The 225,757-nt window shown below is 71.5% G+C and carries 205 protein-coding genes, 2 tRNA genes, 2 pseudogenes and 1 riboswitch (1 of these 210 only partly in view); of the genes and pseudogenes, 89 read left to right on the plus strand and 120 right to left on the minus strand.

What is annotated here, in order from left to right:
* Window positions 1-106 precede the first annotated feature (106 nt).
* A complete protein-coding gene (locus tag K377_RS27745) occupies window positions 107-910 on the minus strand; it encodes a nuclease-related domain-containing protein (protein WP_111666289.1) in 804 nt (267 codons plus the stop codon).
* Window positions 911-1,217: 307 nt separating this feature from the next.
* On the opposite strand from K377_RS27745, the gene K377_RS27750 reads away from it, so the two are divergent.
* The 6 genes from K377_RS27750 (at window position 1,218) to K377_RS27775 (ending at window position 7,193) form a co-directional block, all read left to right on the plus strand.
* A complete protein-coding gene (locus K377_RS27750; RefSeq protein ID WP_111666290.1) occupies window positions 1,218-1,991 on the plus strand; it encodes a hypothetical protein in 774 nt (257 codons plus the stop codon).
* The gene (locus tag K377_RS27755) at window positions 1,988-3,295 is read left to right on the plus strand and encodes a HAMP domain-containing sensor histidine kinase (protein ID WP_111666291.1); all 1,308 of its coding nucleotides are present in this window, start codon (window positions 1,988-1,990) and stop codon (window positions 3,293-3,295) included. The genes K377_RS27750 and K377_RS27755 overlap by 4 nt, the downstream gene beginning before the upstream one ends.
* A gap of 132 nt (window positions 3,296-3,427) precedes the next feature.
* Window positions 3,428-3,778, plus strand: a complete 351-nt coding sequence (locus tag K377_RS27760; RefSeq protein WP_111666292.1) for an SH3 domain-containing protein — start codon at window positions 3,428-3,430, stop codon at window positions 3,776-3,778.
* A gap of 40 nt (window positions 3,779-3,818) precedes the next feature.
* The gene (locus tag K377_RS27765; protein ID WP_111666293.1) at window positions 3,819-5,204 is read left to right on the plus strand and encodes an FtsW/RodA/SpoVE family cell cycle protein; all 1,386 of its coding nucleotides are present in this window, start codon (window positions 3,819-3,821) and stop codon (window positions 5,202-5,204) included.
* Window positions 5,201-6,673: a penicillin-binding protein 2 gene (locus K377_RS27770; protein ID WP_111666294.1), complete on the plus strand. Its 1,473-nt coding sequence runs from the start codon at window positions 5,201-5,203 to the stop codon at window positions 6,671-6,673. The genes K377_RS27765 and K377_RS27770 overlap by 4 nt, the downstream gene beginning before the upstream one ends.
* A 67-nt stretch (window positions 6,674-6,740) precedes the next feature.
* Window positions 6,741-7,193 (plus strand): DUF3291 domain-containing protein, encoded by a 453-nt coding sequence (locus K377_RS27775; RefSeq protein ID WP_111666295.1) that lies wholly within the window; start codon window positions 6,741-6,743, stop codon window positions 7,191-7,193.
* Here the strand turns inward: K377_RS27775 and K377_RS27780 are convergent.
* Window positions 7,174-8,010 carry a hypothetical protein gene (locus tag K377_RS27780; protein WP_111666296.1) on the minus strand — a complete coding sequence of 279 codons (837 nt, stop codon included), beginning with the start codon at window positions 8,008-8,010 and terminating at the stop codon, window positions 7,174-7,176. The genes K377_RS27775 and K377_RS27780 overlap by 20 nt on opposite strands.
* A gap of 154 nt (window positions 8,011-8,164) precedes the next feature.
* Window positions 8,165-9,271 (minus strand): ferritin-like domain-containing protein, encoded by a 1,107-nt coding sequence (locus K377_RS27785; RefSeq protein ID WP_111666297.1) that lies wholly within the window; start codon window positions 9,269-9,271, stop codon window positions 8,165-8,167.
* Window positions 9,272-9,412: 141 nt separating this feature from the next.
* Here K377_RS27785 and K377_RS27790 point away from each other — a divergent pair, with 141 nt between their 5' ends.
* From K377_RS27790 to K377_RS27805, 4 genes are all read left to right on the plus strand, one after another.
* Window positions 9,413-10,351: a diiron oxygenase gene (locus K377_RS27790; protein WP_111666298.1), complete on the plus strand. Its 939-nt coding sequence runs from the start codon at window positions 9,413-9,415 to the stop codon at window positions 10,349-10,351.
* A gap of 118 nt (window positions 10,352-10,469) precedes the next feature.
* A complete protein-coding gene (locus tag K377_RS27795) occupies window positions 10,470-11,195 on the plus strand; it encodes a TetR/AcrR family transcriptional regulator (RefSeq protein ID WP_111666299.1) in 726 nt (241 codons plus the stop codon).
* Window positions 11,196-11,223: 28 nt separating this feature from the next.
* Window positions 11,224-11,520: a hypothetical protein gene (locus K377_RS27800; RefSeq protein ID WP_111666300.1), complete on the plus strand. Its 297-nt coding sequence runs from the start codon at window positions 11,224-11,226 to the stop codon at window positions 11,518-11,520.
* 138 nt (window positions 11,521-11,658) lie between these two features.
* Window positions 11,659-12,795: a C40 family peptidase gene (locus K377_RS27805; RefSeq protein WP_161195194.1), complete on the plus strand. Its 1,137-nt coding sequence runs from the start codon at window positions 11,659-11,661 to the stop codon at window positions 12,793-12,795.
* On the opposite strand, the gene K377_RS27810 is transcribed toward K377_RS27805, so the two are convergent.
* Window positions 12,792-17,213 (minus strand): HAD-IC family P-type ATPase, encoded by a 4,422-nt coding sequence (locus K377_RS27810; protein WP_111666301.1) that lies wholly within the window; start codon window positions 17,211-17,213, stop codon window positions 12,792-12,794. The two genes, K377_RS27805 and K377_RS27810, sit on opposite strands and share 4 nt — an antisense overlap.
* A 184-nt stretch (window positions 17,214-17,397) precedes the next feature.
* On the opposite strand from K377_RS27810, the gene K377_RS27815 reads away from it, so the two are divergent.
* On the plus strand, window positions 17,398-17,799 hold the full coding sequence (locus tag K377_RS27815) for a hypothetical protein (protein ID WP_111666302.1): 402 nt from the start codon (window positions 17,398-17,400) through the stop codon (window positions 17,797-17,799).
* Here the strand turns inward: K377_RS27815 and K377_RS42425 are convergent.
* The 6 genes from K377_RS42425 to K377_RS27840 all read right to left on the minus strand — a co-directional run bounded on the left by K377_RS42425 (window position 17,770) and on the right by K377_RS27840 (window position 23,808).
* On the minus strand, window positions 17,770-17,901 hold the full coding sequence (locus K377_RS42425) for a hypothetical protein (protein WP_258395140.1): 132 nt from the start codon (window positions 17,899-17,901) through the stop codon (window positions 17,770-17,772). The genes K377_RS27815 and K377_RS42425 overlap by 30 nt on opposite strands.
* Before the next feature lie 188 nt (window positions 17,902-18,089).
* Entirely contained in the window at window positions 18,090-19,346 is a 1,257-nt protein-coding gene (locus tag K377_RS27820) for a styrene monooxygenase/indole monooxygenase family protein (RefSeq protein WP_111666303.1), read from the minus strand.
* A 41-nt stretch (window positions 19,347-19,387) separates the two neighbouring features.
* Complete coding sequence (locus tag K377_RS27825; protein ID WP_111666304.1) at window positions 19,388-20,005, minus strand: ATP/GTP-binding protein; 618 nt, start codon at window positions 20,003-20,005, stop codon at window positions 19,388-19,390.
* Window positions 19,986-20,402, minus strand: coding sequence for a DUF742 domain-containing protein (locus K377_RS27830; RefSeq protein ID WP_111666305.1), 417 nt, complete (start codon window positions 20,400-20,402; stop codon window positions 19,986-19,988). The genes K377_RS27825 and K377_RS27830 overlap by 20 nt, the downstream gene beginning before the upstream one ends.
* A complete protein-coding gene (locus K377_RS27835; RefSeq protein WP_111666306.1) occupies window positions 20,399-20,890 on the minus strand; it encodes a roadblock/LC7 domain-containing protein in 492 nt (163 codons plus the stop codon). The genes K377_RS27830 and K377_RS27835 overlap by 4 nt, the downstream gene beginning before the upstream one ends.
* Window positions 20,887-23,808 (minus strand): nitrate- and nitrite sensing domain-containing protein, encoded by a 2,922-nt coding sequence (locus tag K377_RS27840; protein WP_375605965.1) that lies wholly within the window; start codon window positions 23,806-23,808, stop codon window positions 20,887-20,889. The genes K377_RS27835 and K377_RS27840 overlap by 4 nt, the downstream gene beginning before the upstream one ends.
* A gap of 358 nt (window positions 23,809-24,166) precedes the next feature.
* Between K377_RS27840 and K377_RS27845 the strand changes: the two genes are divergently transcribed.
* A complete protein-coding gene (locus tag K377_RS27845) occupies window positions 24,167-24,955 on the plus strand; it encodes a protein phosphatase 2C domain-containing protein (RefSeq protein WP_111666307.1) in 789 nt (262 codons plus the stop codon).
* Window positions 24,956-25,188: 233 nt separating this feature from the next.
* Here the strand turns inward: K377_RS27845 and K377_RS27850 are convergent, their stop codons facing one another.
* Window positions 25,189-25,707 (minus strand): MarR family winged helix-turn-helix transcriptional regulator, encoded by a 519-nt coding sequence (locus K377_RS27850; protein ID WP_375605966.1) that lies wholly within the window; start codon window positions 25,705-25,707, stop codon window positions 25,189-25,191.
* A gap of 264 nt (window positions 25,708-25,971) precedes the next feature.
* Here K377_RS27850 and K377_RS27855 point away from each other — a divergent pair, with 264 nt between their 5' ends.
* Window positions 25,972-26,796 carry a lysozyme gene (locus K377_RS27855; RefSeq protein ID WP_111666308.1) on the plus strand — a complete coding sequence of 275 codons (825 nt, stop codon included), beginning with the start codon at window positions 25,972-25,974 and terminating at the stop codon, window positions 26,794-26,796.
* A gap of 77 nt (window positions 26,797-26,873) precedes the next feature.
* Here the strand turns inward: K377_RS27855 and lon are convergent, their stop codons facing one another.
* Complete coding sequence (gene lon, locus K377_RS27860; protein WP_111666309.1) at window positions 26,874-29,276, minus strand: endopeptidase La; 2,403 nt, start codon at window positions 29,274-29,276, stop codon at window positions 26,874-26,876.
* 163 nt (window positions 29,277-29,439) lie between these two features.
* Between lon and K377_RS27865 the strand changes: the two genes are divergently transcribed.
* Window positions 29,440-30,096, plus strand: a complete 657-nt coding sequence (locus K377_RS27865) for a GNAT family N-acetyltransferase (RefSeq protein ID WP_258395142.1) — start codon at window positions 29,440-29,442, stop codon at window positions 30,094-30,096.
* A 52-nt stretch (window positions 30,097-30,148) separates the two neighbouring features.
* Here the strand turns inward: K377_RS27865 and K377_RS27870 are convergent, their stop codons facing one another.
* Window positions 30,149-30,937 (minus strand): rhomboid-like protein, encoded by a 789-nt coding sequence (locus K377_RS27870; protein ID WP_111666311.1) that lies wholly within the window; start codon window positions 30,935-30,937, stop codon window positions 30,149-30,151.
* Between the two features lie 157 nt (window positions 30,938-31,094).
* Here K377_RS27870 and K377_RS27875 point away from each other — a divergent pair, with 157 nt between their 5' ends.
* From K377_RS27875 to K377_RS27890, 4 genes are all read left to right on the plus strand, one after another.
* Window positions 31,095-31,790 carry a spermidine synthase gene (locus K377_RS27875; RefSeq protein ID WP_375605967.1) on the plus strand — a complete coding sequence of 232 codons (696 nt, stop codon included), beginning with the start codon at window positions 31,095-31,097 and terminating at the stop codon, window positions 31,788-31,790.
* Between the two features lie 93 nt (window positions 31,791-31,883).
* A complete protein-coding gene (locus K377_RS27880) occupies window positions 31,884-32,621 on the plus strand; it encodes a response regulator transcription factor (RefSeq protein WP_111666313.1) in 738 nt (245 codons plus the stop codon).
* A complete protein-coding gene (locus K377_RS27885) occupies window positions 32,618-33,766 on the plus strand; it encodes a HAMP domain-containing sensor histidine kinase (RefSeq protein ID WP_237552010.1) in 1,149 nt (382 codons plus the stop codon). Before K377_RS27880 ends, K377_RS27885 begins: the two co-directional genes overlap by 4 nt.
* A 240-nt stretch (window positions 33,767-34,006) precedes the next feature.
* Window positions 34,007-37,798, plus strand: a complete 3,792-nt coding sequence (locus K377_RS27890; protein ID WP_111666314.1) for a multifunctional oxoglutarate decarboxylase/oxoglutarate dehydrogenase thiamine pyrophosphate-binding subunit/dihydrolipoyllysine-residue succinyltransferase subunit — start codon at window positions 34,007-34,009, stop codon at window positions 37,796-37,798.
* Window positions 37,799-37,866: 68 nt separating this feature from the next.
* Here K377_RS27890 and fxsT read toward each other — a convergent pair whose 3' ends face one another.
* From fxsT to K377_RS27930, 8 genes are all read right to left on the minus strand, one after another.
* On the minus strand, window positions 37,867-40,869 hold the full coding sequence (fxsT, locus tag K377_RS27895; protein WP_111666315.1) for an FxSxx-COOH system tetratricopeptide repeat protein: 3,003 nt from the start codon (window positions 40,867-40,869) through the stop codon (window positions 37,867-37,869).
* 107 nt (window positions 40,870-40,976) lie between these two features.
* Complete coding sequence (locus K377_RS27900) at window positions 40,977-42,188, minus strand: HEXXH motif-containing putative peptide modification protein (protein WP_161195189.1); 1,212 nt, start codon at window positions 42,186-42,188, stop codon at window positions 40,977-40,979.
* The gene (locus K377_RS27905) at window positions 42,182-43,441 is read right to left on the minus strand and encodes an FxsB family cyclophane-forming radical SAM/SPASM peptide maturase (protein ID WP_111666317.1); all 1,260 of its coding nucleotides are present in this window, start codon (window positions 43,439-43,441) and stop codon (window positions 42,182-42,184) included. Before K377_RS27905 ends, K377_RS27900 begins: the two co-directional genes overlap by 7 nt.
* Window positions 43,442-43,503: 62 nt before the next feature.
* Entirely contained in the window at window positions 43,504-43,728 is a 225-nt protein-coding gene (locus tag K377_RS27910; RefSeq protein ID WP_111666318.1) for an FXSXX-COOH protein, read from the minus strand.
* A gap of 73 nt (window positions 43,729-43,801) precedes the next feature.
* Window positions 43,802-47,074 carry an SAV_2336 N-terminal domain-related protein gene (locus K377_RS27915; protein WP_111666319.1) on the minus strand — a complete coding sequence of 1,091 codons (3,273 nt, stop codon included), beginning with the start codon at window positions 47,072-47,074 and terminating at the stop codon, window positions 43,802-43,804.
* A 4-nt stretch (window positions 47,075-47,078) separates the two neighbouring features.
* Complete coding sequence (locus K377_RS27920; RefSeq protein ID WP_111666320.1) at window positions 47,079-48,083, minus strand: MoxR family ATPase; 1,005 nt, start codon at window positions 48,081-48,083, stop codon at window positions 47,079-47,081.
* Window positions 48,083-50,077: a trypsin-like peptidase domain-containing protein gene (locus K377_RS27925; protein WP_146614761.1), complete on the minus strand. Its 1,995-nt coding sequence runs from the start codon at window positions 50,075-50,077 to the stop codon at window positions 48,083-48,085. The genes K377_RS27920 and K377_RS27925 overlap by 1 nt, the downstream gene beginning before the upstream one ends.
* Window positions 50,078-50,157: 80 nt before the next feature.
* Window positions 50,158-50,661: a CU044_2847 family protein gene (locus K377_RS27930; RefSeq protein WP_146614762.1), complete on the minus strand. Its 504-nt coding sequence runs from the start codon at window positions 50,659-50,661 to the stop codon at window positions 50,158-50,160.
* Between the two features lie 176 nt (window positions 50,662-50,837).
* Between K377_RS27930 and K377_RS27935 the strand changes: the two genes are divergently transcribed.
* Entirely contained in the window at window positions 50,838-51,020 is a 183-nt protein-coding gene (locus tag K377_RS27935) for a DUF6104 family protein (RefSeq protein ID WP_003961784.1), read from the plus strand.
* Between the two features lie 18 nt (window positions 51,021-51,038).
* Here K377_RS27935 and K377_RS27940 read toward each other — a convergent pair whose 3' ends face one another.
* A complete protein-coding gene (locus K377_RS27940) occupies window positions 51,039-51,854 on the minus strand; it encodes a hypothetical protein (protein ID WP_111666323.1) in 816 nt (271 codons plus the stop codon).
* A 186-nt stretch (window positions 51,855-52,040) separates the two neighbouring features.
* On the opposite strand from K377_RS27940, the gene K377_RS27945 reads away from it, so the two are divergent.
* A complete protein-coding gene (locus K377_RS27945; protein WP_111666483.1) occupies window positions 52,041-52,934 on the plus strand; it encodes a DUF4097 family beta strand repeat-containing protein in 894 nt (297 codons plus the stop codon).
* A 1-nt stretch (window position 52,935) separates the two neighbouring features.
* Window positions 52,936-54,075, plus strand: coding sequence for a helix-turn-helix transcriptional regulator (locus tag K377_RS27950; protein WP_111666324.1), 1,140 nt, complete (start codon window positions 52,936-52,938; stop codon window positions 54,073-54,075).
* 138 nt (window positions 54,076-54,213) lie between these two features.
* On the opposite strand, the gene K377_RS27955 is transcribed toward K377_RS27950, so the two are convergent.
* The 4 genes from K377_RS27955 to K377_RS27970 form a co-directional block, all read right to left on the minus strand.
* The gene (locus tag K377_RS27955; RefSeq protein WP_111666325.1) at window positions 54,214-54,783 is read right to left on the minus strand and encodes a Clp protease N-terminal domain-containing protein; all 570 of its coding nucleotides are present in this window, start codon (window positions 54,781-54,783) and stop codon (window positions 54,214-54,216) included.
* Window positions 54,783-54,992 (minus strand): helix-turn-helix domain-containing protein, encoded by a 210-nt coding sequence (locus K377_RS27960; RefSeq protein ID WP_111666484.1) that lies wholly within the window; start codon window positions 54,990-54,992, stop codon window positions 54,783-54,785. The genes K377_RS27955 and K377_RS27960 overlap by 1 nt, the downstream gene beginning before the upstream one ends.
* A 122-nt stretch (window positions 54,993-55,114) precedes the next feature.
* Complete coding sequence (locus K377_RS27965) at window positions 55,115-56,077, minus strand: zinc-binding dehydrogenase (RefSeq protein ID WP_111666326.1); 963 nt, start codon at window positions 56,075-56,077, stop codon at window positions 55,115-55,117.
* Between the two features lie 134 nt (window positions 56,078-56,211).
* Window positions 56,212-57,426, minus strand: a complete 1,215-nt coding sequence (locus K377_RS27970; protein ID WP_111666327.1) for an NADP-dependent malic enzyme — start codon at window positions 57,424-57,426, stop codon at window positions 56,212-56,214.
* Window positions 57,427-57,992: 566 nt separating this feature from the next.
* Between K377_RS27970 and K377_RS27975 the strand changes: the two genes are divergently transcribed.
* The 3 genes from K377_RS27975 to K377_RS27985 are packed head-to-tail and all read left to right on the plus strand — an operon-like array spanning window position 57,993 to window position 60,721.
* Window positions 57,993-58,961, plus strand: coding sequence for an ABC transporter substrate-binding protein (locus K377_RS27975; protein ID WP_111666328.1), 969 nt, complete (start codon window positions 57,993-57,995; stop codon window positions 58,959-58,961).
* A 42-nt stretch (window positions 58,962-59,003) separates the two neighbouring features.
* Window positions 59,004-59,951: an amino acid ABC transporter permease gene (locus K377_RS27980; protein WP_111666329.1), complete on the plus strand. Its 948-nt coding sequence runs from the start codon at window positions 59,004-59,006 to the stop codon at window positions 59,949-59,951.
* A gap of 17 nt (window positions 59,952-59,968) precedes the next feature.
* A complete protein-coding gene (locus tag K377_RS27985) occupies window positions 59,969-60,721 on the plus strand; it encodes an amino acid ABC transporter ATP-binding protein (protein ID WP_111666485.1) in 753 nt (250 codons plus the stop codon).
* Window positions 60,722-61,127: 406 nt separating this feature from the next.
* Here K377_RS27985 and K377_RS27990 read toward each other — a convergent pair whose 3' ends face one another.
* Window positions 61,128-61,886: a trans-aconitate 2-methyltransferase gene (locus K377_RS27990; protein ID WP_111666330.1), complete on the minus strand. Its 759-nt coding sequence runs from the start codon at window positions 61,884-61,886 to the stop codon at window positions 61,128-61,130.
* A 111-nt stretch (window positions 61,887-61,997) separates the two neighbouring features.
* On the opposite strand from K377_RS27990, the gene K377_RS27995 reads away from it, so the two are divergent.
* Window positions 61,998-62,648, plus strand: a complete 651-nt coding sequence (locus K377_RS27995; RefSeq protein WP_111666331.1) for an ABATE domain-containing protein — start codon at window positions 61,998-62,000, stop codon at window positions 62,646-62,648.
* On the opposite strand, the gene sodX is transcribed toward K377_RS27995, so the two are convergent.
* Window positions 62,531-62,998, minus strand: a complete 468-nt coding sequence (gene sodX, locus K377_RS28000; protein ID WP_146614763.1) for a nickel-type superoxide dismutase maturation protease — start codon at window positions 62,996-62,998, stop codon at window positions 62,531-62,533. The two genes, K377_RS27995 and sodX, sit on opposite strands and share 118 nt — an antisense overlap.
* A gap of 154 nt (window positions 62,999-63,152) precedes the next feature.
* Here sodX and sodN point away from each other — a divergent pair, with 154 nt between their 5' ends.
* Both sodN and K377_RS28010 read left to right on the plus strand, forming a co-directional pair.
* Complete coding sequence (sodN, locus tag K377_RS28005; protein ID WP_111666332.1) at window positions 63,153-63,548, plus strand: superoxide dismutase, Ni; 396 nt, start codon at window positions 63,153-63,155, stop codon at window positions 63,546-63,548.
* A gap of 144 nt (window positions 63,549-63,692) precedes the next feature.
* Window positions 63,693-64,538 carry a hypothetical protein gene (locus K377_RS28010; RefSeq protein ID WP_111666333.1) on the plus strand — a complete coding sequence of 282 codons (846 nt, stop codon included), beginning with the start codon at window positions 63,693-63,695 and terminating at the stop codon, window positions 64,536-64,538.
* On the opposite strand, the gene K377_RS42060 is transcribed toward K377_RS28010, so the two are convergent.
* The 3 genes and pseudogenes from K377_RS42060 to K377_RS28020 all read right to left on the minus strand — a co-directional run bounded on the left by K377_RS42060 (window position 64,535) and on the right by K377_RS28020 (window position 66,045).
* Window positions 64,535-65,077, minus strand: a complete 543-nt coding sequence (locus K377_RS42060) for a sugar O-acetyltransferase (protein ID WP_202456018.1) — start codon at window positions 65,075-65,077, stop codon at window positions 64,535-64,537. The genes K377_RS28010 and K377_RS42060 overlap by 4 nt on opposite strands.
* 33 nt (window positions 65,078-65,110) lie before the next feature.
* Window positions 65,111-65,431 (minus strand): annotated as a pseudogene (locus K377_RS42065) (DUF952 domain-containing protein); the annotation flags it as partial.
* Between the two features lie 26 nt (window positions 65,432-65,457).
* Window positions 65,458-66,045 carry a dihydrofolate reductase family protein gene (locus K377_RS28020; protein ID WP_111666335.1) on the minus strand — a complete coding sequence of 196 codons (588 nt, stop codon included), beginning with the start codon at window positions 66,043-66,045 and terminating at the stop codon, window positions 65,458-65,460.
* A gap of 159 nt (window positions 66,046-66,204) precedes the next feature.
* On the opposite strand from K377_RS28020, the gene K377_RS28025 reads away from it, so the two are divergent.
* The gene (locus K377_RS28025; RefSeq protein ID WP_111666486.1) at window positions 66,205-66,795 is read left to right on the plus strand and encodes a TetR/AcrR family transcriptional regulator; all 591 of its coding nucleotides are present in this window, start codon (window positions 66,205-66,207) and stop codon (window positions 66,793-66,795) included.
* Window positions 66,796-66,799: 4 nt separating this feature from the next.
* On the opposite strand, the gene K377_RS28030 is transcribed toward K377_RS28025, so the two are convergent.
* The 3 genes from K377_RS28030 to K377_RS28040 all read right to left on the minus strand — a co-directional run bounded on the left by K377_RS28030 (window position 66,800) and on the right by K377_RS28040 (window position 70,339).
* Window positions 66,800-67,399, minus strand: a complete 600-nt coding sequence (locus K377_RS28030; protein ID WP_111666487.1) for an N-acetyltransferase — start codon at window positions 67,397-67,399, stop codon at window positions 66,800-66,802.
* Between the two features lie 395 nt (window positions 67,400-67,794).
* Window positions 67,795-68,865, minus strand: a complete 1,071-nt coding sequence (locus K377_RS28035; protein ID WP_258395144.1) for a family 2 encapsulin nanocompartment cargo protein polyprenyl transferase — start codon at window positions 68,863-68,865, stop codon at window positions 67,795-67,797.
* Between the two features lie 61 nt (window positions 68,866-68,926).
* Window positions 68,927-70,339: a family 2B encapsulin nanocompartment shell protein gene (locus K377_RS28040; RefSeq protein WP_111666337.1), complete on the minus strand. Its 1,413-nt coding sequence runs from the start codon at window positions 70,337-70,339 to the stop codon at window positions 68,927-68,929.
* 240 nt (window positions 70,340-70,579) lie between these two features.
* On the opposite strand from K377_RS28040, the gene K377_RS28045 reads away from it, so the two are divergent.
* The 3 genes from K377_RS28045 to K377_RS28055 all read left to right on the plus strand — a co-directional run bounded on the left by K377_RS28045 (window position 70,580) and on the right by K377_RS28055 (window position 72,511).
* Window positions 70,580-70,813 carry a hypothetical protein gene (locus K377_RS28045; protein WP_111666338.1) on the plus strand — a complete coding sequence of 78 codons (234 nt, stop codon included), beginning with the start codon at window positions 70,580-70,582 and terminating at the stop codon, window positions 70,811-70,813.
* A 145-nt stretch (window positions 70,814-70,958) separates the two neighbouring features.
* Window positions 70,959-71,549, plus strand: a complete 591-nt coding sequence (locus K377_RS28050) for an N-acetylmuramoyl-L-alanine amidase (protein WP_111666339.1) — start codon at window positions 70,959-70,961, stop codon at window positions 71,547-71,549.
* 47 nt (window positions 71,550-71,596) lie between these two features.
* Window positions 71,597-72,511, plus strand: a complete 915-nt coding sequence (locus K377_RS28055) for a 1-aminocyclopropane-1-carboxylate deaminase/D-cysteine desulfhydrase (protein ID WP_111666340.1) — start codon at window positions 71,597-71,599, stop codon at window positions 72,509-72,511.
* A gap of 24 nt (window positions 72,512-72,535) precedes the next feature.
* Here the strand turns inward: K377_RS28055 and K377_RS28060 are convergent, their stop codons facing one another.
* Window positions 72,536-74,134, minus strand: a complete 1,599-nt coding sequence (locus K377_RS28060; protein WP_111666341.1) for a Na+/H+ antiporter — start codon at window positions 74,132-74,134, stop codon at window positions 72,536-72,538.
* 51 nt (window positions 74,135-74,185) lie between these two features.
* Between K377_RS28060 and K377_RS28065 the strand changes: the two genes are divergently transcribed.
* From K377_RS28065 to K377_RS28075, 3 genes are all read left to right on the plus strand, one after another.
* Window positions 74,186-74,446, plus strand: coding sequence for a UBP-type zinc finger domain-containing protein (locus K377_RS28065; RefSeq protein WP_111666342.1), 261 nt, complete (start codon window positions 74,186-74,188; stop codon window positions 74,444-74,446).
* 256 nt (window positions 74,447-74,702) lie between these two features.
* Window positions 74,703-75,116, plus strand: a complete 414-nt coding sequence (locus K377_RS28070) for an anti-sigma regulatory factor (protein ID WP_111666343.1) — start codon at window positions 74,703-74,705, stop codon at window positions 75,114-75,116.
* Window positions 75,117-75,133: 17 nt separating this feature from the next.
* A complete protein-coding gene (locus tag K377_RS28075) occupies window positions 75,134-76,144 on the plus strand; it encodes an RNA polymerase sigma factor SigF (protein ID WP_375605968.1) in 1,011 nt (336 codons plus the stop codon).
* A gap of 75 nt (window positions 76,145-76,219) precedes the next feature.
* Here K377_RS28075 and K377_RS28080 read toward each other — a convergent pair whose 3' ends face one another.
* Window positions 76,220-76,672 (minus strand): hypothetical protein, encoded by a 453-nt coding sequence (locus K377_RS28080; RefSeq protein WP_111666345.1) that lies wholly within the window; start codon window positions 76,670-76,672, stop codon window positions 76,220-76,222.
* A 92-nt stretch (window positions 76,673-76,764) separates the two neighbouring features.
* Between K377_RS28080 and K377_RS28085 the strand changes: the two genes are divergently transcribed.
* Both K377_RS28085 and K377_RS28090 read left to right on the plus strand, forming a co-directional pair.
* Window positions 76,765-77,733 (plus strand): diacylglycerol kinase family protein, encoded by a 969-nt coding sequence (locus tag K377_RS28085; RefSeq protein WP_111666346.1) that lies wholly within the window; start codon window positions 76,765-76,767, stop codon window positions 77,731-77,733.
* Between the two features lie 319 nt (window positions 77,734-78,052).
* Window positions 78,053-78,310, plus strand: a complete 258-nt coding sequence (locus K377_RS28090; RefSeq protein ID WP_016639615.1) for a WhiB family transcriptional regulator — start codon at window positions 78,053-78,055, stop codon at window positions 78,308-78,310.
* Between the two features lie 206 nt (window positions 78,311-78,516).
* Here K377_RS28090 and K377_RS28095 read toward each other — a convergent pair whose 3' ends face one another.
* The 3 genes from K377_RS28095 to K377_RS28105 all read right to left on the minus strand — a co-directional run bounded on the left by K377_RS28095 (window position 78,517) and on the right by K377_RS28105 (window position 82,135).
* On the minus strand, window positions 78,517-79,983 hold the full coding sequence (locus K377_RS28095) for a sensor histidine kinase (RefSeq protein ID WP_111666347.1): 1,467 nt from the start codon (window positions 79,981-79,983) through the stop codon (window positions 78,517-78,519).
* Between the two features lie 336 nt (window positions 79,984-80,319).
* On the minus strand, window positions 80,320-80,961 hold the full coding sequence (locus K377_RS28100; protein WP_111666348.1) for a TetR/AcrR family transcriptional regulator: 642 nt from the start codon (window positions 80,959-80,961) through the stop codon (window positions 80,320-80,322).
* A gap of 109 nt (window positions 80,962-81,070) precedes the next feature.
* Entirely contained in the window at window positions 81,071-82,135 is a 1,065-nt protein-coding gene (locus K377_RS28105) for an SIS domain-containing protein (protein ID WP_111666349.1), read from the minus strand.
* A gap of 316 nt (window positions 82,136-82,451) precedes the next feature.
* On the opposite strand from K377_RS28105, the gene nagB reads away from it, so the two are divergent.
* Window positions 82,452-83,237 carry a glucosamine-6-phosphate deaminase gene (gene nagB / locus K377_RS28110; RefSeq protein WP_111666350.1) on the plus strand — a complete coding sequence of 262 codons (786 nt, stop codon included), beginning with the start codon at window positions 82,452-82,454 and terminating at the stop codon, window positions 83,235-83,237.
* 229 nt (window positions 83,238-83,466) lie between these two features.
* On the opposite strand, the gene K377_RS28115 is transcribed toward nagB, so the two are convergent.
* From K377_RS28115 to K377_RS28130, 4 genes are all read right to left on the minus strand, one after another.
* A complete protein-coding gene (locus K377_RS28115) occupies window positions 83,467-84,960 on the minus strand; it encodes a glycoside hydrolase family 3 protein (protein WP_111666351.1) in 1,494 nt (497 codons plus the stop codon).
* A gap of 9 nt (window positions 84,961-84,969) precedes the next feature.
* Entirely contained in the window at window positions 84,970-85,812 is an 843-nt protein-coding gene (locus K377_RS28120; protein ID WP_111666488.1) for a carbohydrate ABC transporter permease, read from the minus strand.
* 68 nt (window positions 85,813-85,880) lie between these two features.
* Window positions 85,881-86,873, minus strand: a complete 993-nt coding sequence (locus K377_RS28125; protein ID WP_111666352.1) for a carbohydrate ABC transporter permease — start codon at window positions 86,871-86,873, stop codon at window positions 85,881-85,883.
* A 150-nt stretch (window positions 86,874-87,023) separates the two neighbouring features.
* Entirely contained in the window at window positions 87,024-88,304 is a 1,281-nt protein-coding gene (locus tag K377_RS28130) for an extracellular solute-binding protein (protein WP_111666353.1), read from the minus strand.
* Window positions 88,305-88,731: 427 nt separating this feature from the next.
* Between K377_RS28130 and K377_RS28135 the strand changes: the two genes are divergently transcribed.
* The 7 genes from K377_RS28135 to K377_RS28165 all read left to right on the plus strand — a co-directional run bounded on the left by K377_RS28135 (window position 88,732) and on the right by K377_RS28165 (window position 95,518).
* Window positions 88,732-89,496 (plus strand): GntR family transcriptional regulator, encoded by a 765-nt coding sequence (locus K377_RS28135; RefSeq protein ID WP_018535186.1) that lies wholly within the window; start codon window positions 88,732-88,734, stop codon window positions 89,494-89,496.
* Between the two features lie 107 nt (window positions 89,497-89,603).
* Window positions 89,604-91,745 carry a carbon starvation CstA family protein gene (locus tag K377_RS28140; RefSeq protein ID WP_111666354.1) on the plus strand — a complete coding sequence of 714 codons (2,142 nt, stop codon included), beginning with the start codon at window positions 89,604-89,606 and terminating at the stop codon, window positions 91,743-91,745.
* Complete coding sequence (locus tag K377_RS28145) at window positions 91,717-91,917, plus strand: YbdD/YjiX family protein (RefSeq protein ID WP_202456023.1); 201 nt, start codon at window positions 91,717-91,719, stop codon at window positions 91,915-91,917. The genes K377_RS28140 and K377_RS28145 overlap by 29 nt, the downstream gene beginning before the upstream one ends.
* A gap of 119 nt (window positions 91,918-92,036) precedes the next feature.
* Complete coding sequence (locus tag K377_RS28150) at window positions 92,037-92,303, plus strand: DUF3311 domain-containing protein (RefSeq protein WP_111666355.1); 267 nt, start codon at window positions 92,037-92,039, stop codon at window positions 92,301-92,303.
* On the plus strand, window positions 92,300-93,919 hold the full coding sequence (gene mctP, locus K377_RS28155) for a monocarboxylate uptake permease MctP (RefSeq protein ID WP_111666356.1): 1,620 nt from the start codon (window positions 92,300-92,302) through the stop codon (window positions 93,917-93,919). The genes K377_RS28150 and mctP overlap by 4 nt, the downstream gene beginning before the upstream one ends.
* A gap of 103 nt (window positions 93,920-94,022) precedes the next feature.
* The gene (locus K377_RS28160; protein WP_111666357.1) at window positions 94,023-95,003 is read left to right on the plus strand and encodes a nucleoside hydrolase; all 981 of its coding nucleotides are present in this window, start codon (window positions 94,023-94,025) and stop codon (window positions 95,001-95,003) included.
* The gene (locus tag K377_RS28165) at window positions 95,000-95,518 is read left to right on the plus strand and encodes a GNAT family N-acetyltransferase (protein WP_111666358.1); all 519 of its coding nucleotides are present in this window, start codon (window positions 95,000-95,002) and stop codon (window positions 95,516-95,518) included. Before K377_RS28160 ends, K377_RS28165 begins: the two co-directional genes overlap by 4 nt.
* Here the strand turns inward: K377_RS28165 and K377_RS28170 are convergent.
* Window positions 95,508-96,323: a hypothetical protein gene (locus K377_RS28170; RefSeq protein ID WP_111666359.1), complete on the minus strand. Its 816-nt coding sequence runs from the start codon at window positions 96,321-96,323 to the stop codon at window positions 95,508-95,510. The genes K377_RS28165 and K377_RS28170 overlap by 11 nt on opposite strands.
* 70 nt (window positions 96,324-96,393) lie before the next feature.
* A riboswitch (cobalamin riboswitch) is annotated at window positions 96,394-96,537 on the plus strand.
* A 124-nt stretch (window positions 96,538-96,661) separates the two neighbouring features.
* Between K377_RS28170 and K377_RS28175 the strand changes: the two genes are divergently transcribed.
* The 3 genes from K377_RS28175 to K377_RS28185 are packed head-to-tail and all read left to right on the plus strand — an operon-like array spanning window position 96,662 to window position 100,931.
* Window positions 96,662-99,019, plus strand: a complete 2,358-nt coding sequence (locus K377_RS28175; protein ID WP_111666360.1) for a ribonucleoside-diphosphate reductase subunit alpha — start codon at window positions 96,662-96,664, stop codon at window positions 99,017-99,019.
* On the plus strand, window positions 99,019-100,035 hold the full coding sequence (locus tag K377_RS28180) for a ribonucleotide-diphosphate reductase subunit beta (RefSeq protein ID WP_111666361.1): 1,017 nt from the start codon (window positions 99,019-99,021) through the stop codon (window positions 100,033-100,035). Before K377_RS28175 ends, K377_RS28180 begins: the two co-directional genes overlap by 1 nt.
* Window positions 100,036-100,094: 59 nt before the next feature.
* Window positions 100,095-100,931 carry a bifunctional 2-polyprenyl-6-hydroxyphenol methylase/3-demethylubiquinol 3-O-methyltransferase UbiG gene (locus tag K377_RS28185; RefSeq protein WP_111666362.1) on the plus strand — a complete coding sequence of 279 codons (837 nt, stop codon included), beginning with the start codon at window positions 100,095-100,097 and terminating at the stop codon, window positions 100,929-100,931.
* Here K377_RS28185 and K377_RS41770 read toward each other — a convergent pair.
* Window positions 100,913-101,071, minus strand: coding sequence for a hypothetical protein (locus K377_RS41770; RefSeq protein ID WP_181512658.1), 159 nt, complete (start codon window positions 101,069-101,071; stop codon window positions 100,913-100,915). The two genes, K377_RS28185 and K377_RS41770, sit on opposite strands and share 19 nt — an antisense overlap.
* A 93-nt stretch (window positions 101,072-101,164) precedes the next feature.
* On the opposite strand from K377_RS41770, the gene K377_RS28190 reads away from it, so the two are divergent.
* On the plus strand, window positions 101,165-102,127 hold the full coding sequence (locus K377_RS28190; protein WP_111666363.1) for a helix-turn-helix domain-containing protein: 963 nt from the start codon (window positions 101,165-101,167) through the stop codon (window positions 102,125-102,127).
* A 6-nt stretch (window positions 102,128-102,133) separates the two neighbouring features.
* On the opposite strand, the gene K377_RS28195 is transcribed toward K377_RS28190, so the two are convergent.
* The 10 genes from K377_RS28195 to K377_RS28240 form a co-directional block, all read right to left on the minus strand.
* The gene (locus K377_RS28195; protein WP_111666364.1) at window positions 102,134-103,519 is read right to left on the minus strand and encodes a cytochrome P450; all 1,386 of its coding nucleotides are present in this window, start codon (window positions 103,517-103,519) and stop codon (window positions 102,134-102,136) included.
* Entirely contained in the window at window positions 103,516-104,454 is a 939-nt protein-coding gene (locus K377_RS28200) for a multidrug MFS transporter (protein WP_237552012.1), read from the minus strand. Before K377_RS28200 ends, K377_RS28195 begins: the two co-directional genes overlap by 4 nt.
* Window positions 104,455-104,884: 430 nt before the next feature.
* Window positions 104,885-105,538, minus strand: a complete 654-nt coding sequence (gene def, locus K377_RS28205) for a peptide deformylase (protein ID WP_111666366.1) — start codon at window positions 105,536-105,538, stop codon at window positions 104,885-104,887.
* Window positions 105,539-105,686: 148 nt separating this feature from the next.
* Window positions 105,687-106,667 (minus strand): hypothetical protein, encoded by a 981-nt coding sequence (locus K377_RS28210; protein ID WP_111666367.1) that lies wholly within the window; start codon window positions 106,665-106,667, stop codon window positions 105,687-105,689.
* Between the two features lie 105 nt (window positions 106,668-106,772).
* The gene (locus K377_RS28215) at window positions 106,773-107,984 is read right to left on the minus strand and encodes an HD-GYP domain-containing protein (RefSeq protein WP_258395151.1); all 1,212 of its coding nucleotides are present in this window, start codon (window positions 107,982-107,984) and stop codon (window positions 106,773-106,775) included.
* A gap of 155 nt (window positions 107,985-108,139) precedes the next feature.
* Window positions 108,140-109,453 carry an HD-GYP domain-containing protein gene (locus K377_RS28220; RefSeq protein WP_111666369.1) on the minus strand — a complete coding sequence of 438 codons (1,314 nt, stop codon included), beginning with the start codon at window positions 109,451-109,453 and terminating at the stop codon, window positions 108,140-108,142.
* A gap of 202 nt (window positions 109,454-109,655) precedes the next feature.
* A complete protein-coding gene (gene rsrA / locus K377_RS28225; protein WP_111666370.1) occupies window positions 109,656-109,946 on the minus strand; it encodes a mycothiol system anti-sigma-R factor in 291 nt (96 codons plus the stop codon).
* Window positions 109,943-110,617, minus strand: coding sequence for an RNA polymerase sigma factor SigR (sigR, locus tag K377_RS28230; RefSeq protein WP_181512660.1), 675 nt, complete (start codon window positions 110,615-110,617; stop codon window positions 109,943-109,945). The genes rsrA and sigR overlap by 4 nt, the downstream gene beginning before the upstream one ends.
* A gap of 255 nt (window positions 110,618-110,872) precedes the next feature.
* Entirely contained in the window at window positions 110,873-111,517 is a 645-nt protein-coding gene (locus tag K377_RS28235; protein ID WP_111666372.1) for an alpha/beta family hydrolase, read from the minus strand.
* A gap of 541 nt (window positions 111,518-112,058) precedes the next feature.
* Complete coding sequence (locus tag K377_RS28240; RefSeq protein WP_111666373.1) at window positions 112,059-112,874, minus strand: SOS response-associated peptidase; 816 nt, start codon at window positions 112,872-112,874, stop codon at window positions 112,059-112,061.
* 54 nt (window positions 112,875-112,928) lie between these two features.
* On the opposite strand from K377_RS28240, the gene K377_RS28245 reads away from it, so the two are divergent.
* From K377_RS28245 to K377_RS28260, 4 genes are all read left to right on the plus strand, one after another.
* Window positions 112,929-113,630: a M50 family metallopeptidase gene (locus K377_RS28245; RefSeq protein WP_111666374.1), complete on the plus strand. Its 702-nt coding sequence runs from the start codon at window positions 112,929-112,931 to the stop codon at window positions 113,628-113,630.
* A gap of 36 nt (window positions 113,631-113,666) precedes the next feature.
* A complete protein-coding gene (aroA, locus tag K377_RS28250; protein WP_111666375.1) occupies window positions 113,667-114,992 on the plus strand; it encodes a 3-phosphoshikimate 1-carboxyvinyltransferase in 1,326 nt (441 codons plus the stop codon).
* Between the two features lie 11 nt (window positions 114,993-115,003).
* Entirely contained in the window at window positions 115,004-116,014 is a 1,011-nt protein-coding gene (gene rsgA, locus K377_RS28255; protein WP_111666376.1) for a ribosome small subunit-dependent GTPase A, read from the plus strand.
* An 88-nt stretch (window positions 116,015-116,102) separates the two neighbouring features.
* On the plus strand, window positions 116,103-116,426 hold the full coding sequence (locus tag K377_RS28260; RefSeq protein WP_111666377.1) for a multidrug efflux SMR transporter: 324 nt from the start codon (window positions 116,103-116,105) through the stop codon (window positions 116,424-116,426).
* Window positions 116,427-116,594: 168 nt separating this feature from the next.
* Here K377_RS28260 and K377_RS28265 read toward each other — a convergent pair whose 3' ends face one another.
* Window positions 116,595-117,185 carry a TetR/AcrR family transcriptional regulator gene (locus K377_RS28265; protein ID WP_111666378.1) on the minus strand — a complete coding sequence of 197 codons (591 nt, stop codon included), beginning with the start codon at window positions 117,183-117,185 and terminating at the stop codon, window positions 116,595-116,597.
* A gap of 155 nt (window positions 117,186-117,340) precedes the next feature.
* On the opposite strand from K377_RS28265, the gene hisN reads away from it, so the two are divergent.
* Both hisN and K377_RS28275 read left to right on the plus strand, forming a co-directional pair.
* Window positions 117,341-118,138, plus strand: a complete 798-nt coding sequence (gene hisN, locus K377_RS28270; protein ID WP_111666379.1) for a histidinol-phosphatase — start codon at window positions 117,341-117,343, stop codon at window positions 118,136-118,138.
* A 182-nt stretch (window positions 118,139-118,320) separates the two neighbouring features.
* A complete protein-coding gene (locus tag K377_RS28275; protein ID WP_111666380.1) occupies window positions 118,321-118,722 on the plus strand; it encodes a cyclic nucleotide-binding/CBS domain-containing protein in 402 nt (133 codons plus the stop codon).
* A 54-nt stretch (window positions 118,723-118,776) separates the two neighbouring features.
* Here K377_RS28275 and katG read toward each other — a convergent pair whose 3' ends face one another.
* A complete protein-coding gene (gene katG, locus K377_RS28280; protein WP_111666381.1) occupies window positions 118,777-120,993 on the minus strand; it encodes a catalase/peroxidase HPI in 2,217 nt (738 codons plus the stop codon).
* 136 nt (window positions 120,994-121,129) lie between these two features.
* Here katG and K377_RS28285 point away from each other — a divergent pair, with 136 nt between their 5' ends.
* The 4 genes from K377_RS28285 to K377_RS28300 all read left to right on the plus strand — a co-directional run bounded on the left by K377_RS28285 (window position 121,130) and on the right by K377_RS28300 (window position 124,484).
* Window positions 121,130-121,546, plus strand: a complete 417-nt coding sequence (locus tag K377_RS28285) for a Fur family transcriptional regulator (protein WP_111666382.1) — start codon at window positions 121,130-121,132, stop codon at window positions 121,544-121,546.
* A gap of 138 nt (window positions 121,547-121,684) precedes the next feature.
* A complete protein-coding gene (locus K377_RS28290; RefSeq protein ID WP_111666383.1) occupies window positions 121,685-122,443 on the plus strand; it encodes an ABC transporter ATP-binding protein in 759 nt (252 codons plus the stop codon).
* Window positions 122,440-123,312, plus strand: a complete 873-nt coding sequence (locus K377_RS28295) for an ABC transporter permease (RefSeq protein WP_111666384.1) — start codon at window positions 122,440-122,442, stop codon at window positions 123,310-123,312. Before K377_RS28290 ends, K377_RS28295 begins: the two co-directional genes overlap by 4 nt.
* A gap of 32 nt (window positions 123,313-123,344) precedes the next feature.
* Window positions 123,345-124,484 (plus strand): ABC transporter substrate-binding protein, encoded by a 1,140-nt coding sequence (locus K377_RS28300; RefSeq protein ID WP_111666385.1) that lies wholly within the window; start codon window positions 123,345-123,347, stop codon window positions 124,482-124,484.
* Window positions 124,485-124,532: 48 nt separating this feature from the next.
* Here K377_RS28300 and K377_RS28305 read toward each other — a convergent pair.
* The 4 genes from K377_RS28305 to K377_RS28320 form a co-directional block, all read right to left on the minus strand.
* A tRNA-Met gene (locus tag K377_RS28305) sits at window positions 124,533-124,606 on the minus strand.
* Window positions 124,607-124,762: 156 nt separating this feature from the next.
* Window positions 124,763-126,568 carry a tetratricopeptide repeat protein gene (locus K377_RS28310; RefSeq protein WP_111666386.1) on the minus strand — a complete coding sequence of 602 codons (1,806 nt, stop codon included), beginning with the start codon at window positions 126,566-126,568 and terminating at the stop codon, window positions 124,763-124,765.
* A 303-nt stretch (window positions 126,569-126,871) separates the two neighbouring features.
* Window positions 126,872-126,945 (minus strand) — tRNA-Met (locus K377_RS28315).
* A gap of 61 nt (window positions 126,946-127,006) precedes the next feature.
* On the minus strand, window positions 127,007-129,910 hold the full coding sequence (locus tag K377_RS28320; RefSeq protein ID WP_111666387.1) for a UPF0182 family protein: 2,904 nt from the start codon (window positions 129,908-129,910) through the stop codon (window positions 127,007-127,009).
* A gap of 140 nt (window positions 129,911-130,050) precedes the next feature.
* Here K377_RS28320 and K377_RS28325 point away from each other — a divergent pair, with 140 nt between their 5' ends.
* Complete coding sequence (locus K377_RS28325) at window positions 130,051-130,593, plus strand: PPA1309 family protein (protein WP_111666388.1); 543 nt, start codon at window positions 130,051-130,053, stop codon at window positions 130,591-130,593.
* 100 nt (window positions 130,594-130,693) lie between these two features.
* Here the strand turns inward: K377_RS28325 and K377_RS28330 are convergent, their stop codons facing one another.
* The 4 genes from K377_RS28330 to K377_RS28340 all read right to left on the minus strand — a co-directional run bounded on the left by K377_RS28330 (window position 130,694) and on the right by K377_RS28340 (window position 133,819).
* On the minus strand, window positions 130,694-131,782 hold the full coding sequence (locus K377_RS28330) for a PDZ domain-containing protein (protein WP_111666389.1): 1,089 nt from the start codon (window positions 131,780-131,782) through the stop codon (window positions 130,694-130,696).
* Between the two features lie 65 nt (window positions 131,783-131,847).
* The gene (locus K377_RS41775; protein ID WP_181512661.1) at window positions 131,848-132,012 is read right to left on the minus strand and encodes a hypothetical protein; all 165 of its coding nucleotides are present in this window, start codon (window positions 132,010-132,012) and stop codon (window positions 131,848-131,850) included.
* Between the two features lie 103 nt (window positions 132,013-132,115).
* Complete coding sequence (locus K377_RS28335; RefSeq protein WP_111666490.1) at window positions 132,116-132,580, minus strand: molybdenum cofactor biosynthesis protein MoaE; 465 nt, start codon at window positions 132,578-132,580, stop codon at window positions 132,116-132,118.
* A gap of 126 nt (window positions 132,581-132,706) precedes the next feature.
* A complete protein-coding gene (locus tag K377_RS28340) occupies window positions 132,707-133,819 on the minus strand; it encodes an SDR family oxidoreductase (protein WP_111666390.1) in 1,113 nt (370 codons plus the stop codon).
* 191 nt (window positions 133,820-134,010) lie between these two features.
* Between K377_RS28340 and K377_RS28345 the strand changes: the two genes are divergently transcribed.
* Window positions 134,011-135,459 carry a zinc-dependent metalloprotease gene (locus K377_RS28345; RefSeq protein ID WP_111666391.1) on the plus strand — a complete coding sequence of 483 codons (1,449 nt, stop codon included), beginning with the start codon at window positions 134,011-134,013 and terminating at the stop codon, window positions 135,457-135,459.
* Window positions 135,456-135,980 carry an NUDIX hydrolase gene (locus K377_RS28350; RefSeq protein ID WP_111666392.1) on the plus strand — a complete coding sequence of 175 codons (525 nt, stop codon included), beginning with the start codon at window positions 135,456-135,458 and terminating at the stop codon, window positions 135,978-135,980. Before K377_RS28345 ends, K377_RS28350 begins: the two co-directional genes overlap by 4 nt.
* A 77-nt stretch (window positions 135,981-136,057) precedes the next feature.
* Here K377_RS28350 and K377_RS28355 read toward each other — a convergent pair whose 3' ends face one another.
* The 4 genes from K377_RS28355 to K377_RS28370 all read right to left on the minus strand — a co-directional run bounded on the left by K377_RS28355 (window position 136,058) and on the right by K377_RS28370 (window position 139,926).
* Window positions 136,058-136,813, minus strand: a complete 756-nt coding sequence (locus K377_RS28355) for an AIM24 family protein (RefSeq protein ID WP_111666393.1) — start codon at window positions 136,811-136,813, stop codon at window positions 136,058-136,060.
* 16 nt (window positions 136,814-136,829) lie between these two features.
* Window positions 136,830-137,510 carry an AIM24 family protein gene (locus K377_RS28360; RefSeq protein ID WP_111666394.1) on the minus strand — a complete coding sequence of 227 codons (681 nt, stop codon included), beginning with the start codon at window positions 137,508-137,510 and terminating at the stop codon, window positions 136,830-136,832.
* Window positions 137,511-137,521: 11 nt separating this feature from the next.
* Window positions 137,522-139,195, minus strand: a complete 1,674-nt coding sequence (locus K377_RS28365; protein ID WP_111666395.1) for a TerD family protein — start codon at window positions 139,193-139,195, stop codon at window positions 137,522-137,524.
* A gap of 134 nt (window positions 139,196-139,329) precedes the next feature.
* Window positions 139,330-139,926, minus strand: a complete 597-nt coding sequence (locus tag K377_RS28370; protein ID WP_111666396.1) for a M48 family metallopeptidase — start codon at window positions 139,924-139,926, stop codon at window positions 139,330-139,332.
* A 220-nt stretch (window positions 139,927-140,146) separates the two neighbouring features.
* On the opposite strand from K377_RS28370, the gene K377_RS28375 reads away from it, so the two are divergent.
* Together K377_RS28375 and K377_RS28380 are read left to right on the plus strand one after the other, a co-directional pair.
* Window positions 140,147-141,310 (plus strand): ThiF family adenylyltransferase, encoded by a 1,164-nt coding sequence (locus tag K377_RS28375; RefSeq protein WP_111666397.1) that lies wholly within the window; start codon window positions 140,147-140,149, stop codon window positions 141,308-141,310.
* A gap of 67 nt (window positions 141,311-141,377) precedes the next feature.
* On the plus strand, window positions 141,378-142,766 hold the full coding sequence (locus K377_RS28380) for an AarF/ABC1/UbiB kinase family protein (RefSeq protein WP_111666398.1): 1,389 nt from the start codon (window positions 141,378-141,380) through the stop codon (window positions 142,764-142,766).
* On the opposite strand, the gene K377_RS41390 is transcribed toward K377_RS28380, so the two are convergent.
* The 5 genes from K377_RS41390 to K377_RS28400 all read right to left on the minus strand — a co-directional run bounded on the left by K377_RS41390 (window position 142,767) and on the right by K377_RS28400 (window position 146,681).
* Window positions 142,767-142,970 carry a hypothetical protein gene (locus tag K377_RS41390; protein ID WP_146614764.1) on the minus strand — a complete coding sequence of 68 codons (204 nt, stop codon included), beginning with the start codon at window positions 142,968-142,970 and terminating at the stop codon, window positions 142,767-142,769.
* Window positions 142,971-143,095: 125 nt separating this feature from the next.
* A complete protein-coding gene (locus K377_RS28385) occupies window positions 143,096-143,419 on the minus strand; it encodes a hypothetical protein (protein WP_111666399.1) in 324 nt (107 codons plus the stop codon).
* Complete coding sequence (locus K377_RS28390) at window positions 143,416-143,784, minus strand: WhiB family transcriptional regulator (protein WP_111666400.1); 369 nt, start codon at window positions 143,782-143,784, stop codon at window positions 143,416-143,418. Before K377_RS28390 ends, K377_RS28385 begins: the two co-directional genes overlap by 4 nt.
* Before the next feature lie 187 nt (window positions 143,785-143,971).
* Window positions 143,972-144,295 carry a hypothetical protein gene (locus K377_RS28395; protein WP_111666401.1) on the minus strand — a complete coding sequence of 108 codons (324 nt, stop codon included), beginning with the start codon at window positions 144,293-144,295 and terminating at the stop codon, window positions 143,972-143,974.
* A 160-nt stretch (window positions 144,296-144,455) separates the two neighbouring features.
* On the minus strand, window positions 144,456-146,681 hold the full coding sequence (locus tag K377_RS28400) for an ATP-dependent DNA helicase UvrD2 (protein ID WP_111666402.1): 2,226 nt from the start codon (window positions 146,679-146,681) through the stop codon (window positions 144,456-144,458).
* Window positions 146,682-146,843: 162 nt separating this feature from the next.
* Here K377_RS28400 and K377_RS28405 point away from each other — a divergent pair, with 162 nt between their 5' ends.
* Complete coding sequence (locus K377_RS28405) at window positions 146,844-147,086, plus strand: mycoredoxin (RefSeq protein ID WP_111666403.1); 243 nt, start codon at window positions 146,844-146,846, stop codon at window positions 147,084-147,086.
* An 18-nt stretch (window positions 147,087-147,104) separates the two neighbouring features.
* Here the strand turns inward: K377_RS28405 and nudC are convergent, their stop codons facing one another.
* The 5 genes from nudC to K377_RS28430 all read right to left on the minus strand — a co-directional run bounded on the left by nudC (window position 147,105) and on the right by K377_RS28430 (window position 157,108).
* Complete coding sequence (nudC, locus tag K377_RS28410) at window positions 147,105-148,052, minus strand: NAD(+) diphosphatase (RefSeq protein ID WP_181512662.1); 948 nt, start codon at window positions 148,050-148,052, stop codon at window positions 147,105-147,107.
* A 77-nt stretch (window positions 148,053-148,129) separates the two neighbouring features.
* Window positions 148,130-149,542, minus strand: a complete 1,413-nt coding sequence (locus tag K377_RS28415) for a dipeptidase (RefSeq protein WP_111666404.1) — start codon at window positions 149,540-149,542, stop codon at window positions 148,130-148,132.
* Between the two features lie 10 nt (window positions 149,543-149,552).
* Window positions 149,553-153,083, minus strand: a complete 3,531-nt coding sequence (locus K377_RS28420; protein ID WP_111666405.1) for an ATP-dependent DNA helicase — start codon at window positions 153,081-153,083, stop codon at window positions 149,553-149,555.
* A gap of 63 nt (window positions 153,084-153,146) precedes the next feature.
* Complete coding sequence (locus tag K377_RS28425) at window positions 153,147-156,464, minus strand: ATP-dependent DNA helicase (protein WP_111666406.1); 3,318 nt, start codon at window positions 156,462-156,464, stop codon at window positions 153,147-153,149.
* Between the two features lie 278 nt (window positions 156,465-156,742).
* On the minus strand, window positions 156,743-157,108 hold the full coding sequence (locus tag K377_RS28430) for an MGMT family protein (protein WP_161195192.1): 366 nt from the start codon (window positions 157,106-157,108) through the stop codon (window positions 156,743-156,745).
* A 200-nt stretch (window positions 157,109-157,308) separates the two neighbouring features.
* Between K377_RS28430 and K377_RS28435 the strand changes: the two genes are divergently transcribed.
* The 3 genes from K377_RS28435 (at window position 157,309) to K377_RS28445 (ending at window position 163,449) form a co-directional block, all read left to right on the plus strand.
* A complete protein-coding gene (locus K377_RS28435) occupies window positions 157,309-160,053 on the plus strand; it encodes a lysylphosphatidylglycerol synthase transmembrane domain-containing protein (RefSeq protein WP_375605969.1) in 2,745 nt (914 codons plus the stop codon).
* 90 nt (window positions 160,054-160,143) lie between these two features.
* Entirely contained in the window at window positions 160,144-161,691 is a 1,548-nt protein-coding gene (locus K377_RS28440; RefSeq protein ID WP_111666409.1) for an alpha/beta hydrolase, read from the plus strand.
* A gap of 120 nt (window positions 161,692-161,811) precedes the next feature.
* The gene (locus tag K377_RS28445) at window positions 161,812-163,449 is read left to right on the plus strand and encodes an alpha/beta hydrolase (RefSeq protein WP_111666410.1); all 1,638 of its coding nucleotides are present in this window, start codon (window positions 161,812-161,814) and stop codon (window positions 163,447-163,449) included.
* A gap of 100 nt (window positions 163,450-163,549) precedes the next feature.
* On the opposite strand, the gene moeZ is transcribed toward K377_RS28445, so the two are convergent.
* The 7 genes from moeZ to K377_RS28480 form a co-directional block, all read right to left on the minus strand.
* A complete protein-coding gene (gene moeZ / locus K377_RS28450) occupies window positions 163,550-164,728 on the minus strand; it encodes an adenylyltransferase/sulfurtransferase MoeZ (protein WP_111666411.1) in 1,179 nt (392 codons plus the stop codon).
* 72 nt (window positions 164,729-164,800) lie between these two features.
* Window positions 164,801-165,550, minus strand: a complete 750-nt coding sequence (locus K377_RS28455; protein WP_111666412.1) for a spherulation-specific family 4 protein — start codon at window positions 165,548-165,550, stop codon at window positions 164,801-164,803.
* A complete protein-coding gene (locus K377_RS28460; RefSeq protein WP_111666413.1) occupies window positions 165,538-166,506 on the minus strand; it encodes an NAD(P)-dependent oxidoreductase in 969 nt (322 codons plus the stop codon). Before K377_RS28460 ends, K377_RS28455 begins: the two co-directional genes overlap by 13 nt.
* A gap of 298 nt (window positions 166,507-166,804) precedes the next feature.
* The gene (locus tag K377_RS28465; RefSeq protein ID WP_111666414.1) at window positions 166,805-168,265 is read right to left on the minus strand and encodes a hypothetical protein; all 1,461 of its coding nucleotides are present in this window, start codon (window positions 168,263-168,265) and stop codon (window positions 166,805-166,807) included.
* Window positions 168,262-170,178 carry a DUF3492 domain-containing protein gene (locus tag K377_RS28470; RefSeq protein WP_111666415.1) on the minus strand — a complete coding sequence of 639 codons (1,917 nt, stop codon included), beginning with the start codon at window positions 170,176-170,178 and terminating at the stop codon, window positions 168,262-168,264. Before K377_RS28470 ends, K377_RS28465 begins: the two co-directional genes overlap by 4 nt.
* A gap of 200 nt (window positions 170,179-170,378) precedes the next feature.
* A complete protein-coding gene (locus K377_RS28475) occupies window positions 170,379-171,740 on the minus strand; it encodes a DUF3152 domain-containing protein (protein ID WP_181512664.1) in 1,362 nt (453 codons plus the stop codon).
* Between the two features lie 8 nt (window positions 171,741-171,748).
* Entirely contained in the window at window positions 171,749-172,825 is a 1,077-nt protein-coding gene (locus K377_RS28480) for an alpha/beta fold hydrolase (protein ID WP_237552013.1), read from the minus strand.
* A 207-nt stretch (window positions 172,826-173,032) separates the two neighbouring features.
* On the opposite strand from K377_RS28480, the gene K377_RS28485 reads away from it, so the two are divergent.
* The 4 genes from K377_RS28485 (at window position 173,033) to K377_RS28505 (ending at window position 174,954) form a co-directional block, all read left to right on the plus strand.
* Window positions 173,033-173,251 (plus strand): hypothetical protein, encoded by a 219-nt coding sequence (locus tag K377_RS28485; RefSeq protein ID WP_111666417.1) that lies wholly within the window; start codon window positions 173,033-173,035, stop codon window positions 173,249-173,251.
* A 225-nt stretch (window positions 173,252-173,476) separates the two neighbouring features.
* A complete protein-coding gene (locus tag K377_RS28495) occupies window positions 173,477-174,118 on the plus strand; it encodes a TetR/AcrR family transcriptional regulator (protein WP_111666419.1) in 642 nt (213 codons plus the stop codon).
* A gap of 155 nt (window positions 174,119-174,273) precedes the next feature.
* Window positions 174,274-174,501, plus strand: coding sequence for a DUF3107 domain-containing protein (locus tag K377_RS28500; protein ID WP_181512665.1), 228 nt, complete (start codon window positions 174,274-174,276; stop codon window positions 174,499-174,501).
* Window positions 174,502-174,681: 180 nt separating this feature from the next.
* Window positions 174,682-174,954, plus strand: a complete 273-nt coding sequence (locus tag K377_RS28505) for a hypothetical protein (protein WP_111666421.1) — start codon at window positions 174,682-174,684, stop codon at window positions 174,952-174,954.
* Window positions 174,955-174,982: 28 nt separating this feature from the next.
* On the opposite strand, the gene K377_RS28510 is transcribed toward K377_RS28505, so the two are convergent.
* Window positions 174,983-175,750: a ferritin-like fold-containing protein gene (locus K377_RS28510; protein ID WP_111666422.1), complete on the minus strand. Its 768-nt coding sequence runs from the start codon at window positions 175,748-175,750 to the stop codon at window positions 174,983-174,985.
* Between the two features lie 181 nt (window positions 175,751-175,931).
* On the opposite strand from K377_RS28510, the pseudogene K377_RS28515 reads away from it, so the two are divergent.
* The 3 genes and pseudogenes from K377_RS28515 to K377_RS41780 all read left to right on the plus strand — a co-directional run bounded on the left by K377_RS28515 (window position 175,932) and on the right by K377_RS41780 (window position 179,947).
* Window positions 175,932-178,593, plus strand: a pseudogene (locus tag K377_RS28515) (DEAD/DEAH box helicase).
* Window positions 178,594-178,687: 94 nt separating this feature from the next.
* Window positions 178,688-179,557, plus strand: coding sequence for an alpha/beta fold hydrolase (locus K377_RS28520; protein WP_111666424.1), 870 nt, complete (start codon window positions 178,688-178,690; stop codon window positions 179,555-179,557).
* Window positions 179,558-179,794: 237 nt separating this feature from the next.
* A complete protein-coding gene (locus K377_RS41780) occupies window positions 179,795-179,947 on the plus strand; it encodes a hypothetical protein (RefSeq protein ID WP_181512666.1) in 153 nt (50 codons plus the stop codon).
* 88 nt (window positions 179,948-180,035) lie between these two features.
* Here the strand turns inward: K377_RS41780 and K377_RS28525 are convergent, their stop codons facing one another.
* The 3 genes from K377_RS28525 to K377_RS28535 form a co-directional block, all read right to left on the minus strand.
* Window positions 180,036-180,641 (minus strand): MarC family protein, encoded by a 606-nt coding sequence (locus K377_RS28525; protein WP_111666425.1) that lies wholly within the window; start codon window positions 180,639-180,641, stop codon window positions 180,036-180,038.
* 51 nt (window positions 180,642-180,692) lie between these two features.
* Complete coding sequence (locus K377_RS28530) at window positions 180,693-181,565, minus strand: PHP domain-containing protein (protein WP_111666426.1); 873 nt, start codon at window positions 181,563-181,565, stop codon at window positions 180,693-180,695.
* A 184-nt stretch (window positions 181,566-181,749) separates the two neighbouring features.
* The gene (locus K377_RS28535) at window positions 181,750-182,388 is read right to left on the minus strand and encodes a DUF6758 family protein (protein ID WP_111666427.1); all 639 of its coding nucleotides are present in this window, start codon (window positions 182,386-182,388) and stop codon (window positions 181,750-181,752) included.
* A gap of 193 nt (window positions 182,389-182,581) precedes the next feature.
* On the opposite strand from K377_RS28535, the gene K377_RS28540 reads away from it, so the two are divergent.
* Window positions 182,582-183,838 (plus strand): MFS transporter, encoded by a 1,257-nt coding sequence (locus K377_RS28540; protein WP_111666428.1) that lies wholly within the window; start codon window positions 182,582-182,584, stop codon window positions 183,836-183,838.
* Between the two features lie 24 nt (window positions 183,839-183,862).
* Here K377_RS28540 and K377_RS28545 read toward each other — a convergent pair whose 3' ends face one another.
* Window positions 183,863-184,453 carry a suppressor of fused domain protein gene (locus tag K377_RS28545; RefSeq protein WP_111666429.1) on the minus strand — a complete coding sequence of 197 codons (591 nt, stop codon included), beginning with the start codon at window positions 184,451-184,453 and terminating at the stop codon, window positions 183,863-183,865.
* A 521-nt stretch (window positions 184,454-184,974) separates the two neighbouring features.
* On the opposite strand from K377_RS28545, the gene K377_RS28550 reads away from it, so the two are divergent.
* Window positions 184,975-186,108, plus strand: a complete 1,134-nt coding sequence (locus tag K377_RS28550; protein WP_111666430.1) for a magnesium and cobalt transport protein CorA — start codon at window positions 184,975-184,977, stop codon at window positions 186,106-186,108.
* 13 nt (window positions 186,109-186,121) lie between these two features.
* Window positions 186,122-186,634 (plus strand): hypothetical protein, encoded by a 513-nt coding sequence (locus tag K377_RS28555; protein ID WP_111666431.1) that lies wholly within the window; start codon window positions 186,122-186,124, stop codon window positions 186,632-186,634.
* A 9-nt stretch (window positions 186,635-186,643) separates the two neighbouring features.
* Here K377_RS28555 and K377_RS28560 read toward each other — a convergent pair whose 3' ends face one another.
* Complete coding sequence (locus K377_RS28560) at window positions 186,644-187,330, minus strand: hypothetical protein (protein WP_111666432.1); 687 nt, start codon at window positions 187,328-187,330, stop codon at window positions 186,644-186,646.
* Between the two features lie 220 nt (window positions 187,331-187,550).
* Here K377_RS28560 and K377_RS28565 point away from each other — a divergent pair, with 220 nt between their 5' ends.
* Genes K377_RS28565 through K377_RS28575 form a run of 3 tightly spaced genes read left to right on the plus strand, consistent with a single transcriptional unit; the run spans window position 187,551 to window position 190,568 of the window.
* Complete coding sequence (locus K377_RS28565) at window positions 187,551-188,825, plus strand: magnesium transporter MgtE N-terminal domain-containing protein (protein WP_111666433.1); 1,275 nt, start codon at window positions 187,551-187,553, stop codon at window positions 188,823-188,825.
* Window positions 188,815-189,390, plus strand: a complete 576-nt coding sequence (locus K377_RS28570; RefSeq protein ID WP_111666434.1) for a DUF1003 domain-containing protein — start codon at window positions 188,815-188,817, stop codon at window positions 189,388-189,390. Before K377_RS28565 ends, K377_RS28570 begins: the two co-directional genes overlap by 11 nt.
* Window positions 189,391-189,434: 44 nt before the next feature.
* Window positions 189,435-190,568 carry an Mrp/NBP35 family ATP-binding protein gene (locus K377_RS28575; RefSeq protein ID WP_111666435.1) on the plus strand — a complete coding sequence of 378 codons (1,134 nt, stop codon included), beginning with the start codon at window positions 189,435-189,437 and terminating at the stop codon, window positions 190,566-190,568.
* Window positions 190,569-190,620: 52 nt separating this feature from the next.
* Here K377_RS28575 and K377_RS28580 read toward each other — a convergent pair whose 3' ends face one another.
* The 5 genes from K377_RS28580 to sigE all read right to left on the minus strand — a co-directional run bounded on the left by K377_RS28580 (window position 190,621) and on the right by sigE (window position 195,610).
* The gene (locus tag K377_RS28580) at window positions 190,621-191,286 is read right to left on the minus strand and encodes a hypothetical protein (RefSeq protein ID WP_111666436.1); all 666 of its coding nucleotides are present in this window, start codon (window positions 191,284-191,286) and stop codon (window positions 190,621-190,623) included.
* A 134-nt stretch (window positions 191,287-191,420) separates the two neighbouring features.
* Window positions 191,421-191,909 carry a sec-independent translocase gene (locus K377_RS28585; protein ID WP_111666437.1) on the minus strand — a complete coding sequence of 163 codons (489 nt, stop codon included), beginning with the start codon at window positions 191,907-191,909 and terminating at the stop codon, window positions 191,421-191,423.
* Between the two features lie 154 nt (window positions 191,910-192,063).
* Window positions 192,064-193,704: a S1C family serine protease gene (locus K377_RS28590; RefSeq protein WP_111666438.1), complete on the minus strand. Its 1,641-nt coding sequence runs from the start codon at window positions 193,702-193,704 to the stop codon at window positions 192,064-192,066.
* Between the two features lie 140 nt (window positions 193,705-193,844).
* Window positions 193,845-194,834, minus strand: coding sequence for an anti-sigma factor (locus K377_RS28595; RefSeq protein WP_111666439.1), 990 nt, complete (start codon window positions 194,832-194,834; stop codon window positions 193,845-193,847).
* Window positions 194,831-195,610: an RNA polymerase sigma factor SigE gene (gene sigE / locus K377_RS28600; RefSeq protein ID WP_111666440.1), complete on the minus strand. Its 780-nt coding sequence runs from the start codon at window positions 195,608-195,610 to the stop codon at window positions 194,831-194,833. Before sigE ends, K377_RS28595 begins: the two co-directional genes overlap by 4 nt.
* A 145-nt stretch (window positions 195,611-195,755) precedes the next feature.
* Here sigE and K377_RS28605 point away from each other — a divergent pair, with 145 nt between their 5' ends.
* Entirely contained in the window at window positions 195,756-196,454 is a 699-nt protein-coding gene (locus tag K377_RS28605) for an O-methyltransferase (protein ID WP_111666441.1), read from the plus strand.
* A 190-nt stretch (window positions 196,455-196,644) separates the two neighbouring features.
* Here K377_RS28605 and K377_RS28610 read toward each other — a convergent pair whose 3' ends face one another.
* A complete protein-coding gene (locus K377_RS28610) occupies window positions 196,645-196,812 on the minus strand; it encodes a DUF3117 domain-containing protein (RefSeq protein WP_003966491.1) in 168 nt (55 codons plus the stop codon).
* A 320-nt stretch (window positions 196,813-197,132) separates the two neighbouring features.
* Between K377_RS28610 and K377_RS28615 the strand changes: the two genes are divergently transcribed.
* Window positions 197,133-197,936 (plus strand): enoyl-CoA hydratase/isomerase family protein, encoded by an 804-nt coding sequence (locus K377_RS28615; protein WP_111666442.1) that lies wholly within the window; start codon window positions 197,133-197,135, stop codon window positions 197,934-197,936.
* 199 nt (window positions 197,937-198,135) lie between these two features.
* Here K377_RS28615 and K377_RS28620 read toward each other — a convergent pair whose 3' ends face one another.
* On the minus strand, window positions 198,136-198,738 hold the full coding sequence (locus tag K377_RS28620; protein WP_111666443.1) for a DNA-3-methyladenine glycosylase I: 603 nt from the start codon (window positions 198,736-198,738) through the stop codon (window positions 198,136-198,138).
* Window positions 198,735-199,130 carry a DivIVA domain-containing protein gene (locus tag K377_RS28625; protein WP_237552014.1) on the minus strand — a complete coding sequence of 132 codons (396 nt, stop codon included), beginning with the start codon at window positions 199,128-199,130 and terminating at the stop codon, window positions 198,735-198,737. Before K377_RS28625 ends, K377_RS28620 begins: the two co-directional genes overlap by 4 nt.
* Before the next feature lie 145 nt (window positions 199,131-199,275).
* Here K377_RS28625 and folP point away from each other — a divergent pair, with 145 nt between their 5' ends.
* The gene (folP, locus tag K377_RS28630; protein WP_111666444.1) at window positions 199,276-200,136 is read left to right on the plus strand and encodes a dihydropteroate synthase; all 861 of its coding nucleotides are present in this window, start codon (window positions 199,276-199,278) and stop codon (window positions 200,134-200,136) included.
* A gap of 17 nt (window positions 200,137-200,153) precedes the next feature.
* On the opposite strand, the gene K377_RS28635 is transcribed toward folP, so the two are convergent.
* Together K377_RS28635 and dapE are read right to left on the minus strand one after the other, a co-directional pair.
* Window positions 200,154-200,903 (minus strand): TIGR00730 family Rossman fold protein, encoded by a 750-nt coding sequence (locus K377_RS28635; RefSeq protein WP_111666445.1) that lies wholly within the window; start codon window positions 200,901-200,903, stop codon window positions 200,154-200,156.
* Window positions 200,904-200,990: 87 nt separating this feature from the next.
* Window positions 200,991-202,073, minus strand: coding sequence for a succinyl-diaminopimelate desuccinylase (gene dapE / locus K377_RS28640; RefSeq protein WP_111666446.1), 1,083 nt, complete (start codon window positions 202,071-202,073; stop codon window positions 200,991-200,993).
* Between the two features lie 483 nt (window positions 202,074-202,556).
* Here dapE and K377_RS28645 point away from each other — a divergent pair, with 483 nt between their 5' ends.
* On the plus strand, window positions 202,557-203,000 hold the full coding sequence (locus K377_RS28645; protein WP_111666447.1) for an ATP-binding protein: 444 nt from the start codon (window positions 202,557-202,559) through the stop codon (window positions 202,998-203,000).
* Window positions 203,001-203,080: 80 nt separating this feature from the next.
* On the opposite strand, the gene K377_RS28650 is transcribed toward K377_RS28645, so the two are convergent.
* Together K377_RS28650 and fdxA are read right to left on the minus strand one after the other, a co-directional pair.
* Window positions 203,081-204,184 carry a bifunctional succinyldiaminopimelate transaminase/glutamate-prephenate aminotransferase gene (locus K377_RS28650; protein WP_111666448.1) on the minus strand — a complete coding sequence of 368 codons (1,104 nt, stop codon included), beginning with the start codon at window positions 204,182-204,184 and terminating at the stop codon, window positions 203,081-203,083.
* Between the two features lie 116 nt (window positions 204,185-204,300).
* On the minus strand, window positions 204,301-204,621 hold the full coding sequence (gene fdxA / locus K377_RS28655) for a ferredoxin (RefSeq protein WP_111666449.1): 321 nt from the start codon (window positions 204,619-204,621) through the stop codon (window positions 204,301-204,303).
* 140 nt (window positions 204,622-204,761) lie between these two features.
* Here fdxA and K377_RS28660 point away from each other — a divergent pair, with 140 nt between their 5' ends.
* Window positions 204,762-205,799 (plus strand): GNAT family N-acetyltransferase, encoded by a 1,038-nt coding sequence (locus tag K377_RS28660; RefSeq protein WP_111666450.1) that lies wholly within the window; start codon window positions 204,762-204,764, stop codon window positions 205,797-205,799.
* Window positions 205,800-205,829: 30 nt separating this feature from the next.
* Window positions 205,830-206,672, plus strand: coding sequence for a transglutaminase-like domain-containing protein (locus K377_RS28665; protein WP_111666451.1), 843 nt, complete (start codon window positions 205,830-205,832; stop codon window positions 206,670-206,672).
* Window positions 206,673-206,678: 6 nt separating this feature from the next.
* Here the strand turns inward: K377_RS28665 and K377_RS28670 are convergent, their stop codons facing one another.
* The 8 genes from K377_RS28670 to K377_RS28705 all read right to left on the minus strand — a co-directional run bounded on the left by K377_RS28670 (window position 206,679) and on the right by K377_RS28705 (window position 213,993).
* Entirely contained in the window at window positions 206,679-207,293 is a 615-nt protein-coding gene (locus K377_RS28670; RefSeq protein WP_111666452.1) for a response regulator transcription factor, read from the minus strand.
* Window positions 207,290-208,465, minus strand: a complete 1,176-nt coding sequence (locus K377_RS28675; protein ID WP_258395149.1) for a sensor histidine kinase — start codon at window positions 208,463-208,465, stop codon at window positions 207,290-207,292. Before K377_RS28675 ends, K377_RS28670 begins: the two co-directional genes overlap by 4 nt.
* Window positions 208,462-209,202 (minus strand): ABC transporter permease, encoded by a 741-nt coding sequence (locus K377_RS28680; protein WP_111666453.1) that lies wholly within the window; start codon window positions 209,200-209,202, stop codon window positions 208,462-208,464. The genes K377_RS28675 and K377_RS28680 overlap by 4 nt, the downstream gene beginning before the upstream one ends.
* Window positions 209,199-210,116 (minus strand): ABC transporter ATP-binding protein, encoded by a 918-nt coding sequence (locus K377_RS28685; RefSeq protein WP_111666454.1) that lies wholly within the window; start codon window positions 210,114-210,116, stop codon window positions 209,199-209,201. Before K377_RS28685 ends, K377_RS28680 begins: the two co-directional genes overlap by 4 nt.
* A 95-nt stretch (window positions 210,117-210,211) precedes the next feature.
* On the minus strand, window positions 210,212-212,275 hold the full coding sequence (locus tag K377_RS28690) for a hypothetical protein (protein ID WP_111666455.1): 2,064 nt from the start codon (window positions 212,273-212,275) through the stop codon (window positions 210,212-210,214).
* 186 nt (window positions 212,276-212,461) lie between these two features.
* The gene (locus K377_RS28695; protein ID WP_111666456.1) at window positions 212,462-212,890 is read right to left on the minus strand and encodes a DUF6113 family protein; all 429 of its coding nucleotides are present in this window, start codon (window positions 212,888-212,890) and stop codon (window positions 212,462-212,464) included.
* Window positions 212,887-213,774 (minus strand): N-acetyl-1-D-myo-inositol-2-amino-2-deoxy-alpha-D-glucopyranoside deacetylase, encoded by an 888-nt coding sequence (gene mshB, locus K377_RS28700; protein ID WP_111666457.1) that lies wholly within the window; start codon window positions 213,772-213,774, stop codon window positions 212,887-212,889. The genes K377_RS28695 and mshB overlap by 4 nt, the downstream gene beginning before the upstream one ends.
* A 24-nt stretch (window positions 213,775-213,798) precedes the next feature.
* On the minus strand, window positions 213,799-213,993 hold the full coding sequence (locus tag K377_RS28705) for a hypothetical protein (RefSeq protein WP_111666458.1): 195 nt from the start codon (window positions 213,991-213,993) through the stop codon (window positions 213,799-213,801).
* A 164-nt stretch (window positions 213,994-214,157) separates the two neighbouring features.
* Between K377_RS28705 and K377_RS28710 the strand changes: the two genes are divergently transcribed.
* A complete protein-coding gene (locus K377_RS28710) occupies window positions 214,158-216,302 on the plus strand; it encodes a prolyl oligopeptidase family serine peptidase (protein WP_111666459.1) in 2,145 nt (714 codons plus the stop codon).
* A 145-nt stretch (window positions 216,303-216,447) separates the two neighbouring features.
* Here K377_RS28710 and K377_RS28715 read toward each other — a convergent pair whose 3' ends face one another.
* From K377_RS28715 to K377_RS28735, 5 genes are all read right to left on the minus strand, one after another.
* Window positions 216,448-217,587 (minus strand): ABC transporter ATP-binding protein, encoded by a 1,140-nt coding sequence (locus K377_RS28715; RefSeq protein ID WP_111666460.1) that lies wholly within the window; start codon window positions 217,585-217,587, stop codon window positions 216,448-216,450.
* Entirely contained in the window at window positions 217,574-218,557 is a 984-nt protein-coding gene (locus K377_RS28720; protein ID WP_111666461.1) for an ABC transporter ATP-binding protein, read from the minus strand. Before K377_RS28720 ends, K377_RS28715 begins: the two co-directional genes overlap by 14 nt.
* A gap of 5 nt (window positions 218,558-218,562) precedes the next feature.
* The gene (locus K377_RS28725; RefSeq protein ID WP_111666462.1) at window positions 218,563-219,555 is read right to left on the minus strand and encodes an ABC transporter permease; all 993 of its coding nucleotides are present in this window, start codon (window positions 219,553-219,555) and stop codon (window positions 218,563-218,565) included.
* On the minus strand, window positions 219,548-220,471 hold the full coding sequence (locus K377_RS28730; RefSeq protein ID WP_111666463.1) for an ABC transporter permease: 924 nt from the start codon (window positions 220,469-220,471) through the stop codon (window positions 219,548-219,550). The genes K377_RS28725 and K377_RS28730 overlap by 8 nt, the downstream gene beginning before the upstream one ends.
* Before the next feature lie 67 nt (window positions 220,472-220,538).
* On the minus strand, window positions 220,539-222,170 hold the full coding sequence (locus K377_RS28735) for an ABC transporter substrate-binding protein (protein ID WP_111666464.1): 1,632 nt from the start codon (window positions 222,168-222,170) through the stop codon (window positions 220,539-220,541).
* A 164-nt stretch (window positions 222,171-222,334) separates the two neighbouring features.
* Here K377_RS28735 and K377_RS28740 point away from each other — a divergent pair, with 164 nt between their 5' ends.
* Window positions 222,335-222,922 carry a Uma2 family endonuclease gene (locus K377_RS28740; RefSeq protein ID WP_111666465.1) on the plus strand — a complete coding sequence of 196 codons (588 nt, stop codon included), beginning with the start codon at window positions 222,335-222,337 and terminating at the stop codon, window positions 222,920-222,922.
* A gap of 18 nt (window positions 222,923-222,940) precedes the next feature.
* Here the strand turns inward: K377_RS28740 and K377_RS28745 are convergent, their stop codons facing one another.
* Window positions 222,941-223,687, minus strand: a complete 747-nt coding sequence (locus K377_RS28745; RefSeq protein WP_111666466.1) for a transporter substrate-binding domain-containing protein — start codon at window positions 223,685-223,687, stop codon at window positions 222,941-222,943.
* A 47-nt stretch (window positions 223,688-223,734) separates the two neighbouring features.
* On the opposite strand from K377_RS28745, the gene K377_RS28750 reads away from it, so the two are divergent.
* Window positions 223,735-224,286: a GrpB family protein gene (locus K377_RS28750; protein ID WP_111666493.1), complete on the plus strand. Its 552-nt coding sequence runs from the start codon at window positions 223,735-223,737 to the stop codon at window positions 224,284-224,286.
* Between the two features lie 62 nt (window positions 224,287-224,348).
* Here the strand turns inward: K377_RS28750 and K377_RS28755 are convergent, their stop codons facing one another.
* Both K377_RS28755 and K377_RS28760 read right to left on the minus strand, forming a co-directional pair.
* The gene (locus K377_RS28755) at window positions 224,349-225,506 is read right to left on the minus strand and encodes an ABC transporter ATP-binding protein (RefSeq protein WP_111666467.1); all 1,158 of its coding nucleotides are present in this window, start codon (window positions 225,504-225,506) and stop codon (window positions 224,349-224,351) included.
* A protein-coding gene (locus K377_RS28760; RefSeq protein WP_111666468.1) for an ABC transporter ATP-binding protein crosses the window boundary here: on the minus strand, window positions 225,499-225,757 show its 3' portion. Its footprint extends 800 nt past the window's final position; only the last 259 of its 1,059 coding nucleotides appear in the window; its start codon lies off the right edge, out of view; the stop codon is at window positions 225,499-225,501. The genes K377_RS28755 and K377_RS28760 overlap by 8 nt, the downstream gene beginning before the upstream one ends.

The raw sequence follows: 225,757 nt of genomic DNA on the forward strand, positions 1-225,757 counted from the left end.
GGAGCGTGCGCTGCGCGCTGCTCATCCCGTCACGTGCACGTTGAGTGTGGTTGCTCGCGCAGTTCCCCGCGCCCCTGGAGCGAGCTTCGCTTGTCCAAGGGGTGGGTCAGACTCGTTGCCAGGTCGTGCGGTCTCGGGCCATGGCGTGGAGGGCCTCCACGTCTGCTGGTTTGAGGAGGCCGCCGGAATGGGTGAGGGTCGGCAGGTCGGGGGCTGTCAGGACGCGTACGTCTCGGGGTGGTGTCTGGATCTCCACCGGTCCCGGGTCCACCAGCACCAGTGCCGCGCGCACCTCGGCCGTCAGGGCGAAGGAGGCCCGGGAGGCGTCCGCGCGGACGCGGCGGAGCAGGGGGTGGGGGGCCGCGCGGCCCGCCGCGATCAGGGGGTCCGTGATGCGGATGCGCTGTTTGCGGGCGGGCAGGACGTGCAGGGCGAACAGGCCGCCGGGGCCGATCAGCAGATGGTGGACGCACGCGCCGCCGGGCAGCGGGACCGAGTGCAGGACGCGCCAGCCGGCCGGTTCGAGGCCGTCGAGCACCTCGCCGACCTGCTGCTGCGCGGCGAGCGCCCTGCGCCGCGGGTCGACGCGCAGCCTGCGCGGGGGTGCGGGGTCCCGGTCGAGGGAGATCAGCAGTGACTCGCCCGGCCGGTTCGGCGCGAGGTCGTCGTCCGGGTGGAGACCGAGCCGGGCCAGCTCCACCGGCGTGGGCACCGGCGGCGGCCCGACCGTGAACTGCCCGGCGATGAACGGGCCGAGCACCGCGAGTACGGCCTCCCTGCTGGACTCGCTGAGCAGGTTCACCCGGGCCGCGTCCCGGTCGTACCAGGCGACGTTCGTGCCGTCCTCGCCGTAGACGTAGAGCCGCTCCTGACCGTGCCGCCAGGTCGGAATGACGCGCAGTCCGCTCATGCCCCATCACCACCCCTCCGACCATGGGAGCAGCAAGAACGGCCGCAGGCAAGAAGCCCGCAGGACGCTCCGGGCGGTGGGGAGGGCCGCCCGTGGCCGGGCGATTCGGCGGCCCCCGATCGGCCCGTTCGCGGGCTTTCGCTGCTCAACGCGTCGGACCGGCACAAGTGCCACCCCACGCCACCCCACCGGGTGCGCGCGGCCCGGCGGGCTAATAAAAAGGACCTCCCGCAGAAAAAGAACTTCCCTGACCATATGGTGTACGCGGCAGAGCGGAAGACGGCGAGCGACAGGAGCGTGGAGGCCGGTGGACATCAGGCGCGCCGGGCGTCGTCCGGCGGTGGCGCTCGCCCTTGCCGTGCCCGCCGCCGCGCTGCTGCTGTCGGGCTGCGGCGACGCGGGCGGCCTGCAGAGCGCCGGCCCCACCCCGACGGCGGTGGGCCCGCGTGAACTGTGGCCTTCCCTGACCCCCGCCTCCGCCGCGGTGGACGACTACGGGGCGGGCGAGACCGATGTGGTCAAGGGGGTCACCGTGCCGGGCGGCGATCTGCGCCGGGTGGACCCGGTCAGCGTGATCCGCGCCCAGCAGGCCGCGGACCCGGACGCGTACAAGGACATCGCGAAAGGTCTCGCCGACTGCGGCGACCCGGGGAAGCGCGGGCCCGACTGTCCCGTCCTGACCGCCTACTTCGCCGATCTGACCGGTGACGGCAAGGACGACATGGTCGTCGGCGTCAAGGCGCCGAAGCAGCAGCTCGTGGTGCGCGTGTTCATGTACCGGGACGGCACGCTGACCCAGATCATGAACGACGAGGACGCCGTGATCAGCGTCGAGCTGGCCGGGGACACCGTGGTCGTGCGGGCCGTCGCGGACCTGTCCGGGTACGAGTACCGGACCTCGTGGCAGTACGACGCCCACCAGAAGGCCATGCTGCCGACGCGGGACGAGATCGTGCGGACCGGGCCGCCGCAGACGCCCTCGGCCGACCCGACCGAGCCGCCCACCGAGGAACCGCGCGAGGAACCGTCCGCGAGCCCGTCGGCCTCCGGCTCGGCCCGCCCCTCCCCCGGCGCGTCATGACGTTCCCGGCGCGCCGGCCGCGGCTGCCCGCGTGGACCGCGTCGCTCACCTGGAAGGCGGCGGCGTTCATCACGGTGATGTGCTGTGCGCTCACCGCGCTGCTCGGGATCCTCGTGCACGTCTCGGTGACCCGGCAGACGGTGGGCGAGACCCGGGACCGGGCGCTGTCGCGGCTCGACGAGGCGGCGAAGGCGCTGGCGAACGGGGACCGGCTCGGGCCCGGCGCCTCGGTCGACCCGACGGACCTGCCCGCGGAGCTGCACGCGCTCGCGGCGCGGGGCCGGCACGGCACGATGCTCGGCCGGTCGGGCGCGCGCCCGGTGATGTGGGCGGCCGGCCCGGCCTCCGCGGCCCGGTCGGGAGAGGCGTCGAGCGTGGGCCGCGCCCTCGCCGTGGAGGTCGACTACGAGCAGAGCGCCCGCACCATCGACGGCCTCGACAACGCCATCCTCGGCTCCTCGGTGCTGGCGATCGGGGCGACGCTGCTCTTCGGGGCGTTCGCGGTGACCCGGGTGACGCGGCGGCTGCACACCACGGCGCGGGTGGCCCGCAAGATCAGCGCGGGCGATCTGGACGCCCGCGTCAACGACCCGCGCACCAAGGACCCGCAGCGCCACCAGGACGAGGTCGCCGCCGTCGCCGGGGCGCTCGACTCGATGGCCTCCTCGCTCCAGGCCCGCATCCTCACGGAGCAGCGCTTCACCGCCGACGTCGCCCATGAGCTGCGTACCCCGCTGACCGGGCTGCACGCGGCGGCCGAGCTGCTGCCGCCGGGCCGCCCCACCGAGCTGGTCCGCGACCGGGTCGCCGCGCTGCGCACGCTCACCGAGGACCTGCTGGAGATCTCCCGGCTGGATGCGCGCAGCGAGCGGGTGGAGCTGGACGCGGCCTGGCTGGGTCCGGTCGCCGAGCGGGTCGTACGGGCGTCGGGTACCGACTCCGGCCGGGCCGAGGTCGTCGTCGTACGGGACGTGTGCGTGGAGACCGACCGGCGGCGCCTGGAGCGGGTGCTCGGCAACCTCGTCGGCAACGCCCACCGGCACGGCGCCCCGCCGGTGGTGCTGACCGTCGACGGGCCGGTGATCACCGTGCGGGACCACGGCGAGGGCTATCCGGACTACCTGGTGGAGCACGGCCCGCAGCGGTTCCGCACCGAGGGCGGGGCGCGCGGGCACGGGCTGGGGCTGACCATCGCGTTCGGCCAGGCCGAGGTGCTCGGCGCGCGGCTGGAGTTCACGAACGCGGCGGACGGCGGAGCGCTGGCCACGCTGACGCTTCCGTACGACGAACCCACGCCCGCCTGAGCCCACCCCCGGCCCCGGCCCCGGGGCCACCCGCCGTGACCTTTTGCGTACGTTACGTGGCGCTTTTACTGTGAAGCACGGCTTCACACCCATTTCCGGGTACCCGCCGCACACCCTCCCCGAGGAGGCTCCATGAGCACACGGACCGCAGCCACCCGTCTCGGCATAGCCGTCGCCGCCGTCGCGACCCTGGCGGCCACCGCAGCCCCGGCGATCGCCGCCGACTCCGGCAGCGGCGGCAGCCACCCCGTCTACAAGGGCCGGGTCACGGCCAAGAGCGGTCTGAACCTGCGCGACGCCCCCACCCGGGGCAGCCGCATCGTGCGCACCGAGCCGTACAACAAGGTCGTCCCGATCTTCTGCAAGACGGGCGGCGACTCCGTCGGCGGCAACAACCTCTGGTACCTGCTGACCGACGGCACCTGGGCCTGGGGTTCGGCGAAGTACATCGCGAACATCGGCGCGGCACCCCGTTGGTGCTGACATATCCAGATATCACCGGTGAACTTGCTAGGTTCCGGTCATGACCGGAACAACGGGTTCATCGGGACCGGTGGCCACCGCGGCCACCTCCGCGGTTCCGGCCGTGCGTGTCCCCCGGCGCCGGGGCACCGAACTCGTCCTGATCGTGCTCGCCGTGCTCCTCAGCGTCTACGGCTACTGCGACGTGGGGCTCGCCAGGAACGGAACCGTTCCGCCCGGCGCCGCCGGTTACGGCGCCGGGCTCGGGGTCCTCGCGCTTCTGGCCCACTGCGCGGTCCGCTTCCGGGCCCCGTACGCCGATCCGCTGCTGCTGCCGATCGCCGTGCTGCTCAACGGCCTCGGGCTCGTCCTGATCTACCGGCTCGACCTGGAGACCCCGTCCTCGGACGCGGCCCCGACCCAGCTGGTCTGGTCGACGCTCGGCATCGGCCTGTTCATCGCGTTCGTGGTCTTCCTGCGCCACCACCGCGTCCTCCAGCGGTACGCGTATCTGTCGGTGGTCGCGGCGCTGATCCTGATGATCCTGCCGATCTTCTTCCCCGCCGTGAACGGCGCCCGCATCTGGATCCAGATCGGCGGCTTCTCCATCCAGCCCGGCGAGTTCGCGAAGATCCTGCTCGCGGTCTTCTTCGCCAGTTATCTCGCGGCCAACCGCAACGCCCTGCGCTACACCGGCAAGAAGGTGTGGCGCTTCCAGTTCCCCACCATGCGGGTGTTCGCCCCGATCCTCGTCATCTGGCTGCTGAGCGTCGGCGTGCTGGTCCTGGAGACCGACCTCGGTACGTCGCTGCTCTTCTTCGGCCTGTTCATCGTGATGCTCTACGTGGCGACGGGCCGCGGGAGCTGGATCGCCATCGGGCTCGTGCTGGCCGCCGCGGGCGCGGTCCTCGTCGGGTCGTTCGAGCCGCATGTGCACAGCCGCGTCCAGGACTGGCTGAACCCTTTCGCCTCCATCGACGCGGGCGAGGGCGCGGGTCAGCTCGCCCAGTCGCTGTTCGCGTTCGCCTGGGGCGGGATGCTCGGCACCGGGCTCGGCATGGGCCACTCCATCCTCATCGGCTTCGCCGCCAAGTCGGACTTCATCCTGGCGACGGCGGGCGAGGAGCTGGGCCTGGCCGGGCTGACCGCGATCTTCCTGCTGTACGCGCTTCTGGTGGAGCGGGGCTACCGGGCCGGGCTGGCGCTGCGCGACCCGTTCGGCCGACTGCTCGCGGTCGGTCTCGCCTCGATCGTCGCGCTCCAGGTGTTCGTCATCGCGGGCGGGGTGATGGGGCTGATCCCGCTGACCGGCATGGCGATGCCGTTCCTCGCGCAGGGCGGCTCGTCCCTCGTCACCAACTGGGTCATCGTCGCGATCCTCGTACGGATCAGTGACTCGGCGCGTGGCGCGATGCTCCCCGAGGGCTCCCAGGAGGCCCGCCCGTGACCAAGTACATCCGCCGCGCGTCGGTCTTCTGCTTCGTCCTGCTGGTCGCGCTGCTCCTGAACGCGGCCCGGGTCCAGGTCTTCGAGGCGCAGTCGCTGGACGACAACTCGGCGAACCGGCGCGAGACCATCCAGCGCTACGACCAGCCGCGCGGGAACATCCTGGTGCAGGGCAAGCCGGTCACCGGCTCGCGGGACACCGGCGGGACGTACAAGTACGAGCGGACCTACCAGCACGGGCCGATGTACGCGCCCGTCACCGGGTACGCCTCGCAGACGTACGGCACGACGTTCGTGGAGAGCGCCGAGGACGACGTGCTGTCCGGCACCGACGCGATGCTGTCGACGGTCCCCTTCTGGAACGAGATCTCGCGGTTCCAGAACCCGGGCGGCGACGTCGAGACGACCATCAACGCGGCCGCGCAGAAGGCGGCCTACGACGGGCTCGGCGGCAAGAAGGGCGCCGTCGCGGCGATCGACCCGGCGACCGGGAAGATCCTCGCGCTGGTCTCCACGCCGTCGTACGACCCCGGGAACATCGCGGGCACCGGGCAGTCCGACGTGGACGCCTGGGAGAGCCTGAACGCGTCGTCGCGGCGGCCGATGCTGAACCGGGCGATCCGGGAGACCTATCCGCCGGGCTCGACGTTCAAGGTGGTCACGGCGGCGGCGGTGCTGGAGAACGGCGTCGTCGACGGGACCGGCACGGCGACCCGCACCCCGTCCCCGTACACCCTGCCGGGCACGACCACCCAGCTGACGAACGAGTCCTCGTCCGACGCCTGCGAGAACGCCACCCTGGAGTACGCGATGGCGGCCTCCTGCAACACCGTGTTCGCCAACCTCGGGGTGAAGGTCGGGCTCTCCGGCATGGTGAAGATGGCGCAGAACTTCGGGTTCAACGACACGAAGATGCGGATCCCGATGACCGCCGCCAAGTCGAACTTCGACACGGACATGGACAAGGCGCAGCTCGCGCTCTCCTCCATCGGCCAGTTCGACACGGCGGCCACTCCGCTCCAGATGGCGATGGTCTCGGCGGCCGTCGCCAACGGCGGAACCCTGATGCAGCCGCACCTGGTGGACAGGACCACGAAGAAGAACGGCACGACGGTGTCGACCACCGACAACAAGAGCTACCAGCAGGTCATGTCGGCCTACACCGCGACGCAGCTCCAGCAGCTGATGGTCGATGTCGTCACCAAGGGCACGGGCACCAACGCGCAGATCCCGGGCGTGACGGTCGGCGGCAAGACCGGCACCGCGCAGAACGGCGTGAACAACGAGGGCGTGCCGTACGCCTGGTTCATCTCCTACGCGCAGGGGCCCGACGCCTCCACCCCGCAGGTGGCGGTCGCCGTGGTGGTCGAGGACGCCTCGGCGAACCGGGCGGACATCAGCGGCGGCGGCAGCGCGGCGCCCATCGCCCGGTCGGTGATGGAGGCCGTGCTCGACACCTCGGGCTCCTGATCGGTCCCCGTAGCGACGGCCGGAATGGCCCTGCACAGACGGGCCGTGGCCGCCTAGGTTCCCGATCATGACGACCTACGAACTCGCGCAGGTGAACATCGGCCGGCTCACGGCGCCGCTCGACGCCCCCGAGATGAAGGACTTCACCAACAACCTGGAGCCGGTGAACGCGGTCGCCGACGCGTCGGACGGCTTCGTGTGGCGTCTCCAGGGCGATGGCGGGGACGCGACCGATCTTCGGATCTACGGGGACGAGTGGCTGCTCGTGAACATGTCGGTGTGGCGGGACGCGGAAGCGCTGAAAGCCTTCATGTACCAGGGTGTGCACCGTGAACTCCTCGCCCGCAGAAGGGAGTTCTTCGAGCGGCTGAGCGAGGCGGTCACCGCTCTGTGGTGGGTGCCGGCCGGGCACCGGCCGACGGTGGAGGAGGCCGAGGACCGGCTCACGCGGCTGCGCGAGCACGGCCCCACGGACTACGCCTTCACCCTGCGGGCGTCGTTCAGCCCACCGGCTGCCTGATCTCCTCGCGGATCTTCGCGGCCGTCTCGGCGGCCGCGTCGAGGTCGACGTCCTGCGGGTTCTTCGTGGCGGTCTCCGCGGTGATCTCACCGATGGAGGCGCCGGTGTTGCCGTCGACCCAGGCGCACATCGGCATGGTGATCTTCGTGACGCCGCTGCTCTGGGTCAGCACCTCGCAGGTGATGGTGACGTCGGTGCCGGACGGGTGGAAGTCCTTCGGGGCGACGGCGACCGAGGCGTTGTCGGACTCGGCGGCGCCCTTCATCATGTTCTTCCGCGCGTCGTCGGTGTTCTTGAACCGGCCGTACATGCCGGAGATGACGAGCACGCCCTTGTTCTGGTCGCCGCCCAGCGCGTACTGGCCGATGGCGGCCTTGGTGTCCCGCGCGTCCCAGGCGCCGTCCGCCTCGTCCTCCAGAGCCTGGCCCTTGGACGCGGACAGGTCCTGCACCAGCTCGTACTTCTCGTCGAGCACCTTCTCGGGCAGCGTCAGCCTGTACTTCGCCTCGGGGAAGCCGGCGTCCGACTTCAGGCCGACGTACGCCAGCGCGCCCAGACCCAGCGCGACCACGACGACGACGCCGACGACGATCCCGATGATCATCCCGACGCGACGCTTCGGCGGGGGCGGGGGTGCGCCCCATTGCGGGGCGCCCTGGTACTGCTGCTGCGGGAAGCCCGGGTAGGCGGGGGGCTGCTGGCCGTACGGGGGCTGCGGCTGGCCGTAGGGGCCGGGCTGCTGGCCGTACGGGTTCGGGTTCGGGTTCGGGTTCGGGTTCGGGTTCGGCTGCTGCGAGGGCGGTGGTGGCGTGGACACGCCCGAACGCTACTCCATCCGGAGGATGCCGGGTTCGTGATATCTCGGAGTTGTCGGGCGCGGGTGGGTTGTCGTCCGTCCGCGGGCCGTGGCCGCTTCTCGCGCAGTTCCCCGCGCCCCTGAGGCGAGCTGCGCTCGCTCAGGGGCGCGGGGCTCAGCCCGCTTCCCCGGAGCGGATGGCGTCCCGCACCTCGGTGACCCGGGCCTGTTCCTCGGCCGCGAAGCGTTCCGCGTCCAGCTTCTCCGCGATCTCCTCGTCCTGGGCCATCAGCAGGTCGAGGTTGGAGTTGCCCATCTCGAAGACGCCCATGTCCACGTACGCCTGCTGGAGCCGTTTGCCCCACAGGCCGATGTCCTTGACGCACGGGACGATCCGGGAGAACAGCAACTGGCGGAACATGGCGAGGAATTCGGACTCCTCGCTGTACTGCTCGGCCTGCGCCTTCGGGATGCCGAAGTTCTCCAGGACCTCGACCCCGCGCAGCCGGTCGCGCATCAGGTAGCAGCCCTCGATCACGAACTCCTCGCGCTCGCGCAGCTCGGCGTCGGTGAGCTGGCTGTAGTAGTCGCGCAGCGCCATGCGCCCGAAGGCGACGTGCCGGGCCTCGTCCTGCATGACGTAGGCGAGGATCTGCTTCGGCAGCGGCTTGTCGGTGGTGTCGCGGATCAGCCCGAACGCGGCGAGGGCGAGCCCCTCGATCAGCACCTGCATGCCCAGGTACGGCATGTCCCAGCGGGAGTCGCGCAGGGTGTCGCCGAGGAGTGCCTGGAGGTTGTCGTTGATGGGGTAGAGCATCCCCATCTTCTCGTGGAGGAAGCGGCCGTAGATCTCGGCGTGCCGCGCCTCGTCCATGGTCTGGGTCGCCGAGTAGAACTTGGCGTCGAGGTCCGGGACCGACTCGACGATGCGGGCCGCGCACACCATCGCGCCCTGCTCGCCGTGCAGGAACTGGCTGAACTGCCAGGACGCGTAGTGCTTGCGCAGTTCCCCCTTGTCCTTGTCGGTCATCTTGGCCCAGTACGGCGTGCCGTACAGGGACATCGACTCGTCCGGGGTACCCAGGGGGTCGTACGGATCGACCTCCAGGTCCCAGTCGATGCGTTTGGCACCGTCCCACTGCTTGTCCTTGCCCTTCTGGTACAGGGCCAGCAGACGGTCGCGTCCGTCGTCGTATTCCCAGCTGAGGCGGGCCGAACTGGCCGATGGAACCTGCCAGTTGGGCTCACCCACGGCTTCGGTGTACAGCTCATGGGTCGACATACCGGCAGGCTCACACGGTGGTAGACGCGCGGTCAACAAGTCGTGCGCAAGGGATTGACGCCCTTACTGACGCGCAGTCTCATAAGAGGGACGGACCGATGTGACTGGCGGTAACTCACGCACAGGGATGGGGAGTCAGCGATGACCACCGTGACTGAAGCCGACGCGCTCGAAGGGCTGCGGGACGCGCTCGGTCTGCTCAAGGACCGGGAGCAGGTGGCCGAGCGGCTGCTCGATTCCTCCGCGAAGCACTCCTTCGACCCGGACAAGGAGCTGGACTGGGACGCGCCGTTCGAGGACGGCAAGTGGTTCTGGCCGCCGGAGCTGGTCTCGCTGTACGACACCCCGCTGTGGAAGCGGATGAGCGAGGAGCAGCGGATCGAGCTGTCGAAGCACGAGGCGGCGGCGCTCGCCTCGCTCGGCATCTGGTTCGAGCTGATCCTGATGCAGTTGCTCGTCCGGCACGTCTACGACAAGGCGGCGACGAGCGCCCACGTCCGGTACGCGCTCACCGAGATCGAGGACGAGTGCCGGCACTCGAAGATGTTCGCGCGGCTGATCACGCGCGGCGGGACCCCGCACTATCCGGTGGCCCGCGTCCACCACAACCTCGGCCGGCTGTTCAAGACGATCTCGACGACGCCGGGGTCGTTCACGGCGACGCTGCTCGGGGAGGAGATCCTCGACTGGATGCAGCGGCTGACGTTCCCGGACGAGCGGGTGCAGACGCTGATCCGGGGCGTGACCCGCATCCATGTCGTCGAGGAGGCGCGGCACGTGCGGTACGCGCGTGAGGAGCTGCGGCGCCAGATGGTGACGGCGCCGAGGTGGTCGCAGGAGTTCACGCGGCTCACCTCGGGCGAGTTCGCGCGGGTCTTCTCGGTGGCCTTCATCAACCCCGAGGTGTACGCGAACGTGGGGCTCGACCAGAAGGAGGCCATGGCCCAGGTCAAGGCGTCGGGGCACCGCCGCGAGATCATGCAGACCGGGGCGAGGCGGCTCACCGACTTCCTGGACGACATCGGCGTCCTGCGCGGCCCCGGCCGCCAGCTGTGGCGCGCCTCCGGGCTGCTGGCCTGAGCCCGGTGAGACGCCGAGTGCGGATCCGGGCGGGGCTGGTCGCGCGGTTCCCCGCGCCCCTGAAACTTGCTCCGCTCGCCCGGGGCGGCCACGCCCCCGCCCCGTTACCCTGCGAAGCATGACCTCGGCAACCGGTACGCCCGCCTACAAACGGCTCAGTGTCGAGGAGCGGCGGGCCCAACTCCTCGAAGCGGCGCTGTCGTTGTTCGCTCACCGGGCGCCGGAGGAGGTCTCCCTCGACGACGTGGCGGAGGCCGCCGGCGTGTCCCGCCCGCTGGTGTACCGCTACTTCCCGGGCGGCAAGCAGCAGCTCTACGAGGCCGCGCTGCGCTCGGCGGCGGACGAGCTGAAGCAGTGCTTCGCGGAGCCCGCCGAGGGCCCTCTGACGACCCGGCTCGCGCGGGCGCTCGACCGCTATCTCGCCTTCGTCGATCTGCACGACACGGGGTTCGCAGCGCTGCTCCAGGGCGGCAGCGTCGTGGAGACCTCGCGGACCACGGCGATCGTCGACGGGGTACGGCGGGCCGCGGCCGAGCACATCCTCAGCCACCTCGCGGCCGAGGTGCCCGGCGCCCGGCTGCGGATGACGGTCCGGATGTGGATCACGGCGGTCGAGGCGGCCTCCCTCATCTGGCTCGACGAGGGCAAGGAGCCGCCGCTGGACGAGCTGCGCGACGGCCTCGTGGACCAGTTCATGGCGGTCCTCGCCGCGACTGCGGGCCGCGACCGGCAGACCGCCGACGTCGTGCGCCACGCGCTCGCCCTGGAGACCCCGGACGGGCCGGTCGGCGAGCTGGCGCGGCGGGTGCTGCACGTGGTGACCGACGCGACCCACCTGCTGTGACCGGGCGGGGCATGCGTTACTGGTAGGCGTGAAGAGCGAAGACATCCCCTTTGCCGGCGGCCCCCTCGACGGCCGCAGCCTGCCGGTCCTCGTCACCGCCACCGGCAATCCGCCCAAGGTGTACCGGGTGCCGGTGCCGGACCCGGACGGCGGGCCCGACACCGTCCTCGTCTATGTGCGCGAGCCCGTGCCCGACGGGCGGGCGGTGCGGCTGGTGCAGAAGTGGCGGTACGCGTTCGCGCCGGACGGGAAGGTGGAGCGCTCGGTGAAGTGGCCCTGGACGAAGAAGCCCCGGCCGGCGCAGGACCCGCAGGACCCCGCGTAAAGGCGGCTCGCCGGGCGCCCCCTCAAGGGGTGGTGTGGTTGGGCCGATCCGCGCAGCCCTCCGGGCGGACGAGGTGGCTGTCTGTTGATGTTCACGGTGCGGGCCGGCACCGGGGCCGCCCGCACCGGAGGTGACATGGTGTCAGGCAGTGTGGTGCGGTGGGTGTGCACGGCGGCCGTGGCGGGGGCGCTGCTGTCCCCCTCCACCGCGGGCGCGGCGCCCGCCCCCGGCGGAGACCGCTCCGTGGCGGACCTCCTGACGGACCTTCAGGGCCTGTACCGGCAGGCCGAGGAGGCCACGGAGACGTACAACGCGACGGCCGAGCAGCTCAAGGAGCGCCGCAAGGCCGCCGACGACCTGTCCGGCAAGCTGGCCGCCGCGCGGGGCGCGCTGTACGACAGCCGGGTGGCGGCGGGGCGACTGGCCCGCCAGCAGTACCAGGGGCGCAGCGAGATCTCTCCGTATGTGCGGCTGCTGCTGGCCCGTGATCCGGAGCACGCCATCGACCAGGGCCATGTGCTGCGACGGGCCGCGCGCGAGCAGGAGGCGACCGTCGACCGGCTCGTGGGCAGCGAGAAGAAGGCCGACGCGGTGGCGACGAGGGCGCGGGCCGCGCTGGACGAGGAGTTGCAGCTCGCAGCCCGGCAGAAGAAGGAACGGGACGCGGTGCAGGCCCGGCTGAAGCAGGTCGAGGAGCTGCTCGCGTCGCTGACGGCCGACCAGCTCAGCGAGATGGCCCGCCTGGAGGACGCCGGGATGGCGGACGCGCAGCGGACGTTCATGGCGTCGGGGGCGCTCAGTTCGGTGGGCCGCTCGCCGTCGAAGGCCGGGGACGCGGCGCTCGCGTACGCCGTGCGGCAGATCGGTAAGCCGTACGTGTGGGGCGCCGAGGGCCCGTCCTCGTACGACTGCTCCGGGCTCACCTCGCAGGCGTGGGCGCACGCGGGGCGGCCGGTCCCCCGCACCTCGCAGGAGCAGTGGGCGACGCTGCCGAAGGTGCCGCTGTCGGAGCTGCGGCCCGGGGACCTGGTCGTGTACTTCCCCAAGGCGACCCACGTGGCGATGTATCTCGGCGACGGCATGGTGGTGCAGGCGCCACGGCCCGGGGCCACGGTGAAGGTCTCCCCCATCGCCGCGAACCCCCTGCTGGGGGCGGTGCGACCGGATCCCGGTGCCGCCGCGATGACCGGGTACCGGGCACCGGAGCTGCCGCCGGACGCGATGACGGGCGGCGACGCCGGGTACGCCGCGGCGGGCGCCCCGGCCTCGGACTAGGGCCTGTCCCGGCTCTCAGTGCCGAGCCCGGGGAACATCCGGGGGATCAGGGCCGCGGCCGCCGTGCCGGAGGCGGCGAAGGACACGGCCGTGGCCCATCCGGCCGGGCCCAGCGGAGTGCAGCCGAAGAACTGGCTGACCCCCGGGGTCTGCACCACGGCGGCCAGCGCGGCGGCCGATCCCAGGCCCGCCGCGAGGACCGTCGGGCTGCGCGGCGCCGTCAGCAGGGTCTGGCCGAGCTGCGCGCCGACCAGGGCGAGCAGGGCGATCGTGCGGGCCCTGGCCGGGCGCCCGGTGCGGCGGGCCAGCAGCCAGGCCGCGAGTGCGGCGAGCGCGGTGGCGCCCGCGCGGACCCCGGTCTCCCGGGCGAGCGCCGCCCCCAGCGAGATCTCCGGGCCTTCTTTGAGGGGCCCTTTGTCCACCGGGCCGCGGGGCGTCCGGGTGGCCACCGCCACCGCGGGGGCCAGGTCGGTGAAGAGGTTGACCAGCAGCAACTGCCGTGCGGTGAGCGGCGACTGGCCGGTGAGCGCGGCCGCGGCCACGGTGAACGCGATCTCCCCGAGGTTCCCGCCCACCAGGATCGCCAGTGCCTGACGCACCGTCACCCACAGGGCGCGGCCCTCGATCAGCGCGACGAGGACGGGTTCGATACGGCCGTTGGTGACCACGAGGTCGGCCGCCGCGCGGGCGGCCGGGGTGCTGCGGCTGCCGAAGGCGATGCCGACGTCGGCCAGCCGGATGGCGGGCGCGTCGTTGGCGCCGTCGCCGGTCATGGCCACGGTCCGCCCCATGCGCTGGAACGCCTGCACGACGCGGACCTTGTGGTGCGGGGTGGCGCGGGCGACCACGCCGACCGCGGGGAGGATCTCGGTGAGCTTGTCGTCGTCGAGGTGGTCGAGTTCGGTGCCGCTGACGACACGGTGGCCGTCGACCACACCGAGCTCCCGGGCGATCGCCTCGGCGGTGTCCGGATGGTCTCCGGTGATCATCACGATGTGCACGCCGGCGTCCACGAGCCGGGCGATCTGGGTGCCCGCTCCCCCGCGCACCTGGTCCACGAGGGCCAGGAAGCCGAGGAACTCCAGGCCGTCGACGTCCTCGTCGGTCAGCTCGGTGTCGTCCGGCGGGTCCGCCCCGGCGGGCCCGCTCCGCTCGGCGACGGCCAGGACGCGGTGTCCGGCCCCGGCGAGCTTCTCCCCCTCGGCCAGCACCTCCTGCCGGCCCGCCCGGTCCAGCGGCCGCCCGTCGCGTGCCGTGCAGCGCTCCACGACCTGCTCCGGCGCCCCCTTCACGGAGAGCAGGACCCGGCCCCGGCTCCGGCCCAGTACGGCGTGGAAGCCGCGGCTCGGCTCGAACGCGAGGGAGACGGTGGGCTTCCACCCGGGCGCCGCGGTGTCCCGGCGCACGCCGTGCGCGCGGAGTGCGGCGGCGACGGCCTGGTCGGTGGCGTGGGCGAGGCGGCGGCTGCCGCGGGCGCGGGGCGTGGCCCGCAGGCCCGCGGCGAGGACCGCGCGGTGGGCCGGTTCGCGGCTGCTCAGCGCCAGGGTGCGGCCCCGGGCGTGGACGGAGACGAGTTCGAGCCGCCCGTGGGTGAGCGTGCCGGTCTTGTCGAAGCACAGCACGTCGGTGCGGCCGGCCGCCTCGATGGTCCGGGCGTCCCGTACGAAGACACCGTGCTCGGCGAGCCTGCGCGCGGCGGCCAGCTGCGCGGCCGTGACCAGGAACGGCAGCCCCTCCGGGACGCTCGCCACGGCGAGCCCGACGGCCGCGCCGATGGTCTCGCGGACCGGACGGCCGCGGACCAGGCCCGCCGCCACCACGGCGCCGGCCGAGGCGAGCGCCGCCGGGAGCGCGGCCCGGGTGATCCGGGCGAGGCGGCGCTCCACCCCGGTCTGCGGGGCGTCGTCGATGTCCTGGGTGGCGCGCCCGGCCTCGGTGGCCTCGCCGGTGGCGACGACGACGGCACGGGCGTGCCCCGCGGCGAGCGTCGTGCCCTCGTGGACCATGGACGTGCGCTCGGCGGGATGCCGGGCGAGCACGGGGGCGGCCGACTTCGCCACGGGGAGGGACTCGCCGGTCAGCGCCGACTCGTCGGCCTCCACCCCGTCGGCCACGAGGAGCCGGCAGTCCGCGGGCACCGCGTCGCCCGCGCGCAGCGTCACGACGTCCCCGACCACCAGCTGTTCGGCGGCGATCTCGGTCTCCGCGCCGTCGCGCACGACCCGGGCCGGGATCACCGCCCGGTGGTACAGGCGGGCCGCCGTCCGGTCGGCCAGATAGCGCTGGACGCCGCCGATCAGGCCGGAGACACCGGTCACGGCCAGGATCATCGAGGCGTCGAGGACGGCGCCCACGGCGGCGGACAGCGCGGCCCCGCCGACGAGGACCGGGGTGAGCGGATTGGCCGTCTCGGTCACGAACGCCCGCCCCAGGGAGGGCCGCGGGGCCGCTCGCTTCGACGGCCTCGCGCGCTCCCGTGCCTGATCGGCCGTCAGCCCCTGTTCCCGGCTGCCGGTCCTGGCCAGCACCGTGGCCGGGTCCATCGCGTGCCACGGGTCGCGCGCCACCGACACCGGGTCCGGGCGGGCCAGCACCCGGGCCGCGGACCACACCCCGGCGGCCATGCCCAGGGCGCCGCTCCCGTTGACCGCCAGCAGGAAGTGCCCGAGCGGCCGGCGGGCGGTCTGCACCGCGGTCATCGCCACGCCGAGCCCGGCCGAGGTCTGGGCGAGCCGCACGCCCCACCCGGAGACGGACCGCGCGGACGCGCACGCCGCCAGCAGCACCGCCGCCCGCCCGGGCTCCGTACCGACGTGGACGGCGGCGCCCCAAGGAGGCGCCCCGGTGTCCGAGGTGAGGCCGACGCCGATGTCGGCGGCCGCCAGGGCCGCCCGCCGCCGGGACACCAACAGGACGCCCGAGCCGTCGCGTTGGGCCGCGCGGACGGAGGCGACGAGCCGCTCGCCGCCCTCGACCGTGCGCTCCCCCGCGGGCGCCCCGGGGGGCTCCGGGTCGGCCCGGGTGATCAGCACCTGGAGTCCGGCCCGGCGCGCCGCGCGGACCAGCCCGCTCGACGCCTCGTCCACCTCGGGCACCACCCCGGCCAGGGCGAGCAGCCGGCCCTCCCGTACGAGGCCGAGTACCCGGCGTGCGCCGCCGCGTTCGAGCCGGGTGCGCGCCTCGGAGTAGGCGGTGTACGACCGCGTACGCGTGGGGTCCGGACGCGGGCAGCGGTCCACCGCGTCGAGCAGCCACGGGCCGTCCTCGTGGCGCTGGTCGAGGCGCCTCGGGTCGAACAGCCGGTGGGCCACGGCGGCCGACTCCGCCGCGCTGTCGCTGTCACCACCGTCGCCGTCGCCTTCGCCGTCGGCTTCGAGGAGAACCAGGTCGGTGAGTTGGTGGCCGCCCGTCATGAGCGCCTCGGTGTCGAGGAGCGCGATGTCGACCCGGTCGAGTCGTCGCAGGGCACCGGCGTCGGTGACGAGCAGCCCGCGCCGGGACAGCCCACGGGCCAGCACGGACGCGAAGGCCTCCCGGGCCAGCCAGGGCGCCTTCGGGATCACCGCCACGGCCGCCCCGACCGCGCGCAGCGGCCGGCCCGTCAGGGCCAGCGACCCGCCGAAAGCGCCGACGGCCACGGCCGTCGCGCGGTCGGCGTACCGCTCGACAGGGCCACGGCGCAGGGGCACCTCGCGCGGTGTCTCCCGCTCGTCCTGAGCGGCGAACCGGTCCGGGGTGCCGGTGAGCCGGGGCTCCGCCGCCCGCCAGGCGGCCCGCTGCGCGAGCAGTTCCAGCAGGCGCAGGGCATGGCGTGCGGCGTCCACGCCGAGGCCGAGGCCGATCTCGGAGCCCGCGTTGGCGGCGGCGCCGAGCAGGGCGCGGGCCGTCTCCGTGTCGTGCAGCCCGAGCGCGCGCTCCGCCGAGCGGCGCAGCCGGGGCTGTGCGTCCAGCGCGCTCAGCACCGAGACCACGACGGTGGGGACCGGGGTGCGGCCGGCCAGCCGGCCCAGGACGGCCACCGGCAGGGCGGCCAGGTGAGCGGCGAGCACCAGCCGGGCGCGCCGGGCCGGCACCGGGGAGAGCGGGTGGCCCGGCAGCGGGCCGTCGGCGGCGTGCTCGCGCTCCACCGCGTCGACGGTGTCGGCCAGCGCGCCGAGCAGCGCGTCGGTGGCGTCCTCGGTGGCGACGACGGCGTGGCCCAGGGTGTGGTTCACCGCCGCCCAGCGCACGCCGGGCACGCCGGAGAGCCGCTGCTCGCAGGCGGCTGCGAGCGGGGCGCCCCGGGGGCCGTCGAGCCCCCGCAGCGCGATGTGCACCCGCTCACCGCGGACCCGGATGCGGGAGTCCGGAGACTCCCGCAGGCCCGAGAGGAGCGAGGTGAACAGCGCGGCCGGCCGGGCGGTTGCGAGATCCCACATCGTGCGGCCCACCTTCCCCCGGCCGCAGGGCCTGGAGGTAGGTATCGTCCCGCACGGCCGCCCCCGGGGCACGGCTTCATTCCGGCCGTCCGGCCCCGAGCGGCCGGGCGAACCGGAATGCGGGTGTGAGCCGGGCGGGCGGGGGTACGCACACCGCTCTCAGGCAACGAGACTTGGAGCTGTCATGCCCACTCAAGCCAAGAGCAAGAAGGAAGCCGTCGAGCCCCGGAAGACCTCCTCGCCCGAGGAGCCGGAGCGGGTCCGGGCCCACGAGAGCGAGCAGCATCTGGTGGTCCACACGCTGAACGCCACCCTGCCCATCCCGTACTTCACCCCGGGTGACCTGGCGAACAACACGCGGACCGTCACCGGCTGGCTGCCCTCGCCGGGGCCGGCGAAGGACCTGGTCTACTACGGCGGCCTGGGCGCCCTCGCGGTGGCCGGCGCCCTGGAGTGGCCGGTGGCGCTGGCCGTCGCCGGGGCCACCTGGGTCATCCGGAGCAGGCAGGAAGGCCGTACCGGGCACCCGGGGGTCGCCCACGAACCGGAAGGTGTGTCAGGCGGTCGCGGTAGCGGCCTGTCGTGAGCGCGCGTACGCCGCGTACAGCTCATGGACGACACGGGCGAAGAACGCCTCGGCCAGCATCATCCCGACCTTCACCAGCACGGCCTGCACAAAACTGCCCATGGGGATCACTCTCCTGTTCACCGGCCCCTGTCCGGTCCTGTCACCGTTGCGTGCGCCTCCTTTGCCCGCTGGACGCGGAGCGCAACCGACGGCGGGACGAACGGGGGACGGCCCCGGGGTGAGGACACGGAGCCGCCCGCGGTCCGTCTCGGAGACGGTCCGCGGGCGGCCGGTGCCGGAGGGCGGGGTCAGGCTCCGCTGACCGACGCCAGGTAGGCGTTCGTCTTCTCGGGCTCGTAGAAGAAGTTCTCGAAGTCCGCCGGGTTGTTGAAGCCGTTCGCGAAGCGGTCGGCGACGGGCTGGAGCTGGCCGGCCGCGCCGATCAGGTTGAGGACGTGCTCCGGCGGGGCCTGGAGCATGGTGTTCGTCCACTTGGTGACGTGCTGGGCGGTGTCCCAGTAGCGGTCGAAGGTGGCCTGCATCCACTCCTCGTCGAACGGCTTGTCGCCATGCTCGACGATGGCGGCGAGGTACGCGGCCGCGCACTTGGACGCCGAGTTGGAGCCCTGGCCGGTGATCGGGTCGTTGGCGACGACCACGTCGGCGACGCCGAGGACCGCGCCGCCGCCGGGCAGCCGCCCGATCGGGTTGCGCACGGTCGGGGCGTAGCGGCCGGCGAGCGTGCCGTTGGCGTCGGTCAGTTCGACCTTGGTGGCGCGCGCGTACTCCCAGGGCGTGAACTTCTCCATCAGCTCCAGGGTGAGCGCCAGGTGCTCGGAGGGGTCCTTGACGCCCTGGAACGCGTCCAGCGGGCCGCCGGGGATGCCCTCCCAGAAGAGGATGTCGGCGCGGCCGGACGTGGTGAGCGTCGGCATGACGAACAGCTCGCCGACGCCGGGGACCAGGTTGCAGCGGACCGCGTCGAAGTCGGGGTGCTCGGGGCGGACACCCATGCCGTGGACGTAGGCGACGGCGAGCGCGCGCTGCGGCTCGGTGTACGGGGAGCGGGACGCGTCCCGGCCGAACATCGAGACCAGTTCGCCCTTGCCTGCCGAGACCAGCACCAGGTCGTAGGTGCGGGAGAAGTAGTCCAGGTCGGAGACGGCCGCGCCGTGGATGACGAGCTGGCCGCCGCGCTGGGCGAAGGTCTCCATCCAGCCGGCCATCTTCACGCGCTGGTCGACCGACTGGGCGTAGCCGTCGAGCGTGCCGACCCAGTCGATGGCGCGCTGGGTGGGGCCCGGGTCGTGCGAGCCGGGGGCGGCGACGGAGACGCCGAGGCCCTCGATCTTCGGGGCCTGCGACTCCCAGAAGTTGAGCTGCAGATCGCGCTCGTGCTGGAGCGCGGTGTGGAACATGCACTGCGTCGACATGACCCGGCCCGAGCGGATCTCGTCGGCGGTGCGGTTGGACATCAGCGTGACCTCGTAGCCCTGGGTCTGGAGACCGAGGGCGAGCTGGAGACCGGACTGGCCGGCTCCGACGACGAGTATCTTCCGTGACATGGAATGCCTCTAACTGGGTTACGGGTATGAGGAGTTGCGCGTTACGCGGGGGTGGCGTCCAGGGCGTGTCCGACCAGGGACAGCAGCGTCTCGATCACCGAGATCCGGCGGCGCGCGTCCATGATCAGGACCGGTACGTGCGGCGGCACGGTCAGCGCCTCGCGGACGTCGGCCTCCTCGAACTCCTCTGATCCTTCGAAGTGGTTGACGGCGACGACGTACGGCAGGCCGCAGCTCTCGAAGTAGTCGAGGGCGGCGAAGCAGTCCGAGAGCCGGCGGGTGTCGGCCAGGACCACGGCGCCTATCGCGCCGCGCACCAGGTCGTCCCACATGAACCAGAACCGCTGCTGGCCCGGGGTGCCGAAGAGGTAGAGCACCAGGTCGTCGTCGAGCGTGATGCGGCCGAAGTCCATGGCGACCGTGGTGGTCGTCTTGTCCGGCGTCGCCGTCAGATCGTCCGTGCCCTCGCTCGCCTGGGTCATCAGCGCCTCCGTCTGGAGGGGCTGGATCTCCGAGACGGCGGTCACCATCGTCGTCTTGCCGACCCCGAAGCCGCCCGCGATCACGATCTTCGTCGCGATCGGGGCCCGCGTTCGGTCCGTCTGCCAAGCCTGCACCTGCTCCTCGTCGTCGAGGAGTTCAGAGACGGCGGAGTCCACTCAGCACCCTTTCGAGCAGCGCGCGGTCCGGCTGGCCCGGGCCGTGACCGGTTCCGTACACACGGATCTTTCCCTGGTCGGCGAGGTCGCTCAGCAGTACGCGGACCACGCCCAGGGGCATCTTGAGAAGCGCGGCGATCTCGGCGACCGTGCGCATGCGGCGGCACAGTTCGACGATGGCGCGCATTTCCGGCATCACTCCCGCGAGCGTGCCCTTGCCCAGTTCGAGCCGCTCGTCGGGGGCCTCCAGCGCGGCCACGAAGGTCTCCACGAGGAGGACGTGGCCGAAGCGGGTGCGGCCGCCGGTGAGCGAGTAGGGCCGGACGCGGGCGGGTCTGCGGTCGCCGCCGCGCTTGGGGAGTTTGTTCGGGGTCGAGCTCGTACTGCCGGGGGTCATCGGGTGCTCTCCATCGACTGGCGCAGCTCGCTGCGGAGTTCGGGCGTCAGGACGTGCCCGGCACGTCCGACGAAGAGCGCCATGTGGTACGCGATGACGCTCATGTCGCAGTCCGGGGTGGCGTGCACGCCCAGCAGCGATCCGTCGCTGATGGACATGACGAAGAGGCTGCCCTCCTCCATCGCGACCATCGTCTGCTTGACGCCTCCGCCGTCCATCAGCTTGGCGGCGCCGATGGTGAGGCTGCCGACGCCGGACACGATGGTGGCCAGGTCGGCGCTGGAGCCCTTGGGGCCGCCGCTGTGGTCGCTGGGAGTCTCGGTGTTCCTTCCCGGGTCGGACGAGAGCAGGAGCAGCCCGTCGGACGAGACGACCGCGACCGAGAGGAGCCCTGGCACCTCCTCGACCAGGTTGGTCAGCAGCCAGTGCAGATTGCGTGCTTCGCTGCTCAGTGCAGAGTTGTTGAGTGCAGGGGTGGGCGCAGTCAACTGCTTGCCTCCTCGGCTGTGTCCCCCTTGGCTTCTCCAATACGTGCTGTGTTCCCGGTATCGGCGGTCTCACCGATCTCGGCCGCCACGTCGCGCCGCCCTTCCTGGGCGCCCCGGTGGAAGCCTCCCAGCCTGCGCCGCAGCGCGTCCGCGTCGACGGAGCCGGTACGCGGCTTCGGAGCGGCGGCGGGAGCGGCGAGCTTCGGGGTGCGCTTGGGCAGGCCCTTGTCCGTGAGGCGCTCACGGCTCTCGGTGCGCTGCGCGGGGACCTCTTCGCTCCGGGCGCTCGCGTCGGGCGTGCGCTCGTGGGCGTCGGGCTCCGGCTCGCGCGCGGGCAGCGTCCGGGGGCGGACGGGCAGGCCGGTGCCCGCGGCGGGCGGTGCGGGGCGCTCGGCCGGCGCCTCGGGCTCGGGCTCCGGCTCCGCCTCTTCGTCGGCCGGCGGGACCGGCGCGATGAGCTCCATCGTGGTCTCGGCGGGGCTCTCGGCCGGGGGCCCGGCGACGGCGTCGTCGGTCTCGGCCTCGGTCTCGGCCACCCGTACCGCCTCTTCGGCGGCCTCGATCAGCGGGTCGGCGCCGGTGTCCGGACCGGACTCGGCGAGCGAACGGCCCGACAGGACATTGGAGTTGGCCTCCGCCTCGGAGCCGGGCAGGTGCACGGCGGGCGCGCCGCCGGGCACCAGGGCGGGCGGCGGGACCGACGCGGTGGGGGCGGCGGCGAGCAGCGCGGTGGGCAGGACGGCGACGGCGGCGATGCCGCCCTGCTTCTGGTCCCGGAGCCGGACCCGGATGCCGTGCCGCGCCGCGAGCCGCGCGACGACGTAGAGGCCGAGCCCGAGACCGTCGGTGTCCTCCGGGTCGTGGCCCTGCTCGGGGGTGAAGGCGGCGAGCCGGGCGTTCAGCTCGCGCATCCGGTCGTCGGCCATGCCGATGCCCTCGTCCTGGACGGAGAGCATCACCTCGCCGTTCTCCAGGAGCCAGCCGGAGATCTCGACGGAGGCGTCCGGCGGCGAGAACGAGGTGGCGTTCTCCAGGAGTTCGGCGACCAGGTGACTGAGGTCGTCGGCGGCGAACCCGGCGATGTGCGCGTGCGGCGGCAGCGCGGCGATGCGCACGCGCTCGTAGCGCTCGATCTCGGAGACGGCGGCGCGGGCGACGTCGACGAGGGGCACGCTGCCCGCGTGGCTCTGGCCGTGATCGGCACCGGCCAGGACCAGCAGGTTCTCGCTGTGGCGGCGCATGACCGTGGCGAAGTGGTCGAGCTTGAAGAGCGTGCCGAGCCGCTCGGGGTCCTGCTCGCGCTCCTCCAGGCCCTCGATGACGCCGAGCTGGCGCTCCACGAGGCCGAGGGTGCGCAGGGCGAGGTTGACGAACGTGCCGTGTATGGCGCCCTTGGCGCGCTCCAGCTGCACGGCCGCGTCGGCGAGCCGGGTGCGCAGCGCGTCCCGGTCGTCGGCCATCCGCTGGCGCTCGCCGATCAGGTGCCTGCGGTCGGACTCCAGGGTGGTGAGCCGCTCGTGGAGGGCGACGGCGTGGGCGTGCAGCGCGTTGACCGAGCGGACGACCTGGGCGAACTCGTCGTTGCGCCCGGTGAACTTCACGGGCTCCTCGGTCGCGGGCGACTCGGCCACCCGGGCGGCGCCGATCCGCAGCGCGGCGAGCGGCCGGGTCAGCGAGCGGGCGGTGCCCATGCCCACGCCGACGGCCGCCAGCAGCAGGACGCCGACGAGCGCTATCCGGATCTCCAGCGCGGTCACGTCGTCGTCGCGGAGCCGCTCCAGGCTCTTGAGCCGCTGGTCGCCGAGGGCCGACTCGGCGCCGCGCATCAGGTCGACGCGGGAGGTCAGGGCCGCGTCGACGCTCTTCTTGCTGTAGCCGAGCTCGGCGTCGGACAGCGTCGGGGCGTCGGTCAGCTGCTCCAGGTACTTCTCGGCGCGGCTCGCGTCGGGGCCGGTGACCGTGGAGTCGTACGCGTCCACGGTGGCGCCCGGCGCGGACGCGCGGAAGGCGTCGAGGGCGGCCTGCTCGGCGACCCGGGCCTGCATCGCGGCGGCGGTGAGGGCGTCGCGCTGCTTGCTGTCGGAGGATGTCCGGCTGGTGACGGTCTTCGGCAGCCCGGTGACGGGGTCGATGACCGTCGTGGTGGTCGAGGTGCCCGGCACGGAGTACGCGGCGAGCAGCAGCCCGCGCGCGGCGGAGGCCTGGTCGACGGCGCGGTCCAGGTCGGCGAGGGCGCGGGCACCGTGCCCTGCCCGCACCGGGATGTTCTCGGCCAGCTCCTCGGCCTGCCGGTGCAGTTCGGAGATGGCGTCGGAGTAGGCGGTGTGCGCCTGGAGCGCGCTGTCCTTGCCGGTGAGGGCGGCGCGGCGGACGGCGGCGACGTCGCCGAGGGCGGCCTTCAGGGAGCCGGGGGCGTCGGCGCGCAGCTCCTCGACCTGGCGGTCGACGCGGGCGCTGCGGCCCTCGCTCAGGCCCTTTCCCTTGGGGCGTCCGGCGGCGATGTAGGCGGTGACCTCGTCGCGCTCGTCGGCCAGCGCGTGCGACAGGGCGAGGGCCTGCTGGGTCCGGGCGGCGTCGTCGACGAGTTCCTGGGTCTGACCGACCTGGGAGGAGGCGGCGAGCACGGCGGGCGCGCCCGCTCCGGCGACGGCCGCGGCGACGACGGCGACCGCGATGATCAGCCGGTTGCGTACGCGCTTGCGCTTGCCCGTGGGGCCCGGAGGGGGCGTGGGAGTCGGGGCGAGCGCCTTGGGCGGGACACCGGGGGTCTCGGAGGCGGCAGGGGCGCCAGGGGTTGCGGAGGCTTCAGGGGACTGCGTTCCGTCGGGCGCCTGGGGCGAGGGGCCGCTTCCGGACACCCCCGCGCCGTCCGGCTGCGCCAGCCCCTGGGACCCGTTACCGCCGGAGGTGTTCCGCACTGATGCTCGCATTCCTGACTCGTCCTACCCGTGGGCCCGGATGACGATTCGTCACCACATGGGCCCTTCTGGCATGGCTCCCGACCATTCCAGCGCCGGTGGGCAGGGGGCGCACATCACCTCGCCCGCCACCCGAAGGAGTGAACCCCGAACGGAAGTTGGCGGGCAAGTTCCCACGGCACAGTCACCACCTTTTCACAGCGCGCCGGTTGGACGTCGTTCACGGGCTTTGGCAAGATGCCCCGCCGGTGATCGCCGGAGTTGATCATTCCTCCCCAAACCCGACGGCTGACCTGCTACGACGGGCCGAGCGGCCGATGTTCACCGCGTCTGTGAAGAGCTCGTGCAGACTGGCCGGATGCGCATCGAACTGACCAGCGAGCCCGGCGACCCCGCCCGTCCGAACGAGGACTACACATCGGTAGCGCTTCCGGCCTCCGGGCAGGGCGGATCCCTCGTCGTCCTGGACGGTGTCACACCCCCGTCCGGCGACGACGGCTGTCTGCATTCCGTCCCGTGGTTCACCGCCCGGCTCGGCGGGGCCCTGCTTGAACTGTCCGGTTCGCGGCGGGATATGACTTTGCGTGACATTCTCGCGGCCGCCGTGGCCAGGACCGCCGACGCGCACCGGGCGACCTGTGACCTTTCTCACCCGCGCACGCCTCAGGCAACCGTCGTACTGGCCCGCTGGGACGCGGAGCGGGTCGAGCATCTGGTGCTGTCGGACTCGGCGTTGCTCGTCGAGGCGCCCACGGGGGCGGTCACGGCGCTGCTCGACGACCGCCTGGACCGGGTGCCGCGCGCCTCCCTGTCCTCGGCCGCGGTGGCCGACGCGACGGTCCGCAACAAGGAGGGCGGCTTCTTCACGGCGGCGGCCGATCCGGCGGTGGCCGCCAAGGCGGTGACCGGCACTCTCGCGCGGGCCGAGGTCAGGGCGCTGGCCGCGATGACCGACGGCGTCACCCGCTGGGTGGAGAAGTTCCGTGAGGGCGACTGGGCCGATCTGTTCACCCTCGTCCGCAAGGAGGGCGCGGAGGCGACCGTGGCGCGGGTCCGGGCCCTGGAGGCCGCGGACGAGGAGACCCGCGCCTTTCTGCGGCGCGGCAAGACCCACGACGACGCGACGGTGACGTACGTGGAGCTGTAGGCGTCCGGGGTTGCTTGGGGCGCGTACTCGTCTGCGGGTGCGCGGTGGCCGGTCGCGCAGTTCCCCGCGCCCCTGAAACGAGCTCCGCTCGTCCAGGGGAAGGCTGCGCGCAGCGCACGCCTTCAGGGGCGCGGGGAACTGCGCGAGAAGCGGCCATCGGCCCGCAGGTAGCAACGAGAACCGCGCGCGGCAGACGCGGATCTTCACGAGCGACCACGACGAGGAGCGCGGCGCTACTCGTGCTCAGCCCCCGCGTTCAACTGGTGGAGCAGCCGAGCCAGTTCGGCGACCTCCAGACGATCCCACCCCGCGAGCTGCCGGACATAACGCGCCCGCCGGGCATCCCGCACCTGCCGGAAATTGGCGCGCCCCAGATCGGTGAGCGAGACGAGCCACGCGCGGCCGTCCGCCGGGTCGGGCTCGCGGGAGACGAAGCCGAGGTCCTCCAGCGCGCGGAGCTGACGGCTCATGGTGGCCTTGCCGACCCCGATGTACCCGGCGAGTTCAGTGGCCCGCTGCGCCCCGGACTCCTCCAGACGCACGAGAAGCCCGTACGCGGCCGGCTCCAGGTCGGGGTGCACCTCGCGGGCCATCTCCCCCGACGAGGCCCGGGCCCGTCGCAGAAAGACGGTCAACTCCCGTTCCAGCGCCAGAAATTCGTGGTCCACACCAGTCGGCGCGATATCGGATTTCGCGGTACGTTCCGCACTCCGTCGCCTGTCGTTTCCGCCTTCGTGCACGTCAGCGCCCATGGCCACAGTTTCCCCGGGTTTCGAGATTCTGAAAGTTTTCGCCAACCGCCGCCATTGCCGCAGCTCCGCCAGTATTTCGCAGGAGTAGACCAACGGCACCACCCGGACCCTCTTCCCTCGCCCAGGTCTACATGCGTAGCGTCATGCATGGCATGTTCACACCACCATCCCCACGGCGGCATGCCAACAGGTCACCGGCACGTCCCAGCACAGGTCCCCGATCAGCGATCACTGATCCCCCACGAGGCCTTCGGAGGCACTCCCATGCCCGTGCACAGACCCGGAACGACCCGCCGCACTCGCTTCGGCGTGGCCGGGACGATCCTCGCAGCGCTCTCCCTCCTTTTCACCCTGCCGAGTGCGGCGCAGGCCGCCGACATCCCCGCCCGCGGCGAGGCCCGCATGGGCATGGGCGTCGCCGCGCACGACGGCGACACCGGCCAGGGCCCTGTCGGCAGGGTCACCCAGACCGAGGGGGTCGACGTCAGCAGCCACCAGGGCAACGTCGCCTGGTCGACGCTCTGGAGCAGCGGCGTGAAGTGGGCCTACACCAAGGCCAGTGAGGGCACGTACTACACCAACCCGTACTTCGCCCAGCAGTACAACGGCGCGTACAACGTCGGCATGATCCGCGGCTCGTACCACTTCGCGACGCCGGACACGACGAGCGGCGCCACCCAGGCCAACTACTTCGTGGACCACGGGGGCGGCTGGTCCAAGGACGGCAAGACGCTGCCGGGCGTGCTCGACATCGAGTGGAACCCCTACGGCGCGTCCTGCTACGGCCTGTCGCAGAGCGCGATGGTGAGCTGGATCGCGAGCTTCGTGAACCAGTACAAGGCCCGCACCGGCCGCGACGCGGTCATCTACACGGCGACGAGCTGGTGGACCGAGTGCACCGGCAACTCCGCCGCGTTCGGCTCCACCAACCCGCTGTGGATCGCCCGCTACGCCTCCACCGTCGGCGCGCTGCCGGCCGGCTGGGGCGTCCAGACGATCTGGCAGTACACGTCGTCGGGCCCGACGGTCGGCGACCACAACAAGTTCAACGGCGCGCTCGACCGCGTCCAGGCGCTCGCCAACGGCTGAGCCCGCACCCGCCGACAGCAGGCCGACGGCCCGGACCCCGGTCGGGGTCCGGGCCGTCGCCCGTCCGGCAGCGTCCGTCACGCCGCGACCGGAACCTCCAACCCGGCAGGCGCCAGGGCCAGTTCGAGGACCTGGCGGACGTCCGTCACCGGGTGGACGTCCAGCTTCTCCAGGACCTCGGCCGGGACGTCGTCCAGGTCCGCCTCGTTGCGCTTCGGGATGATGACGGTCGTGACGCCCGCCCGGTGCGCGGCGAGCAGCTTCTGCTTGACGCCGCCGATGGGCAGCACGCGTCCGGTCAGCGACACCTCACCGGTCATCGCCACGTCCGTACGGACCAGCCGTCCGCTCAGCAGCGAGGCGAGAGCCGTCGTCATCGTGACGCCCGCGCTCGGGCCGTCCTTGGGGACCGCGCCCGCCGGGAAGTGGATGTGCACGCCGCGCTCCTTCAGGTCGGCGACGGGCAGCTCCAGTTCCGCGCCGTGCGAGCGCAGGAAGGAGAGCGCGATCTGCGCCGACTCCTTCATCACGTCGCCGAGCTGACCGGTGAGGGTCAGTCCGGCCGCGCCCGTCTCCGGGTCGGCGAGCGACGCCTCCACGAAGAGCACGTCGCCGCCCGCGCCGGTCACCGCGAGTCCGGTCGCGACACCCGGCACCGCCGTGCGCCGCTCGGCCGGGTCCTGCGCCGACTCGGGCACGTGGTGCGGCCGCCCGATCAGCGCCCGCAGATCGCCCTCGCCGACGGTGAACGGCAGCTCGCGGTCGCCGAGTTCGTGCTGGGCCGCGACCTTGCGCAGGACGCGGGTGACGGCCCGCTCCAGGTTGCGCACGCCGGCCTCGCGCGTGTACTCGCCGGCCAGCTTGCGCAGCGCGTCCTCACCGATGGCGACCTCACCGTCCGCGAGGCCGGCCCGCTCCAGCTGGCGCGGGAGCAGGTGGTCGCGGGCGATGACGACCTTCTCGTCCTCGGTGTACCCGTCGAGCCGGACCAGCTCCATGCGGTCGAGCAGCGCCTCCGGGATGGCTTCGAGCACGTTCGCCGTCGCGAGGAACACGACGTCGGACAGGTCGAGTTCGACCTCCAGGTAGTGGTCGCGGAAGGTGTGGTTCTGCGCCGGGTCGAGGACTTCGAGCAGGGCCGCGGCCGGGTCGCCGCGGAAGTCGGAGCCAACCTTGTCGATCTCGTCGAGGAGCACGACCGGGTTCATCGACCCGGCCTCCTTGATCGCGCGGACGATGCGGCCGGGCAGCGCGCCGACGTACGTACGCCGGTGGCCGCGGATCTCCGCCTCGTCCCGGACGCCGCCGAGGGCGACGCGGACGAACTTGCGGCCCATGGCATGCGCGACGGACTCGCCGAGCGAGGTCTTGCCGACGCCGGGCGGGCCGACGAGCGCGAGCACGGCGCCGCCGCGCCGTCCGCCGACGACGCCGAGGCCGCGGTCGGTACGCCGCTTGCGCACGGCCAGGTACTCGGTGATCCGCTCCTTCACGTCGTCCAGGCCGAAGTGCTCGGCGTCCAGGACGTCGCGGGCGCCCTTGATGTCGTAGGCGTCCTCCGTCCGGTCGTTCCACGGGAGTTCGAGGACGGTGTCCAGCCAGGTGCGGATCCAGGAGCCCTCGGGCGACTGGTCGCTGGAACGCTCCAGCTTGTCGACCTCCTTGAGGGCGGCCTCGCGGACCTTCTCCGGCAGGTCGGCGGCCTCGACGCGGGCGCGGTAGTCGTCGGACTCCTCCCCGTCCTGCTCGCCGTTGATGTCGCGCAGCTCCTTGCGTACGGCTTCGAGCTGGCGGCGCAGCAGGAACTCGCGCTGCTGCTTGTCGACGCCCTCCTGGACGTCCTTGGCGATGGTCTCGGCGACGTCCTGCTCGGCGAGGTGCTCGCGCAGCTGGGCGGTGGCCAGCTTGAGGCGCTCGACCGGGTCCGCGGTCTCCAGGAGTTCGACCTTCTGCGCGGTGGTCAGGAAGGGTGAGTAACCGGAGTTGTCGGCGAGCGCGCCCACGCCCTCGATCTGCTGGACGCGGTCCACGACCTGCCAGGCGCCGCGCTTCTTCAGCCAGTTCGTGGCGAGCGCCTTGTACTCCTTGACGAGCTCGGCCACGGCGCCGGGCAGCGGGTCGGGGGCGGTCTCCTCGACCGTCAGGCCCTCCACCCACAGGGCGGCGCCGGGGCCGGTCGTGCCCGCGCCGATGCGCACCCGGTCGCGGCCCCGGATGAGGGCGCCGGGGTCGCCGTCGGCCAGGCGTCCCACCTGCTCCACGGTGCCGAGCACGCCGATGTTCGCGTACGCGCCGTCGATCCGCGGCACGAGCAGCACCCGGGGCTTGCCGGGCTCGCCGCGCGCGGCGGCCTGCGCGGCCTCCACCGCGGCGCGTACGTCGGTGTCGTTCAGGTCCAGCGGCACCACCATGCCGGGCAGAACCACCTCGTCGTCGAGGGGCAGCACGGGCAGGGTGAGCGGTGCGGACGTCGAAGCCATGATCTCCCCTTTGGCAGTCAAGTTGAGCTATGTGGACTCAATGCACGGGAGGCTTCGGATGTTCCCCGGCGGGTGTTCGCTCTGAGCGATCACATCTGCCCGGGACGGACATGCGATGCGTAAGGTTCACTTATCGCTATCGACCATTACACCGGGGGTGCGCGTGACCGGCGAGCGGCATGTACGTGACTGGATCGACGGGTGGGCCGTCTCCCGCGGGGCCGCGCCCCCTCTCGTCGAACCATGGGGCTACACGATTTATGTCGGCCTGGCGGAACAGGTCGGGCGGCACGTGTTCGACGCCACCAACGACGACGTGCGCGAGGACGACGTCCGCAAGGTCGCCGGGGCCGTCACCGGGCGCGGCACCCACCTGAAGGTCTTCGCCGACCGGGCGCGGGTGGTGCCCTGGCTCGGTGCGGGATGGGAGCCGTACGGCGCCGACGACTTCCTGATGACGGTCGGGCTGGCCCCGGCACCCGCGCCGGAGGTGCCCGCCGGTTATCGGCTGCACACCTGGGCGCGGGGCGGCGTGACCCGGGTCCTGCTGACCGACTCCGACGGGACGTTCGCGGCGCGGGGGCAGGTCGCGCCGGTCGGGGCCTGCGCGACCGTCGATCAGATCGAGACCTCGCCGGATCATCGCCGCAAGGGGCTCGGCAGTGTGGTGATGCGGACGCTGCACGCTGCCGCGTATGCCCAGGGGGCGGTGCGGGGGGTTCTGGCCTGTACCCCTGCGGGGCGGCTGCTGTACGAGTCGCTGGGGTGGGACGTCGTGGCGCCGCTCACCAATGCCAAGTACGTGGGGGCCGTTTCGTAGGTGCGGCTTCGCCGTGGCTGAGGTCTCGGGGCTCCGCCCCGGACCCCGCTCCTCAATCGCCGGAGGGGCTTGATTTGCCGGGGTCGCCTGATTGGCCGGGGTCGCTTGATGTGCGCCAGCGGCGGACCAGCGGCCAAGTCGCCACTCCGATCGCCAGGGCCAGCAGGTGGCCCCAGCTCGTCATCGGGTCCGTGAAGGCGATCAGGTCCTCGATCAGCGTCGCCGCGAAGACCCCGAGGACCAGCCGGCGCAGCCAGGGCGTGAGCAGGCCGGAGAGGGCGCCGATGCTCGTGGCGACGCCGAAGCTGATGCCGTAGTCGAGGCGGTGCAGCGAGCTGTCGGGCAGATGGCCCACCGCCACCGACAGGCCCACCGGCACCTCGGTGGCCAGCGTCGCCAGAACATGGCCGAGAAGGAAGACGGCCGCCGTGCGCAGACCCCCTATCCGCCGCTCCAGCGCGGTCAGCACGACGACGAAGGCGACCACGAAGGGCGACGAGAGGCCGCCCGCGATCCACAGCGCGCTCGCCACCAGGACGAGGACCGGCGACTGGGCCAGATGGGTGACATCGGTGCTGGACGCACGCAGCGCGGCGGACACCGCGTGCGGGGAGGCGAACTCCATGTACAGGGAGGTGGCGACGAGCACGGCCGTGTAGCCGAAGGTGAACGGGGTGCCGGTGGGAGTGGGCAGCAGCAGCCACGGCCGCAGGCGGCGCGGGCCGGTGCGGCGCACCGTCTCCAGGGCCGGGGGGCCGGGCTGTGCGGGGATGCCGTCGAGCGGACGGCCGTCGACGACCGTCGCCTCACCGGCACCGGTGATCACGCCTCCTGGTTCCACGAGGGCACCCCTTTCGCGCGCATCCGCCCCAGACTTCGCCCCGACTGCGCGCCCTGTCCATGACGGACGCCACGTAGGACGCGATGCACAGCAACCTCACAGGCCCCGGCCGCGTCCGCAACCGAACCCCCCGCACGCCAAACCCGTATCGGCCAAGATGGCCCGCATGAGCGTCGTGCATCCGGAAGAAGCCCCTGTCGTCCTGGACCGCCGCGAGGGACCCCACGGCGAGGTCGTGCTGCGCAGGCACGGCGATCTGCTGCAGATCATCGCCAACGGCACCTTCCTCATGGACACCTCCGACGGCCGCTCCGAGCGGCTGCTCGTCGACGCCGCCCTCGGCGAGCTCGGTCCCGGCCGCGAGCGGCCCGCCGTGCTGATCGGCGGTCTCGGCGTCGGCTTCTCCCTGGCGCACGCGGCCGCGGACCCGCGCTGGGGCCGGATCACCGTCGTCGAGCGCGAGCCGGCCGTCATCGACTGGCACCGGCGCGGCCCGCTGGCCCGGCTGTCCGCCGGGGCGCTCGCGGATCCCCGCACCGAGATCGTCGAGGCCGACCTCGTCGACCACCTGCGCACCGGGCCCGCCGTCTACGACGCCCTCTGCCTCGACATCGACAACGGCCCGGACTGGACCGTCACCGAGGACAACGACGGCCTCTACTCACCGGCCGGTCTCGCCGCCTGCGCCGCCCGCCTGAACCCGGGCGGTGTGCTCGCCGTCTGGTCCGCACAGCCGTCCGCAAATTTCGAAGGAACCTTGCGGAATGCCGGATTCCGACGGGTCCGCACCGAAGAGATCCCGGTTGTCCGAGGCGTACCCGACGTGGTGCACCTCGCAGTACGGGGCGCGTAGCCGACCGGCGGTAACTCCCCGTACGCTGAGGCCCGAAACCCGATCATTCAAGCGTCAAGCGCGCCACGAAGGCGTGCATTCAGGGGCGGGGCGATGGAGCAGACACACACCTCCCACAACGGCAGCACGGCCACGGCCGGGGCTCAGCGACGGGTCCTCGTCGTCGAGGACGACCCCACGATCGTGGAGGCCATCGCCGCCCGGCTGCGCGCGGAGGGATTCCTGGTGCAAACCGCTCAGGACGGCCCGGCCGCCGTGGACACGGCCGAGGCATGGCAGCCCGACCTGCTGATCCTCGACATCATGCTGCCGGGCTTCGACGGCCTGGAAGTGTGCCGTCGCGTGCAGGCCCAGCGGCCGGTGCCGGTGCTGATGCTGACCGCGCGCGACGACGAGACCGACATGCTCGTCGGGCTCGGCGTGGGCGCGGACGACTACATGACCAAGCCGTTCTCGATGCGGGAGCTGGCGGCCCGGGTGCACGTCCTGCTGCGCCGGGTGGAGCGCGCGGCCGTCGCCGCCTCGACGCCGCGCAGCGGCATCCTCCGGCTCGGCGAGCTGGAGATCGACCACGCGCAGCGCCGGGTGCGGGTCAGGAACGAGGACGTGCACCTCACGCCCACCGAGTTCGACCTCCTGGTCTGCCTGGCGAACACCCCGCGGGCCGTCCTCTCGCGCGAGCAGCTGCTCGCCGAGGTGTGGGACTGGGCGGACGCCTCGGGCACCCGGACCGTCGACAGCCACATCAAGGCCCTGCGGCGGAAGATCGGTGCCGAGCGCATCCGCACCGTGCACGGCGTCGGCTACGCGCTGGAGACGCCGACCCCATGAGCGTCGGGGACCGGGCACAGCACAGCCGGGCGGACCGGCCGAAGGCGCTGAAGCCGCCACTGAACCCGTACTGGGCGACCGGCGGGCTGCGCCCCTTCTCCATCAAGGCGAAGCTCGGCACCCTCGTCGTCATCTCGGTCTTCATCACCACGGGCCTGCTCATGGTCGCGATGTACACGGCGACCGAGCTGCGCTTCATCACGGTGTTCTCGATCATCGCGACGCTGCTGATCACGCAGTTCGTCGCGCACTCGCTGACGGCGCCGCTCGACGAGATGAACACCGTGGCCCGCTCGATCTCCAACGGCGACTACACGCGGCGCGTGCGCGGCGCCGACCGCCGCGACGAGCTGGGCGACCTCGCCGTCACCATCAACCGCATGGCCGACGAGCTCGCCGCGCAGGACCACCAGCGCAAGGAGCTCGTGGCGAACGTCTCGCACGAGCTGCGCACCCCCATCGCGGGCCTGCGCGCCGTGCTGGAGAACGTGGTGGACGGCGTCATGTCCGCCGACCCCGAGACCATGCGCACGGCGCTGAAACAGACGGAGCGGCTGGGCCGGCTCGTGGAGACGCTGCTCGACCTGTCCCGGCTGGACAACGGTGTGGTGCCGCTCAAGGCGCGGCGCTTCGAGGTCTGGCCGTACCTGTCGGGCGTGCTCAAGGAGGCCAACATGGCCGTCTCGCAGCGCGCCGGCATCGCCTCCGGGTCCGGTACCCATACGCGTACGGACGTCCATCTCCACCTCGACGTCTCGCCGCCGGAGCTGACCGGGCACGCCGATCCCGAGCGCATCCACCAGGTAGTGGCGAATCTCATCGACAACGCCGTGAAGCACTCCCCGCCGCACGGCCGGGTCACGGTGCGGGCCCGGCGCGGCCTGTATCCGGAGTCGCTGGAGCTGGAGGTGCAGGACGAGGGTCCCGGCATCCCCAAGTCCGAGTGGCACCGGGTCTTCGAGCGCTTCAACCGCGGTACGAAGGACAACGGGTCGAGCGGCAAGGGCGACGGCGGCACGGGCCTCGGCCTGGCCATCGCGCGCTGGGCGGTGGACCTGCACGGCGGCCGGATCGGTGTGGCCGAATCCGAGCGGGGCTGCCGGATCAAGGTCACTCTTCCGGGAGAGCCCCGACCGCAAAGTTGACGTAGGGTTTCGGTCAGGCGGAGGTCAAGCCGCGCGCTGGCGTACCCGGATGTGCCGGGTACGCGATCCGTGCATGCGGAACCCCGGTTGTTTCCCGCCATTTCCCGGCCCGAAACACGACTTCCAGTGTGACTTACGCGACGGATCACCGGCCCGGTCTGCACGTCCCGCCGATGGAGGCGTAGCCTTTATTCCCGCTGTCCATCACCTTGTGAGAAGCGGAAGAGGGCGGTTCACGCCGTGTCGCCACAGTCCCCCAGTAACTCGACCACCGAGACCGACCAAGCCGGGCAGGGCAGAAACCCTGCGGCCGCCTTCGGTCCCAATGAGTGGCTCGTCGACGAGATCTATCAGCAGTACCTCCAGGACCCGAATTCGGTAGACCGAGCCTGGTGGGACTTCTTCGCCGACTACAAGCCCGGTGCCGCAGCCGCGGGGGCTGCGCCGACTGAGCCTGCAGCGCAGCCGGCCCAGAAGCCTCCGGCCCCGGCCGCCGCTCCGGCGCCCGCCGCCCAGGCCCCCGCCGCGAAGCCCGCAGCCGCAGCTCCCGCACAGACTGCCGCCGCGAAGCCCGCCGAGGCCGCGCCCGCGAAGGCCGCTCCCGCAACGCCCGCACCTGCACCCGCACCGAAGAAGGCTGAACAAGTGACGACCGAGGCCCCTGCCGGCCCCGAGTTCGTGACGCTGCGCGGTCCCGCCGCCGCCGTCGCGAAGAACATGAACAAGTCCATCGAGGTCCCCACGGCGACGTCCGTGCGCGCGGTCCCGGTGAAGCTGCTGTTCGACAACCGCATCGTCATCAACAACCACCTCAAGCGCGCCCGTGGCGGGAAGATCTCCTTCACGCACCTCATCGGGTACGCGATGGTGCAGGCCATCAAGGCCATGCCGTCGATGAACTACTCCTTCCAGGAGAAGGACGGCAAGCCGACCCTGGTCAAGCCGGAGCACATCAACTTCGGCCTCGCGATCGACCTCGTGAAGCCCAACGGCGACCGCCAGCTGGTCGTCGCGGGCATCAAGAAGGCCGAGACGCTGAACTTCTTCGAGTTCTGGCAGGCCTACGAGGACATCGTCCGCCGCGCCCGTGACGGCAAGCTCGGCATGGACGACTTCACCGGCGTCACGGTCTCCCTGACCAACCCCGGCGGCCTCGGCACCGTCCACTCGGTCCCGCGTCTGATGCCCGGACAGTCGGTCATCATGGGCGTCGGCTCGATGGACTACCCGGCGGAGTTCCAGGGCACCTCCCAGGACACGCTGAACAAGCTCGGCATCTCGAAGGTCATGACGCTCACGTCGACCTACGACCACCGGGTCATCCAGGGCGCCGCCTCCGGCGAGTTCCTGCGCGTCGTCGCGAACCTCCTCCTCGGGGAGAGCGAGTTCTACGACGACATCTTCAAGGCCCTGCGCATCCCCTACGAGCCGGTCCGCTGGCTCAAGGACATCGACGCCTCGCACGACGACGACGTCACCAAGGCCGCCCGCGTCTTCGAGCTGATCCACTCCTACCGGGTCCGCGGCCACGTCATGGCCGACACCGACCCGCTGGAGTACCGCCAGCGCAAGCACCCCGACCTCGACATCAACGAGCACGGGCTGACGCTGTGGGATCTGGAGCGCGAGTTCGCCGTCGGCGGCTTCGCCGGCAAGTCGATGATGAAGCTCCGCGACATCCTCGGCGTGCTCCGTGACTCGTACGTGCGCACCGTCGGCATCGAGTTCATGCACATCCAGGACCCGAAGCAGCGCAAGTGGATCCAGGACCGCGTCGAGCGCCCGCACTCCAAGCCGGAGCGCGAGGAGCAGCTGCGGATCCTGCGCCGCCTGAACTCGGCCGAGGCGTTCGAGACGTTCCTCCAGACGAAGTTCGTCGGCCAGAAGCGCTTCTCCCTGGAGGGCGGCGAGTCCGTCGTCCCGCTGCTCGACGCGGTCATCGACTCCGCCGCCGAGGCCCGCCTCGACGAGGTCGTCATCGGCATGGCCCACCGCGGCCGCCTGAACGTGCTGGCGAACATCGTCGGCAAGTCGTACGCGCAGATCTTCCGCGAGTTCGAGGGCAACCTCGACCCGAAGTCGATGCACGGCTCCGGCGACGTGAAGTACCACCTGGGCGCCGAGGGCACCTTCACCGGCCTGGACGGCGAGCAGATCAAGGTCTCGCTGGCCGCGAACCCGTCCCACCTGGAGACGGTCGACCCGGTCATCGAGGGCATCGTCCGCGCCAAGCAGGACATCATCAACAAGGGCGGCACGGACTTCACCGTCCTGCCCGTCGCCCTGCACGGCGACGCGGCCTTCGCGGGCCAGGGCGTCGTGGCCGAGACGCTCAACATGTCGCAGCTGCGCGGCTACCGCACGGGCGGCACGGTCCACATCGTCATCAACAACCAGGTCGGCTTCACCGCCGCCCCGGAGTCGTCGCGCTCGTCCATGTACGCCACCGACGTGGCCCGCATGATCGAGGCGCCGATCTTCCACGTGAACGGCGACGACCCCGAGGCCGTCGTCCGCGTCGCGCGCCTCGCGTTCGAGTTCCGTCAGGCGTTCAACAAGGACGTCGTGATCGACCTCATCTGCTACCGCCGCCGCGGTCACAACGAGTCGGACAACCCGGCGTTCACGCAGCCGCTGATGTACGACCTGATCGACAAGAAGCGCTCGGTGCGCAAGCTCTACACCGAGTCCCTCATCGGTCGCGGCGACATCACCCTCGAAGAGGCGGAGCAGGCGCTCCAGGACTTCCAGGGGCAGCTGGAGAAGGTCTTCACCGAGGTCCGCGAGGCCGTCGCGAGCGGGACCGAGGAGACCTCCCCGCAGCCGCAGGCCGAGTTCCCGGTGCCGGTGCAGACCGCGATCTCCCAGGAGGTCGTCAAGCGCATCGCCGAGTCCCAGGTCAACATCCCGGACAACATCACGGTCCACCCGCGTCTGCTGCCGCAGCTCCAGCGCCGCGCGTCGATGATCGAGGACGGGACGATCGACTGGGGCATGGGCGAGACCCTCGCCCTCGGCTCCCTCCTCCTGGAGGGCACCCCGGTCCGCCTGTCCGGCCAGGACTCGCGCCGCGGCACCTTCGGCCAGCGCCACGCGGTGCTGATCGACCGGGAGACCGGCGAGGACTACACCCCGCTGCTCTACCTGTCGCCCGAGCAGGCCCGCTACAACGTCTACGACTCGCTGCTCTCCGAGTACGCGGTCATGGGCTTCGAGTACGGCTACTCGCTGGCGCGTCCCGAGTCCCTCGTGATGTGGGAAGCCCAGTTCGGTGACTTCGTCAACGGCGCGCAGACGGTCGTCGACGAGTACATCTCGGCCGCCGAGCAGAAGTGGGGCCAGACGTCCGGCGTCACCCTGCTCCTCCCGCACGGCTACGAGGGCCAGGGCCCGGACCACTCCTCGGCCCGCGTCGAGCGCTTCCTCCAGCTCTGCGCGCAGAACAACATGACGGTCGCGATGCCCACGCTCCCGTCGAACTACTTCCACCTCCTGCGGTGGCAGGTGCACAACCCGCACCACAAGCCGCTGGTGGTCTTCACCCCGAAGTCGATGCTGCGCCTCAAGGCCGCCGCGTCGAAGGTGGAGGAGTTCACGACGGGCGGCTTCCGTCCGGTCATCGGCGACGAGACGGTGGACGCGAACGCGGTCCGCAAGGTGGTCTTCGTCGCGGGCAAGCTGTACTACGACCTGGAGGCCGAGCGGAAGAAGAGCGGGAACACCGACACCGCGATCATCCGCGTCGAGCGCCTGTACCCGCTGCCGGGTGCCGAACTCCAGGCGGAGATCAGCAAGTTCCCGAACGCCGAGAAGTACATCTGGGCGCAGGAGGAGCCGGCGAACCAGGGTGCGTGGCCGTTCATCGCGCTCAACCTGATCGACCACCTGGACCTGGCGGTCGGCGCCGACATCCCGCACGGCGAGCGCCTGCGCCGCATCTCGCGGCCGCACTCCTCGTCGCCGGCGGTCGGCTCCGCCAAGCGCCACCAGGCCGAGCAGGAGCAGCTGGTGCGTGAGGTGTTCGAGGCGTAAGGCCCCGGACCCCGCATGCGGAAGGGCCCGGCACCCTCGGGGGTGCCGGGCCCTTCCGCATGTCCGCGCTAGGCGGGCTGGGGTTCGAACTCCCAGTAGGGGCGGACCCGTTCGCGGGCGGAGACGGTGTGGATGTGCTGGGGGCCCAGCGTGCCGGACAGCCGGCGCAGTGCCTCCTCCTCCAGCGGCCCTGCCTCCTCGTCGCGCTGGAGGGAGCGCAGGTCGTAGGCGACGGCGATGCCCGCGGACAGGGTCAGCGGATGGTCGTCGCCGAGCACCGGGCGGGCGCCTTCGAGCGTGGTGCGGGACAGGGCCAGCGCGTCCTCGTACCGGCCGATGAAGTTCCGGCTCCCCGAGGCGTTCATCGCGCAGCCCAGCGTCCACGGGTGCAGGTCGCCGAGTGCCTGCTCCATGCCCACCAGGGCCTGCTCGCACAGGCTGCGGGCCTCCTCGCGGGCGCCCTGGGCGCGCATCACGAGGCCCAGGTTGGACAGGGTTCCGAGGTAGTACGGGTGGGCCGGGCCCAGCTGCCGCAGATAGACGCTGACGGCGTCCTCGGTACGGGTGCGGGCCTCGTCGAGGTTGCCGTACTCGCGCAGGTAGGACGCGTAGTCGGAGGCGATCATGAGGGTCGCCGGGTAGTCGCTGCCGAAGACCCGGCTGCTGCGTTCGTACACGTCGCGCAGCGCCTGTCCGGCCTCGGTGAGGTCGCCGCCGCGGCGCCGGCACAGGGCGAGGTTGTGCTCGGCGAGCAGGGTGAGCGGGTGGCTCTCGCCGAGCATGGCCTGGTTGAGGCGCAGGCTCTGCTCCTGGCGGGACAGCGCCTCCTTGTACTTGCCCATCAGGCGCAGCCCGCGGGCGCAGGAGATGCCGGAGCCGAGGATGCTGAGGTGCCGGGGGCGCAGCACGCGCTCGCGGCGGCGCAGGGTGTCGAGGTCCAGGTCGTACGCCTCGCCGTAGCGGCCGAGGAGGCGCCGTACGACGGCCAGGTTGTTCTGGGCGTCGAGGCTGGTGGCGTCGTCCTCGCCGAGGAGGGCGCGGTAGACGGTCCAGCAGTGCTCGAAGAGTTCGTGGGCGCGGTCGTACTTGGCGGTGCGCAGCAGTACCGAGCCGAGCATGCTCATGGCCCGCAGGGTCTCCAGGTCCCGGTCGCCGCGCTCGTCGGTGAGCTGCTCGACCATGGTGCGGCTGAGCTGTTCGGCCTTGCGGAACTCGCCGAGCATGCGCAGGGTGTTGCCGTAGACGTAGTCGAGTTCCCTGACGTGGGCGTGGCGTTCGCCGAGGGTGTCGCGCCAGTTCTCCTCGGTCTTCTCGCACAGGGCGAGGCAGGTGCGGTACTCCCCCGCGTAATTGAGGTAGCGCAGGCAGCTCAGGACGAAGTTCTGGATCGCCGGGTTGGTGGAGTGCAGTGCGCCGGAGGGCTCCAGGTGCGGGATGAGTTCGGCGTAGCGGGGCCAGTTGCGGGGTTCCGCGGGGGCGCCGGGGTCGGCCTGGGCGAGGACGCGGCGCACGGCCCGGGACAGGTGCTCGGTGTCCTTCTCGGACACGTACTGGCGCACCACCTGGTAGACCATGTTGTGCAGTTGGACGGTCTCCATGCCGCCGCCCGCGTCGACCGGCTGCTCGGAGTACTCCAGGCCCGCGATGGAGTACTGGACGAGCCGGTTGAGGGCCGCGTTCCAGCGGACGCGGTCGTTCATCAGGCCCGAGTACTCCTCGGGCAGATCGCCGGCGGGCATCTCGCGCAGCAGTTTCAGCGGGACGCGGCCGGGGGCGAAGAAGACGCAGAGCCGCAGCAGGGCGCGGGCGTCGGGGTATTCGTCGCGGATGTTGTTGAGGAGTATGGCGATGGACTGCGGGAACGGCGTCGGGTACTGCTCGGAGACGGTCAGGGTGTCCGGTGAGTCGAGGCGCCGGCCGAGCAGGTCCACGTACTGGCTCACGGTCATCGGCGAGTTGGCGAGCCAGCCGGCGGTCTGGTCCAGGGCGAGCGGGAAGTCGCCCAGGGCCTCGGCGAGTTGTCCGGCCTCGGTGCTGTTCAGGCGCACGGCGCGGCGCTGGACGAAGATGACGGATTCGCGGCGGGTGTAGACGGGCACCTCGACGAGCTGGGTGTGGCGGCTGGCCCAGTCGCGGTTGCGGGAGGTGATGAGGACGTCGCCGGCGCCGCTGGGCAGCAGGTCGGTGAGGATGTCGGGGTCGTCGCAGCCGTCGAAGACGATCAGCCACTTGCCGTACGGGGTGCCGCGGCGCAGCGCTTCGAGGGCGGTGCGGATCCGCTCGCCGTAGCTGGTGGCGTCGACGCCGAGCTGGAAGGCGGGCGCCAGTTCGGACAGGCGCTCGCGCAGTCCGGCCCGCCCTTCCGCGGGCACCCACCAGACGACGTCGTACTCGGAGGCGTACCGGTAGGCGTACTCGGCGGCGATCTGGGTCTTGCCGATGCCGGACATGCCGAGCAGGGTGACGATCTTGGCGCCGGACGGGGCCTCGACGAGTTTCTCGCGCAGCTCGGTGATGACCTCGATGCGGCCGGTGAAGCGGGGGTTGCGGCGCGGGACGCCGCCCCAGACCTCGGGCGGGTCGTTGGGGAAGCGCGGTCCGCGGCGGCCGGTGCTGTGGCCGATCCGGTCGGTGGGCAGGCCGAGCCGGCGCAGCACCCGGAACTCGGCCTCGCGCGCGTCGATCCCCCACAGCTCGACCGGTTCGAGGGCGACGGTGGCGCCGGGGGTGTCGCCGCTGCTCAGCGAGAGGCCGGCGTAGCGCCCCGGGTGGCGTGCGACGACCGTGGTCAGGGCCTCGTTCCAGTCCTGGTGGCTGTGGCCGCCGCGGCTGAAGTAGCGATCACTGAGCACCATGACGATCTTGCTGTCGCTCCGGGCGAGATCGGCGAGGGCCTCGGTGAGGCTGCCCGCCGCCTGGGGGTTGAGGGAGCGCAGGGAGACCTGGTGTCCCTGTTCCTCCAGACGGTGCTGGATCCAGCGGGCCCAGGGCCCGTCGAATCCGACATAGCTGACCGTGAAGCGCTGGTCACCTGTGCCGTCCTGCGTGTGTGTCGCTGGCCTGGCGCTCACTGGGGCCTCTCCTGGTCGGCTTCCTTGACGGGACGCGCCGCCCGACGCGCGGCGCTCTTCTCCTGTATCGGCTCCTGGCTCGCGTGCATGAGGTCCGCTCCCGCCGCTCAGGTCGGCGCGGTCGCCCGGACGGCCCGGCACGCCTCGCGCCACAGGCCCGCGCCGGGCGGATGCTCGCCCATGGCCTGCTCGGTCTCGGTCATCGCCGTGACGAACTCCTGTCCGGCGCGGGTGAGTTCGGGTGCCCGGTGGACATCCGGCAGCACGGCGGCGACCTGGGCCCGGTAGCGGGCGTGCCGCGGCCAGGCGCCGGGGACCCCGGCGAGGGCGGCGCGCTGCCAGAGGTCGGCGAGGGCGAGATGCGCGTAGGTGCCGTGCAGCAGGCCGTCGAAGGGCCGCGGGTCGGGGCGCCACGGTGCCCAGTGCCGGGCGGTGGTGTCGGCGGTGTGGAGTCGTACGAGGTCGCTGAGCGCGGCGAGTTTGCCGTGCTGCACCTCGTGCACCAGGGCGGCCGCGAGGTGCAGGGGCGGGCAGGGGCGCACGAGGACGGCGCTGTGCGCGGCCGGGGCGGTGGCGCTCGCCGAGCGGGAGGTGCGGGCCAGCGGGACGACGCAGCGCAGGAGCGCGGTGATCTCGCGGGCGCGGCGGTCGTCGATCCGGCGCAGCACCTCCAGTGCGGCTCCGTACCGCGCGTCCCACTGGGCCCTGCCCTGCGGGCCGAGGCGGCGGGCGGCCCTGGTGCGGTCGGTGGGGGGCGGCACCCGGTAGGGGTCGAGGTCGTCCAGGAGCGGGCCGGCGGGGCCGAGCCGGTGCAGGGTCAGGGCGGCGGCGTCGGGACGGCCGGGCCAGCGGGTGTCGTCGACACGGACCGGGCCGGGCGCGGGGCGGCGCAGCGCGCCCAGGGACGGCAGGGAGAGGAGCCGGCCCGGGCTGTGCAGGGTGAGCGTGAAGGGCAGGCCCGCGCGCAGGGCGGCGGCCGCCGCGAGGGCGCCGAGCCGGGCGGTGTCGGGCGGGAGCGCGGCGCGCGGGTCGGTGAGGCGGCGCAGGGTCTCCTCGGCCCAGGTGCCGACGGTCGGGTGGAGCAGGACCTCGCGGACCGGTTCGGGCGCGGTGCGCTGGGCGGCCTCGATCAGCGCCCAGTGGTCGGTGGCGGGGCCGTCGCCGAGCCGGGTGCGCAGCAGGGCGAGGAGGAGGAGCCGTTTGCTGTGTTCGGCGGTGCGCAGCAGGGTGCCGGTGGCCTCGTCGTGGCCGCCGCCGCCGAGCAGGCGCAGCGCGGGCAGCGGGACGCCGATGCGCGGGGCGACGGCGGCGGTCAGCACGGTGCCTCCCGCGGCTCGGCCGGGGCGAGGGTGCGCAGCCGGGTGGCGATGTGCCGGATGAGGACCGTCAGGTCGGCGCAGTAGACGGACGGGTGGCGGAAGCCGGCGCCCTCGCGGAACCGGTGGGCGTAGTGCCCGCCGCCGCACACGGTGAGCAGTGGGCAGCGGCGGCACTGGTCGGCGAGTCCGTCGAGGCCCAGCTGGCGGGCGGCGAAGCCGGGGTGGTCGAGGAGGTCGTCGAAGGTGTGGCGGGTGAGGTCGAGTCCGGTGACGGCGGCGCCGTCGTAGGCGGACTTGAGGGCGTCGGTGAGTTCGAGGGTGCCGTCGGTCTCGACGACGGCGGTCGCGGCGGGGGCGACACCGAGCGCCTCGGTGGCGGTGGGGAGGCCCAGCAGCAGGGCGATGACCTCTTCGAAGAGCCGGACGCGGGTGGCCCTGCGGCCGTCCTCGAACCACTGGTCGAAGACGGCGGTCAGCCAGTCGCCGTACACGGGCGCGCCGTCCCGGGCGCCGGGTGGCGGGCTGGACCAGTGGGCGAGCGGGAGCAGCAGGTCGAGGGCGGGCGGCGCGAACCGCAGGAGGGACCGGTAGGTGTCGACGGGGTCCTGCTCGACGTCGACGACGCACAGCAGCCCCGCGTACGACTCCGGCCGGCGCCGCAGGAGTTCGAGGCCGCGGGTCACGCGCGGCCAGGAGGGGCGGTGCGACGTCCGGTACACGCGGCGGGAGTTGTGCTCCGGGTCGCCGCCGTCGAGGCTGACGCCGACCCGGACGCGCTCGGCGGCGAGCGCGTCGAGGCGGTCGTCGGTCAGCAGGGTGGCGTTGGTCTGCACGGCGGCGGTGAGGGTGCAGTACGGGGGCAGGGCGGCTCTGGTCTCCCGGATCAGCGAGGTGAGGTCGGCGACCGGGGTGAGCAGGGGCTCGCCGCCGTGCAGGACGAGGTCGACGCGGTCGAGCCGGTGCGCGGCGGCGTGCTCGGCGATCCGGCGGGCGGCGAGCGTGCGCACCTCGGCGCTCATGGTGGCGGGCTGCCCGCTCCAGCCGGTGTCGGCCATCTCGTAGACGTAGCAGTAGGTGCAGGCGAGGTTGCACCGGCTGTTGACCTTGAAGACGAACTGCCGTACGGGCGTGGGCCGGTGTCCGGCGGCGCGCAGGGCCGGCACGTCGAGCCGGGTGTAAGGCCAGGGCGCGTGCCGGGCGTGCGCGGCACGGGAGCGATGCCCGGCCTGTGGGCCGTGGTGCGTGGCCTCCATGGATGTGCCCTCCCCGTCCTGCCCTCTCCCCAAGGGCCTGGTGCGGAACACGCGATGCGGCGTCAGCGCCCGTCGTTGCCGATGCTCTGGGTGTACTCGGCCAGCACCGAGACCGGGTCGATGATGCGGGCGAGCAGGTCGTCGATCACCTCGGCGAGCACCGGGTGGTCGAGGTCGCGCAGTTCGGCCAGGTCGAACCCCCTGAGATCGACCAGCCGGCCCGCGTAGTCGGCGGGCGTCGCGGTGTGGCCGGTCGCGACCGTCGCCGCGTCGTTCGGGTCCTTCATCGGTTCGGCTCCTTATTCCGTGTCCCGTGGACTTTCCCTCGGGCCCGCGTCCGAAAACGGCGCGGGCCGCCGCTCAGCTCGCCGCGAGGGCCTCGATCCGGGCCCGCAGCGCGGCGGGATCGGGCGGCCCTGATCCGCCCCCGCCGTCCTCACCGGCCCCGGCCTCCTCGCACAGTTCGAGCGCCGACCGGTACGCCTCCAGCGCGCCCCTCGGCCGCCCCATCGCCTCCAGCACCTCCGCGCGCAGTTGCTGGATGCGGGCCGCCTGCCACAGCGCCTGGACGCGGGTGGGCCCGCCGGACACGGTGAGCGCGGTCCGCCAGCCCCTGCGGTACGAGTCGGCGGCGTGCTCCAGCCAGCCGAAGTCCGCGGTGACGCGGTGGAGTTCGCGCTGTACGTCGCCGTGCTCGGCCCAGGCGCGGGCCGCCGCCAGCGGGTCGCCCGCGGACCGGGCGGCCTGGGCGAGCAGGTATTCGGCCTCGCGCAGGTCGACCGGGTCGTGCTCCAGGCCGTGGCGCAGCCGCAGGCCGGCGGCGAGGGCGAGCAGCCGCGCGGGGACCCGGGCGTCGTCGCGGGGCAGCGCGGTCCTGGCCTCGCGCAGTACCTGCACGGCGGTGTGTACGTGCACGGCGCGGTCGGCGCCGCTCGCGACGCGGGCCCGCTCCAGGAGGGTGTCGGCCCATTCGGGCAGCAGGGACGCATAGTCGTGGCCGTCGCGGCCGGTCAGCCGGCGGGCCGCCGCGTACGCCTCGTCGGCGGCGGCCAGGTCGGCGGGGTCCCGGCGCAGGTCGTAGCGGGCGCGGCGGACGCGTCCGGCGCAGATCAGGAGGTCCAGGCGCAGCCGCTGGTCGTCGTCGGCCTCGTCGAGCGCGAGGGCCAGCTCGTTGAGGGCCCGGTCGAGCGCGCCGGGCACGTGGCGCAGGGCGCGGGCGAGGTCGAGCCGGGCCCTGGCGCGGCGCGCGGGGGCCGCCCGGGTGCCCAAAGCGGCCAGTCCCGCGGTGAGCTGGCGTGCCGCCTGGCCCGCGTCGGCGGCGTCGCCGGTGCTCTCGGCGAGCGCGAGCAGCACCTGTCCGAGGGCGAGGTGGAGTCCGGGGTCGGGTTTGCCGGACGGTTCGCGCCGCTCGAACTCCTCCAGGGCGGCGCGGGCGTCGCGCAGATGGACCTCGTCGTGGTCGAGCCGGTGCAGGCGCAGCAGGATCCGCGCCCGCCGTACCGCGCAGTCGAGGCCGAGTTCGTACTCGACTCCTTCGGCGAGGCAGACGGTGGCGAACTCCTGTTCAGCGGCGACGAGCAGCGCCGGGTCGAGTCCGCCCGGCGCGGCGAGCGCACGCTCGTAGAGGACCTGGCCGAGCACGGCGCGGGCCCGGATCATGCCGGGGACGGCGGCCGCGGAGCGCATCGCCGCGTCGGCCTCGTCGAGCAGGCGCGGTTCGTGGGTCACGCTCCACAGCCGCAGCAGCACCCGCCCGAGTTCGAACCCGGCGTCCTCGTGCGCGGGGTCGGCGGCCAGGACGCGGCGCAGCAGCGCGGCGGCCGAGTGCAGGCCGCTCTGGTTACCGTCGCGCTCGTGGTCGGCGAGCAGGATGCGGGCGGTGCGGACGGCCTGGTCGTGGACGGCGTCGCCGGGGACCGTCGGTGTCGGGCCCGGCGACGGTACGGGCGGGTCCATGAAGCGGCGGACGACGGCGGCGGACACCTCGGCGAAGGCGCGCGGGAGCACGGCTCCGGCCCGGCCGTTGTCGTCGGCGGCGTCGGTGTCCTGTGGGGCGGGCGGCACGGCCGGGTCGCCGGGCGGGCGGTCGCGGTCGATCTGGGCGATGGCCAGCGCGAGGAAGGCGCGGGCGCGGCGGCCGAAGCGCTGCTCGACGTAGTCCGAGCAGTGTTTCTGGACGAGCAGAGCGTCGTCGCGGGTGATCGGGCCGAGCAGCACGTCCCGTACTCCGGGGACGAACGCGTAGCTCTCGCCCTGGGTGTCGAAGGCGCGGGCCGTGGGTGCGGCCGGCTCGGCGGGTGTCTCGGTGGTGCGCCGCAGCAGTCCGCTCAGCAGCACCTCGGCGAGTTCGGCGGGGCCGGAGTCGGGCAGCATCGTGCGCTGGACGAGTCGCATCACGGGCAGGATCAGCGGCGCGGCGGAGAGGTAGACGGCGAGCCGCATGGCGTCCGGCGAGGCCACCGAGCGGAACCGGCTGACCAGTTCCGCCGGGGTGCGCTGCGGCGCCGAGGCGGGCGGCGCGGTCGCCGGGTGGTCGGCGTGCACCCGGCCGGTCTCGGCGGGCACCGGGCGGGCGCCGAGCCCGGCGAGCAGCCGCGCCCAGGCGGAGAGCGCGGACGCGCTGGGCGGCAGCAGCGGCACGGACCGGCCGCCGCTCCCGCCCAGCGGCTGGGCGCGCGGCCGGAACCGCAGGGGTGCGCCCGGCCCCTCGCCGCGGTACAGGAGTCCGGGCTCGGCAGGCAGATGGGTGCGGCGCCACATGCGGTGGGGCAGCGGCTGGAGCACGGCGACCGGGGCGCACTCGGCCCAGCGGTGCAGCAGCCGCTGGGCCAGGCCGAGCCGCCACAGCTGTCCCGCGCAGTCGCTGACCATGATCGTGACGGACCGGCCGGTCGGGTCGCGCAGCCGGTCGGTGGGGTGGGCGGCGCCGCGCGGGTCGGGTCCGGCGCCGAGGGCCGGGGTGCCGTCGGGAAGCCCGTGCAGGTAGTGGGCCTGGATGTCGCGGAACGCGCCGAGCCGTTCGCACACCCCGCGCAGCTCGTCGAAGAGTTCGTGCCACACGACCATGGAGGGCGACGCGTCGAGCACCAGGTGCAGGGTGGCCTCGCGGCGGTCGACGGGCCTCAGCACCGGCACCGTGAGCCCCATCGCGCGGGCGCTGGCGTCGGCGGTGGCCGCCTCGTCGAGCACGGTGCGGCGGCGCGTGCCGGGCGGGCGCAGCCGCTGCAACGGGCGCAGCGCGCGCTGGATGTCCAGGACCCGGGGCAGGGCGGCGGGCAGGGCGACGCGGACCGGCAGGCCCTCGGGTTCGGTGCCCGCGGCCCGGCGCCGGTCGCCGTCGGCGGGGCGGGTGGCGCGGGCGTACAGGCCGAGCCGGTCGAACCGGGCGGGCGCCGTGCCGCCGCCGTCCTCGCCGGACGCGGGCCGCGGCGCGGGTGCGTCCGTGACCGGCACGGGGTCGGGCGCGGCCGGTCCGTCGTCGGGCGGCCGGGGCGGTGCGGGGGCCGTGGCGTCGGGTGCGGTGATGTGCTCGCCGAGCCAGAGCGCGTCGGCCACCTCCTCGGGGGTCGGCGCGAGCCCGGCGGTACGCAGCATTCCCGCCAGGCGGGCGATGGGGTCCCGCGGGGCGCTCACCGGGTCACCTCGCGCGGTCGAGCCGCTGGACGAGCAGGTCGGCGAGGTTCTCCCGGGTGGGCGGTGTGGCGTAGTGGGTGAGGTAGATGGCGTTGAGGAGCTGGTCGGCGGCGATGACCTCGTGCTGGGAGCGGACGAGGAACTCCCGGATCAGTTCGGCGCCGCGCTCGGCCGCCTCCGCGCCGAGGTGCGCCTTGACCATGGCGCTGAGCCGTTTCTCGTCGGGCGGGGCGAGTTCGAGGTGGATGCAGCGGCGCAGCAGGGCGGCGGGGAAGTCGCGTTCGCCGTTGCTGGTGAGGACGGTGAAGGGGAAGGCGCGGCAGGCGACGCGGCCGCCCCGCACGGTGACCTTGCGTCCGTCGTCGGTCAGCACCTCGACCTCGGGCTGCCGGTCGGCGGCGCGCTCCAGCTCGGGGATGGCGAACTCGCCCTCCTCCAGGACGTTGAGCAGGTCATTGGGCAGGTCGATGTCGCTCTTGTCGAGCTCGTCGATGAGGAGGACGCGCGGGCGCGCGCCGGGCAGCAGCGCCGTGCCGAGCGGGCCGAGCCGTATGTAGTCGCCGATGCCGGGGACGTCCTCGGGGCGGCCCGCGTTGGCGGCGACCTGTACGTCCTGGAGGCGGGCGAGCGCGTCGTAGCGGTAGAGGCCGTCCTGGAGTGTCGTACGGGAGACGACGGGCCAGCGCAGGACGCGGCCGAGCTTCAGTTCGTGGGCCACGGCGTGCGCGAGGGTCGACTTGCCGGTGCCGGGGCGGCCGGTGACGAGGAGCGGGCGGCGCAGGTACAGGGCCGCGTTGACCACGTCCAGTTGTTCGGCGTCCGGGGCGTCGGTGAGCTGCTCGCGCGCGACCCGGCCGAGGCGCCGCCCGGTGCCGGGGTCGGGAGGTGTCTGCGCGGCGCCCGCGGCGGGAACCGTACCGTCGAAATCGCGCCACGGCGGCGGGGCGGGCAGCCGCTCGATGCCGTCGTGCGGGACGCCTACACCGCGGTAGATGAGCCAGTCGTTCATCAGATCTCCCCGTAGAGGGCCTCGTCGTCGCCGGGCAGAGGGTGTGCGGGGTCGTCCAGGACCAGGCCGAGGCCGAGGGCCCAGAAGGAGTCGTGGTCGCGGGCGAAGACCTCGCCGCGCAGCCGTTTCAGCTCGTACGGGAGCTGTGCCACGCGGACGGCGCCGAGCCCCTCGCGCATCCCGCGATGGAAGTCGGCACAGGCTCCGTCGGTCCCCACGGGGCCGGGTCTTCGGCCCAGGGCGACCGGGTACCCGCCGCGCCGGGCGGCGTGCAGGGCGCCGAGGGTCGGTTCGGTGTCGGTGGCCCGGCAGTACACGGGAACGGTGTGGTCGGCGAGCGCGTCGAGCCAGGCCGGGTCGACGGTGCGCGGGCGGCCGTCCGCGCAGTCGGCCCGCTCGGTGACGAAGGGCTCCGCGCACAGCCGCGCCCACCGGTCCCGCTCGCGTGCGGCGCCCCGCTCGCCGTGCGGCCGGACGCCCTGGTGGCGGAAGACGACCGGGCGCTGGACGCCGAGCGGCTCGTCGCCGTCGACGGACCATTCCTCGACGGGCAGCGTGAACAGCTCGGGCGCGGTGGCCACTTCGAGCCTGACCGGGTCGTCGTCGCCGCGGTCGACGCTGCGGAAGACGGCGCGCAGCGGCCCGGCCACGTCCCGTTCGAGCTGTTCCTCGTCGTCGCTGGTGCCGGAGACGGTGGGTTCGGCGCGGCCGCGCGCGTACAGGACGCCCACGCGCCAGCTGTACGTGCCTTCCCAGGCGTCCCGCCACAGTTCGAGCAGCGCGGTCGGTCCGACGGTGACGGCCGGGTCGCCGCCGCCCGGTGCGGGCCGGCGGACGGGCGGGTCGCCGCGGCGGCTCGCGCGGCGCAGCTGGAGGTCGTCGTAGCGCACCCGGATCTGGGCGTGGACCCGCGCGTCGTGCCACGTGGCCTGGTCGAACACGACCCGCCACAGCTCGGTCTCGACGTCCGGCGGCAGGGTCACGTCGCCGTCGGCGGCCACCGCGGCGACGTAGTGCAGCGCGGCTGCGGTCGCGTGCCGCTCCGGCGGCTCGTACAGCAGGCCGAGCCCGTCGCGCCAGGTCAGCGCGGCGGGGCCGAAGGCGGACTCGAACGGGTCGCCGCGGGCGTCGAGCGCCAGCTCGGTGACCCGGTCCGCGCGGGCCGGCGGGGCGAACTCGGCGAGCAGCCCGAGCAGGGTCGTGCGGTGTACGGGGTCGATGCCGTCGCTGACCTGGCACTTGCGCCGCAGATAGGCCCAGGCCGGGACGCGTCCGCTGCCGTCCCGCAGCCGGTCCAGGTGCCAGCGGTCGTGGGCGTGGACGACCTGGACGTAGTACGGGCTGTGGCGCAGCTGGGTGACGGCGACGGTGAGCCCGCCGGGGCGGCCGGGCCTGCTCGCCTTGACCAGGCCCACGACCGCGCCGGTACGGAGGTCCAGGACGGGTCCGCCGGACATGCCGGGTTCCACCTCGTCCTGGCGGTTGAGCCGGACGAACGCGCCGTTGCCCGCTTCCCCGGAGAGGCGGGCCAGCCGGCCGGTGATCTCGCGCTCCCCGAACTCGTCGGTGCACCCGTAGTAGGCGACGTCCCGCAGTCCGGGCCGGGGCCGGTCCCCGATCCAGACGCAGTCGTGCGAGACGGGGTCGCGCAGTCGCAGCAGCGCCATGTCGGGCGCGGGCCAGACCTGTCCGTGGTCGTCGGGCGGCTCCTGCGGGGCGGCCCAGTCGACCACGGCGACGGCGACGCCCTCGGTGCCGCCGGAGTCGGTGAAGGTGACGCCGACCTCCTTGCCCACGACGGCACCCCCCTCCCCCGTGCCCCGCAGCCCCTTGACGACCACATGGGCGCAGGTCAGCACCCATCCGGGGGCCACGAAGACGCCGCTGCCCCATGTGTCGTACGCGTCGTGCTCCCCGCCGGCGGCGTCCGGCCCGTGTCTTGTCTCTGCATACCCGGTGCGGACGGCGTGGACGCGTACACAAGCGGCCAGCATGGACGCATCGAAGACCGCGAAGGCTCGCGCCGCCTCTTCTTCGCGCCCGGTGGAGCCGTCGGGTATGCCGTGGTCCGGCACTACGAGCCTGCGCCGGAGGTGGTCGAGGGGCCGGTGGGGGTGCCGGTGCCCGGGGCCGGACCGGAGCCCGGGCCGGGAGCCGCGTTCTGAGCCGGGTCCGGATCGGGCTCCGGATCGGGCTCGGGGTCGGCCGTCGCGTCCTCGCCGGTACGCCAGGCGAGCGTCACGGTCAGGGCCGCCTTGGCCTCGCTCGCGGCGAGCAGGGAGACGACCGCGCCCGGTTTGACGGCGAGCTCGACGCCGAAGGAGACGGTCACCTCGTCGGGCCGGACGGCGGCGGCGGCCTGCCGCATCGCGGTGCCGACCCCGCGGATGAGGTCGTCGAGGCCCTCGACGCCCCGGGCCACCCGGTCGGTCACCCGTCCCGCGTCGGCGTATCCGCTCTGCGTCGGCACCAGCGCGCCCACGTCGGCCGTCCGCAGCAGGACGGGTCTGCCCCCGACCTGCACACGCACCACATCGTCCCGCCCCGTCACACCGTCCCGCGACGTGTCCTGTGTCACCGCGCCCCCGTCCCCCGACTGCCGCAACGCATCACCAACTCAGCCTGAAAACAGAAGAGTTGACTCACCAGGCTAACGCCGGGGACGACCTCGGGGCGAGCCCGGCGGCAGGGTCGGCCTATCCTGGCCAGGAATCACCGTCAATCAGTCATCTCGTCATCCGCACGGAGCAGACCTTGTACTTCACCGACCGTGGCATCGAAGAGCTGGAGAAGCGGCGCGGCGAGGAGGAGGTCACCTTCGAGTGGCTCGCCGAGCAGCTGCGGACGTTCGTCGACCTGAACCCGGACTTCGAAGTGCCGGTGGAGCGGCTGGCGACCTGGCTGGCGCGGCTGGACGACGAGGACGAGGACGAGTAGGGCCCCGTCGGGGGCGGATCAGTCGCCGCGGGCGGCGCGCACGCGGTCGTAGACGAAGCCGAGCGCGCCGTGGACGAGCAGGATCGCCCCGGCGGTGGCCCAGCCGGCGCTGCGCCGGCGCAGCCCGTAGAGGGCGAGCGGAACTCCGGCGGCGAGGTGGGCCGCGGCCACGCAGCGGGCCCGGGGGCCGCGCACCCAGGGCCCGATGCCGCTGCCCTCCACGACGTCAAGCTCGGCGTGCACGGCGTCCCGCCAGCCCGGCCAATCGACCTGCTCCGCGTCCGGCTGGACGCGGGCGACCTCGCGCAGCCGGTCGGCGGGCTCGCCGGGGCCCAGTCCGGCGGGCAGGGTGAGCCCGGCGCGGGTGAGGACGGCGAGCAGACCGCGCAGCCGGGCCCGGGCGTCGGCCTCGGAGTCGGGTGCGGTGAGGGCTTCGAGGGACTGCATGTCGTGTACGGGGTCGAGGCCGAGGCGGGCGGCGAAGGTGCGCAGGGCCTCGTGCTCGCCGACCGGGGTGCCGTTGGCCAGCCAGACGTACCCGACCGGGCGCCGGAAGCCGGAGGCGAGCGTGAAGCCGCCGCGGTCCGCGTCCCACCACAGCGCGAGCACCGGCCAGGGGGCGCCGACGGCGAGCGCGCCGGCCCAGCCGCCGAGCACCCGCTCGACGGACTCCTCGCCGGTCAGCCAGGGTTTCGCCTCGGGCACGAGGACGCTCCACTCGCGTCCGGCCCGGGCCAGCACCATCCGCTCGCGCAGGAGCTGCGCGGCGGGTCCGACGACGGCGGGTTCGGCGCGGCAGAGAAGCAGGGCACCGGCGGGTTCGGGGGACGGCATGAACCCACGCTAGGGCAATTTGCCCGCTTCGGACCACAAATGACCTCCTCTGGGAGTGCGAGCGCGAGACGGACGTTCGCGACAGTCTTGACTTTCCCCATCCGCGATATATCGTGTTTGCAGGGAACGCGATATGGCGTGTCGCACCGGCAGTCGTCCGCGCTCGCCACCGAGGGAGGTCGCACCATGTCCGAGTCCGAGTGGTCCGTCGCGGAACCGCAGAAACTCGTCTTCGACGATCCGGTCACGACGCTGCACGTCCGCATCGTCAACGGCACGGTCAACGTGGTGGGCACCGACGAGGGTTCCGCCCGCCTGGAGGTCTCCGACCTGGAGGGGCCACCGCTGCGCGTGAGCCAGGAGCACGGCGTGCTCTCGGTCGTGTACGACGACCTGCCCTGGAAGGGCTTCCTGAAGTGGTTCGACCGCAAGGACTTCCGGCGCAGCGCGGTGGTCACGCTCGCGGTTCCCACGGGGACCCGGGTCGAGGTCGGCGTGGTCGGCGCGGCCGCGGTCGTCTCCGGCATGGCGGGCCGTACGGAGGTGAAGGGCGTCACCGGCGACACGACCCTGGTGGGCGTCACCGGGCCGGTCCGCACCAGCACGGTCTCCGGCAGCGTCGAGGCCCAGGCGGTCACGGGTGACCTCCGGTTCCAGTCGGTCTCGGGGGATCTGACCGTCGTCGAGGGCTCGGGGTCCTTCGTGAAGGCGGACACCGTGAGCGGTTCGATGATCGTGGACCTGGATCCGGCGGGCCCCACGGACGTGGCACTCAGCAGCGTCTCCGGCGAGATCGCCATCCGCATCCCGCACCCGGCGGACACCGAGGTCGAGGCGAACACGGCGAGCGGAGCGGTGTCGAACGCCTTCGACGGCCTCCGGGTCTCCGGCCAGTGGGGCGCCCACAAGATCACCGGCCGGCTCGGCGCGGGTTCGGGGAAGTTGCGGGCGACGACGGTCTCCGGTTCGATCGCGCTGCTGCGCAGGCCGCCGGGCGAGGACGAGCCGTTGGACGATCCGTCCGACACAGAGCCGCACGACGCCCCGCAGGACCGCCCCGCCGACAAGAAGGTGCTCTGACATGTCTCCCGTCTTCGCCCATGGACGCCTTCGGCTCTACCTCCTCAAGCTGCTCGACGAGGCCCCGCGCCACGGTTACGAGGTGATCCGCCTCCTGGAGGAGCGCTTCCAGGGGCTGTACGCACCCTCGGCGGGCACGGTCTATCCGCGCCTGGCGAAGCTGGAGAGCGAGGGGCTGGTCACCCACACCACCGAGGGCGGCCGCAAGGTGTACGCGATCACGGACGCGGGCCGCGCCGAGCTGGCCGACCGCAGCGGCGAGCTGGCCGATCTGGAGCTGGAGATCCGCGAGTCGGTCGCCGAGCTGGCGGCCGAGATCCGCGACGACGTCCGGGGCGCGGCCGGCGAGCTGCGCCGCGAGGTGCGGGCCGCCGCGGCCGGCACCCGCACCCGGAGCAACCCCTTCGGCAAGCTCGGTGACCTGGGCGATCTGGGCGACCTCAAGGACTTCACGGACAAGGATTCCTGGCGGGCCGCGAAGGAGGAGATGCGCCGGGCCAAGCAGGAGTGGAAGGAGCAGGCACGGCGCGCGAAGGACGAGAGCCGGCGGGCCCGCGAGGAGGCCCAGCGGGCGCGCCGCCAGGCCAAGGAGGCGCAGGACCAGGTGCGGGAGCAGGCGCAGGAGGAGTTCCAGCGCATGGCGCGGCGCGTCCAGGACCAGGTGCAGGACCACTTCACACGCGGCGACTGGCCGACGGGCGTCCGCGAGGGCCTGGCCGAACTGGCCAAGGAGTTCGGCGAGTTCGGCAAGAGCTTCGGCAAGGACACTCCGCGCACACAGCCGGCGCCCGAGCCCGAGTTCCGCCCCGCGCCGGACACGGTCCCGGCCGAGTATGTCCCGTCCTGGGCCACGGAGGAGCCCACCGGCACCCCGTCCCGCGACCTGGACCGCCTCCTGGACCGCTTCCGCGACGACATCCGCGACAGGGCCCGCGACCACGGCATCACGGAGGACCAACTCCGTTCGACACGGGCCCATTTGGCGAAGGCGGCGGGCCACATCGCGGCGACACTGTCACCGGAGGGAACCACTCCCACCGCTCCCGATCCAGGCCCCTCCGCCGGTCAGGAGACGGACCCCCCATCAAGCCCCTCCGGCGGTCAGGAGACGGATCCCCCATCAACCCCCTCCGGCGATTGAGGAGCGGGGCGAGAGGCGGAGCCCCACTCAAGCCCCCCCCATCGGGCAGCGGACGGGTCCCCAATCAAGCCCCTCCGGCGATTGAGGAGCGGGGTCCGGGGCGGAGCCCCGTGGCCTCAGCCCCGGCACGGGCCGAGGTCACCCGGCGACCCGCCCCTCACCCCCGTACCCCCCGTACAGCACCCGCTCCACGGCCCCGGCACCCACCCCGAACCCCTCCAACACCTCAGCGGCAGAACTACCGCCCCGGGACACCAGCGCAAGCAGCACATGCTCATCGCCGATGGACCGATCCCCGTGCCGCACAGCCACCCGCAAGGCCCCCTCCAGCACCTTCTTGGCCTCGCCCGTGAAGGCCCGGCGCCCACCGACGCGCCGCCCACCGGCCAACGCCCCGACCCCGTGGGCCTCTTCGACCCGCGCGACGATCTCGTCCACATCGATCCCCAGCCCGGCAAGGGCTTCGGTGTCGGCCCGGGAGAGCCCCGCCCGGCGCCGGGCAGCCCCGACGGCCCGCCCGATCTCCGCGCGGCGCGCCTCGTCGGCGAGCCCGAGCGCGTCCAGCACGAAGGCGCCCCGGCTGCCGCGCCGCTCCAGCAGCGCGAGCAGCAGATGCCCCTCGTCGACCCGCTCGGCACGCTCGCGCTCCGCGTGGACGACCGCTCCCTTGACGACGGCCCTGGCCGCCTCGGTGAACCGTTCGAACATCATCGCCTCCCGTACTTCTTGTGCACGGCCTGTCGACTGACTCCCAGCTCGGCCGCGATGTCCTGCCACGACCAGCCCTGATTGCGCGCACTGCGCACCTGTACCGCTTCCAGCTGCTCAAGCAGCCGCCGCAGCGCGGCGACCGCCCGCAATCCGACGCGCGGGTCGCGGGCGCCCGCCTGCTCGGCGAGATCCGTTGCCTCGGTCATGCTGTCAATGTAGGTTGACGCGAAGGCGCTGTCAACCAAAATTGACACGCAGGGCGAAAGGAAAGGGCGCCCCGAGAACCCGGGACGCCCTTGAACCTCGTAGAACCTGGACCGGCTCCCGCTCAGACGGAGAGCACGACCTTGCCGAACAGATCGCCACCGGCCATCTTCGTGAACCCTTCGCGGGCCCGGTCCAGAGGCAGCACCTCGTCGACGACGGGCCGCACGCCGGTGGCCGCACAGAAGGAGAGCAGGTCCTCCAGCTCGTCCTTGGAGCCCATGGTCGAGCCGACGACCTTGAGCTCCAGGAAGAAGATGCGGTTCAGCTCGGTGGCCGGCGGGTTCGGCCCGCTCGTGGCGCCGGAGATCACCAGAGTGCCGCCCGGCTTGAGGGACTTGACGGAGTGCGACCAGGTCGCGGCGCCCACCGTCTCGATCACGGCGTCCACCCGCTGCGGCAGCCGCGCGCCGGACTCCACGGCCTCGACCGCGCCCAGTTCCAGGGCCCGCTTGCGCTTGGCCTCGTCCCGGCTGGTGGCGAAGACCCGCAGCCCGGCGGCCTTGCCGAGGGCGATCGCGGCGGTCGCGACACCGCCGCCCGCGCCCTGCACGAGCACCGAGTCACCGGGGCGCACCCCGGCGTTGGTGAACAGCATCCGGTACGCGGTCAGCCAGGCCGTGGGCAGGCAGGCGGCCTCCTCGAAGGAGAGCTCCTTGGGCTTGGGCAGCACGTTCCACGCGGGCACGGTGACCTGCTCGGCGAAGGTGCCCTGGTACTTCTCCGTGAGGATGGAGCGGCGCTCGCGCGGCCCGACGCCGTGGCCGGTCTCGCCGATGACGGAGTGCAGGACGACCTCGTTGCCGTCGCTGTCGATCCCGGCGGCGTCGCAGCCGAGGATCATCGGCAGCGACTCCTCGCCGAGCCCGACCCCGCGCAGGGACCACAGATCGTGATGGTTGAGGGAGGCGGCCTTGACGTTCACGGTGGTCCAGCCGGGCCGGTTCTCGGGGGCGGGCCGCTCCCCCAGTTCCAGGCCGTTCAGCGGCTGATCACGGTCGATGCGGGCTGCGTAGGCGGCGAACATGACCTTGACGATAGGGCCGGTGCCCCGCCCGGGGAACCACTCCCACCTGTGACACACGTCCTCTAGCCAGCGGCCCGGGCAACGGAAAAGGCCCCGCCGGAGCGGGGCCTCGACCAGCGGACGCTGCTCGGCACTCAGCGCCGGGCGACGCCCTCGGCCCGTGCCGCGGCCGCGACGGCGGCGGTGACGGCCGGCGCCACCCGCTCGTCGAACGGCGACGGAATCACGTACTCGGCCGACAGGTCGTCCCCGACCACGGCGGCCAGCGCCTCCGCGGCGGCGATCTTCATCGTCTCGGTGATCCGGGAGGCCCGGACCTGGAGCGCGCCCGCGAAGATGCCGGGGAACGCCAGGACGTTGTTGATCTGGTTCGGGAAGTCCGAGCGCCCGGTCGCGACCACGGCCGCGTACTTGTGGGCGATGTCGGGGTGCACCTCGGGGTTCGGGTTGGCCATCGCGAAGACGAAGGCGCCCGGCGCCATGGAGGCGACCGCCGGCTCGGGGACCGTACCGCCGGAGACGCCGATGTAGACGTCGGCGCCCGCGAGGGCGTCCTCCAGCGAACCGGACAGACCGGCCTTGTTGGTGATCTCGGCCAGCTCGCGCTTGACCGACGTGAGGTCCTCGCGGTCCCGGCTGACGATGCCCTTGCGGTCGGTGACCGCCACGTCGCCGAGGCCCGCCTCCAGGAGGAACTTCGCGATGGCGACACCCGCCGCACCGGCGCCGCTGATCACCGCGCGCAGCTCGCCGAGCGTGCGCCCGCTGAGCCGGGCCGCGTTCTTCAGCGCGGCCAGCGTCACGACGGCGGTGCCGTGCTGGTCGTCGTGGAAGACCGGGATGTCCAGCTTCTCCTGGAGCCTGCGCTCGATCTCGAAGCAGCGCGGCGCCGAGATGTCCTCCAGGTTCACGCCACCGAAGGAGGGCGCGAGGCGCACCACGGTGTCCACGATCTCGTCGACGTCCTTCGTCGCGAGCGCGATCGGCACGGCGTCCACGCCGCCGAACTGCTTGAAGAGAATGGCCTTGCCCTCCATCACCGGGAGGGAGGCCTCGGGGCCGATGTCCCCGAGTCCGAGCACGGCCGTACCGTCCGTCACGACGGCCACGACACTCGACTTCCACGTGTAGTCGTGGACGAGCTCCGGCTGCTCGGCGATCGCGCTGCACACCTTCGCGACGCCGGGCGTGTACGCCAGGGACAGGTCGTCCTTGTCGCGGACCGGCACGGTGGCCTGCACGGCCATCTTGCCGCCACGGTGCAGTGCGAAGGCCGGATCGAAGGGCTCGTCAGCGCCTTCGTTGCCGGTATTCGCGTCGCTGCGAGGATTGACGATCTCCGCTGCCACTTGTCTGACCCCTTAAGTCTTATTGCTTCGTTGAGGGTGGGTCCGCTCCTGGTTGAGGAGCGGGCGGGCACCGCGTACGTCCCAGCCGGGCCCGTTTGTGGCCGGCTGCGCGGGTACGTACACGACGGGCGCGCCGCACGCGCGCCCTGAGCCCCGGATGAGGGGTGTAAAGAACCTTCTTACCCGACGGACCGTGCCGCGGACGAGCCCATTCGTGATCGATCACGCGGCGGTGACATGACTCATAGCCACATGTCTGGACACGTCAGGGAGACGCACCCGAGCGAGACGCGAAGAAGCGACCGAATAATGAGACGGCGGGCGGTTCGCCGGAGATCCTCCGGCCGGTGGGCGATACGTCCGCAGATGATGTAGGCCCCATGCACCGTGATGTGCCGACCTGTTGACCGACTTGAGTCACCCGTTATCCGATTTTGACATCACCGCGCCCCTGAACGACCCGGTCCGAATGGCAAGATGCGTCATCACGCAGGTCGCGACACCCGAAGGCGTGTGCCCCAGCGACCCTGACGGCCACTCCCCCATCCCTGCCGGAGGACCCCACCATGACCGCAAGCACCACCCGCCGCTCGACCGCGAAGGCCGGGAAGTCCGTGAAGACCCGGATAGCCGCGGCCGGCGCGATCGCGGTCGCCGGCACGCTGCTGCTCACCGGCTGCGGCGACCAGACGAAGTCGGACGACTCCGGCAAGTCCTCCACCGAGAGCGCGCCGCTCGCGGGCAAGCTCCCCAAGGAGATCCGCGACAAGGGCGTCATCCGGGTCGGCTCGGACATCGCGTACGCGCCGGTCGAGTTCAAGGACAAGTCGGGCAAGGCCATCGGCATCGACCCCGACCTCGCCGACGCGATGGGCAAGCAGCTCGGCGTGAAGTTCGAGTTCCAGAACGGCACGTTCGACACCCTGGTCACGGGTCTGCGCTCGAACCGGTACGACCTCGCGATGTCGGCCATGACCGACACCAAGGACCGCCAGGACGGCATCGACTCCGACACCGGCAAGAAGGTCGGCGAGGGCGTCGACTTCGTCGACTACTTCAACGCCGGCGTCTCCATCTACACGCCGAAGGGCAAGACCCAGGGGATCAAGACCTGGGAAGACCTGTGCGGCAAGAAGATCGTGGTGCAGCGCGGCACGGTCTCCCACGACCTCGCCAAGGCGCAGGCCAAGAAGTGTCCGTCGGGCAAGAAGCTCGGCATCCAGGCCTTCGACGACGACCAGCAGGCGCAGACCCGGCTGCGCTCGGGCGGCGCGGACGCCGGTTCCTCCGACTTCCCGGTCGCCGCGTACGCGGTGAAGACCTCGGGCGGCGGCAAGGACTTCGAGATCGTCGGCGACCAGGTCGAGGCGGCCCCGTACGGCATCGCCGTCGCCAAGTCGCAGACGCAGCTGCGCGATGCCATCAAGGCCGCGCTCGACGCCGTCATCAAGAACGGCGAGTACGACAAGATCATCGCCAAGTGGGGCGTCGAGGCGGGTGCCGTGAAGGCCGCCACCGTCAACGGCGGCAAGTAAGGCAATCCGTAACGCCTGACGCGTCGTTGAAAGGCAACATCCGTGTCTGTTGACATAGACAAGACGGGCGGCGGCCCCGAGGACACCCCGCCGCCCGCGGCCCACCCGGAGACCATCAAGGCCATCCCGGTGCGGCACTACGGCCGCTACGTCGCCGCCGTCATCGCCCTGGCCCTCCTCGGCTCGATCATCTACGCCTTCAGCCAGGGCAAGATCAACTGGGGTGCGGTCCCCGACTACTTCTTCGACGACCGCATCCTGACGGGCGTCGGCAAGACGCTCCTGCTGACGGTTCTCGCGATGGTGATCGGCATCGTCGGCGGCATCCTGCTCGCCGTCATGCGCCTGTCGAAGAACCCGGTGACCAGCTCGATCGCCTGGTTCTACATCTGGTTCTTCCGCGGCACGCCGGTCCTGGTCCAGCTGTTCATCTGGTTCAACCTGGGCCTGGTCTTCGAGTACATCAACCTCGGGCCGATCTACAAGGACTACTGGTCGTCCTTCATGACGCCGCTGCTCACGGCCCTCCTCGGCCTGGGCCTCAACGAGGCGGCGTACATGGCGGAGATCTGCCGCGCCGGTCTCCTCTCGGTCGACGAGGGCCAGACCGAGGCGTCGCACGCGCTCGGCATGAGCCACTCCAAGACGCTGCGCCGCATCGTGATCCCGCAGGCGATGCGGGTGATCGTGCCGCCGACCGGCAACGAAGTCATCAACATGCTGAAGACCACCTCGCTCGTCGCGGCGGTCCAGTTCAACGAGCTCTTCCGGGCCGCGCAGGACATCGGCCAGCAGTCCGGTTCGCCGGTGGAGATGTACTTCCTGGCGGCCGCCTGGTACCTGATCATGACGTCGATCCTGAGCGTCGGGCAGTACTACATCGAGCGGTACTACGCACGCGGCACGAGCCGTCAGCTGCCGCCCACGCCGTGGCAGAAGGTGCGCGCGAGCGTCTTCTCGGTGGGCCGCCCGAACGGAGGCATGGCATGAGCGAGCGGCAGCACGCGATGGTCAAGGCCGAGGGCGTCCACAAGTCCTTCGGCAACGTGCAGGTCCTCCAGGGCATCGATCTGGAGGTCAAGCAGGGCGAGGTCTTCTGCCTCATCGGCCCGTCGGGCTCCGGCAAGTCGACGTTCCTGCGCTGCATCAACCACCTGGAGCAGATCAACGCCGGCCGGCTCTACGTCGACGGTGAACTGGTCGGCTATCGCCAGAAGGGCGACAAGCTCTACGAGCTGAAGGACAGCGAAGTCGCCCTGAAGCGCCGGGACATCGGCATGGTCTTCCAGCGCTTCAACCTCTTCCCGCACATGACGGCGCTGGAGAACGTCATGGAGGCGCCGGTCCAGGTCAAGAAGGAGTCGAAGGCGCAGGCGAGGACCCGCGCCGGGGAACTCCTGGAGCGGGTCGGTCTCGCCGACAAGGCGCGCAACTACCCCTCGCAGCTCTCCGGCGGTCAGCAGCAGCGCGTGGCGATCGCCCGCGCGCTCGCGATGGACCCGAAGCTGATGCTGTTCGACGAGCCGACGTCGGCCCTCGACCCGGAGCTGGTCGGCGACGTCCTGGACGTCATGCGCGACCTCGCCGAGTCCGGCATGACGATGGTCGTCGTCACGCACGAGATGGGCTTCGCCCGGGAGGTCGGCGACAGCCTCGTCTTCATGGACGGCGGCGTGGTCGTCGAATCGGGCCACCCCCGCGACGTCCTGACCAACCCCCGCCACGAACGCACCCAGTCGTTCCTGTCGAAGGTCCTGTAGCCACACGGCAGCACAGTTCCCCGCGCCCCTGGTGATGAGATGCCGCACGAAGTGCGCACCTCAGGGGCGCGGGGAACGGCGCGAGAAGCGGCCACCGGCCCGCGCGTGACCAACTACCCAGGGGCGCGAGGAACTGCGCGGCAAGCCACGACGGCGCCACACCCGACCGACAACCCATCAGGGGCGCGGGGAACGGCGCGAGAAGCGGCCACCGGCCGTCAGTCGACGTACAACCCAGGGGCGCGAGGAACTGCGCGACCAGCCACGACGGCACCGCACCCGACCGACAACCCATCAGGGGCGCGGGGAACTGCGCGAGAAGCGGCCACCGGCCGTCAGCCGACGTACAACCCAGGGCCGCGGGGAACTGCGCGACAAGCCACGACGAAAGCCGCACCCGTCACCGTCACCGCAAAGCCAACACCAGCGCATCACTCGGCGACCGCCAAACGGCCCGAGCCTCCCCGAACCCGGCCCCGAACAGCGCCGACACATGCCACCCCACCGACGGAGTCACCCCGTCGGCATGCTCCCCGTAGATCTCGAACCGCCGCGCGGTGGGCCCGGCCAGCACCGGATCGGCGGCGGCCAGCGCCCACCAGTCGGCCCAGTCCACGGCCCCGCCGCCCCGGGCCCGCTCCATCCGGGCGTGCCGAAGAGCCCGCTCGGCGGCATTGATCCGCGGAGTCGATTCGTCGATCATGTGGTCCGCGTTCATGAACACACCCCCGTCCCGCACCAGCGGGGCGAGTTGACCGTAGAGGGCGGCGAGAGGCTCGGCGTGCAGCCAGTGCAGGGCGGTGGCGGTGAGCACGGCGTCGTACGAGTCGTGCGGCAGCGCCCGCGTCCAGTCGGGATCCTTGAGGTCGGCGGTGACGAAGGAGACCCGCTCGTCCCCCTCGAACGTGCCGCGGGCGATGGCCAGCAGCGCCGGGTCGAGATCGACGCCCACACTCGTCGCGCGCGGGAACCGCGTGAGCAGCCGGTCCGTGATACTTCCCGTACCGCACGCGAGGTCGAGCACCCGGGGCGCCGTCCCCACGCACGCCTCGACCATGTCGAGCATGACCCGGAACCGCTCCTCGCGGTCGGGCATGTACCACTCCTGCTGCCGGTCCCAGCTCTCCTGCCAGGAGCGCCAGTCGGTGGTGGTCCGAGTCGTCATGGAAGGCCTCCCGTACGGGCACCGCTCCCCGCGGTGCGTAATACCCTGAAAGCAGAAGTGAGCATTACGCTCACGTCGGACGACGATAGCCCGCCCCGGTAAGGACTACAAGTGGAACTGGCCTATTACTCGGACTACGCAGTGCGCCTCGTCAACACCGAGGAGCCGGGCCGCGGCAAGGACTCCCTGACCACGGTCGACACGGTGCGCGAGCTCTTCGGCGCCAGCCAGGACGCGGCGCGCAGGGCCACGGACGCCGACCTGACCCGCTTCAGGAGCGTACGAGGACGGCTGCGCGCGGTGTTCGAGGCGGCCGACGGCGGCGACGAGGAACTCGCCGTGAACCTGCTGAACTCGCTGCTCCTGGAGTTCCCGGTGAGCCCGCAGGTCTCCGGGCACGACCACCGCGACGACGACGGCAAGCCGCTGTGGCACATGCACCTCGCGGACCACCCGTCGAACGCGACCGCGGGCTACGCGGCGATCGCCGCGATGGGCCTCGCCTTCCACCTCACCGAGTACGGCGTGGACCGGCTCGGCCTGTGCGAGGCGGCCCCGTGCCGCAACGCCTATCTGGACACGTCCACCAACCGCTCGCGCCGCTACTGCTCGGACCGCTGTGCGACCCGCGCCAACGTCGCCGCCTACCGGGCCCGCAAGCGCCTGGAGGCCGAGGAGCGCACGGAGCGCACGGACCGTACCGAGCGCACGGGACGTACGGCGGAGAACGCCCAGGACAGCACGGCCCCCACCGAGCGCTGACCCTCCCCCTCCGCCCACGGCCTGCGGCGCCGCAGCCGCCCGCGCACCCTGGCGAGCACCAGTTCGTCGGGGACCACGCCGTAGACGGTGCTGTCACCGCCGGCGGCGGCGTTGTCGCCGAGCACCCACCAGCCGCCCTCGCGCCGTTCGGCGATCCGCTTCACGACCAGCAGGTCCTGCTGGAACGGGTGGCGCAGGATGATCACGTCGCCCGCCCGCACCCGCGCGCCGTGCTGCACCAGCAGCCAGTCCCCCGGATACAGGGTGGGCACCATGGAGGGCCCCTCCACCTCGATGAGCTGGAACGGCACCCTGCCCTCCCGCGCTTCCTCCGCCGCCGTCTCGGGCATCAGACAACCTCCCCGGTCCCTTGCGGTCCCATCCTCCACCAGTCCCAGTCTCACCCTGGACTTTTGTCCTAAGCCCCCGGGGGCACCCGAGAAAACCCGTCCTGCACGGAGTAATGTCCCACCTGAGAAGACGATCACGAGGAAGGACAGCTACATGCTTTCCCGCCTGTTCGCCCCCAAGGTGAAGGCCAGTGCCCACTGCGACCTCCCCTGCGGCGTGTACGACCCGGCCCAGGCCCGCATCGAGGCCGAGTCGGTCAAGGCCGTCCAGGAGAAGATGGCGGCCAACGACGACGCGCACTTCCAGGCGCGCGCCACGGTCATCAAGGAGCAGCGAGCGGAGCTCGCCAAGCACCACGTCTCGGTGCTGTGGAGCGACTACTTCAAGCCCCCGCACTTCGAGAAGTACCCGGAGCTGCACCAGCTGGTCAACGACACCCTGAAGGCCCTCTCGGCCGCCAAGGGCTCGACCGACCCGGCCACGGGCCAGAAGGCGCTCGACTACATCGCCCAGATCGACAAGATCTTCTGGGAGACCAAGAAGGCTTGATCCCTGATCATGCCGTTTGACCTGCGTTTTCCTTGTTCGCATGGTCTTCCGGTCCGCACCTGGTCCACGGTCTGCCGCAACCCGGCACTCTGATGGACCAGGTGCGGTCTTCTTTTTCCGGTCATTTCTCCCAGGAGTACCGCCGTGCCGCGCAGCACCCCCCGCCCCCGCGTCCTCTACGTCACCGATCTCGCGTACGAGGCCCGCGGCCGCCGCTACTGCGACGAGGACATCTTCCTGACCTCCCGGCTGCGCTCCGCCTTCGACCTGGCGCTGTGCCACCCGCTGGACGCGGCGGACCTCATGGACGCCTTCGACGCGGTCGTGGTGCGCAACAGCGGCCCGGTGCTCGGTTACCAGGAGGCGTACGAGGCGTTCCGCGCGCGGGCCCTCGCGCAGGGCACCGTCGTCTACAACCCGCTGCACGGGCGGGGCGACATGGCGGGCAAGCAGTACCTCCTGGACCTGACCGAGGCCGGCCACCCGGTCATCCCGACCGTCGACCGGCCCGCCGACCTGGCGAAACTCCCGGAGGCGCCCGCATACGTGGCGAAGCCGCGACTGGGCGCGGACTCGATAGGGCTGCGCAAGGTGACCCCGGCGGAGCTCACCGGACTGCCCTACGAAGAGGGCCTGTTGGTGCAGCCCCACATCGACTTCGCCTACGAGGTCTCGTTCTACTTCGTCGACGACGCGCTCCAGTACGCCCTCCACGCCCCCGACCCGGCCCGCCGCTGGGAGCTGCGCGCGTACGAGATCACCGCCGCCGACCGGGAGTTCGCCCGCTCCTTCATCGACTGGAACACCCTTCCGTACGGCATCCAGCGCGTCGACGCCTGCCGCACCCGCGAGGGCGAACTGCTGCTCGTGGAGCTGGAGGACCTCAACCCGTACCTCTCGCTCGACCTCGTGGACGACGCGACGCGGGACGCCTTCGTGGCGGCGATGACGGCGTCGGTCCGGGCCGCGGTCTCCGGCTCCGCCGGCTAACTCTCCGGGAGGCTCCGCACGACCCGCGCCGGATTGCCCACGGCCACCACGTCCGCGGGCAGATCCCGGGTGACGACGGAGCCCGCGCCGACGACCGTGTTCGCGCCGATGGTGACACCGGGGCAGACGATGACACCGCCGCCCAGCCAGACGTTGTCACCGAGGGTGATCGGCTTCGCGGCCTCCCACTTGGCGCGGCGCGGTTCCGCCGCGACGGGGTGGGTGGGCGTGAGCAGTTGGACGTTCGGGCCGATCTGGACGTCCTCGCCGATCCTGATGGGTGCCACGTCGAGGAAGACGGCCCCGTAGTTGACGAAGGTCCGCGCGCCGATGCTGATGTGCCGCCCGTAGTCGACGGCGAGCGGCGGCCGCACGACGACGTCCTCGCCCACCTCACCGAGGAGTTCGCGCAGCAGAGCCCCGCGCGCGGGCAGGTCGGTGACGCTGCTCGCGTTGTACCGCTCGCCCAGTTCGGCGGCGCGCAGCGCGTCCGCCTCCAGTTCGGGATCGTCGGCGAGGTAGAGGTCACCGGCGAGCATGCGCTCCTTCTGGCTACGGTCGTCGGGGCGCGGCCAGTCGCGCACCTCGGTCACCGCGGACACCGGCAACGGACCGTAGAGATGCGGGAAGCTCTCCCCGCCCGGCGCCGCCTCCTCGACCCGCACCGGGACACCGTCGAGCCGGGCCGGATCGACGACGAGGACCACCAGTTCGCCCGGGGCGGGATCGGTCCCGTACAGCAGTTCGGCGACCTGGCGCACCAGGTGCGGGAACGAGAAGTGGATGAAGCCGACCTCGGAGAGGGTCCGGCCACGGGTCGACATCTCGTACGTCCCCGCGGCCCGGGCACTCTCCCACAGGCGTCGCTCGGTGATGTGCAGCAGCTCGATCATGCCCCCAACGTACGGGGCCGGTGAGGTCACCGCGTCCTGGTGTAGCGGCGCACGAGCACACCGTTGGCGAACGCGCGGTTCTCCGTCAGGTCGAACCGGTCGAGGGAGTACGAGCGGCCGCCGAACATCGGCAGCCCCGCGCCGAACACCACCGGGTAGGTCTTGAGCACGAGTTCGTCGATCTCGTCCGCGAGCAGCCCGGCAAGTTGCGCGCCGCCGCACAGCCAGATGTCCAGGTCGCTGTCCTCGGCCTTGAGTTCCCGGACCGCGCCGACGACGTCGTCGTGGATCAGCCGCACGTTCGGGTGCGGGGACTCGGTGAGGGTGCGCGAGAGGACGTACTCGCGCAGATGCCCGTACGGGCTGGTGAGCCCGGCGTCCAGGCCCACCTGGTAGCTGTTGCGGCCCTGGATCACGGTGTCGAACTTCTTGTTCGCGACGCCGTCGAGGCCGAGGGCCTGCCGGCCGGCCGACGCGATGGTGTCCGGGTACTCGCCGGTGAGGAAGGCGAGGAACTCTTCGTCGAGGTACTGCATGAACATGGTGCCGTCGCCGGTCTCGTCGCCGATGAAGCCGTCGATGGACACGGCGACGAAGTACGTGAGCTTGCGCAAGCTGGTCTCTTTCCGCTGGGGACAGGGGAGTTGGGGCGTCGCCGCCCCGAACCACTACAGTTATAGTGCTCCAGGTGTAGTGGTTGCAAGAGCCTTTCGAAGGCCGAGGAGTTCGCGGGCTCGTGGAGCATGCGCGGGCTCGTGGAGAAGGAGTCGGAGATGGTGAGGAATCCCGAGCGCCGGGCGGCCCTGGTCGACGCGGGGGTCGAGGTGCTGGCGGCCGAGGGGGCGCGCGGGCTGACCTTCCGCGCGGTGGACACGGCGGCGGGCGTGCCGACGGGCACGTCGTCGAACTACTTTGCCCACCGCGACGACCTGCTCCACCAGATCGACGCCTGGCTGCACCGGCGGCTCGCCCCGGATCCGGAGGCCGTCGGGGAACTGCTGGCCCGGCCCCGGGACCGGGCCCTGGCCGTCGCGTTCATGCACAACCTGATGGGGCGGGTGCAGCGCGACCGCACCGGGTTCCTCGCGCTGATGGAGATGCGCCTGGAGGCGAGTCGCCGCCCGGACCTGCGCGCGTCCCTGATGACCTCGCTCCGCGGCGACCTGGACGAGGGAATCGCCTTCCACGCCGGAGCGGGCCTGCCCGGCGGCCCTGAGGAGGTCACTCTCCTCTACCTGGGCATGCAGGGGCTCATCCTGGAGCACCTCACGATGCCGGGACTCCTGGACGGTGCGATTCCGGGCGCGAAGGTGCCGGAGGACGTGGTGACCCGCCTCGTGGAGCGGATCATTCCGGAGCGGTGACGGGTCAGCCGGCCTGCGGCTCGCGCCACATGGGCCACATCGTCGGCCCGTCCGGCAGCTGGAGAGGGCGGTCCATGACGGTGAAGCCGAGCCGTTCGTACAGGGCGCGGCTGCGTGCGCTGCTGGCCTCCAGGTACGCGGGCCACCCGGCGCGGTCGCACCGGTCGAGCACCGGCGCCATCAGCGCGGTACCGAGCCCCTCGCCCTGCCGCTCCGGCGCGACGCCGATCATCCAGAGGTAGGTGTGCGCCCGCCCCTGCGGGTGCACCTCGTCGAGCAGCCGGGCGATCTCCTCGATCCGCGCGTTGTCCGGGTCGACGGCCTCCCGCACCAGGGCGGGCACGTCCTCACCGTCGTCGGCGTGCGGCTCGCTGGGCACGTCCATCCACAGCGCGACGGCCGAATCGTCCTCCAGCAGATCGACGTACCCGTCGGCGAGCGTCGCATCGGTGAAGGCCCCCATCAGCCCCGAGTGCCGCACCCGCCGGTACTCGACACCCGGAAACACCCAGCCACTCACCGGATCATCCATGAACGCCCGATCGAGCACCCCGACAATCCGCTCCCGATCCCCGACCCCACCCCGCCGAATCCCCACACCCACGCCCAACATCCCGTCTCAACTAGCCATCGCCACCTACCAGTTGCCACCCTAAACGATCAGCCCCCAACAGATCCCAAGGACCCCACGAGAAGCCCCCCCCCCGGGCGCGCGAGGAACTCCACGAGAAGCCCCTCAGGGGCGCGAGGAACTGCGCGAGAAGCCCCCACCGCCCCGCAGACAAACGAACCCCCCAGGGGCGCGAGGAACTGCGCGACCAGCCCCCACCGGCAGTCAGCCGACCGACAACCCAGGGGCGCGGGGAACTGCGCGCCCAGCCACACCCCACCCGAGCCCGCCCCCAACAGCACCCGGCCCCCGGCACCCGACACCCGGCCCCCCGCAACGACGGCCCGCCCCACGCGAACCGCCGCCGACCCCCCACCCCGAGCGGAGCGCTACCGCTCGCGCCGAGTGACGAACTCCGCCAACGACAACAACCCTCCCGCCACCTCCGGCACCGGCACAGCCCGCTGCAGCTCGGCCAGGGCCCGGGCCATCTGATCGGCGGCCTGCGCCTGCGCCCAGTCCCGCCCACCGGCCCGCTCGACCGCGAGCGCGATCGCCTCGATGTCGGCCGCCCCCTCCTCCCCCGGGCCGGGCGGCCCGTACCGCGCGGCCAGTTCCTCCGCCGCGGCCCCGCCGGAGGCCAACGCCGCGACGACCGGCAGCGACTTCTTGCGGACGACCAGATCGGCGCCCGCCGGCTTCCCCGTACGGACCGGATCCCCCCAGATCCCGATCACGTCGTCGATCAACTGGAAGGCAAGACCGGCCGCCCGCCCGAACGCGTCGAGCGCCGCGACCTCCTCCTCCCCCGCTCCCGCGTACAACCCGCCCAGCGCACAGGCGCAGCCGAGCAGCGCCCCCGTCTTGGCCTCCGCCATGGCGAGGGTCTCCGGGAGGCTGGTCTCCGCCGGATCGCGCCGCTCCAGGGCGACATCGGCGGCCTGCCCCGCGCACAACTCCACGACGCAGGAGGCGAGCCGGGCCATCGCGGCGGGAGCCGCCGGGTGCCCGTCCTCGACGAGCAGCCGCTGCGCCTGGGCCTGCAGCGCGTCGCCCGTGAGGATGGCGTCCGCGTCACCGAACACCGCCCACGCAGTGGGCCGGTGTCTTCGGGTGGCGTCGCGGTCCATCACGTCGTCGTGCAGCAGCGAGAAGTTGTGCGTCAGCTCGACGGCGGCCGCGGCCGGCACCGCCTGCCGGGCCCGCCCGCCGACGGCCCGCGCCGCGGCGAGCACCAGGGCGGGCCGCACCGCCTTGCCTGCGTGCCCCACCGCCGGTGTGCCGTCGGCGTGCTCCCACCCGAAGTGGTAGAGGGCGACGCGGCGCAGGGAACCCGGCAGGCCCTCGACGGCCCGCCGCAGCACGGGATCGACCGCCGTCCTGGTCCGCGCCAGGATCGCCGCCGCCTCCTGAGCCTCGGGCGGCTGCACGGGATTCACCGCCTCGGCCGCCTGGCTCACCGGCGCCCCCGAGGTGCGCCCGCCGCGACGGGCGGGCGCACGGCACACCGGGTGCGGCTCGTCACCGCCACCGGCCGATCTCGACGTTCTCCAGAACCCCCAGCGCGTCCGGCACCAGGACCGCCGCCGAGTAGTACGTGGTCACCAGGTACGAGATGATCGCCTGCTCGCTGATGCCCATGAACCGCACCGACAGGCTCGGCTCGATCTCGTCCGGGATGCCGGACTGCCGCAGCCCGACGACGCCCTGCTCCTCCAGGCCCGTACGCATACAGATGATGGACGTGGTGCGCGCGTCACTGATCGGGATCTTCCCGCACGGGTAGATCGGCACCCCGCGCCAGGTCGGGATGCGGTGGCCTCCGACGTCGATGCTCTCCGGGACCAGACCCCGCTTGTTGCACTCGCGGCCGAACGCGGCGATCGCCTTGGGGTGCGCGAGGAACACCTTGGAGCCGCGCCGCCTGCTGAGCAGCTCGTCCATGTCGTCGGGGCTGGGCACGCCGTCGTGCGGTTGCAGCCGCTGGTCGTACTCGCAGTTGTTGAGCAGGCCGAACTCGCGGTTGTTGACCAGCTCGTGCTCCTGGCGCTCCTTCAACGCCTCCACGGTCAGCCGGAGCTGGTGCTCCGTCTGGTTCATCGGCTGGTTGTAGAGGTCGGCCACGCGCGTGTGGATGCGCAGAACGGTCTGGGCGACGCTCAGTTCGTACTCGCGCGGCGCCGCGTCGTAGTCGACGAACGTGCCCGGCAGGACGGCCTCGCCGACATGGCCGGCCGAGAGGTCGATCTCCTTCTCCCCGTAGTGGTTCGACCGCTGCTCCGGCACGGCGCGCAGCTGCTGGAGGTGGTCCCGCAGTGTCTCCGAACGCTCGGCGACCTGCTCCAGGTCGCGGCGCGGCAGGACCAGGACGGTGCACGCGGTGGCCGCGCGTGCCGTGTACTCCCAGATGCCCTCGTCGTCGAGGAGCGCCTGCTCCCCGAAGTACGCGCCGTCGGCGAGGACGCCGAGCACCGCGTCGTCGCCGTACGGGCCCGTGCCGACCTTCTCCACGCGGCCGTGCGCGAGCAGGAACACCTCGTCCGCCTGGCTGCCGAACGAGGCGAGCACGTCGCCGGCCGCGAACTCCCGCTGCGCGCACCGCTGAGCCAGCTCGTTGAGGACATCGGCGTCCTCGAAGTCGCGCAGCGCGGGCAGCTCCCCCAGCTCGGCGGGGATGACCCGGACGTCGTCCCCGGTCTTCACGAAGGTGATCCGCCCGTCACCCACCGAGTAGCTCAACCTGCGGTTCACCCGGTACGTACCGCCCTGGACGTCCACCCACGGCAGTGTCCGCAGCAGCCAGCGGGAGCTGATCTCCTGCATCTGCGGGGCGGACTTGGTGGTGGTGGCCAGATTCCGCGCGGCGGATGTGCCGAGGCTCTTCTGTCCCCCCGAGCCCGCCTGGTCCGCACGGACCTCTTCGCCTACCGACATGACTTTGCCCTCCCGATCATGAACCGACCTGCGGGTGAAAGCCTTCCAGCACGGTGAGTGGCGACGCCATTACACGAATGAGGGGGAATGGATCCGCCCGACACGGGGCATGGGCGGCGCGTTTCGCACACCACGTTGCTCCGTACCGTCGATTTCCGGAACTCGAAGATCCCGGTGGGCGTTGATCGGGTAACGGCTTCCCATACGACTTCGGCAGAACCCGACAGAAGAGGTGACCCCATGGCGGGCTTCCTGGACAAGGCCAAGGAACAGGCGCAGCGCGGGCTGACGCAGGGCAAGCAGAAACTGGACGAGGTGCAGGCGCAGCGTGCGGGCGGCGACCTGCTGAAGAAGCTGGGCGCCGCGTACTACGCGGAGCGCTCGGGCACCGGCAGCCCCGAGGCCACGCAGACGGCGCTGCGCGCGCTGGAGGCGCACATCGCGACGAACGGGGACGGGTTCCTGCACAGCTGACCTCGGCTCCGAGCGGAGCACACCGCTGTCCGGAACGGCTCGCACGGAATACGAACGAGTAGTACGGGCCGGGCTGTTCCGGGTAAAAGCAGCGGTAGGAGACGGCTCGCGGGAGGCGGCCGTCGACCCCGCGAAGGAGTCGGTCATGGCCCCACCCATGTCCGCGGCCAGTTTTCTCGCTGCCTTGAAGGACGAAGGCCTGACAGTGGTCGAAGTCGGCGACTGGCGGCATCACAACCGCAACAGCAAAGGCGCCTGGGGCCCGGTGAACGGGGTGATGATCCATCACACCGTCACCGAGGGCAGCTCGGCGACGGTCCGGATCTGCCGCGACGGGCACACGGACCTGCCGGGTCCGCTGTGTCACGGCGTGATCACCAAGGACGGCCGCGTCCATCTGGTGGGCTACGGCCGGGCGAACCACGCGGGGCTCGGCGACGACGACGTGCTGCGCGCGGTGATCGCGGAGAAAGCGCTCCCGCACGACAACGAGGCGAACACGGACGGCAACAGCCGCTTCTACGGCTTCGAGTGCGAGAACCTCGGCGACGGCGAGGACCCGTGGCCGGACGCCCAGCTGGTGGCGATCGAGAAGGCGGCCGCGGCGCTCTGCCGCCACCACGGCTGGACGGAGCGGTCCGTCATCGGCCACCTGGAGTGGCAGCCGGGGAAGGTCGACCCGAAGGGCTTCACGATGGCCTGGTTGCGCGGGCGCGTCCGGGACCGTCTGAAGTAGACCGCGGGCAGGCCACGAGCGGGCCGCAGCGGCGGGCACCCGGACACATGTCCGACAATGGCCGGGTGCCCCGCCCGCTCCCCGCCGACCTGAGCCCGCGACTGCCGTCACCTCTGACGGAGATCGACGACGATCGCTTCGCCCGCCACGGCGTACGGGTCCTCCTCAAGCGGGACGACCTGATCCACCCGGATCTGATCGGCAACAAGTGGCGCAAACTCGCCTCGAACCTGGAGGCGGCGGGAGACCGCCCGCTCGTCACGTTCGGCGGCGCCTACTCCAACCATCTGCGGGCCACGGCCGCGGCCGGCCGTCTGCTGGGCATCCCCACGACCGGCATCGTCCGCGGCGACGAGCTGGCCGGGCGGCCCCTCAACCCGTCCCTGACCCGCTGCGCCGAGGACGGCATGCGGCTGCGTTTCGTCGACAGATCGACGTATCGGCGCAAGGACGATCCGGCCACGCTCACCGCACTCCTCGAAGCGGCCGACGCCCAGGACGCGTACGTGGTCCCCGAGGGTGGCAGCAACGCTCTCGCCGTCCGGGGCTGCGTGGCCCTGGGCCGGGAACTGCGCGGCCGGGCCGATGTCGTCGCCGTCCCCTGCGGCACCGGCGGCACCCTGGCGGGGCTCGCCGCGGGCCTCTCCGGCGACCAGCGCGCCCTCGGTGTCGCGGTCCTCAAGGGCGGCTTCCTCACCGCCGAGGTCCGCGCCCTCCAGGAGGCCGCGTTCGGCGGTGTCCGTGGCGACTGGCAGGTCGCGGACGGCTTCCATTTCGGCGGCTACGCGCGCGTGCCCGCCGAGCTGAGAGCGTTCGCCGACGACTTCGGGCAGCGGCACGGGCTCGCCGTGGAGCACCTGTACGTCGCCAAGATGCTCCACGCCCTCGTCGAACTCGCCCGGAGCGGCGCGTTCCCGGCCGGCACGACGATCGCCGCGGTCGTCACGGGCACACCTCATTAGGGCCTTCAGCCGCCCCCGGTCCGCTCAGTCGTCGACCTCCCGGTAGGCTGCGGCCTCCTCCAGGTCCAGCTTGCGCAGCAGCGTCCGCATCATCTCGTCGTCGATGCGCCGCTCGTCACGCAGCCGCACGAACACCTCCCGCTCGGCCGCGATCGCCTCTCGCGCGAGCCGCCGGTAGGTGTCGTCCGCGGACTCCCCGGTCACCGGGTTGGGCTGGCCGAGCCGCTCCCACACGGAGTTCCGCCGCCGCTCCAGAACGGTGTGCAGACGGTCCTGGAGGGCCTGTGGCAGGCAGTTGCGCTCGTCGCTCATCAGGGCGTCCACCCGCTCCTCCGCGGCCGTCGACGCGGTGTTCTGCGCCTGCGCCTCGGCCAGCGTCTCGGCCTGTACGTCCCGTCCCGGCAGCTTCAGCATCTTGATGAGCGGCGGCAGCGAGAGCCCCTGCACGACCAGCGTGCCGATCACTGTCGTGAACGTCAGGAAGAGCACCAGGTTGCGGGCCGGGAAGTCCTCCCCGCTCTCCGTCACGAGCGGGATCGAGAACGCGATGGCCAGCGACACCACGCCCCGCATCCCGGCCCAGCTCACGATCAGCGGTTTGCGCCAGTCCACGTCGTCCTCGCGCTCCCGCGCGCGCGGGAAGATCCACCACGGCAGGTAGGTCGCCGGATACGACCACACGAAGCGCACCACGACCACGAGGACGAACACCCCGATCGCGTACCAGACGGCCTGCGCGACGCTGTACTCGCCGAGGCCGCCGAGGACCACGCGCAGTTGCAGTCCGATCAGCGCGAAGACCGACGACTCCAGGATGAAGGCGACGACCTTCCACACCGCCGCTTCCTGGAGCCGCGTCTCGAAGTCGACCTGCCACGACCGGTGCCCCAGGTAGAGCGCGACGGTCACCACGGCGAGCACCCCGGACGCCCCCACCTGTTCGGCGGCGGCGTACGCGACGAAGGGGATGAGCAGGGAGAGCGTGTTCTGGAGCACCGCCTCCTTCAGGTGCGTGCGCAGCCAGTGCAGCGGCACCATCAGCAGCAGCCCGACGCCCACCCCGCCGACGGCCGCCACCAGGAACTCCCGGATGCCGCCCGCCCAGCTGGCCCCTTCGCCCACGGCGGCGGCGAGCGCCACCTTGTAGGCGGTGATCGCGGTCGCGTCGTTCACCAGGGACTCGCCCTGGAGGATGGTCGTGATCCGCGAGGGCAGCCCCACCCGCCGGGCGATGGCCGTGGCCGCCACGGCGTCGGGCGGCGCGATCACCGCCCCCAGGACGAGCGCGGCGGTCAGCGGCAGATCGGGGATCAGCTCGTACGCGAGCCAGCCCACGGCCACCGTGGCGAACAGGACGTACCCCACGGACAGCAGCGCCACGGGCCTGATGTTGGCCCGCAGGTCGAGGTACGAGCTCTCCAGGGCCGCGGTGTGCAGCAGCGGCGGCAGGATCAGCGGGAGCACGATGTGCGGATCGAGCGCGTACTCGGGGATTCCGGGCACATAGGAGGCCGCGAGTCCGGCCGCGACCAGCAGCAGGGGCGCCGGAACCGGCGTCCTGCGCGCCGCCCCCGCCACCGCCGCACTCACCGCGACCAGTCCCACCAGCGGCAATACGTCCATGCCCCGCCTTTCGCCCCACGTGATCACGCCACCCGTCGTAACCTGGCCATCATGAACGAGTGCTCGCATGTCGACACGCTGCCGCACCCCGAACCGGCCCCTCTGAGCGAGACCTGCCTGGAGTGTCTGGCCGTCGGCAGTCACCCTGTGCAACTGCGGCTGTGTCTGGACTGCGGTCACGTCGGCTGCTGCGACTCCTCGCCCTACAAGCACGCCACGGAGCATTTCAAGGAGACCGGACATCCGGTGATGCGCACCTTCGAGCCTGGTGAGAGCTGGCGCTGGTGCTTCGTGGACACCGCCCTCGTCTGATCCACGACGGCATCGGGATTCGATCGGCGGGCACCTGGGTACGTCAACCCGGCGCCCCCTCTTTCCAATTGGGCCCGCACACCCTCTAGCCACTGTCCGTGCCCGTGGGCTTACTATGAGTGACAGCAATGGGCCGGGGGTCCCCGGGACAGGAAAGTCGGGCGCGCGGTAGCGTCACCGCAGATATATGTGGCGTGTCACCCGGGGGACGACACCTCCGGAGCCCGAAAGTGCTTGTACCACCTTGGAGGTGAGGGTGTCCCAGTTTGCAGGCGAGCCCGGGAATCAGGACTTCGTGGAAGTCCGGCTGCCGGCTGCGGGTGCCTACCTGTCGGTGCTGCGGACGGCCACGGCCGGCCTCGCGGCACGTTTGGACTTCACCCTCGACGAGATCGAGGACCTGCGCATCGCGGTCGACGAGGCCTGCGCGATCCTGCTCCAGCAGGCCGTCGCCGGCTCCGTCCTCAGCTGTGTGTTCCGTCTTGTGGACGACTCCCTGGAGGTGACGGTCTCCGCGCCGACCACCGACGGCCGGGCTCCTGAGCGCGACACCTTCGCGTGGACGGTGCTGTCGGCACTCGCGGGCCAGGTCGACTCCTCGGTGGCGGAGGACAAGACCGTTTCGATCAGCCTCTACAAGAAGCGCGGCGCGGGCCCCGGCCCGGCGTGATGAACGGGGAAGGTCCGGTGCGGGACGACAAACGCGGCACACGGGATCTCCCGGCCGACGGCTCGGGCGGGACACGACGGCTGACCACCGCCATTCCCGAACAGCAGGCCAGGCCACATCCGCAGGACCGGGCGGACTCGGTGACGAGTGCGCCACAGCAGGCAGCACCGACCACCGGGGCCGACGTTCGCGGGGGTTCAGGGGGATCGGACGCGCGACGGGCGGGATTGATGAGCGACCACGAGCGACACGGCGAGCGGCAGAGCCGGCGCGAGCAGGACCGCAGTGGTGCACGCGCGATGTTCATCGAGCTGCGCACCCTGAAGGACGGCAGTACGGAGTACGCGGAGCTGCGCAATCAGCTCGTGCGCATGCATCTGCCGCTGGTCGAGCACCTGGCGCGCCGCTTCCGCAATCGCGGAGAGCCGCTGGACGACCTCACGCAGGTCGCGACGATCGGTCTGATCAAGTCGGTGGACCGGTTCGACCCGGAGCGCGGCGTGGAGTTCTCCACGTACGCGACCCCGACGGTCGTCGGCGAGATCAAGCGGCACTTCCGCGACAAGGGCTGGGCCGTGCGCGTCCCGCGCCGGCTGCAGGAGCTGCGGCTGGCCCTGACGACGGCGACGGCCGAGCTGTCCCAGATGCACGGCCGCTCCCCCACGGTCCACGAGCTGGCCGAGAAGCTGGCCATCTCCGAGGAGGAGGTCCTGGAAGGCCTGGAGTCGGCGAACGCGTACTCCACGCTGTCCCTGGACGTCCCCGACACGGACGACGAGTCCCCGGCGGTCGCCGACACCCTGGGCGCCGAGGACGAGGCGCTGGAGGGCGTCGAGTACCGCGAGTCCCTCAAGCCGCTCCTGGAGGACCTGCCGCCGCGCGAGAAGCGCATCCTGCTGCTGCGCTTCTTCGGGAACATGACGCAGTCGCAGATCGCCCAGGAGGTCGGCATCTCCCAGATGCACGTGTCGCGCCTCCTCGCGCGCACGCTCGCGCAGCTGCGGGAGCGGCTCCTCGTGGAGGAGTGAGCGCGTGCTCCCAGATGTACGAAGGCGCCCGGTGCGATGTCCGCACCGGGCGCCTTCGCGCGCGTAGAAGACCGGCTACTCGGATTCCTGGGTGCTGCCCGGTGTCCGGATGCCGAGCGCGCGGGTGGTCTCGCGGTTGACGAGCATCACCAGGGCCACCACCGCCACCACGCCGAGCACGATGCCGCCGGGGATGGCCATGCTGTCGGCCTGGAGCAGCGTGTAGGCGACGGGCAGGGCCATGATCTGGGTGATGATCGCGGGGCCGCGGCTCCAGCTCTTGCGGGCCAGCAGGCCGCGGGCGGCGAGCAGCGGCAGCAGCGCGAGCACGATCAGCGTGATGCCGCCGGTGACGGCCTGCTCCGGATTGTCGGGATGTCCGGCGAGCCCGGCGACCAGCAGGTAGCCGCCGCCCGCGACGAGCGCGACTCCTTCGAGTCCGGCCAGGGCGGCGGCAGCGGTCAGCCTGCCCGGACGCGGGCCTTCGTCCGCGGCGGTCTCGGGCGCGGGATTCTGCTCTGAGGTCACCTTTGCAGAGTAGCCCCCGCCCGGGACGGCGTTCTTACCCGACTCCTACCTCGGTCTGGGCGCGATCAAGGCCGCTAGGTACGCTGCCTTGCATGCGTGCACTTCTCGTGGTCAATCCGGCGGCAACCACCACCAGCGCGCGCACGCGCGATGTGCTGATCCACGCCTTGGCGAGCGAGATGAAGCTCGAGGCCGTCACGACCGAGTACCGCGGCCACGCCCGCGACCTCGGCCGGCAGGCCGCGGAGAGCAAGGACATCGAGCTGGTCGTCGCCCTCGGCGGCGACGGCACGGTCAACGAGGTGGTGAACGGGCTGCTGCACGGCGGCCCCGACCTCGACCGGCTGCCGGGCCTCGCCGTCGTCCCCGGCGGCTCCACGAACGTCTTCGCCCGCGCCCTGGGGCTGCAGAACGAGCCCGTGGAGGCCACCGGACAGCTCCTGGACGCCCTGCGGGAGGGCCGGCAGCGCACGGTGGGCCTGGGGCTCGCCGCGGGCACACCGGGCACGGAGGACGAGGCGGTGCCGTCGCGCTGGTTCACCTTCAGTGCGGGCCTCGGCTTCGACGCCGGAGTGGTCGGCCGGGTCGAGCAGCAGCGGGAGCGGGGCAAGCGTTCGACTCACGCACTGTATGTGCGACAGGTGGTGCGCCAGTTCCTCGGCGAGCAGGACCGCCGGCACGGCACGATCACGCTCGAACGGCCGGGCGAGGACCCGGTCACCGATCTTGTCGTCTCCATAGTCAGCAACACCTCGCCGTGGTCCTTCCTGGGCAACCGGCCGCTGTACCCGACACCCCAGGCGTCCTTCGACACCGGCCTTGACGTGCTCGGACTCAAGAAACTGTCGACTCCGGCGGTGACCCGCTACGGCACTCAGCTGCTGATGTCGACGCCCGACCGCGGGCCCCGTGGCAAGAACGCGGTCACGCTTCACGACCTCACCGACTTCACCTTGCATTCGAAGGTGCCTCTGCCCCTTCAGATGGACGGTGACCACCTGGGGCTGCGTACGAGCGTGACGTTCACAGGCGTACGCCGTGCACTGCGTGTGATTGTGTGAGTGGAAGGGCCCAAAGTCCTTTATCTCGAACGTTTGGGCTGGGCTCCACCCCATGGAAGTACGGCTGTGACCTAGCCGACACCGAGGAATCAAAAAAAACTTTCCTGAAGGGGTTGTATCCGCCGCCGAGGTTTGCGAATCTCTACATGGCGCTCGGGACGGCCCGCAACATCGGCCCCACAGAGAGCCCGAATCCCCTCCTCAAAGCAACGGACCACCGTCGCGTATGTGACGTTCGGCCCTTCACTTGTTGAGGGATTCGTGAAAGCGTTCACATTCACAAGCAACCTGCACGTAATACCAAGGAGAGGTAGCAGCCATGGACTGGCGTCACAACGCCGTTTGCCGCGAGGAAGACCCCGAGCTCTTCTTCCCCATCGGCAACACCGGTCCTGCGCTGCTGCAGATCGAGGAAGCCAAGGCCGTCTGCCGCCGCTGCCCCGTCATGGAGCAGTGCCTGCAGTGGGCGCTCGAGTCCGGCCAGGACTCCGGCGTCTGGGGTGGCCTCAGCGAGGACGAGCGCCGCGCGATGAAGCGCCGCGCCGCTCGCAACCGGGCCCGTCAGGCCTCCGCCTGATTCCCCACCCCTTCACGAGCCTGAGCCCGGCGGCGCGTACAGCGAGTACGCATCTCCCGCCCCCGAGCCGCAGCGCGCAGTACCCCCGATGCTCCCCCCAGGCTCAGCCCGGGACATGACCCGAGCACGCGAGTATGGAGCCCCGAACCGTATCCCGGTTCGGGGCTCTCTGCTGTCTGCGTCTGTTTGTGTGCGTCCGCGCGGTCCTACTTCTGGGAGCGCACGGGGATGTCGAGGATGACCTGGGTGCCGCGCTCGGGTGCGGGCACCATGTCGAACGTTCCGCCCAACTCGCCCTCCACCAAGGTGCGTACGATCTGCAGGCCCAGGTTGCCGGCCCGCTTCGGGTCGAAGTTCTCGGGCAGGCCGACACCGTCGTCCTGGACCGTGATCAGCAGGCGGGTCTCCTTGCTCGTACCGCCGCGCACCGCCGAGACCTCGACCGTTCCGGTGTCGCCCTGGCGGTAGCCGTGCTCAAGTGCGTTCTGCAGCACCTCGGTCAGGACCATGGAGAGCGGCGTCGCCACCTCGGCGTCGAGGATGCCGAAGCGGCCGGTGCGGCGGCCGGTCACCTGGCCCGGGGAGATCTCCGCCACCATCGCGAGCACCCGGTCGGCGATCTCGTCGAACTCCACGCGCTCGTCCAGGTTCTGGGACAGCGTCTCGTGCACGATCGCGATGGAGCCCACGCGCCGGACCGCTTCTTCGAGCGCTTCGCGCCCCCGGTCCGACTCGATGCGCCGGGCCTGGAGACGCAGCAGCGCGGCGACGGTCTGGAGATTGTTCTTCACCCGGTGGTGGATCTCCCGGATGGTGGCGTCCTTGGTGATCAACTCGCGCTCTCGGCGCCGCAGTTCGGTGACGTCCCGCAGGAGGACCAGGGATCCGATGCGGGTGCCCTTGGGCTTGAGCGGGATCGCCCGCAGCTGGATCGATCCCTCCTCGCCCTCGATCTCGAACTCGCGCGGGGCCCAGCCGCTGGCGACCTTGGCCAGCGCCTCGTCCACCGGGCCGCGGGACGGCGCCAGTTCGGCGGTCGTGCTGCCGAGGTGATGGCCGACCAGATCGGCCTGGAAGCCCAACCGGTGGTAGGCGGACAGGGCGTTGGGGGACGCGTACTGGACGACGCCGTCGGCGTCGAGCCGGATCAGACCGTCGCCGACGCGCGGCGACGCGTCCATGTCGACCTGCTGCCCAGGGAACGGAAACGATCCGGCGGCGATCATCTGGGCGAGGTCGGACGCCGACTGGAGATAGGTCAGCTCCAGCCGGGAGGGGGTCCGGACCGTCAGCAGGTTGGTGTTCCGGGCGATGACCCCGAGGACTCGCCCTTCCCTGCGTACGGGGATGGACTCGACCCGGACCGGGACCTCCTCGCGCCACTCGGGGTCGCCCTCGCGCACGATGCGGCCCTCGTCGAGCGCGGCGTCCAGCATCGGGCGGCGGCCGCGCGGCACCAGGTGGCCGACCATGTCGTCCTGGTAGGACGTCGGGCCGGTGTTGGGGCGCATCTGCGCGACGGAGACGTACCGCGTGCCGTCGTGCGTGGGGACCCACAGCACGAGGTCGGCGAAGGAGAGGTCGGAGAGCAACTGCCACTCCGAGACCAGCAGGTGGAGCCACTCGAGGTCGGAGTCACCGAGGGCGGTGTGCTGGCGTACGAGATCGTTCATGGAGGGCACCAGGCGAGCGTACCTGCCGGTCGGGAACGGCCCGAACGGTCCCGAAAAGACCGACGAGCCGCGGCGCCGGGGGTCGGGACCCTCAACCCGTTCCCTGGCACCGCAGCCCTTCAGGTGCATCGGCTGCCAGGTGTGCGGTGCCCGGCGCCGATCGAGGAGCCGACGCAGTCAGGGCAGAGAGCGGCGGGTCCTCTGTCCGTCCTCCTGTGCGGGGAGGGCGGAGGTCTCGTTGTGCATTGTGGACTAGACCATTCTCCGATGTCCATGCATCGGCCGAGGATTGTTGTCGTCTCTTCCTACGACATCCACCGGCCTGCGCGCCCACGGTTACTCCAACGTACGTCCTTCACCACGCGCACCGGAATACATGGGTTCAATCCCGGGCCAGACCGCCATCGCCAGGGCGGCGACGGCTTCGAGGTCGGCCCGGCTCGCGCCGTCGCGGGCCTGCTGGGACATGCCCTGGAAGACGGCGGCGAAGCAGCGGGCCAGCGCGGCGGTGTCCGTGCCCTCGGGCAGCTCCCCCGCGGCGACGCCCTGGCGCAGCCGGTCGGCGATGGCGGCGACGGTGCCGGAGCGCCGCTCGCGCAGGGCCTGCTCGACCTCGGGGGTGGTGCAGTTCGTCGCGGCGTGGAGGACCAGGCAGCCGTGCGGGAGCGCGGGGTCGGTGAACGCGTCGGCCGCCTCCCGCAGCAGCCGCTCGATCGCGCCGCGGGCCGTCGGCTCCTCGGCGAGGGCACGGTCGGGGCCGGCGCCGTGCGTGGTGTCGTAGACCCGCACGACCTCCTCGAACAGGGTGCGCTTGTCGCCGAACGCGGCATAGAGGCTCGGGGCGCCGATGCCCATCTCGCGGGTCAGGTCGGAGACCGAGGTCGCCTCGTACCCGTGCTCCCAGAAGGCGCGCAGGGCCTTCTCCAGAGCGGTGTCCCGGTCGAAGGAGCGGGGCCGCCCACGCTGCTTGGTCACCATGGAGTGAATTCTATAGCGCCCACTAGAAAACTGGACAGGGGCTGCGCTACGGTCATTTCACTAGCGATCGATACAGATAGGAAGGAGGCACGGGCGGGGCGGGGAACGGCTATCGGGTCTCGGTGACCTTGGCGAGGGCGCGCGGGGCGTCCGGGTCCTGGCCGCGGGCGATCGTCACCTCGTAGGCGAGCAGTTGCAGCGGCAGGATCTCCAGGACGGGCTGCACCTCCTCCGCCACCCCGGCGGTGGGCAGCACGAACCCGGCGGAGGCCTGGGCGACCTGGATCTCGGGGCCGACGACCATCAGGTCGGCGCCGCGGCCGCGCAGCCGGTCGAGGACGGGCTGGAGGGCGAGCCCGCCCTGACCGTCGGTGACCACGGCGATGACCGGGGAGATGTTGTCGACCATGGCGAGGGGGCCGTGCAGCAGGTCGGCACCGGAGTAGGAGAGGGCGGGGATGTAGCTGGTCTCCATCAGTTTGAGGGCCGCTTCTTTGGCGGTCGGGTAGCCATAGCCACGGGAGGTGATGACCATGCGTCCGGCGAAGCGGTAGCGGGAGGCGAGGGTGCGGACCTCGTCCTGCCGGGTGAGCAGTTCGGCGGCGAGATCGGGCAGGACGGCGGCCACCGTCGAGCCGTCGGCGCCGCGCAGCCCCTCCACGAAGAGGTAGAGCGCGAGCAGGGACGCGGTGTACGTCTTCGTCGCGGGCAGCGCCTTCTCCGGCCCGGCCATGATGTCGATGTGGTGCTCGGAGACGGCGGCGAGCGGGGAGTCCGGGTTGTTGGTCACGGCGAGGGTGATCGCGCCGGCCTCGCGGGCCGCCTTCGTCGAGGCGACGAGATCGGGCGAGCCGCCCGACTGGCTGACCGTGATGACGAGGACGTCACGCAGATCGGGCCGGGCGCCGTAGGCCGTCGTGGTGGACATGGAGGCGAGACCGCAGGGCAGGCCGAGCCGGATCTCCAGGAGGTACTTGGCGTAGAGGGCGGCGTTGTCCGAGGTGCCGCGGGCGGTGAGGAGGACGAAGCGGGGGGCGCGGGCAGCCACCTGGCGAGCCACGTCCTGGATGCGCGCGGCGCCGGTGCCGAGGAGGCGCCGCAGGACGTCGGGCTGCTCACGGATCTCGCGGGCCATGATCCGGCCGGGCCGTTCCTGCTCGGGGGCGGCGGTCATTCGGGTCACCTCGGGTGGGTCGGCACGGCCTGACACCTTCCACTGTGGCCGCCCCCGGCGCCCGGCGCCCAGCGAAGCGGGGTCCGGGCCGACGAGGTGGGGCCATCAGGTGCGAAACCAGCGGGCGCGGCGGGCCCGGCGGGCGCGGGCCAGCAGGACGGACCTCTCCGAGGTGCCGAGCCCCGGCGCAGCGCCGAGCATGGTCGGAGCGGGTCCGTGGAGGGCCTGACCGGCAGGGCTCTGCTCTGCTAGATTGGTCTATACCACATGAACTCCGGTTCCCCGTGTCCCCTCTGACCAGAACGGCAGGCCCTCCGTGGAAGTTGTGATCGTTCCGGACGCCAAGGCAGGTGGCGAGCTGATCGCCGAGGCCATGGCCCAGCTGCTGCGGCGCAAGCCCGACGCGTTGCTCGGCGTGGCCACCGGCTCGACCCCGCTGCCCATCTACCAGGCGCTGACGGCGAAGGTCGGCGGTGGCGAGGTCGACGCGTCCCGGGCGCGCATCGCCCAGCTCGACGAGTACGTGGGGCTGCCGACCGGACACCCCGAGTCCTACCGGGCGACGGTGCTGCGCGAGGTCGTGCAGCCGCTCGGGCTCGGCGAGGAGTCCTTCATCGGCCCGGACGGCAGCGCCGAGGACGTGCAGGCGGCCTGCGCGGCGTACGACAAGGCGCTTCAGGAGGCCGGGGGTGTCGATCTCCAGCTGCTCGGGATCGGGACCGACGGGCACATCGGGTTCAACGAGCCGTGTTCGTCGATCGCGTCGCGGACCCGGATCAAGACGCTGACCGAGCAGACCATCGCGGACAACGCGCGGTTCTTCGACGGCGACCTCAGCCAGGTGCCCCGGCACGTCATCACGCAGGGCATCGGGACCATCCTCGAAGCCCGTCACCTGGTGCTGCTCGCGACCGGTGAGGGCAAGGCCGACGCGGTCGCCGCCACGGTCGAGGGGCCCGTCGCCTCGGTGGTGCCCGCCTCCGCGCTGCAGTTGCACCCGCATGCGACCGTCGTCGTGGACGAGGCCGCCGCGTCCAAGTTGAAGCTCGCGGACTATTTCCGGCACACGTATGCCAACAAGCCTTCGTGGCAGGGGCTTTAGGCTCCGCCTGGACCGGGCGTAAAGGTGCCGGCCCCCTTGAGGGGGCCGGCACCTTTTTCTGTTTCGTTGTCGGCTGCGGGCCGGTGGTGCTTCTCGCGCAGTTCCCCGCGCCCCTGGAAGCGAGCTTCGCTCGCCCAGGGGGAAGCTGCGCGTAGCGCATGCTTCAGGGGCGCGGGGAACTGCGCGACCAGCCCCCACCGGGCCGCAGCCGAGAGTCGACCGGTCGGGGCTAGGCCCCCACGATCACCTCGGCGGCAGCCGTGCCGCAGACTCGGGCCGCGCCGTGCGTGGCGATGTGGAGCGCGCCGCGCGGGGTGGCCTGGGGGACGCCCATCTCCACGACCACGGTGTCGGGCCGCGCCGCCAGCAGGGTGTCGACGGCGGCCGCCATCCACCCGTGCCGGTGCTCGTCGCGGACGACCGCGATCACGCGCCGCTCCCCCGCGGCGGCGAGCGCCGCGGCTCCCGCGTCGGCGCCCGTGTAGGAGCCGGTGGTGGTGCCGGGCAGCAGGCGTTCGAGTTCGGCCGCGACACCCCAGGGGGTCTCGTCGCCGACCGCGATGTTGGCGACCGGGGAGAACGCCGCCACATGGACGGGGGCCCCGGCGGCCGACGGCACGTACCCGGCGGACCGGGTCACCGTCAGCGCGCGGCGGGCCGCGACCAGGCCGATCTCCGGGTCGGCGGGCACGCCTCCCGACGTGCCGGCGGCGCCGGAGGTCCAGGCGGCGAGCGAGCGCACCCGGGCGGCGGCGTCGGCGAGCCGTTCCTCGGCCAGTTCCCCGGACCGTACGGCCGCGACCAGCGCGTCGCTGAGCTGCACCACGGTCTCGTCGTCGGCGAGCCCGCCGCCCACGCAGATCGCGTCGGCGCCGGCCGCGATGGCGAGGACGCTGCCGCGCTCGATGCCGTACGTGGCGGAGATGGCCTGCATCTCCATGCCGTCGGTGACGATGAGGCCCTCGTAGCCGAGTTCCTCGCGGAGCAGGCCGGTGAGGATGCGACGGGACAACGTTGCCGGACGCTCGGTGTCGAGCGCCGGGACCAGGATGTGGGCGCTCATCACGGCCAGCGAACCGGCCGCGATCGCCGCGCGGAACGGCGCGAGGTCGCGGGTGTGCAGCACGTCCAGGCCGACGTCGATGCGCGGCATGTCGTGGTGCGAGTCCACCGCGGTGTCGCCGTGCCCGGGGAAGTGCTTGGTGCAGGCGGCGACGCCCGCGGACTGGAGGCCCGAGACGTACGCGGCGGTGTGCCGGGCGACGAGGTCGGGGTCGGCGCCGAAGGAGCGGACGCCGATGACCGGATTCTCCGCGTTGGCGTTGACGTCGGCGGACGGCGCCCAGTTGAGGTTGACGCCGCATTCGGCGAGGCGGCGGCCCAGTTCGAGGGCGACGGCCCGGGTCAGGTCGGTGTCGTCGACCGCGCCGAGCGCGTGGTTGCCGGGGAAGGACGAGCCGGTGCGCACCTCGAGGCGGGTGACGTCGCCGCCCTCCTCGTCGATGGCGACCAGGATGTCGTCCCGCTCGGACCGCAGCTGGGCGGTCAGGGCGGCCAGTTGTTCGGCGGAGGCGATGTTGCGGCCGAACAGGCCCACCGACGCCAGGCCCTCGCCGACCCGGCGCAGCAGCCAGTCGGGCGCGGTCATGCCCGGGAAACCGGGTTGCAGGACCGTCAGGGCATCCCGCGTGAGGGTGTCCGTACCGTGTGCGAGTGTCGTCATCAGGTGGCGTTATCCCTTCACGGCGCCGGCGGTGAGACCCGCGGCCATCTTGCGCTGGACGAAGAGGAACAGAACCACGATCGGCACGGCCATCATCGTGGATCCGGCCATCATCGGGGCGTACTCCGTACCGTGCTTCGTGGTGAAGTTGCCGAGCCAGACCGTGGCCGTCTGGTGCTTCTGGCTCATCAGCATCAGGGCGTACAGGTACTCGTTCCAGGCCTGGATGAAGGCGTAGACCGAGGTGGCGACCATGCCGGGGGCGAGCAGCGGGAAGACGACGCGGACGAAGGCGCCGGTGCGGGTGCACCCGTCGACCTGGGCGGCCTCCTCCAGCTCCTTGGGGATGTTCACGATGAACCCGCGCAGGGTCCACACCGTGAAAGGCAGGATGAAGGTCAGGTACGTGATGACCAGGCCGGAGAGCTTGTCGTACTGATCCAGGTCGTTCAGGAGCAGGAAGACCGGGATGATCATGGCGACGAGCGGCACCATCTGCACCGCGAGGATGCCGACGATCACGACCTTGCGGCCGCGGAACGCGAACCGCGAGATGGCGAGCGCCGCCAGCATGCCGACGATGATGCCGATGACGACCACGACGAGCGAGACGACGAGGCTGCGGCCGACCGGGCCCCAGAAGTCCGAGATCTCGAGGGCGCGCTTGAAGTTGTCGAGCGTGAACCCGGTCGGGAACAGGCTCGGGTCCGGGTCGATGGCGTCCTTGGCGGGCTTGAACGCCGTGTTGACCATCCAGTAGACCGGGAAGCCGACGACGAGGAAGACCAGCAGGCCGACGACGTTCCAGCCGAGCTTGGACTTGCGGCGGCCGCTGTCCGCGGTGATCGTCACCGGGGCCGCCTTCCCGGGCTTGCCCGGCTTGTTCGGCTTCCCCTGCTGCACAGGGGCGGTGGTGGCGCTCACTCGACCTCTCCGATCTTGAGCATCTGGCGCATGTAGACGGCGACGACGCCGAGCAGCAGGATCACCGTGATCAGGGCGATCGCGGAGCCCTGGGCGTAGTCGTTGACCTGGAACGCCCGGTCGTACGAGTAGGTGGTGAGCAGCTGGAACTCGTCCTCGGGGTGGCCGTTGCGCATCACGAAGACCTGCGGGAAGACACCCATGTCCCAGATCACCGAGAGCGTCGTCAGCATCACGATGATCGGCTTGAGGATCGGCAGGGTGACGAAGCGGAAGACGCCCCAGGCGCCGGCGCCGTCGAGGCGCGCGGCCTCCTCCATCTCCTTGGGGACCTGGGTCAGGCCCGCGCTGAGCGTGATGACCACGAAGGGCACGGCGCCCCAGACCACGAGGAGCATGATGACGGCGAGACCCTGGGGGCCGCTGGCGAACCAGTTGTGGCCGACCATGTCGACGCCCGGCAGCTTGCTCAGCAGGGCGTTGAAGATGCCGTAGTCGGAGTCGAAGAGCCACTTGAAGACGGTGGTGGCGACGATGATGGGCATGCCCCAGCTCGCCACGAGCGCGATGTTGATGAGCGTCTTCACCCAGCCCGAGACGCGCTGCTGGAGCAGCGCGATGAGCATGCCGACGACCATCGTGAAGATGACGGATCCGGCGGCGAAGACGATGGTGCGGACGACGACCTGCCAGAACTGGCTGTCGCCGAGGATCGCGGTGAAGTTGTCGAAGCCGACCGACTCGGGGTCCTGGAAGCCCCACAGCTGGGACTGGCCGAACTTCTGGAAGGAGAGTGTGACCAGCCGGATCATCGGGTAGCCGAGGACCAGGACGAGGATCAGCAGGCAGGGGGCGAGCAGCGCCCACGGGGTGGCCGCGCCGCCCGAGCGCTTTCTGCGTGGTCCCTGCGGGGACCCGCTCGCGCCGCCCGGCGGCGGTGATTGCCGCGGCGGCGGCATCTTGGCAGTGGTCGTGTCTGCGGCACTCATCCGCGCGCTCCTCAGCGGTCCCTCAGGTCTTGCGATACGTCGAGCTCAGCCGTGGGTACGCGCCCGGCGCGCGAGGCGCACGGGGCGTACGGAGGTACGAGCCGCGGGGCCCCGTCGGCCGGCTGCCGGCCGACGGGGCCCCGCGTCGGATCACTTGGTGTTGATGACCTTGTCGATCTTGGCGTCGGCGTCCTTCGCGGCCTGCGCGACGGACTTCTTGCCGGTGCCGATCTCCTGCAGCATCGTCTGCAGGACCTGGGCCTTCTCGACCGCACCCCAGCCCGGGGCCATCGGGACGAACCAGTTGGACTCGGCCGCGGTGGCCGGGACCTCGGTCTTCGGATCGGCCTTCATGGTGGCCAGGTCCTTCTTGTTGTTGGGCAGGTTGCCCTTGGCCATCAGGCCGGCCTGGCCCTTGGCGCCGGTGAAGGCGTTGATCCACTCGCCGGCCACGGCCTGCGCGTCGGACTTCACCGGGACGGCGAGGTCGGAGCCGCCGAGGAAGACGGGCATCGCCTTGCCGGACGGACCCGGCATCACGAAGTTCTCGAGGTTGTCCTTGAGCTTGCCGGTCTTGTCGTTCTTCGGGTCGGCGGAGGTCGCGCCCTCCCAGGCCGCACCGAAGATCAGGTCCGACTTGCCCTGCCCGTACACGATGTAACGGTCGGACTCGTCCTTGGTCTTGTCACCGTGCATGTACTTGTCGATGACGTTCTTGAACTCGTCGAGGCCCTTCTGGGACTCGGCCGAGGAGAGGTTGGCGACCCACTTGCCGCCCTCTTCCTTGGCGATGGAGCCGCCGGCGTCGTAGACGAAGGACATGGCCGCGTACCAGTCACGGGTGGGCTGGTACCAGGCGTTGAACTTGTCGCCCTGCTTCTTCTGGATCTTGTCCAGGGCGGCGGTGAGGTCGGCGTACGACTTCGGCGCGGCCTTGATGCCCGAGGCCTTGGCGATGTCCGTGCGCCAGGTCGCCACGCGGCCACCGGCGTAGTACGGGACGCCGTAGGTCTTGCCGTCGTACGTCACCGAGGCCTTGAGGCCGTCGAGCCACTGGTCCGAGTTCTCGAACTTGGCGGGGTCGACCGGGGCGAGCGCGCCCTTGACCATGTAGCTGAGCATCTCGGTGTTGCCCATCTCGACCACGTCCGGCACCTTGTCGGTGGCGAGGACGGCGTCGAGCTTGGCAGGCTTGTCCGGCCAGCCGTAGTACTCGTGGTTGATCTTGATGCCGGGGTGCTTCTTCTTGATGGCCGCGTCGGCCGCCTTGACCAGGTCCGGCCAGTTGTTCTGGGCGTCGACCGTCAGCCAGACGGTCAGCTCCTTGGCGTCCGCCCCCGCGTTGTCGGACTTCTTGTCACTGTCGCCACACGCCGCGACCGAGACCATGATGCCCGCGATACCGATCGCCGCTATCAGCTTGCGCTTCACGCCACCCTCCTCAGGGATGCCAGCAACCCCCCACCCACAGCGACGCATACGACGAGTAGTGCTCGTGGGACTGGGACCTGGTCATTAATGGTGTAGACCAGTAAGCGGAGCTTGGCCCAGACCAATAGGCGTGTCAAGGGTGGCTGAGAAAGGTCCGTGCGTCCGTTATCGGAACGACACCCGCCTGTCATGGCAGGGGGGTTGAGCCCGTGGCGCACCACTTGCCCGGGAACGCTCCCACCAATCGGCGATGTGGACTAGACCAGGCGGTCACCGGACGGTATAAGGAGGGATCACGGAGCGTGCGGGGCCTGAAGAGGGGTCCCACCCAGCGAGCCGTGCCACGATGAGAACCGTGGAGCCGTGGCCGATGCGCGTGGACGTCGGTCGCATCGGCACAGGAGCCGGGAAGGCGGAGCAGCGGAGCATGAGCACCGACGTCAGCAGTGCGGAGAACGAGAGCGGGGCGCCTGTCCGTACCGCGCGCGTGCCCAAGTACTACCGCCTGAAGAAGCACCTGCTCGACATGACGGAGACGCTCCCGCCGGGCACTCCGGTGCCGCCGGAGCGCACGCTGGCCGCCGAGTTCGACACCTCCCGCACCACGGTCCGCCAGGCCCTCCAGGAGCTCGTCGTCGAGGGCCGCCTGGAGCGCATCCAGGGCAAGGGCACCTTCGTCGCCAAGCCCAAGGTCTCCCAGGCGCTCCAACTCACCTCGTACACCGAGGACATGCGGGCCCAGGGCCTGGAGCCGACCTCCCAGCTGCTCGACATCGGCTATGTGACCGCGGACGACACCCTCGCGGGCCTGCTCGACATCACGGCCGGCGGGCGCGTGCTGCGCATCGAGCGGCTGCGCCTGGCGAGCGGCGAGCCGATGGCCATCGAGACCACGCACCTGTCGGCCAAGCGCTTCCCCGCGCTGCGCCGCAGCCTCGTCAAGTACACGTCCCTGTACACGGCGTTGGCCGAGGTCTACGACGTCCATCTCGCCGAGGCCGAGGAGACCATCGAGACGTCGCTGGCCACGCCGCGCGAGGCGGGCCTGCTCGGCACGGACGTAGGCCTGCCGATGCTGATGCTCTCCCGGCACTCGATCGACGGCTCGGGCCAGCCGGTGGAGTGGGTGCGTTCGGTGTACCGCGGCGACCGCTACAAGTTCGTCGCGCGGCTCAAGCGCCCCATGGACTGATCCAACCCCAACTCCCGTAGCAGCAGGCCGTGTTCGCGCCGTAGCGCGCGTCGGCCCTTCTGCCCTACGGTCCTCCCGTCGCCGCATGGACGGGAGGGGACCACCTCGTGCGTACCGCATCTCCTCGCACCATCGCCCTTTGGACATGCGTCGCCCTCGTGGGCGCCGCCGGCTGGAGCGTGCTCGCGCTCGCGCGCGGGGAGGAGGTCTCCGCCGCGTGGATGGTGACCGCCGCGCTCGGCACGTACGCCATCGCCTACCGCTTCTACGCGCGGTTCATCGCGCGCAAGGTGCTCCGCGTCGACCCGAGGCGGGCCACCCCCGCCGAGCGGCTGAACGACGGCATGGACTTCCATCCCACCGACCGGCGGGTGCTCCTCGGGCACCACTTCGCCGCGATCGCCGGGGCCGGGCCGCTGGTCGGCCCGGTGCTCGCCGCGCAGATGGGCTATCTGCCGGGCACCATCTGGATCATCGTGGGCGTCGTCCTCGCGGGCGCCGTCCAGGACATGGTGGTGCTGTTCTTCTCCACCCGGCGCGACGGGCGCTCCCTGGGGCAGATGGCCCGGGAGGAGATCGGCCCGTTCGGCGGGGCCGCGGCCCTGCTCGCCGCCTTCGCCATCATGATCATCCTGCTCGGGGTGCTCGCCCTCGTCGTCGTGAACGCGCTGGCCGCCTCCCCGTGGGGGACGTTCTCCATCGCGATGACCGTCCCCATCGCCCTGTTCATGGGCTTCTACCTGCGCGTCCTGCGGCCCGGCCGGGTCAGCGAGGTCTCGCTCATCGGGGTCGCGCTGCTGCTGCTCGCGCTGGTCGCGGGGCGCTGGGTCGCCGAGTCGTCCTGGGCCGGCGCCTTCACCCTGAAGCCCGCCACGCTCGTCCTGTGGCTGGTCGGGTACGGGTTCGTGGCCTCGGTGCTGCCGGTGTGGATGCTGCTCGCGCCGCGCGACTACCTCTCCACCTTCATGAAGCTCGGCACCATCGCGCTGCTCGCCGTCGGCGTGGTCGTCGCGCTGCCGACGCTGAGGATGGACCCCGTCACCGACTTCGCCTCGCGGGGCGACGGGCCGGTGTTCGCCGGGTCGCTGTTCCCGTTCGTCTTCATCACCATCGCGTGCGGCGCCCTGTCCGGGTTCCACGCGCTCATCTCGTCCGGCACGACGCCGAAGATGATCCAGAAGGAGACGCAGGTCCGGATGATCGGCTACGGCTCCATGCTCATGGAGTCGTCGGTCGCCGTCATGGCGCTCATCGCCGCCTCGATCATCGATCCCGGCCTGTACTTCGCCATGAACGCGCCCGCGGGCGTCATCGGCGACAGCGTGCAGTCCGCCTCGCAGGCCGTGGCGCACTTCGGGTACTCGATCTCGCCGGGCGACCTGGCCCAAGCCGCGAAGAACGTCGAGGAGTCGACGCTCCTGTCCCGCACGGGCGGCGCGCCCACCCTCGCCATCGGCGTCTCGGAGATCTTCTCGAAGGTGACAGGGGACGGCCTGCGCGCCTTCTGGTACCACTTCGCCATCATGTTCGAGGCGCTGTTCATCCTGACCGCGCTCGACGCCGGGACGCGCGTGGGCCGCTTCATGCTCCAGGACATGCTCGGCAACGTCGTGAAGCCGTTCAAGAACGTGAGCTGGAAGCCGGGACTGCTCCTGTGCAGCGCCGCCGTCGTCGGTCTGTGGGGCTACTTCCTCTGGGTCGGCGTGCACGAACCGCTCGGCGGGATCAACCAGCTCTTCCCGATCTTCGGCATCGCCAATCAGCTGCTCGCGGCCGTGGCGCTGGCCGTCTGCACCACCCTCCTGGTGAAGTCCGGGCGGCTCAAGTGGGCGTGGATCACCGGGATCCCGCTCGCCTGGGACGCCACGGTGACCCTCACCGCGAGCTGGCAGAAGGTGTTCTCGTCCGACCCGAAGGTCGGCTTCTTCCAGCAGCGCGCGAACTACCGGGACGCGATCGACGCCGGGAAGGTGCTGCCGCCCGCCAAGACCATGGACGACATGCACACCGTCGTCACCAACTCCACGGTGGACGGCGTCCTTTCGGCGGCGCTCGCGCTGCTCGTCGTCGTGGTGCTCGTGGACGCGGCCCGGGTCTGCGTGCAGCACGTACGCGACCCGCGCCCGTCGAAGCTCAGTGAGGCCCCGTATCTGGAGTCCGCGCTGGTGGCACCGGCCGGTCTCTTCCCCAGCCGGAAGGAGAAGGAGGAACGTCGTGACGCTGGTGTCGGCAGTGCTGCGGGTCGGTAGGCAGGTGCGTTGGTACGTCCGCGAGTTGACGGACGAAGCGGCGTACGACCGCTATGTGGCGCACCTTCGGGCCGCGCATCCGGAGATCTGCGCGCCCTCGCGGCGGGAGTTCGAGCGGATGCGGACGGACCGCCAGGAATCGGATCCGCGGCAGGGGTTCCGCTGCTGCTGACAGCCCGTCGTGGCCCGTCCGTTATGCGGACGGGGGTTCCGTGGAGCAAGACTCTCGCCTAGATTTCCCGCACGTTAAGCATGAGATAAGTGGAACCAGCGAGGGGACGGAGCCGCGTCATGTCCGATGCGCCTGAAGTGAACGGGCCGGTGGTCACACCGGTCCGCGTCGTCATTGCACTGTGTCTGATCGCTCCGTTCGTGGCGATGCTCTGGGTGAGCTCCTACGCCAAGGTCGACCCGACGTTCATCGGGATTCCGTTCTTCTACTGGTACCAGATGCTCTGGGTGCTGATCTCGACCGCGCTCACGATGACCGCGTACAAGCTGTGGCAGCGCGACCAGCGCGGCCGTAAGTCGGACCGGTCCGCGGGGAGCAAGGCGTGAACAACGGGGTCAACGGTGTCGCGCTCACCGTCTTCATCATCTTCTTCGTGGCCGTCACGGTCATGGGCTTCCTCGCCGCGCGCTGGCGCAGGTCCGAGAACGACTCGCTCGACGAATGGGGCCTGGGCGGCCGCTCGTTCGGCACCTGGATCACCTGGTTCCTGCTCGGCGGCGACCTCTACACGGCGTACACCTTCGTCGCCGTCCCCGCGGCGATCTACGCGGCCGGCGCCTCCGGCTTCTTCGCGGTGCCGTACACGATCCTCGTGTACCCGCTGATCTTCACGTTCCTGCCGCGCCTGTGGTCGGTCTCGCACAAGCACGGGTACGTGACGACGTCGGACTTCGTGCGCGGGCGCTTCGGCTCGAAGGGCCTGTCCCTCGCGGTCGCGGTCACCGGCATCCTCGCCACGATGCCGTACATCGCGCTCCAACTGGTCGGCATCCAGGCAGTGCTGGACGTCATGGGCGTCGGCGGCGGCGAGGGCACCAACTGGTTCGTCAAGGACCTGCCGCTGCTGATCGCGTTCGGCGTGCTCGCCGCGTACACCTACTCGTCCGGGCTCCGGGCCCCCGCGCTGATCGCGTTCGTCAAGGACACGCTGATCTACATCGTCATCGCGGTCGCCATCATCTACATCCCGATCAAGCTGGGCGGCTTCGACGACATCTTCGCGGCGGCGGGGAAGAAGTTCGAGCAGATCAACCCCGCGACGGACAAGCCCGTCGGGGCGCTCGCGCCCGGCTCGTCCGGCACCTGGACGTACGCGACGCTCGCGCTCGGCTCGGCCCTCGCGCTGTTCATGTACCCGCACTCGATCACGGCGACCCTGTCGTCCAAGAGCCGCGAGGTCATCCGCCGCAACACCACGATCCTGCCGCTGTACTCGCTCATGCTGGGCCTGCTCGCGCTGCTCGGGTTCATGGCGATCGCGGCCGGGATCAAGGTGCAGAACGGGCAGTTGGCGATCCCGCAGCTCTTCGAGGACATGTTCCCCGACTGGTTCGCGGGCGTCGCGTTCGCCGCGATCGGCATCGGCGCGCTGGTCCCGGCGGCCATCATGTCGATCGCCGCGGCGAACCTGTTCACGCGCAACATCTACAAGGACTTCATCAAGCCCGACGCGACACCGCAGCAGGAGACCAAGGTCTCCAAGCTGGTCTCGCTGCTTGTGAAGGTCGGCGCGCTCGCCTTCGTCCTCACCATGGACAAGACGGTCGCGATCAACTTCCAGCTGCTGGGCGGCATCTGGATCCTCCAGACCTTCCCGGCGCTCGTCGGCGGTCTGTTCACCCGCTGGTTCCACCGCTGGGCGCTGCTCGCCGGCTGGGCCGTCGGCATGGTGTACGGCACGCTCGCCGCGTTCGGCGTGGAGTCGCCGACGCAGAAGCACTTCGGCGGCTCCTCGGCGGAGATCCCGGGCATCGGCCAGATCGGCTACATCGGCATGACGGCGATCGTGCTGAACGTGATCGTGACCGTGGTCCTCACCTTCATTCTGCGGGCCGTGAAGGCACCGGAGGGCGTCGACGAGACCTCTCCGTCCGACTACACCGCGGACGCCGGTGACAAGGGTGTGCAGGTCGAGCTGCCCACCGTCGGGGCCGGTCACTAGCACCGCTCCCCCACCGTCCACCTGACGAGCCCCTCCCGGCCGGAGGGGCTCGTCCCGTTACGGTGACCCGGTACAGCCCCGCACCACCCGCCTTGGAGGAACCGTGCCCGCCCCCATCGTTCTCGACAGTGATCCCGGTATCGACGACGCCGTGGCGCTCCAGTACCTGCTCGGCACCGGCCTGTGGGACCTCAAGGCGTACACCACGGTCGGCGGCAACGTCCCCGCCGAGCAGACCTTCCGCAACGGCCGCGCCCTCGCCCGCGCCTTCGGCATCGACGGCGACGTGTCCGTGCACCGCGGCGCGGGCCGCCCGCTGACCCGGCTGCCCTACTCGGCGGCCGGCGAGTTCCACGGCGCCTCCGGGCTCGGCGCCGAGACGCTGCCCGACTCCACCGCGCCCGAGGTGGCCGAGTCCTCGGCGCAGGCGCTGCTGCGGCTCTCCCGCTCGTACGAGGGTGAACTCACCGTCTGCGCCACGGGACCGCTCACCAATGTGGCCCTCGCGCTCACCGAGGACCCGGACTTCGCGCGGCGCGTGAAGAAGCTCGTCTTCATGGGCGGCGCCGCCGACGTGCCCGGGAACATCACGCCGGTCGCCGAGTTCAACGCCTGGGCGGACCCGGATGCCGTGGACCTCGTCGTCTCCTCCGGGATCGCTTACACGATGGTCGGCCTGGACGCGACGCACGGCTGGCGGTTCACCACCGACGACCTGGAGACCCTGCGGGCGTCCGGCGAGGGCATGGCGCTCACCTCCCGTCTGATGGACTTCTACCTCGGCGCATACCGGGAGACCGGCGGCTCCCCGCTGCACGACCCGCTGGCCGTGGGCGTGTGCGCCGACGAGTCGTTCGTGACCGCCGCCGAGGGCACGGTCGTGGTGGAGTGCGGCTCCGAACTCACGCGCGGCAAGACCGTGTTCATCCCCTACGACGCGGACTACCCCCGCGCCTACTACCAGGAGTCCCCGCTGGTCGCGGCCCGCACCGAGCGCCGTGGCCGGGTCGCCCTCGGCACCGGCCCGCGCAACTTCACCGAGGACTTCGTGAACACCCTCCTCAAGCAGCCGAGCGTCGCGTGAGCGCCCCCGCGGCCGTCACCGTCCGGGCCGTGCGCCCCGAGGACCACGCCCGGCTCGGCGAGATCGGCGCCGCCTCCTATCTGGACAGCGGGCTGCTCGCGTTCGGCGAGAGCGACTGGTACGCGGGAGAGCTGCGCGATGTCGCGCGGCGCGCCCGGGAGGCGACCGTGCTCGTCGCGGTCGGCCCCGACGGGGCCGTGCTCGGCGGTGTCACGTACGTCCCCGCGCACGACCATCCGTACGCCGAGGTGGCCCAGGAGGGCGAGGCCGAGTTCCGGATGCTGGCCGTGGCCGCCGAGGCACGCGGGCAGGGCGCGGGGGCGGCCCTCGTGCGGGCCGTGATCGACCGCGCGCGGGCCGACGGACGCACGGCACTCGTGCTGTCCACCCAGCCCGTCGCGACCGCCTCGCACCGGCTCTACGAGCGGCTCGGGTTCCTCCGGGCGCCCGGCCGGGACTGGGCGCCGGTGCCCGAGGTGACGCTCCTGGGCTACGAGTTGAGGCTCAGCGACTGATCCCGTAAAGATCGCCGCGCACCTCCCGGGCGAGCCGGGCGGCCCAGCGGACGGTCGCGTCGCGGTCGGTGCCCTCGCCGCTGATGACCTGGACGAGGACGCCGCCGACGCGGACGTGGGCGGTGTACGTGGTCGTGATGTCGCCCTCGTAGGAGATGTCCTGGATCTCCAGGTACGCCTCGTCGCCGAGCCCCGTCAGCGGCTCGGCGCGATAGCGCTCGGTGGCGGAGCCTGCCTCCATGTCGGAAGCGAACTCCGGGCAGTGGCGCAGGATGTCCTGCTCGACGCGGTGCAGTTCCCGGGCGGCCGCGGGCCGCAGCGACACGAGGAGCTGGGTGACCACGATGTGGCCGCGCGGCGGCGCGTGGGTCCGGTCGGTCCAGGAGGCGTAGGTGGAGGCCGTGGTGCCGCGGTAGGCGCCCGGGCCGAGCCACGCCGGGTCCGCCTCGCTCTCCAGGCAGTACGACCACCGGCCGCGCCGCTGCTCGTGGGTGGACTCGAACGCCATCGCGAAGCCTTCGTCGGCCTCCAGGCCCCGCCCGAAGGCGGACGCGGGCAGCAGGGCGGCCCGCAGCCGCTCGGCGCTGAAAGTGCGCTCGCCGGGACCGGCGGCGTCCAGTCCGGGCGCGGTCACCGGGCCGGTCGGCCGGACCAGCTCGGGGCGGGGCGACTCCGCGCGCGTCGGCGTCGCGGACGCGGTCCTGCTCGACGCGGGCCGCTCGTGCGCCGCCGGCCGATCAGCACCGCACCCGGCCAGAAGCCCCGCCACAACCGGCACCACGGCCGCCGTCCACCACCCGCGCATGGCATCACGCTCCCCCGGATCGCCCACAGTGCGAGACCCTAGCCGACACAAGATGTGGGGCTGCGGCGAACACCCGGCACAACATGTATGCTCGCTCTCGCTGTCAGCGCAGGGGAATCCGGTGCAAATCCGGAACTGTCCCGCAACGGTGAACGTAAGCCTCATCCAGGCGCCCACGTGAGTCCGAGGACCTGCCGACGGCACGCCCGAGCCACCCGGCCCGGGTGTCGACGACGTCCGGGCCTCGTGGAATGGGCCGGTGACGCGGGCCCTGCCGTGCGCGGGCCCCTGCCACTGTCTCCCCGCGGGCCCCGAGCCGAGCGAGGGAGAGCCCCACCGTGACCATCGCGCCCGCTGATCCTGCCTCAGTCGTGGTCGAGCCCGCGGCTCACGACGCCCCCGGTACCGCGTTGCTGCGCACCCTGACCGAGCTGACCGCCGATCTGCCCGGCGCGGATCCCGGCCGGGTCGCGGCCGCCGCGCTGCGGGGCCGCAGCGCGCGGGCCGACGAGGCCGAGCTGCGCGAACTCGCCACCGAGGGCGCGGCCGGGCTGATCTCCGAGGATCCCGTCTACTCCCGGCTCGCCGCGCGGCTGCTCACCCTCTCCATCGCCGCCGAGGCGGCCTCGCAGGGCGTGACCTCGTTCACCGGGTCGATCGCCGTCGGCCACCGCGAGGGCCTGATCGCGGACCGCACCGCCGAGTTCGTCCGCGTGCACGCCGTGCGGCTCGACGCGCTGGTGGACCGCGCGGCCGACGACCGCTTCGGCTACTTCGGCCTGCGCACCGTCTTCAGCCGCTACCTGCTGCGCCACCCGATCACCCGCAAGGTGATCGAGACGCCCCAGCACTTCATGCTGCGGGTCGCGGCGGGTCTCGCCGAGGACGACTCCGTGCGCGCGCTCGACGAGGTCGCGGCGCTGTACGGCCTGATGAGCCGGCTCGACTACCTCCCCTCCTCCCCCACGCTCTTCAACTCCGGCACCCGGCACCCGCAGATGTCGAGCTGCTACCTCCTCGACTCGCCGCTGGACGAGCTGGACTCGATCTACGACCGGTACCACCAGGTGGCCCGGCTCTCCAAGCACGCGGGCGGCATCGGCCTCTCGTACTCCCGCATCCGCTCGCGCGGTTCGCTGATCCGCGGCACGAACGGGCACTCCAACGGCATCGTGCCGTTCCTGAAGACCCTCGACGCGTCGGTCGCCGCCGTGAACCAGGGCGGGCGCCGCAAGGGCGCGGCCGCCGTCTACCTGGAGACCTGGCACTCCGACATCGAGGAGTTCCTGGAGCTGCGCGACAACACCGGCGAGGACGCGCGCCGCACGCACAACCTCAACCTGGCGCACTGGATCCCGGACGAGTTCATGCGCCGGGTCGACGCCGACCGGCCGTGGTCGCTGTTCTCCCCGGCCGACGTGCCCGAGCTGGTCGACCTGTGGGGCGACGAGTTCGACGCCGCGTACCGGAAGGCCGAGGCCGAGGGGAAGGCGCTCAAGACCATCCCCGCCCGCGACCTGTACGGCCGCATGATGCGCACCCTCGCGCAGACCGGCAACGGCTGGATGACGTTCAAGGACGCCGCCAACCGCACCGCCAACCAGACCGCGGAGCCCGGCCAGACGGTCCACTCCTCGAACCTGTGCACCGAGATCCTGGAGGTGACGGACGACGGGGAGACCGCCGTCTGCAACCTCGGCTCGGTGAACCTGGGCTCGTTCGTCGTCGAGGGCGACATCGACTGGGAGCGGCTCGACGAGACCGTCCGCACGGCCGTCACCTTCCTCGACCGGGTCGTCGACATCAACTTCTACCCGACCGAGCAGGCGGGCCGCTCCAACGCCCGCTGGCGTCCGGTGGGCCTGGGCGCGATGGGCCTCCAGGACGTCTTCTTCAAGCTCCGCCTGCCGTTCGACTCCCCCGAGGCCAAGGCCCTCTCCACGCGGCTCCAGGAGCGGATCATGCTCGCCGCGTACGAGGCGTCGGCGGACCTCGCCGAGCGCAACGGCCCGCTGCCCGCCTGGGAGAAGACCCGCACGGCGCGCGGTGTGCTGCACCCCGACCACTACGACGTCGAGTTCACCTGGCCGGAGCGCTGGGCCGCGCTGCGGGAACGTATCGCCACGACGGGGATGCGCAACTCGCTGCTGCTCGCCATCGCGCCGACGGCCACGATCGCCTCGATCGCCGGTGTCTACGAGTGCATCGAGCCGCAGGTCTCCAACCTGTTCAAGCGCGAGACGCTGTCCGGCGAGTTCCTCCAGGTCAACTCGTACCTGGTGGACGAGCTGAAGGCGCTCGGCGTGTGGGACGCGCAGACCCGTGAGGCGCTGCGCGAGTCCAACGGCTCGGTGCAGGGCTTCACCTGGGTGCCGGACGAGGTGCGGGCGCTGTACCGCACGGCGTGGGAGATCCCGCAGCGCGGGCTCATCGACATGGCGGCGGCCCGGACCGCCTTCCTCGACCAGGCCCAGTCGCTCAACCTGTTCCTGGAGACGCCGACCATCGGCAAGCTCTCCTCGATGTACGCGTACGCCTGGAAGTCGGGCCTGAAGACGACGTACTACCTGCGCTCGCGCCCCGCGACGCGCATCGCCCGCGCGGCCGGCCGCGCCACCGTCCCCGTACAGGTGGCCGATCCCGACGCGGTCGCCTGCTCCCTGGAAAACCCCGAGTCCTGCGAGGCCTGCCAGTAATGAACACTTCTCCGGAGAAGAACCTGCTCGACCCGGGCTTCGAACTGACCCTGCGCCCCATGCGCTACCCGGACTTCTACGAGCGCTACCGCGACGCGATCAAGAACACCTGGACCGTCGAGGAGGTCGACCTCCACTCGGACGTCGCCGACCTCGCCAAGCTCAGCCCGGGTGAGCAGCACATGATCGGCCGTCTCGTGGCGTTCTTCGCGACCGGTGACTCGATCGTCGCGAACAACCTGGTCCTGACGCTCTACAAGCACATCAACTCCCCCGAGGCGCGGCTCTACCTCTCGCGCCAGCTCTTCGAGGAGGCCGTGCACGTCCAGTTCTATCTGACGCTGCTCGACACCTACCTCCCCGACCCGGAGGACCGGACGGCGGCCTTCGCCGCGGTGGAGAACATCCCGTCCATCCGCGAGAAGGCCGAGTTCTGCTTCAAGTGGATGGACTCGGTGGAGAAGCTGGACCGCCTGGAGTCCAAGGCGGACCGCCGCCGCTTCCTGCTCAACCTGATCTGCTTCGCGGCGTGCATCGAGGGCCTGTTCTTCTACGGTGCCTTCGCGTACGTCTACTGGTTCCGCAGCCGGGGCCTGCTGCACGGCCTCGCCACCGGCACCAACTGGGTGTTCCGCGACGAGACGATGCACATGTCGTTCGCGTTCGACGTGGTCGACACCGTCCGCAAGGAGGAGCCGGAGCTCTTCGACGACGCGCTGGAGCAGCAGGTCACCGACATGCTGCGGGAGGCGGTCGAAGCGGAGCTGCAGTTCGGCCGCGACCTGTGCGGCGAGGGCCTGCCGGGCATGAACACCGACTCGATGCGCCAGTACCTGGAGTGCGTCGCCGACCAGCGCCTCCAGCGCCTCGGCTTCGCGCCGGTCTACGGCTCGGAGAACCCGTTCGCCTTCATGGAGCTCCAGGGCGTCCAGGAACTGACGAACTTCTTCGAGCGCCGCCCGTCGGCGTACCAGGTCGCGGTCGAGGGTTCGGTCGGCTTCGACGAGGAGTTCTGATCCGGAGAACGCCGGAAAATTGAGGTGACCCGTCCTGCCCGCGTCGGCAGACTCGGTCCATGACGGCACCTCAACTGGCGCAGGAAATAAAGGAGTTCTACTCCGACCACTACGACGAGCACGCCCGGCTCACGGACTCCGCGTGCGGGGTCCTGGAGCTGGTCCGTACCCAGGAGCTGCTGCGCCGCCATCTGCCGCCCGCCCCCGCGTCCGTCCTGGACGTGGGTGGCGGGCCGGGCGTGCATGCGCGGTGGCTGGCGGAGGACGGGTACCGGGTGCATCTCGTCGACCCGGTCGAGCGGCACGTGGCCCAGGCGCGGGAGGCGAGCGGGGCGTACACGGTCGAGGTGGGGGACGCGCGGGCGCTGACCGCCGCCGACGCCTCGTACGATGCCGTGCTGCTGCTCGGCCCGCTCTACCACCTGCCCGAACTGGCCGACCGGGAGCGGGCGTTGGCGCAGGCGCTGCGGGTGGTGCGGCCGGGCGGTCCGGTGGTCGGGGCCGGGATCCAGCGGTTCGCGCCGGTCTTCGACCATCTGGGGCACGGGCGGCTGCACCGGGACGGGCTGCCGGAGCGGGTCGGACGGGTCGTGGTCTCCGGGCGGAACGAGGGCAGGCACTTCACCAGCGCCTACTTCCACCGCACCGACCAACTGGCCGAGGAACTAAGGGCGTCGGGTCTCGTCGATGTCCGGGTGTACGGGGTCGAGGGCCCCGGCGACGGCGCCCTGAAGGCCACCGAACTGACGACCGGCCGACGTATCGCCCCGGACTCCGACCTGTTCAGGTCGGCTCTGGCGGCGGCCCGGCTGGCCGAGCCGCATCCGGAGCTGGCGGTGGCGAGTTCGCATCTGCTGGCCTTCGGACGGCGGCCGGCTCAGGCGACGGCCGCGTAGCGGGAGCGCCGCTCCTCGGCCTCGCGGGCCGCCCGGATCTCCCGATCGATCCGGCGGTCGCGGGCGATCCCGTACAGGGAGGGACCGGCGAGGAGGAGGAAGACGAACAGGACGGTCAGGTAGTTCATCGCTGTGTTCATGCCTCTACTCTGGCGCCGCCGCGACCCCCGCGGCAGTGGCAGGACTGTCATCAGACCGTGAAATCCTGCCAACTCTGCGGCACACTGGTCGGCATGCTGAAGAACGTGGCCGCAGTGCTGCTCGACGGTGTGCATCCCTTCGAACTCGGCGTCGTCTGCGAGGTGTTCGGCCTCGACCGGGGTGACGCGGGACTGCCCGTGTACGACTTCGCGGTGGTCTCCGCCGAGAGCCCGTCCCTGACCACCCATGTCCCCGGCATGACGGTCTCCACCCCGTACGGCCTCGAACGGCTCGCGGAGGCCGACCTCATCGCGATCCCGTCGGCGGGCCGGCGCTTCGACTCCTACCCGCCGGACCTCCTCGACGCGCTGCGCGAGGCCGTGGACCGGGGAGCGCGCGTGCTCAGCCTCTGCGCGGGCGTCTTCGTCCTCGGCGCCGCCGGACTGCTGGACGGCCGCCGCTGCGCGGTCCACTGGCGGTACGCGCGTCAGCTCGCCCGGCAGTTCCCGCGCACCCGCGTCGACCAGGACGTGCTCTACGTCGACGAGGGCCCGGTGATCACGTCGGCCGGCACCGCCGCGGGCATCGACGCCTGTCTGCACATCGTGCGGACCGAGCACGGCGCCGAAGTGGCCAACACCATCGCGCGGCGCATGGTCGTCCCGCCGCACCGCGACGGCGGCCAGGCCCAGTACGTGGAGCGGCCGCTGCCGACGACGCGGTGCGACACCGTCGGCGAGGTGCTGGCCTGGATGGAGCGGCACCTGGCCGATCCGGTGACCGTGGAGGAGCTGGCGGCGCGGGCGCTCATGTCGCCGCGCACCTTCGCCCGCCGCTTCCTCCAGGAGACGGGCACCACGCCGTACCGCTGGCTGCTGCGCCAGCGGGTGCTGTTCGCCCAGGAGTTGCTGGAGGGCACGGACGAGACGGTGGACGCCATCGCCGGGCGCGCCGGGTTCGGCAACGCCGCGGCGATGCGCCACCAGTTCATGAAGGTGCTCGGCACGACCCCGAACGCCTTCCGCCGCACCTTCCGGGTACGACTGGCCGGCTAGCTGCGCCTAAGGCTTGCGCGCCTCCACCCGCAGCACGGCCTTCCGGGGCTGCAGGGTGATGCCGAGGCGCGGGGTCGAGTCCGTCTCCGGCACCCGCACGAACCGCCACTTGGTCACCAAGGTGCCCAGGGTCAGCGCCAGTTCGGTCATGCTGTAGTGATCGCCCGGGCACTTGCGGTTGCCGGTGCCGAAGGGCTGGTGCGCGGTCTGCGCGGCGGCCGTGCGGCGCTCCGGCAGCCAGCGGTCGGGGTCGAAGTCCAGCGCGTCCTCGAAGGAGCGCGGGTCGCGCTGCATCGCGTACGGGCTGTAGAAGATGTCGGTCCCGGCCGGAATCCGGTACCCGCCGAGCTCGGTGTCGACGGCCGCGACTCGGGTGAATATCCAGGCCGCCGGTCGAATCCGCATCGACTCGGTGATGAGATTCCGCATATATGCGAGTTTCTTGAGGTCGCCGAAAGCGACCGGCCGGCCACCCGTGACAGATTCAACTTCTTCGTACAACCGCCTTTCGTGCTCGGGGTGTTCGGCGAGAAGTTGCAGGGTCCAGGCCAACGTCTTCGCCACATTCTCGCCACCGGCGACGAGGAGCGCGATGACTTGGTCGTGGGCCTCTTGTTCGGGGACCAGTTCGCCGTTCTCGTCGCGGGCCTGAAGCAATGTGGTGAGGAGGTCGTCCGGATTGCTTCCCGAAGCCGTCGCTCCCCTTCGCTCGTCGATGATCTCGTCGACCAGCCGATGCAAATCGGCCAATGCCCGCTCGAATCGCCGATTGGCCGGAAGAGGCAGTCGGTAGAACGGTCCGACGGAGAGAATCATCCGCCGGTACATACCGTCGAAGACGGTGCCGAGGGCCGTGCACAGCCGCTCGGCGCGCTCGTCGAGCGCCTCGACGCACAGCAGTGAACGGGCCGCCGTGCGGGTCGCGGTGCGGAACATCTCGCCGGCGATGTCGACGGTCCGGCCGTCGCGCAGCCCGTCGGCGGTGCGCTGCGCCTCCTCCGCCATCAGCACGCCGTACTCGGCGATCCGGTCCGGCCGGAACGCGGGCTGCAGCGTGCGGCGCTGGCGGCGGTGCCGCGGTCCGTTGCTGGTCGCCACGCCCTGGCCGAGCAGCACCCCGAGTGTGTCCCACAGGGCGCCGCCGACCAGGAAGTCCGGGCTCCGCAGGAGCCGTTCGACGAGTTCCGGGGAGTTCACCGCGTAGGCGGTCCTCGGCCCCAGCCTGATCCGCACCACGTCGCCGCCGTCGCGCAGCGAGGTGAGGAAGCCGAGCGGGTCGCGCAGCAGGTTCCAGGCGTGGCCGACGAGGGGCGCGCCGCCGGGGGCGGGCGGCGGCTCGGTCGGTGCCTCAGGTATCTGTTCCTGGTTCGGGAGTGTGGATTCGAGGGTCATGCGCGGTCACCCACCTGATCGGTCCTGGGCGTGTCGGTGATGTACGGCGGGGTGGCCCGGTCGTCCCAGGTGTCGACCTGATAGCGCCCCGATTCGTGATGGAACCAGTACACGGAGCTGAACCAGTTCCTCATGTTCTCGACGCACGACCTGATGGCCGTCGCGAGTTCTATTCCGTGCGGTCCGATCTGTTCCGCGGAGACCACGGTCAGCTCGATCTGCTGTTCCGCACCGAGGAAATCGGAGATGGTTCCCTCGACCCTTCGGTGGACTTCCTTCACGGCTTCCCGCACGGAAATGCCCTCATGCTTGATGAGGCTTATCCCGAGGTTGTGCAATTCCTGTCCCGCGAGTTCCTTGGGCAGCGAGCAGAGGTCGTTGTACCAGGCGGAGAAATCCTGGGTCGCGAGCGCGGCCCGCATGAATGCCTCGTTCTTCCGCACCCAGGTGGGGAGTTCGTACTGGGCGACCGGTTCGAGCAGATCGATCCAGATCCAGTGTGCGAAAGTCCGCCGCCGCAGACGGATGTATTCGTCGACCGTCGGAACGGTCCCCGTCATCCTGTTGCGGAACTCCTCGTCGTACGCGTCGATCACCACGTGGAAGTGGCGGGCGAAGCGGGCGTCCCAGGACCGGCTCAGCCGTCCGTAGAACCGGTCGAAGCAGTCCGCGAACCCCGCGACCAGTGGCTCCGGGTGGTCCAGGTGCAGCCGCGGGGCCTCCGTGGCCGCGTGCAACTGGACGACGAGCCGGTGCCAGTTGGCCGTCCTGCCGTGCACCACGTCACGGTCGTGCCGGTCGTCCCAGGCGAAGAACCACGCACTGAAGTCCGCTATCGCCGCGAGCAGGTCGTCGGGCGCCCCCATGTAGTAGCCCGCGACCAAGTCCGTGTAGCACAGACCGTCGGCATATTTCGCCACCTTGTCGGCGGGCATGAGCCGCTTTTCGAGGAGCCAGGTGCGCGTCTTCTCCTGGAGCTTTGGCCAATACGGATGCAGTTTGCGAGGAAACGCGTCCTCGATCACCGGTAGTGCCAGCGCCGGCGGTACTGCCGCATGTGGAGCATGTGGATAGGCAGGCACGAAGAAGCCCCTCTCTGTCGGCCGAAGGCGTACACCCCTCCCGCAGTGCCGGGCGCGCGCCGTTGCGTATCCCCGCGCTTTCTATTCAGCACCACAACTGACCGTTCTGGGAACGGATTTGCTCCCCTCACTACCCCTAGTCACCGGATTCGTCCCCTTACATGACCGGATCTGAATCATGTGGGGCCGGTCCTGTTCGCACACGCGGGCGCACGCCCACACATGCGAACGGCGCCTGGCCGGATCTCTCCGGGCCAGGCGCCGTTTCGCGACGCGGTGTGGATCAGTCGTTGGCGACCACGGGGTAGCGCGGGGTGCCCTCTTCCATCTGCTTCAGGGCGTTCTTGCGCTCACGCTTCGACAGCCGGTCGATGTAGAGGTACCCGTACAGGTGATCCGTCTCGTGCTGGAGGCAGCGGGCGAAGTAGCCGGTGCCGCGCACGGTGATGGCGTTGCCCTTCTCGTCCTGCCCGGTGACCACGGCGTAGTCGGGGCGCGCGAGTTCGGCGTAGGCCGTCGGGACGGACAGGCAGCCCTCGTTGGAGTCGTCGAGGCGGCGCTGGTCGGCGGGCAGCTCGCGCAGCACCGGGTTGCAGACGACGCCGGTGTGGCGCACGCCCTCGTCGTCCGGGCAGTCGTACACGAAGACCTTGCGGTCCACGCCGATCTGGTTGGCGGCGAGGCCGACGCCCTCGGCGGTGCGCTGACTGGCGAACATGTCGTCGACCAGCTGGGCCAGCTCGTCGTCGAACTCGGTGACGTCCTTGCACTCCTTGTGCAGGACCGGGTTCCCCACGACGGTGATCGGCCGCGACGTCCCCCGCTCCCGGTACGCCGCCTCGCGCGCCTCGCAGTCCTCGGTGTCGACGACGAATCCCTCGTCGTCGACGGGGAGCACGCCGCCGTGCTGCTGGTCGTCGGTGTCCTGCTGAGCCATGACGGACGTGAGCCTTCCTGGGAATACGCGGGGTTACCTCTACAGGGTACGGGGAGCAGAGCCCCGCCAGGGGCGCGGGACAGTGCCGGTCAGCGGCTGCGCCGCGGGGCGCGCCCGGCCACAGCAAACCGTCAGACGGTAGCGGCGCTCAGCACACCTCTTCAAGATCCCGCCAGTCGCGGGAATCCGGCGAATCGGCGACCCACCCGTCGAGCAGCCCCCGCACCAGAGAAGCCGGCGCAGCCACCCCGCACTCCCGCTCGGGCACCCACAACTGCCCGTCGGTCCGGTGCCCCAGCGGCCCGGGATGCCCCGGCTCACTGTGGTCGTGCGGGTCGAGATGCTCCTCGTCGCCCTCGTCGGACGGCATCCGGGACTCCGAGCACATCCGGCACAGCAGCCGCACCGACGACGACCAGTCCTCGGCGGCGAACCCGGCGTCGGCGGCCAGCCGCTCCAGGGCGTCCCGGTCGGACTCGGTGGCGGCCTCCAGGAGCACGACCCAGGTGGGCACCGGCGAGGGCGCCCACAGCTCGATCTCGTCGAAGACCGGGAAGGAGTGTCCGGCGGCGGTGCTCCGCTCGCCGTGCGGCACCCCGTCGTGCAGCACGACCTCGCCCCAGCGCCGCCCGGAGGAGGGCAGCGGGATGGACAGCACCTCGATGCGCGCGGGGTCGAGCCTGCGCCCCCACACGACCTCGGCCTCACCCTCCGGCGAGAGCCGCACGGCCGCGCTGCCCAGCTCCATGCCGGTGGGCTCGCCGGCGGCCGTGGCACCGCCGGGCACCCGCAGCCCGTACGCCTGCCAGGCCCGCCGCGCCAGCGGCCAGTCCTGGAGGGCGGTGGCGGCGATCCCGACGTTCCACCAGTCCGGGGCGCCGGTCTCGCGGTCCAGCAGCGCGACGGCGCGCAGTCCCGCGGTGCGGGCCTGCTCCCAGTCGTGCCGGAACTTGTGCAGCAGCGCGAGGTTGAACCAGGACTCGGAGAGCCACGGCTCCAGGTCGGCGGCGCGGGTGAGCAGAGCCCCCGCGTCCTCGTACCGCCCGTCGCCGATCAGCGTGAACGCACGATCTGTGGCCTGCCGCCACGAGGCGGAGGGCCGGTGCCGTCCCTTGCCGAAGATCCTCACGATTCCCGCCTGCCGATACTTGAGGCCCGTGCCCCCGGACCCCCTCTTTGGTCGCTCTTTTGCATCCAACCACGGACGGTCGGAGACCCGCTCATTACCCATGGGTTACCCCGCCGACCCTAGGCTCAGGCCAGGGTGCGACACCACCCTGGCCAGTGCCTCGACGACCTCCGGCTGGTACTCCCTGCCGGTGGCCAGACGCAGTCCTTCCAGGGCGGCGAGCGGTCCCTGAGGACCCGTTCCCCGGGCCATCTCGTCGTAGGCGTTCGCTGTCCGCACAATCCGAGCGGGGAGCGGCTGTTCCCGGTACGGATCGGCCAGCCGCTCGACGACCACGGCCACCTGGGCGTCCACCCCGGTCTGCCGGACGACGGCGCCGCCGAGGAGGGCGATGCGGCGCTGCTGGGTCACCGGCAGGGTCGCGGTGGCCCCGTCCCGCACCGGGTCGACGAGCGACAGCTGCCCGATGTCGTGCATCAGGGCCGCGTACTCCAGAACGGTCAGGTCGGGCCCGGAGAGCCCCATCTCACGCCCTATGGCACGGCTCAGCGCCGCGACCCGGTGGGCGTGCCCGTGCGGGGTGTACCCGGCGATCTCGGTGGCGCGGGCCAGCGAGGCAATGGTCTGGCGGTACGTGGCGCGGACCGCGGAGTAGCGCCGGAAGGCCAGCTGGGTCAGGAGCAGCGGCAGGCTGATCACGGGCAGCGCCCACAGCCCGGCGACGGCCACGGCCAGCGCCAGCACGGCCCCGGTCGCGCCGACGGCGGTGCCGATGCCGAGCATGGCCCGCATCTCGTCGCGCAGCAGCGGCCCGAACGGCCACCGGGTGCGGGCGTGCGCCATGGCGGCGGCGAGCACGGCGTCGCAGAGCCCGGTCAGCGCCAGCAGCCCGACGACGAACAGCGCGTAGAACGCTCCGTCGCCGAACCACTCCTCGACCTTGCCCCGGTTGTACAGCGGCTGGAAGCAGGCGGCGGCGAACCAGACGGTCAGCACGCGCCGCGCCATGTGGTCGAGTGAGGGCCCGCGGCCCCGGGCCACGTGCGGGACGCAGCCGACGAGCGCGCCCGCCACGGCGACGGCGACGACCTGGAGCACCCCGTGGTGCGTGCTGTGTCCGGCGACCGATCCCAGCAGCGCGTACGCCAGCGCCCCCGCGGCCCCGAGCGGCGCCGACTCCCGGTCCCCGCCCCCGCCCCAGCGCGCCAGCTCACCCACGCCGACCAACACCGCGAACCCGAGCGCGACCCCTCGTTCATCGACACCGCGCGCGACAACGCTGCCCAACGCCACCAGACTGACGACCCCGGCGACGATGTAGACGCCCGCCACCGCCTTGGGCAGTCTGCCGCCGGGGGCGGCAGAGTGGGCAAGGCGGCCCCCGGCGCCGGGTGCGCCTCCTGCGGGCTCCGGCCGCGGTCCCGGCACGGAACCCTCGGTGCCGGACGCACGCCCCTCGGGCCCGCCCCCGCTCACCGTGCCGAAGCCCCGCGCAGCGGCACCGTCTCGCCCCGGGCGACAGAAACCCCGCCCGCCTCGTCCGCCGTCACCATCGGATGCCACCCCTCCCGATCGAGCGCCCGCACCAGCGCCCCCACCATCACCGGATCGAACTGCGTCCCCGCACACCGCTCCAGCTCGGCGACGGCCACCGGCACAGGCCGCGCCCGCGAGTACGTCCGCGTCGACGTCATCGCGTCGAAGGCGTCGGCCACCGCCACGACCCGGGCGAACTCCGGAATCTCCGTCCCCACGAGCCCGTACGGGTATCCGCTCCCGTCCAGCCGCTCGTGGTGGTGCAGGATCGCGGACCGCACCTCCCCCAGGAACCCGATGCCGCGCACCATCTCGTGCCCGTACTCCGGATGCAGTTCGATGACCTTGCGCTCCTCCGGCGTCAGCGGCCCGTCCTTGCGCAGCAGCCGCGTCGGCACCCCGAGCTTGCCCACGTCGTGCAGGATCCCGGCGAACCGCAGCACCTCGGCCCGCTCCCCGGGCATCCCCAGCTCACGGGCGATCATCATGGACGCCTGCCCGACCCGCTCGCTGTGCCCGCGCGTGTAGCCGTCCTTGATGTCGACGGCCTGCACGAGGGCGCGGATGGTCGCCTGGTGGGCCGAGCGCTCACGCTGGTACTGGGCGAACACCCAGCAGGAGATGCACATCGGCAGCACGACGAGCAGCGCGGCCACCGGCCCGTACGAGCTCGTCCACAGCACCGCCATCATCAGCCCGGCGAGCCCGTGCACGGCCACCGGCGCGAGGGTGCGCAGAAAGAGGCCGCGCCAGGCGCTCCGGAGCGGTACGCGCTCGGCCGCGGCGAGGATGCCCCCGTCGAGCACGGTGAGCACGGCGCAGAGGACGAGCACGGCGGCGCCACCGGGCACCAGCGCGTACGGGAACCGTGGCCCGGAGACCGCGCCGGGTCCGCCGAGCGCCTCGAAGACCTGCGCCGACGCCCATACGGCGACGGCGAGTTGGGCCGCCCGCCACACGCGGCGCAGCCACTTCGGGTGCTGTTCGACCTGCCCGAGCAGGGCGCCGGGAACGGCGACGAGCGCGGCGGCCGACGGCGGCAGCAGAAACGCTCCTGCAAGCAGTACGGGGTAGAACGTGCCCATGCCCCGGGGTCCGCGCCCGGCCAGACCGCAGGCCACGTACACACACGCGAGCAGCGCGACAGCGGGCCAGGAGGTACCGGTCGAGAACGCGGGCGCCGCGCAGAAGGCGCCCGCGCCCGCCGTCAGGAGCACATACGCACCGGCCATCGGCGTAACCGACCGCATGCCCAACTCCCTCCCCGTGACGTTCCGTTCACGGAGACCAGAGATTAGGCCGCGGGACGCGCCGCCCGGGCGCCATCACGTCGAATACCGGGACAGAGGGCCCTGGATTAGCACGATCGAGTGAAACTGACGGCGAACCGTCTCCCAACTGCCTCAGGAGGTGGGGCAGTTGGGTACGACGATGAGAGGAGGCCGGCCGGGCTCAGGCGAGCGGGGTGCCCTCGTCGGGTGCGCCCTGGCCGGAGCGGATCACTTCGATCCGCCCCATGACCTTGGCCCGCAGATCGCTGGGCACGTCGTCCGAGCCGCAGCAGCGCTTGACCAGCTTCTTCACGGCCTGCTCCAGGCCGTACTTCTCCAGGCACGGGGAGCACTCCTCGAAGTGCACCTCGAACTTGGTGCAGTCGGAGTCCGGCATCTCATGGTCGAGAAACTCGTAGAGATGATCGAGAACTTCACTGCAGTCCGTCTCGTGCGGCTCTCCGCAGCTCATGAGCCCGAGCCTTTCGCTTCGTTCGACTCTCCGGCGCCGGCCGGGACGAGCCCGCGGTCACGGGCGTAGTCCTCCAGCATGCCGCGCAGCTGGCGGCGTCCCCGGTGGAGCCGGGACATCACAGTCCCGATGGGTGTCCCCATGATGTCCGCGATCTCCTTGTACGCAAAGCCCTCTACGTCGGCGAGATAGACCGCGATGCGGAATTCCTCCGGGATCGCCTGCAGCGCGGACTTCACGTCCGAGTCCGGCAGGTGGTCGAGCGCCTGCGACTCGGCCGAGCGCAGACCGGTCGACATGTGCGACTCCGCGCGCGCGAGCTGCCAGTCCTCGATCTCCTCGGCGGCACTGCGCTGGGGCTCGCGCTGCTTCTTGCGGTACGAGTTGATGAAGGTGTTCGTCAGGATGCGGTACAGCCACGCCTTGAGGTTGGTGCCCTCACGGAACTGGTGGAACGACGCGTACGCCTTCGCGTACGTCTCCTGCACCAGATCCTCGGCGTCCGCCGGATTGCGCGTCATCCGCAGCGCGGCCGAGTACATCTGGTCGAGGAACTCCAGCGCGTCCCGCTCGAAGCGCGCACTGCGCTCGGTGGCGGTCTCCACCGGCTCGGGCCGCTCGTCGGGCTGGCCGTGTTCGGTCCCTGCGTCGGTCCCTGTGACCGGACCCACCTCCTCAAGCGACGTCGTGGAACCCGGGAAGGCTCCACCCGAATCGGAGGATAGACGACGATCCGGTCCGCCCGCCGCCCGAATAGGAGCGGTCTTGGCAGCCGTCAGCACGCTCCACTCCAGGTCAGGAGCGGTGCTACGACTGGGGCAGATGGTCGAACCCATGCGGCGGACTTCCTCTCGTACGAATGGTGTGCACCGGTAGTGGGCACAACAGTCGTCCCGCGCTCCACATTCCCGGTGTTCACCCGGGGTTCAGGCGAGTGACCGGGCCCACGCGGCGACGGCGTCGGTGATCGTCCCGAGGGCCTCGTCCTGGCCGACGGGGGCGCGCTTGGGGACGGCGAAGCCGTGATCGCCGTACGGCACTTCCACGAGTTCGTAGAGCGGGGAGTCCGGGAACTCGGCGGGCTTGCCGAACGGGTCGTTGCCGCCCTGCACGACGAGGGTCGGCACCCCTGCGCCGAGCAGTTCCCCGGCCCGCGACTTCTCCGGCTTGCCCGGCGGGTGCAGCGGGAAGCTCAGGGCGAGGACGGCGGCGGCGCCGAGGTCGGTGGCGGTGCGGCAGGCGACGCGGGCGCCGGCGCTGCGGCCCGCGGCGATCACCGGGAGTCCGGGGACGGTCAGCGCGGGCCACAGGTCGTGCCAGGCGGCGTCGAGGGTCTTCGGCGCCGGGGCCACCTTCTTCCCGGCCACGCGCCAGGGCTGCTCCACCAGGGCGACGGTCACTCCGTGGGTGGGCAGGGTCGTGGCGAGGGCCTGAAGATCACGCGCCTCGATCCCTCCACCGGCGCCGTGGCTCGCCGCCAGGACCAGGGTGGGGTGCGGGGCCGGATACCAGGCGATGCGCGCATCGCCGCTCCGCGTGGTCACGGTCTGGGTCTCGGTTGCTGGGGTCACGCGATCATGGTGCCGGGTGGGGGCCCGGTTCGGCGCCCGCGGCCACGCCTCGGCCAGCCGCGCAGTTCCCCGCGCCCCTGGATCGTCTTTCGGGCGCGGCTCTCGTCGTGGCTGGTCGCGCAGTTCCCCGCGCCCCTGGGCAGTTCGTTCGCCTGCGGCCCGGCGGCCGCTTCTCGCGCAGTTCCCCGCGCCCCTTCATGGGTTGTCGGTCAAGTGCGCCGCCGTCGTGGCTGGTCGCGCAGTTCCCCGCGCCCCTGGATCGTCTTTCGAGCGCGGCTCTCGTCGTGGCTGGTCGCGCAGTTCCCCGCGCCCCTGAGGCTGCGCTCCACGCGCCTCCCGATGGGGGTAGCGGGGGCGCGCCTCTCCCGATGGGGCAGCGGTGGCGGGCCTCTCTGATGAGATGGCGCACGAAGTGCGCATCTCAGGGGCGCGGGGAACTGCGCGACCAGCCCCCACCGGCCGTCAGCCGACGACGAGACGCAGGTTTTTTTGGGGGCGCGGGGAACTGCGCGACCAGCCACCGGCGAGAGGTGCGCCGGGGCTAGAACAGTGTGCCCTCCTCCGGGCCCTCCAGTTCCGTCAGCAGCTCGGGACCGTTGTTGCGGACATTGCTCACGGCAGTGGACACGGGATAGGCCCGCATCAGCCCCTCCGGCGGCGCCGCCAGCAACCCCCGTACGTCCTCCACATCGGTACGCGAAGGATCGAGCCACGCATCCCACCGATCCGGCGTCAGCATCAACGGCATCCGGGGATGAATGTCGGAAAGCGACCGCGGCCCCTCCTCGGGCGCGACCCCGAGCGGAGCCGTCTCGGCCTCAAGAGTGATCACGGAGCACGTCACCCACCAGGCCAGCGGATGCTCGTCGGGCAGCGTGCGGTCGCGCCAGAACTCGTACAGCCCCGCCATCGCGAAGACGGACCCGTCGGCGGGCGTCACGAAATAGGGCTGCTTGCGGGGCCGCTTCTTCTTGCCCTCGACCTCGAGATCCCGCTCACCGGTCCCGGTCACCCACTCGTAATAGCCGTCGGCGGGCACGATGCAGCGCCGCGCGGCGAAGGCCCGCCGGTACGACGGCTTCTCGTGGACGGTCTCGGCCCGCGCGTTGATCATGCGGGCCCCGCCCTCGGGGGTCTTCGCCCACGACGGCACCAGCCCCCACTTCAGCTTGCGCAACTGGCGAACCGGACGCGGGTCGTCGGCGTCTTTCACGGGGCGGTCGAGAACCGCGTAGACCTCCTTGGTGGGGGCCACGTTGAAGTCGGGCTCGAAGGCCTCCTCCGGCTCCCACTTCTCGATCTCAAAGATTCCTGCGAGATCCTCGGGCCCACGACTCGATGCATACCGTCCGCACATACGTGCCACAGTGCCAGAAGCAAGCCGCCCACCGAACGGGAGCCGGGAAGAACCATGGACGCCAGCCTCTGGGACCGGATCTTCGGAACCCAGTCCGACCCCGACCTGTGGGTGGTGATCGCCACCGGCGTCGTCGCCCTCGCCGCGATCGTCCCGCACAACGTCTGGCGCCTCTCGCGCAACGCCATCACCATCGCCCACGAGGGCGGCCACGGTCTGATCGCGCTGCTGATGGGCCGCCGCCTCGACGGCATCCGGCTGCACTCGGACACCAGCGGCCTGACCGTCAGCCGCGGCAAGCCGCACGGCCTCGGCATGATCCTGACCGCGGCCGCCGGATACACGGCCCCGCCGCTGCTCGGCCTGGGCGGCGCCGCGCTGCTCGGCGCCGGGCACATCACGCTGCTGCTCTGGCTCGCCACGGCGCTGCTGGTCGCGATGCTGGTGATGATCAGGAACGCGTACGGGGTGCTCACGGTCGTGATCTCGGGCGGCGCGTTCCTGCTGGTGTCCTGGCTGGCGGGGCCGCAGGTGCAGGCGGCGTTCGCGTACGCGGTGGTGTGGTTCCTGCTGCTCGGCGGCGTCCGTCCGGCGTTCGAGCTCCAGTCGAAGCGGCGCAGGGGCGGCGCGGGCGACTCGGACGCGGACCAGCTCTCCCGCCTCACGCACGTCCCCGCGGGAATGTGGCTGTTTTTCTTCCACGCCGTCTCACTGTGCTCACTACTGGGCGGTGGCCGCTGGCTGCTGGGGCGGTGAACAGGTGGGTCCGGACGCGCCCACTAAAGTAAAGGCATGACCACGAACCCCGCGCACACCGCCCTCTGGCCCGCCCCGCTCGCGAGCGGCGCCGTCGACGCGACCGTCCAGGTGCCGGGGTCCAAATCCGTCACCAACCGCGCGCTCGTCCTCGCCGCCCTCGCCGCCGAGCCGGGCTGGCTGCGCCGCCCGCTGCGCTCGCGCGACACCCTGCTGATGGCGGGCGCCCTGCGCGCCCTGGGCGTCGGCATCGAGGAGGGCGTCGGCCCCGACGGCTCCGGTGAGGCCTGGCGCGTCATCCCGGCCGTCCTCCAGGGCCCGGCCACGGTCGACGTGGGCAACGCGGGGACGGTCATGCGCTTCCTGCCGCCGGTCGCGGCGCTCGCCGACGGGCCGATCCGGTTCGACGGCGACCCCCGTTCGTACGAGCGTCCGCTGCACGGCGTGATCGACGCGCTGCGCGCGCTCGGCGCCCGGATCGACGACAAGAACCGGGGCGCGCTCCCCCTGACCGTGCACGGCGGCGGCGCGCTCGACGGCGGCCCGGTCGAGATCGACGCCTCGTCCTCGTCCCAGTTCGTGTCGGCCCTGCTGCTGTCGGCCCCGCGCTTCAACCAGGGCGTCGAGGTCCGCCACACCGGCTCGACGCTGCCCTCGATGCCGCACATCCGGATGACGGTCGACATGCTGCGCGCGGTCGGCGCCCAGGTGGACACCCCGGAGTCGGGCGGCGAGGCGAACGTCTGGCGGGTCACGCCGGGCGCCCTGCTCGGCCGGGACATCACCATCGAGCCGGACCTCTCCAACGCCCAGCCGTTCCTGGCCGCCGCGCTGATCACCGGCGGCACGGTCACGATCCCCGACTGGCCGGCCCACACCACCCAGCCCGGCGACGCGCTGCGCGACATCTTCACGCAGATGGGCGGCGCCTGTGAGCTGACCGAGCGGGGCCTGGAGTTCACCGGCTCCGGCACCGTGCACGGCATCGACGTGGACCTGAGCGAGGTCGGCGAGCTGACCCCCGGCATCGCGGCCGTCGCGGCCCTCGCCGACGGCCCGTCCACCCTGCGCGGCGTCGCTCACCTGCGCCTGCACGAGACGGACCGCCTCGCGGCGCTCACCAAGGAGATCAACGAGCTGGGCGGTGACGTCACCGAGACCGCCGACGGCCTGCACATCCGCCCGCGCCGTCTGCACGGCGGGATCTTCCACACGTACGACGACCACCGCATGGCGACCGCGGGCGCGATCATCGGCCTGGCCGTGGAGGGCGTACAGATCGAGAACGTGGCGACGACCGCGAAGACGCTGCCGGACTTCCCGGACATGTGGACCGCGATGCTCGGGACCGACCGGTCGTAGGGAACATCGCGATGCGCCGCTACGGCAAGAACACCGACGAGGACGACATCCGCCAGCGCCCCAACCGCAAGGGGAACCGGCCGCGGACGAACATCCGGCCCAAGCACGAGGACGCGGCGGAGGGCATGGTCCTCACCGTGGACCGGGGGCGGCTCACCGTCCTCATCGACGACGTCCCGGTCACCGCGATGAAGGCGCGTGAGCTGGGCCGCAAGGCGGCGGTCGTGGGCGACCGGGTCTCCGTCGTCGGAGACCTGTCCGGCAAGAAGGACACCCTGGCCCGCATCGTGCGCATCGAGCCGCGCACCTCGGTGCTGCGCCGGACGGCGGACGACGACGACCCGTACGAGCGTGTCGTCGTCGCCAACGCCGACCAGCTCGCCGTCGTCACCGCCCTCGCCGACCCCGAGCCGCGCCCGCGCATGATCGACCGCTGCCTGGTGGCGGCGTACGACGGCGGTCTCTCCCCGCTCCTGGTCCTGACGAAGTCGGACCTGGCCGATGCGGCCAAGATCCTCGACCTGTACGGCGACCTGGACATCCCCTACGTCGTCACGAGCCGCGAGGAGCTGGAGAACGGCACGGCCGTCGCGCGGGTGCGCGAGCAGCTCGACGGCAAGATCACGGCGTTCGTCGGTCACTCGGGCGTCGGCAAGACGACTCTGGTGAACGCCCTCGTGCCGGACGACCGGCGCCGCTCCACGGGTCACGTCAACGCGGTCACCGGCCGCGGCCGGCACACCACGACCTCGGCGCTCGCCCTGCCGCTGTCGGGCGACGCCGGCTGGGTGATCGACACTCCGGGCGTCCGTTCGTTCGGCCTGCACCACGTGGATCCGTCCCGGGTCATCCACGCCTTCCCCGACCTGGAGCCCGGCACGGAGAACTGCCCGCGCGCGTGCAGCCACGACGAGCCCGACTGCGCCCTGGACGCCTGGGTCGCCGAAGGCCACGCGGATCCGGCGCGGCTGTACTCGCTGCGGCGGCTGCTGGCGACGCGCGAGCGCCGCGAGGGCGACTGACCTCGGCCTTGTTTGCTGCCCCTGCGCCCAGGTAAAGGCATAATCGCACCAAGCCGGACGATCAGTGGGAACGCGGGAGGCACATCACATGGCGTGGCTGCTGGTCATCGTCGCCGGGATCCTGGAGACCGGGTTCGCGGTCTGTCTGAAGCTCTCGCACGGCTTCACACGCCTGTGGCCGACGATCGCGTTCGCCTGCTTCGCCCTGGGCAGCTTCGGCCTGCTGACCCTCTCCCTGAAGAAGCTGGACGTGGGCCCCGCGTACGCCGTCTGGACGGGCATCGGCGCCGCCGGCACCGCGATCTACGGCATGATCTTCCTCGGCGACATGGTCTCGACCCTGAAAATCGTCTCGATCAGCCTGGTGGTGGCGGGCGTCATCGGCCTCCAACTCTCGGGCTCGGGCCACTGACCCGTCGTCGTCCGCGGGCCGGTGGGGCTTCTCGCGCAGTTCCCCGCGCCCCTGAGATGCGCACTTCGTGCGGCATCTCATCAGATGAGGCTGCGCGAAGCGCATGCCTCAGGGGCGCGGGGAACCGCGCGACCGGCAACGACGCGAGCCGCACCCCGAAAACCCGGGTCACCCCTGCCGCACCCGCAACGCTTCACGCACAAGCCGCCCCACCCCACCCTCCCCCACCGGCGCCACCACACACGACAGAGCCAGCCGCACCGCCACCTCACAGTCCCGCGCCAACGCCTCGGACTCGGTCTTGGCGGCCCCCGCCACCCCCAGCACGGCCAACGCCCGATCCCGGACGGCGGAGACGAAATCGGCGGGGGCCGGCAACGGCCCGTCCGCCCGCCGCTGCGCCGGCACGGCCGACGACGACGGCACCGCGGACAGGGTCGGCGACGGCAGCCGCTCGCTCCAGCACCCGGTCAGCGCCGCCCGCACCAGCGGATTGCGCCGCGCGGCGGTCACCGTCCACTCGGCGACCCCGTCGAGCCCGCCCTCCTTCAGCGCCCGGTCGACCCCCGCGAGATAGGCGTCGGCCTCCCGTCGTACGAGAGCCCGCGCAAGCCCTTCCTTGCTGCCGAACTCGTTGTAGAGCGTCTGCCGGGACACCCCGGCGACCGCCGCCACGTCCACCATCCGCACACCGCCCCAGGGACGCCGCCCGAGCGCCGTGTAGGCCGCGTCCAACAGGGATTCGCGTGCTGCGGGCATCGTCGCCTCCCGGGGCCGCCGTGGATTCGTACGGCTCGTTTCGCCAGAGTTGACGGGCTTGTCCGCACTGTCAATAGCCCGCACACCGCCCAGGGATGCGGTTATGGCCAAGGCCCCTGTGGCCCCGAACCGATCACGGTCGCTACTGTGCAGTCATGCCCGACTACCACGATGATCTGCGTCTCGCCCACGTCCTCGCCGACGCCGCCGACGCGGCGACCATGGCCCGCTTCAAGGCGCTCGACCTGAAGGTCGAGACGAAGCCCGACATGACGCCGGTGAGCGAGGCCGACAAGGCCGCCGAGGAGCTGATCCGTGGCAACCTCCAGCGGGCCAGGCCGCGGGACGCGATCCTCGGCGAGGAGTACGGCGTCGAGGGCACCGGCCCGCGCCGCTGGGTGATCGACCCGATCGACGGCACGAAGAACTACGTACGCGGGGTGCCGGTCTGGGCCACCCTGATCTCCCTCATGGAGGCGGGCGAGGGCGGCTTCCAGCCGGTGGTCGGCGTCGTGTCGGCCCCCGCGCTCGGCCGCCGCTGGTGGGCGGCGAAGGGCGCGGGCGCGTACACCGGCCGCAGCCTGACCTCCGCGAGCCGGCTGCACGTCTCGCAGGTGAGCCGCATGTCGGACGCCTCCTTCGCGTACTCGTCGCTGAGCGGCTGGGAGGAGCAGGGCCGGCTCGACGGGTTCATGGACCTGACCCGGAAGGTCTGGCGCACGCGCGGCTACGGCGACTTCTGGCCGTACATGATGGTCGCCGAGGGCTCGGTCGACATCTGCGCGGAGCCCGAACTCTCCCTGTGGGACATGGCGGCGACCGCGATCGTGGTGACCGAGGCCGGGGGCACCTTCACCGGCCTCGACGGCACCCCGGGCCCGCACAGCGGCAACGCGGCGGCGTCGAACGGCCTGCTGCACGACGAGATGCTGAGCCACCTCGACGCCCGCTGATTCGGCCTCTTCCGCGCGGCGGGCGCCCCCGAACTCACCTCACGCGCCCTCTTGTTGGCACTCCCTTTACCTGTAACTCTGAGAGTCCCCCCACTTGTGAACTTGTGAACCGCTTCACGGAACCGTCCGACGGGGCCGTGGAGCGGCGGACAGGTACCTCACACAGGAAGGTGGCTCCATCCATGCTCGTCCGCGACGCCATGAGCACGATGGTCCTCACCATCGGACCGACCCACACCCTGCGCCAGGCGGCCCGGCTGATGTCCAGCCGCCGCGTCGGCGCCGCCGTGGTCCTCGACCCCGACGGCTCCGGCATCGGCATCCTGACCGAGCGCGATGTCCTCAACTCCCTCGGCCTGAACCAGAATCCCGACGTCGAGACCGCCGACACCCACACGACGACGGACGTGGTCTTCGCCGCTCCCGCGTGGACCCTGGAGGACGCCGCGCGGGCGATGACGCACGGCGGCTTCCGGCATCTGATCGTGCTCGACGGCCAGGAACCGGTCGGCATCGTCTCGGTGCGCGACATCATCCGCTGCTGGGTCCCGGCCAGGCGGCACGCACCCCCGCTGACCGTCTGAGGACATGCCGGAGGGCCGGCTCCCCCTCGGGGGAGCCGGCCCTCTCGCTCATGCTCAGCGCAGGTCGAACCGGTCCAGGTCCATGACCTTGGTCCACGCCGCGACGAAGTCCTTGACGAACTTCTCCTTGGCGTCGTCGCTCGCGTAGACCTCGGCGAGCGCGCGCAGCTCGGAGTTGGAGCCGAAGACCAGGTCGGCACGGGTGCCGGTCCACTTCACGGCGCCGGAGGCGTCGCGGCCCTCGAACTCGTCCTGCGCGGACGAGGTCGACTTCCACGCGGTGTCCATGTCGAGCAGGTTGACGAAGAAGTCGTTCGTCAGCGTGCCCGGACGGTCGGTGAGAACACCGTGCTTCGAGCCGCCCGCGTTGGCACCGAGGACGCGCAGGCCGCCGACGAGGACGGTCAGCTCGGGCGCGCTCAGGGTGAGCAGGTTGGCCTTGTCGATGAGCAGGAACTCGGCCGGAAGGCGGTTGCCCTTGCCCACGTAGTTGCGGAAGCCGTCGGCGGCCGGCTCGAGAGCGGCGAACGACTCGACGTCCGTCTGCTCCTGCGCGGCGTCGACGCGGCCCGCGGCGAACGGCACCTCGACCTGGACGCCGCCGTCCTTGGCCGCCTGCTCGACGGCCGCGGAGCCCGCGAGCACGATCAGGTCGGCGAGGGAGACCTTCTTGGCGCCCTTGGCGTTGAAGGAGGCCTGTACGCCTTCCAGGGCGCGCAGCACCGTGGCGAGCTCGTCCGGGTTGTTGACCTCCCAGCCGCGCTGCGGCTCCAGGCGGATCCGGGCGCCGTTGGCTCCGCCGCGCTTGTCGCTGCCGCGGAAGGAGGCGGCGGCGGCCCAGGCGGCGGAGACCAGCTGGGAGACGGTCAGGTCGGTGCCGAGGATCTGCTCCTTGAGGGAGGCCACGTCGGCGGCGTCGATCAGCTCGCCCTCACGCGCGGGCAGCGGGTCCTGCCACAGCAGCTCCTCGCTGGGCACCTCGGAACCGAGGTAGCGCACGACCGGGCCCATGTCGCGGTGCGTCAGCTTGTACCAGGCGCGGGCGAAGGCGTCCGCGAACTGGTCGGGGTTCTCGTAGAAGCGGCGCGAGATCTGCTCGTAGACCGGGTCGAAACGCAGCGACAGGTCCGTGGTGAGCATGGTCGGCTTGTGCTTCTTCGCGGAGTCGAAGGCGTCCGGGATGATCTCCTCGGCGTCCTTGGCGATCCACTGGTTGGCACCGGCCGGGCTCTTGGTGAGCTCGTACTCGTACTCGAAGAGGTTCTTGAAGAAGCCGTTGCCCCACTGGGTCGGGGTGCTGGTCCAGGTGACCTCGAGGCCGGACGTGATGGCGTCCTTGCCGACACCGGTGCCGTGCGTGGACTTCCAGCCGAGGCCCTGCTGCTCCATGGGCGAGGCCTCGGGGTCGGCCTCGACGTTGTCGGCCGGGCCCGCGCCGTGGGTCTTGCCGAAGGTGTGGCCACCGGCGATGAGGGCGACGGTCTCCTCGTCGTTCATCGCCATGCGGCGGAAGGTCTCACGGATGTCGCGGGCCGCGGCGATCGGGTCCGGGTTCCCGTTGGGACCCTCGGGGTTGACGTAGATGAGGCCCATCTGCACGGCGCCGAGCGGGTTCTCCAGCTCGCGGTCGCCCGTGTAGCGGCCGTCGCCCAGCCACTCGGTCTCGGGACCCCAGTAGACGTCCTCCTCGGCCTCCCAGACGTCCGCGCGGCCACCGGCGAACCCGAAGGTCTCGAAGCCCATGGTCTCCAGCGCGACATTGCCCGTGAGGATCATGAGGTCGGCCCACGAGATGTTCTTGCCGTACTTCTTCTTCACCGGCCACAGCAGACGGCGCGCCTTGTCGAGCGAGGCGTTGTCCGGCCAGCTGTTGAGCGGCGCGAAGCGCTGCTGACCGGCGCCGGCGCCACCGCGGCCGTCACTGATGCGGTACGTGCCGGCGGAGTGCCAGGCCATCCGGATCATCAGCGGGCCGTAGTTGCCGAAGTCGGCCGGCCACCAGTCCTGCGAGGTGGTGAGCACCTCGGCGATGTCCCGCTTGACGGCCGCGAGGTCCAGCGCGCTGAACGCCTCGCTGTAGTCGAAGTCCTCGCCCATCGGGTTCGCCACCGCGGGGTTCTTCGCGAGGATCTTCAGGTTGAGCCGCTCCGGCCACCACTGACGGTTTCCACCGCCCTGGGTCGGGTGCGCCGCACGCCCGTGCGCGACCGGGCAACCACCCTCCCCCTCCGACTTCGGGTCAGTGACGATTGCTTCGTGATTCTCGGACATTGGGGGCCCTTCCGGAGTCGTCCTGTCGCTTGGCCTGAGCCGTTTGTGATCCTACAATGGACAATGTCTAAGTCAAGCAAAGCTCCAAAGTCACACCCGTTCGGGATCGGCTCCCCTGGCTGTTAGGCTGGATTTCATGAGTGACCTGTTGGAACGACTGCGCGGACGCGGCTGGCGGATGACCGCTCAGCGCCGTGTCGTGGCCGAGGTCCTCGACGGCGACCACGTCCATCTGACGGCCGACGAGGTCCATGCCCGCGCTGTCGCGAAACTGCCCGAGATCTCCCGCGCCACCGTCTACAACACGCTGGGCGAGATGGTGTCCCTCGGTGAGGTCATCGAGGTCGCCACGGACAAGAGGGCCAAGCGCTACGACCCGAACGCGCACCGCCCGCACCAGCACCTCGTCTGCGCGCAGTGCGGCCAGATCCGGGACGTCCACCCGACGGGCAATCCACTGATGAGCCTGCCCGACTCGGAGCGCTTCGGCTTCACGATCTCCGACGTGGAGGTCACGTACCGGGGTCTGTGCCCGGCCTGCAGCCAGCCGTAGCCCGAGCTTTCCGGAGCGGCCCGCACTCTTCTCGGTGCGGGCCGCTTTTGCGTGCCCCCTCCCCTCCCCCCTTCCAGAATCTGACACCCCGTCATATTCTCGCGGCGCCCACCACACATCCCGCACCCCGGAGGGCCCATGCACCCCAAGCTGCACGCCCACGACCTCACCCGCACCTTCGGCCCCACCCACGCCCTCGGCCCCCTGGACCTGACCGTCGCCCCCGGCGAATTCGTCTGCGTGGTGGGCCCGTCGGGCTGCGGCAAGTCCACCCTCCTGCGCATCGCGGCGGGCCTGACCCGCCCCTCCACCGGCACCCTGGAGATCCGCACCACCAGTCCCCGCCCGGCCGCCATGATCTTCCAGGACTACGGCATCTACGACTGGAAGACGGTGCTGGCCAACGTCCGCTTCGGCCTGGACGTCCAGAAGGCCCCGCGCAAAGAGGCGAACGCCCGGGCCCACGACTGGCTGACCCGCATGGGCCTCGCCGACTTCGCCGGCGCCTACCCCTCCGCGCTCTCCGGGGGCATGCGCCAGCGCGTGGCGATCGCCCGGGCCCTGGCGGTGGAGCCCGAGATCCTGCTCATGGACGAGCCCTTCGCCGCGCTCGACGCCCAGCTCCGCACCATCCTCCAGGACGAGCTCCTGGCCCTGACCCAGTCGACACGGACCACGACCCTGTTCATCACGCACAGCCTGGAGGAGGCGATCGTCCTCGGCGACCGCGTCCTGGTGATGTCGGCCCGTCCGGGCCGGGTGATCGCCGAGCGCCGCCCGCCGTTCCCCCGGCCGCGTACCGGGGACATCCGCTCCACTCCCGAATTCACCCACCTCAAGGGCGAGTTGTGGGACCTGCTGCGCGGCGAGGTGCACCAGGAGGCGATCCCGGCATGACGACGACCACTCCCGCAGAAGCCACCGACGGCACCGACGTGCTGGTCCGCGCCCCGGGGCCTCAGGAACTCCACCCCGCCCGCACCCGCCGCAGGCGCCGCACCCTGGAACTCACCCTCGCCGTCGCCGTCCCGCTGCTCCTGGTCCTGCTGTGGCAACTGGCGGCGGACCGGTCCTGGATCGACGACCGCGTCTACCCGGCCCCGTCCACGATCCTGGCCGACGGCTGGGACAGAGCCGCCGACGGAGACCTGTGGCCGGACGTGTGGGCCACCCTCAAGCGGGTCCTCGCGGGCTATGCGATCGGTACGGTGTCGGGCTATCTGCTGGGTCTGCTCATGGGTTCGATCCCCCTGATCCGAGCGGCGCTCGAGCCCTTGCTCGACGCTCTGTACGTCGTACCCAAGCTCGCTCTCCTCCCCGTCTTCCTCAACATGTTCGGCCTCGGCGAAGGCCCTCAGATCGCACTGGTCGCGGCGACCGTTTTCTTCTTCGTGTGGATCTCAACGATGGCGGCGGTGCTCTCGGTTCCCGCCGGGCACCGGGACGCGGGACAAGTTTTCGGCGCGTCCCCGTGGCAGATGTTCCGCCACGTCCTGCTGCCCGCCTCGCTGCCCGCGGTCCTGGTCGGCGCCCGGATAGCGGCGGGCGTGGCCGTGCTCGTGATCGTCGCCTCGGAGCAGATCGCCGCGACGAACGGCCTCGGCCATCTCATCTTCGACGCGCGGGCCCTCTTCCAGAACGACGTGATGTTCGTGGGCATCGTCTGTGTCGCCGTGCTCGGCGTCGTCTTCTCCGAACTGGTCCGGCTCGCGGGCCGGTTCCTCACCCCCTGGGCGCCGCGCGACCGCGGCCGCGGCCAGTCCTGACCTCTCTTCCCGCGTCTTCGTACGGAGGTTCCATGCGCACCAGACACCTGGGTACGGCCCTGCTCGCGACCGGCACCCTCCTGCTCGGCGGCGCCGCCTGCGCCCGGCACGACGACGGCGCCCCCGGCGCCACGGCGGCGCCCCGCACCGTGAAGGCCGTCGACGGCTGCGGCAAGGGCAGCTGGACCGATCCGGCGGACCTGGCGGCCGACCGCAAGCCCGCGCGCTGCGCGTCCGGCGCCCCCGCCCCCGTCAAGCTGGACCGGACCCGCAAGCTGACCATCGCGACCGGCACCCTCAGCGCCGAGTACGTGGCACCGCTCGAAATGGCCGTCGAGAAGGGCGAGTTCAAGAAGGAGGGCCTGGACGTCACACTCAAGGTCCTGCCCACCCCCGACGCCCTCCCCCTGCTCGCCAAGGGCGACATCGACGCGCAGTGGGCGGCCCCCGAGGCGGCCGTGATGAACGGCATCCTGGGCGGCTTCGACATCAAGTGGGTCGCGGGCAACTTCTCCCCCGACCCGCAGTCGAAGAGCGGCCTCTGGGTGCGGCTGAAGAACGGCGAGAGCGCGTCCGGCGTCTCGATGGCGGGCCGGAAGATGGGCACGATGATCGGCAAGGGCTCGGTCATCTCGTACCCGATGAACACGGCGCTGAAGAAGCACGGCGGCGGCCTCGACAAGATCCAGTTCCAGCAGCTCGGCTCGGCGGACGTGCTGACCGCGCTGCAGAACGGCGGCGTCGACTCCGCCTGGCTGCTCGACCCGGTCTGGCGCAAGGTCGACGGCGACGCTCACTACGCGTTCCTCGGCGGCCAGCCCCTCGGCGAGCCGCTGGGCGGCCTGCTGTTCGGCCCGAACCTGCTCTCCGAGGACCCGGACGCGGGCGTGGCGTTCCTGCGGGCGTACATCCGCACGGTGAACACGTACTTCGCGGGCGACTACAAGAAGGACCCGGCCTTCGTGTCCGAGCTGGCCACTCTCCTGAAGACCGACAAGCAGGTCCTGGAGTCGACGCCCTCGCTCCGCATGGACTGGGAGATCCGGGCCGGCACGACGGACCGGCTCCAGAAGGCGTACACGGCGGCCGGGGTCTCGACGGGCGATCCGCTGCCGGAGTCGAAGACGGTGGACAGGAAGCTGTACGAGGAGGCCGTGGGCCACAAGCCGTGAACGCGCCGAAGCCCGGAACCTTGATGGTTCCGGGCTTCGGACTTTCAGTAGCGGGGACAGGATTTGAACCTGCGACCTCTGGGTTATGAGCCCAGCGAGCTACCGAGCTGCTCCACCCCGCGTCGGTGAACACAACCTTACGCGCCACCCCCGACCAGCGCAAATCCCTTCCCAGCAGCCCGCCACCTCGGGCAATCCGCCGCCTGGGGCGGCAGGGTGGGCAAGGCGGCACCCCGGCGCGGGGCGAGCGCTCATCGCGCCCCGGCCGACGGTCCCGCCTAAGCCGAAAGCTCCTGCCGCAAGGCGTCCCGCAACCGCCCGGCCCGCTCGGCGACCTCGGCCGGCCCGAGCTCCACAGCCCGGGACGCCCACTTCTGCCCAGCGGCAAGCTCCCCGCGCCGCGCACACAGCAGAGCCAGCCGCAACGCCGCCCGCCCATGCCCCGCATCGGCGGCCCGGGTCCACCACAGCGCCGCCTCCGGCTCACTGCCCTCCCGCGCGAGCAGCAGCCCGAGATTGAACGCCCCGTTGCGCGACCCGGCCTCCGCGGCCTCCCGGTACCACCGGGCGGCCTCGACGACGTCCCCGCGCGCGGCGGCCAGCATCCCGACCCGCACCTGCGCACGCCGGTGCCCGTGCTCGGCGGCGCGCTCGTACCACTCCTCGCACTCGCTCTTCGCCGTGACCGGCTCCCCCAGCTCGTGCCGGGGCGCGGGCGGCGTCCGCAGGTCGAGCAGCGAGGCGAGCCGGTACGCGGCCTCGGGGCTGCCCCCGCCCGCCGCACACCGCAGATGCCGCTCGGCACCCTGCTCGTCGCCGTCGCGCAGCCGTGCGATACCGGCCTGGAGCGCGGCCTCGGTGTGCCCCCCGGACGCGGCCCGCTCGTACCACTGGACCGCCTTGAGCGCGGACCCCTCGTCCTCGCGACCCGCGTAGAGGATGCCCAGGTTGAAGGCGGCGTCGACGCTGCCCGCCTCGGCCGCCTTGGAGAACCAGGGCTCGGCCCCGACCGCGTCCCCGTTCTGCAGGAGCAGCACGGCGAGCGCGTTGGCCGCCTCGCGGTGCCCCGCGTAGGCGGCGCGCCGGTACCAGTCCTCGGCCTGCGCGGTGCGCTTCTGCTCGGCGCACAGCAGCCCGAGGTTGTACGCGCCGTTGTTGTCGCCCGCGTCCATGGCGGCCCGGTACCAGCGCTCGGCGGTCTGGGTCTCGCCGCGTCCGGCGTGCAGCGCGCCCAGCGCGTTCGCGGCGTTGCCGTCGCCGTCCTGGGCGGCGCGCAGCCACCACACGGCGGCGCTCTCCTCGTCGCCCGCGTCGCGCAGCAGGAAGGCGAGGGCGCACGCGGCGCGCGGCTCGCCGTCCTTGGCGGACGTCAGGTACCAGCGGCCGGCCTCCTTCAGATCCCCGCGCTTCTCCAGGATCGCGCCGAGGTGCAGCGCGCCCCTGCGGTGCCCGCGCGCGGCGGCCTGGCGGTACCACTGCTCGGCTTCCTCCGCCGGGTTCTTGGCGTCCCCCGCAACGAGCACGTCGGCGCCGCCCTTGCGGTCGAGCGCGCGGGCGAGGCGGTACGCGGCCTCCCGGTGCCCGCGCTCGGCGGCGACCCGCATCCAGCGCTCGGCACCGACGTCGCTGCGGTGCTCCAGGAGATCGGCGAGGGCGTACGCGGCGAGCGTGTGCCCCTGCTCGGCGGACTGGCGCAGCCAGTACTCGGCGGCGGGCTCGTCGCCCCGCTCGCGGTGGTGCCGGCCGAGGGCGTGGGCTGCGGCGGCGGAGCCGGCGACGGCGGCGATGCGCCACCATCCCGCGGCTTCGTCGGCGTAGCCCCGCTGGTGCAGCAGGACACCCAGATTGTTGGCGGCGGCCCGGTCGCCCACGCTCGTGGCGTTACGCAGCAGAGGCTCGGCCCCGTCGAGATCACCGCGGCGCAGCAGCATGGCGCCGAGGACGCTCATCGCCTCGACGTCGCCGGCCTCCGCGGCCAGCCGCTGGCGCGCCTCCTCAGCAGCTTCAACCGGTTCATCCCGATCTGTCGGCTGCACAAACCGCCCTGTCTCCAACAGAGTTGCCTTGTCCCCCATAACGTCCATCGTCGCACCACCTGCAACCTGGGTACATCGTGAATACCGCAGCCAGTGAGGTCACTTCAGCGTTTTGTCGACATGCCCACAGAGAGATAAGTGAAACACAGATTCCTCAAGTCTCCCCGGGTGAAGCCCTCTTCGCACGTACCTGGGACAGACCTGGTACATCTCTGGTACGCCCTGGGCACACGTACCCCGAGCAGCCCATATCGCACCGAGACGCAGCGCACATGCCAGCGACTCATGACATCCGGTGCCCTGACGCACCGAAGGCCCGGAAGCCTAAGCTTCCGAGCCTTCGATCATCAGTAGCGGGGACAGGATTTGAACCTGCGACCTCTGGGTTATGAGCCCAGCGAGCTACCGAGCTGCTCCACCCCGCGCCGTTGTGATGCAACCGTACCACGGCGCGGGATGGTGCTCGCTCACCCTCCGACCTGCTGCTCAGCCACTGCTCTTCTTGCCGTCGGAGCCGCTCTTGTCACTGTCGCCGTTCTTGCCGGCTTCCTTCTCGGCCGCGGTCTGGGCCTTGTCGGCGCGCTCCAGGGCGCTCTGCAGATCGTCCTGGGCCTCGCCGTACGCGGTCCAGTCGCCGTCCTTCAGAGCCTTCTGGCCCGCCTCGAAGGCCTTCTCGGCGTCCGCGAGGGCTTCCTTGACCGTCGAGTTCGCCGGGCTGGTCGTGTCGCCGCCCGGTTTCTCCGGTTCGGTCGTCGAGCCGCCGTCCACCTCGAAGGCGTCGTTCAGCGCGTCCGAGAGCGAGTTCGCGAAGCCCATCTTGTCGCCGTAGGAGACGGCGACCTTGCGCATCAGCGGGTACTCGGAGTTCCGCCCCTGGGCGTAGATCGGCTCGACGTAGAGGAAGCCGCTGTCGAGTGGCACTGTCAGCAGATTGCCGTACAGGACCGTCGAGTCGGCACCCTTCATGTCGCGCACCCAGTTCGCCACCGGATCCCAGGAGTTGAGCTTGTTCTGTACCTGCTCCGGTCCCTGGACCTTGTCCTCGGTGACTCTCAGCAGCTTTATGGCGCCGTAGTCCTTACTGGTCGCGTCGGCGTCCACCGCCATGAAGGCCCTGAGGTTCGGCCTTCCACTCGGCGTGAACGTCGTCGTCAGTGAGAACTGCTGACTGCTCTGGCCCGGCATCTTCATGGACAGGTAGTACGGCGGAACCGCGCTGTTGTCCTTCTTGGTCGGGTCGTTCGGCACCTGCCAGGCGTCCGACGCGTTGTAGAACTGGTCGGAGTCCGTCACGTGGTACAGGCTCAGCAGCTCCCTCTGGACCTTGAACATGTCCTGCGGGTAGCGCAGGTGCTCCTTCAGGTCGGCCGGGATGTCGCTCTTCGGCTGCACCGTGCCGGGGAACGCCTTCTCCCACGTCTTCAGGACCGGGTCGGTCTCGTCCCACGCGTAGAGCTTGACCTCGCCCGTGTACGCGTCGACGGTCGCCTTCACCGAGTTGCGGATGTAGTTGACCTGGTTCTGCTGCGCCACCACGGAACGCTGGCTGTCGCCCTGGTTGAGCGAGTCGGCCGTGGTGTCGCCGAGCGTCGTCCGGGACGCGTACGGGTAGCCGTTCGACGTCGTGTAGGCGTCGACGATCCACTTGATCTTGCCGTTGACGACGGTCGGGTACGCGTCGCCGTCGATGGTCAGCCAGGGCGCTACGGCCTCGACGCGCTCCTTGGGCGTGCGGTTGTACAGGATCCGCGAGCCGTCGCCGATGGCGCCGGAGTACAGGATCTGCGGTTCGCTGAAGGCCACGGCGTACGCGGCCCGGTTGATCGGGTTGGAGAGGTTGACGCCGCTGTCGCCCTTGTAGCTGGTGGTCTTCTGCGTGCCGTCTTCCTGCTCGTAGTCCAGCTCCTTCTGCGGCCCGCCGACGATCGAGTACTGCGTCGTCTTCTCGCCGTAGTAGATCCGCTGGTTGTACGTCCCGAGGTCACCGCCGGTCGGCAGACCGGACTCGGTGAACTGCGGGGCGCCCTGCGAGGTGGAGGTGCCCTTCGCCGTCACGGCTCCGTAGCCGTGCGTGTAGACGAAGTGGTCGTTGATCCAGTTGCGCTTGTCGAGCTTGCCGAGGTTCAGCTCGCGCAGGCCCACGACCGTGTCCTGGCCGTTGTAGCGGTCCACGTCCAGGGTCGTCGGGAACTGGTAGTACTTCCGCTGCTGCTCCAGCTGCTGGAAGGTCGGCGACACGATGTTCGGGTCGTTCAGGCGGTAGCTCGCCGCCGAGTCGGCCTCGGTGCGCTGCTTCCCGGAGTCCTTGTCGGACCCCTCGCCGCTGTAGGCGCCGACCGTCGCCTTGTCGATGCCGTACGCCTTGCGCGTGGCGTCGATGTTCTTCTTGATGTACGGCGCTTCCTTGGACTGCTCGTTCGGCTGCACCTGGAACTTCTGCACGATGGCCGGGTACAGGCCGCCGATCAGGATCGCCGAGAGCACCATCAGGCCGAAGCCGATGACCGGAAGCTGCCAGGTGCGCCGCCACAGGGTCGCGAAGAACAGCAGGGCGCAGATGACGGCGATGCAGAACAGGATCGTCTTCGCCGGCAGATACGCGGTCGCGTCGACGTACCTGAGGCCCGTCCAGTTGTTCGTCGCCTTGAAGTCGCTGGACTTCACCGCGAGCCCGTACCGGTCGAGCCAGTACGCGACGGCCTTGAGGGCCACGAACAGGCCCAGGAGGACGGAGAGGTGTCCCGTCGCGGCCGCCGTGGCGCGCGCGCCCGGGCTGGTGATGCGCAGTCCGCCGTACAGGTAGTGCGTCAGCGCGGCGGCGACCAGGCCGATGACGGCCGCGGCGAAGCCGAAACCGAGCAGGAAGCGGTACCAGGGCAGGTCGAACGCGTAGAAGGACACGTCCAGGTGGAACTGTGAGTCCTTCTGGTGGAACGGCACGCCGTTCACGTACTGCAGCCATGTGCGCCACTGGCTCGCGGCCGAGGCGCCCGCGATCAGGCCGACGAGGGCGGTGATCCCGAGCAGCAGCCACTTCTTGAAGGGCGCGATGCCCATCCGGTAGCGGTCGAGGCTCTGCTGCTCCGTCGACATGGCGCTCAGCGGCGGGCGCAGCCGGTGCGCCAGCCAGATGTTCACACCCACGGCGAGGGCCATGAGCAGACCGAAGACGAAAAAGAGTCCGATCTTCGTCTGCAACGTCGTCGTGAACACGGACGAGTAGTCGACCGACCGGTACCAGAGCCAGTCCGTCCAGAACCCGGAGAACATGACGAAGGCCATGCCGAGCACGGCCAGGACGCCCAGCGTCAACAGCAGCGTCCGGGCACGCCGGGAGGGGCGTCCCACTCTGATCCGCGGTCCCGTCGGACCCCCGCCCCGGTCCGGCATCTGGAAAGCCAAGGTGCGCACCTCGATAGTTCGGTAATCGATCTGTCAGGCCCCCGAGATCGCGGACCCCTCACCTATGCAACTTACTCAGGCTTTACTCAGTTCCCGCTTCGGGGGACGAACGAGGCAGGATTGTGACCATGTCCAACACCCCCATGGCAGCAAGCCCCCTCACCCGGGCCGTTCTCGAGATCGACGAGTACGCCTCCGGCATGGGCTGGGACCAGCCCGCCCGCCTCTTCGCCCTCGTCGACACGGGCGCCCTGCGCGCCCAGGAACCGGCTCTCGCCGCGCAGCTCGGCCTGGAGACCGAGGGTGAGAGCAGCGGCTTCACCCCGATCCTCCAGGACGAGATCCCCGCCTCCAAGCCGCTGGACGAGTTCCTCGGCACCATCGCGTGGCCCGACGCCGTCGCGGGCTGCGCGCTGACGGTGGAGCGTCTGATGCTGCCGCCGTCCGCCGAGGCGTCCGTCCCCGAAGGGCTCACCGGCAAGAAGCTCACGAAGTGGGTCGCCGAGCATCCGGACCGCCAGGAGGTCCGGATGACGGTCGCGGTGCTGCGCGACGGCACCCGCGACTCCGCCCTCCGGCTGCGAGAGAAGGACTCGCCGACCGAGGTCCTCACGGGTTCGGACCTGGTGCCGGGCCTCGCCGAGGCGCTGGCGTCGACGTTCGCCGAGTGACGTTCCCACCCGACCACCTGGGACTACGTAGGACCGCGTAGGACTACGTAGAGGGGCGCTGCGGGAATTCCCGCAGCGCCCCTCTGTGTAGAGCCGTGTCTCAGCTCTTGGCGCTGCACTTCGGCAGGGCACCGGTGTGGCCGCTGCGAATGTCCTTCAGAGCGCCCATCGCGTCGTCCAGGGTGTCCACCTTGACCAGGGTGAGCCCGTCCGGGGTGTCCTTGGCCGCGGTCGCGCAGTTGTCCTTCGGGGTCAGGAAGTACTGCGCTCCCTTGTCGCGCGCGCCGACGAGCTTCATCCCGATGCCGCCGATGGGGCCGACCTTGCCGTCGTCGTCGATGGTGCCGGTGCCGGCCACGAACTTGCCGCCGGTCAGATCGGTGGGCGTGAGCTTGTCGACGATGCCGAGGGAGAACATCAGTCCGGCGCTGGGGCCGCCGACGTCGGCGAGCTTGATGTCGATCTGGAACGGGAAGGTGTGGTCGGTCCCGGCCTGGATGCCGACGATCGCCCGGCCGTCGTCGGCCTTGTCCGTCTTGATCGTCACGTTCTCCGTCGTGGTGGCCTCCTTGCCCTCCTTCTCGGCGGCGGCGGCCTGCTTGACGGGGACGACCGTGAACACGACGTTCTCGCCGGCCTTGTGCTTGGTGACGAGCTTGGCCACATCGGCGGGCTTGGTGATCTTGGTGCCGTCGACGGCCTTGATGACGTCACCGGCGTGCAGCCGGCCCTCGGCGGGGCTGTCCTTGACGACAGAGGAAACGATCACCCAGGACTTCACGGGGATGTTCAGCTCTTCCAGGGCGGCGACCTTGGCGCTCTCCTGGGACTGGCTGAACTCCTCGGCGTTCTCCTGCGAGGACTGCTCCTCGGTCTGGCCGTCCGGGTACAGGGTGTCGTGCGGCACCACGATGCTGTCGTGAGCGAGCCACCCGTAGACCGCGGAGACCAGGTTCATGTTGAAGTCGGCGCTGGTGACCCGGACGGTCGTCATGTTGAGGTGCCCGGACGTGTCGTACGTCTTGTGTCCGGAGATCTGGATGACGGGTTCGCCGTCATGGTCCGCGAGGGTGTTCACCGTCGGGCCCGGGGACATCTCCGCGTAGGGCACTTTGATGAGAACCCCCGCGCAGAGCAGCGCGATGAGCATCAGGGTCGAGGCGAGCATCGTCGCGGTGCGGCGTGGCATGGAACGACAGTACGGGACGCGCCCGTCCGTGCACCTGTGGGGCCGGTCCGTACGGGCCCAGGCCCTCAGGTCCCGGAGTGGGACTTCTCCATCGCCTCGCGGAACCGCTCATAGCCGCTGAGCTCGGTGACGTCACCCGTCTTGTGCCGGGTCCGGCCGGCCCAGGAGCCCCAGAGCGCGGCACCGACCGCAGCAACAACCGGAATCAGCAGCCACAAGAGAACTGCCATACCGACCTCCCGACCCCATGTGCGACCGCAACTGACTGATCAGCAGATTAACCATCCGCGCACTCAACGCTCGCCGCAGGGTGACGGTTACGCAACCGGAGCCTCAGCAGGCCCCGACCCACTCTTCCGTCCCGTCCGAGAACGTCTGGTGCTTCCAGATGGGCACCTCGTGCTTGAGATCGTCGATGAGCATCCGGCACGCCTCGAAGGCCTCGCCGCGGTGCGGACACGACACGGCGACGACCACGGCGAGGTCACCCACCGTCAGATCGCCGACGCGGTGGACGGCCGCGAGCGCGCGCACCGGGTACTTCGCGGCGACCCTCTCGGCGACGCGCCGCATCTCGGCCTCCGCGGTCGGGTGGCACGAGTACCCGAGCCGGTCCACGTCGGCCCCGCCGTCGTGATTGCGCACGGTCCCCACGAAGAGCGCGGTACCGCCCGCGGCGTCGTCGCCGACCGCGCGGAAGACCTCGTCGACGGAGAGCGCTGTCTCCCGTACGGCGAGCAGTCTGATCGGGTCCTGTGCCGCCTGCTCACCGGGGTGGTCGTGCTGGGTGGATGCCATGCCCTTCATCGTGCCGTACACCCCTGACAGCCGTGAATTGGAGCCTCCTACAGGGCACCCGGTCGGAGTCGGGTTTTCCGCACGGCGGGGGCCTCGGGTGGGGTCTCCCCCGCCCGGCCCCGTGCCTCAGATGCGGCGGCGGGCCTTGCGCACCCGCCGCACCACGGCAGCCGTGCCCAGCAGGGCGACCGTCGCGCCCGCCGCGCCCGCGGCCGTCGCGTCCTTGCGCCCGAGCCGTCGTCCGGCCACGGTGCGCCGCCCGGCGACCTCCTCGAGGAGTTCCGCGAGGACCTCCTCGTTCGTCCACTGGGGTCGCCATCCGGCATCGTGCAGCCTGCTCCCGCTGACGACCCAGGGGTACATCGTGAAGGCGAGGTCGCCCGCGGGCGAGGGCGTGAGGCCGATGCGGTGCAGCCGGGCCGCGGCGCCGAGCGCGACGGCCGACGGCAGCTCCATGCGGCGGATCCCGCTCAGCTCCTCGACCTCCTCCTGCTCCAGCCACCCGTCGCAGCCGACCGCGAGCTCTCCGTCGACCCTCTCCAGGACGGCGTACTCCAGCGCGCTGCAGAGGTCCTCCACGTGGCAGAACTGCCAGGCGGGCCGCGAACCGGCCACCACGAGGAGGCGCGGCGACTCGAAGTAGCGCGTGAGGGCCGTGTCCGTGCCGCCGACGAGCACCGAGGGACGCACCACGGTGACGTTGAGGCCGGGGTGCGCGCGGGGCGCGCGGCGGGCCAGCCGCTCGATCTCCAGGAGGTCGCCGACGCCGGTCGCCTCGGCGGTGGCGCGCAGCTCGGCGTCCTCCGAGAGCGGCAGCTCGTTGTCGGGAAGGGCTCCGTAGACCATGGTCGAGGTGCACAGGACGACGCGGTGCACACCGGCCGCGGCGGCGGCGGTGAGCACGGTCTGGGTGCCACGCACGTTGTAGGCGGTGCGCGCGGCCGGATCGGATTCGAGATCGAGGTCGAGCGCGAGGTGGACCACGACGTCGGCGCCGCGCAGCTTCTCGGCGATGGCCGGATCCCGTACGTCCAGGACATGCCAGGTGGCGGACGTGCACTCGCCCCGCCGCTCGTCGATGGCGAGCACCTGCTTGATCTCTTCGGAGGCGGCGAGCCGCTCGGTGAGCAGGGCGCCGATGCCGGACGCGGCACCGGTGACCGCGACGACGGGGCCGCGCACGGCCGGACTGGTTGAAGGGTTTCGCGCTGCGCGAACCTGCGGATCTGGGGAACTCACCGGGCGTCTCCAGCGGTTGTCTTCGGTAAGTACGTTATGACGCGTACGTACCAGGAGGCATCCATCCTGCCGCAGGCCATGAGTCGGCGAAGCACCGAGGCCCGATCCCGTCGCGGTGTCTACGCTGGGTGTGTGTAAGTCGGGCAGTCGCCACCGGGCAGAACCGGTGGCCTTACCAGCCGAGGAATCCCGTGAGTGACACCCCATTCGGTTTCGGCCTTCCGCCGGAGGAGCCGGAAGACGGCGACGAGGGCAAGAAGAAGGACCAGCAGAGCGGTGGCGGTCAGGGACCGGCCAATCCGTTCGGATTCGGCGGCATCCCGGGCCTCCCCGGCGCCGGCGGCCCCGGCGGCGCGGGCGGGGACAACCCGTTCGCGGCGATGTTCGGCTCCATGAATCCGAACGATCTGGGCGCGGCGTTCCAGCAGCTCGGCCAGATGCTCTCCTACGAGGGCGGGCCGGTGAACTGGGACATGGCCAAGGACATCGCCCGCCAGACGGTCTCCCAGGGCACGCAGGACGGCGTGAAGGACGCGAGCGTGGGCCCCGCCGACCGCACCGCGGTGCAGGAGGCGGTGCGCCTGGCCGACCTGTGGCTGGACGACGCCACGTCGCTGCCCTCGGGCGCGCACTCCGCCGTGGCGTGGAGCCGCGCGGAGTGGGTCGAGGCGACCCTCCCGGTGTGGAAGGAGCTCGTCGACCCGGTCGCCGAGCGCGTCGGCATGGCCATGGGCGACGTCCTGCCCGAGGAGATGCAGGCGATGGCGGGCCCGCTGATCGGCATGATGCGCTCCATGGGCGGCGCCATGTTCGGCTCGCAGATCGGCCAAGCGCTGGGCGTGCTCGCGGGCGAGGTCGTCGGCTCCACGGACATCGGCCTGCCGCTGGCCCCGGCCGGCAAGGCGGCGCTGCTCCCGCTGAACATCGAGGCGTTCGGCAAGGACCTCGGTGTCCCGCAGGAGGAGGTCCGCCTCTATCTGGCGCTGCGCGAGGCCGCCCACCAGCGGCTCTTCTCGCACGTGCCGTGGCTGCGCTCGCACCTGTTCGGCGCGGTCGAGGGGTACGCGCGCGGGATCAAGGTGGACACCACCAAGCTGGAGGACGTGGTCGGCCAGTTCGACCCGCAGAACCCCGAGCAGATCCAGGAAGCGCTCCAGCAGGGCATGTTCCAGCCGGAGGACACTCCGGAGCAGAAGGCCGCCCTGGCGCGTCTGGAGACCGCTCTGGCGCTCGTGGAGGGCTGGGTCGACGCGGTGGTCCACGCGGCCGCCAAGCCGCGGCTGTCGTCCGCCGACGCGCTGCGCGAGACACTGCGCCGCCGCCGTGCGACCGGCGGTCCGGCCGAGCAGACGTTCGCGACGCTGATCGGTCTGGAGCTGCGTCCGCGCCGTCTGCGCGACGCCTCGCGCCTGTGGGCCTCGCTCACGGACGCGCGCGGGGTCGACGGCCGTGACGGCCTGTGGGAGCACCCGGACATGCTGCCGACGGCGTCCGACCTGGACGACCCGGACGGCTTCGTCCACCGCGAGCAGCTGGACTTCTCCGAGCTCGACAAGATGCTCGGCGAGGCGGCCGGCGGCGGCGACAAGCCGAAGCTCACCAAGGACGACGACACGGGCGAGGACGACGACACCAAGTGAGCCTGTACGACGACGCGGTCCTCGTCCTGAAGGGCTACGAGGGCCAGCCGGAGCTGCGCCAGGCCTACCTGGACCACCTCTCCGCCCACGGCGAGGCCGGCCTGTGGAAGCCGTGCACGGCCGGTCACCTGACGGCGAGCGCCCTGGTGATCGACCCCGCGCGCGGGCGCGTGCTGCTCACGCTCCACAAGAAGCTCCAGATGTGGCTGCAGATGGGCGGCCACTGCGAGCCCGGTGACCGGACGCTGGCGGCCGCGGCCCTGCGCGAGGGGACGGAGGAGTCCGGGATTCCGGGTCTGACGCTCCTGGCGGGCGGCCCGGTCCGGCTCGACCGGCATCCGATTCCCGGCCCGTGCACCCAGCACCTGGACGTCCAGTACGCGGCGCTCGCCGCGCCGGGCGCCACGGAGGCCATCAGCGACGAGTCCCTGGACCTGCGCTGGTTCCCGTACGACGAGGTCGCTGACGTCGCCGACACGTCAGTGGTCCGCCTCGTGGAGGCGACGCGGGCGCGTCTGTAGGAACACAGGCACATGGGTAAGGGGCGGTCGCCATGGCGACCGCCCCTTACCCATGTGCCTGTGTTCCTGTGCGGCGGCTAGCTCCAGACGTTGCCCTGGTTCGCGCCGCGGGCGCCCTGCTGACCCATGCCGTACTGGGCCGCGAGACCGCCGCCGATCGCCGCGTGCTGCGGCGGCAGCAGCTCGCTGGGCTGGACGAGCGCGTAACCGCTGCCCATGAAGCTGAGCTCCCAGCCCTCACCGGTGTTGCCACGGCGCCGCCAGACGCCCGAGGAGTGCGTCTGCGCCTGCATCTGGACCCGCAGGCCGGTCGACCAGGCCACGATGGCGTCCGCGTCGACATTGACGTACTTGTCGGGCGTGACCTGCATCATCAGCGGCTGGCCCGATGTCATCAGGGCGACCTTGCCGTGGCCGGTGATGTTGAGCTGGTACTTGCCGGACCCGGAGATGCCGAACTGGCTGTCCACCGCGATGACCTCGTGGTGCAGGCTGGAGTCCATGGCCAGCACATAGTTGCTGTCCACGGTCAGACCGTCCTGCTCCACGTCCACCACGTGGACGTACTGCGCCAGGTTCGCGAGGTAGACGATGCCCTGGCCGTGGCAGCGCATCAGGCTCAGGCCCTCGCCGGTGACCGCGCGGGCGCGCTGCTGGCCGTGCGCCTGGTACTCGCCGTCGAACTCGACAAGTCCCTGGTAGGCGACCATCGAGCCCTTGCGGGCGAGGAGGTCGTCGTGGCCTTCCAGGACGACCCGCAGCATCTGCGGGTTCTGCACCGTGTAGCGGTCCTGGGACTGCTGGTCGGCGTATGCGAAAAGCGGGCTCTGCATGGTGGTTCGCTCCCCCTCAGCCCCGGACTCGGAGACGGTCGGTGCTGTCCTCGCTGGGCTGGACGACGACGATGCCCTCGCCGGAGAAGCCCATCTGGTAGGCCTCGCCGCTGCCGCGCCCGATGAGCGAGCCGGCCCGGAAGCTGCGCTTGCCCTTCACCTTCAGCTGCGGCGACCAGGCGATGAGCGCGTCCGGGTCCACGTACGTCTCGTCCTCGCCGCGCCCGCAGTCGACGACGATCGGGGTGCCTCGCGAGGTCAGGGCGACATATCCCTGGCCGCTGATGGTGATGTTCCACAGGCCCTGCCCGGTGAACTTGGCGAGGCCCTTCACACGCTCCACGCCCCACTGGAGATGGGCGTCGAGGGCGAGCAGGTTGGTGCCGTTGACGGAGATCGAGTCGCCGCCGAGGTTGATGACGACGACGTCGGCGCCGTAGTCGGCGAGGTAGAGCAGGCCGTCGCCGGACGCCTTCATCAGCGGGGCGCCCTCGCCGGTGATCCAGTCCCGGGCGATCTGGCGCACGGCGGGCGGATTGGGCTCGTACTGGACGAAGCCTTCGTAGGCGACCATCGAGCCCACGCGCGCGAGGAGGTCGTTTCCGGTCTGCATGGCGACCTTCAGCATGTTGCTGCCGTGGTTCTCCATGCGGGCGGCTACGGGTGTCGGGGCGAAGCCCGCGAGTGGCTGGTTCATGACGGGCTCCCTCAGACCTCGTACGGCTGGACGACGATGAAGTTGCCGGGTGCGCCCCGGAACTGCAGGTTCACGCCTTCGCCGCTGTGGCCCGGGTAGGCGTTGCGGCGCATGCGGACCTGGCTGGAGACGATCGCCTGGGCGGCGGCGGACCAGGCCACCACGGCGTTGGAATCGGCGAACGTCGTGGGGGTCACCGGCAGGACCACGGGGGTGCCGTGGGTCTTCACGACGACCGTTCCGGTGCCCTGGAACTGCATCACGAACAGGGCGCCTCCGGGGATGCCGTGGCCCTCGATCCTGCGCACCTCGTACTGAAGGCTCTCGTCGAACGCCAGCACGTTCTCCGAGGAGACGCAGATCGCGTCGCCCTGGAGCTCGATCGGGTGCAGGTAGCTGGCCTCTTCGGCGAAGAAGACCTGGCCGCGGCCGGTGCAGCGCATCAGCTGCATCTCCTGGCCGGTGGCGTTGCCCACGATGCGGCCCGCGAAGCCCGCGCCCTTGTAGCTGAAGTCGACCTTGCCCTGGTAGAGCACCATGCTGCCCTGTCGGGCGAGCACGGGCTGGTCACCGGCGGCGCCGAGGTCGACGCGGATCAGCTTCTTGTTCTGCGGCGTCCAACGCTGGCCGGTGGGGGCCTCGCGGTACTTCTCCAGGGCGGCCGCGACGCCGGGCGCCGCTGCCTGCTGCGGGACACCCTGCGGGGCGCCGTGCGGGGCTCCTTGGGGGCCGCCGAACGGGGACGGCGCGCCGGGCGGCTGGTTGTAGCCGGGCGGCATGGGCGGCGTCGCGGACTGCGGTCCGTATCCGGGCGGCAGGGTCGCGCCGCCCTGGCCCGGGACCTGTCCGAACGGCTGCTGCTGCGGCTGCTGTCCGTACGGGCTCGGGGCGGGCGGGGGCGGCGGCACGGTGCCCGGTGGCGTGGTCATGGGGCCGACGATGGTCGGCGCCTGGTGGATCGACGGTGCGGCCGGGGCGGGGGCAGGGGGCGGCGGCGTCTGCTGGGGTGCCTGGGGCGGCGCGAAGCTCTGCGGCGCCGGGGCGGGCGCAGGCGTGGGAGCGGGCGCCGCCGGACCGGCCGGTGCGCCGAAGGCGGGCGGCGCGAACCCGGGGGCCCCGGTCTGCTGCGGCGGCGCCGGCGCAGCGGCGGGCTCCTCCTCGGCGACCTCGCCGCCGAAGTTCTTCAGCAGCGCGTCCAGGCCGCCGTCGAAGCCCTGTCCGACAGCGGCGAAGCGCCAGACGTCCTTCAGGTAGAAGTCGCCCAGCATCACGGCTCGCTCGGTGGAGAACTCGGCGCCGTTGAAGGCGTACCGGGCCACCTCCTCACCACCGGCGACGATCCGGATGTATCCCGGGCCCACCTGCGACATCTGTCCCGCGCCGTCGATGGTCGCGGTGAAGGACAGCTTCTGGATCTGCGCGGGGATCTTGTCGAGCGTGACGCGGAAGGACTCGGTGTCACCGGCCTGCGCGCCCAGCAGCTGGACGGATTCCTCGGGCGTCTTCGGCTGGTTGAAGAAGACGAAGTAACGGTCGTCGGAGAGCCGCTCGTCGGCGTCGAGGCCGAAGCAACTGATGTCGAAGGTCAGTCCGGGACCGGCGATCTGTACGCCTACGTACAGATCGGTGCCCGCCGTGAGGTCACTGATCTTGGCCTTGTGGCCGCGTTGGAATTCCCTGGCCATGCGTAACGACCGTCCCCCATCCCGATGGTGATTGCGTCGCGCCAGGCTAACTGCAAACACCGACATCGGTAGATGTCGGTACAGCCCTGGTACAGAACCGTCCCCGCCGGGCAGCGGGCGTGCTCAGGGATCGATCATTCGCCGCGTGTGGCCGGCAGGTGCGGCAGCCGGTCGGCGGCGACCACCCCTTCGAGATATCCGCGCGCCCGTTCCGTACGCGGATACGCCTCCAGGAGCCGCCAGAAACGGGGGCCGTGCCCGGGCACCAGCAGATGGGCCAGCTCATGGAGCAGTACGTAGTCGACGACGTACTCGGGCATGCCCTGCAGCCGGTGCGAGAGCCGGATGCTGCCCTCGGCGGGGGTGCACGATCCCCATCGGGTGTTCTGGTTCGTGACCCAGCGAACGGACGCGGGGCGGGCCTTCCCGGCCAGGTGCTGCTCGGAGAGCCGCTCGGCACGTTCGGCCAGCTCGGCGTCGCCGAGGACCCGCTTGCTCTCCTGCGCCGCGAGCTTGTCGAGCATGACGCCGACCCAGCGCTTCTCCTCGGCCTCCGACATCCGGGCCGGGATCAGGACCACGGTGCGGTCGCCCTCGCGGTAGGCGGAGACCGTCCGGCGTCGCCGGGAGCTCCTGCGAACCTCGACCGCGCTCGCCCCAAGGCCGCCTGGCGGCGGTTTTTCCGTGCTGCGCTGCGTGGTCGTGGCACGGTGCAGTGGGTCGACGGGCACGCGCCCGACGTTACCCGCTGTACAGGGCGGAAGTCCCGCCTCCGGAACTCTTCGGTGCGGCCCCTGGCCGCCGACGATCGATTCGTACGACTATCACCCACTGCCTGTGGACAACTTTCCGCACCCGTCCCGCCGGGCGAGCATGCTGGCCCTCGATCGACGAGAACGGCACCCGCCGAACCGGCGGGAGCACGGCACGGGGGAACCACGGGGGACAGCCATGCATCCGATCCTCAAGCCCGCCCTGCGGCGCGGCTGGCACGACCTGAACACGGTCCAGTTCGGGGTCTCACCGGCACACGCGGTGGTGCTCGGACCGGTCGACACGGCCACCGGGAGCTTCCTCACGCTGCTCGACGGCACCCGGGGCGTGCCCCTGCTGCGGGAGGAGGCCCGGCGGATGGGCCTGCCCGACGGTCATGTGGACGCGCTGCTCGAGCGGCTGACCGGGGCGGGTCTGCTCGACGACGCGACGGGCGGCGGACCGGACGCCGAGGCCCTGCGCCGACGGACGGGGGTGATGGACCGGCTCCGCCCCGACCACGCGGCACTGACGGTCACCACGTCCGACCCCGCCGACGGCATGCGCAAGCTGGCGGCACGGCACGCCGTGCGCGTGCAGGTACGCGGGGCCGGCCGGGTGGGCGCGGTCGTCGCCTCGGTCCTCGCCGCGGCAGGAGTCGGCCATGTCGACGTGCGGGACGGCGGCTGCGTCGAGCCGTGGGACGTGGCGCCCGGCGGACAGCCCGCGGAGGCGGTGGGCGAGCGCCGCGAGGTGTCCGCGCAGCGGGTGGTGCGTGCGACGGCTCCGGCCCGGCCGCCGCGCCCGGACCGCCGCAGGACGGCGCCACGCCCGGCCGAGCGGGACCAGGGGGAACCACCGCTGTCGCTGGTGATCGTCGCGCCCCGGGACGGACTCGGCGTCCACTCCCCCGACCCGGTGGCCGTCGAGGATCTGATGGCCGCGGGGATCCCGCACCTGTACGCGGGCGTGGTCGAGGCCACGGGCGTGGTGGGGCCACTGGTGCTGCCCGGCGGTACGGGCTGTGCGCGCTGTCTGCTCCTGGGGCGCGTCGACCGCGATCCGACCTGGCCGCGGCTGCTCGCGCAGTGGGGCTCGGGCCGTTCCTCGCGTCAGGTCCAGGCCTGTGACGTGGGTCTTTCCACGGCTGTTGCGGGGCTTGCGGCAGCTCACGGGCTGGCTTTCCTGGACGGTGAGCTGCCGTCGAGCACGGGAGCGCGTTGGGAGGCGTCCGCGCCTGGGCTCGACTGGCACGCACGGCCGGTGTGGCCGCATCCGGAGTGCCCGTGCGGTGCGGGTGAGGGAGGTTACGGGAAGGAGACCCCCGTGGAGGAAGAGCCGCACGACACAATGGCGGGGTAGGCAATGGCCGACGGCGCCACGACGGCTGGACATGCGCGACACGGGTGTCCGGCACTTGGAGGGGTGTATGTCTGATCTTCCCCGCAAGGCGGTTACCCGTACCGCCAAGCTGGCCGCACTGCCCATCGGGTTCGCGGGCCGGGCGACCTGGGGCATCGGCAAGCGGATAGGCGGCAAGTCCGCCGAGATCGTCGGCCGGGAGCTCCAGCAGCGCACGGCGGAGCAGCTGTTCCGTGTCCTGGGTGAGCTGAAGGGCGGGGCGATGAAGTTCGGGCAGGCGCTGTCCGTCTTCGAGTCGGCGCTGCCGGAGGATGTCGCCGGCCCCTACCGCGCGGCCCTCACCAAGCTCCAGGAGGCGGCGCCTCCGATGCCGACCCGTACCGTGCACGCGGTGCTGGCCGAGCGGCTCGGGGAGGAGTGGCGCGAGCTGTTCCTGGAGTTCGAGGACAAGCCCGCGGCGGCCGCGTCGATCGGGCAGGTGCACCGCGCGGTGTGGCACGACGGCCGGGAGGTCGCCGTGAAGGTCCAGTATCCGGGCGCGGGCGAGGCGTTGCTGTCGGATCTGACCCAACTGGGCCGCTTCGCGCGTCTGTTGGGTCCGCTGATCCCCGGGATGGACATCAAGCCGCTCATCGCCGAGCTGCGCGACCGGGTCTCGGAGGAGTTGGACTACGCACTGGAGGCGCGGGCGCAGCAGGCGCACGCCGAGGAGTTCGCCGACGACCCCGATGTCGTGGTGCCGCAGGTGGTGCACCAGTGTGAGCAGGTGCTGGTGACGGAGTGGATCGACGGCATCCCGCTCGCGGAGATCATCAGCGACGGCAGCGAGGAACAGCGGGACCGGGCAGGGCAGTTGCTGGCGCGCTTCCTCTTCTCGGGACCGGCCCGCACGGGGCTGCTGCACGCGGACCCGCACCCGGGCAACTTCCGGCTGCTGCCCGACGAGAAGGGCGGCTGGCGGCTGGGCGTCCTGGACTTCGGCACGGTCGACCGGCTGCCGGGCGGACTGCCCTCGCCGATCGGTGACTCGCTGCGCTTGACGCTGGAGGGTGACGCGAGCGCGATCTACGAGCTGCTGCGCGAGGAGGGCTTCGTCAGGGAGTCGATCCGGCTCGAGCCGGACGCGGTGCTCGACTATCTGTTGCCGATCATCGAGCCGGCGCAGGTCGAGGAGTTCACCTTCACCCGTTCCTGGATGCGCAACCAGGCGGCGCGGATCGCCGACCCCCGCTCCCCCGCCCATCAGCTGGGCAGGCAGCTCAATCTGCCGCCTGCGTATCTGCTGATCCACCGAGTGACGCTCAGCACGATCGGCGTGCTGTGTCAGCTGGGTGCGACCGTGCGGCTGAGGGATGAACTGGAGGCCTGGCTGCCGGGGTTCGTGGCCGAGGAGGCCGAGCCCGAGGAGACGGAGCCCGAAGAGGAGGACCCGCAGCCGCCCGCCGCCGAGGCCTGATCACCACCAGTCGGAGTCGAGGCGTCCCTCGATGGCCCTGATGTTCTCCCGGGAACAGGTCTCGCAGAAGTGGCGTCGGACGCCGTCCTCGACGGAGTACGTCCAGGTGAGGGGGGTCGCTTCGGCGGTCGTGCCGCAGCGGGCGCACACCAGGGTCCGCTGGTCCGGCCGCCGCGCGGAGTCCCCGTCGGGAAGAGACGTCACCCGGCGACGATAACGCCGCGCGCCGGTGACCGCCCGGCACAACGCACCACGGGGGTCGGTCCTGACCGGACCGACCCCCGTGCGAACAGCCGGGTGCTGTCGCTGTTCGTTACTGCTTCTGTCGATTACTGCATGACGGCCATGGCGAGCGCGCGGCGGGCGCGCAGCGAGGCGCGCTCGGCACGGCGCTGCATCCGACGGGCGATCACCAGGCGCATGGCCTGGCGGTCGAGTTCGGCCTCACGCAGGCGCTCGTGCATATGCGCACGAGCCAGGGCTTCTGGGGCGAGTTGCATCTGTCGGGTCCTGTTCTGACGCGAGTCGTTCGCGTCCGACGTCGGAAAGTCTGGAGTCACGGAGCCGGCGGGCTCGCTCGTGGACGGCTTCATCGGGGCCTGCTTCTTGGGGTCGTGCGTCAGGGGGCGGTCGATCGTTCCTCGGGTGTTCATGCCGCGACCGGGTTCTTGCGCGGGCGACCACGCGGCCGCTTGCGGGCCACGACGACTCCCTGGATGAACAGCTCGCCACCCCAGACGCCCCACGGCTCACGCCGCTCCTTGGCACCGGCGAGGCAGGCCTCGACCAGCGGGCAGGTACGGCAGAGGGACTTGGCGTACTCGACGTCCGCCGGCGACTCCGCGAAGAAGACCTCGGGGTCGTAGGCACGGCAGGGGACGGGCACGCCGAGGTTCTCGATGGCGTCGTCGAGCGCGGTGAGCGCAGTCAGCGGGTTCAAGGTGGAGTCCTCCGTGGGGACAGGCGGGGGCAGAGGGTCTGAAGGCGGTACGGACGGGGCGTGCGCTTCGAGTTGCACGGTTTCGTCTTCCTCGTCTGGTCGTTCCGGCCGGTGGGCCGGGTGGCGGTGGTACCGGGTTCTTTTGTTGTCCCGAGGCCCCTTCGTACTGGTCCCTCGGAAGACCGCTGGTTCTTCCGGGAAAACAGAAGGGCCGCGGATCCCGGATGGGGTTCCGCGGCCCTGAAGGCGCCGGCCTGATCGATGATCAGGCTGGATCACTCCAGGGTTCAGGCCCACGGAAGGCCCACATCGTGTGGTGCTGCGTCGTCTGCTTCCGGAATCCGGCACCGGCCGCTGCAAAGGCATAGGCATGGGCCTGTGCCGTCGCTACTGCTTCCGGTGCCTTGGTCGGTCGCTCATTGCCCTCGCGAATCCGAAGGGACGCGGGGGCCAGGCCGGACTCCGGACGCATGGCGGTGAGGCCAGACAGACCGGTGCCCAGGTTCGAGAAGCCGAGCAGGCAGGAAGCGACGACCGAGCGATCGGTCATTTTCACGGTGCTGATGGAGCTGCTGTTGATGCTGATCACTGGAATCGCCTCCTCTCGGCGTCTAGGGGACCGGTGAACCGGTCCGACGGCTTTCAAGTACAACACGAACCAGGGCCTTGGAGAAGGCCGCTGTGCTCGTGCTTAAGAACCTATGGGGATTGCTGGGGCTCGCGCAAACTATTTTTTCGACGAGTTTGAATCAGATGTCTTCCGCGGCCTCATCGGTCTCGTCGTCCAGCATCTGACCTGCGCAAAGAGCGAGAACGTCGGAGCCGTAGGTCCGAAATTTCCGTCGGCCGACACCCGGGATGCGGGACAGCTCCCGCTCGTCGTCGGGCGACGCCTCCGCGATCGCGATCAGGGTCTTGTCCGTGAAGATGCAGAACGCGGGCTGGCCGAGGAGGGCCGCCGTGCGGGCCCGCCACTCGATGAGCCGGTCGTAGAGCCCCTCGTCCATGTCGGACGGGCAGTCCTCGCAGCGCATCAGCTTCATCTCGGCTGCGTCGAGCGTGTGCCCGCACACCCGGCAGCGCGCCACCTTCCGGTCGCCCCGGCGCCGGGCTCCGGCCGGCGGCTCCCACACGGCGTCGTCCTGCCGGGCGGTGCCGTGCTCGACGCCGCCGCGCCCGCCGCCCGCACCGCGCCCGGCCGGACCGGTGGAGCCCGGCCGCAGTCCGTCGAGGAAGCGGCTCGCCCTGCGGTTCGGGCGGCCGCCCGGCGAGCGGGACAGTGCCCAGGAGATGCCCAGGTGCCGCCGTGCGCGCGTCACGCCGACGTACAGCAGCCGGCGCTCCTCCTCGATCTGCTCGTCGGTCTTGGCGTACGAGATCGGCATCATGCCCTCGGCCACCCCGACCAGGAACACGGCGTCCCACTCCAGGCCCTTCGCCGCGTGCAGCGACGCGAGGGTGACGCCGTCCACCGTGGGCGCGTGCTGGGCGTTCGCCCGCTCGTCGAGTTCGGTGACGAGGTCGGCCAGGGTCGCGTCCGGCTTGGCCCGCGCGAAGTCCTCGGCGAGCCGGGCGAGGGCCGCGAGGGACTCCCAGCGCTCGCGCACGGCGCCGGATCCGGCGGGCGGCTGGGTCGTCCAGCCCTCGCCGGAGAGGACGGCTCTCACCTGGGAGGGCAGGTCGACGGCCTCGTCGAGCCCCGCGTCGTTGCCCCCGAAGCGGGCCGCCGCGCGCAGGGAGTGGCCGGCCTTGCGCACCTCGGGCCGCTCGAAGAAGCGCTCCGCGCCGCGCAGCTGGTAGGGCACGCCCGCGTCGGCCAGGGCCTGCTCGTAGAGCTCCGACTGGCTGTTGGTCCGGAACAGGACGGCGATCTCGCCCGCGGAGACACCGGAGGAGATCAGCTCGCGGATGCGGCGGGCCGCGCCCTCGGCCTCGGTGGGCTCGTCGGCGTACTCCACGTAGACCGGTTCGGGTCCCGCCTCGCGCTGGGAGATCAGTTCGAGGCGGTGCTCGGCGGCGCGGCCCCTGGCCCGGGCGAGTACCCCGTTGGCCAGATGGACCACCTGGGGTGTCGAGCGGTAGTCGCGGACCAGCTTGACGACCGTGGCGCTGGGGTGGCGGGTGCGGAAGTTCAGCAGGTGGTCCGGGGTGGCGCCGGTGAAGGAGTAGATCGTCTGGCTGGCGTCGCCGACGACGCACAGGCTGTCCCGGTCGCCGAGCCACAGGTCGAGCAGGCGCTGCTGGAGCGGGCTGACGTCCTGGTACTCGTCGACCACGAAGTGCTGGTACTGGGCGCGGACCTGCTCGGCGATGTCCTGCCGGTCCTGCAGCACGCCGACGGTCAGCAGCAGGACGTCCTCGAAGTCGATGACGCCCCGGTCGCGCTTGAGGGTCTCGTAGTCGGAGTAGATCTGGGCGATCTCGGCGGGGTGGCGGGGGGTCTCACGGGAGGCTTTGTGGGCGGCGGCCGCGTAGTCGGCGGGGACGGTCTGGGTGACCTTGGACCACTCGATCTCCGCGGTCACGTCGCGCAGCTCACCCCGGTCCAGGCGGAGCCGGGAGGCGGCCGCGGCGTCGGCGACGAGCTGGATCTTGCGGTCGACGAGCCGGGGCAGGTCGCCGCCGACGGCTTTCGGCCAGAAGAACTGGAGCTGGCGCAGGGCCGCCGAGTGGAAGGTGCGGGCCTGCACTCCCCCCGCACCGAGCTGCCGGAGCCGGCCGCGCATCTCGCCCGCGGCGCGGTTGGTGAAGGTGACGGCGAGGACGGTGTTGGGCTGGAGGATCCCGGCGCGGACGCCGTACGCGATGCGATGGGTGATCGCGCGCGTCTTGCCCGTGCCGGCGCCCGCGAGCACGCACACCGGACCGTGCAGGGCCGTCGCGACGGCGCGCTGCTCGGGGTCGAGCCCGTCGAGCACCGCGTCGGCCGATTCCGGGACCTGCGGGAACAGGGTGGAGTGCGTTGCTGCTGTCACCCCGCCATGCTGCCAGGTCCGCGGGGGCGGATGCGTCGCGTTGTCCACAGGCAGCGGGTGCCGGTCGTACTAATGCGCCCGACGTGCGGGAATGGGCGCCCGGTCGCGTACGTTCGACCCATTGCGAACACGCATCCCCAGCCTTGAAGGAGCGCGAGGAACATGTCGGGCACTGTGACGATGTACAGCACCACCTGGTGCGGCTACTGCCAGCGGCTGAAGAAGCAGATGGACCGCGAGGGCATCGCGTACACCGAGGTCAACATCGAGCACGACCCGGAGTCGGCGGCCTTCGTCGAGAAGGCGAACGGCGGGAACCAGACGGTCCCCACCGTCCTCTTCGGCGACGGTTCGACGCTCACCAACCCCTCGCTGGCGCAGGTCAAGCAGAAGATCGGCGCCTGAGGCCCCCGGCGCCGGGGCCTACAGCGCGTCGCTGGGCTTCGGCAGGGGCTTGCCGTACCACAGCTCGATCAGGCGGGCCGCAATCGAGATCCCGTAGGGAGGAACGACCTCCTCGGACTCGAAGGCGGCCCGCAGGTCGTCGCGGGAGAACCAGCGGGCCTCGTGGATCTCGTCCCCGTCCACGTTGATCTCCGTGGATGTGGCCTGGGCCATGAAGCCCAGCATCAGGCTGGACGGGAACGGCCAGGGCTGGCTGGCGACGTACTCGACGTCGCCGACGACGACACCAGCCTCCTCCCACACCTCGCGGCGCACCGACTGCTCGATGGACTCGCCGGGCTCCACGAACCCCGCCAGCGTCGAGAAGCGGCCTTCGGGCCAGTGCACCTGGCGGCCGAGCAGGATGCGGTCCTGCTCGTCCGTGACCGCCATGATCACGGCCGGGTCGGTGCGGGGGTAGTGCTCCGCCCCGCAGGCCTGGCAGCGGCGGATGTGGCCCGCCGCGGCGATGACGGTGCGCTCGCCGCAGCGGGAGCAGAAGCGGTGCAGCCGCTGCCAGTTCTCCAGGGCGACGGCGTGCGCCATCAGGCCCGCGTCCCGGTGGGAGAGCAGCAGACCGGCCTCGCGCAGGCCGGCCGGGCGCGCGGACTGGTCCATGCGGCCGGGCAGCGTGTCCTTCTGGAGCGCGAAGTAGCTGATGCCGTCGTCGTCGGTGCCCAGGAAGTAGCGGTGCGCCTCCGTGAGCGGTGCTTCGAAGGCGGGCGTCATGACCAGTTCCGTCGCGCCGTCCGATGTCTCGTCGATCAGCGCCTGACCGCCGGAGACCACGAAGACCCGGGTCGTGGGGTGGCTCCAGGCGGCGGCGAGCCACGCCTCGTCGAGGCGGTGGTGCGCGGCGCGGTCGATGCCGCTCGGGGCGGCGAGCGAGAGCGGTCGGTCGGCGGTGCGGTCGGTCCAGGTGGTCACGGGTGCTTCCAACTCCCCCGGTGGAATGGATGGTTCGGCAGGCGGTTCAGCAGGAGTTACAGCGCGACGGGCGTCGGTCACGGAGTGTCTGCCCAGCTCTCGGCGAGATCGCCCCACAGATGCGCGGCTGTTTCCACGCCCTTCATCAGGAGGTCGAGTTCGACCTTCTCGTTCGGGGCGTGCCAGCCGTCCGAGGGGACCGAGATGCCCAGGAACAGCACAGGGGCGTCGAGGACGTCCTGGAGGTCGGCGGCGGGGCCCGAGCCGCCCTCGCGCGTGAAGCGGATCTTCTGCTCGAAGGCCTTCCCCATGGCGCGGACGACGGACTGCAGGGCGGGGTGGTCGAGCGGGGTGAGGCAGGGCCGGGTGGCGGCTCCGAAGGTGATCTCGTGGCGGACACCGGCGGGCAGCTGGTCGGCGACCCAGGCGGTGACCGCCTTCTCGACGTGGTCGGGGTCCTGCCCCGCGACCAGCCGGAAGGAGAGCTTGAGCCGGGCGGACGCCGGCACGATCGTCTTGCCGCCGGGGCCCTGGTAGCCGCCGCCGATGCCGTTGACCTCCGCGGTGGGACGGGCCCAGATGCGCTCCAGGGTGGTGTGCCCGGCCTCTCCGAAGGTGGCGTGGGACTTCGCGGTGCGCAGCCACTGCTCCTCGTCGAAGGGCAGCTCGGCGAAGAGTTCGCGCTCGCGGTCGGTGAGTTCGACGATGCCGTCGTAGAAGCCGGGGACGGCCACGCGCGCGTGCTCGTCGTGCAGCGCGGCGACCAGGCGGGCGGCGGCGGTCGCCGGGTTGGGCACGGCGCCGCCGAACGAGCCGGAGTGGATGTCCTGGTCGGGCCCGTACAGCTCGATCTCGCAGTCGGCGAGGCCCCGCATCCCGGTGCAGACCGTGGGGGTGTCCTCGGACCACATGCCGGTGTCGGAGACGATCACCGCGTCGGCGGTGAGCCGCTCCCTGCGGGCCTCGATCAGCTCCCTGAAGTGCGGGGAGCCCGACTCTTCCTCGCCCTCGACGAGCAGCTTCAGGTGGACCGCGGGGGTGGTGCGGCCGGTGGCGGCGAGGTGGGCGCGCACACCGAGTGTGTGGAAGAACACCTGCCCCTTGTCGTCGGCGGCCCCGCGCGCGTGGAGCCGGTTCCCCACGACGACGGGCTCGAAGGGCTCGGTGTCCCAGCCGTCCTCGCGGGCGGCGGGCTGCACGTCGTGGTGCCCGTAGACGAGGACGGTGGGAGCCTCGGGGTCTTCGGAGGGCCACTCGGCGAAGACGGCGGGGGCGCCGGCCGTCGGCCACACCTCGGTGATCGGGAAGCCGGTCTCGGCCAGCTTGGCGGCGAGCCAGTCGGCGCTTCGCCGCACGTCCGGGGCGTGGTCGGGCTGGGCGGACACGGAAGGGATCCGCAGCCACGCGACCAGGTCGTCGAGGAACGTCTCGCGGTGGTCCTCGATGTACGCACGGACAGTGCTGACGGCGTTGTCAACGGGCTTGCTCATGGTCACGAGCCTAGTCCCCCGCGGAGGGGTGCTCGTCCGGCGGCTCCTCGACGACCTGCGGATCCTGGGTGAGCAGCCGCTCCAGCTCCGCCCGGCCGGGCAGGCTGCGCGGTCGGACCGTCTCCCCGGTGCGGACGTACAGGAAGGCGGCGTCCACCGATTCCGGCGGTACGCCCTGCCGCTCGGCCCAGGCGAGCCGGTAGATGGCGAGCTGAAGCGGGTCGGCGTTCTGCTGGTGGCCGGTCTTCCAGTCGACGATCTCGTACGTCGTCCCGTCGCCGTCGCCCTCCTTGTAGACGGCGTCGATGCGGCCCCGGACGACGCGGCCCGCGATGGCCAGCTGGAAGGGGAGCTCCACCCGGTGCGGGGTGCGGTGGGCGTACGGAGTGCGTTCGAAGGCTTCCTTGAGTGCTTCCAGGTCGCGCTCGTCGGCGATCTCCGCGTCGCTTCCCGGCAGCTCGTCCGGGTCGATCATGGGCAGCCGCAGCTCTTCGAAGCGGGACTCGACCCAGGCGTGGAAGCGGGTGCCGCGGCGGGCCGCGGGCTGCGGCGGGCTGGGCATGGGCCGCACCAGTTCCTGGGCGAAGCCGTCGGGGTCGGCGGCGATCCGCATCAGCTGGTAGGCGGTGAGCGACTGCGGCAGGGGCACGTCGCGCACCGACGCGCGGGCGCGCATCAGCTCTCCGGCGAGGGCGTCCAGGTCCCGGTCCCAGGAGTCGACGGTGCGGGCCTCCTCCGGAGTGAGCTCGTACTCCGGGGCGTGCGCGGGGTGCGGGACCGCCGCGGTCTGCGGCTGGGGCACGCGCGCGTGGTGCGCTGTTTCCGGATCCGGGACTTCAGCTGCCGGGTGCGGGACCGTGGGACGCTCGGTGGGCAGGTTCTCCCAGTCGTCCGGAAGCTCCTCGTCCGGCGCGGGGATGTCGTCCTCGCCGAAGGCGTCGTCGTCCGGCGGGGGCGGCCAGTCCGGGTCCTCGAAGGGTGGCTCGTCGTGGGCAGCGGGGTGGGGCCGGGTGTGGGCGCGGGCCTGCGCGGGGCCCGCCGCGCGCTCCAGATGGGCGAGGACGGTGTCGGCCGCCGCGCGCCGCCGGGCGAGGGACGCCTCGTCGAGCGGCAGCGGCCAGGCCTGCTCGGCCGACGCCTCCTGGAGGGCCGGGTTCTCCTCGTCCTCGCCCGGTTCGTCCGCCCAGACCTCGATGTCGCCGTGGCCGGTGGCGCAGTGGTCGTACAGCGCCTGGAGGAAGTCGGAGGGGCCGCGCTTCTTCTTCTGGGACGGGCCCCACCAGTGGCCGGACCCGAGCAGCAGGCTGCGGGGGCGCGTGAACGTGACGTATCCCAGGCGCAGTTCCTCGGTGTGCTGGTGGTCCTTCATGTCGGCCTGGAAGGCCTTCATGCTCCGGGAGTCCCATGCCTCGATGTCGGGCAGGGTGGCGGCGTCGCCGCGCAGCGCGTGCGGGAGGACCTTGCCCTGGGCGGTCCACTTCTCGCGGCCCTGGGTGCTCGGGAACGTGCCGTTCACGAGTCCGGGGACGGCGACGACGTCCCATTCGAGGCCCTTGGACTTGTGGGCGGTGAGCACCTTCACGGTGTTCTCGCCGCCCGGCAGGGCGTTGTCCAGGCCCTTCTCGTACTGGGCGGCGGTGCGCAGGAAGGCGAGGAAGGCGAGCAGGGTGGCGGAGCCGTCGTTGGCCGCGAAGGAGGCGGCGACGTCCAGGAAGTTGGACAGCGTCTCGCGTCGGCGGGCCGCCAGCGCGTGCGGGGACGCCGAGAGTTCGACCTCCAGGCCGGTGACCGCCAGGACGCGGTGCAGTACGTCCATGAGCGGGTCGGACAACGAGCGGCGCAGATCGCGCAGTTCGGTGGCGAGGCGGGCGAAGCGTACGCGCGCGTCCGGGGAGAACGGCAGCCCGTCGTCGTCCCCGTCGGCCTCCAGGGAGGTCTCCAGGAACGTGTCGAGCGCGTCCGCCAGCGATATCACCTCGGACGGGTCGACCCCTTCGACCGCCTCGGCCAGACGCCGGTCCGGATCGTCCTCGTCGCCCCCGCGCGCGTGCGACACCAGAAGGCGTGCGCGGCGCCCGAGGAGCGCCAGGTCGCGTGGACCGATGCGCCAGCGCGGACCGGTCAGGACGCGCACCAGTGCGGCATTGGCGCCGGGATCCTGGAGCACGTCGCACACGGAGACCAGGTCGGCGACCTCCGGGAGGTGCAACAGGCCGGAGAGACCGACCACTTCGACGGGGATGTCGCGGGCGACGAGCGCGCCCTGGATCTCGGCGAAGTCGGTCGCGGTGCGGCACAGGACGGCGATCTCGCCGGGTGCCGTGCCGGTGGCGACGAGATGGGCGAGGGAGTCCGCGAGCCAGTCGATCTCCTCGCTGTGGGTGCGCAGCAGGGCGCAGCGCACCAGGCCGTCGCGCTCGGCTCCGGGTGCGGGCCGCAGGGCCTCCACGCCCGCGTGCATGGCGCGCAGCGGCTCGGCCAGGCCGTTGGCGAGGTCTAGCAGGCGGCCGCCGCTGCGGCGGTTCTCGCTGAGCGCGAAGCGGGTGGCGGGACGGCCGTCCGCGTACGCGAAGTGCTCGGGGAAGTCGTCGAGGTTGGCGACGGAGGCGCCGCGCCATCCGTAGATCGCCTGGCAGGGGTCGCCGACGGCGGTGACGGCGTGCCCGGTGCCGCCGCCGAACAGGCCCGCCAGCAGGATCCGCTGGGCCACGGAGGTGTCCTGGTACTCGTCGAGCAGCACGACGCGGAACTCGTCGCGCAGGATCTCGCCGACCTCGGCCCGGGTGTCGGCGAGCGTGGCGGACAGGGCGATCTGGTCGCCGAAGTCAAGGACGTCGCGGGAGCGCTTGGCGGCCCGGTAGTGCCCCACCAGCTCGGCCAGCTCAAGGCGGGCGGCCGCGGCTTCGGGCACCTTGCGCAGATCGGCGTTGCTGAGCCTGACGCCGTCCAGGGTGTGCAGCAGCTCCTGGTCGTAGGAGCGCAGCCGGCCCGGCTGTACGAGGTGTTCCGCCAGCTCTCCGTCCAGGGTGAGGAGATCGCTGACGAGGTCGGCGAAGGAGCGGGTGAGGGCCGGGTACGGGCCCGGCGCCTCGCGCAGCACGCGCGCGGCGAGCTGGAAGCGGGTGGCGTCGGCCAGCAGCCGCGTCGTCGGTTCGAGCCCGATGCGCAGGCCGTGGTCGGTCAGCAGACGGCCGGCGAAGGCGTGGTACGTGGAGATCACCGGCTCGCCCGGAGGGTTGTCCGGGTCGATGGCGTCGGGGTCGGTGACGCCCGCCCTGATCAGGGCCTTGCGGACGCGCTCGGCGAGCTCGCCCGCCGCCTTGTTGGTGAAGGTGAGACCGAGGACCTGCTCGGGCGCGACCTGTCCGGTGCCGACCAGCCAGACCACACGCGCGGCCATCACCGTCGTCTTGCCGGAACCGGCTCCGGCCACGATCACCTGCGGGGCAGGGGGCGCCGTGATGCAGGCCATCTGCTCCGGGGTGAACGGGATGCCCAGCAGCTCCTTGAGCTGCTCGGGGTCGGTGAGGCGTGTGGTCACCTCATCGAGGCTAACCGGCACCACCGACAGCACCGGTCCGTTCCGCCGCGGCGGAGGCGCACGTCACTCCACGACGTGCTTGCCCTCGGGTCGCGCGCTGCACGAGGCGCGGAAGGCGCAGTGGGTGCAGTGCTGGCCGGTGGTCGGTGCGAACCGCTCGTCGAGGACCTTGCCCGCCGCGGTGGCGAGGAGGTCGCCGACCCACTCCCCTTCGAGGGGTTCCTGTGCCTGGACCTTGGGGAGCGTCTCCCCGCCGTCCTTCTTGGCGGCGCCCTGCCGCAGCTGCACCAGTTCGGCGCCGCCGGGGTGCGGGCGCGCGCCGTCGAACGGCTCGTCGACGGCCCCTTCGGTCACGGCGAGCTGGTAGACGGCGAGCTGCGGATGGTGCGCGACGTCGGCGGCGCTGGGTGCCTGCTTCCCGGTCTTGAAGTCGACCACGTAGGCACGGCCTTCGGCGTCGCGCTCGACGCGGTCCATGGAGCCGCGGATGCGGACTTCGTAGGAGCCGGCTTCCAGCGTCACGTCGAAGTCGTGCTCACTGGCGACGGGGGTGCGTCCGCCGCGGTCCATGACGTGCCACTGGAGGAAGCGCTCCAGGGCCACGCGCGCGTGCTCCTTCTCCTGGGCCGACTTCCAGGGGGCGTCGAAGGCGAGGGCATCCCACACGGAGTCGAGGCGTTCCATGAGGACGGCCAGATCGGCGGGGGTGCGTCCGGAGGCGACCTCGTCGGCCAGGACGTGCACGACGTTGCCGAATCCCTGGGCGGTGGTGGCGGGGGCGTCGGCCTTGACCTCGCGGCCCAGGAACCACTGCAGGGCGCAGGTGTTGGCGAGCTGGTCGAGCGCACTGCCGGAGAGCACGACGGGCTTGTCGCGGTCGCGCAGCGGGACCTTGCTCTCGGTCGGCTCGTACATGCCCCACCAGCGGTACGGGTGGGCGGACGGCACCAGGGGCCTGCCGTCGTCGTCGCTGAGCGCGGCGAGCCGGGCCAGGCGGCGGGCGGCGGCTTCGCGCAGCGCGTCGGACACGCGCGGGTCGACGGTCGTGGCGCGCAGCTCGGCGACGAGCGCGGCGACGGACAGGGGGCGGCGCGGGCGGCCCGCGACGTCCTTCGGTTCGACACCGAGTTCGGTCAGGAAGCGGGAGGGCTGGTCCCCGTCGTCGGCGGGCGCCTTCACCGCGGTGACGACCAGGCGTTCCCGCGCGCGCGTGGCGGCCACGTAGAACAGGCGGCGCTCCTCGGCCAGCAGCGCGCCGGGGGTGAGCGGTTCGGCGAGCCCGTCGCGCCCGATGCGGTCGGCCTCAAGGAGGGAGCCGCGGCGCCGCAGGTCCGGCCACAGGCCCTCCTGGACGCCCGCCACGACGACGAGCCGCCACTCCAGGCCCTTGGAGCGGTGCGCGGTCATGAGGCGGACGGCGTCGGGCCGCACCGCGCGCCCGGCGAGGGTGTCGGCGGCGATGTCCTGGGCCTCGATCTCCTCCAGGAAGTTGCGCGCGCCACGGCCGCCGGTGCGCTCCTCCGCGCGCGAGGCGACGGCGAACAGCGCGCACACGGCGTCCAGGTCACGGTCGGCGTTGCGGCCCGCCGCGCCGCCGCGCCGGGCGGACCGCTCCAGGCGCTGCGGCCAGGGCGTACCGTTCCACAGCTCCCACAGGGCCTCCTCCGCGGTGCCGCCGCCGGCGAGCTCGGCGCGGGCCCGCGCGAGCAGTGCGCCCAGGCGCTGCGCACCGCGCGCGTACGCCGGATCGTGCGCGGCGAGCCGCTCGGGCTCGGCGAGAGCACGCGCGAGCAGGTCGTCGGAGGGCGGCGGCAGATGGTTGCCACCGGCGCGCTCCTCCTCGCGCAGGGCGCGCCCGAGGCGGCGCAGATCGGCGGCGTCCATCCCGGCGAGCGGCGAGCCCAGCAACGTGAGAGCGGTCTCGGTGTCCAGCCAGCAGGACGCTTCGGCATCGTCCGGATCGGCACCGGCTTCCGTGGGGCTGTGCGCGACCGCCTTCAGCGCGGTGAGCAGCGGCACGACCGCGGGCTCGTGGCGCAGTGGCAGGTCGTCGCCGTCTATGTCCACGGGAACGCCGGCCGCGGTGAGGGCGCGCCGCATGGACGGGATGCCGCGTGCGCCCGCGCGCACCAGGACGGCCATGTCGCTCCACGGGACGCCGTCCTCCAGGTGCGCACGGCGCAGGATGTCCGCGATGTTGTCCAGCTCCGCGCCGGAGGTCGGGTACGTGTAGACCTCGGCCCGGCCGCCGTCGCGCACGGGGGCGAGATCGCGGTGCGCGCGCACCTTGTCCGCGGGCAGCCGGGTCAGCGGCATCCGCTGGGTGATGCGCCGGGTGGCGTCCAGGAGGCGGGCGCCCGAGCGGCGGGACGTGGTGAGCACCTCGACCGTTGACGGGGTGGCTGTCCTCCTCGGGAAGGTCCGCGGGAACGTCTCCGGGAAGTCCAGGATGCCGTTGACGTCCGCGCCGCGGAACGCGTAGATCGACTGGTCCGGGTCGCCGAACGCGACCAGGGTGCGGCCGCCCCCGGCGAGGGCCTGGAGCAGTCGTACCTGGGCGGGATCGGTGTCCTGGTACTCGTCGACGAACACGGCGTCGTACTGCGCGGCCAGCTGCTCGGCGACCTCGGTGCGGTGGGCGAGCAGGACCGCGCGCTGCACCAGTTCCGCGTAGTCGAGCACGCCCTGCATGTCGAGGACGTCCAGGTACTCGGCCAGGAAGGTGGCGGCCGCGCCCCAGTCCGGGCGGCCGATGCGCCGGGCGAAGGAGTTCAGGGCCGCGGGCCCGAGACCCAGCTCGCGGCTGCGGGCGAGCACCGCGCGCACCTCGTCCGCGAAACCGCGCGTGGTGAGACAGGCCCGCAGTTCGTCGGGCCAGCGCACGTGGGCGAGCCCGGCCCGCTCCAGGTCGATCTGGCCCGCGAGCAGCTCTCGTACGGTGACGTCCTGCTCGGGGCCGGACAGCAGGCGCAGGGGCTCGGCGAAGAGGTCGGCGTCCTGGTGGGCGCGGACGAGGGCGTAGCAGAACGAGTGGAACGTCGTCGCCTGCGGGGCGCGGGCCGCTCCGATGCGCAGGCCCATGCGGTCGCGGAGTTCGACGGCGGCCTTGCGGCTGAACGTGAGCACCAGGATCCGCGCGGGTTCGACGCCCTGGGCGATGCGGGCGGCGACGGCCTCCACGAGCGTGGTGGTCTTGCCGGTGCCCGGCCCGGCCAGCACCAGCAGGGGGCCTCGCTCGTGGTCAACCACCGCACGCTGACGTGCGTCCAGACGAGGGGGGTCCACGGGCGCCGGCGGGGTACGCACCAGTCGGTACGCGCCGGGCATCCCCTGTCGAGCCCGGTGCTGCGACAGGTAGCGGGTGGACGAAGAGGAGCTCACGTGGATCGCTGGTCCTGGTGGGTGTGCTGGTGGTCGGCGTGCCGTCCGCGCGAAGCGGTGGCCGCGGGGTGAGGGAGGTGTCTGCCATCGACGGTGCCGTCGACGCTACGCCGTCGAGTGTGGCGGAAGCCGGGCTTCCGGCGCCTGTCCCGGACCCCGTCCGGCACAGGTGTGTGCTGTCTCACGAACGGGCCCGGGCCTCCCGAAGTGCCCCGTGCGTCCCGTTTCCCCCGTACGGGCCACCGGCACCCCACCCGCGCGCGGGATGGCGGAAGCTGTCAATTGTGAGCTTCCGTACGGGTCTGCCCGTCCCACCGAGCCCGCTTCATGTCGAGGCGCGGCAGGTGGCCCCCGGCGGCGCGGGACGCCTCACGCAGCGGGGTGCCCTCCTCCCGGTAGTGGTCGAGCGCCCGCAGCTCGTGGCCGGGCAGCAGCGCCCCGTCGGAGCGCACGACGCGCCACCACGGCACCGCTCCCCCGTAGAGGGACATCACGCGGCCGACCTGGCGCGGCCCGCCCTCCTCCAGCCACTCGGCGACATCCCCGTACGTCATGACGCGCCCGGGTGGAATCAGCTCCGCCACTTCCAGCACCCGCTCCGCGTACTCGGGAAGTTCTCCTGCCGGCTCGCTCTCCTCGCTCATCCGGCCCATCCTGCCGCACGGCACCGACAACACCGCGGGAGCGACGGGCGGGGCCCTGGACAGATGTACGAGAAGGCGCTTGCCGACGACTCCGCGCCCCACGGATGCACCCTGATGCCCCCCTACGGCCATGGGACATGCCACCATCGTGCGGGCGGTGACTGGTGATACGAGATCAAGAAGAGACGACGGAGCAGAGCGTGCACCCCGACAAGGCGGAGGGCACCTCTGTGGCACCGGCGCGCCCTGAGGAGACGGCCGAGAAGGCCGAGGAGACCAAGCACGAGCAGCCGCTGCACGACCCGGACTGCGTCGACGCGGACGCGCACGCGGAGCGGGTCGACGGCGACGAACCGCTGCTCCCCGCGCGCGTGCACCGCCCCTCCGACCTCATGCGCCTGCTCGCGGGGTTGCTGGCGGTCGTCGTGCTGCTGGCCATCGCCGCGTTCGCGCACGCGACGACGACGGGCTTCGCCCAGGACATCAACAAGGGCACCGAGCAGGCCCCCGACCTGCTGACAAAGTTCGCCGGGTTCGCGTCGAGCATCGCCATCCTGCTGGTACCGGTGGCGTTCGCCATCGAGCGGCTCATCAAGCGCGACGGGCTGCGGATCGCCGACGGCGTGCTCGCCGCGGTCCTCGCCCACGGAGTGACGCTCGCGACGGATCTGTGGGTGGCCAAGGCCGCGCCCCAGTCCATCCAGGACGCGCTCACGAAGGTGTCGCCCAGCGACATCCACGCGCTCACCGATCCGGTGCACGGCTATCTGGCGCCCGTCATCGCCTATATGACAGCCGTGGGGATGTCCCGAAGACCACGGTGGCGTGTCGTGCTGTGGGTGGTCCTGCTGCTCGACGCGTTCACGATGCTGGTCACCGGCTACACCACACCGTTCTCGATCATCCTGACGATCCTCATCGGCTGGACCGTCGCCTACGGCACGCTGTACGCGGTCGGCTCCCCCAATGTGCGCCCCACCGGGCAGACGCTCCTGGCGGGCCTGCGGCACGTCGGCTTCCACCCCGTCAGCGCCTCCCGCGAAGAGGCCCACGAGGGCACCACGGAGAACGGCGACCGGGGCCGACGCTACTTCGTCACCCTGGAGGACGGCCCCCCGCTCGACGTCACCGTGGTCGACCGGGAACAGCAGGCGCAGGGCTTCTTCTACCGGGTGTGGCGACGGCTGACGCTGCGCGGCATCACCCAGCGCCGCAGCCTCCAGTCACTGCGCCAGGCGCTGGAGCAGGAAGCGCTGCTCGCCTACGCGGCGATCTCCGCGGGAGCGAACGCCCCGAAGCTGATCGCCACCTCCGAACTCGGCCCCGACGCCGTGATGCTCGTCTACGAGCACATCGGCGGCCGCTCCCTCGACGCGATCCCGGACGAGGAGATCACCGACGAGCTGCTGCGCGACACCTGGCACCAGGTGCAGTCGCTCCAGTCACGGCGGATCGCGCACCGACGGCTCGCGGGCGACGCGATTCTGGTGGATCGTTCCGGCACCGTGATCCTGACGGATCTGCGCGGCGGCGAGATCGCGGCCGGTGAACTGGTGCTGCGCATGGACATCGCGCAGATGGTCACCACGCTCGGCCTGCGCGTGGGCGCCGAGCGGGCGGTCGCCTCCGCGGTGGGCGTCCTCGGCCCCGACCCCGTCGCCGACTGCCTGCCGCTGCTGCAGCCGATCGCCCTCACCCGCTCCACCAGAGCGACGCTGCGCAAGCTCGGACGCGAGCGCGCCCAGCGCGAGCGCGAGGCCGTCCTTGAGGCCTCCGACCGGGCCAAACAGGCCCGTCTGGAGTCGTCCGACGCCCAGGCGGACGCCGACGGCAAGAAGTCGGTCCGGGCGGAGAAAAAGTCCGAGAAGAAGTCGGAGAAGGCCGAACGCCAGGCCGAGAAGCGAGCCCTGGACGAAGCGCTCGACGAGGCCCGTGAGGAGGATCTGCTCACCCAGATCCGCCACCAGGTGCTGCGCATCAGGCCGCAGGCCCCCGTCGAACCGGCCCGCCTGGAGCGCATCAAGCCGCGGACGCTGATCAGTTTCATCGCCGGTGCGATCGGCGCGTACTTCCTGCTGTCGCAGCTCACGCACATCGACTTCGGCGCCATCGTCGGCGAGGCCGAGTGGGGCTGGGTCGGACTGGCGGTGCTCTTCTCCGCGCTCAGTTATGTGGCCGCGGCGATGAGCCTGCTGGGCTTCGTGCCGGAGCGGGTGCCCTTCATGCGGACCGTCGCGGCGCAGGTCGCCGGGTCGTTCGTGAAGATCGTGGCTCCCGCGGCGGTCGGCGGCGTGGCGCTCAACACGCGCTTCCTCCAGCGGGCCGGCGTCCGTCCGGGCCTGGCGGTCGCCAGTGTCGGCGCCTCGCAGCTGTTCGGCATGTGCAGCCACATCCTGCTGCTGCTGACGTTCGGCTATCTGACGGGCACGGAGAAAACGCCCTCCCTGTCGCCTTCGCGGACCGTCATCGCCGGTCTGCTGACGGTCGCCGTGCTCGTCCTGGTGGTGACGTCGATCCCCTTCCTGCGGAAATTCGTCGTCACGCGCGTAAGGTCGCTGTTCGCCGGTGTCGTGCCGCGCATGCTCGACGTGCTCCAGCGGCCGCGGAAGCTGCTCACCGGCATCGGCGGCATGCTGCTGCTGACCGCCTGCTTCGTGATGTGCCTGGACGCCTCGATCCGCGCCTTCGGCGACGAGACCACGAGCCTCAGCCTGGCCAGCGTGGCGGTCGTCTTCCTGGCCGGCAACGCGCTCGGTTCGGCCGCGCCGACGCCGGGCGGAGTGGGCGCCGTCGAGGCGACGCTGACGGTCGGTCTGATCGCGATCGGCCTCCCGAAGGAAGTGGCCGCCCCCGCGGTGCTCCTGTACAGGCTGCTCACCCTGTGGCTGCCGGTCCTGCCCGGGTGGCTGTTCTTCAACCACCTGACCCGCAAGGGCGCTCTGTAGGTCCGCGGTGCCCGACGCCGGGAGCCGCGGACCTCACCCGCACAGCCCGCTGCAAGAGCGCCCCGCACCGGTCCGCCGCAGGATGGACGCATGCCCATTCCGTCCCGGCCCCGCGCCGCAGCCCTGGCCGTCACCGCCGCTCTGCTCTCCGCCTCACTGGCCGCGTGCAGCGGCGACTCGCAGGACGACGCGGATCTGCCGTCCCAGAAGCTGAGCTGGAAGGACTGTCCGGCCCCGTCCGAGTCCGAGGGCGGCGGCGCCTCCCCCTCCCCGCTGCCGGGCGGCACGGACTGGCAGTGCGCCACCATGAAGGCGCCCCTCGACTGGAACGACCCCAAGGGCGACACCATCGACCTCGCGCTGATCCGCGCGAAGTCCAGCGGCGCTGACGACCGGCGCATCGGCTCGCTGATCTTCAACTTCGGCGGCCCCGGCGGCTCGGGCGTCACCACCCTTCCCGCGTTCGGCTCCGACTACGAGAAGCTGCGCAAGCGCTACGACCTGGTCAGTTTCGACCCGCGCGGGGTGGGCCGCAGCGCGGGCGTCAGGTGCGAGAGCGACGACCAGCTCGACACGTACTTCGAGCAGGACTCGACGCCCGACGACACGAAGGAACAGCAGAAGCTCGTCGACAACATCAAGAAGTTCAACGGTGCCTGCGACAAGAACTCCGGCAAGGTCCTCCCCCACGTGAGCACCACCGACGCGGCCCGCGACATGGACCTGATGCGCCAGGTGCTCGGCGACGACAAGCTGCACTACTTCGGCATCTCGTACGGCACCGAACTCGGCGGCGTGTACGCCCACCTGTTCCCCAAGAACGTGGGCCGCGCCGTGTTCGACGGCGTCGTCGATCCGACCCAGGACCCCGAGCAGAGCTCCCTCGGGCAGGCCGAGGGCTTCCAGCTCGCGCTGGACAACTACGCGAAGGACTGCACGTCCAAGACCGAGGACTGCCCGGTCGGCGACACCGCGCAGGACGTCAAGGACAAGATCGCCAAGCTGCTCGACGAACTCGACGAGAAGCCGATCCCCGGGATCTTCCCCCGCGAGCTGACGCAGACCGCGGCGACCAACGGGATCGCGCAGTCCCTGTACTCACAGGACTTCTGGGAGTACCTCACCGAGGGCCTGCAACAGGCGTACGACGGCGACGGCAAGATCCTCATGTCGCTGTCCGACTCGATGAACGGACGCAACGAGGACGGCAAGTACAGCAACATGCAGGCCGCCAACGTCGCCATCAACTGCGGCGACTACAAGCCCCGTTACACCACGAAGGACGTCGAGGCGAAGCTGCCCGAGTTCCGCGAGGCCTCTCCCCTGTTCGGCGACTACCTGGCCTGGTCCATGCTGAGCTGCACCGACTGGGCCGTCGACGGCGCCGCCGACCACCCCGACGTGAGCGCCTCCGGATCGGCCCCGATCCTCGTCGTCGGCAACACCGGCGACCCGGCCACCCCGTACGAGGGCGCGAAGAAGATGGTCGACGCGCTGGGCGGCGACGTGGGCGTCGAGCTCACGTACAAGGGCCAGGGCCACGGGGCGTACGACAGCGGCAACTCCTGCGTGCACAAGGCGGTCGACGGCTATCTCCTCGACGGGAAGGTCCCGGACGAGGGAACGGTCTGTTCGTGATCGCGGAGTTTTCCACAGGGTGATACGAGAGTTGTCCACAGGCTCAAGCGACTGTCGGCCCGGCCTCCTACGATGGCCTGACTGCTCCTCGAACGGGGGCAGTTGACGGGGGAGGTGCCCATGGCGCCAGGGAAATCACGTGCGCGCGCACGTACGCATACGGGCGCAGGCGCAGGGACAACGGTCCGCGCGCTCGGTCTGATCTCGGCCGTCCTGCTGACGGCCGGGCTGATCACCGCCTGCACCGACCCGGGGGAAGACGGCGACAGCGCGCCCGCGCCGGTGTCGTCGTCACCGCGGGCCGGTGGATCTCGGTCCGCCGACGCCACGCCCCGCGCCGCGACACTGCCCGCGCTGCCCGCCGCGCTCACCAGTCAGCACCTGCGCTGGGGCCGCTGCCGGGGCACGGCGAGCACACCCGCACCGGGCTCCGACTGGCAGTGCACGACACTCAAGGCGCCGCTCGACTACGCCCGCCCCACAGGACGGACGATAGGGCTCGCCCTCATCCGGGCCAGGTCCCGCGGCGCGGGCAAGGAGCGCATCGGCTCCCTGTTGTTCAACTTCGGCGGGCCGGGCGGCTCCGGTGTCGATCGACTGCCGGCCTTCGCTCCCCAGTACACGAAGCTGTGGGCGCGTTACGACCTGGTGAGCTTCGACCCGCGCGGCGCCGGAGCGAGCCGTGGAGTGCGCTGTCGCAGCGACAAGGAGATACAGACCGCCGAATCCATCGACCCCACCCCGGACACCGCCGCGGAGGAATCCGCGTACTTCAAGGACGCCACCGATTTCGGCAAGGGCTGCGCGCGGCAGGCCGCAGACCTGCTCAGCCATGTGTCGACCACCGAGGCGGCACGCGACATGGACCTGATGCGCCAGGTGCTCGGCGACGACGAGCTGCACTACATGGGCTTCTCGTACGGGACCGAACTGGGCGGCGTGTACGCCCACTTGTTCCCCGCCAAGGTCGGCCGCCTCACGCTGGACGCGGTCGTCGACCCGACGGTGGGCACGGTGGGCCACTCCGAGAACCAGGCCCGCGGATTCCAGCGGGCGCTGGACGACTACTTCACGTCCCGAGGCAGGGACCCGAAGGAGGGCTCGCGCGAGATCGCGGCACTTTTCGAGCGGCTCGACGCGAAACCCCTGCCGACCGCCGGCGGCCGCGAGCTGACCGAGTCGCTGGCGACCACCGGCGTCCTCGACGCCCTGTACAGCACGGCGAGTTGGCCCGCGCTCACCCGGGGGCTGCGGGCGGCGGACAGGGGTGACGGCACGACGCTGCTCGCGCTGGCCGACTCCTACAACGACCGTGACACCAAAGGGCATTACGGCACGACGACCCATGCCCAGCGCGCGATCTCGTGCCGGGACGACAGGGAGCGGCCGACGGCGGCGCGGGCCAAGTCCCTGCGGGCGAGGTTCCGGGCGATCTCGCCGGTCTTCGGGGAGGCCATGGCCTGGGACACCGCGGGATGGTGCCACGACTGGCCGGTGCCCGGGCTGTGGGACGACCCCGATGTGAGCGCGCCGGACGCGGCACCGGTGCTCGTCGTCGGCAACACGGGCGACCCGGCCACGCCCTACGAGGGCGCGCACCGGATGGCGGACGAGCTGGGCAAGGGGGTCGGTGTGGAGCTGACGTGGAAGGGCGAGGGGCACGGCGCGTACGGCTCCGGCAGCGCCTGCGTCGACTCGACGGTGAACGCGTATCTGCTGGAGGGGCGAATACCGCGCGACGGCAAGGTGTGCTCCTGACGCGTGGCGTGCCCGGCCCCGACATGCCGGACGGGCCCCGCGCGTGGTGCGCGGGGCCCGTCCGGGACAGTCTGCTCCGGGCCGTGGCCCGGTGGTCCGGCTAGTAGACCGGCTTGTCCGGCTCGATCTGGTTGACCCAGCCGATGACGCCGCCGCCGACGTGCACGGCGTCGGAGAAGCCCGCGGACTTCAGGACCGCGAGGACTTCCGCACTGCGGACACCCGTCTTGCAATGCAAGACGATCTTCTTGTCCTGCGGCAGGCCCTCAAGAGCGGTCCCCATGAGGAACTCGTTCTTCGGGATCAGCTTGGCGCCGGGGATGGAGACGATCTCGTACTCGTTCGGCTCGCGGACGTCGATGATCTCGATGTTCTCGTCGTCGTCGATCCACTCCTTGAGCTGCTTGGGAGTGATCGTCGAGCCGGCCGCCGCCTCCTGGGCCTCCTCGGACACGACGCCGCAGAAGGCCTCGTAGTCGATGAGCTCGGTGACGGTCGGGTTCTCGCCGCAGACCGCGCAGTCGGGGTCCTTGCGGACCTTGACCTGGCGGTACTGCATCTCCAGGGCGTCGTAGATCATCAGTCGGCCGACGAGCGGGTCGCCGACACCGGCCAGGACCTTGATCGCCTCGGTGACCTGGATGGAGCCGATGGACGCGCACAGCACGCCCAGGACGCCGCCCTCGGCGCAGGAGGGGACCATGCCGGGGGGCGGGGGCTCCGGGTACAGGCAGCGGTAGCACGGCCCGTGCTCGGACCAGAAGACCGAGGCCTGGCCGTCGAAGCGGTAGATGGAACCCCACACGTAGGGCTTGTTGAGCAGCACGCAGGCGTCGTTGACCAGGTAACGCGTCGCGAAGTTGTCCGTGCCGTCGACGATCAGGTCGTACTGGCTGAAGATGTCCATCACGTTCTCGGCCTCGAGCCGCTCTTCGTGGAGGATCACGTTCACGTACGGGTTGATGCCGAGGACGGAGTCCTTCGCGGACTCGGCCTTCGAGCGGCCGATGTCGGCCTGGCTGTGGATGATCTGGCGCTGCAGGTTCGACTCGTCGACCTCGTCGAACTCCACGATGCCGAGCGTGCCGACGCCCGCCGCGGCGAGGTACATCAGCGCCGGCGATCCGAGGCCGCCGGCGCCCACACAGAGCACCTTCGCGTTCTTCAGCCGCTTCTGCCCGTCCATCCCGACGTCGGGGATGATCAGGTGGCGGGAGTACCGGCGGACCTCGTCGACGGTGAGCTCAGCAGCTGGCTCGACCAGGGGTGGCAGCGACACGGAGACCTCATTAATGCAGCTGGTCGGTATCTACGTACGGATGTTCCGTCTGTAACACTGCCACGCCCGACTTCATTCCGAGACACCAGGTCCGATCCGCGAGACGATTTCGTCCCAGTACCCGGGCATCGCCTCCCAGGGGTCGGTGAGACCGCCGCGGTCCGTCCGGTCGGTGAAGTAGATGGTGCCCGCACCTTGCCAGCGGGCGATGCGCAGCGCCTCCTCCAGGTGCCCGCGCGGCATGCCGTGGACGAAGTGGCAGAACTTCTCGGGCGGGTACTCGGCGGTCCACTCCGCGACCTGGGACCACCGGTAGTCGCTCCAGGGGCCGGTGAACGTCACCAACTGCTCGGCGGATTCGGCGTATCCGGGATACGGGTGGGTGCCGTGACCGAGCACGATGTACGCGTCGTCGACGAGCGCGCGCAGGGTCGTGACCGTGCGCCGGATCTCGGGCAGGGCGACCCGCTCGGTGGGGCATCGGTCGAGCAGGAACCCGTCGACCCGGTACCAGTCGAGGAAGCGGTGGGCGTCGGAGACGATCTCGCCGAAGGAGCGGGCGCCGTAGGTGGCGTCCACGTGACCAAGGACACGCACCCCGGCGTTGCGGAGCCGTCCCACGGCCGCCAGGCAGTGCGGGTCGGGGCGGGCGCCCGGGCCGCGCGCGACATTCAGCACGACCCAGTGCAAAGGGGTGTCGGGGCGGGTGAGTTCGGCCCATTCGGCCGGGGCGACGAGGGGGTGGGCGAAGCCCGGGATCCCGAAGCCGAGGCGTACGTCGGTGCTCGACTGGCCGGTCGCGGTGGGTGTCAGATACGGCATGCCGCCTCCATCCAGATGTCGGCGAGGGACTCTTCGAGGTTGATGCGGGGACGCCAGCCGAGCCGGTCGCGGGCCGTGCGGACGTCGGCCTGCTGCCAGCTTCCGCAGCCGTCCGGGTACGGGTACGCGGCCGGCGGGCTGTGCATCCCGTGGTCGGATTCGGTGCGCGGGTGGCCGATGGATGTACGGACCCCCACCGGCGGCGTGTCCAGTTCGTGGAGGGAGCCGCCGAAGCCGGCGACCCGGGCGAGCACGGCGGCGGCGTCGCGCAGCCGCACGGCACGGCCCGAGCCGATGTTGATGACGCCCTGCGCGGCGGAGAGCGAGGCGGCGTGCACGGCGCGTGCCACGTCGCGCACGTCGATGAAGTCGCGCTGCGCACCGAGGCCACCGAGCTTCAGCTCGCCGTCGCCCGCCTGCATGGCGCGGCGCATCGCCTCGGCGAGCCGGCCGAGCGGGGATCCCGCCGGAGTGCCCGGCCCCGCGGGCGAGAAGACGCGCAGGACGACGGCGTCGAGGCCGGAGCCGAGGACGAGTTCGGTCGCGGCGAGCTTGCTGACGCCGTACGGGCCGCCGGGCCGGGGTACCGCGTCCTCCGCGGTCGACGACCCGGGCTGCGAGGGCCCGTACTCGGCGCCGCAGCCGATCTGCACCAGGCGGGCGCCGCAGCCGCTGCGGCGCAGGGCCTCGCAGACGGTCGCGACGGCGACGGTGTTGTGCCGGGTGAGGTCGCGGGCACCGCCGCGGGTGGCGCCCGCGCAGTTGATGACCACTCCGGGGTGGACCGCGTCCAGGAAGCGGGTGAGCGCGCCCGGGCTGCCGGTGGCGAGGTCGAAGCGGACGTCGGCGTCGTCGCCCCGGCCGAGCGCGGTGAGCTGCACGGCGGGGTCGGCGAGCAGCCGGTCGGCGACGAAGCGGCCGATGTACCCGTTGGCTCCGATCAGCAGGACCCTCATCGGACGCCTCCCGAAGTACGCGCCGAGAGCGTCGAGTGCGCCGGGTGCGGGGCGCGTCCGACGCGCGTCGCGCGCTGCCCCTGGGGGCCGCGCTGCCCATGAGGTCCGGAGTATCCGGCGTATCCGGTGCCTCCGGGAGGAGGGGTGGTCATCTGGCGTTCTCCTTACGGATGTTGCTGAGAGTCGACGAAAGGGCCCGCGGTGTCGGCCCCGCGGGAGAAAGGGGGTTGCTATGCCGTGTGTCGTGCGCGCGGGGACAGGGCGCGTCCGGCTGCGGCACGGGTGGTGCCTGTGGGGGTCATGGGGCGCTCGCCCGGCTGTCGGTGCTCGCGTGGGCGGAGGCGCGGGTGAGGGTCCTCGTGGCATGGACGAGCAGCGTGAGGGCGGCGACGGCGCAGACCGTGCCGGGCACCGCGCTCGCGCCGACCGCGTCGACGGCGCTCTCCACGGGGGTGCCGAGGAAGGCGCAGCCCGGCAGTCGCGCGGCGAAGACGGTGGCCACGGCGAGGATCTCGGCACCGGCCGCCGCGCCCAGCACCACGGCCGGCGCGTGGGTGCGGCCGTGCGCGGAGAGCAGTCGGGCGAGGAGCAGGAGTACGCCCACGGCGCACGCTCCGGCGTGGTCGACACTCTGTCCGCTCCGGCCGCCCTGGTCGATCAGGGCGCCGGCCACGCCGAGAAGCACGGCGAGGGCGACGGCGAAGAGCAGCACGCAACCGAGCAGCAGCGGCCTGACGGAGGAGGTGAATTCGGCGAGGCCCCGGCTGGTGGCGAGGCGTCGGCGGGCCCCGGTGGAGAAGAGCCGGGCGCACCAGGTCGCGGGTGCCACGGCGACGGCGAGCGCGAGGAGCGGTGCGGTGGCGGGCGCCCATGCTTCGTCGGGTCCCCCGGCCAGTGCGGCGTTCAGGAGTCCGTCGCCGAAGACCGCGTAGAGGAGGAGCGCCCAGACCCACAGCCGGGTCGCGGGCGCGGGCGGGCGGGCGCCGGTGCGCAGTGGGCCGTGGCGCAGGGTCGTGCGCAGGGCGGCGGCGACGGCCAGTGCGCCGGTGAGCGCGACGGCCAGATGCACCGTGCCCGTGGTGACGTTCAGGGCGAGTACGGCGAGGGCGCAGACGGCGCCCGGCAGCAGGGCGAGCCCGGCCCACGCGCCGCGTACGCCGGTGGCGGGGTCGGGGGTGGCGGCGGTCGGCGCGCCCGCTTCCCCGTCCCTCGGCATGCGCGCGTACATCTCCTCGGCGAGGGAGAACACGTCCTTGTGCCGGTAGCGGGCGGCGGCCCGGTCGGTCAGGCCGTGCGCCTCCAGTCCGGCCGCGATCTCCAGCGGGTCGACGGCGCGCTCGCACAGCTCGCGATGGCGATGCATCAGGACCTTGACGGGGTCCACTCCGGAACGGCGTTTGGTCGTGCGGGAGTTGGTGGTCCGGGACGCGGCAGCTGCGTCCTTCTCGGGATGCGCGGCGCCGGGTTTGTCGTCGGTCCCGCCCGTCCGTACGGCGCCGCGGGACGGTCGGCCCGACTCCGCGCCGGCCTCCTTCCGCCAGGCCCCGGACTCGTGGAGCAGGTCCGCGTCGAGAGCGTCCAGAGGATCGGGGGCGTCGGCGGCGGCCTCGGGCCCGGCCGGTTCGGTGGCGGTCAGCGTCAGCGCCTCTTCGGAGTTGGTCCCCCAGGCCCCGGCGCCCACCGGCACCCGCGGAACGTCCGCGCCGACCCCGCTGCCACCGCCGCGGCCGCCTCGGACCTCGTCGTAGCTGTCGCTCATGCGTCTCCCTCCCCGCCGCCTCGGGTCACTCCGGCCAGTTCCTCGCGCCCGCCACCGCTGTCACCGGGTGCGGGCGCCCAGCTCGGCGCTCTCGTACCGGAGGAGCGGCCGGCGAGCCATGCGCCGCCGATGCCGCCGGTGGCCGGCGCCGTCCATCTCCCCGGCACATGGGCCTCGGGCGGATGGGCGAACGGCCGGGGTTCACCGGCGTCGTCCACGGCCTCCCGGCGCACCGGGCAGTGCGAGACGATCTCCAGGTAAATGCCGCGAAATGCCGTGACGTTCTGCTCGACGGTGAACAGCTCGAGGGCTCGTGCGCGGGCGGCCGCGCCGAGTCGCTCGCGGCGGTCGGAGTCGCGCAGCAGGGCCACACAGGCCTCGGCGAGGGCCCGTGGGTTGCGCGGCGGCACCACCAGTCCGGTGCCGCCGATCACCTCGACGACGGCGCCCACATCGGTCGACACCGTCGCGCGCCCGCAGAACATGGCCTCGACCAGGCTGATCGGGAAGCCCTCGACGACGCTGGAGAGGACGACGACGCTGCCGGAGCCGTAGACCTCGGCGAGGCCGGGCGCCTCCGGGGCGCCGAGTTCTTCGAAGGAGACCGGGTTCTCACCCATGGCGTGGAGGCCCGTCGCCTCGTCGGGGAACAGCTGCGCGGCCAGCGCTTTGCAGTGCCCGAGATACGCCTCGGCCTCCCGCCCTTCACCGGAAGCCGTGCCGGAAGCCGAGTCGGAGTCCGGTCCGGAGCCGGAGCCCGCAGGCATCGCCCCCACGATGCGCAGGCGGGCGCCCGGCTCCTCCTTGCGGACCTCCGCGAAGGCGTGCAGCAGGGAGATGAGGTCCTTGGAAGGATCGATCCGGCCGACCCAGACCAGGGTGTCCGGCTCCCCCGGCTCCTCGCGCTCGCCGACCTCGGCGAAGCGGGACGCCTCCATGCCGGGGTGGACGGTGCGCAGTTTGGCGCGGTCGGCCCCGCACCGCTCCTGCCAGCGCCTCGCGTGGGCGTTGCCGGGGGTGATGACGGCGGCCTGCCGGTAGACCTCGGCGGCGAGCCGGCCGTGGAAGGCGGCGAGGAGCGCGCGCACCGGCGCGCTCAACTCGGCTTCGCCCGCCGCGATGTAGCGGGCCCGCAGCTGGACCCCGTACTCGGTGACGAGCAGCGGCACGCCGTGGAAGCGCTTGGCGATCAGTCCGGGGAGGGCCGCCGCGCCGCCCGAGGTGGCGTGGCAGAGGTCGACGGCACCGAGCCCGCCGCCACCGGATCCGGCCGATGCGTCGTCGTACCAGTCGAGGGAGAGCGGCCGCAGCGCGGACTCGACCTCTCCCGCGAAGGCCAGCAGGTCGGGCACCCGGGCTCCGCGGGCGGCGCGCCGGGCGCCCGGCGCGCGACAGGCGCGTTCCAGGATGCGCACGGCGGCCTCGGAGCGCAGCGCGGTTCCCAGTCCGCCCTCGTCCCTGGCGAGTTCGGCCAGTCCGTACAGCGCGTTGGCGAAACGGTCCGCCTCGCCGGGCGCGCCGCCCGTTCCCACACCGGGGCCCTCGCCGGATCCGGCGCTGCCGGGCCCGTTACCGGTTCCGCTGCCGGGACCGTCTGCCGGCGCGCACACCACGGCCTCGGCCAGCTCCGCGTACAGCGCGGCGAACCGGCGCCGGGCGCGCCGCCCGAGTGCGCCGCCGCACGCCCCGTCGGCGCTCGTTCCCGGACGCGCCGTCCACAGCGGGGCGGTCCGCACCAGGCCGACGTGCGGGGGCAGTTCGAGCCAGCCCGCGTCCTCCTGATCCTGGCTGCGGCTGAGCGCGTAGATGTCGAACTCGTGCTGCTCGAGCCCGCGCACGAGCCGGTCGCACCAGAGTCTGGCCTCACCGCTCACATACGGATAGCCACCCTCTGTCAGCAGTCCGATACGCACGAGTACACCCCCGATCTCCCGTATGGGGAGCCGCCGTTGGGTCGGCGGCTCGCAGCGGGACGAACGTATGCGGACATGCCGGTGGCGCGATGGACGGTTGTCCATCGCGCCACCAAAAGGGGTGAACGGGCGTAACTTTCGCGTGCGCGTGACGTTCTGTCGCGCTAAGAGATCATCCGGCTACAGAACGCTACGAAGCGTCAAGCGTTGGGGTAGACCCAGGGGTTGGGCTTGCAGGTGATCCCGTCGAAGGTCAGGAACTTGGTCTGCTGCTGCATGACGGGCGCCAGGGCGCCGTCCTGCGAGCAGGTGACGTGGTTGTAGCCGAGCCGGTGCCCGACCTCGTGGTTGATGAGCATCTGCCGGTAGGGGTGGATGGCGCTGCCGTGGAGCACGTCGTCGTACGTCTTCGAGCCCTGTGCCCACCGATAGGCGTTGATCATCACGCGATCGGTGGCGGCCGAGTCGCACGACACGTTGTCCTCGGTGGTGTCGAGGCCCGACTTCGCGCACCAGTCCGCGGTGGTCCCCGGGCTGGCCAGGGTGATCACGAAATCCGGCTTGCCGGAGGAGATCCGCTCGAAGGTGCGGGCGCCCTCGTGGGCCCAGCTCCGCTTGTCGTTCAGGGTCTTCTGCACGGCCTGCGCGAACAGCGTGCCGTCGAGCCCGAGCCCCTTCTCCACGTCGACGCGGTAGCGGAACTTCTGCCCGCGGCCCGGCGCCTTGTCGAAGCCGCCGACCGCGGCGAACTTCCCCGATGCCTTCAGGTCGGCCTTGAGCGGGTACTTCTTCGCCATTTTCTGGTCGTACGTCGCCGGGGCGGCCTGCGCGGTCCTCGACGGCGTGGCCCGGTCGTCCGAGCGGGACGCCGAGTCGTCGTGGACGCGCGAGCCGTCCGCCGACTTCGCGGAGAGGCCGCCGGACGATCCGCCGTGCCCGTCGGCCACCTGGCCCGCGACGACGACGGCGAGCACGGTGGTGACGGCCGCGGCGGCGATACCGGCGAAGGTCAGCCCCTTGCCCCGCTTCTCGCGGCCACCGTCGGACTCCGTCCGTTCACCGTCTTCCCCACCGGCGCCCGCGCCCGAGGCGTCCGTCTCCGGAGCCCCGTCGGTGTCGGCCTCCCGGTCGGTGACCGAGTCGTACGAGCCGCGGCGCGAGACCCCCACCGAGCCCATCGCGTTCACCGTGTCCTCCGCGTCGAAGGCGTCGAAGGCGTCGAACGCCTCGACGTACTCCTGGCGGGGCCGGCCCGATCGCGGATGCGGCACGGTCGGCGACCCGGCCGCGGTGCGCGGCTGGGTCCGGGGCTCTCCCCGCGTACCGGAGGTGCCCCAGCCGCCGCCCGGCTCCTGCTGCTCGGGGTGGCCGCCCCGCACGGACGGGCCGCTCGGACGCGAGGGCGTCCGCGGAGCGGTCTGGGTGGCGCCGTCCGGTGCGGCGCTCCTGCGTCGGCGCCCGGAGCCCGGGCCCGCCTGCGGCGGGCTGCGCAACTCGGGCGGTACTGGTATGTCGGCGGTGTCGCCGTTGTCTGCCGGCCCTCGGCGGCTGTGCCGTCCCACTCGCCGCCTCAGCTCCCCAACGTCGATCGGTGCGTCGTATTCGTACGGTCCGGCGCGTCGTGCGCCTCGCGTGCCTCGTCCGGCACGGACCCGCTCTGCTCCCCCGCCCCGCGCGTCCCGTTCAACGCCTCGCTGTCGGCGAGGAGTTCCTGGAACGCCGTCGCGACCGTGTCCGGGTACTCCATCATCGCGACGTGTCCCGCGTCGGGGAGCGTGAGGAGGCGCGACTCCGGGAAGGTGCGCGCCGCACGCGCCGCCATCCGGTAGGAGACGAGCTGGTCCCGTCCACCGTAGACGAGCAGGGTCGGCGCGAGCACACGGCCCGCCTGTCGCCACAGATTGTGCTGGCCGCCGAGCGTGTACGCGTTCACGATCCCGCGCGCGGAGCGGGCCATCGCGTCCCAGAAGTACGGGAGCGCGAGGCGCCGTTCCATCTCCTCGACAGCGGCCCGGAAGCCCTCTTCGGTGACCCGGCCCGGGTCGCCGTAGCAGAGAGCCGTGACGCCGCTGACGCGCTGCTCGGCCGTCCACTCCTTGGTGAGACGGGTGAAGAGCGCGGCCACTCCGGGCACGGCGAGCAGTCCGGTCGGCAGCGCGGTTCTCTGGACCCGGATCTCCGGCAGCGCGGGCGACACCAGCGTCAGCGTGCGGACGAGATCGGGGCGCACGGCGGCGACCCGGGTGGCGACGGCGCCGCCGAGCGAGTTCCCGAAGAGGTGTACGGGTCCGCGTCGTTCGGCGTCGAGATAGCGGATGACCGCGCGCGCGTGCCCGCTCACCGAGTAGTTGCCGTCGTCCGGCGGCGGCGAGTCGCCGAAGCCGGGCAGGTCGACGGCCGCCCCGTCGACGACGTCCTCGAGGTGCTGCATCAGCGCCGACCAGTTCTGCGAGGAGCCGCCGAGACCGTGGACGTAGAGCGCGGGCGGCAGTCCCTCCCGCGTCCCGGGCCGTGACCTGACCGTCAGCGTCATCCCCGGAAGACCGACGGAGCGCAGTCTCTCCCCCTCCGCGACCTGAACGGCACCCGGCTTGGGTGCCACGGCGGCGACGGCGGGAGGCACTCGCGGCGAATCGGTCGAAGGCATGCGGCATATGTTACGAGGTGATCACACTGAGGATCGTGTGTTCGCCGTCACAGATCTCGCACAGCTCTCCCCAAAGCCTTCCCCTCGCCGTCGGTGAAGGCCGGTACTCAAAGGGGAAAGAGATCGCATAGCGCCCCGATCGGGTGTCTCCTACGCTCGAATCAGGGCACCCGCCCCCGCACGGACCAGTGAGGAAGGGAGCCATCGATGACCGTCGACCCGAGTGATCCCGGGACATTCACGGACAGCCGCCCCGCGGAGATCGGCGTGGAGGAGCCGGAGGCGGACGTCGCCGAGCAGTCGACCGAGCTGACCCCCGAGCAGGACGACATGCCGGTCGATCCGGCCGACCCGGACGGCGCCGACGAGGCGGACCGGGCGGAGCAGGCGAGGGTGGTCGCCCTCGATGAGGACGACTATCGGTGACGCCACCGGCACCGATGGTGCCGGCCGCGCGACCGCGGCGTGCCGCGCATCCGGCGCCCCACCCATCGGTATGCGCCACTTTGCGCCCACAGGGCCGCCACGAGCGGCTTTCACAGACGTCCGGTCCGTGAAATTCTGCGCTCGCACCGCGCACATCCTGGTTACCCAAAAGTACGATGACGGCGCGGCGCACACCGCAGTACACGGACGATATTGGGAGGCGGCGTGACAGCCATCGAGCAGACGGAGGCAGCGCGCCCCAAGGGCACTCGCCTGCCGCGCCGTGCCCGACGCAATCAACTTCTGGGCGCGGCACAGGAAGTGTTCGTCGCGCAGGGGTACCACGCGGCCGCGATGGACGACATCGCCGAGCGTGCCGGCGTCAGCAAGCCGGTCCTCTACCAGCACTTCCCGGGCAAGCTGGAGCTCTATCTCGCCCTGCTCGACCAGCACTGCGAGTCCTTGCTGCAGTCGGTGCGCACGGCGCTCGCGTCGACGTCGGACAACAAGCAGCGCGTGCAGGCGACCATGGACGCCTATTTCGCGTACGTCCAGGACGACGGCGGCGCGTTCCGCCTCGTCTTCGAGTCGGACCTGACCAACGAGCCGGCGGTGCGCGAGCGCGTCGACCGGGTCAGCCTGCAGTGCGCCGAGGCGATCTCGGACGTCATCGCCGAGGACACCGGCCTGTCCAAGGACGAGTCGATGCTGCTCGCCGTGGGGCTCGGCGGCGTCTCTCAGGTCGTCGCCCGCTACTGGCTCTCCAGCGAGAGCCCGGTGCCGCGCGACAAGGCGGTGCAGCTGCTCAGCTCGCTGGCCTGGCGCGGTATCGCGGGGTTCCCGCTGCACGGCGCGGAGCACGCCTGAGTCGGCGGGTCGCCCGCCGTCCCGTTTTGTTCCCGGTCGGCTGTTCGCTCTTGGCGTGCGGCCGGGACGCCGGGAGCGTCGGCCGGGCGGGCTAATCTGTGCTGCGTACGGCGCGGTAGACCGCGCGCATCACGGATCGTCGGAGGGACAAGGCCGTGGAGGTCAAGATCGGCGTGCTGCACACGCCCCGCGAGATCGTTCTGGAGAGCGGCCAGTCCGCCGAGGAGGTCGAGGGCGCGGTGTCCGCGGCGCTGTCCGGCAAGGCGCAGCTGCTTTCCCTGACGGACGAGAAGGGCCGCAAGGTCCTGGTCCCGGCCGACCGTCTCGCCTATGTGGAGCTGGGCGAGCCCGCAGTGCGGAAGGTGGGCTTCGGCCCTCTGTAGAGCAGGGATGAACGACGGAGGGGCCCGGCAGCGTCACGCTGCCGGGCCCCTCCGTCGTTCTCGGGCGGCGCACCGAGAGGGCACAGCCGGAGCACACGAGGAGGGTTGCGTTCCGGGTCCCAGGGGTAGACCGGGTAGGACCGATTTGCACCTACTGGCCGCGCGGGAGGGACCCTCACCATGCTTCTCGAAGCTCTTGGCTCCGCACTGCTCGGTCTGGCCCTCGCCTGGGCCGCGAGCCACCGTCTGCCGCACCGACTGCCCTCGCGCAGGCTGGTGCTGGCGACCGGGATCACCGGCGCCCTGTTCGGGGCGTTCGTCACCCACACGTCGCTGGGGTCCGGCCATGAGCTGGCCACGCTCAGCGGCTCGATCGTGATGGCGGTGGCCCTGCTGTCGCTGCTGCTGCGCCCCACTCGAAGCAGAGCGCACCAGCTCACGACGTCCGCGTAGGAACGACTCCGCCACGCGAGGGGAGTCGTCAGGCGGCGAGTCCGAGGGCCGCCATCCGCTTGGTGTGCGCCTCGGTGATCCGCGAGAACATCCGGCCGACCTCGGCCAGGTCGAAACCGTCGGCGACGCCCCCGACCAGCATGGTCGACAGGGCGTCGCGGTCGGCAACCACCCGCTGCGACTGCGACAGGGCCTCGCCCATCAGCCGCCGCGCCCACAGCGCGAGCCGGCCGCCCACGCGCGGATCGGCCTCGATGGCGGCCCGCACCTTCTCCACGGCGAACGACGCGTGCCCGGTGTCGTCGAGCACGGCGAGCACCAGCTCACGGGTGTCCGAGTCGAGCCGGGCCGCGACCTCCCGGTAGAAGTCGGAGGCGATCGAGTCACCCACGTACGCCTTGACGAGGCCCTCCAGCCAGTCCGACGGAGCGGTCTGCTTGTGGAAGCCGTCGAGGGCGCCGACGAACGGGTCCATGGCCGCGGTCGGCTCGGCGCCGACCGCGGCGAGCCGGTCGCGCAACTGCTCGAAGTGGTGGAATTCGGCGGAGGCCATCTTCGCCAGCTCCGCCTTGTCGGCCAGCGTCGGCGCCAGCTTGGCGTCCTCGGCAAGGCGCTCGAACGCCGCCAGCTCGCCGTACGCCAGCGCGCCGAGCAGGTCGACGACGGCGGCGCGATAGTTCTCGTCCGCGGACGCGGTGGCCCAGTCCTGGGCCGCGATCCCGGTCGGAGCGTCGGTCACTGCGTCGGTCGCTTCACTGGCGGGCGTGGCGTTGTCAGGCGTCTCCATGAAGCGCACAATAGCCCGCTCACCGTCCCGCGGAAGTCCCTGGTCAAAGAGTGTGACGACGGCTACGTGACCAAATCGGCCATCGCACATGCGCGTTTCCGGGGTATGGTGGTAAAGAGCCCGCCGAGTGCAAGCCGCTTTGCCCCCACATCGCAACGGCGCTTGTACGCACATGCGACGGGCCGCACGAATGAGGATGCCCGGTCGGTGGCCCGATCGGCTCCGACCCGACAGCCCTCCGGGTCGTACGTCACAAGGCGTACGGATCGAGGAGGGGCCCTCAGCGGCACGAGCGCTCGAGCGTCGGCAGTGGTCCCGCGCCACCCGGCCCCACCGCAGCAGCGGATCAGGACCGGCGTACCAACGGCACGGCACTGGCACGGTCAAGACCCCCGCGTTCGCCTCGCACCGCACCTCACAGAAGAGGCAACACCCTGACTACGCAGACTTCGACATTCCGTCAGCTCGGCATTCTCCCCGAGACGGCAGAGGCCCTTGAGGCAGTCGGCATCATCAATCCGTTTCCCATCCAGGAGATGACCCTCCCCGTCGCCCTCTCGGGCTCGGACGTCATCGGGCAGGCCAAGACCGGCACGGGCAAGACCCTCGGTTTCGGTCTGCCGCTCCTGGAGCGCGTCACCGTCCCCGCGGACGTCGAGGCCGGCCGGGCCACGCCCGAGCAGCTCACCGACACCCCGCAGGCCCTCGTCGTCGTACCGACGCGCGAGCTGTGCCAGCAGGTGACCAATGACCTCCTCACCGCCGGCAAGGTGCGCAATGTCCGCGTCCTCGCCATATATGGCGGTCGCGCCTACGAGCCCCAGGTCGAGGCCCTCAAGAAGGGCGTCGACGTGATCGTCGGCACCCCGGGCCGGCTCCTCGACCTCGCGGGACAGAAGAAGCTGAACCTGTCGCATGTGAAGGCGCTCGTCCTCGACGAGGCCGACGAGATGCTCGACCTGGGCTTCCTGCCCGACGTCGAGAAGATCATCAACATGCTGCCGGCGAAGCGTCAGACGATGCTGTTCTCGGCGACCATGCCGGGCGCCGTCATCGGCCTGGCCCGCCGCTACATGTCGCAGCCCACGCACATCCGCGCCACGTCGCCGGACGACGAGGGCGCGACCGTGCGGAACATCGCGCAGCACGTGTACCGCGCGCACAACATGGACAAGCCCGAGATGGTCGCGCGCATCCTCCAGGCCGACGGCCGCGGGCTCGCGATGATCTTCTGCCGTACGAAGCGCACGGCCGCCGACATCGCCGACCAGCTCAAGCGGCGCGGCTTCGCCTCCGGCGCGGTCCACGGCGACCTGGGCCAGGGCGCCCGCGAGCAGGCGCTGCGCGCGTTCCGCAACGGCAAGGTGGACGTGCTGGTCTGCACCGACGTCGCCGCCCGCGGCATCGACGTCGAGGGCGTCACGCACGTCATCAACTACCAGTCGCCCGAGGACGAGAAGACGTACCTCCACCGCATCGGCCGCACCGGCCGCGCGGGCAAGACGGGTACCGCGATCACGCTGGTCGACTGGGACGACATCCCGCGCTGGCAGCTGATCAACAAGGCCCTTGAGCTGACCTTCAACGACCCGGTGGAGACGTACTCGTCCTCCCCGCACCTGTTCGAGGAGCTGAGCATCCCGGTCGGCACCAAGGGTGTGCTGCCGCGTTCGGAGCGGACGCGCGCCGGGCTCGACGCCGAGGAGATCGAGGACCTGGGCGAGACCGGTGGCCGTGGCGCTTCGCCGCGCGGTGGCCGGGGCGGCCGTCCCTCGCAGGACCGCGACCGTCGTGACCGGGACCAGGGCCGCGAGCAGGAGCGCGAGCGTTCCGCCCGTACGCCGCGCCGTCGCCGCCGCACCCGTAACGGCGAGCCGGTCTCCGCCGAGGCCGCGGCTACGGCTGCTCCCGTCAGCCCGGTCGCCGAGGACTCCTCCGCACCGGCCGAGCCGCGCACCCCGCGCCGTCGCCGCCGCACGCGCAGCGGTGCCGCCGCTGCCGTGAATCCGGCCGCTCCGACCGCGGCCGAGGCCGTCGTCGAGACCGCCGAGGCGGTCGTCGAGGCCGTGGCCCCGGTGACCGGGGCCGAGGCTCCCGCCAAGCCGCGTCGTCGTACGCGCAAGAAGGCGGAGGCCGCTGTCGAGACAGTCGAGACGGTCGTCGCCGCCGAGCCCGTCGCGGAGCCCGAGGCGAAGCCCGCTCGTGCCCGCACCCGTACGCGGAAGAAGGCGGAGGCCGTCGTCGACACGGTGGAGGCCACCGTCGAGACCGCCGAGCCCAAGCCCGCGCGGACCCGCACCCGCAAGAAGGCGGAAGCCGCCGCCGAGTCGGTCGCGGCCGAGGCCACCACGGAGACCACGCCGCGCCGGACCCGTAAGAAGGCCGAGCCGGTCGAGGCCGCCGAGGCCAAGCCGCGCCGTACGCGGAAGAAGGCGGAAGCCGCCGTCGACACCGCGGAGGCCGTCGAGGCCAAGCCCGCCACCCGCACGCGGAAGAAGGCCGCTGCGGCCCCCGCCGAGGCCGAGGCCGCCACGGAGACCAAGCCGCGCCGTACGCGGAAGAAGGCGGAGGCCGCCGTGGACACGGCGGAGGCCGTCGAGGCGAAGCCCGCCACGCGGACCCGCAAGAAGGCGGCAGCCGCTCCCGTCGAGACGGAGGCAGCCGCGGAGACCAAGCCGCGCCGCACCCGCAAAAAGGCGGAGGCCGCCGTCGACACCGTCGAGGCCAAGCCCGCCACCCGCACGCGCAAGAAGGCTGCCGCGGCTCCCGTCGAGACGGAGGCCGCCGCGGAAGCCAAGCCGCGCCGCACCCGCAAGAAGGCCGTCGCCGCGGTCGAGGCCCCCGAGGCCTGAGCGCACCGGTAGCAGGAGGCCCGGGTTCCGCACCATGCGGAGCCCGGGCCTTCGCGCTGTCGCCCCGGTGCGGAGCACGACGTAATCTCACGGCATGAGCAGGCCCGCGACCTTCACCCCGCCCCCCGGCACCCGTGCGCACCGACTGGCCACCGCGAGGGGCGAGTTCGCCGCCCTCGTCGGGGAGCCGGATTCGGGGTCCGTGCGCGGCACCGTGCTGCTCCTTCCCGGGTTCACCGGCAGCAAGGAGGACTTCATCGCCCTGCACGGTCCGCTCGGCGCGGCCGGCTACCGCACGGTGGCCGTCGACGGGCGCGGGCAGTACGAGACGCCGGGACCCGTGGACGACGAAGCCCCTTATGCGCAGGCCGAGTTGGCTCAGGACGTGCTCGCCCAGGTCGCGGCGCTCGACGTACCGCGGGTGCATCTGCTCGGGCACTCGCTCGGCGGGCTCGTGGCGCGGGCGGCGGTCCTCGCGGACCCGGCGCCGTTCGCGTCGCTGACCCTGATGGCGTCGGGCCCGGCCGCCGTCACCGAGCCTCAGCAGCAGCGCGTCAAGCTGCTCCAGGGGGCGCTGGCCACCTTGGACATGGCCGAGGTCTGGGAGGCGATCCAGGCGCTCGACGCCGCCGACGACGTGGCCGATGTGCGCGGCGACGACGCCCGGGACGATCTGCGGCGGCGCTGGATGCTGAACAGCCCGGCCCAACTCATCGCCACCGGGCACCAGTTGTGCACCGAGCCGGACCGGGTCGCGGAGCTGGCCGCGCTCGCGCCCGCGGTGCACGTCCTGTCGGGTGAGCGCGACGACACCTGGCCCGTGCCGCTGCTCGACGACATGGCGCGCCGCCTGGGCGCCGAGCGGTCCGTGATCACCGGGGCGGAGCACTCCCCCAACACCGACCGTCCGCTGGAGACGGCCGCGGCCCTGGCGGCCTTCTGGGACCGGCATCCCGCAGCGTGACGCTGCGTAGGCGCACCACCCCGCTACCCGCCGGTAATTAGTTTCTCGAAAAATTTCTTTAGCGTAGGGAATGTTTGCAGGGGGCAACCCGTTGTACCCATACAGAACGCGGGGCTCTCTAGTCACGCAATCCACTCTTAACGGGCAGGCAACCGCCTGGCCGTACGGCAGGACGAGACTGATGTCCTGCGCCAGCAGTTCTCCTTCAGGAGGATGACCAGACGAAGGGAGAAGCCCTTGCGCTTCGAAATCATGCGACTCGACGACGTCGACGGCACCGCCGTGGACACCACCGTCGTGGACGCCGCCTCCGTCAACCGGATCGTTCAGCAGGCGGCGGCCATCGGCCAGCGTCTCTACATCCGCCCGGCCGAGTCGTCCGCCTCGTAACAGCGCGGCGACTTACACACTTCGAAGCCCCCGTACGCACGGTGCGTACGGGGGCTTCGCATGTCCGCGTCTCCGCGGGGCGCGGTGGTCAGCCGGCCCGGATCACCTGGGTGATGCCGTTGATGATCTGCTGCACGGCGATCGCGGAGAGCATCATGCCCGCGAGCCGGGTCACGAGGACCACGCCGCCGTCCTTGATGACGCGGATGATCACCAGCGAGTACCGCATGACCACCCAGAGCACGACATGGATGGCGAGGATCGCCGACCAGACGGAGACCTGGGTCGCGAACGAGTGCGCCTTCTGCACGGCGAGGATCACCGAGACGATCGCGCCTGGCCCGGCGAGCAGCGGCATGCCGAGCGGGACGAGGGCGACGTTCACGTCCTTCGTCTGCTTCGGCTCGTCCGTCTTGCCGGTGAGCAGGTCGAGCGCGATCAGCAGCAGGAGCAGACCGCCCGCGATCATCAGGGCGGGCACGGAGACGTGCAGGTAGTCGAGGATCCGCTGGCCCAGGACGCCGAAGACGGCGATCACGCCGAAGGCGACGCAGACGGCCTGGAAGGCCATGCGCTTCTGGACCTTGGCGGGGCGGCCCGCGGTGAGGGCGAGGAAGATCGGAGTGATTCCGGGGGGATCCATAATCACAAAAAGCGTGAGAAAAAGGGATCCGAAGACGGCGACGTCGAACACAGTGGGGCTTGCCTTGCGAGAGTGGGGCGGAGCGGGGAGAAGAGGCGGATGTCAGACGCGGTGTCCGCCGGCGCCCGGCACCGGGAAGGCGCCGGTGGCCCGGCGGGTGATCTCCCCGTAGATCTCCGGGTCGGTGGTGTACTCGCCGAGCACACAGGTCTTGCGGCTGCCGTGGTAGTCCGAGGAGCCGGTGGTCAGCAGTCCGAGGTCGGCGGCGAGGCCGCGCAGACGGTCCCGGGTGGCCGGGTCGTGGTCCATGTGATCGACCTCGATGCCGTCGAGCCCGGCCTCGGCCAGCTTCGCGATCGACGTCTCGGGAACCGTGCGGCCGCGCTTGACGGCGGCCGGGTGCGCGAAGACGGTGACTCCGCCCGCGGCCTTGACCAGGCGGATCGCCTCGAAGGGGTCGGTCTCGTGCTTCGGCACGTAGGCGCGGGCGCCGTCGGCCAGCCAGTTCTCGGTGAAGGCGTCGGAGACCGTGTCCACGACACCGAGCTCGACGAGCGCGGAGGCGATGTGCGGGCGGCCCACCGAGCCGTCCCCCGCGATCCGGGCGACCTGCTCCCAGGTGACGGGGACGCCCAGCTCGTTCAGCCGCGCGATCATGCCCTTGGCGCGCGGGACGCGGTCGTCGCGGACCAGCTCGCGCTCGGCGAGCAGCGCGGCGTCCTCGGGGTCGAACAGGTACGCCAGCATGTGCATGCTCACGCCGTCGAGGCGGCAGGAGAGCTCGGCGCCGGTGACGAGGGTCAGGCCCGTCGGCAGCTCGGCCAGCGCGGCGATCGCCTCGGCGTGCCCGCGCGTGGTGTCGTGGTCGGTGAGCGCCACGACGTCCAGGCCCTGCGCCGCGGCGTTGCGCACCAGTTCGGCCGGGGTGTCCGTGCCGTCGGAAGCGGTGGAGTGGGTGTGCAGATCGATGCGCACGGCTGCGTACTCCAGGCTCGGACGGGCGGAAGGGACCGCTCCAGGATAACGGGGATCGCACCCACTCCCGTCACGCCCGAATCGGGCCACGACCCCTTACCCGTACGCCTCGCGCCGGATCACCGTGCCGCGCTCACCGCCATCACCGCAGAACGCGGGATCATCCATGACACGCGCATCGATATCACTGCAGAACGCGCGGCGACAGCGCCCCGCACGGCAGCAGTTCCACCTCGGCGCCCGCGTCCCGCAGATCGGTCAGGACCAGCTCGTCGTACATCAGCAGCCCGGACGACGCGGGCCACACGATCGCCCACAGCCACAGCCCGCGCGCCTCGCCCGCGAAGACCGCGCGGTCGTCGGGGCCGCTCCGCACGTGCCACAGCGGGGTGGGCCGGCCGGCGGCGACCACCTTGGCGCTCGGCGGCCCGAGGACGTCCATGTGCGGGCCGGGGTCGGGGCCCTCGATGCCCGCGTAGCGCGCGCCGAGTCCGACACCCAGCTCCTCGGCGACGAGCACCAGCTCACCCATGCCGCCGAGCGGCGCGGGTCCCGAGCAGGCGACGGCGGTGGCGCGGCCGCCGTGCCGGTCGTCCCCCGCGTTGGCCACTCCGGTGAACAGCCAGCCGACGGGGAGCGGCCACGGCATCCAGACGGGCACCTGGGCGCGGTGCACCACGACGCCGAGAGCCTCGACGCTGGGCGGGATCACAGGCTGCAGCGGGTGCACGGTGCCGTGCACATCGCACTGCCAGGAGTCGGCAAAGAGTCCGGGAGCCCTGACCCGGCCACCACACTTCGGGCAACTGGGTTCGCCCCTCATACGGCCCACGGTCCTCCCCGTCCCGCGCCGCGTCAAGGACGATCACCCGTCCGGAGTGTGCCGGTACGGTGCGTCCCGCCCGCACATATAGATGTAGCTTGCATTAATTAGCCACGCTAACTTATTGTGTGTATAGGTCAACCAACCGGTCGGGCATCCGCACCGGACGCGAGACGAAGGAAGTGGAACGGGCATGAGCCACAGCAGTACAGGAGGTCCCGCCGAAGGGGACCCGTTCGACGCAGGTGCGGGCAGCATCCTGCGTCAACCGAAGGCGGTCTGGGCGACCGCCGGGGCATCCGTCGTCGCCTTCATGGGCATCGGGCTCGTCGACCCGATCCTGCCGTCGATCGCACAGGGCCTGAAGGCCACGCAGAGCCAGGTCTCCCTGCTCTTCACCTCGTACTTCCTGATCACCGCCGTCGCGATGCTGGTCACCGGGTTCGTGTCCAGCCGGATCGGCGGCAAGAAGACGCTGCTCGTCGGGCTCGCGCTCGTCGTGATCTTCGCGGCCCTCTCCGGCACCTCGGACACCGTCGGCCAGCTGGTCGGCTTCCGGGCCGGCTGGGGTCTGGGCAACGCGCTCTTCGTGTCGACCGCGCTCGCCGTCATCGTCGGCGCCGCGGCCGGTGGCTCGGCCGCCGCGATCCTGCTCTACGAGTCCGCGCTCGGCCTCGGCATGGCGTGCGGGCCGCTGGTGGGCGCCCTGCTCGGCAACGCCAGCTGGCGCTACCCGTTCTTCGGCACCGCGGCCCTGATGGCCATCGGGTTCATCTGCATCTCGCTGTTCCTGAAGGAGCAGCCCAAGCCCGCGCGGAAGACGTCGATCCTCGATCCCCTGAAGGCGCTCGGGCACGGCGGACTCGCCTCCGCGGCCGTCTCCGCGTTCTTCTACAACTACACGTTCTTCACGGTGCTGGCCTTCACGCCGTTCGTGCTGAACATGACCCCGTACAAGTCGGGCGGCGTCTTCTTCGCCTGGGGCGTGCTGCTCGCGCTGTTCTCGGTGCTCGTCGCGCCGCGCATGCAGGCGAGGTTCGGCTCGCTCAAGGTGGTCGGCGGCTCGCTGGTGCTGCTCGCGATCGACGTGCTCGTGCTCGGCTACGGCAACCACACCACCGCCATCGTCTGCACGATCCTGTCCGGCGCCTTCATCGGCGTGAACAACACGGTGTACACGGAGCTGGCGCTCGGCGTCTCGGACGCGCCGCGCCCTGTGGCGAGCGCCGGCTACAACTTCGTCCGGTGGTTCGCCGCCGCGGCCGCGCCGTACCTGGCGCCGAAGATCGAGGAGTGGACCGACATCCACGTCCCGTTCGTGGTCGCCGCGGTCACGGCCCTGCTCGGCGCCGTCGTGGTCTGGGTGCGCAGGAACGCGCTCACCCACGAGGCGGAGGAGCTGGAGCCGCGGCACGCCACCGAGGACGGCGTCACCGTCTTCGCCAACTGATCCCCGTACCGCCTCCCGGCCGAGTCAGTCGAGAGCGACGGACCTGCGCAGCGGATCGCGCAGGTCCGTCCCGCTGTTCAGCCACTTCTCCTGGAGCTCGGCCGCGCCGTGCACCCGCTTCCACGCCGCCTCGTTCTGCGTCATGGGCAGCAGCGGCAGGAACCGTACGGGGTCCATCGGCGCGTCCAGTTCGAGGTCCTCCACCAGGCCGCCCGACTCCGCCACGAGGACGGAGGTGAACGGCGCGCCCGGCCACAGCGGCTCGCCCACGTCCAGCGACGCGCCCGGGGCCACGACCACGCCCTCCACCTGCGGCGAGGCGGCGAGCACCGCGAGCGGCCTGAGCACCTTGTCGGTCTCGGCGAGCCCCGCGCGGACCGTCAGGACCAGCTCCGCGCGCGGCCCCTCGACCGGATCGGCGAGGGCCGCGGTCGGGTCGGCCATCGGCGCGGCGGACATCCCCAGCGTCGCGTAACGCACGACACCCTGGTCGGCGTCGGTGAAACGCAGCACCTCGATGCGGTCCGTGCCGAGGAACGTGACCGCCGCGCGCGCGTCCGGTTCGCCCAGGGCCGTGCGCAGCCGGGCCTCTACAAGCGCAAGAACTTCTCCCATCCCGTGAGCATAGAACTCGCATGGAACGGGTAAAGGCGGGGCTTGCTTCTTCAGTCGGCTGATAGTCTTGGCCGCTGGTCGGGACGGAACGCAGAGCGTCCCCGCCGAGAGCCCTCAAGAGCCCTCGAAGACCCGACCCACTGATCGTCCCTCACGGGGGACCGGCCGGAGGAGGTGGGGCTGTCATGGATCGAAGTCGACCGTGCAGTACCACCCGTTCTTCCGGCCGCTAGGCCCGTATCCCACACCGCAGTCAGCAGCGGCCGGCGTTCCGTCGGCGGTCTGTGTCCCGGGGCTTCCGGGCTGTCCGCGTTTGCCGGAAGAGCACTTCGTTTCCACCTGATCTTTCCGATCGTCCTGATCTGAATCAGTCAGCGGAGCCGCCCGGCGTCGGTGCGGTGCTCCCCGCTTTGTGGACGTGCAGCATGTCCCGGTTTCCGGTTGGCCAGGACGTCCTCATTCCGGGCAGTTCCGATTTCCCGAGTGCCCTGCGCGGCTCCCGCCCGCGAAGGAGCCTGCCCATGTCGATGATGCGCGACCTGCGTGCCGCCGTCCGCCCCTCGCTGCGCAAGAGCGTGGCCCCGTACGAGAACGAGGCGCGCTCCTCGTACGACCCCACCCGCGATCCCTCCGCCTGCTCGGCCGTCGTGGACTGTGCCGTCTACCGCGACGGGGCGCGCGTGGAGAGCGGCGACGACTGCCTGACGCCGCGCGAGGCACGCCTCCAGGTACGCCGTGACGGCGGCTTCGCCTGGATCGGTCTGCACGAGCCGACCGAGAAGGAATTCGCCGGTATCGCCGCCGAATTCGGACTGCACCCGCTCGCCGTCGAGGACGCGGTCCACGCCCACCAGCGGCCCAAGCTGGAGCCGTACGACGACACGCTCTTCGCCGTGTTCAAGACCATCCACTACGTCGAGCACGCCGAACTGACCGACACCAGCGAGGTCGTGGAGACCGGCGAGGTCATGTGCTTCCTCGGCCGCGACTTCTTCATCACCGTGCGGCACGGCGGACAGGGCTCGCTGCGCGCGCTGCGCCGCCGCCTCCAGGCCGAGCCCGAGCTGCTCGCCAAGGGCCCGAGCGCGGTGCTGCACGCCATCTCCGACCACGTCGTCGACGGCTATCTGGCGGTGGCCGACGCGATGCAGGACGACATCGACGAGGTCGAGACCGACGTCTTCTCGCCGCGCCGCAGGGGCGGTCCGCGCGGCACCGACGCCGGCGGCATCTACCAGCTCAAGCGCGAGGTCCTGGAGTTCAAGCGGGCCGTCGCCCCGCTGCGCCGGCCGCTGCAACTGCTGAGCGAGCGGCCGATGCGGCTGATCGACCCCGACATCCAGAAGTACTTCCGTGACGTCGCCGACCACCTGGAGCGCGTCCAGGAACAGGTCATCGGCTTCGACGAACTCCTCAACTCGATCCTCCAGGCCAACCTGGCGCAGGCGTCCGTCGCGCAGAACGAGGACATGCGCAAGATCACCTCGTGGGCCGCCATCGTCGCCGTCCCGACCATGGTCTGCGGGGTCTACGGCATGAACTTCGACCACATGCCCGAGCTGCACTGGCGGTTCGGCTACCCGCTGGTGCTCGCCGTCACCGTCGTCGCGTGCTTCACCATCCACCGCACCCTCAAGCGCAACGGCTGGCTGTAGCTACGCTGGCCGCATGACGACTGCCGAACCGCTCGACGCCGCCCTCGTCGAGGAGGCCACCAAGAAGTCCGGGCTCATCTGGGTACGGGGCACCGATGCCGAGCGGGCCCTGTGGCACGTGTGGCACGAGGGTGCGGCGCACGTGGTCGGCGACGGGCCCGGCGAGCAGCCGCTGCCCGGTCTCGTCGACGGCGGCACCGCCGTGGTCACCGTACGCAGCAAGGACAAGGGCGGCCGGCTGGTCGGCTGGCGGGCGACGGCCGTGGAGCTGGCACCCGGCACGCCGGAGTGGGAGGCGGCCGTCGGCGAGCTGAAGGGCAAGCGGCTCAACGCGCCGGACGCGGAGACGATGACCTCTCGGTGGGGGCGGGAGTGCCGGGTGGTGCGGTTGGAGCCGGTCGCCGGTGAGGATCCGGTTCCGGCGCCCACGGGTTCGCTGGCCGCCGCGCCGGTGCCGACCCCGGCGACCACCCGGGATCCGGTCCCGGCCCCTCTTCCCCGTCTCCTGGGGCGTCGCCGCCGCTGACGCCGTCGCTCAGGACTCCGGCAGCTGCCTGCCGTAGTCCACGGTGTCGTCCGACGTCGGCTCGCTCAGCTTGAAGTCCTGGCCCCACTCGGTCAGTTGCAGGATCCCCGCGCCCCCCGCCCGCTCCAGCCGCATCGGATACGCGGTCCCCTCCAACGACACGTCGAGCGTGCCGCCGGAGCCCTCGTCGCCGGTGAGCGCGATGGTGCGCACCCCGCCGGAGGTGCCGCGGTCGCCCTTCGCGAGGGTGCCGTGCAGGGTGAGCAGCCCGTCGAGCAGCACGTCCTTGTCGGTGAAGGTGCTCAGCCGCTGGTACGAGGGATCGCCGGAGGGCACCTTCACGTACTTGCCGTCGAGCTTGTCGCCGACGGTGTCGTCGTCGGAGTGCGACCAGAAGTCGGCGTCCGCCTTGAGATACAGGTGCTCGTCGACCCGCAGCAGCCGGAACGTGCTGCCGCCCGTCGTCACCGACCCGGTGCCGCCCTCGTCCTTCAGCCGCATGTCGAGCTTGTACGTCTTGCCGCCGCTGACGACCGTTCCGGCCAGATGCACGGCGTCGGCGCCCCGCGCCGCCTTGACCGTACGGGACTGGATCGTGTCCGGCTCCAGTTTGCCGACCCCGTTCGTGCCCTCGTCCGGATCGTTCCCGCAGGCCGCGAGCCCGGCCGCGAGCCCCGTGCACATCACGCCGACCATGAGTGTCCTGCGGGTTCGGCGGGCCAGGGGGAAAGCGGTCACGGGCGGTACTACCTCTCGTACGGAAAGGGGCTCGTCGGCAGTACGGCAGCGTACCGGTGGTGTCCGCCGTTCCCCGTGCGGGTCCGGGAAGGGCGGACGTGCAAAGGCGTGTTCGACGGGTACCGGCTAGCCTGAACCACGGATTGATCACTGACGCAACGAGGAGGTGCCGGCGGACATGGCAGGTGGGGCCCCTCGGATCTTCGTCTCGCATCTCGCGGGCATCGCCGTCTTCGACCCGAACGGGGACCAGGTCGGCCGGGTCCGCGACGTCGTGGCGATGCTGCGGGTGGGCCGGCGGCCGCCCCGGGTGCTCGGACTCGTCGTCGAACTGTCCACGCGGCGGCGCATCTTCCTGCCCATGACCCGCGTCACCGGCATCGAGTCGGCCCAGGTCATCACCACCGGCGTGCTCAACGTGCGGCGCTTCGAGCAGCGGCCCACCGAGCGGCTGGTCCTCGGCGAGATGCTGGACCGGCGGGTGCGGCTGGTGGAGTCGGGCGAGGAGGTCACCGTCCTCGACGTCTCCGTGCAGCAGTTGCCGGCCCGCCGGGACTGGGAGATCGACCGGGTGTTCGTCCGCAAGGGCAAGGGCGGCACCTTCCGGCGCAAGGGCGAGGCGCTGACCGTGGACTGGTCGGCCGTCGACGGCTTCTCCCTGGAGGAGCACGGGCAGGGCGCCGAGAACCTGCTGGCGACCTTCGAGCAGCTGCGCCCCGCGGACCTGGCGAACGTCCTGCATCACCTCTCCCCCAAGCGGCGGGCCGAGGTCGCGGCGGCGCTCACCAACGAGCGGCTCGCCGACGTCCTCGAAGAGCTCCCCGAGGACGACCAGATCGAGATCCTCGGCAAGCTGAAGGAGGAGCGGGCCGCCGACGTCCTGGAGGAGATGGACCCGGACGACGCGGCCGACCTCCTCGGCGAGCTGCCCGAGGACGAGAAGGAACGGCTGCTCACCCTGATGCAGCCCAGCGACGCGGCCGACGTGCGGCGCCTGATGGCGTACGAGGACAAGACCGCGGGCGGTCTGATGACGACGGAGCCGATCGTGCTGCGCCCGGACGCGACGGTCGCCGACGCGCTCGCCCGCGTCCGCAACCCCGACCTCTCCCCCGCGCTCGCCGCCCAGGTCTACGTCTGCCGCCCGCCGGACGAGACGCCGACCGGGAAGTACCTCGGCACCATCCACTTCCAGCGGCTGCTGCGCGATCCGCCGTACACGATGGTCAGCTCGATCCTGGACGACGATCTCCAGGCCCTGTCGCCGTCGGCGCTGCTGCCGGAGATCGCCGGGTTCTTCGCCACGTACGACATGGTGGCGGCGCCCGTCGTCGACGAGAGCGGGTCGCTGCTCGGCGCGGTCACCGTCGACGACGTCCTGGACCACATGCTGCCCGCCGACTGGCGCGAGCAGGAGTTCCATCTCGCGGGGGACGTGAATCATGGCGACTGAGGAGACGGCCCGCCGCGAGGAGGCGTCGCGGCGCCCGCGCATCCGCCTCGACCAGCCGCGCGCCCCGCGCCGCAGGCTGCTGCCCGAGTACGACCCCGAGGCCTTCGGACGGCTGTCCGAGCGCATCGCGCGGTTCCTGGGGACAGGGCGGTTCATCGTCTGGATGACGGTGATCATCATCGCGTGGGTGATCTGGAACATCACCGCGCCCGACGATCTGCGCTTCGACAACTACCCGTTCATCTTCCTGACGCTGATGCTGTCGCTCCAGGCGTCCTACGCCGCTCCGCTGATCCTGCTCGCGCAGAACCGTCAGGACGACCGCGACCGGGTCAACCTGGAGCAGGACCGCAAGCAGAACGAGCGGTCGATCGCCGACACCGAGTACCTGAGCCGGGAGGTCGCCGCCCTGCGGATCGGCCTCGGCGAGGTCGCCACCCGCGACTGGATCCGCTCCGAGCTGCAGGACCTGCTGAAGGAGCTGGAGGAGCAGCGGCGGTCCGATCCGGAGGGCGGGGTATTCCCGGCCGAGCGCGAACGGGCACGTGACGTAGACGACCGCTGACGGGGCTTTCCGTGCCCCGGTTACCGCGCCGTACTATCGGTCGTATGGCTAGCGAAGACGCGGTGCGCGAGGCACTCGCGACAGTGAACGACCCCGAGATCCAGCGACCCATCACCGAGCTGGGGATGGTCAAATCGGTGGACATCGGTGCGGACGGAGTCGTCGCGGTCACCGTGTACCTGACCGTGTCGGGCTGCCCGATGCGCTCGACCATCGAGACGAACGTGCGGGAGGCCGTCGCCCGCGTCGAGGGCGTGACCGATGTCCAGGTCACCCTCGACGTGATGAGCGACGAGCAGCGCAAGGAGCTGGCCGCGGCGCTGCGCGGCGGCACCGCCGAGCGCGAGGTCCCGTTCGCCAAGCCCGGCTCGCTGACCCGCGTCTACGCGGTCGCCTCCGGCAAGGGCGGCGTCGGCAAGTCCTCGGTGACCGTGAACCTCGCCGCCGCGATGGCCGCCGACGGGATGAAGGTCGGTGTCGTCGACGCCGACATCTACGGCCACTCCGTGCCGCGCATGCTGGGCGCCGACGGCAAGCCCACCCAGGTCGAGAACATGATCATGCCGCCGTCCGCGCACGGCGTGAAGGTCATCTCCATCGGCATGTTCACGCCGGGCAACGCGCCGGTGGTGTGGCGCGGGCCGATGCTGCACCGGGCGCTCCAGCAGTTCCTGGCCGATGTCTTCTGGGGCGACCTCGACGTCCTGCTGCTCGACCTGCCGCCGGGGACGGGTGACATCGCGATCTCCGTCGCGCAGCTCGTGCCGAACGCCGAGATCCTCGTCGTGACGACGCCTCAGCAGGCCGCCGCCGAGGTCGCCGAGCGGGCCGGGTCGATCGCGGTGCAGACGCACCAGAAGATCGTCGGCGTGGTGGAGAACATGTCCGGGCTGCCGTGCCCGCACTGCGGCGAGATGGTCGACGTCTTCGGCACCGGCGGCGGCAAGCTGGTCGCCGAGGGGCTGACCCGGACGACGGGCGCCGAGGTGCCGGTCCTGGGCTCCATCCCGGTCGACGTGCGCCTTCGCGAGGGCGGCGACGAGGGCAAGCCGGTCGTCCTCTCCGACCCCGACTCCCCCGCCGGCGCGGCCCTGCGCGGCATCGCGGGTCAGCTGGGCGGCCGTCAGCGCGGCCTGTCGGGCATGTCCCTCGGGATCACCCCGCGCAACAAGTTCTGAGGTCTCGCGGTCGCCCCTGGACCGAGCTCCGCTCGTCCAGGGGCGCGCCCGGTCAGGCGTACTTGGTGATGTCCTTGACCACGGAGAAGCCGAGGCCGTAGGCGCTCATGCCGCGGCCGTAGGCGCCGAGATGGACCCCGGCCTGCGTCGACCCGGCGAGGACCCAGCCGTACTCGGACTCCCGGTAGTGGAACTCGGTGGGCACCCCGTCGACCGGCAGCGACAGTACGGCCCAGTCCGAGGACCGGAGATCGTCCGCGAGGACCCACGCCGTCTCGGTCTGCTGCTCCAGCCAGTCGTCCCGGAGCGTGTGGTCCATCTGCCCGGGCCAGGTGTACGACAGCAGCCCCACCCCGGCGAGCCAGGCCGCCGAGGAGACGGACGTCGCCTCCAGCACACCCGTGCCGTCGGCGCTGCGCCGTACGGGATTGGCGGCGACGGTCACCACGACCGCGAACCGCTCCGCGGCGTCCCCCTGGAGGGTGCCCTCGCTCCGCACGGAGGGCTCGTCACCGTGCCCGATCGAACCGTGCTCCACGGACCCGTCCGCCGTGGTGCCGACCTGCATCAGCCAACGCGGTCCCGTGAAGGCCTCGTCGAGGCCGTACCACGGGAAGGACGCCTGCAGGTATCCGTCGACCGTGCGCCGGGCCCCGGGAACCTGACCGGCCCCCTCGGTGGCCGGCGCCTGCGCGCCCACCCGACTCGTCGTCTCCATGTACCCGGCCGCCTCCTCGCTCAGTTACGGACCGGAGCGGCCCGCCCCCCTCGGGCGATCTCACGTCCGTTCCGCGCAACAACAAGGCAGGATGCCACACCGGGTCCCGAGGGCCCGGTTTCGAGTGGTGTGGTTCAGGTCGCGTCGCTGTCGAAGGGCGGCGGCGTCGGCTTGGCCGGCTGCTCCGTCGACTCGGGGCGCTTCTCCAGGTCAGGACCCTTGGTCATGCTGATCCGGCCGCCGGAAGAGGCGCTGGAGGTGCTGCCGGAGGAGGAAGACACGCCATCGTCGCGCACGTCACCGACGGTCTGCACGGCGTCGCCGACCTCGGCCATTTCCTTCTTCAGGTCGAAGCCGTTGCGGATCTCCTTGAGCCCCAGCTCATCGCTGTCCAGCTGCTTGCGGATGAACGTCTTGGGGTTCAGGTCCTCGAATTCGAAGTCCTTGAACTCCGGACCCAGTTCATTGCGGATGTCCTGCTTGGCGCTGTCCGAGAAATCACGGATCTTGCGGATGGTGCGCGCGACATCCTGGATGACCTGCGGCAGCTTGTCGGGGCCGAAGATGAGCACGGCCAGCACAACAAGCGCTATGACCTCCGGTAGGCCAATGTCGTTGAACACCTTGCACTCCTAGCGTGTCCTCGGCCCGCGGCGGTCTTCAGTAGCAGGTCTTCGGCAGGGTCCGGCAGGGGACCGGTCCACGGTACCCGGCGTACCTGTCCATTTGGTAGCCACCGGGCTACGTCCAGGATCATCTGTGCCGGGTCTTGACCGATCAGCCGCCGTCGGCCGAGCCGAGCACCAGGGACATCTTCCGTTCCTTGCCGTCCCGTTCGACCGTAAGGACCAGTTTGTCCTTGGGCCGGTGGGAGCGGATCTTGACGATCAGTTCCTCGCCGGAGTGGACCCGGACCCCGTCCACCGCGGTGATCACGTCGCGCGGCCGGATCCCGGCCGTGGCGCCCGGCCCGCCGGGGCTGACGGACGAGCCGCCGCTGTTGCCCTTGATGCCCACGCGTGCGCCGTCGCCCGAGTAGTCCATGTCCAGGGTGACGCCGATGACCGGATGCGTGGCCCTGCCTGTGTTGATCAGTTCCTCGGCGACGCGCTTGGCCTGGTTGATCGGGATGGCGAAGCCGAGGCCGATGGAGCCCGACTGGCCGCCGTCCAGTTCCGAGCCGCCGTCGGCGGAGCGGATGGCGCTGTTGATGCCGATGACGCGGGCCTTGGAGTCGACCAGCGGTCCGCCGGAGTTGCCCGGGTTTATGGGTGCGTCGGTCTGCAGGGCGTCGACATAGCTGACGTCGCTCCCGTCGCCCTTCTCGCCGCCCGCCGTGATCGGGCGGTCCTTGGCGCTGATGATGCCGGCGGTGACCGTGTTGGCGAGGTCGAAGGGGGCGCCGATGGCCACGACCGGATCGCCGACCTGCACGCTCTCGGAGTTGCCGAGCGGCAGCGGCTTGAGGCCGTGCACCCGGTCGACCCGGATGACGGCGAGGTCGTAACCGGTGTCGTGGCCGACGACCTTCGCGCGGGCGCTCTCCCCTCCGGCGAACGTGACCGATATCTCACCGCCGGTCCCGGCCGGCTCCACGACGTGGTTGTTGGTGAGGATGTGGCCGCGGTTGTCGAGCACGAAGCCGGTGCCGGTGCCCTGCTCCGACGATCCCTTGGTGTGGATGGTGACGACGCCGGGCAGCGCGCTCGCGGCGATGCCCGCGACGCTGCCGGGTGCCCGGTGGGTGGACTCGGCGCCCGCCTGCGGGAGTTCGACCTCCGTCCCGCCGTTGCGCTCCAGGTACGAGCCGATCGCGCCGCCGATTCCGCCGGAGGCGAGCGCGATCAGTACGGCGCCGAGCACCAGGCCGCGCCGTCCGCGCCCCGGCCGTACCCCGACCGGCCCGCCGCTCTGCGACAGCGAGACGGGCCCGGCCCAGGGGTCGTACCGCTGCCAGGGCGCGGCCGGCGCCGGGTACGGCGACGGTGGCGCTGCCGCGGAGAGTCCCGGGTGCTGGACGGGCGGCGCGGGCGCCCAGGGGCCCGGCGCCCCGTACGGCACCTCCGTGTACCCGTCGTCCCGGGGCTCGGGAAGGGGCTGCGGAAGGGGCTCGGCAGGCGACTCGGGGGCCTCCGGGGCTTCCGGGGCGGAGGCCGGCGGGGCGGCGTCCACCGGCGTATGAGGGGCTTGAGAGGGCTGCGGGTCCCCTTGATCGGCGTGCGGGACGGTGTCGTGGTCGTCGTCGGTCCGGCCGGACCCGGCGGATCCGCCGACCGGCGCGGCAAGGACGTCGGGCTCGCCGCCGGAGGTCACCGCGGGTGCCGGCAGATGCCAGTCGCCGTCGTCCTCCGCCGGGCGCCCCGTGTCGGGTCGGGGGCGGCTCCACCACTTGGCCTTCGTGGGCTTGCCCTCGTCCATGTCCCGCCGTTCTCCCCGCACCCGGCCCGCGGCACGTCACCGCGGGCTCCCGTCCGCGCACCCGGGGGTGGTCCCCGGGACGCGGCCTCACCTGGATTCAACCAGGTTCGGCAGGTCCGGCGAAGGTCGGTCGGGCAGGCTCAGCGGACGGACGAGGGGCGGGAGGAGGCCGTCGGCGCGGCGGTCGGGAGCGCGGCGAGGCCCGACTGCCCCGAAGCGTCGAGGCCGGTCACCTCGGTCGACGTGTGCGGGTTCAGAGCGAGGGAGACCACGGGGACGGTGGCGGCGGGACGTATGAGGGGGGTCATGCGAGCCGCCGCGGAGAGCATCGGGGTGGAGAACGGATAGCTGGCGCTGTCCGCGTGGCCACCCCCCGGCAGCATGGGTGCGCTCGACCCGGTCGAGTCGACCGGTGCGGCGAGGGCGCCGCCGCTCTGGCCGAGCAGCGGGGAGAGCGTCCTGCGGCGCTGGGCCTCGGGCGTGGACGCGGCACCGGCCGCCTGGCTGCGCAGGGGCGTGACATTGCTGTTGCCACCGCCTCCCGTGCCGCGGGCGTCGGAGGTGTCTGCGGGGATGCCGGACGAGACGCCGCCCAGCGCGATCGCGGCGAGCGAGACCGCCCCGGCCGCGGCGAACGCGAACCGGCGCCCGCGCGAGGCCCGGTCGCTGTCGTGCCGGTCGCGGCTCACCTCGTGGATGCGGAAGCCGTGCTGGGGAGGGAGCACGGCGGCATGGGCGCCGGACGGTGCGTAGCCGAAGGGCTCGGGGTCGACGTCGAACACGCCGTTGCCCAGGCCCCGGACGTTGCCGAAGGCTCGGCCCGTGCCGAAGCCGGCGCCGCCGAACGGTGTCCCGTCGTCGTCCTGGCCGCCACCGGCGGGCAGGCCCTGAAGACGGGCGAGGAAACTGTCGCTGGGCGGCGGCGGGGCCACCTCGGCGAAGACGCTCTTGACGCGGCGCTGTGCGTCGGCCTCGTCCTTGCACCGGGCGCAGGTCGCCAGGTGGGCGAGGACGCGCTCCCGGGCGTCGTGGTCCAGCTCGCCGTCGACGAAGGCGGCCAGCCGGTCCCCGAGGTGCTGGTCGGCTGCGGTGAGCTGGCGGTCGGCAGGATTCAGACGTGATCCACTCACGCGGTCGCGCCCCCTCCTCCGAGGACAGGGATCGCCCCCGTCGTCGCCAGGGTGCGGCGCTCCTTGCGGGCCTCCGGCGAGCGGTGCTGCAGGGCCTTGCGCAGCTGCGAGCGGCCACGGTGGATCCGGCTGCGGACCGTGCCCAGCTTCACGCCCAGGGTCGCGGCGATCTCCTCGTACGACAGCCCCTCGATGTCACAGAGGACGACGGCGGCGCGGAACTCGGGCGCCAGGGTGTCCAGGGCCTGCTGCACGTCGGCGTCGAAGTGCGCGTCGTTGAAGACCTGCTGCGGGGACGGCTCGCGGCTGGGCAGGCGCTCGGCGGCGTCGTCGCCCAGGGAGTCGAAGCGGATGCGCTGCTTGCGGCGGACCATGTCCAGGAACAGGTTCGTCGTGATGCGGTGCAGCCAGCCCTCGAAGGTGCCGGGCGTGTAGGTCGACAGCGAGCGGAAGACGCGGACGAAGACCTCCTGGGTGAGATCTTCGGCGTCGTGCTGATTGCCGGTCAGGCGGTAGGCGAGCCGGTACACCCGGCCGCTGTGCGTGCTGACGATCTCCTCCCATGTGGGCGGAGTCCACGCCTGGGATTCCGCGTCAGCGGCAAAGGTCGCGGTCTGCTGCGCGGAGTCAGTGGTGCGGAATCGGTCAGCGGTGTTGGTCACAGATTTCGGCTCACCCGCCGACCTGAGAAAGCGCCGCAGCACTCCTCCCCGATCCACAGGCGCAGCCGCACCTCCCCTGTCGGCTCTGGTGGTGTCCAGTGGAGCCCCTACCATAGCCACCTCGCCCGTTAGCTCCGGATAAGCGTTTTTACTCAGATTTGCCGGTCGCCTCTCGGCCACCCGATCTGGCGCTGTCGCCATCCCGCTCTCCCCCGCTTCGTCCTGCTCTTTCCCCCTGCTCTCCTAAACGCCCGGTCCCATCTGCGAGTTCCCGCCACCAACGGATAAAGTCACGCGCAGGCAACCACGGGGACAGGAGAGGGCCATTACCGGCAACCGGCAGACGAGTTGGGCGTTCGCCGACGCCTATGTCGCCGAGGACGAGGCACTGCGCTGGGCCCGGGACCGGGCCCGGGACGCGGGGCTGCGCTCGGTGTCACCCGGCGCGGGCGCGGCCCTGGGGATGCTCGCCGCCACCGTGGGGGCCAAGGCCGTCGCCGAGATCGGTACGGGCACGGGCGTGTCCGGAATCCATCTGCTGCACGGCATGCGGCCCGACGGCGTCCTGACCACGGTGGATCCGGAGCCGGAGCGGCAGCAGTTCGCGCGGCAGGCGTTCCGCGCGGCGGGCTTCGCCGCCAATCGGGCCCGGTTCATCCCGGGGCGGGCGCTGGACGTGCTGCCACGGCTCGCGGACAGCGGGTACGACCTCGTCTTCTGTGACGGGGACCGGATGGAGTCGCTGGAGTATCTCGGCGAATCGTTGCGGCTGCTGCGGCCGGGTGGGCTGGTCTGTTTCGAGGGGGTCTTCGCCGACGGGCGGACCGTGGACTCGGGGCCGCAGCCGGTGGAGGTCGTGCGGCTGCGGGAGTTGTTGCGGGCCGTACGGGAGTCCTCCGAGCTGGTGCCTTCGCTGCTGCCCGTCGGAGATGGGTTGCTCTGCGCCGTGAAGCGCTAGAGGGGCGATGGTGCGGTGGTCGCGCGACGGCGCCGTCCGTCGTGGCTGGTCGCGCAGTCCCCGCCCCTGACGGGGCGCCCGTTGGCGCGGCCCGCACATAGGGACCGCACCCATCCTGAACTGCGAAAACACGACCGCCCCGGCACCGGATGTGTGCCAGGGCGGTCGAAAAGGTATGGTCGCTTTCGCGTCAGCCGACGACCTTCTTCAGGGCGTCGCCGAGGGCGTCTGCCTCGTCCGGCGTCAGCTCGACCACGAGCCGACCGCCGCCTTCGAGCGGAACGCGCATGACGATGCCCCGCCCCTCCTTGGTCACCTCGAGCGGGCCGTCACCCGTTCGCGGCTTCATGGCCGCCATGCTCGTTCCCCTTCCTGAAACCAGCTCACATCAGCGCCGACGGCCCCCTGAACGGGCACTCATCACCGGCATCGAACACATTGCTTCTAGGCCATTATCCCGCATCGCAGGACCCGATGACCAACATCGGCAGGCATCGCTTGCGCAACGCGCTTGAGCAAAACCACTCAATTCGGGGATGTGGCTGCGATACTACGCCGCTCTCGCGCCTCTTCCGTGACGCAATTGTTTGACGCAGGTCACATGCCGGGGGCGTTCCGCGGGCCGTGATCTCCGTCATGCTGTGCACGGACGACTAAGCAACCGCATAGGAGGCTCCCATGGCCGACGCCGTGCTCTACGAGGTGAGCGACGGGCTCGCGACGATCACGCTGAACCGCCCCGAGGCGATGAACGCGATGAACACCGAGGCCAAGGTCGCCCTCCGCGACGCGGTACAGGCCGCCGCCGGCGACAAGGCGGTACGGGCGGTGCTCCTCACGGCGGCCGGCGACCGGGCGTTCTGCGTGGGCCAGGACCTCAAGGAGCACATCGGGTCGCTGATGGCGGACCGGAAGGCGGGCCAGGGCGGCACCATGAGCACGGTGCACGAGCACTACAACCCGATCGTCCGGGCGCTGACCCAGATGCCGAAGCCGGTCGTGGCGGCGGTGAACGGCGTGGCGGCCGGTGCCGGGTTCGGGTTCGCGCTCTGCGCGGACTACCGGATCGTCGCGGACACCGCCTCGTTCAACACCTCGTTCGCGGGGGTCGCGCTCACCGCCGACTCGGGCGTGTCCTGGACGCTGCCCCGGCTGATCGGTCCCGGGCGCGCCACCGATCTGCTGCTGTTCCCGCGCACCATCACGGCGCAGGAAGCGTTCGAGATCGGCGCCGTGAACAAGATCGTGCCCGCGGACGAGCTGGCGGAGACCGCCCGCAAGCTGGCGCTGCTGCTCGCGTCCGGCCCGACGGTCGCCTACGCCGCGCTCAAGGAGTCGGTCGCCTTCGCCGCCGACCACTCCCTCGACGAGGCCCTGGAGAAGGAGGACGTGCTGCAGTCGCGGGCCGGCGCCTCCGAGGACCACGCCATCGCGGTCCAGGCCTTCATCGCCAAGGAGAAGCCGAAGTACCTCGGCCGCTAGGGCCTGTCTCCCAGATCCCTCCTGCCCCGCGACGCCTGGCACGCGCTCTCGCCGCACCGGGCACAAGGCCGAGTACGCCCAGTACGAGGCCTCGCACCCGGCGCTCCCCCAGCCTTCGGCCGGGGGGACCCCCTAGAGCACGCACCAGCCGCCGCAGGGCCCGCCCTTCGGGCGGACGGAGGGATCTGAGAGACAGGCCCTAGCCCTCCCGCACCTCCGTGCGGGCGACGCAGTCCGCCAGATGGTCGTTGACCAGCCCGCACGCCTGCATCAGCGCGTACGCCGTGGTGGGGCCGACGAAGCGCAGGCCCCGCTTCTTCAGCTCCTTGGAGAGGGCCTTCGACTCGTCGGTGCTCGCCGGTACGTCGGACAGCAGCCGCGGGGCCGGGCGCTCGGCGGCGTCCGGGGCGAAGGACCAGATGAGGCGGTCGAGGTCGCCGGCGGGCCAGTCGGCGAGCACCCGAGCATTCGACAGCGTGGCGTCGACCTTCGCTCGGTTGCGGATGATGCCGGGGTCGGCCAGCAGGCGCTCGCGGTCGGCGTCCGTGAAGGCGGCGACGTCCGCGATCTTGAAGTGGGAGAAGGCGGCGCGGAAGGTCTCGCGGCGGCGCAGGATCGTGATCCAGGAGAGCCCGGACTGGAAGGCCTCCAGGCTGAGCCGCTCGAAGAGCGCGTCGTCGCCGTGGACCGGGCGGCCCCACTCGGTGTCGTGGTACGCGACGTAGTCCTCGGTCGACAGGCCCCAGGGGCAGCGCGGCCTGCCGTCGGGGCCGGGGATCGCGGCGCCGGTCGGCTCGCTCATCGCAGCCCCTCCCCCGGCTCGTCCAGGTATCCGCCGGGCGGGGCGAAGCCGCTGTCGGGCCGGCGGTCGTACGGCTGCTGCCGTGCCTGTGTGTGGGCCGTGGCGAGCGCCGACTCCAGCTCCGTGATGCGCGCGTCCCGCTCGGCGAGTTCGGCGCCCAGCCGGTTCAGCGCGTCGTCGACCTCCGCCATGCGGTAGCCGCGCACGGCGGTCGGCAGCCGCAGCGCGTCCACGTCGGCCGGGCCGACCGGGCGGTCCTGCGGCAGCGGGTCGGCGTAGAACTGGGACGGCTCGTCGCGCAGCGTGCCGCCGTCGCCCCCGCCGACGATCGCGAGCGTCACCGCTCCGACCACCACGACGAGCGCGACGACCAGAAACAAGAACATGACCATCTGTGCCGTCCCCTGGCTCGACCGGGCCGGCCTTCACGCAGCCCGAAACCGTCAGGGTCCGATCGTGCCATGCCGCACTGACGGTTAAGGTCGCAGGCGACCGTTGATACGTGATTGCAGTGGGATCCAGAGGAGAGTCACAGGGATGCTCAGGCTGGGCCGGCACGAGTTCGCCGCGCACGAACCGGTGATCATGGCGATCGTGAACCGGACCCCCGACTCCTTCTACGACCAGGGCGCCACGTTCCGGGACGAGCCCGCGCTCGCGCGAGTCGAACAGGCCGTCGCCGAGGGTGCCCTGATCGTCGACATCGGCGGGGTGAAGGCCGGTCCCGGCGAGGAGGTCGACGCCGACGAGGAGGCGCGGCGCACCGTCGGTTTCGTGGCGGAGGTGCGGCGGCGCTTCCCCGACGTGATCATCAGCGTCGACACCTGGCGGCACGAGGTCGGCGAGGCCGTGTGCGAGGCGGGCGCGGATCTCCTCAACGACGCGTGGGGCGGCGTCGATCCGAAGCTGGCGGAGGTCGCGGGCCGCTACGGCGTGGGCATCGTGTGCACGCACGCGGGCGGCGCGGAGCCCCGTACCCGGCCGCACCGGGCCACGTACGACGACGTGATGGCGGACATCCTGGACGTGACGGTGTCCTACGCGCAGCGGGCGGTGTCGCTCGGCGTGCCGCGCGAGTCGGTGCTGATCGACCCGGGCCACGACTTCGGGAAGAACACCCGCCACTCGCTGGAGGCGACGCGGCGCCTTCCGGAGATGGTGGAGACGGGCTGGCCGGTGCTCGTGTCGCTGTCCAACAAGGACTTCGTGGGCGAGACCCTCGACAAGCCCGTCAAGGAGCGGGTGATCGGGACGCTGGCGACGACGGCGGTGTCGGCGTGGCTGGGCGCGCAGGTCTACCGGGTGCACGAGGTCGCGGAGACGCGGCAGGTGCTGGACATGGTGGCGTCCATCGCGGGCCACCGGCCCCCGGCGGTCGCCCGCCGGGGACTGGCCTGACCACGCGCGCGAGCGGTCTACTTGCCGGTCTCCTTGGTGACCAGCGTGATCGCCTCCTCCACGTCGTCCGTGACGTGGAACAGCAGCAGGTCGGCCTCGCTGGCCTTGCCCTGCGCGATGACCGTGTTCTTCAGCCAGTCGACGAGCCCGCTCCAGTACTGCGTACCGAACAGGACGATCGGGAAACGCGTCACCTTGGTGGTCTGGACGAGGGTGAGCGCCTCGAACAGCTCGTCCAGGGTGCCGAGGCCGCCGGGCAGGACGACGAACCCTTGCGCGTACTTCACGAACATCGTCTTCCGGACGAAGAAGTAGCGGAAGTTCAGGCCGAGATCGACGTACTGGTTGAGCCCTTGCTCGAAGGGCAGTTCGATGCCGAGGCCGACCGAGATGCCCTTGGCCTCCACGGCGCCCTGGTTGGCGGCCTGCATGGCGCCGGGTCCGCCGCCGGTGATGACCGCGAAACCGGCCTCCACCAGGGCCTTGCCGATCTCGACGCCCGCCGCGTACTCCGGTGAGTCCTGGGGTGTGCGGGCGGAGCCGAACACACTGATCGCGGGCGGCAGTTCGGCGAGCGTGCCGAAGCCCTCGATGAACTCGGACTGGATGCGCAGGACCCGCCAGGGGTCGGTGTGCACCCAGCCCGACGGGCCCTCCGTGTCGAGCAGACGCTGGTCGCTCGTCCCGGGCTGCACCTGGTCACGGCGGCGGACCACCGGTCCCGTCCGCTGCTCCTTGGGACGTCGCGTGCCCTCGGGGTTGCTCATTGTCCGCTCCCTTCCTGCGCAGTCATCACGCACTTACGTAGAGCAAGGGTAGGTCTACGCGGGTTACATGCGAGGGACCCCGACGTATCAGGGAGCGGTGAGCCAGGCGGCGAGGACCTTCTCGCCCTCCAGGATCAGCCGGGTGTCCACCCGCTCGTCGATCTTGTGGGCGTAGATCGGGTTGCCCGGTCCGTAGTTCACCGCGGGCACGCCGAGGGCGCTGAACCGGGAGACGTCGGTCCAGCCGAACTTCGGGCGCGCCTCGCCGCCGACGGCGGCCAGGAAGGCGGCCGCCGCGGGGTGGTTGAGGCCGGGCCGGGCGCCGCCGGTGTGGTCGTCGACGATGAACTCGTCGATGGGGCAGCCGGCGAAGAAGTCCCGGACGAACCGCTCCGCGTCCTCCATGGAACGGTCCGGGGCGTAGCGGAAGTTGACCGTGACGGAGCAGGCGTCGGGGATGACGTTCTTGGCGAGCCCGCCCTCGATGGCCACGGCGTTCAGGCCCTCGTGGAACTCCAGGCCGTCGACGACCGGCTTGCGGGGCTCGTAGACGGCGAGGCGCTCCAGGATCGGGGACGCGGCGTGGATGGCGTTCTTGCCCATCCACGCGCGCGCGGAGTGCGCCCGTTCGCCCGAGACCTTCAGGATGACGCGCAGCGTGCCCTGGCAGCCGCCCTCGACCAGGCCCTCGGTGCCCTCCAGGAGGATCGCGAAGTCGCCCTCCAGCCAGTCGGGGTGGGCGTCGGCCACATGCCCGAGCCCGTTGAGGTGGGCGGCGACCTCTTCGTTGTCGTAGAAGACGAAGGTGAGGTCGCGGTTGGGCTCGGTGACGGTCCGCGCGATCCGGAGCTGGACCGCGACGCCCGACTTCATGTCGCTGGTACCGCAGCCCCACAGGGTGACGCCGTCCTCGTCGAGGCGGGAGGGGACGTTGTCCGCGATCGGGACCGTGTCGATGTGGCCGGCCAGGATGATCCGCTCGGCGCGGCCCAGGTTCGTCCGCGCGACCACGTTGTTGCCGTACCGGTCGACGGTGAGGTGCGGCAGGGCGCGCAGGGCCTCCTCGACGGCGTCCGCGAGCTCTTTCTCGCTTCCGCTGGGCGAGGCGAAGTCGACCAGCTGGGCGGTGAGGCGGGCGGCGTCCTGGGTGAGGTCAAGCGTGCGATCCATGGCGCCGATCCTAGACGGGAGGCACCCGGCCGCCGTCGCCCGTCCCGGGTCTTCCGCGCGGGCCGGGAGTGGACCGCCGGGGAAACGGGCAGAAGCGGCACACGGCACCGAACCCGTCGAAGCCGTCGCGGCGCGCGGCCGTCGGCGCGGTTCGAATCGCCACTGGGCAGGAGTACGGACTGTCACCCGATAGGGGCACGCGGATCTCGTCCGGCGGGCGTAGCGGACCTGCGCTCGGGCGAGGCTCGGCGCGGGCCACGATCCCCTTGGGACAAGGGGCTTCCGGCGGTTTTCGGGCCCGCGCGGGCGGCGGCGTTTGCCCGTTTTTATCCGCAGCAGATAATGCGACGCATTGCCAACCCTTTACGTTGCCGACCCGCAACCTTCCCGGGGCGTCGGCCTGTTGTCTGGGCGTCCGACCGCCGCACGGCAACGCCGCACGGTGACCGGGCACCAAACGTTCTCTCCCGTCTAAGGAGCATCATGTCCCTCCCCCTGACCCGTCGGATCGCCCAGGCCGCGCTGCTCCTTGCGGCAGGAGCGGCACCCGTGGTCGGTGCGGCCGGCTCCGCGAGCGCTGCCGAACTGCCGGCCACGCCCGACCTCGGTGGTGTGACCGCGCTGGACGGCGCGAACCTGGGCAACACCGTCGACGGAGCGACCCAGAACGCCACCGGCATGGCCGGTGACACCGGGAGCAAGGCCGTGAAGAAGGCCGTTCCGGCGGCCGGCAAGACGGTCGGCAAGGGTGCCAAGACCGCCACCCCGGCGGCGCAGAAGGCCGCGGGCGACCTGGCCGGCAGCACCGGCGACGTGGTCGGCGACACCGCCGGCACCGCCACCAAGGGCGGTCTGCCCACCGACTCCCTGACCAAGGGCGGCCTGCCGACCGAGTCCCTCCCGGTCCAGAGCCTGCCGCTCGGCTGAGTCGCGCGCGACTGATCGACGAAGGGGCGCCCCGGACCTGTGACAGGTCCGGGGCGCCCCTTCGTGGTGCTCGGGAACCGTCAGGCGAGCCGGTCCACGGCCGCCCGGATCCGCTCGTCGGACGCCGTCAGGGCGACCCGGACGAAGGAGGCCCCGGCCTCACCGTAGAAGTCGCCGGGCGCGACCAGGATGCCCAGCTCGGCGAGATGGGCGACGGTGTCCCAGCAGGACTCCCCGCGGGTCGCCCACAGGTACAGGCTCGCCTCGCTGTGCTCGATGCGGAAGCCGTGCTTCAGCAGCGCCTCGCGCAGCAGTTCGCGACGGGCCGCGTAGCGGGCGCGCTGCTCGTGGACGTGCTCCTCGTCGCCGAGCGCCGCGACCACGGCCGCCTGCGTCGGGGCGGAGGTCATCATGCCGCCGTGCTTGCGGATCTGGAGCAGCGGGTCGAGGACCGCCGCGTCACCGGCGAGGAACGCCGCCCGGTACCCGGCCAGGTTCGAGCGCTTGGACAGCGAGTGGACGGTGACCAGGCCCTCGTACGAACCGCCGTTGACCTCCGGGTCCAGGATCGAGACCGGGTCGGCCTCCCAGCCCAGCTCGATGTAGCACTCGTCGGAGAAGACGAGGATGCCGTGCTCGCGGGCCCAGGCGACGATGCGGGTCAGCTCGTCCTTGGAGAGCACCCGGCCCGTCGGGTTCGACGGGGAGTTGAGCCACAGGAGCTTGATCCCCGTGGGGTCGAGCTCGGTCGGGTCGTCGTAGGAGACGTACTCCGCGCGGGCCAGGCGGGCGCCCACCTCGTACGTCGGGTAGGCCAGGCGCGGATAGGCGACCTTGTCGCCGGGGCCGAGGCCCAGCTGCGTCGGGAGCCAGGCGACCAGTTCCTTGGAGCCGACGACCGGCAGCACGTTGTGGTGCGTCAGACCGCGGGCGCCGAGTCGCCGCTCGCACCAGGAGACCAGGGCGTCGCGCAGCTCCGGGGTGCCCCAGACCGTGGGGTAGCCGGGCGAGTCCGCGGCGCCGATCAGCGCCTTCTGGATCAGCTCGGGGACCGGGTCGACGGGGGTGCCGACGGACAGGTCGACGATGCCGCCCGGGTGGGCCGCGGCCGTCTTCTTGTACGGCTCCAGCTTGTCCCAGGGGAAGGTCGGAATGCGGTCGATGGGGGCCGGGACTGCGGACACCTGTCAGCTCACTTCTCTCACGGGTCTCACGGAATGGTGGACAAATGCCACGGTCCCGTACGGCAGTGGAAGCCGTACGGGACCGGGGCAGCGCCTGTGCGTACCGCTGTGCGCAGTTACTGGTTCTGCGGCGGCAGCGCGGCGATGAACGGGTGGTCCTTCTCGATCAGGCCCATCTTCGAGGCACCACCGGGCGAACCGAGCTCGTCGAAGAACTCGACGTTCGCCTTGTAGTAGTCCTTCCACTCCTCCGGAGTGTCGTCCTCGTAGAAGATCGCCTCGACCGGGCAGACCGGCTCACAGGCACCACAGTCGACGCATTCGTCCGGGTGGATGTACAAGGACCGGGAGCCCTCGTAGATGCAGTCGACCGGGCACTCCTCGATGCACGCCTTGTCCTTGACGTCGACACAAGGCTGCGCGATGACGTAGGTCACGCTGTCGTTCCTCCTCGATAGGGCGCTGGCGGGCCTCCGCAGGCTCCGCCGCCTGGCGCGCGGGAGCGCGGCGTCGTCGATGCCCGCACCTAGTATCTCCGTTCCCGGCCATGATCCGAACAGGAGGGGTGGGCATAGCTGTGGAATTCTCTGCCGGCGGACGGCTCGAAGTCCGCATCTCGGGCGATGACGTGGGAAAACGCGTCTCTGTGCGACGGGTGAGCGAGGACGGACCCGCGGGTCGGAAGTTCACCGACACCGTCGGTGTTCTCACATCGTGGAACGACGGTGTGCTGCTCATCACACGAAGGGGCGGCGAACGCGTGGCGATCGAGGATTCCGCACTGGTCGCGGGGAAGGTGGTGCCCGCCGAACCGGCCCGCCGCCGCGGCCCTTCCGCGACCTTCGCCGAGCTGGCGCACGTCGGCGCGCGGGCCTGGCAGCCGCTGGAGAGCGAGCCGCTCGGCGAGTGGCGGCTGCGGGCCGCCGAGGGCTACACCAAACGGGCCAACTCCGTGCTGCCCCTGGGCGACCCGGGCCTTCCGCTCGACGACGCGCTGGCCCACGTCCGTCAGTGGTACGCGGCCCGGGGGCTGCCCGTCTACGCGCAGGCGGCGACCGGCGCCGAGGGGACCCAGGAACTGCTCTGCGCGGAACTGACCGCGCGCGGCTGGACGGACATGTCGCCGACCCAGGTGCGGATCGCCGCGCTCGCGCCGGTCGGGGACCAGCCGGACCCCGGCGCCGAGGTCGTCCTCACGCGGCAGCCGTCGGCCGAATGGCTCGCGCGCTACCAGCGCAAGGGGGCGAGCGAGGTCGCGCTCAAGGTGCTGTGCACCGGCCCGTCGGTGTGGTTCGCGACCGTGCCGGGCGAGGGCGGTGCGCCCGCCGCGATCGGGCGGTGCGTGGTCGACGGACGGTGGGCCGGGTTCGGCGCCGTGGAGGTCGACCCAGCGCAGCGGCGCCGCGGGCTCGCCACGAAGGTCATGACGGCGCTCGCCCGGCAGGCCCTCGACGAGGGTGCCTCGGCGGCCTGGCTCCAGGTGGAGGCGGACAACGAGGGGGCGCGCGCGCTCTACGACCGCATGGGTTTCGCCACGCATCACACCTACCACTACTACCGTGCACCGGAGCACCAGGACGGCATCGGCGGTTCTGTCCACCGCCGCGCCCGCTAATCGATCGGCCTGAAAGGGCACGAGGCACGTATGTCCCCGCACCTGTCCCCCCGTTCCACCGAACTCCGGCGCCGGTTCGCCGAGGAGGCCCGGGCCGAGCGGCCCGATCTCGCGCGGCTGTGCCTGCTCCTCGCCGCGGAGGCGGACGACGGGCTCGACGAGGCCGGGATGGACGCCGTGGAGATCGAGCTGGACGAGCTGGCCGGGCGGCTGCCGTTCCGGCCGGGCGGGCCGCGGGCCTGGGCGACGGCGCTGGCCGAACTGCTCGGGGCGCAGGTCGGGTTCCACGGGGTGCCGGGCGGCTACCAGCGGCTCGAGTCGTCGCTGCTGCACGAGGTCGTACGGCGTCGGCGCGGGCTGCCGATCCTGCTGTCGGTGGTGTGGATGGAGGTCGCCCGGCGGGCCGGGGCCCCGGTGTACGGGGTGGCGCTGCCCGGGCATTTCGTGGTCGGGTTCGGGCCCACGGAGCACCAGGTGCTCGCCGATCCGTTCGACGGGGGGCGGGTGCTGACCGGGCCCGACGCCGAGCTCCTGGTGGCCGGGGCGACGGGGGCGCCGCTGGACGCCTCGATGCTGCGGCCCGCCGATCCGCTGGAGGTCGTGCTGCGGATCCTGAACAACGTACGGGCGTGGGCGGCCACCCGGCCCGAGCGGTCGGACGTGTCGCTCTGGGCCGTGGAGTTGTCGCTGCTGCTGCCCTCGCATCCGGCGCGGCTGCGGTACGAACGGGCCCAGCTGTTGGTGCAGCGGGGTGAGTTCGTGCTGGGCGCCGTCGAGCTGGAGGCCTACGCGGAGGTGGTCGGGGCCGTGGACGGTGCCGCTGCCGAGCTGGTGCTGGGGCAGGCCCGGGCCGCTCGGGCGATGCTGAACTGAGCCTCGCTACAACCAGCCCTTCTCCTCGGCCACCCGGACCGCCTCCGTCTTGTTGCGGACCGCCAGTTTCTGGATGGCCACCGAGAGGTAGTTGCGGACCGTGCCCTGGGAGAGGTTCAGGGAGCGGGCCAGTTCGGCGTTGGTGCGGCCGTCGGCTGCCGCGCGGAGCACCTCGCGTTCCCGGTCCGTGAGCGGATTGGCGCCCTCGGCCAGGGCCGCCGCGGCGAGCGTGGGGTCGATGACGCGTTCGCCGGCGAGGACCCTGCGGACGGCCTCCGCGAGCTGGGCGGCCGGGGCGTCCTTGACCAGGAACGCGTGCGCGCCCGCCTCCATGGCCCCGCGCAGATAGCCGGGGCGGCCGAACGTGGTCAGGACGACCACCTTCACCCCGGGCTGCTCGCGCGTCAGCCGCGCCGCGGCCTCGATGCCCGTACAGCCCGGCATCTCGATGTCGAGCAGTGCCACGTCCACCGCGTGGTCGCGGGCCGCCGCCAGGACCTCGTCGCCGCGGGCCACCTGGGCGACGACGTCGATGTCGGGTTCCAGGCCGAGCAGCGCCGCGAGGGCCTCGCGGACCATCGACTGGTCCTCGGCGAGCAGCACCTTGATCGGGGTGGTCATGCGGCGGATCCTACGGAGCCCGCCGGGACCCGGGCCACCAGGCGGAACCCGCGCCCGGCGGCCGCCCCCGCGTCCAGGGAGCCGCCGACCGCGACCAGGCGTTCGGCGAGGCCCGTCAGCCCGTTCCCGGCAGGGGCGCCCGCAGGGCCCGCGCCGTCGTCCTCCACGGTCAGCTCGACGACCGGGCCGTCCAGGGTCTCGCGACGGGTGACGTCGACGGCGCAGCGGCGGGCGCCGCTGTGCCGTACGACGTTGGTGACGGCCTCGCGCAGCGACCAGGCGAGCGCCGCCTCCCGGGCCTCGGGCAGGACCGGGGCCTCGGCCGGCACCGTCGCCTCGATGCCCGCCGCCGTCAGCGCGACCTGGGCGCCCGCGAGTTCGGCGGTCAGACGGGGCCGCCGGTAGCCGGTGACGGCCTCGCGCACGTCGACCATGGCCTGGCGGCTGACCTTCTCGATGTCGGCGACCTGGTCGGCCGCCTTGTCGGGGTGGTCGGGGAGCATCCGGCCCGCCAGTTCGCTCTTCAGGGTGATCAGGGAGAGCGAGTGCCCGAGGAGGTCGTGCAGATCGCGGGCGAGCCGCAGCCGCTCCTCGTTGGCGGCGAGCTGCGCGACCTGCGCCCGCGCCTCCCGCAACTCCCGCGTGGTCCGCACCAGTTCCCGTACGCCGATCATGGAGAAGCCGCCGAGCAGGGCCGGGACGACGAGCCAGTACTGCGGGTCGGTGTGGCGCAGCAGGCCGACGCCGACCATGACGGCCGTCGCCGCGACGACCGCGATCCGGGAGTGGCGCAGCGGCAGGACCGCGCCGAGGGCCACGGACACGTAGACGAACAGGACCAGCCACTCGGGCCCGAGGGTGAGCGAGAGGACGACGGCGAGGACGGGCAGCACGGTGAGGCAGGCGCGGGCCGCGAACCGGCCGGGCGGGCGGCCCGTCTGCCGCATCACGAGGCCGATGTACGCGACGACGAACACCGCGAGGCCCAGGCAGCCGAGGGTGGTGGCCGCCGCGCCGTGGTTCCCCTGGGCGAGATCGGCGACCGGGCTGCCGAGGAAGGCCAGCCACATGGCGATCCACAGGAGCTTCACGAAGAACTCGCGGCGGCCCTCCGGCGGCTGCCCGACCCTCGGGACCCGGCCGGTCGGGTCGCCCTCCGTCTCGGTGCTCACGCCTTCAACGTGTCCTTCCGGTACAGATACGCCGCGCCGCCCGCGAAGAGCAGGAAGTAGGCGACGATCAGCGCGACGTCCTTGGCGTGCGGGGCGCCGCCCAGCTCGATGGCCTGGCCGAGGGCCGCGTAGGCGTGCGTGGGCAGCCACTTGGCGATGTCCTGGAGCCACTGCGGGAACGTCGTGGTGGGCATCCACAGGCCGCCCAGGATGGACAGGCCGAAGTAGGTGATCATCGTGATCGGGCGGACGGCGTCACCGCTCGCGATGTAGCCGATGGCCACCCCGAGCGCGGCGAAGCAGAGGCTGCCGGCCCAGATCGCGCCGGTCAGCGCGAGCCACTGCCAGGCGTCGAACCGTACGTCCTTGAAGACCGCGGCGACGACGAAGACGATCACGATGGACGGGAGCGAGACGACGGCGGCGCTCGCGGTCTTGGCGAGCACGTAGCCGCGGCCCGGCAGCGTCGTGAGCCTCAACTGCCGTACCCAGCCGCTCTCGCGCTCCTTGGCGATGCGCTCGCTGTTGCCCATCAGGACCGCGGTGAGCGCGCCGAAGGACGCCATGGAGACCATCATGAACGCGGGCAGGTTCAGGCCCGTGCCGTCGACGATGTCCTTGCTGTCGGACTGGCCCGCGATGAGCAGGAACAGCACCGAGGGATAGATGACGGAGAAGAAGAGGAACTTGCGGTTGCGCAGGGCGCGCACGAGTTCCAGTCTGATCAGGCTGTTCATCGCGACTTGGCCTCCTCGGCCTCGGTGATGGCGACGAAGGCCTGCTCCAGGCCCAGCCCGGCGACCTCCAGATTGCGGGGGTAGACGCCGAGCCCGTACAGGGCGTGCACGGTCGCGTCGGCGTCGGTGGACTGGATGCGGACCGTCTGGCCGGAGATGTCCACGGAGGTGAGGAACGGCAGCGCCTCGATGGCGGCCGTGCCGGCCTCGTCGAGGGGGCCCTCCAGGTCGAAGGAGACCTTCCGGGCGCCCGCCTTCGCCTTGATCTCGGCGGCGGTGCCGTCGGCGAGCAGGCGGCCGCGGTGCAGCACGAGGACGCGGTCGGCGATCGCGTCCGCCTCCTCCAGGTAGTGCGTGGCGAACAGCACGGTGCGGCCCTGGTCGGCCTGTTCGCGCATGGTCGCCCAGAACGCCTGGCGGGCGGAGACGTCCATACCGGTCGTCGGTTCGTCGAGGACGATGAGATCGCTGTCGCCCGCGGTGGCGAGGGCGAAGCGGACGCGCTGTTCCTGGCCGCCGGAGAGCTTGTTGACCTTGCGGTCGGCGATCTGGGTGATGCCGGCCCGGCTGAGGACGTCGTCGGTCTTGTACGGCTTCGGGTGCAGGGCCACCGCGAGCTGGACGAGTTCGCGCACGGTCACCTCGTCCATCAGGCCGCCGCTCTGGAGCATGGCGCCGACCCGGCCGCGCACGATCGCGTCGCGCGGGCTGAGGCCGAAGACCCGTACGTCGCCGGTGTCGGCGGGGCGCAGGCCGAGGAGCAGGTCGAGGGTGGTGGACTTGCCGGCGCCGTTCGGCCCGAGCAGGGCGACGGTCTCGCCGGGGTGCAGGGCGAGGCTGAGCCCGTCGACGGCCCGGACGGCGCCGTACGTCTTCGTCACCCCGGTGAAGGTGACCGCTGCGTCTGTGTTCATGACGCCATCGTCGCCGCTGGGCGGCGCGGTACGGCAGTGCCTCGTGTCGCGCGTCCCGCATGACATCTGTCATGCGGGACGGGCGGTGCGTCCGGCTAGCCGGCGTTCGTGGGGATGTCCACGGTGCGCTCGGCCTTGGTCCTGCCCAGCAGCGCCTTGCCCATGGCCTGGGCGACGTCGGTCGGCTGGACCGCCGTCTTCTTGCCGGTGCCGCGGGTGATCAGGACGCCGTCGAAGGTGTTGCCGTAGAGCGTCTTGAGCGCCGCCAGGTTGTACGTCTCGACGAGCTTGCCGTCGACCGCCTTCATGCCGAGCACCTTCGGCAGGGAGATGGCGGGGCCGAAGTCGATCTGCTTGCCGCCCGCCGTGATGGTGACGTTGGCGGACATCGCGGGCTCGGCGAACTGCTTCATCTTCCGGTCGACCTCGGCGTTCGGGACCGTCGGCTGCTGGGTCGAGGTCGCCACCTGGACGGGTGCGTCCTTGCCGGTCTCGACGTGCGCCCGGTAGGCCTCGGCGACGGCGCCGGCCGACTGGTCGACGTCGATGCCCTTGCCCGCCTTGCCGTAGACCGCGACGGCCTTGCCGGGGACGAACTTGATCGTGCCGTCGCCGGAGGCGGCGCTGCCGCCCGCCGCGTCCTGGAGCGCCGCGTGCAGCTTCTCCTCGTCGACGGGCATGACCGGCTGCACGACCCGCTGGTTGCCGAAGAGCGAGCCGATCACCGACACCGGGTTGTAGTCGCTGCCCGCGGCCGCCGAGACGGTGGCCGCGCTGTCCAGCGAGAGGCCGGACTGGTCCGGCTTCAGCTCGACGGTCTTGCCGTCGACCTCCAGCTTCAGGGGGTCGCCGGTGCGCTTGCCGAGCGTGCTCTCCAGCTTGGCGGCCGCCTCGTCGCGGGTGCCGCCGCCGATGTCGACGCCGAGGACGGTGGTGCCCTTGGGGACGTCGGAGTGGTTCATGAGCAGGCCCGCGCCGTAGGCGACACCGGCCACGCCGACGACGCCCGCGCCGAGCAGGACCAGCTTGCTGCGGCCCTTCTTCTTTTTCGCGGGGGCCGGGGTGCTCTGCACCGGGTCCGGCAGCTTCGGCGGGGTGTGCGCCACCGGTCCCGCGCCCGGGCCCTGCGGCGCGAACGGGGAGCCGGGGCCCGCGCCCTGGCCGGGCTGCGGGACGACCGGGATGCCGCTGGTGAGCGTGTCACCGGAGACGTTGCCACCGGAGCCGGGGGGCTCGGGGGCCGGGACCTGCGGCGTCAGGATCGCGGTGTCGTCGCTCATCCGGGGCGGCGTCGGGGCGCCGGCGCCGGGGCCCACCGGCGGGTTCGGTGCGCTCGGCGGCGTCAGCATCGGGCCGTCGCCGGTGACGGGACCACCGGTGGGGCCCGCGGGGCCACGGCCCGGGGTGCCCGGCCGGCCGGGGCCGTCGGGGCCGCCCGGCGCGTTCCCGCCCGGGTTTCCGTTCGGGTTGCCGCTCGCGTTCGGGTTGCCGCTCGCGTTCGCGGAGAAGTACGGCAGGTCACCGCGGTCTCCCGCGCCCGGACCCTTCGGTCCCTGCGGGGCACCGCCGCCGAGCGGTCCGGCCGCGACGGCGCCGGACACGTCGAAGCCGCCGGAGGTACCGGCGGACGTACCGCGCGGGGCGCCCGTGCCGGGGGCCGGAGCGCCCGGGCCGGCCGGACGCTGCGGGGCGGCCGGGGTCGTCTTGCGCGGCGCGAACCAGTCGCTGGTCTTCTCGGGCTCGCCGGACGCATCCGGCTGTGGGGCGTCGGCCGGAGCACCGGCGGACGCGGCGGGGCGGACATCGGCGGCCGGCGCCTGCGGCGTCTGCGGGGCGGCGGGACCGCGGCCCGGCTCGGCCCCCTGGGACCCGGCGGGACCGTCGGACCCTCCAGCCCCTCCGGCCCCTCCATCGACGTCGCTCATCGGCGTACGCATCACGACCGGCGGGATCGGCCGGGAGCCCGGGATGTTGATCCGGATCCGGGTGGTCAGCGTCGTCTCGGTCTTGGGGCCGTCCTGGTCGCCCGGCGGTGTCGGCTCGGCGTCCCCGGACGCCGCGCCCTGCGCGGACGTGCCGTACGGAGGCGTCCCGGACGGGTAGGCGGCTGCGCCGCGCCCCTGGGGCCCGGAGGACGAACTGTCAGTTTCACGACTCAAGGCAGGTTCTCCCGGTTGGCTCCGCCGCCCGTCTCGACCTCGCGCGGGCTGTTCGGCGGCGCGCACCACCATACTGGCCGTGGCGGGAAGTCATCGTGTGACGGATGGTGAATCCCCTGTGGGGCCGATGTCGATATCCGTCAGGTGCCCGGCGGGGGTGCGGCGGTTGTCCGTCAAAGGGGGACGTCACTTCCCAAGTCGGGCGGCGGGCACGGGTGGTTGCCCCGGCAGCCCGATCGTGGCGCAGATCACAGCCACGGCCATCCCCCCGAGAAGGAAGAGGTAGGAGCCGAGTCCCGCGCCGAAAAGGAAGTCGCCCTCGGGCCGGCTCGTGGTCAGCAGCATGACGGCGACGAGCCAGCCCGCCGCCGGTGCCACGGCCCCGGCTCTGCCGCCGGTCAGCCGCGCGCCGCCGTGGAAGACGCCGGCCGCGCCGAGCAGTGCGAGCAGCAACCCGCCCGGGAACCAGCCGCCTTGGGCCAGCGCGCCCGCGACGCCGACCAGGGCGCCGAGCACGAGGAGACCGACGAGCGCGGCGATCCGGCCGATGCGGAGGTCGAGCGGCTGGGCGAGGGCGCTGCCGCCCTGCGCCCGGGTCCTGTCGTTGCTCGTCATGCGTGCGCTCCCTCGGCGGTCTCGAACAGGTCCTTCTCGTGGGCCGATCCGGGCTCGCCCCGCACCAACTCGTAGTACTCGACGTCGAACAGCGGCTGCGCGAGCCCGTTGGAGAGCGCGAACACCGTGTCTCCCTCCGCGACCTCGACCTGGGTGGCGTGGGCGCGCATCGCCGCGGCCTTGCGGCCGAGGTACGGGCGTCCGTCGATCTCGGCGGTGATCCGCCCGTCGTCGACCACGCCCGGTACGTCACCGACGGCGGCGACGGCGCCGAACGGCGCGGGGTCGAGGCGCCGGAACCTCTCTTCGACGACCGTGCGGGGCACCCGGTTCCAGTAGATCTTGGCGATCGTGTGCGGCTCCCCGAGATCGCGCCGGAAGGCGGGCTCGGCGGCGAGGTCGGCGGCGCGCTGGGCGACGCGGTGCGCCTTGATGTGGTCGGGGTGGCCGTAGCCGCCGTCGGGGTCGTACGTGACGAGGACCTGCGGGCGGATCTCGCGGATCACGGCGACCAGGTGCGCGGCGGCCTCGTCGAGGTCGGCGGACCAGAAGGACCCCGCCCGCTCGTTCTGCTCGGCGCCCATCATCCCGGAGTCGTGGAAGCGGCCCGGGCCGCCGAGGAAGCGGTGGTCGGTGACGCCCAGTTCCTTCATCGCGGCGGCCAACTCGCCGATACGGTGCGGTCCGAGAATGTTCTCCCGGTCCGGGGCGAGATGGGCCAGTTCGTCCGGAATGACCTCGCCCTCTTCGCCGAGGGTGCAGGTCACGAGGGTGACGTGCGCGCCGTCGGCGGCGTACTTGGCCATCGTGGCACCGTTGTTGATCGACTCGTCGTCGGGGTGCGCGTGCACGAGGAGCAGACGCCGGGCGGGCAGTTCGGTCATGCCCCCCAGCCTAGAACCCCGCAGTTAGAACTTGATGCCGCCGACCATGTCCGCCACGTTCGTCGTCAGTTCCTTGATCGTGGGCGCGATGGACGAGCTCGCCAGGTAGAAGCCGAGGAGCACACAGACGATCGCGTGCCCGGCTTTGAGCCCGGACTTCTTGATCAGGATGAAGACGATGATCGCGAACAGCACCACGGCCGAGATCGAGAGTGCCACAGCGGTCCTCCTCCAAAGTGATCCGGTCGCCGACGGTCTTCCGAGAGCTGTCTACCCACGGAACGCTACGAATCATAACTATCCGTCGTTACGCATGAGTCGCCGCCAGGGGGCACCGGGAGCACGAGGGGGCGCATGGTCCACTCGCGCCCTACGCTTCGGGGATGACCACCGAGACCGAGACGCTCGTCACAGAGTCGTCGACTCCTCCCTCCTTTCCTCGTCAGCACGCGCGTACGCAGCGCTTCACGCTGGGCGCACCCCGGGCGTTCACGGTGGCACCCGACGGGGAGCGCGTCGTGTTCCTGCGCTCCCCCTCCGGCACCGACCGGGCGAACGCGCTGTGGGTCCTGGACGTGGTGAGCGGCCTGGAGCGGCCGGCCGCTGAGCCGTCCGCGCTGCTCGGCGGGGCGTCGGAGAAGCTGTCCGCCGCGGAGCGGGCCCGGCGCGAGCGCAGCCGCGAGGGTGGCGCGGGCATCGTCGGGTACGCGACGGACGCGGCGGTGGAGCTGGCGGCGTTCGCGCTCTCCGGCCGCCTCTTCGCGGCCGAGCTGCGGGCCGGTACCGCGCGTGAACTGCCCGTGCCGGGACCGGTGATCGACCCGCGCCCCTCTCCCGACGGCCGGCACATCGCCTATGTGGCGAAGGGCGCCCTGCGCGTCGTGGGCGCGGACGGCACCGACGACCGGGCGCTCGCGACGCCGGAGTCGGACACGGTCACGTACGGGCTCGCGGAGTTCATCGCGGCCGAGGAGATGTCCCGCTACCGCGGTCACTGGTGGTCCCCCGACTCGGACCGGCTCCTGGTGGCCCGCGCCGACGACGCGGCCGTGCACCGCTGGTGGATCGCCGACCCGGCGCACCCCGACCGCGAACCGGCGCGGGTCGCCTATCCGTCGGCCGGCACCCCCAACGCCGAGGTGCGGCTCTTCTCGTACGCGCTCGACGGCACCCGCACCGAGATCAACTGGGACCGGTCCGCCTACCCGTACCTGGCCCGCGTCCACTGGTCGGCGGACGGCGCCCCGCTGCTCCTGGTCCAGGCCCGGGACCAGCTGAGCGCGCTGTATCTCGCGGTGGACGTCCAGGACGGCTCGACCCGGATGGTGCACGCCGACGAGGACGACCAGTGGCTGGAGCTGCTGCCGGGCGTGCCGTGCTGGTCGCCGAGCGGACAGTTGGTGCGGATCGCGGACGAGGGCGGCGCCCGGGTCCTGGCGGTGGGCGAACGCCCGCTCACCGGGCCGCAGTTGCACGTCCGCGCCGTCCTCGACGTCGGCGCCGGCGATGTGCTGATCTCGGCGTCGGCGGGCGCGGAGGCCCAGGCGCCGGAGACCGGCGAGGTGCACGTCTACCGGGTCAACGAGCTGGGCGTGGAGCGGGTGACCGGCGAGCCCGGCGTCCACTCGGCTGTCCGTTCGGGCGACGTCACGGTGTTCGTCTCGGCAACCCTCGAATCCCCCGGCGCACGGGTGCGCGTGGAGCGCGACGGCAAGCACGTCGCCGAGATCGCGTCCTTCGCGCAGGCGCCCGTCCTGTCGCCGCGGGTGACCCTGACCGAGGCGGACGGCATTCCGTGCGCCGTCCTGCTCCCCTCCTCGTACACCGAGGGGGACGGGCCGCTGCCGGTGCTCATGGACCCGTACGGCGGTCCGCACGGGCAGCGCGTCCTGGCCGCGCACAACCCGTATCTGACGTCCCAGTGGTTCGCCGACCAGGGCTTCGCCGTGATCGTCGCGGACGGCCGGGGCACCCCGGGGATCTCGCCCGGCCGTGAGAAGGCGGTCCGCGGCGACTTCACGGTGACGCTGGACGACCAGGTCACGGCGGTGCACGCGCTGGCCGACCGGTTCCCGCTGGACCTGTCGAAGGTGGCGATGCGCGGCTGGAGCTACGGCGGCTATCTGTCGGCGCTGGCCGTGCTGCGCCGCCCCGACGTCTTCCACGCGGGCGTCGCCGGGGCGCCGGTGACGGACTGGCGGCTGTACGACACCCACTACACGGAGCGGTACCTCGGCGATCCGGCGACGAGCCCGGACACGTACGCGAAGAGCTCCCTGGTGACGGATGACGGCCTCGCCGAGGCGGCCGACGAGCACCGGCCGATGCTGATCGTGCACGGGCTCGCGGACGACAACGTGGTCGTGGCGCACGCGCTGCGGCTCAGCTCCGCGCTGCTCGCCGCCGGGCGCCCGCACGAGGTGCTGCCGCTGTCGGGCGTCACGCACATGACGCCGCAGGAGCAGGTCGCCGAGAACCTGCTGCTGCTCCAGGTCGACTTCCTGAAGCGGTCGTTGCGGATGGCGTGAGCAACCGGGGCCGGAGCGACATGGCGCGCTCCGACCCCGGTTCACGGCACCCGCACGGCCGTACGTGGAACACCTTGGCCTGTCCGTATATCGGGACCGGGTCCGTCAAGTTGCTTGTGTGTAAAGGCGGGAGAGGCCCCTTCTCCTACGGCACGACCTGCTTCTCCTCCGCGAAGTGGCAGGCCGACGGGTGCCGGGCCGGGGTGTCGACCGCGCTGAACACCTCCGGCACCGCGAGCACCGGCTCCTCCACCGCGCAGCGCTCCTGCGCCTTCCAGCAGCGGGTGCGGAAGCGGCAGCCGGAGGGCGGGTTCGCCGGTGAGGGGACGTCGCCCGCCAGCAGGATGCGCTCCCGGTGCTCGCGCGCCCGCGGGTCGGGAACCGGCACCGCGGAGAGCAGCGCCTGGGTGTAGGGGTGCGTCGGGTGGTCGTAGATCTGCGAGTCCGAGCCGATCTCCACGACGCGGCCCAGGTACATGACGCCGACCCGGTCGGAGATGTGCCGCACGATGGACAGGTCGTGCGCGATGAAGACGTAGGAGAGGTTGAACTCGTTCTGGAGGCGGTCGAGCAGGTTGACCACCTGGGCCTGGACCGACACGTCGAGGGCGGAGACCGGCTCGTCGGCCACGATGATCTCGGGCCGCAGCGCGAGCCCGCGGGCGATGCCGATGCGCTGGCGCTGACCGCCGGAGAACTGGTGCGGGTAGCGGTTGATGTACTCGGGGTTGAGCCCGACCACGTCGAGGAGTTCCTGGACCTTGCGGCGCCGGTCGCCCTTCGGGGCCACCTCGGGATGGATCTCGTACGGCTCCCCGATGATGTCGCCGACCGTCATGCGCGGGTTGAGCGAGGTGTACGGGTCCTGGAACACCATCTGGATGTTGCGGCGGACGGCCTTCAGGGCGCGGCCGGACAGCTTGGTGATGTCCTCGCCCTTGTACTTGATCTGGCCCGCGGTCGGCTTCTCCAGGTTCACCAGCATCTTGGCGACTGTGGACTTGCCGCAGCCGGACTCGCCGACGATGCCGAGCGTCTCGCCGTGGCCGAGGTCGAAGTCGACGCCGTCGACGGCCTTGACCGCGCCGACCTGCTTGCGGAAGACGATGCCCTGGGTGAGCGGGTAGTGCTTGACCAGGCCGCGCACCTCCAGGATCGGTTCGTGCCCGGACTCCGAGCCGTTCGCCGCGTAGGAGGACTCGGCCTGCGACTGGTGCAGCAGGTGCCGGGCGATCTCGCCCTCGCGCTTGAGGTCCTGCTTGCTGACGTGCTCACTGTGCGGCATCGAGCGTCTCCTTCCAGAAGTGGCAGGCGCTGCGACGGGTCTCGGAGACGTCGGCGAGCGGGGGGACGTCGGTGCGGCACACGTCCTGTGCCATCGGGCAGCGCGGGTTGAAGGCGCAGCCGGGCGGGATGTTCATCAGGTTCGGCGGCAGGCCCTTGATCGCGTAGAGCTCCTGGCCCTTCTGGTCCAGGCGCGGGATCGACTCCAGGAGGCCCTTGGTGTACGGGTGTGCGGGCGCCCGGTAGATCTCGTGCACGGGCGCCTGCTCGACGATGCGGCCCGCGTACATGACGGCGATCTTGTCGGCGACGTCCGCGACCACGCCGAGGTCGTGCGTGATGAGGATGAGGCCCATGTGCAGCTCGCGCTGCAACTCGGCGAGCAGGTCCATGACCTGGGCCTGCACGGTGACGTCCAGGGCGGTCGTGGGCTCGTCCGCGATGATCAGGGCGGGTTCGAGGGCGAGCGCCATCGCGATCATGATGCGCTGGCGCATACCGCCGGAGAACTGGTGCGGGTACTGGCCGACGCGTTCCTTGGCGGCCGGGATGCGGACCCGGTCCATCAGTTCGACGGCCTTGGCCTTGGCGTCCTTGCGGGACATGCCCTTGTGGACGACGAACAGCTCGCCGATCTGCTCGCCCACGGAGAGCACGGGGTTGAGGGAGCTGAGCGCGTCCTGGAAGATCATCGCCATCTCGGCGCCGCGGATCTTGCGCCGCTCCTCCTCCTTGAGCTTGAGGAGGTCCTGGCCGCGGAAGAGCACCTCGCCGCCGGTGATCTTCCCGGGCGGGATGTCGAGGATGCCCATGACGGCCTGCGCGGTGACCGACTTGCCCGAGCCGGACTCGCCGAGGACGGCGAGGGTCTCGCCCTCGTCGACCGTGTAGTTGACGCCGTTCACCGCCTTGGCGTTGCCGTCCCGGGTGCGGAACTCGACGTTCAGGTCGCGTACTTCGAGCAACGGCATGGGCGCTACCTCAGCTTCGGGTCGAGGGCGTCGCGCACCGCGTCGCCGAGCATGATGAACGCCAGGACCGTGATCGCGAGGGCGCCGGACGGCCACAGCAGCGCGTGCGGGGCGTTGCGGATGTTCGCGGACGCCGACGAGATGTCGATGCCCCAGCTGACCGCCGGCGGCTTCAGGCCGACGCCGAGGTACGACAGCGTCGCCTCCAGGGCGATGTACGTACCGAGGGCGATGGTCGCGACGACGATGACCGGCGCGACCGCGTTCGGCGTGATGTGCCGCAGCAGCATCCGCGAGTTGGAGGCGCCGAGGGCGCGGGCCGCCTGGACGTAGTCGTTCTGCTTGGCGGTGATGACCGAGCCGCGCGCGATGCGGGAGATCTGCGGCCAGCCCAGCAGCACCATGAAGCCGATGACCGGCCAGACGGTGTTGCTGCTGACGACCGACAGGAGCACCAGGCCGCCGAGGACGACGGGGATGGCGAAGAAGATGTCGGTGATGCGGGACAGGATCGAGTCCCAGAACCCGCCGAAGAACCCGGCGAGGCCGCCGAGGACCGAGCCGAGGAGCGCGACGCCGACCGTGGCGCAGACGCCGACGGTGATGGAGTTGCGGGCGCCGTAGACGGTGCGCGTGTAGACGTCGCAGCCCTGGCCGTCGAAGCCGAAGGGGTGGCCCGGCTCGGAGCCCTGCTGGCGCTTGGCCAGGTCGCAGGAGAGCGGGTTGCCGGAGGCGATCAGCTGCGGCCAGATCGAGATGATCACCAGGAAGAGGATGACCAGGCCCGCGATGATGAAGACCGGGTTGCGGCGCAGGTCCCGCCAGGCGTCGGACCACAGGCTGCGGGGCTTGTCGGCCGGGCCGCCCGCGGGACCGCCCGGCGAACTCTCCACGGTCGCGCCCTCGCTGGTGGCGAGGTCCATCGCGCCGCCCATGCCGGTCGCGGCGATGGCACCGTCGTCGGGTGTGCGCCCGTCGGGTGCGTGCGGTTCAGGCATAGCGGATCCTCGGGTCGAGTACGGCGTACAGGAGGTCGACGATCAGGTTCACCGCGAGGAAGACCAGTACGAGGATCGTCACGAAGCCGACCACGGTCTGGGTGTTCTGGCGCAGGATGCCCTGGTAGAGCTGGTAGCCGACGCCGTGGATGTTGAAGATGCGCTCGGTGACGATGGCGCCGCCCATCAGGGCGCCGACGTCGGCGCCGATGAAGGTGACGACGGGGATCAGCGAGTTGCGCAGCAGGTGCCGGGTGATGACGCGGCGCCTGGGCAGGCCCTTGGCGATGGCGGTGCGCACGTAGTCGGCGCGCTTGTTCTCGGCGATGGAGGTCCGCGTCAGGCGGGTCACGTAGGCGAGGGAGACCGAGGCGAGGACCAGGCCGGGCACGATCAGCTCGCCGAAGGTCGCCTCCGTGGACACCGCCGGTTCGATCCAGCCCCACTTGACGCCGAGCAGCAGCTGGAGCAGCAGACCGGTGACGAACGTCGGGATGGAGATGACGACGAGGGTCAGCAGCAGCACCGTGGTGTCGATCGGGCGGCCGCGCTTGAGGCCGGTGATGACGCCGAGCGTGATGCCGACGACGATCTCGAAGAGGATCGCGACGATGGTCAGGCGGATGGTGACGGGGAACGCGGTCGCCATCAGCTCGGTGACCTTCTGGCCGTTGAACGCCGTGCCGAAGTCACCGGTGAAGACGTTCCCCATGTACGTCAGGTATTGCTGCCACACCGGCTTGTCGAGGCCGAACTCCTTCGACAGCTGCGCCTTGGTGGCGGGGTCGCAGGCCTTGTCGCCGCACAGCCCGGCGATGGGGTCGCCCATCACGTTGACCATGAGGAAGATCAGCAGCGTCGCGCCGATGAAGACCGGGATCATCTGCAGCAGGCGCCGGATCACATAACGTCCCATGAGGACTCCGGTTCCGTTTCCGCGAGGCGGCGGGAGCGGCGGCCGGCGGGCCGCCGCTCCCCTGGCGTCACTTGACCTTGATCTCGTTGTAGACGGGGACGCTGAACGGGTTCAGGGCGACGTTGTCGACCTTGTCCGAGTAGCCGGCGCTGCCGTTCTGGTACCAGAGCGGGATGGCCGCCATGTTGTCGCGGACGACCTCCTGGGCCTGCTGGAAGATCTTCACGGCCTCGGCCTGGTCGGACTCGGCGTTGGCCTTGTCCACGAGGGAGTCGAACTCCTTGTTGGACCAGTGGCCGTCGTTGGACGAGGCGTTGGTGTAGTACAGCGGCTGGAGGAAGTTCTGGATGAGCGGGTAGTCCATCTGCCAGCCGGCGCGGAACGGGCCCGTCATCTTCTTGTCGGTGATCTTGTTGCGGAAGTCGGCGAAGGTGCCGGTGGGGCTGCCGACGCACGCCTTGTCGTTGCCGAGGGCGTTGTTGATCGAGTTGCAGACGGCGTCGACCCACTCCTTGTGGCTGCCGGTGTCGGCGTTGTAGCCGATCTGCACCTGGCCGCCGGGGATGCCGCCACCCTCCTTGATCAGCTTCTTGGCCTCGTCGGGGTTGTAGTCGCAGAACTCACCGCACAGCCCCTCCTTGTACCCGCCGTCCTTGCCGAGGACCGGCGAGGTCCAGTCGGTGGCGGGGGTGCGGGTCTTCTCGAAGATCGAGTCGGTGATCTGCTTGCGGTTGATCGCCATCGACAGGCCCTTGCGGACCTTGTCGCTGTCCGCCTTGTTCCAGTCGGAGTCGTAGAACGGGAAGGCGAGCGTCTGGATGATGCCGGCGGGCGTGTTGATGTACCGCCCGTTCAGGTCGCTCTTGACGTTCGTGAGCTGGGCGGCGGGCACGTCGTCGACGAGGTCGAGGTTGCCGGCCGTCAGGTCGGTGTAGGCCGTGTTGTTGTCGGTGTAGACCTTGAGGTCCACGCCCGCGTTCTCGGCCTTGTCGTCGCCCGGGTACTTGTCCCACTTGCGCAGGGACATCTGCGAGCCCTTTTGGTACGAGTCCACGGTGTACGGGCCGTTGCCGATCGGCTTCTTGATGTACGAGTCGTGGTTGTCGAAGAACACCTTGGGCAGCGGGGCGAACGCCGCGTAGCCGAGGGTGTCGGGCCACGTGGAGAACTTCTGGTTCAGCTTGACCGTGAAGGTGTCGTCACCGGTGACCTTGAGGCCCGAGAGGGTGTCCGCGCTCTGCGAGCCGGACTCCGGGTGGACCTTGTCGTAGCCGTCGATCTGCCCGAAGAAGTAGGCGTTCTTCTGGTTGTTCTTCAGGCTCGCGCCGTAGTTCCAGGCGTCGACGAAGGACTTGGCGGTGACCTTCTCGCCGTTGGAGAATGTCCAGCCCTTCTTCACGGTGATCGTGAAGTTCTGCGAGTCGGACGTGTCGATCTTCTCGGCGAGCATGTCCTTGGCCTCGCCGGTCTTCGGGTCGTACCGCTTCAGACCCCGGAAGATCATGTCCAGGACCTTGCCGCCCTGCACCTCGTTGGTGTTGGCGGGCTCCAGCGGGTTCTGCGGGTCACCCCAGGAGGAGCGCACGATCCCGGAGCCGTCACCGCCGCCACCGCTGTCGCCGCCCCCACCACAGGCCGTCGCCGCGAGGGCTACGGCGACTGCACCAGCCGCCCACTTGGCGTGCGTGGCTCCACGCATGGAGTGCCTCCTCTGTACCGATCACGTGACACGTACGCCCAAATATCAGGGCATACAGGGCATCACGCACTCCCGGTACAGCCACCCGGAGGACACTCCCGCCTCGGCACCCCCTCCCGTCCGACCGCCCGCCACTACCCCGAGAAGCTGGCTACGCTGCGTCCATGGACTACGCGAAGATGCGGGCGATCGCCGAGGAGCTCGCGGAGTATGCCGAGGGCCTCGAAGGCTCGTGGAGCGTCGAGATCGGCTCCGCCGGGCCGATACTGGCCATGATGAGCCCGTCGAAGCGGCATGAGGGGACCGTTCGACGCATCTGCAAGCAGCTCGACGCCCAGTTGCTGACGACGCACCCGGGCTACGGATGCATCCCCGGCCCTGAGATCGAGCACGCCGCCATAGGCCGCATGAGGCGCCCGGACGCCGTCGTGGTCCCCGAGGAGGCCCTCGACGAGGAAGGGCTCGCGGTCGACGCCTCGCAGGTCCTGGCCGTCGTCGAGATCGTCTCGCCGTCCAACCCGGACAACGACTACCGCGACAAGCTCGCCGACTACCCCGCGATGGGCATCGAGCTCTACCTGATCGTCGACCCCCGCATGGGCATGATCGAGGTGCACTCGGACCCGGCGGGCGACCGCTATCGCTCCAAGGAGTCGTACATCTACGGCGACGTGGTGCCGCTGGGCCCCTGGACCGTCGAGACCGCCGACTTCCGGCGCTACGGCAAGCTGGGCGACGGGGACGGACGGTAGGGGTCTCCAGGGCCGCCGTCAGCCCGCGCTGCCGTCCTCCACGGGCGCCGTCAGCTTCGGGTCCTGGCCCGACCGGGTCAGGGCGTCGGCCACGAAACCGGACGCCGTCAGTTCGGCCACCGTCGCGCTCAGGAAGCGGACCGTGGCCGCGTCCCGGGTGCGGGTCGTGCCGACCGCCTGCCGGATGGTCATGAACGCCGGTTCCAGCAGGCGGAGTCCGGGGTGGGCGGTGACGTGGGCGGTCAGGGGCTGGCGGATGCCCGCGGCCACCTCCAGCTGCCCGGCGTGGAAGGCGTCCGTGCCGTCGGTGCCCCGCACCACGGTCGCCTCGCGCAGGGTCCGGGTCAGGAACAGGTCGTAGGCGGAGCCCTGCTTGACCCCGATCCGTACCCCGGGGCGGTCCACGTCGGCGGCGGTGCGCAGCGCGGAGTCGTCCGGGACCGCGTAGACGCCCTCGATGTGGACGTACGGGGCGGTGAAGGCCACCTCCGCCTCGCGGGCCGGTTCGACGGCTAGGAAGCACAGGTCGGCGCGGCCCGTGGCCATCGCCTCGTAGGACTTGCGGGCGGCGTCGAAGCACTGGAACTCCACCGGGAGCCCGAGCCGGGCCGCGATCTCCCGGGCCAGGTCGACGGTGACCCCGGCGGGCGCGTCGGGGGTGCCCTGGGCGAGGACGGGGTTGCCGAGGTTGACGGAGGCACGCAGCACTCCGGTGGGCGCGAGGTCCCGGGCGACGGCGGCGTCGGGCGATACGGGGTTCGTCATGCCCCGAGTCTAGGAACGGCCTGGTGGTGAGCACGTACGGTGTGGACATGACCAGTCACCAGGACGCGCACCGGAAGATCCCCCGCTCCGCGACGACGCTCGTGGAGTCCGATCCGCAGTGGCCGCTGGTGTACGCGACCGAGGCCGAACGCATCGGCACCGCCCTGGTCAGGCTCCCGCACCGGCTGGAGCACATCGGCTCCACCTCGGTGCCCGGCCTCCCCGCGAGGCCGGTCGTCGACATCCTCCTCGCCGTCCCCGACTCGGCGGACGAGAGCGGTTACGTACCGGCGCTGGAGGGCCTCGGCTACGGCCTCGCCGTCCGCGAACCCGACCGGTTCGAGCACCGCGTCCTGCGCCACCCGGGCGGGTCGCCCGGCGTCGACGACATTGAGCTCCACGTGTTCACGGCCGGTTGCCCGGAGATCGGCCGGTTGACCGGCTTCCGGGACCGGCTGCGCACCCATCCCGCGGACCGTGCCCGGTACGCCCGCGCCGAGCGCGAACTGTCCCGGCGGACCTGGGAGCACGTACAGGACTACGCGGACGCGCGGACGGAGGTCGTGGCGGAGATCCTGAGCCGGGCGGGCCAGGACTGAGAGACGACAAGAGCCGGTCCCCGGGCTGAACCCGGGGACCGGCTCTCACGGTCGGGCGCGGCTCACGCCACGCCCACGACGTCCTTCTCCTCGGCGAAGTGGCACGCCGACTCGTGCGCGGCCTCGCTGTTCTCGCCCGCGAACCGCTCCGGGATCGCGAGCAGCGGGACCTCCTCGGCGCACTTGTCCTGCGCCTTCCAGCAGCGGGTGCGGAAGCGGCAGCCCGACGGCGGGTTGGCCGGCGAGGGCACGTCACCGGTGAGGATGATGCGCTCGCGGCCCTCACGGGCGTCCGGGTCCGGCACCGGGACCGCCGACAGCAGCGCCTGCGTGTAGGGGTGCGTCGGGTGGTCGTAGATCTGCGTGTCCGTGCCGATCTCGGCCATCTTGCCGAGGTACATGACCCCGACACGGTCTGAGATGTGCCGGACGATCGACAGGTCGTGCGCGATGAAGATGTAGGAGAGGTTGAACTCGTCCTGCAGCTTCTCCATCAGGTTGATGACCTGGGCCTGGACGGAGACGTCCAGGGCGGAGACCGGCTCATCGCAGATGATGATCTCGGGGTTCAGGGCCAGGCCGCGGGCGATGCCGATGCGCTGGCGCTGACCGCCCGAGAACTGGTGCGGGTAGCGGTTGATGTACTCGGGGTTGAGACCCACCACGTCCAGGAGGTCCTGGACCTTGCGGCGGCGCTCGCCCTTCGGAGCCACCTCGGGATGGATGTCGAAGGTCTCCCCGATGATGTCGCCGACCGTCATGCGCGGGTTGAGCGAGGTGTACGGGTCCTGGAACACCATCTGGATGTTGCGGCGGACGGCCTTCAGCGCGCGGCCGGACAGCTTGGTGATGTCCTGGCCCTTGTAGAAGACCTCGCCCGCGGTGGCCCGCTCCAGGGTCATCAGGAGCTTGGCGACGGTGGACTTGCCACAGCCGGACTCGCCCACGATGCCCAGGGTCTCGCCCTGGTACAGGTCGAAGGAGACACCGTCGACGGCCTTGACCGCGCCGATCTGCCTCTTGAAGAGGATGCCCTGCGTCAGCGGGAAGTGCTTCTTCAGGTTGCGCACCTGGAGAATCGGCTCGCCGCGCTCAACGGTCTTGTCGAGGGCGGCGACCGCCGCGTCCTCGGAGACCGCGTCGACGACCTCGACCTCCGAGACGTTCGGGGTGGCGTCCACAGGCTCGTTCTCGTCGTTCTTCTTGCTCATGTCAGCCATGGATCGTCTCCTCCCAGAAGTGGCAGGCGCTGCGCCGGCCGGGCAGCGCGCCGCCGTCCCGCTCCGTGACCTCGACGAGCGCCGGGACGTCGGTGCGGCAGATGTCCTGCGCCTTGGGGCAACGCGGGTTGAACGCACAACCCGACGGCACCTTCAGGAGGTTGGGCGGCAGGCCCTGGATCGCGTAGAGCTCCTGGCCCTTCTGGTCCAGGCGCGGGATCGAGTCCAGCAGACCGCGGGTGTACGGGTGC

It is taken from the genome of Streptomyces sp. PsTaAH-137, from assembly GCF_003259365.1.
GTDB lineage: Bacteria > Actinomycetota > Actinomycetes > Streptomycetales > Streptomycetaceae > Streptomyces.

What these genes read in the sequence shown, in the direction of transcription:
- K377_RS28535 (WP_111666427.1), bottom strand. Translation starts at nt 182,388, where the DNA reads ATGAGGGGCGAACCCAGTTGCCCGAAGTGTGGTGGCCGGGTCAGGGCT.
- K377_RS28360 (WP_111666394.1), bottom strand. Translation starts at nt 137,510, where the DNA reads ATGAACCAGCCACTCGCGGGCTTCGCCCCGACACCCGTAGCCGCCCGC.
- K377_RS28125 (WP_111666352.1), bottom strand. Translation starts at nt 86,873, where the DNA reads ATGAGTGCCGCAGACACGACCACTGCCAAGATGCCGCCGCCGCGGCAA.
- K377_RS28480 (WP_237552013.1), bottom strand. Translation starts at nt 172,825, where the DNA reads ATGCCTTCGACCGATTCGCCGCGAGTGCCTCCCGCCGTCGCCGCCGTG.
- K377_RS28100 (WP_111666348.1), bottom strand. Translation starts at nt 80,961, where the DNA reads ATGGTGACCAAGCAGCGTGGGCGGCCCCGCTCCTTCGACCGGGACACC.
- K377_RS28445 (WP_111666410.1), top strand. Translation starts at nt 161,812, where the DNA reads ATGGCGCCAGGGAAATCACGTGCGCGCGCACGTACGCATACGGGCGCA.
- lon (WP_111666309.1), bottom strand. Translation starts at nt 29,276, where the DNA reads ATGGCTTCGACGTCCGCACCGCTCACCCTGCCCGTGCTGCCCCTCGAC.
- K377_RS28555 (WP_111666431.1), top strand. Translation starts at nt 186,122, where the DNA reads ATGACGACTGCCGAACCGCTCGACGCCGCCCTCGTCGAGGAGGCCACC.
- K377_RS28625 (WP_237552014.1), bottom strand. Translation starts at nt 199,130, where the DNA reads ATGGTCATGTTCTTGTTTCTGGTCGTCGCGCTCGTCGTGGTGGTCGGA.
- K377_RS27920 (WP_111666320.1), bottom strand. Translation starts at nt 48,083, where the DNA reads ATGAACGACTGGCTCATCTACCGCGGTGTAGGCGTCCCGCACGACGGC.
- K377_RS27955 (WP_111666325.1), bottom strand. Translation starts at nt 54,783, where the DNA reads ATGTTCGAACGGTTCACCGAGGCGGCCAGGGCCGTCGTCAAGGGAGCG.
- K377_RS28320 (WP_111666387.1), bottom strand. Translation starts at nt 129,910, where the DNA reads ATGCCGGACCGGGGCGGGGGTCCGACGGGACCGCGGATCAGAGTGGGA.
- K377_RS28645 (WP_111666447.1), top strand. Translation starts at nt 202,557, where the DNA reads ATGTCCCTCCCCCTGACCCGTCGGATCGCCCAGGCCGCGCTGCTCCTT.
- K377_RS28265 (WP_111666378.1), bottom strand. Translation starts at nt 117,185, where the DNA reads ATGCCCGCAGCACGCGAATCCCTGTTGGACGCGGCCTACACGGCGCTC.
- K377_RS28550 (WP_111666430.1), top strand. Translation starts at nt 184,975, where the DNA reads ATGTCGATGATGCGCGACCTGCGTGCCGCCGTCCGCCCCTCGCTGCGC.
- K377_RS27950 (WP_111666324.1), top strand. Translation starts at nt 52,936, where the DNA reads ATGTCTCCCGTCTTCGCCCATGGACGCCTTCGGCTCTACCTCCTCAAG.
- K377_RS28185 (WP_111666362.1), top strand. Translation starts at nt 100,095, where the DNA reads ATGACGGCACCTCAACTGGCGCAGGAAATAAAGGAGTTCTACTCCGAC.
- K377_RS28720 (WP_111666461.1), bottom strand. Translation starts at nt 218,557, where the DNA reads ATGCCGTTGCTCGAAGTACGCGACCTGAACGTCGAGTTCCGCACCCGG.
- K377_RS28220 (WP_111666369.1), bottom strand. Translation starts at nt 109,453, where the DNA reads ATGCGGTCGGTTACGCCGATGGCCGGTGCGTATGTGCTCCTGACGGCG.
- K377_RS28740 (WP_111666465.1), top strand. Translation starts at nt 222,335, where the DNA reads ATGGACTACGCGAAGATGCGGGCGATCGCCGAGGAGCTCGCGGAGTAT.
- K377_RS28415 (WP_111666404.1), bottom strand. Translation starts at nt 149,542, where the DNA reads ATGAGCAAGCCCGTTGACAACGCCGTCAGCACTGTCCGTGCGTACATC.
- K377_RS27820 (WP_111666303.1), bottom strand. Translation starts at nt 19,346, where the DNA reads ATGTCACGGAAGATACTCGTCGTCGGAGCCGGCCAGTCCGGTCTCCAG.
- K377_RS27815 (WP_111666302.1), top strand. Translation starts at nt 17,398, where the DNA reads ATGCCCACTCAAGCCAAGAGCAAGAAGGAAGCCGTCGAGCCCCGGAAG.
- K377_RS28040 (WP_111666337.1), bottom strand. Translation starts at nt 70,339, where the DNA reads ATGTCGGTAGGCGAAGAGGTCCGTGCGGACCAGGCGGGCTCGGGGGGA.
- K377_RS28285 (WP_111666382.1), top strand. Translation starts at nt 121,130, where the DNA reads ATGAGTGACCTGTTGGAACGACTGCGCGGACGCGGCTGGCGGATGACC.
- K377_RS42425 (WP_258395140.1), bottom strand. Translation starts at nt 17,901, where the DNA reads ATGGGCAGTTTTGTGCAGGCCGTGCTGGTGAAGGTCGGGATGATGCTG.
- K377_RS28060 (WP_111666341.1), bottom strand. Translation starts at nt 74,134, where the DNA reads ATGGACGTATTGCCGCTGGTGGGACTGGTCGCGGTGAGTGCGGCGGTG.
- K377_RS28485 (WP_111666417.1), top strand. Translation starts at nt 173,033, where the DNA reads ATGACCGTCGACCCGAGTGATCCCGGGACATTCACGGACAGCCGCCCC.
- K377_RS28045 (WP_111666338.1), top strand. Translation starts at nt 70,580, where the DNA reads ATGGCGGGCTTCCTGGACAAGGCCAAGGAACAGGCGCAGCGCGGGCTG.
- K377_RS28430 (WP_161195192.1), bottom strand. Translation starts at nt 157,108, where the DNA reads ATGAGCGAGGAGAGCGAGCCGGCAGGAGAACTTCCCGAGTACGCGGAG.
- K377_RS28455 (WP_111666412.1), bottom strand. Translation starts at nt 165,550, where the DNA reads ATGCCGTATCTGACACCCACCGCGACCGGCCAGTCGAGCACCGACGTA.
- K377_RS27960 (WP_111666484.1), bottom strand. Translation starts at nt 54,992, where the DNA reads ATGACCGAGGCAACGGATCTCGCCGAGCAGGCGGGCGCCCGCGACCCG.
- sodX (WP_146614763.1), bottom strand. Translation starts at nt 62,998, where the DNA reads ATGCCCGAGACGGCGGCGGAGGAAGCGCGGGAGGGCAGGGTGCCGTTC.
- K377_RS28755 (WP_111666467.1), bottom strand. Translation starts at nt 225,506, where the DNA reads ATGGCTGACATGAGCAAGAAGAACGACGAGAACGAGCCTGTGGACGCC.
- K377_RS27745 (WP_111666289.1), bottom strand. Translation starts at nt 910, where the DNA reads ATGAGCGGACTGCGCGTCATTCCGACCTGGCGGCACGGTCAGGAGCGG.
- K377_RS28055 (WP_111666340.1), top strand. Translation starts at nt 71,597, where the DNA reads ATGTCCGACAATGGCCGGGTGCCCCGCCCGCTCCCCGCCGACCTGAGC.
- K377_RS28620 (WP_111666443.1), bottom strand. Translation starts at nt 198,738, where the DNA reads ATGAGCGAGCCGACCGGCGCCGCGATCCCCGGCCCCGACGGCAGGCCG.
- K377_RS28135 (WP_018535186.1), top strand. Translation starts at nt 88,732, where the DNA reads ATGAGCACCGACGTCAGCAGTGCGGAGAACGAGAGCGGGGCGCCTGTC.
- K377_RS28570 (WP_111666434.1), top strand. Translation starts at nt 188,815, where the DNA reads ATGGCGACTGAGGAGACGGCCCGCCGCGAGGAGGCGTCGCGGCGCCCG.
- K377_RS28685 (WP_111666454.1), bottom strand. Translation starts at nt 210,116, where the DNA reads ATGAACACAGACGCAGCGGTCACCTTCACCGGGGTGACGAAGACGTAC.
- K377_RS28565 (WP_111666433.1), top strand. Translation starts at nt 187,551, where the DNA reads ATGGCAGGTGGGGCCCCTCGGATCTTCGTCTCGCATCTCGCGGGCATC.
- K377_RS27880 (WP_111666313.1), top strand. Translation starts at nt 31,884, where the DNA reads ATGGAGCAGACACACACCTCCCACAACGGCAGCACGGCCACGGCCGGG.
- K377_RS27985 (WP_111666485.1), top strand. Translation starts at nt 59,969, where the DNA reads ATGGTCAAGGCCGAGGGCGTCCACAAGTCCTTCGGCAACGTGCAGGTC.
- rsrA (WP_111666370.1), bottom strand. Translation starts at nt 109,946, where the DNA reads ATGAGCTGCGGAGAGCCGCACGAGACGGACTGCAGTGAAGTTCTCGAT.
- K377_RS28545 (WP_111666429.1), bottom strand. Translation starts at nt 184,453, where the DNA reads ATGGGAGAAGTTCTTGCGCTTGTAGAGGCCCGGCTGCGCACGGCCCTG.
- K377_RS28195 (WP_111666364.1), bottom strand. Translation starts at nt 103,519, where the DNA reads ATGACCCTCGAATCCACACTCCCGAACCAGGAACAGATACCTGAGGCA.
- K377_RS27975 (WP_111666328.1), top strand. Translation starts at nt 57,993, where the DNA reads ATGACCGCAAGCACCACCCGCCGCTCGACCGCGAAGGCCGGGAAGTCC.
- K377_RS28575 (WP_111666435.1), top strand. Translation starts at nt 189,435, where the DNA reads ATGGCTAGCGAAGACGCGGTGCGCGAGGCACTCGCGACAGTGAACGAC.
- K377_RS28665 (WP_111666451.1), top strand. Translation starts at nt 205,830, where the DNA reads ATGTCCCCGCACCTGTCCCCCCGTTCCACCGAACTCCGGCGCCGGTTC.
- mshB (WP_111666457.1), bottom strand. Translation starts at nt 213,774, where the DNA reads ATGACCGAACTGCCCGCCCGGCGTCTGCTCCTCGTGCACGCGCACCCC.
- K377_RS28245 (WP_111666374.1), top strand. Translation starts at nt 112,929, where the DNA reads ATGGACGCCAGCCTCTGGGACCGGATCTTCGGAACCCAGTCCGACCCC.
- K377_RS28380 (WP_111666398.1), top strand. Translation starts at nt 141,378, where the DNA reads ATGTCTGATCTTCCCCGCAAGGCGGTTACCCGTACCGCCAAGCTGGCC.
- K377_RS28365 (WP_111666395.1), bottom strand. Translation starts at nt 139,195, where the DNA reads ATGGCCAGGGAATTCCAACGCGGCCACAAGGCCAAGATCAGTGACCTC.
- K377_RS27830 (WP_111666305.1), bottom strand. Translation starts at nt 20,402, where the DNA reads ATGACCCCCGGCAGTACGAGCTCGACCCCGAACAAACTCCCCAAGCGC.
- K377_RS28710 (WP_111666459.1), top strand. Translation starts at nt 214,158, where the DNA reads ATGACCACCGAGACCGAGACGCTCGTCACAGAGTCGTCGACTCCTCCC.
- K377_RS27845 (WP_111666307.1), top strand. Translation starts at nt 24,167, where the DNA reads ATGCGCATCGAACTGACCAGCGAGCCCGGCGACCCCGCCCGTCCGAAC.
- K377_RS27925 (WP_146614761.1), bottom strand. Translation starts at nt 50,077, where the DNA reads ATGCTGGCCGCTTGTGTACGCGTCCACGCCGTCCGCACCGGGTATGCA.
- K377_RS28735 (WP_111666464.1), bottom strand. Translation starts at nt 222,170, where the DNA reads ATGCGTGGAGCCACGCACGCCAAGTGGGCGGCTGGTGCAGTCGCCGTA.
- K377_RS28580 (WP_111666436.1), bottom strand. Translation starts at nt 191,286, where the DNA reads ATGGAGACGACGAGTCGGGTGGGCGCGCAGGCGCCGGCCACCGAGGGG.
- K377_RS27795 (WP_111666299.1), top strand. Translation starts at nt 10,470, where the DNA reads ATGACCTCGGCAACCGGTACGCCCGCCTACAAACGGCTCAGTGTCGAG.
- K377_RS28150 (WP_111666355.1), top strand. Translation starts at nt 92,037, where the DNA reads ATGTCCGATGCGCCTGAAGTGAACGGGCCGGTGGTCACACCGGTCCGC.
- K377_RS28190 (WP_111666363.1), top strand. Translation starts at nt 101,165, where the DNA reads ATGCTGAAGAACGTGGCCGCAGTGCTGCTCGACGGTGTGCATCCCTTC.
- K377_RS28275 (WP_111666380.1), top strand. Translation starts at nt 118,321, where the DNA reads ATGCTCGTCCGCGACGCCATGAGCACGATGGTCCTCACCATCGGACCG.
- K377_RS28730 (WP_111666463.1), bottom strand. Translation starts at nt 220,471, where the DNA reads ATGGGACGTTATGTGATCCGGCGCCTGCTGCAGATGATCCCGGTCTTC.
- K377_RS27810 (WP_111666301.1), bottom strand. Translation starts at nt 17,213, where the DNA reads ATGTGGGATCTCGCAACCGCCCGGCCGGCCGCGCTGTTCACCTCGCTC.
- K377_RS28310 (WP_111666386.1), bottom strand. Translation starts at nt 126,568, where the DNA reads ATGGACGTTATGGGGGACAAGGCAACTCTGTTGGAGACAGGGCGGTTT.
- sigE (WP_111666440.1), bottom strand. Translation starts at nt 195,610, where the DNA reads ATGGTAGGGGCTCCACTGGACACCACCAGAGCCGACAGGGGAGGTGCG.
- dapE (WP_111666446.1), bottom strand. Translation starts at nt 202,073, where the DNA reads ATGGATCGCACGCTTGACCTCACCCAGGACGCCGCCCGCCTCACCGCC.
- K377_RS28520 (WP_111666424.1), top strand. Translation starts at nt 178,688, where the DNA reads ATGAGCAGGCCCGCGACCTTCACCCCGCCCCCCGGCACCCGTGCGCAC.
- K377_RS27910 (WP_111666318.1), bottom strand. Translation starts at nt 43,728, where the DNA reads ATGAAGGACCCGAACGACGCGGCGACGGTCGCGACCGGCCACACCGCG.
- K377_RS28610 (WP_003966491.1), bottom strand. Translation starts at nt 196,812, where the DNA reads ATGGCGGCCATGAAGCCGCGAACGGGTGACGGCCCGCTCGAGGTGACC.
- K377_RS41770 (WP_181512658.1), bottom strand. Translation starts at nt 101,071, where the DNA reads ATGAACACAGCGATGAACTACCTGACCGTCCTGTTCGTCTTCCTCCTC.
- hisN (WP_111666379.1), top strand. Translation starts at nt 117,341, where the DNA reads ATGCCCGACTACCACGATGATCTGCGTCTCGCCCACGTCCTCGCCGAC.
- K377_RS28170 (WP_111666359.1), bottom strand. Translation starts at nt 96,323, where the DNA reads ATGCGCGGGTGGTGGACGGCGGCCGTGGTGCCGGTTGTGGCGGGGCTT.
- K377_RS28560 (WP_111666432.1), bottom strand. Translation starts at nt 187,330, where the DNA reads ATGGTCGGCGTGATGTGCACGGGGCTCGCGGCCGGGCTCGCGGCCTGC.
- K377_RS28325 (WP_111666388.1), top strand. Translation starts at nt 130,051, where the DNA reads ATGTCCAACACCCCCATGGCAGCAAGCCCCCTCACCCGGGCCGTTCTC.
- K377_RS28330 (WP_111666389.1), bottom strand. Translation starts at nt 131,782, where the DNA reads ATGCCACGCCGCACCGCGACGATGCTCGCCTCGACCCTGATGCTCATC.
- K377_RS28025 (WP_111666486.1), top strand. Translation starts at nt 66,205, where the DNA reads ATGGTGAGGAATCCCGAGCGCCGGGCGGCCCTGGTCGACGCGGGGGTC.
- K377_RS27850 (WP_375605966.1), bottom strand. Translation starts at nt 25,707, where the DNA reads ATGGGCGCTGACGTGCACGAAGGCGGAAACGACAGGCGACGGAGTGCG.
- K377_RS28725 (WP_111666462.1), bottom strand. Translation starts at nt 219,555, where the DNA reads ATGCCTGAACCGCACGCACCCGACGGGCGCACACCCGACGACGGTGCC.
- K377_RS28750 (WP_111666493.1), top strand. Translation starts at nt 223,735, where the DNA reads ATGACCAGTCACCAGGACGCGCACCGGAAGATCCCCCGCTCCGCGACG.
- K377_RS28460 (WP_111666413.1), bottom strand. Translation starts at nt 166,506, where the DNA reads ATGAGGGTCCTGCTGATCGGAGCCAACGGGTACATCGGCCGCTTCGTC.
- K377_RS28385 (WP_111666399.1), bottom strand. Translation starts at nt 143,419, where the DNA reads ATGAACACCCGAGGAACGATCGACCGCCCCCTGACGCACGACCCCAAG.
- K377_RS28335 (WP_111666490.1), bottom strand. Translation starts at nt 132,580, where the DNA reads ATGGCATCCACCCAGCACGACCACCCCGGTGAGCAGGCGGCACAGGAC.
- K377_RS28680 (WP_111666453.1), bottom strand. Translation starts at nt 209,202, where the DNA reads ATGAACAGCCTGATCAGACTGGAACTCGTGCGCGCCCTGCGCAACCGC.
- K377_RS27965 (WP_111666326.1), bottom strand. Translation starts at nt 56,077, where the DNA reads ATGTTCGCCGCCTACGCAGCCCGCATCGACCGTGATCAGCCGCTGAAC.
- K377_RS28095 (WP_111666347.1), bottom strand. Translation starts at nt 79,983, where the DNA reads ATGAACGATCTCGTACGCCAGCACACCGCCCTCGGTGACTCCGACCTC.
- aroA (WP_111666375.1), top strand. Translation starts at nt 113,667, where the DNA reads ATGACCACGAACCCCGCGCACACCGCCCTCTGGCCCGCCCCGCTCGCG.
- K377_RS28240 (WP_111666373.1), bottom strand. Translation starts at nt 112,874, where the DNA reads ATGTGCGGACGGTATGCATCGAGTCGTGGGCCCGAGGATCTCGCAGGA.
- K377_RS28505 (WP_111666421.1), top strand. Translation starts at nt 174,682, where the DNA reads ATGCTTCTCGAAGCTCTTGGCTCCGCACTGCTCGGTCTGGCCCTCGCC.
- K377_RS27940 (WP_111666323.1), bottom strand. Translation starts at nt 51,854, where the DNA reads ATGCCGTCCCCCGAACCCGCCGGTGCCCTGCTTCTCTGCCGCGCCGAA.
- K377_RS41775 (WP_181512661.1), bottom strand. Translation starts at nt 132,012, where the DNA reads ATGGCAGTTCTCTTGTGGCTGCTGATTCCGGTTGTTGCTGCGGTCGGT.
- K377_RS27765 (WP_111666293.1), top strand. Translation starts at nt 3,819, where the DNA reads ATGACCGGAACAACGGGTTCATCGGGACCGGTGGCCACCGCGGCCACC.
- folP (WP_111666444.1), top strand. Translation starts at nt 199,276, where the DNA reads ATGCTCAGGCTGGGCCGGCACGAGTTCGCCGCGCACGAACCGGTGATC.
- K377_RS27905 (WP_111666317.1), bottom strand. Translation starts at nt 43,441, where the DNA reads ATGGAGGCCACGCACCACGGCCCACAGGCCGGGCATCGCTCCCGTGCC.
- K377_RS28085 (WP_111666346.1), top strand. Translation starts at nt 76,765, where the DNA reads ATGCGTGCACTTCTCGTGGTCAATCCGGCGGCAACCACCACCAGCGCG.
- K377_RS28090 (WP_016639615.1), top strand. Translation starts at nt 78,053, where the DNA reads ATGGACTGGCGTCACAACGCCGTTTGCCGCGAGGAAGACCCCGAGCTC.
- K377_RS28050 (WP_111666339.1), top strand. Translation starts at nt 70,959, where the DNA reads ATGGCCCCACCCATGTCCGCGGCCAGTTTTCTCGCTGCCTTGAAGGAC.
- rsgA (WP_111666376.1), top strand. Translation starts at nt 115,004, where the DNA reads ATGCGCCGCTACGGCAAGAACACCGACGAGGACGACATCCGCCAGCGC.
- K377_RS28375 (WP_111666397.1), top strand. Translation starts at nt 140,147, where the DNA reads ATGCATCCGATCCTCAAGCCCGCCCTGCGGCGCGGCTGGCACGACCTG.
- K377_RS28615 (WP_111666442.1), top strand. Translation starts at nt 197,133, where the DNA reads ATGGCCGACGCCGTGCTCTACGAGGTGAGCGACGGGCTCGCGACGATC.
- K377_RS28105 (WP_111666349.1), bottom strand. Translation starts at nt 82,135, where the DNA reads ATGACCGCCGCCCCCGAGCAGGAACGGCCCGGCCGGATCATGGCCCGC.
- K377_RS42060 (WP_202456018.1), bottom strand. Translation starts at nt 65,077, where the DNA reads ATGCTCGCCGGTGACCTCTACCTCGCCGACGATCCCGAACTGGAGGCG.
- K377_RS27790 (WP_111666298.1), top strand. Translation starts at nt 9,413, where the DNA reads ATGACCACCGTGACTGAAGCCGACGCGCTCGAAGGGCTGCGGGACGCG.
- K377_RS27760 (WP_111666292.1), top strand. Translation starts at nt 3,428, where the DNA reads ATGAGCACACGGACCGCAGCCACCCGTCTCGGCATAGCCGTCGCCGCC.
- K377_RS27990 (WP_111666330.1), bottom strand. Translation starts at nt 61,886, where the DNA reads ATGACGACTCGGACCACCACCGACTGGCGCTCCTGGCAGGAGAGCTGG.
- K377_RS27875 (WP_375605967.1), top strand. Translation starts at nt 31,095, where the DNA reads ATGGCCCGCATGAGCGTCGTGCATCCGGAAGAAGCCCCTGTCGTCCTG.
- K377_RS28405 (WP_111666403.1), top strand. Translation starts at nt 146,844, where the DNA reads ATGTCGGGCACTGTGACGATGTACAGCACCACCTGGTGCGGCTACTGC.
- K377_RS28200 (WP_237552012.1), bottom strand. Translation starts at nt 104,454, where the DNA reads ATGCCCGCCGACAAGGTGGCGAAATATGCCGACGGTCTGTGCTACACG.
- K377_RS27785 (WP_111666297.1), bottom strand. Translation starts at nt 9,271, where the DNA reads ATGTCGACCCATGAGCTGTACACCGAAGCCGTGGGTGAGCCCAACTGG.
- K377_RS28180 (WP_111666361.1), top strand. Translation starts at nt 99,019, where the DNA reads ATGAACACTTCTCCGGAGAAGAACCTGCTCGACCCGGGCTTCGAACTG.
- K377_RS28300 (WP_111666385.1), top strand. Translation starts at nt 123,345, where the DNA reads ATGCGCACCAGACACCTGGGTACGGCCCTGCTCGCGACCGGCACCCTC.
- K377_RS28745 (WP_111666466.1), bottom strand. Translation starts at nt 223,687, where the DNA reads ATGACGAACCCCGTATCGCCCGACGCCGCCGTCGCCCGGGACCTCGCG.
- K377_RS28540 (WP_111666428.1), top strand. Translation starts at nt 182,582, where the DNA reads ATGAGCCACAGCAGTACAGGAGGTCCCGCCGAAGGGGACCCGTTCGAC.
- K377_RS28670 (WP_111666452.1), bottom strand. Translation starts at nt 207,293, where the DNA reads ATGACCACCCCGATCAAGGTGCTGCTCGCCGAGGACCAGTCGATGGTC.
- K377_RS28355 (WP_111666393.1), bottom strand. Translation starts at nt 136,813, where the DNA reads ATGCAGAGCCCGCTTTTCGCATACGCCGACCAGCAGTCCCAGGACCGC.
- K377_RS27945 (WP_111666483.1), top strand. Translation starts at nt 52,041, where the DNA reads ATGTCCGAGTCCGAGTGGTCCGTCGCGGAACCGCAGAAACTCGTCTTC.
- K377_RS28715 (WP_111666460.1), bottom strand. Translation starts at nt 217,587, where the DNA reads ATGCCGCACAGTGAGCACGTCAGCAAGCAGGACCTCAAGCGCGAGGGC.
- K377_RS27885 (WP_237552010.1), top strand. Translation starts at nt 32,618, where the DNA reads ATGAGCGTCGGGGACCGGGCACAGCACAGCCGGGCGGACCGGCCGAAG.
- K377_RS27755 (WP_111666291.1), top strand. Translation starts at nt 1,988, where the DNA reads ATGACGTTCCCGGCGCGCCGGCCGCGGCTGCCCGCGTGGACCGCGTCG.
- K377_RS28295 (WP_111666384.1), top strand. Translation starts at nt 122,440, where the DNA reads ATGACGACGACCACTCCCGCAGAAGCCACCGACGGCACCGACGTGCTG.
- def (WP_111666366.1), bottom strand. Translation starts at nt 105,538, where the DNA reads ATGGCTCAGCAGGACACCGACGACCAGCAGCACGGCGGCGTGCTCCCC.
- K377_RS27855 (WP_111666308.1), top strand. Translation starts at nt 25,972, where the DNA reads ATGCCCGTGCACAGACCCGGAACGACCCGCCGCACTCGCTTCGGCGTG.
- sodN (WP_111666332.1), top strand. Translation starts at nt 63,153, where the DNA reads ATGCTTTCCCGCCTGTTCGCCCCCAAGGTGAAGGCCAGTGCCCACTGC.
- K377_RS27775 (WP_111666295.1), top strand. Translation starts at nt 6,741, where the DNA reads ATGACGACCTACGAACTCGCGCAGGTGAACATCGGCCGGCTCACGGCG.
- K377_RS28440 (WP_111666409.1), top strand. Translation starts at nt 160,144, where the DNA reads ATGCCCATTCCGTCCCGGCCCCGCGCCGCAGCCCTGGCCGTCACCGCC.
- K377_RS28115 (WP_111666351.1), bottom strand. Translation starts at nt 84,960, where the DNA reads ATGACGACACTCGCACACGGTACGGACACCCTCACGCGGGATGCCCTG.
- K377_RS28695 (WP_111666456.1), bottom strand. Translation starts at nt 212,890, where the DNA reads ATGACGAGCAACGACAGGACCCGGGCGCAGGGCGGCAGCGCCCTCGCC.
- K377_RS28635 (WP_111666445.1), bottom strand. Translation starts at nt 200,903, where the DNA reads ATGAGCAACCCCGAGGGCACGCGACGTCCCAAGGAGCAGCGGACGGGA.
- K377_RS28590 (WP_111666438.1), bottom strand. Translation starts at nt 193,704, where the DNA reads ATGGACGAGGGCAAGCCCACGAAGGCCAAGTGGTGGAGCCGCCCCCGA.
- K377_RS28260 (WP_111666377.1), top strand. Translation starts at nt 116,103, where the DNA reads ATGGCGTGGCTGCTGGTCATCGTCGCCGGGATCCTGGAGACCGGGTTC.
- katG (WP_111666381.1), bottom strand. Translation starts at nt 120,993, where the DNA reads ATGTCCGAGAATCACGAAGCAATCGTCACTGACCCGAAGTCGGAGGGG.
- K377_RS28065 (WP_111666342.1), top strand. Translation starts at nt 74,186, where the DNA reads ATGAACGAGTGCTCGCATGTCGACACGCTGCCGCACCCCGAACCGGCC.
- K377_RS28290 (WP_111666383.1), top strand. Translation starts at nt 121,685, where the DNA reads ATGCACCCCAAGCTGCACGCCCACGACCTCACCCGCACCTTCGGCCCC.
- K377_RS28465 (WP_111666414.1), bottom strand. Translation starts at nt 168,265, where the DNA reads ATGAGCGACAGCTACGACGAGGTCCGAGGCGGCCGCGGCGGTGGCAGC.